The sequence below is a fragment of the Streptomyces sp. RB17 genome (genome assembly GCF_009604455.1).
Lineage (GTDB): Bacteria > Actinomycetota > Actinomycetes > Streptomycetales > Streptomycetaceae > Streptomyces.
This window is the reverse complement of the sequence record NZ_WEGL01000001.1, coordinates 115,344-339,678: the sequence shown is the minus strand read 5'-3', so window position 1 is coordinate 339,678 and position 224,335 is coordinate 115,344. Positions and strand designations below refer to the sequence as shown.

Annotated in this window: 212 protein-coding genes, 5 tRNA genes and 8 pseudogenes (2 of these 225 only partly in view); 119 read left to right on the top strand and 106 right to left on the bottom strand. The window is 70.6% G+C overall.

Features of this window, described 5'->3' with window-relative positions; all coding sequences use genetic code 11:
• The 3 genes in view from iolB to iolC are tightly spaced (at most 7 nt apart) and all read right to left on the bottom strand, a layout consistent with a single transcriptional unit that may run on beyond the window.
• Positions 1-233 carry the beginning of a 5-deoxy-glucuronate isomerase gene (gene iolB / locus SRB17_RS01585; protein WP_153533933.1) on the bottom strand. 607 nt of this gene lie to the left of the window's left edge, so the window shows 233 of its 840 coding nt (coding positions 1-233); it begins with the start codon at positions 231-233; the stop codon falls past the left edge of the window.
• Between the two features lie 7 nt (positions 234-240).
• Positions 241-1,188, bottom strand: coding sequence for a deoxyribose-phosphate aldolase (locus SRB17_RS01580; protein WP_416237012.1), 948 nt, complete (start codon positions 1,186-1,188; stop codon positions 241-243).
• The gene (iolC, locus tag SRB17_RS01575) at positions 1,185-2,135 is read right to left on the bottom strand and encodes a 5-dehydro-2-deoxygluconokinase (protein WP_153533932.1); all 951 of its coding nucleotides are present in this window, start codon (positions 2,133-2,135) and stop codon (positions 1,185-1,187) included. The genes SRB17_RS01580 and iolC overlap by 4 nt, the downstream gene beginning before the upstream one ends.
• 191 nt (positions 2,136-2,326) lie before the next feature.
• Between iolC and SRB17_RS45260 the strand changes: the two genes are divergently transcribed.
• The 3 genes from SRB17_RS45260 (at position 2,327) to SRB17_RS01560 (ending at position 3,760) form a co-directional block, all read left to right on the top strand.
• Positions 2,327-2,545 carry a hypothetical protein gene (locus SRB17_RS45260; RefSeq protein ID WP_194293874.1) on the top strand — a complete coding sequence of 73 codons (219 nt, stop codon included), beginning with the start codon at positions 2,327-2,329 and terminating at the stop codon, positions 2,543-2,545.
• 387 nt (positions 2,546-2,932) lie between these two features.
• Entirely contained in the window at positions 2,933-3,127 is a 195-nt protein-coding gene (locus SRB17_RS01565) for a helix-turn-helix transcriptional regulator (protein WP_153533931.1), read from the top strand.
• 54 nt (positions 3,128-3,181) lie between these two features.
• Complete coding sequence (locus SRB17_RS01560; RefSeq protein WP_153533930.1) at positions 3,182-3,760, top strand: GNAT family N-acetyltransferase; 579 nt, start codon at positions 3,182-3,184, stop codon at positions 3,758-3,760.
• On the opposite strand, the gene SRB17_RS01555 is transcribed toward SRB17_RS01560, so the two are convergent.
• Together SRB17_RS01555 and SRB17_RS01550 are read right to left on the bottom strand one after the other, a co-directional pair.
• The gene (locus SRB17_RS01555) at positions 3,741-4,784 is read right to left on the bottom strand and encodes a zinc-dependent alcohol dehydrogenase family protein (RefSeq protein WP_153533929.1); all 1,044 of its coding nucleotides are present in this window, start codon (positions 4,782-4,784) and stop codon (positions 3,741-3,743) included. The two genes, SRB17_RS01560 and SRB17_RS01555, sit on opposite strands and share 20 nt — an antisense overlap.
• A 49-nt stretch (positions 4,785-4,833) precedes the next feature.
• Positions 4,834-5,166, bottom strand: a pseudogene (locus tag SRB17_RS01550) (MMPL family transporter); the annotation flags it as partial.
• A 75-nt stretch (positions 5,167-5,241) separates the two neighbouring features.
• Between SRB17_RS01550 and SRB17_RS01545 the strand changes: the two are divergent.
• The 4 genes from SRB17_RS01545 (at position 5,242) to SRB17_RS01530 (ending at position 9,294) form a co-directional block, all read left to right on the top strand.
• Complete coding sequence (locus SRB17_RS01545; RefSeq protein ID WP_323374833.1) at positions 5,242-5,595, top strand: hypothetical protein; 354 nt, start codon at positions 5,242-5,244, stop codon at positions 5,593-5,595.
• An 88-nt stretch (positions 5,596-5,683) separates the two neighbouring features.
• Positions 5,684-6,622 (top strand): PrsW family intramembrane metalloprotease, encoded by a 939-nt coding sequence (locus SRB17_RS01540; protein WP_323374832.1) that lies wholly within the window; start codon positions 5,684-5,686, stop codon positions 6,620-6,622.
• 85 nt (positions 6,623-6,707) lie between these two features.
• Positions 6,708-6,947 carry a heavy-metal-associated domain-containing protein gene (locus tag SRB17_RS01535; protein WP_153533928.1) on the top strand — a complete coding sequence of 80 codons (240 nt, stop codon included), beginning with the start codon at positions 6,708-6,710 and terminating at the stop codon, positions 6,945-6,947.
• Positions 6,948-7,038: 91 nt separating this feature from the next.
• The gene (locus SRB17_RS01530; RefSeq protein ID WP_153533927.1) at positions 7,039-9,294 is read left to right on the top strand and encodes a heavy metal translocating P-type ATPase; all 2,256 of its coding nucleotides are present in this window, start codon (positions 7,039-7,041) and stop codon (positions 9,292-9,294) included.
• Between the two features lie 597 nt (positions 9,295-9,891).
• On the opposite strand, the gene SRB17_RS01525 is transcribed toward SRB17_RS01530, so the two are convergent.
• Both SRB17_RS01525 and SRB17_RS01520 read right to left on the bottom strand, forming a co-directional pair.
• Positions 9,892-11,181 (bottom strand): citrate synthase, encoded by a 1,290-nt coding sequence (locus SRB17_RS01525; protein WP_323374831.1) that lies wholly within the window; start codon positions 11,179-11,181, stop codon positions 9,892-9,894.
• 239 nt (positions 11,182-11,420) lie between these two features.
• A complete protein-coding gene (locus SRB17_RS01520; RefSeq protein WP_153533926.1) occupies positions 11,421-13,679 on the bottom strand; it encodes an ATP-dependent RecD-like DNA helicase in 2,259 nt (752 codons plus the stop codon).
• A gap of 216 nt (positions 13,680-13,895) precedes the next feature.
• Between SRB17_RS01520 and SRB17_RS01515 the strand changes: the two genes are divergently transcribed.
• The 3 genes from SRB17_RS01515 to SRB17_RS01505 all read left to right on the top strand — a co-directional run bounded on the left by SRB17_RS01515 (position 13,896) and on the right by SRB17_RS01505 (position 16,209).
• Entirely contained in the window at positions 13,896-14,366 is a 471-nt protein-coding gene (locus SRB17_RS01515) for an N-acetyltransferase (protein WP_323374830.1), read from the top strand.
• Complete coding sequence (locus tag SRB17_RS01510; protein WP_323374829.1) at positions 14,351-15,061, top strand: SDR family oxidoreductase; 711 nt, start codon at positions 14,351-14,353, stop codon at positions 15,059-15,061. Before SRB17_RS01515 ends, SRB17_RS01510 begins: the two co-directional genes overlap by 16 nt.
• A gap of 245 nt (positions 15,062-15,306) precedes the next feature.
• Positions 15,307-16,209: a ribokinase gene (locus tag SRB17_RS01505; RefSeq protein WP_153533925.1), complete on the top strand. Its 903-nt coding sequence runs from the start codon at positions 15,307-15,309 to the stop codon at positions 16,207-16,209.
• A 652-nt stretch (positions 16,210-16,861) separates the two neighbouring features.
• Here SRB17_RS01505 and SRB17_RS01500 read toward each other — a convergent pair.
• The 3 genes from SRB17_RS01500 to SRB17_RS01490 are packed head-to-tail and all read right to left on the bottom strand — an operon-like array spanning position 16,862 to position 19,988.
• Positions 16,862-17,692, bottom strand: coding sequence for a sugar phosphate isomerase/epimerase family protein (locus SRB17_RS01500; protein WP_323374828.1), 831 nt, complete (start codon positions 17,690-17,692; stop codon positions 16,862-16,864).
• Entirely contained in the window at positions 17,689-18,840 is a 1,152-nt protein-coding gene (locus SRB17_RS01495) for a dihydrodipicolinate synthase family protein (RefSeq protein WP_323374827.1), read from the bottom strand. The genes SRB17_RS01500 and SRB17_RS01495 overlap by 4 nt, the downstream gene beginning before the upstream one ends.
• Complete coding sequence (locus SRB17_RS01490; RefSeq protein WP_323374826.1) at positions 18,837-19,988, bottom strand: Gfo/Idh/MocA family oxidoreductase; 1,152 nt, start codon at positions 19,986-19,988, stop codon at positions 18,837-18,839. The genes SRB17_RS01495 and SRB17_RS01490 overlap by 4 nt, the downstream gene beginning before the upstream one ends.
• A 223-nt stretch (positions 19,989-20,211) precedes the next feature.
• On the opposite strand from SRB17_RS01490, the gene SRB17_RS01485 reads away from it, so the two are divergent.
• Together SRB17_RS01485 and SRB17_RS01480 are read left to right on the top strand one after the other, a co-directional pair.
• Positions 20,212-21,267, top strand: a complete 1,056-nt coding sequence (locus SRB17_RS01485) for a LacI family DNA-binding transcriptional regulator (RefSeq protein ID WP_153533924.1) — start codon at positions 20,212-20,214, stop codon at positions 21,265-21,267.
• A 32-nt stretch (positions 21,268-21,299) separates the two neighbouring features.
• Positions 21,300-21,452 (top strand): annotated as a pseudogene (locus SRB17_RS01480) (LacI family transcriptional regulator); the annotation flags it as partial.
• A 212-nt stretch (positions 21,453-21,664) separates the two neighbouring features.
• Here SRB17_RS01480 and SRB17_RS01470 read toward each other — a convergent pair.
• Together SRB17_RS01470 and SRB17_RS01465 are read right to left on the bottom strand one after the other, a co-directional pair.
• Positions 21,665-22,894 carry an FAD-dependent monooxygenase gene (locus SRB17_RS01470; RefSeq protein ID WP_153533923.1) on the bottom strand — a complete coding sequence of 410 codons (1,230 nt, stop codon included), beginning with the start codon at positions 22,892-22,894 and terminating at the stop codon, positions 21,665-21,667.
• A 150-nt stretch (positions 22,895-23,044) separates the two neighbouring features.
• On the bottom strand, positions 23,045-23,347 hold the full coding sequence (locus SRB17_RS01465; RefSeq protein WP_153533922.1) for a hypothetical protein: 303 nt from the start codon (positions 23,345-23,347) through the stop codon (positions 23,045-23,047).
• Positions 23,348-23,733: 386 nt separating this feature from the next.
• Between SRB17_RS01465 and SRB17_RS01460 the strand changes: the two genes are divergently transcribed.
• The 3 genes from SRB17_RS01460 (at position 23,734) to SRB17_RS01450 (ending at position 26,954) form a co-directional block, all read left to right on the top strand.
• Positions 23,734-24,663 carry a bifunctional helix-turn-helix transcriptional regulator/GNAT family N-acetyltransferase gene (locus SRB17_RS01460; RefSeq protein ID WP_153533920.1) on the top strand — a complete coding sequence of 310 codons (930 nt, stop codon included), beginning with the start codon at positions 23,734-23,736 and terminating at the stop codon, positions 24,661-24,663.
• Between the two features lie 40 nt (positions 24,664-24,703).
• Entirely contained in the window at positions 24,704-25,504 is an 801-nt protein-coding gene (locus SRB17_RS01455; protein WP_153533918.1) for a sugar phosphate isomerase/epimerase family protein, read from the top strand.
• Positions 25,505-25,697: 193 nt separating this feature from the next.
• Positions 25,698-26,954, top strand: coding sequence for an MFS transporter (locus SRB17_RS01450; RefSeq protein ID WP_323374825.1), 1,257 nt, complete (start codon positions 25,698-25,700; stop codon positions 26,952-26,954).
• A 191-nt stretch (positions 26,955-27,145) separates the two neighbouring features.
• Here the strand turns inward: SRB17_RS01450 and SRB17_RS01445 are convergent, their stop codons facing one another.
• A complete protein-coding gene (locus SRB17_RS01445; RefSeq protein ID WP_153533916.1) occupies positions 27,146-27,742 on the bottom strand; it encodes an RBBP9/YdeN family alpha/beta hydrolase in 597 nt (198 codons plus the stop codon).
• 59 nt (positions 27,743-27,801) lie between these two features.
• Here SRB17_RS01445 and SRB17_RS01440 point away from each other — a divergent pair, with 59 nt between their 5' ends.
• Positions 27,802-28,758, top strand: a complete 957-nt coding sequence (locus SRB17_RS01440) for a LysR family transcriptional regulator (RefSeq protein ID WP_323374824.1) — start codon at positions 27,802-27,804, stop codon at positions 28,756-28,758.
• Positions 28,759-28,953: 195 nt separating this feature from the next.
• Here the strand turns inward: SRB17_RS01440 and SRB17_RS01435 are convergent, their stop codons facing one another.
• A complete protein-coding gene (locus SRB17_RS01435) occupies positions 28,954-29,553 on the bottom strand; it encodes a hypothetical protein (RefSeq protein ID WP_153533914.1) in 600 nt (199 codons plus the stop codon).
• Positions 29,554-29,684: 131 nt separating this feature from the next.
• On the bottom strand, positions 29,685-31,538 hold the full coding sequence (locus SRB17_RS01430; protein ID WP_323374823.1) for a glycoside hydrolase family 3 protein: 1,854 nt from the start codon (positions 31,536-31,538) through the stop codon (positions 29,685-29,687).
• 285 nt (positions 31,539-31,823) lie between these two features.
• On the opposite strand from SRB17_RS01430, the pseudogene SRB17_RS01425 reads away from it, so the two are divergent.
• Positions 31,824-32,402: pseudogene (locus SRB17_RS01425) on the top strand (3-phosphoshikimate 1-carboxyvinyltransferase); the annotation flags it as partial.
• 12 nt (positions 32,403-32,414) lie between these two features.
• On the opposite strand, the gene SRB17_RS01420 reads toward SRB17_RS01425, so the two are convergent.
• From SRB17_RS01420 to SRB17_RS01405, 3 genes are all read right to left on the bottom strand, one after another.
• Complete coding sequence (locus SRB17_RS01420; RefSeq protein ID WP_323374822.1) at positions 32,415-32,810, bottom strand: hypothetical protein; 396 nt, start codon at positions 32,808-32,810, stop codon at positions 32,415-32,417.
• A 125-nt stretch (positions 32,811-32,935) separates the two neighbouring features.
• Positions 32,936-36,655, bottom strand: coding sequence for an ABC transporter ATP-binding protein (locus SRB17_RS01415; RefSeq protein ID WP_323374821.1), 3,720 nt, complete (start codon positions 36,653-36,655; stop codon positions 32,936-32,938).
• 472 nt (positions 36,656-37,127) lie between these two features.
• Positions 37,128-38,051, bottom strand: coding sequence for a serine hydrolase (locus SRB17_RS01405; protein ID WP_153533908.1), 924 nt, complete (start codon positions 38,049-38,051; stop codon positions 37,128-37,130).
• 246 nt (positions 38,052-38,297) lie between these two features.
• On the opposite strand from SRB17_RS01405, the gene SRB17_RS01400 reads away from it, so the two are divergent.
• Positions 38,298-40,532 (top strand): ArnT family glycosyltransferase, encoded by a 2,235-nt coding sequence (locus SRB17_RS01400; protein ID WP_323374820.1) that lies wholly within the window; start codon positions 38,298-38,300, stop codon positions 40,530-40,532.
• A gap of 183 nt (positions 40,533-40,715) precedes the next feature.
• On the opposite strand, the gene SRB17_RS01395 is transcribed toward SRB17_RS01400, so the two are convergent.
• On the bottom strand, positions 40,716-41,138 hold the full coding sequence (locus tag SRB17_RS01395; protein WP_153533904.1) for an ATP-binding protein: 423 nt from the start codon (positions 41,136-41,138) through the stop codon (positions 40,716-40,718).
• Positions 41,139-41,343: 205 nt separating this feature from the next.
• Between SRB17_RS01395 and SRB17_RS01390 the strand changes: the two genes are divergently transcribed.
• The 3 genes from SRB17_RS01390 to SRB17_RS01380 all read left to right on the top strand — a co-directional run bounded on the left by SRB17_RS01390 (position 41,344) and on the right by SRB17_RS01380 (position 43,107).
• Complete coding sequence (locus tag SRB17_RS01390; protein WP_153533902.1) at positions 41,344-42,195, top strand: helix-turn-helix domain-containing protein; 852 nt, start codon at positions 41,344-41,346, stop codon at positions 42,193-42,195.
• Between the two features lie 8 nt (positions 42,196-42,203).
• Positions 42,204-42,440, top strand: coding sequence for a DUF397 domain-containing protein (locus SRB17_RS01385; RefSeq protein ID WP_153533900.1), 237 nt, complete (start codon positions 42,204-42,206; stop codon positions 42,438-42,440).
• A gap of 118 nt (positions 42,441-42,558) precedes the next feature.
• Positions 42,559-43,107 carry a DUF1062 domain-containing protein gene (locus tag SRB17_RS01380; protein WP_323374819.1) on the top strand — a complete coding sequence of 183 codons (549 nt, stop codon included), beginning with the start codon at positions 42,559-42,561 and terminating at the stop codon, positions 43,105-43,107.
• Here the strand turns inward: SRB17_RS01380 and SRB17_RS01375 are convergent.
• The 4 genes from SRB17_RS01375 to SRB17_RS01360 form a co-directional block, all read right to left on the bottom strand.
• Positions 43,097-43,357, bottom strand: a complete 261-nt coding sequence (locus tag SRB17_RS01375) for a hypothetical protein (protein WP_153533898.1) — start codon at positions 43,355-43,357, stop codon at positions 43,097-43,099. The two genes, SRB17_RS01380 and SRB17_RS01375, sit on opposite strands and share 11 nt — an antisense overlap.
• A gap of 23 nt (positions 43,358-43,380) precedes the next feature.
• Positions 43,381-45,066: a thiamine pyrophosphate-binding protein gene (locus SRB17_RS01370; RefSeq protein ID WP_323374818.1), complete on the bottom strand. Its 1,686-nt coding sequence runs from the start codon at positions 45,064-45,066 to the stop codon at positions 43,381-43,383.
• Positions 45,063-46,043 carry an agmatinase gene (speB, locus tag SRB17_RS01365; protein WP_153533896.1) on the bottom strand — a complete coding sequence of 327 codons (981 nt, stop codon included), beginning with the start codon at positions 46,041-46,043 and terminating at the stop codon, positions 45,063-45,065. Before speB ends, SRB17_RS01370 begins: the two co-directional genes overlap by 4 nt.
• Before the next feature lie 74 nt (positions 46,044-46,117).
• Positions 46,118-47,578, bottom strand: a complete 1,461-nt coding sequence (locus tag SRB17_RS01360; protein ID WP_153533894.1) for a sodium:solute symporter — start codon at positions 47,576-47,578, stop codon at positions 46,118-46,120.
• A 190-nt stretch (positions 47,579-47,768) separates the two neighbouring features.
• On the opposite strand from SRB17_RS01360, the gene SRB17_RS01355 reads away from it, so the two are divergent.
• The gene (locus tag SRB17_RS01355) at positions 47,769-49,256 is read left to right on the top strand and encodes a PucR family transcriptional regulator (RefSeq protein WP_153533892.1); all 1,488 of its coding nucleotides are present in this window, start codon (positions 47,769-47,771) and stop codon (positions 49,254-49,256) included.
• A gap of 74 nt (positions 49,257-49,330) precedes the next feature.
• The gene (locus tag SRB17_RS01350; RefSeq protein ID WP_153533890.1) at positions 49,331-50,119 is read left to right on the top strand and encodes a phosphatase; all 789 of its coding nucleotides are present in this window, start codon (positions 49,331-49,333) and stop codon (positions 50,117-50,119) included.
• Between the two features lie 79 nt (positions 50,120-50,198).
• Here SRB17_RS01350 and SRB17_RS01345 read toward each other — a convergent pair whose 3' ends face one another.
• From SRB17_RS01345 to SRB17_RS01325, 5 genes are all read right to left on the bottom strand, one after another.
• Complete coding sequence (locus SRB17_RS01345; protein ID WP_153533888.1) at positions 50,199-50,519, bottom strand: hypothetical protein; 321 nt, start codon at positions 50,517-50,519, stop codon at positions 50,199-50,201.
• A 255-nt stretch (positions 50,520-50,774) separates the two neighbouring features.
• Positions 50,775-51,644: an acyl-CoA thioesterase II gene (gene tesB / locus SRB17_RS01340; RefSeq protein WP_153533886.1), complete on the bottom strand. Its 870-nt coding sequence runs from the start codon at positions 51,642-51,644 to the stop codon at positions 50,775-50,777.
• 47 nt (positions 51,645-51,691) lie between these two features.
• Complete coding sequence (locus tag SRB17_RS01335; RefSeq protein WP_323374817.1) at positions 51,692-52,849, bottom strand: acyl-CoA dehydrogenase family protein; 1,158 nt, start codon at positions 52,847-52,849, stop codon at positions 51,692-51,694.
• Between the two features lie 110 nt (positions 52,850-52,959).
• Entirely contained in the window at positions 52,960-53,193 is a 234-nt protein-coding gene (locus SRB17_RS01330; protein ID WP_153533883.1) for a hypothetical protein, read from the bottom strand.
• Between the two features lie 66 nt (positions 53,194-53,259).
• Positions 53,260-53,859: a TetR/AcrR family transcriptional regulator gene (locus SRB17_RS01325; protein ID WP_153533881.1), complete on the bottom strand. Its 600-nt coding sequence runs from the start codon at positions 53,857-53,859 to the stop codon at positions 53,260-53,262.
• Positions 53,860-53,968: 109 nt separating this feature from the next.
• On the opposite strand from SRB17_RS01325, the gene SRB17_RS01320 reads away from it, so the two are divergent.
• The 4 genes from SRB17_RS01320 to SRB17_RS01305 are packed head-to-tail and all read left to right on the top strand — an operon-like array spanning position 53,969 to position 59,626.
• Positions 53,969-55,585, top strand: coding sequence for a carboxyl transferase domain-containing protein (locus tag SRB17_RS01320; protein WP_153533879.1), 1,617 nt, complete (start codon positions 53,969-53,971; stop codon positions 55,583-55,585).
• Positions 55,586-55,596: 11 nt separating this feature from the next.
• Positions 55,597-57,522 carry an acetyl/propionyl/methylcrotonyl-CoA carboxylase subunit alpha gene (locus SRB17_RS01315; protein ID WP_323374816.1) on the top strand — a complete coding sequence of 642 codons (1,926 nt, stop codon included), beginning with the start codon at positions 55,597-55,599 and terminating at the stop codon, positions 57,520-57,522.
• A complete protein-coding gene (locus tag SRB17_RS01310) occupies positions 57,519-58,460 on the top strand; it encodes a hydroxymethylglutaryl-CoA lyase (RefSeq protein WP_323374815.1) in 942 nt (313 codons plus the stop codon). The genes SRB17_RS01315 and SRB17_RS01310 overlap by 4 nt, the downstream gene beginning before the upstream one ends.
• Before the next feature lie 5 nt (positions 58,461-58,465).
• Complete coding sequence (locus SRB17_RS01305; RefSeq protein ID WP_153533877.1) at positions 58,466-59,626, top strand: acyl-CoA dehydrogenase family protein; 1,161 nt, start codon at positions 58,466-58,468, stop codon at positions 59,624-59,626.
• Here the strand turns inward: SRB17_RS01305 and SRB17_RS01300 are convergent.
• Together SRB17_RS01300 and SRB17_RS01295 are read right to left on the bottom strand one after the other, a co-directional pair.
• Positions 59,595-60,266 (bottom strand): biliverdin-producing heme oxygenase, encoded by a 672-nt coding sequence (locus tag SRB17_RS01300; protein WP_153533875.1) that lies wholly within the window; start codon positions 60,264-60,266, stop codon positions 59,595-59,597. The genes SRB17_RS01305 and SRB17_RS01300 overlap by 32 nt on opposite strands.
• Complete coding sequence (locus SRB17_RS01295) at positions 60,263-61,384, bottom strand: polyprenyl synthetase family protein (protein WP_153535513.1); 1,122 nt, start codon at positions 61,382-61,384, stop codon at positions 60,263-60,265. The genes SRB17_RS01300 and SRB17_RS01295 overlap by 4 nt, the downstream gene beginning before the upstream one ends.
• A gap of 257 nt (positions 61,385-61,641) precedes the next feature.
• Here SRB17_RS01295 and SRB17_RS01290 point away from each other — a divergent pair, with 257 nt between their 5' ends.
• The 7 genes from SRB17_RS01290 (at position 61,642) to SRB17_RS01260 (ending at position 69,747) form a co-directional block, all read left to right on the top strand.
• On the top strand, positions 61,642-62,688 hold the full coding sequence (locus SRB17_RS01290; RefSeq protein WP_153533873.1) for an ABC transporter substrate-binding protein: 1,047 nt from the start codon (positions 61,642-61,644) through the stop codon (positions 62,686-62,688).
• Positions 62,689-62,698: 10 nt separating this feature from the next.
• Positions 62,699-63,553 (top strand): siderophore-interacting protein, encoded by an 855-nt coding sequence (locus SRB17_RS01285; RefSeq protein ID WP_153533871.1) that lies wholly within the window; start codon positions 62,699-62,701, stop codon positions 63,551-63,553.
• A 135-nt stretch (positions 63,554-63,688) separates the two neighbouring features.
• Complete coding sequence (gene desA / locus SRB17_RS01280; RefSeq protein ID WP_153533868.1) at positions 63,689-65,131, top strand: lysine decarboxylase DesA; 1,443 nt, start codon at positions 63,689-63,691, stop codon at positions 65,129-65,131.
• The gene (locus SRB17_RS01275; RefSeq protein WP_153533866.1) at positions 65,115-66,389 is read left to right on the top strand and encodes a lysine N(6)-hydroxylase/L-ornithine N(5)-oxygenase family protein; all 1,275 of its coding nucleotides are present in this window, start codon (positions 65,115-65,117) and stop codon (positions 66,387-66,389) included. Before desA ends, SRB17_RS01275 begins: the two co-directional genes overlap by 17 nt.
• On the top strand, positions 66,386-66,916 hold the full coding sequence (locus SRB17_RS01270; protein WP_153533864.1) for a GNAT family N-acetyltransferase: 531 nt from the start codon (positions 66,386-66,388) through the stop codon (positions 66,914-66,916). The genes SRB17_RS01275 and SRB17_RS01270 overlap by 4 nt, the downstream gene beginning before the upstream one ends.
• Positions 66,913-68,685: an IucA/IucC family protein gene (locus SRB17_RS01265; RefSeq protein ID WP_153533862.1), complete on the top strand. Its 1,773-nt coding sequence runs from the start codon at positions 66,913-66,915 to the stop codon at positions 68,683-68,685. The genes SRB17_RS01270 and SRB17_RS01265 overlap by 4 nt, the downstream gene beginning before the upstream one ends.
• Before the next feature lie 321 nt (positions 68,686-69,006).
• Positions 69,007-69,747, top strand: coding sequence for a LysM peptidoglycan-binding domain-containing protein (locus SRB17_RS01260; RefSeq protein WP_153533860.1), 741 nt, complete (start codon positions 69,007-69,009; stop codon positions 69,745-69,747).
• A gap of 120 nt (positions 69,748-69,867) precedes the next feature.
• Here SRB17_RS01260 and SRB17_RS01255 read toward each other — a convergent pair whose 3' ends face one another.
• Positions 69,868-71,481 (bottom strand): beta-N-acetylhexosaminidase, encoded by a 1,614-nt coding sequence (locus SRB17_RS01255; RefSeq protein ID WP_323374814.1) that lies wholly within the window; start codon positions 71,479-71,481, stop codon positions 69,868-69,870.
• A 62-nt stretch (positions 71,482-71,543) separates the two neighbouring features.
• Here SRB17_RS01255 and SRB17_RS01250 point away from each other — a divergent pair, with 62 nt between their 5' ends.
• Positions 71,544-72,419 (top strand): DUF4429 domain-containing protein, encoded by an 876-nt coding sequence (locus SRB17_RS01250; protein ID WP_153533855.1) that lies wholly within the window; start codon positions 71,544-71,546, stop codon positions 72,417-72,419.
• Positions 72,420-72,462: 43 nt separating this feature from the next.
• Here the strand turns inward: SRB17_RS01250 and SRB17_RS01245 are convergent, their stop codons facing one another.
• On the bottom strand, positions 72,463-74,028 hold the full coding sequence (locus tag SRB17_RS01245) for a purple acid phosphatase family protein (RefSeq protein WP_153533853.1): 1,566 nt from the start codon (positions 74,026-74,028) through the stop codon (positions 72,463-72,465).
• 165 nt (positions 74,029-74,193) lie between these two features.
• On the opposite strand from SRB17_RS01245, the gene SRB17_RS01240 reads away from it, so the two are divergent.
• Positions 74,194-74,451, top strand: coding sequence for a hypothetical protein (locus tag SRB17_RS01240; RefSeq protein WP_323374813.1), 258 nt, complete (start codon positions 74,194-74,196; stop codon positions 74,449-74,451).
• A 12-nt stretch (positions 74,452-74,463) separates the two neighbouring features.
• Positions 74,464-76,281 carry a glutamine--fructose-6-phosphate transaminase (isomerizing) gene (gene glmS, locus SRB17_RS01235; protein WP_153533849.1) on the top strand — a complete coding sequence of 606 codons (1,818 nt, stop codon included), beginning with the start codon at positions 74,464-74,466 and terminating at the stop codon, positions 76,279-76,281.
• A gap of 144 nt (positions 76,282-76,425) precedes the next feature.
• Here the strand turns inward: glmS and SRB17_RS01230 are convergent, their stop codons facing one another.
• On the bottom strand, positions 76,426-76,986 hold the full coding sequence (locus tag SRB17_RS01230) for a GPR1/FUN34/YaaH family transporter (protein WP_323374812.1): 561 nt from the start codon (positions 76,984-76,986) through the stop codon (positions 76,426-76,428).
• Positions 76,987-77,108: 122 nt separating this feature from the next.
• Positions 77,109-77,636, bottom strand: coding sequence for a universal stress protein (locus SRB17_RS01225; RefSeq protein ID WP_153533846.1), 528 nt, complete (start codon positions 77,634-77,636; stop codon positions 77,109-77,111).
• Positions 77,637-77,964: 328 nt separating this feature from the next.
• On the opposite strand from SRB17_RS01225, the gene SRB17_RS01220 reads away from it, so the two are divergent.
• From SRB17_RS01220 to SRB17_RS01205, 4 genes are all read left to right on the top strand, one after another.
• On the top strand, positions 77,965-78,255 hold the full coding sequence (locus SRB17_RS01220; protein WP_153533844.1) for a hypothetical protein: 291 nt from the start codon (positions 77,965-77,967) through the stop codon (positions 78,253-78,255).
• A 377-nt stretch (positions 78,256-78,632) separates the two neighbouring features.
• Positions 78,633-79,850, top strand: a complete 1,218-nt coding sequence (locus SRB17_RS01215) for a helix-turn-helix domain-containing protein (RefSeq protein ID WP_153533842.1) — start codon at positions 78,633-78,635, stop codon at positions 79,848-79,850.
• Positions 79,851-80,031: 181 nt separating this feature from the next.
• A complete protein-coding gene (gene orn, locus SRB17_RS01210) occupies positions 80,032-80,634 on the top strand; it encodes an oligoribonuclease (RefSeq protein ID WP_153533839.1) in 603 nt (200 codons plus the stop codon).
• A 129-nt stretch (positions 80,635-80,763) separates the two neighbouring features.
• Positions 80,764-80,836: transfer RNA gene (locus SRB17_RS01205), tRNA-His, on the top strand.
• A gap of 164 nt (positions 80,837-81,000) precedes the next feature.
• Here SRB17_RS01205 and sigJ read toward each other — a convergent pair.
• Positions 81,001-81,882: an RNA polymerase sigma factor SigJ gene (gene sigJ / locus SRB17_RS01200; RefSeq protein ID WP_416237029.1), complete on the bottom strand. Its 882-nt coding sequence runs from the start codon at positions 81,880-81,882 to the stop codon at positions 81,001-81,003.
• A 395-nt stretch (positions 81,883-82,277) separates the two neighbouring features.
• Positions 82,278-83,333 carry a LacI family DNA-binding transcriptional regulator gene (locus SRB17_RS01195; protein WP_153533835.1) on the bottom strand — a complete coding sequence of 352 codons (1,056 nt, stop codon included), beginning with the start codon at positions 83,331-83,333 and terminating at the stop codon, positions 82,278-82,280.
• Between the two features lie 369 nt (positions 83,334-83,702).
• Between SRB17_RS01195 and SRB17_RS01190 the strand changes: the two genes are divergently transcribed.
• The 4 genes from SRB17_RS01190 to SRB17_RS01175 all read left to right on the top strand — a co-directional run bounded on the left by SRB17_RS01190 (position 83,703) and on the right by SRB17_RS01175 (position 88,466).
• Positions 83,703-85,034 (top strand): ABC transporter substrate-binding protein, encoded by a 1,332-nt coding sequence (locus tag SRB17_RS01190; protein ID WP_153535509.1) that lies wholly within the window; start codon positions 83,703-83,705, stop codon positions 85,032-85,034.
• The gene (locus tag SRB17_RS01185) at positions 85,031-86,056 is read left to right on the top strand and encodes a sugar ABC transporter permease (RefSeq protein WP_323374810.1); all 1,026 of its coding nucleotides are present in this window, start codon (positions 85,031-85,033) and stop codon (positions 86,054-86,056) included. Before SRB17_RS01190 ends, SRB17_RS01185 begins: the two co-directional genes overlap by 4 nt.
• Entirely contained in the window at positions 86,053-86,937 is an 885-nt protein-coding gene (locus tag SRB17_RS01180) for a carbohydrate ABC transporter permease (protein WP_153533833.1), read from the top strand. Before SRB17_RS01185 ends, SRB17_RS01180 begins: the two co-directional genes overlap by 4 nt.
• Positions 86,938-87,035: 98 nt before the next feature.
• A complete protein-coding gene (locus SRB17_RS01175) occupies positions 87,036-88,466 on the top strand; it encodes a GH1 family beta-glucosidase (RefSeq protein WP_153533831.1) in 1,431 nt (476 codons plus the stop codon).
• Between the two features lie 71 nt (positions 88,467-88,537).
• Here the strand turns inward: SRB17_RS01175 and SRB17_RS01170 are convergent, their stop codons facing one another.
• The 3 genes from SRB17_RS01170 to SRB17_RS01160 form a co-directional block, all read right to left on the bottom strand.
• Entirely contained in the window at positions 88,538-90,010 is a 1,473-nt protein-coding gene (locus SRB17_RS01170; RefSeq protein ID WP_153533829.1) for a cellulose binding domain-containing protein, read from the bottom strand.
• A gap of 132 nt (positions 90,011-90,142) precedes the next feature.
• The gene (locus SRB17_RS01165) at positions 90,143-91,522 is read right to left on the bottom strand and encodes a sensor histidine kinase (protein WP_153533827.1); all 1,380 of its coding nucleotides are present in this window, start codon (positions 91,520-91,522) and stop codon (positions 90,143-90,145) included.
• A complete protein-coding gene (locus tag SRB17_RS01160; RefSeq protein WP_153533825.1) occupies positions 91,519-92,238 on the bottom strand; it encodes a response regulator transcription factor in 720 nt (239 codons plus the stop codon). The genes SRB17_RS01165 and SRB17_RS01160 overlap by 4 nt, the downstream gene beginning before the upstream one ends.
• A gap of 99 nt (positions 92,239-92,337) precedes the next feature.
• Between SRB17_RS01160 and SRB17_RS01155 the strand changes: the two genes are divergently transcribed.
• Positions 92,338-92,844 carry a hypothetical protein gene (locus SRB17_RS01155; protein WP_153533823.1) on the top strand — a complete coding sequence of 169 codons (507 nt, stop codon included), beginning with the start codon at positions 92,338-92,340 and terminating at the stop codon, positions 92,842-92,844.
• Between the two features lie 28 nt (positions 92,845-92,872).
• Here the strand turns inward: SRB17_RS01155 and SRB17_RS01150 are convergent, their stop codons facing one another.
• Positions 92,873-93,742 carry a spermidine synthase gene (locus SRB17_RS01150; protein WP_153533821.1) on the bottom strand — a complete coding sequence of 290 codons (870 nt, stop codon included), beginning with the start codon at positions 93,740-93,742 and terminating at the stop codon, positions 92,873-92,875.
• Between the two features lie 75 nt (positions 93,743-93,817).
• Complete coding sequence (locus SRB17_RS01145) at positions 93,818-94,231, bottom strand: hypothetical protein (RefSeq protein ID WP_153533819.1); 414 nt, start codon at positions 94,229-94,231, stop codon at positions 93,818-93,820.
• 266 nt (positions 94,232-94,497) lie between these two features.
• On the opposite strand from SRB17_RS01145, the gene SRB17_RS01140 reads away from it, so the two are divergent.
• Positions 94,498-95,961: a hypothetical protein gene (locus tag SRB17_RS01140; RefSeq protein WP_153533817.1), complete on the top strand. Its 1,464-nt coding sequence runs from the start codon at positions 94,498-94,500 to the stop codon at positions 95,959-95,961.
• A gap of 19 nt (positions 95,962-95,980) precedes the next feature.
• Here SRB17_RS01140 and SRB17_RS01135 read toward each other — a convergent pair whose 3' ends face one another.
• Positions 95,981-96,577 (bottom strand): histidine phosphatase family protein, encoded by a 597-nt coding sequence (locus SRB17_RS01135; protein WP_153533815.1) that lies wholly within the window; start codon positions 96,575-96,577, stop codon positions 95,981-95,983.
• A 185-nt stretch (positions 96,578-96,762) separates the two neighbouring features.
• Here SRB17_RS01135 and SRB17_RS01130 point away from each other — a divergent pair, with 185 nt between their 5' ends.
• The 7 genes from SRB17_RS01130 to SRB17_RS01100 all read left to right on the top strand — a co-directional run bounded on the left by SRB17_RS01130 (position 96,763) and on the right by SRB17_RS01100 (position 102,979).
• On the top strand, positions 96,763-97,707 hold the full coding sequence (locus tag SRB17_RS01130; protein WP_153533813.1) for a phosphatase PAP2 family protein: 945 nt from the start codon (positions 96,763-96,765) through the stop codon (positions 97,705-97,707).
• A complete protein-coding gene (locus tag SRB17_RS01125) occupies positions 97,604-98,833 on the top strand; it encodes a hypothetical protein (protein WP_416237011.1) in 1,230 nt (409 codons plus the stop codon). The genes SRB17_RS01130 and SRB17_RS01125 overlap by 104 nt, the downstream gene beginning before the upstream one ends.
• A complete protein-coding gene (locus SRB17_RS01120) occupies positions 98,824-100,413 on the top strand; it encodes a hypothetical protein (RefSeq protein WP_323374809.1) in 1,590 nt (529 codons plus the stop codon). Before SRB17_RS01125 ends, SRB17_RS01120 begins: the two co-directional genes overlap by 10 nt.
• The gene (locus tag SRB17_RS01115) at positions 100,410-101,747 is read left to right on the top strand and encodes an AAA domain-containing protein (RefSeq protein WP_153533811.1); all 1,338 of its coding nucleotides are present in this window, start codon (positions 100,410-100,412) and stop codon (positions 101,745-101,747) included. Before SRB17_RS01120 ends, SRB17_RS01115 begins: the two co-directional genes overlap by 4 nt.
• An 85-nt stretch (positions 101,748-101,832) precedes the next feature.
• Complete coding sequence (locus tag SRB17_RS01110; RefSeq protein ID WP_153533809.1) at positions 101,833-102,201, top strand: hypothetical protein; 369 nt, start codon at positions 101,833-101,835, stop codon at positions 102,199-102,201.
• Between the two features lie 144 nt (positions 102,202-102,345).
• Complete coding sequence (locus SRB17_RS01105) at positions 102,346-102,915, top strand: bifunctional DNA primase/polymerase (protein ID WP_153533807.1); 570 nt, start codon at positions 102,346-102,348, stop codon at positions 102,913-102,915.
• Positions 102,906-102,979, top strand: a tRNA-Lys gene (locus tag SRB17_RS01100). The genes SRB17_RS01105 and SRB17_RS01100 overlap by 10 nt, the downstream gene beginning before the upstream one ends.
• A 375-nt stretch (positions 102,980-103,354) precedes the next feature.
• On the opposite strand, the gene SRB17_RS01095 is transcribed toward SRB17_RS01100, so the two are convergent.
• Positions 103,355-104,614 carry a M6 family metalloprotease domain-containing protein gene (locus tag SRB17_RS01095; RefSeq protein ID WP_153533805.1) on the bottom strand — a complete coding sequence of 420 codons (1,260 nt, stop codon included), beginning with the start codon at positions 104,612-104,614 and terminating at the stop codon, positions 103,355-103,357.
• A gap of 320 nt (positions 104,615-104,934) precedes the next feature.
• Here SRB17_RS01095 and SRB17_RS01090 point away from each other — a divergent pair, with 320 nt between their 5' ends.
• Positions 104,935-106,737, top strand: a complete 1,803-nt coding sequence (locus tag SRB17_RS01090; RefSeq protein WP_323374808.1) for a bifunctional diguanylate cyclase/phosphodiesterase — start codon at positions 104,935-104,937, stop codon at positions 106,735-106,737.
• Positions 106,738-107,487: 750 nt separating this feature from the next.
• Here SRB17_RS01090 and SRB17_RS01085 read toward each other — a convergent pair.
• The 3 genes from SRB17_RS01085 to SRB17_RS01075 form a co-directional block, all read right to left on the bottom strand.
• Positions 107,488-108,621: an LLM class flavin-dependent oxidoreductase gene (locus SRB17_RS01085; protein ID WP_323374807.1), complete on the bottom strand. Its 1,134-nt coding sequence runs from the start codon at positions 108,619-108,621 to the stop codon at positions 107,488-107,490.
• Between the two features lie 74 nt (positions 108,622-108,695).
• A complete protein-coding gene (locus tag SRB17_RS01080) occupies positions 108,696-109,433 on the bottom strand; it encodes a decarboxylase (protein WP_153533803.1) in 738 nt (245 codons plus the stop codon).
• The gene (locus SRB17_RS01075; RefSeq protein ID WP_153533801.1) at positions 109,430-110,230 is read right to left on the bottom strand and encodes a decarboxylase; all 801 of its coding nucleotides are present in this window, start codon (positions 110,228-110,230) and stop codon (positions 109,430-109,432) included. The genes SRB17_RS01080 and SRB17_RS01075 overlap by 4 nt, the downstream gene beginning before the upstream one ends.
• A 201-nt stretch (positions 110,231-110,431) precedes the next feature.
• Between SRB17_RS01075 and SRB17_RS01070 the strand changes: the two genes are divergently transcribed.
• From SRB17_RS01070 to SRB17_RS45255, 3 genes and pseudogenes are all read left to right on the top strand, one after another.
• Positions 110,432-111,382, top strand: a complete 951-nt coding sequence (locus tag SRB17_RS01070; protein WP_153533799.1) for a D-2-hydroxyacid dehydrogenase — start codon at positions 110,432-110,434, stop codon at positions 111,380-111,382.
• Between the two features lie 41 nt (positions 111,383-111,423).
• Positions 111,424-112,821, top strand: a complete 1,398-nt coding sequence (locus SRB17_RS01065; protein WP_153533797.1) for an amidase — start codon at positions 111,424-111,426, stop codon at positions 112,819-112,821.
• A 166-nt stretch (positions 112,822-112,987) separates the two neighbouring features.
• Positions 112,988-113,583, top strand: a pseudogene (locus SRB17_RS45255) (MFS transporter); the annotation flags it as partial.
• On the opposite strand, the gene SRB17_RS01055 reads toward SRB17_RS45255, so the two are convergent.
• Positions 113,564-114,058: a DUF3830 family protein gene (locus SRB17_RS01055; protein WP_153533793.1), complete on the bottom strand. Its 495-nt coding sequence runs from the start codon at positions 114,056-114,058 to the stop codon at positions 113,564-113,566. The pseudogene SRB17_RS45255 and the gene SRB17_RS01055 sit on opposite strands and share 20 nt — an antisense overlap.
• A 47-nt stretch (positions 114,059-114,105) precedes the next feature.
• Between SRB17_RS01055 and ehuB the strand changes: the two genes are divergently transcribed.
• The 6 genes from ehuB (at position 114,106) to SRB17_RS01025 (ending at position 118,297) form a co-directional block, all read left to right on the top strand.
• The gene (gene ehuB, locus SRB17_RS01050; RefSeq protein ID WP_153533791.1) at positions 114,106-115,032 is read left to right on the top strand and encodes an ectoine/hydroxyectoine ABC transporter substrate-binding protein EhuB; all 927 of its coding nucleotides are present in this window, start codon (positions 114,106-114,108) and stop codon (positions 115,030-115,032) included.
• The gene (gene ehuC, locus SRB17_RS01045) at positions 115,029-115,748 is read left to right on the top strand and encodes an ectoine/hydroxyectoine ABC transporter permease subunit EhuC (RefSeq protein WP_153533788.1); all 720 of its coding nucleotides are present in this window, start codon (positions 115,029-115,031) and stop codon (positions 115,746-115,748) included. The genes ehuB and ehuC overlap by 4 nt, the downstream gene beginning before the upstream one ends.
• Positions 115,745-116,395 (top strand): ectoine/hydroxyectoine ABC transporter permease subunit EhuD, encoded by a 651-nt coding sequence (gene ehuD, locus SRB17_RS01040; protein WP_153533786.1) that lies wholly within the window; start codon positions 115,745-115,747, stop codon positions 116,393-116,395. Before ehuC ends, ehuD begins: the two co-directional genes overlap by 4 nt.
• Entirely contained in the window at positions 116,385-117,167 is a 783-nt protein-coding gene (gene ehuA, locus SRB17_RS01035; protein ID WP_153533784.1) for an ectoine/hydroxyectoine ABC transporter ATP-binding protein EhuA, read from the top strand. Before ehuD ends, ehuA begins: the two co-directional genes overlap by 11 nt.
• 211 nt (positions 117,168-117,378) lie before the next feature.
• Complete coding sequence (locus tag SRB17_RS01030) at positions 117,379-118,137, top strand: IclR family transcriptional regulator (RefSeq protein WP_323374806.1); 759 nt, start codon at positions 117,379-117,381, stop codon at positions 118,135-118,137.
• 86 nt (positions 118,138-118,223) lie between these two features.
• Positions 118,224-118,297: transfer RNA gene (locus tag SRB17_RS01025), tRNA-Lys, on the top strand.
• A 56-nt stretch (positions 118,298-118,353) separates the two neighbouring features.
• On the opposite strand, the gene SRB17_RS01020 is transcribed toward SRB17_RS01025, so the two are convergent.
• The 5 genes and pseudogenes from SRB17_RS01020 to SRB17_RS01000 all read right to left on the bottom strand — a co-directional run bounded on the left by SRB17_RS01020 (position 118,354) and on the right by SRB17_RS01000 (position 123,621).
• Positions 118,354-120,018: an AMP-binding protein gene (locus SRB17_RS01020; protein ID WP_153533780.1), complete on the bottom strand. Its 1,665-nt coding sequence runs from the start codon at positions 120,016-120,018 to the stop codon at positions 118,354-118,356.
• A gap of 40 nt (positions 120,019-120,058) precedes the next feature.
• Complete coding sequence (locus tag SRB17_RS01015) at positions 120,059-120,526, bottom strand: DUF3592 domain-containing protein (RefSeq protein ID WP_153533777.1); 468 nt, start codon at positions 120,524-120,526, stop codon at positions 120,059-120,061.
• Between the two features lie 119 nt (positions 120,527-120,645).
• A complete protein-coding gene (locus tag SRB17_RS01010) occupies positions 120,646-121,251 on the bottom strand; it encodes a lytic polysaccharide monooxygenase auxiliary activity family 9 protein (protein WP_153533775.1) in 606 nt (201 codons plus the stop codon).
• 138 nt (positions 121,252-121,389) lie between these two features.
• Positions 121,390-122,345: pseudogene (locus SRB17_RS01005) on the bottom strand (SPFH domain-containing protein); the annotation flags it as partial.
• Between the two features lie 115 nt (positions 122,346-122,460).
• Entirely contained in the window at positions 122,461-123,621 is a 1,161-nt protein-coding gene (locus SRB17_RS01000; RefSeq protein WP_153533771.1) for a peptidoglycan-binding protein, read from the bottom strand.
• A gap of 186 nt (positions 123,622-123,807) precedes the next feature.
• On the opposite strand from SRB17_RS01000, the gene SRB17_RS00995 reads away from it, so the two are divergent.
• The 4 genes from SRB17_RS00995 (at position 123,808) to SRB17_RS00980 (ending at position 128,959) form a co-directional block, all read left to right on the top strand.
• Positions 123,808-123,881: transfer RNA gene (locus tag SRB17_RS00995), tRNA-Lys, on the top strand.
• Between the two features lie 106 nt (positions 123,882-123,987).
• Positions 123,988-124,737 (top strand): FadR/GntR family transcriptional regulator, encoded by a 750-nt coding sequence (locus tag SRB17_RS00990; RefSeq protein WP_228395808.1) that lies wholly within the window; start codon positions 123,988-123,990, stop codon positions 124,735-124,737.
• Between the two features lie 314 nt (positions 124,738-125,051).
• Entirely contained in the window at positions 125,052-127,028 is a 1,977-nt protein-coding gene (locus SRB17_RS00985; protein ID WP_153533770.1) for a glycosyltransferase family 2 protein, read from the top strand.
• The gene (locus SRB17_RS00980; protein ID WP_153533768.1) at positions 127,025-128,959 is read left to right on the top strand and encodes a kelch motif-containing protein; all 1,935 of its coding nucleotides are present in this window, start codon (positions 127,025-127,027) and stop codon (positions 128,957-128,959) included. The genes SRB17_RS00985 and SRB17_RS00980 overlap by 4 nt, the downstream gene beginning before the upstream one ends.
• A 3-nt stretch (positions 128,960-128,962) precedes the next feature.
• On the opposite strand, the gene SRB17_RS00975 is transcribed toward SRB17_RS00980, so the two are convergent.
• The 13 genes from SRB17_RS00975 to SRB17_RS00915 all read right to left on the bottom strand — a co-directional run bounded on the left by SRB17_RS00975 (position 128,963) and on the right by SRB17_RS00915 (position 141,019).
• Entirely contained in the window at positions 128,963-129,985 is a 1,023-nt protein-coding gene (locus SRB17_RS00975; RefSeq protein WP_153533766.1) for a glycoside hydrolase family 6 protein, read from the bottom strand.
• Positions 129,986-130,097: 112 nt separating this feature from the next.
• Positions 130,098-130,769, bottom strand: coding sequence for a class F sortase (locus tag SRB17_RS00970; RefSeq protein WP_153533765.1), 672 nt, complete (start codon positions 130,767-130,769; stop codon positions 130,098-130,100).
• A 9-nt stretch (positions 130,770-130,778) separates the two neighbouring features.
• On the bottom strand, positions 130,779-131,345 hold the full coding sequence (locus SRB17_RS00965) for a hypothetical protein (protein ID WP_153533762.1): 567 nt from the start codon (positions 131,343-131,345) through the stop codon (positions 130,779-130,781).
• 148 nt (positions 131,346-131,493) lie between these two features.
• Entirely contained in the window at positions 131,494-132,273 is a 780-nt protein-coding gene (locus SRB17_RS00960) for an HAD-IIA family hydrolase (RefSeq protein ID WP_153533759.1), read from the bottom strand.
• A 125-nt stretch (positions 132,274-132,398) separates the two neighbouring features.
• Entirely contained in the window at positions 132,399-133,454 is a 1,056-nt protein-coding gene (locus tag SRB17_RS00955; protein WP_153533757.1) for a 2-aminoethylphosphonate ABC transporter substrate-binding protein, read from the bottom strand.
• 47 nt (positions 133,455-133,501) lie between these two features.
• A complete protein-coding gene (locus SRB17_RS00950) occupies positions 133,502-134,299 on the bottom strand; it encodes an ABC transporter permease (RefSeq protein ID WP_323374805.1) in 798 nt (265 codons plus the stop codon).
• Positions 134,286-135,068 carry a 2-aminoethylphosphonate ABC transporter permease subunit gene (locus tag SRB17_RS00945; RefSeq protein ID WP_153533755.1) on the bottom strand — a complete coding sequence of 261 codons (783 nt, stop codon included), beginning with the start codon at positions 135,066-135,068 and terminating at the stop codon, positions 134,286-134,288. Before SRB17_RS00945 ends, SRB17_RS00950 begins: the two co-directional genes overlap by 14 nt.
• A complete protein-coding gene (locus tag SRB17_RS00940; RefSeq protein ID WP_153533753.1) occupies positions 135,061-136,107 on the bottom strand; it encodes an ABC transporter ATP-binding protein in 1,047 nt (348 codons plus the stop codon). The genes SRB17_RS00945 and SRB17_RS00940 overlap by 8 nt, the downstream gene beginning before the upstream one ends.
• A gap of 1 nt (position 136,108) precedes the next feature.
• Positions 136,109-136,816, bottom strand: coding sequence for a phosphonatase-like hydrolase (locus tag SRB17_RS00935; RefSeq protein ID WP_228395807.1), 708 nt, complete (start codon positions 136,814-136,816; stop codon positions 136,109-136,111).
• A 35-nt stretch (positions 136,817-136,851) separates the two neighbouring features.
• The gene (locus tag SRB17_RS00930; RefSeq protein WP_323374804.1) at positions 136,852-137,976 is read right to left on the bottom strand and encodes a TIGR03364 family FAD-dependent oxidoreductase; all 1,125 of its coding nucleotides are present in this window, start codon (positions 137,974-137,976) and stop codon (positions 136,852-136,854) included.
• A 152-nt stretch (positions 137,977-138,128) separates the two neighbouring features.
• Positions 138,129-138,884, bottom strand: a complete 756-nt coding sequence (locus tag SRB17_RS00925; protein ID WP_323374803.1) for a GntR family transcriptional regulator — start codon at positions 138,882-138,884, stop codon at positions 138,129-138,131.
• A gap of 744 nt (positions 138,885-139,628) precedes the next feature.
• Complete coding sequence (locus tag SRB17_RS00920) at positions 139,629-140,552, bottom strand: hypothetical protein (protein ID WP_153533747.1); 924 nt, start codon at positions 140,550-140,552, stop codon at positions 139,629-139,631.
• 92 nt (positions 140,553-140,644) lie between these two features.
• A complete protein-coding gene (locus SRB17_RS00915) occupies positions 140,645-141,019 on the bottom strand; it encodes a hypothetical protein (RefSeq protein WP_153533745.1) in 375 nt (124 codons plus the stop codon).
• Between the two features lie 136 nt (positions 141,020-141,155).
• Here SRB17_RS00915 and SRB17_RS00910 point away from each other — a divergent pair, with 136 nt between their 5' ends.
• On the top strand, positions 141,156-141,566 hold the full coding sequence (locus SRB17_RS00910; protein WP_153533743.1) for a VOC family protein: 411 nt from the start codon (positions 141,156-141,158) through the stop codon (positions 141,564-141,566).
• Between the two features lie 184 nt (positions 141,567-141,750).
• Here the strand turns inward: SRB17_RS00910 and SRB17_RS00905 are convergent, their stop codons facing one another.
• Positions 141,751-142,926, bottom strand: coding sequence for an ROK family transcriptional regulator (locus tag SRB17_RS00905; protein ID WP_153533741.1), 1,176 nt, complete (start codon positions 142,924-142,926; stop codon positions 141,751-141,753).
• A 237-nt stretch (positions 142,927-143,163) separates the two neighbouring features.
• On the opposite strand from SRB17_RS00905, the gene SRB17_RS00900 reads away from it, so the two are divergent.
• The 3 genes from SRB17_RS00900 (at position 143,164) to SRB17_RS00890 (ending at position 145,750) form a co-directional block, all read left to right on the top strand.
• Entirely contained in the window at positions 143,164-144,243 is a 1,080-nt protein-coding gene (locus tag SRB17_RS00900; RefSeq protein ID WP_153533739.1) for a Gfo/Idh/MocA family oxidoreductase, read from the top strand.
• Positions 144,243-144,776 (top strand): heme-degrading domain-containing protein, encoded by a 534-nt coding sequence (locus tag SRB17_RS00895; RefSeq protein WP_153533737.1) that lies wholly within the window; start codon positions 144,243-144,245, stop codon positions 144,774-144,776. Before SRB17_RS00900 ends, SRB17_RS00895 begins: the two co-directional genes overlap by 1 nt.
• A gap of 101 nt (positions 144,777-144,877) precedes the next feature.
• Complete coding sequence (locus SRB17_RS00890) at positions 144,878-145,750, top strand: LLM class F420-dependent oxidoreductase (protein WP_153533735.1); 873 nt, start codon at positions 144,878-144,880, stop codon at positions 145,748-145,750.
• Positions 145,751-145,833: 83 nt separating this feature from the next.
• Here the strand turns inward: SRB17_RS00890 and SRB17_RS00885 are convergent, their stop codons facing one another.
• The 3 genes and pseudogenes from SRB17_RS00885 to SRB17_RS00875 all read right to left on the bottom strand — a co-directional run bounded on the left by SRB17_RS00885 (position 145,834) and on the right by SRB17_RS00875 (position 147,999).
• Positions 145,834-146,691: a fumarylacetoacetate hydrolase family protein gene (locus SRB17_RS00885; RefSeq protein ID WP_153533733.1), complete on the bottom strand. Its 858-nt coding sequence runs from the start codon at positions 146,689-146,691 to the stop codon at positions 145,834-145,836.
• A gap of 129 nt (positions 146,692-146,820) precedes the next feature.
• A pseudogene (locus SRB17_RS00880) lies at positions 146,821-147,547 on the bottom strand (YidC/Oxa1 family membrane protein insertase).
• Positions 147,548-147,675: 128 nt separating this feature from the next.
• Positions 147,676-147,999 (bottom strand): DUF6412 domain-containing protein, encoded by a 324-nt coding sequence (locus tag SRB17_RS00875; protein WP_323374802.1) that lies wholly within the window; start codon positions 147,997-147,999, stop codon positions 147,676-147,678.
• A 153-nt stretch (positions 148,000-148,152) separates the two neighbouring features.
• Between SRB17_RS00875 and SRB17_RS00870 the strand changes: the two genes are divergently transcribed.
• Positions 148,153-148,917 carry a serine hydrolase domain-containing protein gene (locus SRB17_RS00870; RefSeq protein ID WP_323374801.1) on the top strand — a complete coding sequence of 255 codons (765 nt, stop codon included), beginning with the start codon at positions 148,153-148,155 and terminating at the stop codon, positions 148,915-148,917.
• A gap of 35 nt (positions 148,918-148,952) precedes the next feature.
• On the opposite strand, the gene SRB17_RS00865 is transcribed toward SRB17_RS00870, so the two are convergent.
• Complete coding sequence (locus SRB17_RS00865; RefSeq protein WP_153533729.1) at positions 148,953-149,480, bottom strand: winged helix-turn-helix transcriptional regulator; 528 nt, start codon at positions 149,478-149,480, stop codon at positions 148,953-148,955.
• A gap of 175 nt (positions 149,481-149,655) precedes the next feature.
• Between SRB17_RS00865 and SRB17_RS00860 the strand changes: the two genes are divergently transcribed.
• On the top strand, positions 149,656-151,056 hold the full coding sequence (locus SRB17_RS00860; protein ID WP_153533727.1) for an MFS transporter: 1,401 nt from the start codon (positions 149,656-149,658) through the stop codon (positions 151,054-151,056).
• On the opposite strand, the gene SRB17_RS00855 is transcribed toward SRB17_RS00860, so the two are convergent.
• Complete coding sequence (locus tag SRB17_RS00855; RefSeq protein WP_153533724.1) at positions 151,053-151,874, bottom strand: class E sortase; 822 nt, start codon at positions 151,872-151,874, stop codon at positions 151,053-151,055. The two genes, SRB17_RS00860 and SRB17_RS00855, sit on opposite strands and share 4 nt — an antisense overlap.
• Before the next feature lie 206 nt (positions 151,875-152,080).
• On the opposite strand from SRB17_RS00855, the gene SRB17_RS00850 reads away from it, so the two are divergent.
• From SRB17_RS00850 to SRB17_RS00810, 9 genes are all read left to right on the top strand, one after another.
• A complete protein-coding gene (locus SRB17_RS00850) occupies positions 152,081-153,556 on the top strand; it encodes a beta-1,6-galactanase (protein WP_153533722.1) in 1,476 nt (491 codons plus the stop codon).
• Positions 153,557-153,626: 70 nt separating this feature from the next.
• Positions 153,627-154,643 (top strand): hypothetical protein, encoded by a 1,017-nt coding sequence (locus SRB17_RS00845; RefSeq protein WP_153533720.1) that lies wholly within the window; start codon positions 153,627-153,629, stop codon positions 154,641-154,643.
• Positions 154,644-155,065: 422 nt separating this feature from the next.
• Positions 155,066-155,521 carry a very short patch repair endonuclease gene (locus SRB17_RS00840; protein ID WP_153535495.1) on the top strand — a complete coding sequence of 152 codons (456 nt, stop codon included), beginning with the start codon at positions 155,066-155,068 and terminating at the stop codon, positions 155,519-155,521.
• Between the two features lie 113 nt (positions 155,522-155,634).
• Positions 155,635-158,190, top strand: coding sequence for a Z1 domain-containing protein (locus SRB17_RS00835; protein WP_153533718.1), 2,556 nt, complete (start codon positions 155,635-155,637; stop codon positions 158,188-158,190).
• Complete coding sequence (locus SRB17_RS00830; RefSeq protein WP_323374799.1) at positions 158,187-159,212, top strand: PD-(D/E)XK motif protein; 1,026 nt, start codon at positions 158,187-158,189, stop codon at positions 159,210-159,212. Before SRB17_RS00835 ends, SRB17_RS00830 begins: the two co-directional genes overlap by 4 nt.
• The gene (locus SRB17_RS00825; RefSeq protein ID WP_153533716.1) at positions 159,209-161,182 is read left to right on the top strand and encodes a hypothetical protein; all 1,974 of its coding nucleotides are present in this window, start codon (positions 159,209-159,211) and stop codon (positions 161,180-161,182) included. Before SRB17_RS00830 ends, SRB17_RS00825 begins: the two co-directional genes overlap by 4 nt.
• Positions 161,183-161,220: 38 nt before the next feature.
• Positions 161,221-162,075 (top strand): hypothetical protein, encoded by an 855-nt coding sequence (locus tag SRB17_RS45870; RefSeq protein ID WP_228395806.1) that lies wholly within the window; start codon positions 161,221-161,223, stop codon positions 162,073-162,075.
• Positions 162,075-163,919, top strand: coding sequence for a DNA cytosine methyltransferase (locus SRB17_RS47930; protein WP_323374798.1), 1,845 nt, complete (start codon positions 162,075-162,077; stop codon positions 163,917-163,919). The genes SRB17_RS45870 and SRB17_RS47930 overlap by 1 nt, the downstream gene beginning before the upstream one ends.
• 9 nt (positions 163,920-163,928) lie before the next feature.
• Positions 163,929-165,281 (top strand): DNA cytosine methyltransferase, encoded by a 1,353-nt coding sequence (locus SRB17_RS00810; RefSeq protein WP_153533714.1) that lies wholly within the window; start codon positions 163,929-163,931, stop codon positions 165,279-165,281.
• Positions 165,282-165,385: 104 nt separating this feature from the next.
• On the opposite strand, the gene SRB17_RS00805 is transcribed toward SRB17_RS00810, so the two are convergent.
• A complete protein-coding gene (locus SRB17_RS00805; protein WP_323374797.1) occupies positions 165,386-166,198 on the bottom strand; it encodes an ATP-binding protein in 813 nt (270 codons plus the stop codon).
• Between the two features lie 112 nt (positions 166,199-166,310).
• Between SRB17_RS00805 and SRB17_RS00800 the strand changes: the two genes are divergently transcribed.
• The gene (locus SRB17_RS00800; RefSeq protein WP_153533712.1) at positions 166,311-167,171 is read left to right on the top strand and encodes a helix-turn-helix domain-containing protein; all 861 of its coding nucleotides are present in this window, start codon (positions 166,311-166,313) and stop codon (positions 167,169-167,171) included.
• The gene (locus SRB17_RS00795) at positions 167,171-167,365 is read left to right on the top strand and encodes a hypothetical protein (RefSeq protein ID WP_153533710.1); all 195 of its coding nucleotides are present in this window, start codon (positions 167,171-167,173) and stop codon (positions 167,363-167,365) included. Before SRB17_RS00800 ends, SRB17_RS00795 begins: the two co-directional genes overlap by 1 nt.
• A gap of 169 nt (positions 167,366-167,534) precedes the next feature.
• Here the strand turns inward: SRB17_RS00795 and SRB17_RS00790 are convergent, their stop codons facing one another.
• Positions 167,535-168,197 (bottom strand): HAD family hydrolase, encoded by a 663-nt coding sequence (locus tag SRB17_RS00790; protein WP_153533708.1) that lies wholly within the window; start codon positions 168,195-168,197, stop codon positions 167,535-167,537.
• A gap of 205 nt (positions 168,198-168,402) precedes the next feature.
• Here SRB17_RS00790 and SRB17_RS45855 point away from each other — a divergent pair, with 205 nt between their 5' ends.
• The 8 genes from SRB17_RS45855 to SRB17_RS00750 all read left to right on the top strand — a co-directional run bounded on the left by SRB17_RS45855 (position 168,403) and on the right by SRB17_RS00750 (position 173,197).
• Positions 168,403-168,609, top strand: a complete 207-nt coding sequence (locus SRB17_RS45855; RefSeq protein ID WP_153533706.1) for a hypothetical protein — start codon at positions 168,403-168,405, stop codon at positions 168,607-168,609.
• Positions 168,593-169,111 (top strand): DUF6879 family protein, encoded by a 519-nt coding sequence (locus tag SRB17_RS00780; protein ID WP_323374796.1) that lies wholly within the window; start codon positions 168,593-168,595, stop codon positions 169,109-169,111. The genes SRB17_RS45855 and SRB17_RS00780 overlap by 17 nt, the downstream gene beginning before the upstream one ends.
• A complete protein-coding gene (locus SRB17_RS00775) occupies positions 169,101-169,931 on the top strand; it encodes a helix-turn-helix domain-containing protein (protein ID WP_153533704.1) in 831 nt (276 codons plus the stop codon). Before SRB17_RS00780 ends, SRB17_RS00775 begins: the two co-directional genes overlap by 11 nt.
• Before the next feature lie 436 nt (positions 169,932-170,367).
• Entirely contained in the window at positions 170,368-170,592 is a 225-nt protein-coding gene (locus tag SRB17_RS00770) for a DUF397 domain-containing protein (protein WP_153533702.1), read from the top strand.
• A gap of 81 nt (positions 170,593-170,673) precedes the next feature.
• Positions 170,674-171,156 (top strand): hypothetical protein, encoded by a 483-nt coding sequence (locus SRB17_RS00765; protein WP_323374795.1) that lies wholly within the window; start codon positions 170,674-170,676, stop codon positions 171,154-171,156.
• The gene (locus SRB17_RS00760; protein ID WP_153533698.1) at positions 171,153-171,758 is read left to right on the top strand and encodes a DUF5753 domain-containing protein; all 606 of its coding nucleotides are present in this window, start codon (positions 171,153-171,155) and stop codon (positions 171,756-171,758) included. Before SRB17_RS00765 ends, SRB17_RS00760 begins: the two co-directional genes overlap by 4 nt.
• Before the next feature lie 342 nt (positions 171,759-172,100).
• The gene (locus SRB17_RS00755) at positions 172,101-172,385 is read left to right on the top strand and encodes a hypothetical protein (protein WP_153533696.1); all 285 of its coding nucleotides are present in this window, start codon (positions 172,101-172,103) and stop codon (positions 172,383-172,385) included.
• A gap of 509 nt (positions 172,386-172,894) precedes the next feature.
• Positions 172,895-173,197, top strand: a complete 303-nt coding sequence (locus SRB17_RS00750) for a hypothetical protein (RefSeq protein ID WP_323374794.1) — start codon at positions 172,895-172,897, stop codon at positions 173,195-173,197.
• 205 nt (positions 173,198-173,402) lie between these two features.
• Here SRB17_RS00750 and SRB17_RS00745 read toward each other — a convergent pair whose 3' ends face one another.
• Positions 173,403-174,602, bottom strand: a complete 1,200-nt coding sequence (locus SRB17_RS00745; RefSeq protein ID WP_153533692.1) for a helix-turn-helix domain-containing protein — start codon at positions 174,600-174,602, stop codon at positions 173,403-173,405.
• A 246-nt stretch (positions 174,603-174,848) separates the two neighbouring features.
• Here SRB17_RS00745 and SRB17_RS00740 point away from each other — a divergent pair, with 246 nt between their 5' ends.
• Entirely contained in the window at positions 174,849-176,078 is a 1,230-nt protein-coding gene (locus SRB17_RS00740) for a serine hydrolase domain-containing protein (RefSeq protein WP_153535483.1), read from the top strand.
• An 80-nt stretch (positions 176,079-176,158) separates the two neighbouring features.
• Entirely contained in the window at positions 176,159-176,566 is a 408-nt protein-coding gene (locus tag SRB17_RS00735; protein ID WP_153533691.1) for a hypothetical protein, read from the top strand.
• A 135-nt stretch (positions 176,567-176,701) separates the two neighbouring features.
• Here SRB17_RS00735 and SRB17_RS00730 read toward each other — a convergent pair whose 3' ends face one another.
• A complete protein-coding gene (locus SRB17_RS00730; protein WP_153533689.1) occupies positions 176,702-177,682 on the bottom strand; it encodes a GlxA family transcriptional regulator in 981 nt (326 codons plus the stop codon).
• Between the two features lie 182 nt (positions 177,683-177,864).
• Between SRB17_RS00730 and SRB17_RS00725 the strand changes: the two genes are divergently transcribed.
• Positions 177,865-178,314 (top strand): hypothetical protein, encoded by a 450-nt coding sequence (locus tag SRB17_RS00725; RefSeq protein ID WP_323374793.1) that lies wholly within the window; start codon positions 177,865-177,867, stop codon positions 178,312-178,314.
• Positions 178,315-178,319: 5 nt separating this feature from the next.
• On the opposite strand, the gene SRB17_RS00720 is transcribed toward SRB17_RS00725, so the two are convergent.
• Positions 178,320-179,876, bottom strand: coding sequence for an MFS transporter (locus SRB17_RS00720; protein ID WP_153533685.1), 1,557 nt, complete (start codon positions 179,874-179,876; stop codon positions 178,320-178,322).
• Positions 179,877-179,949: 73 nt separating this feature from the next.
• Entirely contained in the window at positions 179,950-181,212 is a 1,263-nt protein-coding gene (locus SRB17_RS00715; RefSeq protein WP_153533683.1) for a DUF445 domain-containing protein, read from the bottom strand.
• Positions 181,213-181,474: 262 nt separating this feature from the next.
• Between SRB17_RS00715 and SRB17_RS00710 the strand changes: the two genes are divergently transcribed.
• Together SRB17_RS00710 and rdgB are read left to right on the top strand one after the other, a co-directional pair.
• Positions 181,475-182,809, top strand: coding sequence for an SGNH/GDSL hydrolase family protein (locus tag SRB17_RS00710; protein ID WP_323374792.1), 1,335 nt, complete (start codon positions 181,475-181,477; stop codon positions 182,807-182,809).
• Positions 182,810-182,855: 46 nt separating this feature from the next.
• Complete coding sequence (rdgB, locus tag SRB17_RS00705) at positions 182,856-183,458, top strand: RdgB/HAM1 family non-canonical purine NTP pyrophosphatase (protein WP_153533679.1); 603 nt, start codon at positions 182,856-182,858, stop codon at positions 183,456-183,458.
• A gap of 55 nt (positions 183,459-183,513) precedes the next feature.
• On the opposite strand, the gene SRB17_RS00700 is transcribed toward rdgB, so the two are convergent.
• The 4 genes from SRB17_RS00700 to bcp all read right to left on the bottom strand — a co-directional run bounded on the left by SRB17_RS00700 (position 183,514) and on the right by bcp (position 185,525).
• Positions 183,514-183,586, bottom strand: a tRNA-Leu gene (locus tag SRB17_RS00700).
• Between the two features lie 25 nt (positions 183,587-183,611).
• Positions 183,612-184,265, bottom strand: coding sequence for an HNH endonuclease (locus tag SRB17_RS00695; protein WP_153533677.1), 654 nt, complete (start codon positions 184,263-184,265; stop codon positions 183,612-183,614).
• Entirely contained in the window at positions 184,262-184,915 is a 654-nt protein-coding gene (locus SRB17_RS00690; protein WP_153533675.1) for an HNH endonuclease, read from the bottom strand. The genes SRB17_RS00695 and SRB17_RS00690 overlap by 4 nt, the downstream gene beginning before the upstream one ends.
• Positions 184,916-185,057: 142 nt before the next feature.
• Entirely contained in the window at positions 185,058-185,525 is a 468-nt protein-coding gene (gene bcp, locus SRB17_RS00685) for a thioredoxin-dependent thiol peroxidase (RefSeq protein ID WP_153533673.1), read from the bottom strand.
• Between the two features lie 92 nt (positions 185,526-185,617).
• Between bcp and SRB17_RS00680 the strand changes: the two genes are divergently transcribed.
• The 3 genes and pseudogenes from SRB17_RS00680 to SRB17_RS00670 form a co-directional block, all read left to right on the top strand.
• On the top strand, positions 185,618-185,947 hold the full coding sequence (locus tag SRB17_RS00680) for a DUF3618 domain-containing protein (protein WP_323374791.1): 330 nt from the start codon (positions 185,618-185,620) through the stop codon (positions 185,945-185,947).
• A gap of 100 nt (positions 185,948-186,047) precedes the next feature.
• Entirely contained in the window at positions 186,048-186,350 is a 303-nt protein-coding gene (locus tag SRB17_RS00675) for a GroES family chaperonin (protein ID WP_143638545.1), read from the top strand.
• Positions 186,351-186,371: 21 nt separating this feature from the next.
• Positions 186,372-186,596, top strand: a pseudogene (locus tag SRB17_RS00670) (DMT family transporter); the annotation flags it as partial.
• Positions 186,597-186,606: 10 nt separating this feature from the next.
• Here SRB17_RS00670 and SRB17_RS00665 read toward each other — a convergent pair.
• The 3 genes from SRB17_RS00665 to SRB17_RS00655 all read right to left on the bottom strand — a co-directional run bounded on the left by SRB17_RS00665 (position 186,607) and on the right by SRB17_RS00655 (position 190,436).
• Entirely contained in the window at positions 186,607-186,972 is a 366-nt protein-coding gene (locus SRB17_RS00665; RefSeq protein ID WP_153533671.1) for a hypothetical protein, read from the bottom strand.
• Between the two features lie 102 nt (positions 186,973-187,074).
• Positions 187,075-187,458, bottom strand: coding sequence for a hypothetical protein (locus tag SRB17_RS00660; RefSeq protein WP_153533669.1), 384 nt, complete (start codon positions 187,456-187,458; stop codon positions 187,075-187,077).
• 119 nt (positions 187,459-187,577) lie between these two features.
• Positions 187,578-190,436 carry a transglycosylase domain-containing protein gene (locus SRB17_RS00655; RefSeq protein ID WP_323374789.1) on the bottom strand — a complete coding sequence of 953 codons (2,859 nt, stop codon included), beginning with the start codon at positions 190,434-190,436 and terminating at the stop codon, positions 187,578-187,580.
• A gap of 4 nt (positions 190,437-190,440) precedes the next feature.
• Between SRB17_RS00655 and SRB17_RS00650 the strand changes: the two genes are divergently transcribed.
• The 5 genes from SRB17_RS00650 to SRB17_RS00630 all read left to right on the top strand — a co-directional run bounded on the left by SRB17_RS00650 (position 190,441) and on the right by SRB17_RS00630 (position 195,219).
• Complete coding sequence (locus tag SRB17_RS00650; protein WP_153533667.1) at positions 190,441-191,109, top strand: hypothetical protein; 669 nt, start codon at positions 190,441-190,443, stop codon at positions 191,107-191,109.
• A gap of 760 nt (positions 191,110-191,869) precedes the next feature.
• A complete protein-coding gene (locus tag SRB17_RS00645; protein WP_323374788.1) occupies positions 191,870-192,670 on the top strand; it encodes an ABC transporter permease in 801 nt (266 codons plus the stop codon).
• Positions 192,671-192,713: 43 nt separating this feature from the next.
• On the top strand, positions 192,714-193,490 hold the full coding sequence (locus SRB17_RS00640) for an ABC transporter permease (RefSeq protein WP_194293913.1): 777 nt from the start codon (positions 192,714-192,716) through the stop codon (positions 193,488-193,490).
• Between the two features lie 4 nt (positions 193,491-193,494).
• Positions 193,495-194,463: an ABC transporter ATP-binding protein gene (locus SRB17_RS00635; RefSeq protein ID WP_323374787.1), complete on the top strand. Its 969-nt coding sequence runs from the start codon at positions 193,495-193,497 to the stop codon at positions 194,461-194,463.
• A gap of 9 nt (positions 194,464-194,472) precedes the next feature.
• Entirely contained in the window at positions 194,473-195,219 is a 747-nt protein-coding gene (locus tag SRB17_RS00630; RefSeq protein WP_153533663.1) for a DUF1707 SHOCT-like domain-containing protein, read from the top strand.
• A gap of 36 nt (positions 195,220-195,255) precedes the next feature.
• On the opposite strand, the gene SRB17_RS00625 is transcribed toward SRB17_RS00630, so the two are convergent.
• From SRB17_RS00625 to SRB17_RS00615, 3 genes are all read right to left on the bottom strand, one after another.
• Entirely contained in the window at positions 195,256-195,654 is a 399-nt protein-coding gene (locus tag SRB17_RS00625; protein WP_153533661.1) for a hypothetical protein, read from the bottom strand.
• Positions 195,655-195,773: 119 nt separating this feature from the next.
• Positions 195,774-196,511 carry a ribonuclease PH gene (gene rph, locus SRB17_RS00620; protein ID WP_153533659.1) on the bottom strand — a complete coding sequence of 246 codons (738 nt, stop codon included), beginning with the start codon at positions 196,509-196,511 and terminating at the stop codon, positions 195,774-195,776.
• Between the two features lie 78 nt (positions 196,512-196,589).
• Positions 196,590-196,823, bottom strand: a complete 234-nt coding sequence (locus tag SRB17_RS00615) for a glucose PTS transporter subunit EIIB (protein WP_030782705.1) — start codon at positions 196,821-196,823, stop codon at positions 196,590-196,592.
• Positions 196,824-197,007: 184 nt separating this feature from the next.
• Between SRB17_RS00615 and SRB17_RS00610 the strand changes: the two genes are divergently transcribed.
• Positions 197,008-198,324 carry a PTS transporter subunit EIIC gene (locus tag SRB17_RS00610; RefSeq protein ID WP_153533657.1) on the top strand — a complete coding sequence of 439 codons (1,317 nt, stop codon included), beginning with the start codon at positions 197,008-197,010 and terminating at the stop codon, positions 198,322-198,324.
• A gap of 132 nt (positions 198,325-198,456) precedes the next feature.
• The gene (locus SRB17_RS00605; RefSeq protein ID WP_153533655.1) at positions 198,457-199,704 is read left to right on the top strand and encodes a PTS transporter subunit EIIC; all 1,248 of its coding nucleotides are present in this window, start codon (positions 198,457-198,459) and stop codon (positions 199,702-199,704) included.
• Positions 199,705-199,776: 72 nt separating this feature from the next.
• On the opposite strand, the gene SRB17_RS00600 is transcribed toward SRB17_RS00605, so the two are convergent.
• Positions 199,777-200,529, bottom strand: coding sequence for an MBL fold metallo-hydrolase (locus SRB17_RS00600; protein WP_153533652.1), 753 nt, complete (start codon positions 200,527-200,529; stop codon positions 199,777-199,779).
• Between the two features lie 227 nt (positions 200,530-200,756).
• Here SRB17_RS00600 and SRB17_RS00595 point away from each other — a divergent pair, with 227 nt between their 5' ends.
• On the top strand, positions 200,757-201,215 hold the full coding sequence (locus tag SRB17_RS00595; RefSeq protein ID WP_153533651.1) for a type II toxin-antitoxin system PemK/MazF family toxin: 459 nt from the start codon (positions 200,757-200,759) through the stop codon (positions 201,213-201,215).
• Here SRB17_RS00595 and SRB17_RS00590 read toward each other — a convergent pair whose 3' ends face one another.
• The 9 genes from SRB17_RS00590 to clpS all read right to left on the bottom strand — a co-directional run bounded on the left by SRB17_RS00590 (position 201,216) and on the right by clpS (position 208,895).
• On the bottom strand, positions 201,216-201,665 hold the full coding sequence (locus tag SRB17_RS00590) for a hypothetical protein (protein WP_153533649.1): 450 nt from the start codon (positions 201,663-201,665) through the stop codon (positions 201,216-201,218).
• 135 nt (positions 201,666-201,800) lie between these two features.
• Positions 201,801-203,864 (bottom strand): putative Ig domain-containing protein, encoded by a 2,064-nt coding sequence (locus tag SRB17_RS00585; protein WP_153533646.1) that lies wholly within the window; start codon positions 203,862-203,864, stop codon positions 201,801-201,803.
• 263 nt (positions 203,865-204,127) lie between these two features.
• Complete coding sequence (locus tag SRB17_RS00580) at positions 204,128-205,078, bottom strand: PLP-dependent cysteine synthase family protein (protein WP_153533644.1); 951 nt, start codon at positions 205,076-205,078, stop codon at positions 204,128-204,130.
• A gap of 17 nt (positions 205,079-205,095) precedes the next feature.
• Positions 205,096-205,374 (bottom strand): MoaD/ThiS family protein, encoded by a 279-nt coding sequence (locus SRB17_RS00575; protein WP_153533642.1) that lies wholly within the window; start codon positions 205,372-205,374, stop codon positions 205,096-205,098.
• Between the two features lie 87 nt (positions 205,375-205,461).
• On the bottom strand, positions 205,462-205,557 hold the full coding sequence (locus tag SRB17_RS47925; protein ID WP_309550412.1) for a putative leader peptide: 96 nt from the start codon (positions 205,555-205,557) through the stop codon (positions 205,462-205,464).
• Between the two features lie 79 nt (positions 205,558-205,636).
• Positions 205,637-206,059: a Mov34/MPN/PAD-1 family protein gene (locus SRB17_RS00565; protein ID WP_153533638.1), complete on the bottom strand. Its 423-nt coding sequence runs from the start codon at positions 206,057-206,059 to the stop codon at positions 205,637-205,639.
• A 136-nt stretch (positions 206,060-206,195) separates the two neighbouring features.
• A complete protein-coding gene (locus SRB17_RS00560) occupies positions 206,196-207,629 on the bottom strand; it encodes an amino acid permease (protein WP_153533635.1) in 1,434 nt (477 codons plus the stop codon).
• Positions 207,630-207,958: 329 nt separating this feature from the next.
• On the bottom strand, positions 207,959-208,564 hold the full coding sequence (locus tag SRB17_RS00555) for a DUF2017 domain-containing protein (protein WP_153533632.1): 606 nt from the start codon (positions 208,562-208,564) through the stop codon (positions 207,959-207,961).
• A gap of 13 nt (positions 208,565-208,577) precedes the next feature.
• Entirely contained in the window at positions 208,578-208,895 is a 318-nt protein-coding gene (gene clpS, locus SRB17_RS00550) for an ATP-dependent Clp protease adapter ClpS (RefSeq protein WP_055623360.1), read from the bottom strand.
• 57 nt (positions 208,896-208,952) lie between these two features.
• Here clpS and SRB17_RS00545 point away from each other — a divergent pair, with 57 nt between their 5' ends.
• Both SRB17_RS00545 and SRB17_RS00540 read left to right on the top strand, forming a co-directional pair.
• Positions 208,953-210,299, top strand: a complete 1,347-nt coding sequence (locus SRB17_RS00545; protein WP_153533630.1) for a nicotinate phosphoribosyltransferase — start codon at positions 208,953-208,955, stop codon at positions 210,297-210,299.
• Between the two features lie 96 nt (positions 210,300-210,395).
• Positions 210,396-210,989, top strand: coding sequence for a nicotinamidase (locus SRB17_RS00540; RefSeq protein ID WP_153533627.1), 594 nt, complete (start codon positions 210,396-210,398; stop codon positions 210,987-210,989).
• 3 nt (positions 210,990-210,992) lie between these two features.
• Here the strand turns inward: SRB17_RS00540 and SRB17_RS00535 are convergent, their stop codons facing one another.
• Together SRB17_RS00535 and SRB17_RS00530 are read right to left on the bottom strand one after the other, a co-directional pair.
• Complete coding sequence (locus SRB17_RS00535) at positions 210,993-211,313, bottom strand: hypothetical protein (protein ID WP_153533625.1); 321 nt, start codon at positions 211,311-211,313, stop codon at positions 210,993-210,995.
• A gap of 130 nt (positions 211,314-211,443) precedes the next feature.
• Positions 211,444-211,661, bottom strand: a pseudogene (locus SRB17_RS00530) (hypothetical protein); the annotation flags it as partial.
• Positions 211,662-211,813: 152 nt separating this feature from the next.
• Between SRB17_RS00530 and SRB17_RS00525 the strand changes: the two are divergent.
• Positions 211,814-212,071, top strand: a complete 258-nt coding sequence (locus tag SRB17_RS00525) for a hypothetical protein (RefSeq protein WP_153533623.1) — start codon at positions 211,814-211,816, stop codon at positions 212,069-212,071.
• Between the two features lie 18 nt (positions 212,072-212,089).
• Here the strand turns inward: SRB17_RS00525 and SRB17_RS00520 are convergent, their stop codons facing one another.
• Together SRB17_RS00520 and SRB17_RS00515 are read right to left on the bottom strand one after the other, a co-directional pair.
• Positions 212,090-212,851: an RDD family protein gene (locus SRB17_RS00520; RefSeq protein ID WP_153533620.1), complete on the bottom strand. Its 762-nt coding sequence runs from the start codon at positions 212,849-212,851 to the stop codon at positions 212,090-212,092.
• 89 nt (positions 212,852-212,940) lie between these two features.
• The gene (locus SRB17_RS00515) at positions 212,941-214,812 is read right to left on the bottom strand and encodes an RDD family protein (RefSeq protein ID WP_153533618.1); all 1,872 of its coding nucleotides are present in this window, start codon (positions 214,810-214,812) and stop codon (positions 212,941-212,943) included.
• Between the two features lie 246 nt (positions 214,813-215,058).
• Between SRB17_RS00515 and SRB17_RS00510 the strand changes: the two genes are divergently transcribed.
• Positions 215,059-215,472: an SsgA family sporulation/cell division regulator gene (locus SRB17_RS00510; RefSeq protein ID WP_153533616.1), complete on the top strand. Its 414-nt coding sequence runs from the start codon at positions 215,059-215,061 to the stop codon at positions 215,470-215,472.
• Positions 215,473-215,489: 17 nt separating this feature from the next.
• On the opposite strand, the gene SRB17_RS00505 is transcribed toward SRB17_RS00510, so the two are convergent.
• The gene (locus SRB17_RS00505; protein ID WP_153533614.1) at positions 215,490-216,899 is read right to left on the bottom strand and encodes an FAD-binding oxidoreductase; all 1,410 of its coding nucleotides are present in this window, start codon (positions 216,897-216,899) and stop codon (positions 215,490-215,492) included.
• Positions 216,900-217,269: 370 nt separating this feature from the next.
• On the opposite strand from SRB17_RS00505, the gene SRB17_RS00500 reads away from it, so the two are divergent.
• The gene (locus SRB17_RS00500; protein ID WP_153533612.1) at positions 217,270-218,019 is read left to right on the top strand and encodes a hypothetical protein; all 750 of its coding nucleotides are present in this window, start codon (positions 217,270-217,272) and stop codon (positions 218,017-218,019) included.
• 24 nt (positions 218,020-218,043) lie between these two features.
• A complete protein-coding gene (locus SRB17_RS00495) occupies positions 218,044-218,487 on the top strand; it encodes a DUF5956 family protein (RefSeq protein ID WP_153533611.1) in 444 nt (147 codons plus the stop codon).
• Here SRB17_RS00495 and hppD read toward each other — a convergent pair.
• Positions 218,484-219,629 (bottom strand): 4-hydroxyphenylpyruvate dioxygenase, encoded by a 1,146-nt coding sequence (hppD, locus tag SRB17_RS00490; RefSeq protein ID WP_153533609.1) that lies wholly within the window; start codon positions 219,627-219,629, stop codon positions 218,484-218,486. The two genes, SRB17_RS00495 and hppD, sit on opposite strands and share 4 nt — an antisense overlap.
• A gap of 122 nt (positions 219,630-219,751) precedes the next feature.
• Here hppD and SRB17_RS00485 point away from each other — a divergent pair, with 122 nt between their 5' ends.
• From SRB17_RS00485 to SRB17_RS00475, 3 genes are read left to right on the top strand one after another with little or no spacing between them, the layout of a single operon-like run.
• Positions 219,752-220,240 (top strand): Lrp/AsnC family transcriptional regulator, encoded by a 489-nt coding sequence (locus tag SRB17_RS00485; RefSeq protein ID WP_323374786.1) that lies wholly within the window; start codon positions 219,752-219,754, stop codon positions 220,238-220,240.
• A gap of 24 nt (positions 220,241-220,264) precedes the next feature.
• Positions 220,265-220,507: a ribbon-helix-helix domain-containing protein gene (locus tag SRB17_RS00480; protein ID WP_153533607.1), complete on the top strand. Its 243-nt coding sequence runs from the start codon at positions 220,265-220,267 to the stop codon at positions 220,505-220,507.
• A gap of 11 nt (positions 220,508-220,518) precedes the next feature.
• Positions 220,519-220,938 (top strand): type II toxin-antitoxin system VapC family toxin, encoded by a 420-nt coding sequence (locus tag SRB17_RS00475; protein WP_323374785.1) that lies wholly within the window; start codon positions 220,519-220,521, stop codon positions 220,936-220,938.
• 22 nt (positions 220,939-220,960) lie between these two features.
• Here SRB17_RS00475 and SRB17_RS00470 read toward each other — a convergent pair whose 3' ends face one another.
• From SRB17_RS00470 to SRB17_RS00460, 3 genes are read right to left on the bottom strand one after another with little or no spacing between them, the layout of a single operon-like run.
• Positions 220,961-221,752, bottom strand: a complete 792-nt coding sequence (locus tag SRB17_RS00470; RefSeq protein ID WP_323374784.1) for a S16 family serine protease — start codon at positions 221,750-221,752, stop codon at positions 220,961-220,963.
• 32 nt (positions 221,753-221,784) lie between these two features.
• The gene (menC, locus tag SRB17_RS00465) at positions 221,785-222,894 is read right to left on the bottom strand and encodes an o-succinylbenzoate synthase (RefSeq protein ID WP_323374783.1); all 1,110 of its coding nucleotides are present in this window, start codon (positions 222,892-222,894) and stop codon (positions 221,785-221,787) included.
• Entirely contained in the window at positions 222,891-223,640 is a 750-nt protein-coding gene (locus SRB17_RS00460) for a chorismate synthase (protein ID WP_153533605.1), read from the bottom strand. The genes menC and SRB17_RS00460 overlap by 4 nt, the downstream gene beginning before the upstream one ends.
• A gap of 101 nt (positions 223,641-223,741) precedes the next feature.
• Here SRB17_RS00460 and SRB17_RS47455 point away from each other — a divergent pair, with 101 nt between their 5' ends.
• Positions 223,742-224,335 carry the start of a PucR family transcriptional regulator gene (locus tag SRB17_RS47455; protein ID WP_153533603.1) on the top strand. 960 nt of this gene lie beyond the right edge of the window, so the window shows 594 of its 1,554 coding nt (coding positions 1-594); its start codon is at positions 223,742-223,744; its stop codon lies beyond the right edge, outside the window.

Below are 224,335 nucleotides of genomic sequence, written 5' to 3'. Positions count from 1 at the left end.
TGGAACTCTTCCTGCTCGCTTGACGCAGTCTCAATTTGTACGGTACATCCGCCTTCCAGCGGAAGCACGATCCACTCGCTGCCCCCGGTGGTGAACGTATGGCTGCCGCCGGGCGCCGACTCGACCACGCGCAGGCTGCTGTGTGACCAGCCGGCCAACTTGGGGTCGATGTCGACGGCGTACCGGGCGTTCGCGGTGACGCCCCTGGGCAGATGCAGATCGGTGCTGGTCATGCGGCCCTCACAGCAGTCCTACGGCGGTGTCCACGGCGGCGGCCACATCGCCGTCCGCCGGGTACAGCAGCGAGCGGCCGACCACCAGGCCGCGCACGGTGGGGAGTTGGAGCGCGCCGCGCCACTTCTCGTAGGCGGCGACCTGGTCCTCGGGCGAGTCGCCGATGTCCCCGCCGAGCAGCACGGCGGGCAGGGTGGAGGTCTCCATGACCCGGGCCATGTCGTCGGGGTTCTCGGTGACGGGCACCTTCAGCCAGGTGTAGGCGGAGGAGCCGCCGAGGCCGGAGGCGATGGCGATGGACTTGGTGACCGCCTCGGCGGACAGGTCGTTGCGCAGCCTGCCCTCGGGGGTGCGGCGGCTGAGGAACGGCTCGACGAAGACCGGCAGCCGGCGCGCGGCCATGTCGTCGATGGCGCGGGCGGTGGACTCCAGGGTGGTCAGGGAGCCCGGGTCGTCGTAGTCGATGCGCAGCAGCAGCTTGCCCGCGTCGAAGCCGAGGCGCTGGAGGTCCTCGGGGCGGTGACCGGTGAACCGGTCGTCCAGTTCGAAGCTGGCCCCCTGCAGCCCGCCCCGGTTCATGGAGCCCATGACCACCTTGTGGTCGAGGGCGCCGAGCAGCAGCAGGTCGTCCAGGATGTCGGCGGTGGCGAGGACGCCGTCGACGCCGGGGCGGCTCAGTGCCAGGCACAGCCGTTCCAGCAGGTCGGCGCGGTTGGCCATGGCGAGCCTGCGGTCGCCGACGCCGAGTGCGCCCCGGGCGGGGTGGTCGGCGGCGACGATCATCAGCTTGCCGCTCTCGTTGAGGAGCGGCCTGCGGGCGCGGCGGGTGGCGGCCTCGGCGATCGCCTCGGGGTGGTGGGTGCGGATGCGGACGAGCTCGGCGACGTCGACACGGGGCCTCCGCCCGGCGTCCCCGCCCTCGGTGTGCGTGCCCGCGACCCGGCCCGCCCTCACAGCACCGCTCCGGCGTCGAGCGCGGCGGCCACCTCGTCCGGGGTGGGCATCGCGGAGGAGCACTCCAGGCGGGAGGCGACGATGGCGCCGGCCGCGTTGGCGTGGCGCATGACCCTCTCCAGGTTCCAGCCCGCGAGGAGACCGTGGCAGAGGGAGCCGCCGAAGGCGTCTCCGGCGCCGAGGCCGTTGAGGACGGTGACGGGCAGGGGCGGCACCTCGGCGGACTCGCCCGAAGAGCTGACCGCGAGGACGCCCTTGGGTCCCTGCTTGACGACGGCGATCTCGACCCCGGCGTCGAGCAGCGCACGGGCGGCCGCATGCGGTTCGCGTACGCCGGTGGCGACCTCGACCTCGTCGAGATTGCCGACGGCGACGGTCGTGTGCTTCAGGGCCTCGGCGTAGAAGGGGCGGGCCGCGCCGGGGTCCTTCCAGAACATGGGCCGCCAGTCGAGGTCGAAGACCGTGGTGCCCGCCTTCGCCCGGTGGGCAAGGGCCGCGAGGGTGGCCGTACGGCTGGGCTCCTCGCTCAGTCCGGTGCCGGTCATCCAGAAGATCCGGGCGGCGCGGATCGCGTCGAGATCGAGCTCATGGGCGTCGATCTCCAGGTCGGGCGCCTTGGGCTGCCGGTAGAAGTAGAGCGGGAAGTCGTCCGGCGGGAAGACCTCGCAGAAGGTGACCGGGGTCGGCAGGCCGGGGACCGGGGTGACCCAGCGGTCGTCGACGCCGAAGCCGCGCAGCGCCTCGTGCAGATAGACGCCGAACGGGTCGTCGCCCGTCCGGGTGATCACGGCGGTGTGCCGGCCGAGCCGGGCCGCGGCGACCGCGACGTTCGTCGCCGACCCGCCGAGGAACTTGCCGAAGGTCGACACCTGGGCGAGCGGGACGCCGGTCTGCAGCGGGTAGAGGTCCACTCCGATCCGCCCCATGGTGATCAGGTCGTAGGCCATCGGCTTCCCTTCGTCATGACTCTCCCCGGCTTTCTAGTCCCGCACGACGAACCCTGTCAATAGTTTGTCCAGACATTCGGACCAGCTCTTGGACATCGCTTTCCAGGCGCCCGCACGCTGACGCCCATGACGTCACTGTCACCCTCCTCCTCACTGTCCCGTATCCGGATCGGACCGGCGCCCGACTCCGCATGACGGGCTGCACCCCGGGCGAGTTCCTGGCGGCCCGGCGGCTGCCGGCGGCGGGTGCCGTGACCGACCGGCTGGCGGGCGAGGCCACGAGCCTGCTCCTCGCCTCCGGGCCGGGTGCGCTTTTTTCCAAGACCCGCGCGGGCAGGGCCGGGCACGCTGGTCGCCCGGCCATCAGGCTCCCGGGGGAAGCGGGGGCCTCCGGCGGCCAGGAGGACTGATCCGGGAGGGCATTCCTGGGAGGCGGCCGCCGGAGAGTGCGGGGGAAGCCGGCGGGCCGGGTCCGACGCAGCGGACCCGGCCCGCCCTCGCGCCCCGGTTCCACCGGCCCTGGCCCACCTGATTCGTCGCGCCGGATCGGGGCGAGGTCAACGCGCCCCGCCGACGCCCCGGCGCACGCTTTGCGCCGGCTGTGTCACAAACACCCGCTCCGTGTCACACATGTCGCGGGTACGCGGGCCCTGCGTCACACCGTGCCGACAGGCGCTGTCCTGCGGTCACTCTGCGTCGTTCACCGGACACAGGCTTGGTGATCGCCAGCGCAGCGCCCGGCTCCTCCGACGGCCGCCCCCGGTCGCCGCTGTGGCGCGCGCAGGGAGGTGCACTTCATGACCGACCGAAGGCTCTGGTCCTACAAGGAGATCGCGGCGCACATCCGGGTGCAGCCCGACACCGTACGGTCCTATCGCAAGCACGGGCTGCTGCCCCCGCCCGACCATGTGGAGGGCGGCAAGCCCTACTGGTACGCCGACACCGTCCGCGCCTGGGTCGCCTCCCGGCCGGGCAACCGCGGCCGTAAATGACCTCCACCGCACATCGGCTGTGCCTCACCGGCCACGTGAGGCACAGTCCCCTCCATGAACTTCTCCGTCAAACCCACCCTCACCGGCCGGAAGACGGTCCTGCGGCCCTTCACCGAGGCCGATGCCGACGTCATGTGGGAGATCATCGGCGATCCCGAGGTCGTCCGCTTCACCTACGAGCCGTCCACCGAACTCACCCTGGAGCGGGTGCGGTCCTGGTACGGCTCCCGGGCCGACGCGCCCGACCGTCTCGACCTGGCCGTCACGGACCCCGAGACCGGTGAACTCCTCGGCGAGGTCGTCCTGTACGAGTACGACCCGGCCGCCGCGAGCTGCACCTTCCGCACGCTCATCGGCCCCCGGGGCCGTGGCCGCGGGATCGGCACCGAGGCGACCCGCCTGATCGTCGGCCACGGCTTTCGGCAACTCGGTCTGCATCGCATCCAGTTGGAGGTGTACGCCCACAATGCGCGGGCCCGGCGAGCCTACGAGAAGGCCGGATTCGTGGTCGAGGGCGTGCGGCGGGAAGTGCAGCGGCGGGACGGCGAGTGGACCGACGAGGTGATCATGTCGATCCTGGACCGCGAGTGGGCCGCCCTCGGCTCCGACGCCCTCAGCCCCACGGCTCGATGACGGTCACTCCGGCCCCCGGTGCCGTGCCCATCGCCGCGAGGGCCGCGGGTGCGGCGTCGAGCGTGATGGTGGACGTCACCAGGAGGTCGGGGCGCAGGGCGCCGGCGCGGACCTGGCGGAGCATCTCGGGGTAGCTGTGGGCGGCCATGCCGTGGCTGCCGAGGAGTTCGAGCTCCAGGGCGATGGCGCGGGCCAGCGGGACGGGGGTGGTGCCGTCGGCCGAGGGCAGCAGGCCCACCTGGACGTGCCGGCCGCGGCGGCGCAGGCCGTTCACGGAAGCGGCACAGGTGGCGGGCGAGCCGAGGGCGTCCAGGGAGAGATGCGCGCCGCCTCCGGTCAGCTCGCGCACGGCGGCGGCCGTGTCCGGTGTGCCGGTCGCGTCGAGGCACTCCGCGGCGCCGAACCTCCGCGCCAGGTCGAGGGCCTGGGGCGACACGTCGACGGCGATCACGCGCGCCCCGGCCGCCGCCGCGATCATCACAGCCGACAGCCCGACCCCGCCGCAGCCGTGCACCGCGACCCACTCCCCCGCCGCCACCCGGCCCTGCTGCACCACCGCGCGGAAGGCGGTGGCGAAACGGCAGCCGAGGGCGGCGGCGGTGGAGTACGCCATGCCCTGCGGGATCGCGACCATGTTGACGTCGGCGTGGTCGAGGGCGACGTACTCGGCGAAGGAGCCCCAGTGGTGGAAGCCGGGCTGGGTCTGGCGTTCGCACACCTGCTGGTCGCCCGCCGCGCAGGCCGGACAGGTGCCGCAGGCGCAGACGAACGGCACGGTGACCCGGTCGCCGGGCCGCCACCCGGTCACCCGGGAGCCCACCGACTCGACGACCCCGGCGAGTTCGTGCCCGGGCACGTGCGGCAGCGTGATGTCGGGGTCGTGGCCCATCCAGCCGTGCCAGTCGCTGCGGCACAGGCCGGTCGCCGCGACCCGCACGACGACGCCGTGCTCGGCGGGTTCCGGGTCGGGTACGTCGCGTACTTCGGCCGGCTCGCCGAACCGTTCGAACACCACCGCGCGCATGTGTGCCTCACCTTCCGGCCGCGTCCGGGCCACCGTCTCTTGCGGAACGCTAGCGCTCGGCGGGAGTTGACGTTCGGCGGCCGACCCCCCGCCCCTTCGAGGGCGCCGGAAGCTCGCCCCGGCTCACACCGAACCGTTCGTGGAAGCGCCGCAACGGCGCCGGCGCCCACCATGCGGCCCTCCCCGTCAGTCGCCTGATCGCCGGTACCAGCAGGCGCCGGACCACCATCGCGTCCATCACCACCGCGAGGATGACCGCCGCCGCGGTGATCAGCCCGCCGGTGCGCTGGAGTCCGTGCCGCACCGCCGCTTCGTGGTCACCCGTGAGGTCGTACTCCTCCTTGAGGCAGGAGAGCAGGAACACGCCGTAGTCCATGGAGACCTACGGCGAGGCGCCGGCCCCCGTCGACCCCGCCACCCCGCTGGAGGAGGCCTCAGGTCGGCCATCGACCGGTTCATGGCCTTCAACACGGAGCACCCGGTCTTCTTCACGCTGATGCACGGCCCCGGCATCCCGGGTCGGATGGCCGAGACGCACGACCAGCCGCACGTCACGCCGACCGGCCGGATCGAGGACCTGCTCGCCTCCCTCATGCCCGGCGCCCCGGCCGACGTCACCCGCACGGCCCACGTCTGCCTCGGCATCCACAAGTCCGGCCTGGAACCGGTCCTCGCCCACGAGGGCCCCGAGCGCGCGGACGGCATCCAGGGGATCAATGACGTCCTGATCCGCTCCCTGCACCCACTGGTGGGCGACCGGCCCGGCCGCCAGCGATCCGGGAGGGCACCCGGACGCCGGCCGCCCCTGTGACCCCAGGAGATCACCCGAACTGCGCCCCCTCGGCGCATCTGCCTAAAGTGCGGATAAATCGCCCAGCCGTTGTCCGAGGGGACCCCCCGTGAGTCACTCGCCGCCTCCCGGCACGCCCAAGGCCCGCATTCCCGGCCCCCAGCAGCCGCCACCGCCGTACCCCCGGATCGCCGCGGGACTGTGGCGGCGCTGTCTGGGCGGGGGGCTCGCTCTGTGGGGGCTGGCCGCGTGGGTCACCTACGAGACGCGGATCAGCATGCTGCTGCCGACGCTGATCCTGCTCGGCAGCTTTCTCGTGCCGGTCGCCTTCGTACTGTGGGCGTACGAGCGGCACGGCCGTGACCTGGGCGTCAGCGCGATCCTCGGCTCCTTTCTGGCCGGCGGGACCCTCGGCGTGCTCGGCGCCTCGCTGACCCAGTCGTATCTGCTGCACCCCTCGGCGGCGCTGTTCGCGGGCGTCGGCCTGATCGAGGAGGCCGCCAAGCTCGCGGCGCTGGTGTTCGTGCTGCGCCGCCAGCCGGCCGTCCGCGGTCTGCGGGCCGGACTGGTGCTCGGCGCGGCCGTCGGCTTCGGTTTCGCCGCCCTGGAGAGCGCCGGATACGCCGTCAACGCGGCCGTCTCCACCGAGGGCCTCGACCTGCGCGCCCTGCTGGAGACGGAGATCCCGCGCGGGCTGCTCGCCCCCTTCGGGAACGGACTGTGGACCGCGATCGCCGGCGGTGTACTGCTGTCACGGCGCCGCCTGAACGGGCGCTTCCGCTGCTCCGCCCCGGTCGTCGGCACCTGCCTGGCGGTGTCCCTGCTGCACACGCTGTGGGACGCCACGCGCGGCATCGCAATCCGGGTGGTCGCCCGGCTGACCGGCACCGGACCGGAGGAGCGGCTGTTCATGCCGGGGTACCTCGTCCGGCCGAGCGCCGAGCAGGAACACCTGTTCACGCTGTTCTCGGTCGGCGGGCTGGCCCTGGTGGCACTGGCCGGGATCGGCTGGGTGCGGTCACTGGCGCGCCGGGATCCCTCTTGGTGAGTACCCCCTAGGGGTATAGTGTCGGTGAGCGTGGGCTCCCTTGCGGACCCCATCGGCCCCACATGCCTCGATGAGGAGTAACGACATGACCGTCCACACCGACACCCCGGGCTCCGTCACCGCCGTCTACAAGGTGACCGGCATGAGCTGTGGCCACTGCGAGGGCAGCGTCTCCGGCGAGATCTCCCAGATCCCGGGCGTCAGCTCGGTGAAGGCAGTCGCGTCCACCGGCGAGGTGACCGTGGTCTCCGAGGCCCCGCTGGACGACGAGGCCGTGCGTGCCGCCGTGGACGAGGCCGGGTTCGAGCTGGCCGGCCGGGCCTGAGCGTCCCACCGCTTTCCTTTTCCCCGACCGGGCCGTGCCGACCAGCTGATACTGCCTCCGCACGGTCCGGTCCGATGTCTGGAGTCCGGACATGACCAGCACCACCACCGCAGAGACAGCCATAACCACGGGTGAGACCTCCGAAGCGGAGCTGCTGATCGGCGGGATGACCTGCGCCTCCTGCGCCGCCCGGGTGGAGAAGAAGCTCAACCGGATGGAGGGCGTCAGTGCCACGGTCAACTTCGCCACGGAGAAGGCGAAGGTCACGTACGGCGCGGGCGTGCGGATCGCCGACCTGATCGCCACCGTGGAGAAGACCGGCTACACCGCCGAGGAGCCGGCACCGCCGCAACCCGAGCCCGAGGCGTCCGCACAGGCCCCCGGGCAGGACCCCGAACTCGGCGCCCTGCGGCACCGCCTGCTCGTCTCCGCCCTGCTCGCCGCGCCCGTGGTGCTGCTCGCGATGGTTCCGGCGCTGCAGTTCGACAACTGGCAGTGGCTCTCCCTGACGCTTGCCGCGCCGGTCGTCGTCTGGGGCGGATGGCCCTTCCACCGGGCCGCCTGGACCAACCTCCGGCACGGTGCCGCCACCATGGACACCCTGGTCTCGGTCGGCACGCTGGCCGCGTTCGGCTGGTCGTTGTGGGCGCTTTTCTTCGGTGACGCGGGCATGCCCGGTATGCACGACGAGTTCCGCTTCACCGTCTCCCGCATGGACGGCGCCTCCACCATCTACCTGGAGGTCGCCGCCGGAGTCGTCGCGCTGATCCTACTCGGACGCTATCTGGAGGCCCGCTCCAAGCGCCGCGCGGGCGCGGCCCTGCGGGCCCTGATGGAGCTGGGCGCCAAGGACGTCGCCGTGCTGCGCGACAGACGTGAGGTGCGCGTTCCGGTGGCGGACCTGGCCGTCGGCGACCGGTTCGTCGTACGGCCCGGCGAGAAGATCGCCACCGACGGCACGGTCGTCGAGGGCGTATCCGCCGTGGACGCGGCCATGCTGACCGGCGAGTCGGTGCCCGTGGACGTCGGCCCGGGCGACCGGGTCACCGGCGCCACGGTCAACGCGGGCGGCCGGCTGGTCGTGGCGGCCACCCGGGTCGGCGCCGACACCCAGCTCGCCCGGATGGCCAAGCTGGTCGAGGACGCGCAGAACGGCAAGGCCGAGGTGCAGCGGCTCGCCGACCGGATCTCCGCGGTGTTCGTGCCCGTGGTCATCCTCATCGCGGTCGGCACCTTCGGCGTCTGGCTGGGGGTCACCGGGGACACGGTCGCCGCGTTCACCGCCGCCGTCGCCGTACTGATCATCGCCTGCCCCTGCGCGCTGGGCCTCGCCACGCCGACCGCGCTGATGGTCGGCACGGGCCGCGGCGCCCAGCTCGGCATCCTCATCAAGGGGCCCGAGGTCCTGGAGTCCACCCGTCGCGTCGACACGGTCGTCCTCGACAAGACCGGCACCGTCACCACCGGCCGGATGATCCTCCAGGCGGTGTACGCCGCCGACGGCGAGGACGAGAAGGAGCTGCTGCGCCTGGCGGGCGCCCTGGAGCACGCCTCCGAGCACCCCGTCGCCCGCGCGATCGCCGCGGGCGCCGAGGAGCGAACCGGCACCCTGCCTCCGGTCGAGCACTTCGAGAACGTTCCCGGTCGGGGTGTACGCGGGCGCGTGGACGGCCGCGAGGTGGCCGTGGGGCGCCTCTACGACGATCTCCCCGAGGGCGTGGCCCGCGCCGCACGCGAGGCCGAGCGGGAGGGCCGTACGGCCCTCGTGGCCGGCTGGGACGGGCGGGCGCGCGGAGTCCTGGCCGTCGCCGACGCGGTCAAGGGGACCAGCGCCGAGGCGGTGCGCGAACTGCGCGGCCTCGGCCTCACCCCGGTGCTGCTCACCGGGGACAACCGGACCGTCGCCGAGGCGGTCGCGAAGAGCGTCGGCATCGGCTCCGGGGACGTGTTCGCCGAGGTGCTGCCCGAGGACAAGGTGGACGTCGTACGACGGCTGCAGCGCGAGGGGCGCGCCGTGGCGATGGTCGGCGACGGCGTGAACGACGCGGCCGCGCTCGCGACCGCAGACCTGGGCCTCGCCATGGGCACCGGCACGGACGCGGCGATCGAGGCCGGCGACCTGACGCTCGTGCGCGGGGACCTGCGGGTCGCGGCCGACGCCATCCGGCTGTCCCGGCGGACGCTGGCCATCATCAAGGGCAACCTGGTGTGGGCCTTCGGCTACAACGTGGCCGCGCTGCCGCTGGCCGCCGCCGGGCTGCTCAACCCGATGATCGCCGGTGCCGCGATGGCCTTCTCGTCGGTCTTCGTGGTGACCAACAGCCTGCGGCTGCGCCGCTTCCGCTGAAGTCCCAAGAGGTTACCGGCGGTTAGGGGCCATCGAAGTAAGAGACCCCCTAGAGTCAGACGCGAGCCTCACATAAGCTCTTCACAAGGCTCGCGCATCATCCTTACGCTTGGGCTCCGATCGTCGTATCGGGGCTCTTGCGCACCTAAAGGACATATGCAAGAGACGCAGATCACAGTGATGCGAACGTAACCATCGAAGGGGTTCGAAGGTCTAAGTTGGCGATGTCAGACCAGCGTCTTGGGGGGCGCTGACTGGCATCTGGGGATGTCTTGGGGGACTTCCTCAGAGATGCGTTGCCGGGGCACGCGCGCCGGGAAGCTTTGAGCGGCCCTCCCAGCGTGCGTTGTCCCGGCAGATCGCAGCGCGTCACTGAAGCAGGGCGAGTTTTGCTCGTTCTGCTCGAAGACAGCGATTCAGGCGCTGTCCTCTCCGAGCGCCCGGCCGGATCCCGTGGGGGGAATCCGCACCGGGACATGGGAAGGCGCCCTGGTCGTCGGCCCGTGGGGGGACCGGCGTCAGGGCGCCTTCCGCTTGTCTGTGCTTCGGTTGCCGGGCCAGGGGCACCACCGAAGCGGCGCCCCTCACCGGCAGGTGTCAGCGCTCCTCGACCGGCACGAAGTCGCGCAGCTCCACGCCCGTGTAGATCTGGCGCGGGCGGCCGATGCGGGAGCCCGGCTCCTTGATCATCTCGGTCCACTGGGCGATCCAGCCCGGCAGGCGGCCGAGGGCGAACAGGACCGTGAACATCTCGGTCGGGAAGCCCATGGCCCGGTAGATCAGACCGGTGTAGAAGTCCACGTTCGGGTACAGCTTGCGCTCGACGAAGTAGTCGTCGGACAGCGCGTGCTCCTCCAGCTTCAGGGCGATGTCGAGGAGCTCGTCCTCCTTGCCCAGCGCGGAGAGCACGTCGTGCGCGGCGGCCTTGATGATCTTGGCGCGCGGGTCGAAGTTCTTGTAGACCCGGTGGCCGAAGCCCATCAGACGGACGCCGTCCTCCTTGTTCTTCACCTTGCGGATGAAGGTGTCGACGTCGGAGCCGGAGTCGCGGATGCCCTCGAGCATCTCCAGCACGGACTGGTTGGCGCCGCCGTGCAGCGGGCCCCACAGCGCGCTGATGCCGGCCGAGATCGACGCGAACATGTTGGCCTGCGAGGAGCCGACCAGGCGGACCGTGGAGGTCGAGCAGTTCTGCTCGTGGTCGGCGTGCAGGATCAGCAGCTTGTCCAGCGCCGCGACGACGACCGGGTCCAGCTCGAACTCCTGCGCCGGGACCGAGAAGGTCATGCGCAGGAAGTTCTCGACGTAACCGAGGTCGTTGCGCGGGTAGACGAACGGGTGGCCGATCGACTTCTTGTACGCGTACGCCGCGATCGTCGGGAGCTTCGCGAGCAGCCGGATCGTGGAGAGGTCGCGCTGCTTCTCGTCGTGCGGGTTGTGGCTGTCCTGGTAGAAGGTGGACAGCGCCGACACGACCGAGGACAGCATGGCCATCGGGTGCGCGTCGCGCGGGAAGCCCTTGTAGAAGTTCTTGACGTCCTCGTGCAGCAGGGTGTGCCGCGTGATGTCGTTCTTGAACATGGAGAGCTCGTCGACGGTGGGCAGCTCGCCGTTGATCAGCAGGTACGCCACCTCGAGGAAGGTGGAGCGCTCGGCCAGCTGCTCGATGGGGTAGCCGCGGTAGCGGAGGATGCCCGCCTCGCCGTCGAGGTACGTGACAGCGGATTTATAGGCGGCCGTGTTGCCGTACCCGCTGTCCAGAGTCACCAGACCGGTCTGGGCGCGGAGCTTCCCGATGTCGAAGCCCTTGTCGCCGACGGTGCTGTCGACCACCGGGTAGGTGTACTCGCCGTCGCCGTACCGCAGTACTACAGAGTTGTCGCTCACGTCTTCCCTCACCGACGTAGTGCCTCATCTTCGAGGTGCCCTGACTGTCTCTACCATCCCCCATTTGGCTCAGGAGAGTGCACTCGGGGTCGACCGTTGGGCCCTTTGGCGGCACTCAGTGCCGCCAACTTATTCATCGTGCCCCCTCCGAACGGCATCTGGAAGGGCTCTGTGACCTTCACGACTCGTTTGATCGATCATTTTTTGTGATGCGGGCCGGCGCCCCTGGTCAGAGGTGGTCAGGAGCCCCGAAGTCTGAAGTCCAGCGCCGTACATCGCCGCCCCGCCGACACCGTGCGCACCGCCTGTCCGATCGCCTTGCGTGAACCGACGAGGACGACCAGCCGCTTCGCCCGTGTCACCGCCGTGTACAACAGGTTCCGCTGGAGCATCATCCATGCCCCCGTGGTGACGGGGATCACCACGGCGGGATATTCACTCCCCTGCGAACGATGGATGGTGACCGCGTACGCATGGGCCAGTTCGTCCAGTTCGTCGAATTCGTACGGAACCTCCTCGTCCTCGTCCGTCAGCACCGTGAGCCGCTGGTCGACCGGATCGAGCGAGGTGACGACACCCACGGTGCCGTTGAAGACACCGTTCTTCCCTTTCTCGTAATTGTTGCGAATCTGGGTGACCTTGTCGCCGACGCGGAAGACCCGACCGCCGAACCGCTTCTCGGGCAGATCGGGCCGGCCGGGGGTGACGGCCTGCTGGAGCAGGCCGTTCAGCGCGCCCGCACCGGCCGGCCCCCGGTGCATCGGCGCGAGTACCTGGACATCCCGGCGCGGATCGAGCCCGAATCTGGCCGGAATCCGACGGGCGGCCACATCCACGGTGAGCCGGCCGGCCTCCTCCGTGTCGTCCTCCACGAAGAGGAAGAAGTCCTTCATCCCGTCGGTGAGCGGATGCTGCCCCGCGTTGATCCGGTGCGCGTTGGTGACGACACCGGACTGCTGGGCCTGCCGGAAGACCCGGGTGAGCCGGACGGCGGGAAGGGGACTGCCCTCGGCGAGCAGGTCCCGCAGCACTTCCCCGGCCCCGACGCTGGGCAACTGGTCGACGTCCCCGACGAAGAGGAGATGCGCACCGGGCGGTACGGCCTTCACCAGCTTGTTGGCGAGGAGAAGGTCCAGCATGGAGGCCTCGTCGACCACGACCAGATCGGCATCGAGCGGCCGGTCCCGGTCGTACGCCGCGTCCCCGCCGGGCCTGAGCTCGAGCAACCGGTGGACGGTGGAGGCCTCGGCACCGGTCAGCTCCGCCAGACGCTTCGCGGCACGCCCGGTGGGGGCGGCGAGCAGCACCTTGGCCTGCTTGGCCCGGGCCAGCTCCACGATCGAGCGGACGGTGAAGGACTTGCCGCAGCCGGGCCCACCGGTGAGCACGGCGACCTTCTCGGTCAGCGCGAGCCTGACGGCGGCTTCCTGCTCCGGGGCGAGATCGGCGCCGGTACGGCCCTTCAGCCAGCCGAGGGCCTTGCCCCAGTCGACGCCCTGGAAGCCGGGCATGCGGTCCTCGTCCGTGCGCAGGAGGCGCAGGAGCTGGGAGGACAGGGAGAGTTCGGCGCGGTGGAAGGGGACGAGGTAGACGGCGGTGACGGGTTCGGCGTCGTCGCCGTCCGGTCCGGGCACCTTCTCCCGTACGACACCCGGGTCGCCTCCTTCCTCAGCGGGTTCGGCCAGCTCGGCGAGGCACTCGATGACAAGCCCGGTGTCGACGGCGAGCAGCTTCACCGCGTCGGAGATCAGCCGCTCCTCGGGCAGGAAGCAGTGCCCCTGGTCGGCGGACTGGGACAGGGCGTACTGCAGTCCGGCTTTCACCCTCTCCGGGCTGTCGTGCGGGATACCGACGGACTGGGCGATCTTGTCGGCGGTGAGGAAGCCGATGCCCCAGACGTCGGCGGCGAGGCGATAGGGGTGGTTCTTCACGACGGAGATCGACGCGTCCCCGTACTTCTTGTAGATACGGACCGCGATCGAGGTGGACACGTCGACGGTCTGGAGGAAGAGCATGACCTCCTTGATCGCCTTCTGCTCCTCCCAGGCGTCGGCGATCTTCCTGGTCCGCTTGGGGCCGAGACCGGGGACCTCGATGAGCCGCTTGGGCTCCTCCTCGATGATCCGGAGCGTGTCCAGGCCGAAGTGCTGGGTGATCCGGTCGGCGAAGACGGGCCCGATGCCTTTCACGAGGCCGGACCCGAGGTAACGCCGGATGCCCTGGACGGTGGCGGGCAGGACGGTCGTGTAGTTCTCGACATGGAACTGCTTGCCGTACTGGGGGTGCGAGCCCCAGCGGCCCTCCATGCGAAGGGACTCCCCCACCTGGGCACCGAGCAGCGCACCGACGACCGTGAGAAGGTCACCGCCGCCTCTGCCCGTGTCGACCCGGGCGACCGTGTAGCCGTTCTCCTCGTTGGCGTACGTGATGCGCTCCAGCACGCCTTCCAGCGTCGCGAGCCGCCGCTCACCGGTCTGGGTCCCCGCCTGTTGAGCCATGATCCGACGGTACCGGTGGGGTCTGACAGGGGGTGACGGTGTCCACGGATGTCCACGGATCGGGCGGGGTTGTTCGCCGGGGAGTGAGCGGGCGGCCTCACGGTCACTTGCTCCTGCTCACCCCGCGCACCTCGGACCAGACCCCGCCCGTAAGGCCGGACTCGGTCAACTCCGTTGCCCCACCCAGCAATTCGACCACCTAGTAATCTGACCCCCGTGAGCGACCCCGACCCCATCGAGCCGCCGGACGTGCTCACCGTCCGCCCCGCTCGCCCCGCCGACGCCGAGGACATCTACCGGCTCCTCAGCGGGTTCGTGACCAGTTACCGGCCCGAGCGTGGCCTCTTCGACCGCGTCGCCCTTCCCCGTGTCCTCGATGCCGCCGCGAACGGCAGTGCCGAGTTCCTCGTCGCCGAGGACGGCTCGGGCGTGGTCGTCGGGTACGTCCTCGGGCTGCGCATGCCCACCCTGTTCGCCGGTGGGACGGTGCTGGAGGTGCTGGAGCTCACCGTCGACGCGACCGTGCGTGGGCGCGGTACGGGTTCCGCGCTCATCAGGGCCGTACAGGCGAGGGCCGAGGACGCGCGCGATGTCGAAGTGACCGTGCCGACCCGCCGGGCCGCCGGTTTCTATCGCGGGCTGGGGTTCCAGGAGACCGCCTCCTACCTGAAGTGGGTGACGTCGTGACCCGGGCCGTGCGGATCGAGGGAGTCACCGCGCTGGTGACCGGCGCCAACCGTGGGCTGGGGCGGGTGATGGCCCGGATGCTCGTCGAGCGAGGGGCGCGGCGTGTCTACGGCGGGGCCCGTGAGCCGGGCTCGGTCGTGGAGCCCGGCGTCGTTCCGGTGCGGCTCGACGTCACCGATCCCGCCCAGGTGGCCGCGGCTGCCGAGACGTGTTCCGACCTGACCCTGCTCGTCAACAACGCCGGAGTTCTCACCGACAGCCCCCTGCTGGCCGCGCCCGACCTGGCCGCCGCCCGCACGGAGATGGAGGTCAACTACTTCGGCACGCTCGCCATGGGCCGCACCTTCGCGCCGCTGCTCGTCGGCAACGCGCCCGGCGCCGTCGTCAACGTGCTGTCCATCGCCAGCTGGTTCACCAACCCGGCGATGGGCTCGTACAGCGCCTCCAAGGCCGCCGCCTGGGCCATGACCAACGGGATCCGGGAGGAGCTCCGGGACAGCGGTGTGCTCGTCGTCGGTGTGCACTGCGGTTACATCGACACGGACATGGCCGCCCATGTCAGCGGGCCCAAGAACACGCCGGAGTCGATCGCCGCGCAGGCCCTCGACGCCGTCCGGGCCGGTCGTACGGAAGTCCTCGCCGACGAGCGCACCCGCCAGGCCAAGGCCGGCCTGGCACGCCCCGGCGACGCCTGATCCCACGTCATGCCTGCTCGTCTCGCCCACCGACGGCGGTGAAGAACGGCAGGCTGTACGGGTCGGTCGCCCAGCGGCCGACACAGTTGGGGAGGATCGCCGTGGACTACGCGCTCAAGGCGGTCCGGGCAAGAAGGTGGAGCCGACGGTGACGGTACCGGTGAAGGTGGTCACGAAGGACGACGTGGCCGGCTTCAGCGGCTGACAACGGGGTCATCTCTCAGCGGAAACAGGGGAGTCAACTGATGTACGACTACGACCTGTTGGTCGTCGGTTCGGCCAATGCCGACCTGGTGATCGGCGTCGAGCGGCGGCCGGCCGCCGGTGAGACGGTGCTCGGCGGCGACCTGGCCGTCCACCCGGGCGGCAAGGGCGCCAACCAGGCGGTCGCCGCCGCCCGGCTCGGCGCGACCACGGCCCTGCTGGCCCGGGTCGGCGACGACGGCCACGGCCGGCTGCTGCTGGACTCCCTGCACGCGGCCGGCGTCGACACGGTCGGCGTGCTGGTGGGCGGGGCGCCGACGGGGGTCGCGCTGATCACCGTGGACCCCTCGGGGGACAACAGCATCGTGGTGTCGCCGGGCGCCAACGCCCGGCTCGCCCCCGCGGACGTCCGGGCGGCGATCAGCCTGTTCCTGGCCTCGCGGGTGGTGTCGGCGCAGCTGGAGATCCCGCTGGAGACGGTCGTGGAGGTCGTACGGAACCTTTCCCCGGACGGCCGTTTCGTGCTGAACCCGTCCCCGCCGCGGCCCCTGCCGACCGAGGTGCTCGCGGCCTGTGACCCGCTGATCGTCAACGAGCACGAGGCCCGGGTGATCCTCGGGGACGCGTGTGTCAGCGAGGACCCCGCGGACTGGGCGCGGCTGCTGCTCGCCAAGGGGCCGCGCTCGGTCGTGGTGACGCTGGGCGCGGAGGGGGCGCTGGTGTGCGACTCCTCGGAGGTGACGCGGGTGGCGTCGGTGAAGGTGGCCGCGGTGGACACCACGGGCGCGGGCGACGCGTTCGCGGCCGCACTGGCCTGGAAGCTGGGTACGGGGACTTCCCTGGCCGAGGCGGCGGCCTACGCGGCCCGGGTCGGCGCGGCGGCCGTGACGAAGCGGGGTGCGCAGGAGTCGTATCCGACGGCGGAACAGGTCGAGACCCTGTGAACAAGGCGGGGATCCGGGTGATGCGCGCCCGTACGACTTCGAGGGGGCGGCCCCGGTCCGTCGACCGGGGCCGCCCCCTCGGCTTTCCCCTCCGTATCAGAACCCCGTGAATCCCCCCCGGGTCCCCTCCCGGGTTCTGATGACAGGTACGACACTCAGGGCCCGGGAAGGGTTGCACGCGTTCTCAAGATTCTTTGCCCGTCCGACACCCACAAGCGCTTCAGCCCCACCTCCAGGATCACCGGGCATCAGGGACGTCCGTCCGCACGCGGCCTCGCGCCCGGCGTGAGCGGGCCGCGATCGACGCGCCTCCCCCGGTACGCCGTGGCCTTCGGCCTCATTCGCCAGTGGGAGACCACCGTCCTCGCCGATGACCCCGCCATCCAGCGCACGCAGTACATGCCCGGAGTCGGACATCACATGTGGAACGGCCTGGACGGCAACGACGATCGCGCCGCCACTGTCATCAGCGCTTTCCTCCAGGGCAGCCCGGGCCCCTGCCGGACTACCCCACCCGCGAGGAGATCCCGGCCTTCCTGCGTAACCACAAGTGACGGCATGAACGAGCCGCGCGCCCCTGCTGTCGGCCACACGCTTCACGCCCCGCAGGGATTCACTCAGCCGCCGGGCGGCCCTCAGAATTGAGCCGCGGTTATGGGAATGCCCTGTGAAAGCGCTCCGCCGTCTCCGCCAGCACCTCCCGGCCGTCCCGGGTCCACAGGTCCTCGTTGAAGAGTTCGACCTCGATCGGGCCCGTGTAGCCGGCCGCCTCCACATAGCCCCGCCACTCGCGCATGTCGATCGCGCCGTCGCCGATCTGGCCGCGGCCGTTGAGGACGCCCTCGGGCAACGGGGTGATCCAGTCGGCGAGCTGGAAGGTGTGGATACGGCCGGCCTTCCCCGCGCGGGCGATCTGCGCGGGAGCCTGGTCGTCCCACCAGATGTGGTACGTGTCCACCGTGACGCCCACTTGATGAGCCGGGAAGCGTTCGGCGAGGTCCAGCGCCTGGGCCAGGGTCGAGACCACGCAGCGGTCGGCGGCGTACATGGGGTGCAGCGGCTCGATGGCCAGGCGCACGCCGTGGTCCTCGGCGTACGGCGCCAGTTCGGCCAGGGCGTCGGCGATGCGTTCGCGGGCCGCCCGCAGGTCCCTGCTGCCGGGCGGGAGGCCGCCGGAGACCAGGACCAGGGTGTCGGTGCCGAGCGTCGCCGCCTCCTCGATCGCGCGGCGGTTGTCCGCGAGCGCCGCCGCCCGTTCCCCCGGGTCGATCGCGGTGAGAAAGCCGCCCCGGCACAGGGTCGTCACCGTCAGGCCCGCGTCGCGGATCAGTTTCGCGGTCGCCTCCAGGCCGTACTCCTGGACCGGCTCGCGCCACAGGCCCACCTGCCCGACGCCCGACCGGCGGCAGGCGTCGGCGAGTTCGGGCAGGGACAGCTGCTTCACCGTCATCTGGTTGATGCTGAAGCGCGCGAGATCGCTCACTGGTTCACCCCGTACAGCGACAGCAGGGTCTTCATGCGTTCCTCGGCGAGTTCGGGGTCCGGGAACAGGCCGAGGCCGTCGGCGAGTTCGTAGGCGCGGGCCAGGTGCGGGAGGGAGCGGGCCGACTGCAGGCCGCCGACCATCGTGAAGTGCGACTGGTGGCCCGCGAGCCAGGCCAGGAGGACCACGCCCGTCTTGTAGAAGCGGGTCGGGGCCTGGAAGAGGTGGCGGGACAGTTCCACCGTGGGGTCGAGCAGCTCGCGGAAGCCGGCCGTGTCCGCGGTGTCCAGGAGCCGTACCGCCTCGGCCGCGAGCGGGCCCAGCGGGTCGAAGATGCCGAGCAGGGCGTGGCTGAAGCCCTGGCCGTCGCCCGCGATCAGCTCGGGGTAGTGGAAGTCGTCGCCGGTGTAGCAGCGGACGCCGTGCGGCAGCCGGCGGCGCAGGTCGATCTCGCGTCCGGCGTCCAGGAGCGACACCTTGATGCCGTCCACCTTGTCCGGGTGCGCGGCGATGACCTCCAGGAACGTCTCCGTCGCCGCGTCCAGGTCGGCCGAGCCCCAGTAGCCCTCCAGCGCCGGGTCGAACATGGGGCCCAGCCAGTGCAGGATCACCGGCTCGGCGGACTGGCGCAGGAGATGGCCGTAGATCTCCAGGTACTCCTCGGGGCCGGAAGCGGCGGCGGCCAGGGCCCGCGACGCCATCAGGATCGGCTGGGCGCCCGCCTCTTCCACCACCGCGAGCTGTTCCTCGTAGGCGGCGCGGATCTCCGAAAGGGAGCCGTCCGCGATCTGGTCGGTGCCGACGCCGCAGGCGATCCGGCCGCCCACACCACGCGCCTCCGCCGCCGACCGGCTGATCAGCTCGGCCGCGCCCGCCCAGTCCAGGCCCATGCCGCGCTGGGCGGTGTCCATCGCCTCGGCGACGCCGAGTCCGTGGGACCACAGGTGGCGGCGGAAGGCGAGGGTGGCGTCCCAGTCGACGGCGGCCGACGAGTCGGGCGAGACGTCCGCGTAGGGGTCGGCCACGACGTGCGCCGCCGAGAAGACCGTACGGCAGGTGAAGGGGGTGCCCGGCGACAGCACCAGCGGCTCGGTGCGGGGCTCATACGTCCGCAATCCGCTATGGGCGTCGGGGAGTTGGATGGTCACAGCCCGATCTCCGGTACGTCGATGCGGCGGCCCTCGGCGGAGGACTTCAGGCCCAGCTCGGCGAGTTGGACGCCACGGGCGCCGGCCAGCAGGTCCCAGTGGTACGGCGTGTCGGCGTAGACGTGCTTGAGGAAGAGCTCCCACTGGGCCTTGAAGCCGTTGTCGAAGTCGCCGTTGTCCGGCACCTCCTGCCACTGGTCGCGGAAGACCTCGGTGGCCGGGATGTCCGGGTTCCAGACCGGCTTGGGGGTCGCCGACCTGTGCTGAACCCGGCAGTTCCTGAGTCCCGCCACCGCCGAACCCTCGGTGCCGTCGACCTGGAACTCCACCAGTTCGTCGCGGTTGACCCGGACCGCCCAGGAGGAGTTGATCTGGGCGACGGCGCCGCCCTCCAGCTCGAAGATGCCGTAGGCCGCGTCGTCCGCCGTGGCGTCGTAGGGCTTGCCCTGTTCGTCCCAGCGCTGCGGGACGTGGGTGGTGGCGAGGGCCTGGACGGACTTCACGCGGCCGAACAGCTCGTGCAGGACGTATTCCCAGTGCGGGAACATGTCGACGACGATGCCGCCGCCGTCCTCGGCGCGGTAGTTCCAGGAGGGGCGCTGGGCGGGCTGCCAGTCGCCCTCGAACACCCAGTAGCCGAACTCGCCCCGGACGGAGAGGATCCGGCCGAAGAAGCCGCCGTCGATGAGCCGCTTCAGCTTCAGCAGGCCCGGCAGGAAGATCTTGTCCTGGACGACGCCGTGCTTGATGCCCTTCTCCTGGGCGAGGCGGGCGAGTTCGAGGGCGCCGGCCAGCCCCGTCGCCGTCGGCTTCTCGGTGTAGACGTGCTTTCCGGCGGCGATCGCCTTCTTGATGGCCTCCTCGCGGGCGGAGGTGACCTGGGCGTCGAAGTAGAGGTCGACGCCGTCGTCCGCGAGGACCGCGTCGACGTCCGTCGAGACGTGGTCGAGGCCGTGGCGGTCGGCGATCTCCCGCAGGGCGTGCTCACGGCGGCCGAGCAGGATCGGCTCGGGCCACAGCACGGTGCCGTCGCCGAGGTCGAGGCCGCCCTGGTCGCGCAGGGCGAGGATCGACCGGACGAGGTGCTGGCGGTAGCCCATGCGCCCGGTCACGCCGTTCATGGCGATTCGCACCGTCTTGCGTGTCACGTGAGTCCCCTCTGTCGAGCACGAATAGCAAGCGCTTTCTACAATGAGAAGCTAGCCTCCGCACAGCTGTCTGTACAAGACCGTGTCCCCTTCGAGTTGTTCGAGGGGGCGAACAACCGGGGGCCATGGCTTTAAGGTCTGCACGACAGATTCTCGGAACCAGCAGCACAACCTGGCTGTCTACGAGGGCGTACGACACGATGCGCGACCGGAGGACGACGAGATGACGGTGACCCTGGCGGATGTGGCGGCCCGCGCCCAGGTCTCACCCGCGACGGTGTCGCGCGTGCTGAACGGCAACTACCCGGTGGCCGCCTCCACGCGCGAGCGGGTGCTGCGGGCGGTGGACGAGCTGGACTACGTCCTCAACGGCCCGGCGAGCTCCCTCGCCGCGGCCACCTCCGACCTGGTCGGCATCCTGGTCAACGACATCGCCGACCCCTTCTTCGGGATCATGGCGAGCGCGATCCAGGCCGAGATCGGGGGCGTCGGGGGTGGCCGGGCGGGCGGTGAGCGGCTCGCGGTGGTCTGCAACACGGGCGGCTCACCCGAGCGTGAACTGACGTATCTGACGCTGCTGCAGCGGCAGCGGGCGGCGGCCGTGGTGCTGACCGGCGGGGCCGTGGAGGACGCGCCGCACGCGGCGGCGGTCGCGGCGAAGCTGCGCAAGCTCGCGGAGGCCGGCACGCGGGTGGTGCTGTGCGGGCGGCCGCCGGCGCCCGACACCGGGGCCGTCGCGCTCACCTTCGACAACCGGGGCGGCGCACGCCGGCTCACCGAGCATCTGCTCGGCCTCGGCCACCGCCGCCTCGGCTACATCGCGGGCCCCGAGGAGCGTACGACGACCCGGCACCGGCTCGAGGGCCACCGCGCGGCGCTGGCCGAGGCGGGGGCCGAGGAGGACCCCCGCTGGACGGTGCACGGCCGCTACGACCGGCAGTCCGGGTACGAGGCGACGCTGGAGCTGCTGCGCCGTGATCCGTCCCTGACCGCCGTGGTGGCCGCGAACGACTCCGTCGCGCTCGGGGCGTGTGCGGCGCTGCGGGACTCCGGGCTGACGATCCCGGACGACGTGTCGGTGGCCGGGTTCGACGATCTGCCGTTCAGCGTGGACACGGTGCCCGCGCTGACGACCGTGCGGTTGCCGCTCGCCGAGGCCGGGGCCAGGGCCGGGCGCATCGCCATGGGGCGGGAGGAAGCACCACCCGGACGGATCACGACCGTGCACGGCGAGTTGATGGTGCGGGGATCTTCGGGAGCGCCACGGTCAGCCGGGTGACCGCCCCAGCAGCGGACGCGGTGCCCGCGCCGACGACCGTGCGGTTGCCGCTCGCCGAGGCCGGGGCCAGGGCCGGGCGCATCGCCATGGGGCGGGAGGAAGCACCACCCGGAGGGATCACGACCGTGCGCGGCGAGTTGATGGTGCGGGGATCTTCGGGAGTCCCACGGCCGGCCGGGAAGTGACCGCCCCAGCAGCGGACACGGTGCCCGCGCCGACGACTGTGCGGTTGCCGCTCGCCGAGGCCGGGGCCAGGGCCGGGCGCATCGCCATGGGGCGGGAGGAAGCACCACCCGGACGGATCACGACCGTGCACGGCGAGTTGATGGTGCGGGGATCTTCGGGAGTCCCACGGCCGGCCGGGTGATGCGAGGGTCTTCGGGAGTCAGTCCCACGGTCAGCCAGGAAGTGACCGTCTCAGTAGCGGCATCGGCGCCTCGCCCCTCCTGCGGTCCCGGTACCAGCGTTTGCCGGTGTCGTAGGCCCGGCGGGCCCTGCGTACGGCGGAGATCTGGGTGGCGAGGTGGACCTGGTAGCGCCAGGGGCTCTGGTGGCCCTGGCGTACCGACATGGCGTAGGCGAAGGAGACCGGGTCGCGGTCCAGGTAGTCGTCCAGGTGCTCGAACCAGGCCATGCTGGAGCGCGCACCCGCCTGTACGGGGTGCAGTTCGGCGCGGCGGTGCTGGTCGTAGTCGCGCAGTGCCGCCCGTGGATCCGGGGTGCGCGAGAGGCTGTGGGCCAGCACGATCGCGTCGATCATCGCGAGCCGGGTCCCGGAGCCGAGTGTGAAGTGGGTGGTGTGCGCGGCGTCGCCGGCCAGGACGACGTTGCCGTCGACCCACGTCCGGTTGCTGATGTGCTGGAAGCGCTGCCATTTCGCCGGTGCGCCGCGTGAACTGCTGATCAAGGAGTGGCCGTCGAGCGCGCGGTGGAAGATCTTCTCCAGCACGGGCATGGCGTCCTCGGGGTCGAGCGTGTCGAGGCCGAGGCCCTGCCAGGTCTGCGGCGAGCACTCCACGATGCAGGTGCTGATCCCGTGGAACGACGGATAGGCGTGGAACCAGATCCAGCCGGCCGAGGTCTCCTCGAAGTCGAACACGAAGCTGTCGAACTGCCGGTCCGTGCCGAGCCAGATGTAGGGGTTGCGGCCGGTCTCGACCTTGGTGCCGAAGTGCTCGGCGCGGCTCTGCCGGATCCGGCTGCCCGCGCCGTCGGCGGCCACGATCAGGTCGGCCTCGGGCAGGTCGGCGGGGTCGGCGAGCCGCTCCCCGTGCCGGACGTCGACGCCGAGCGAGCGCGCGCGACGGGTGAGCACCTCCAGCAGGGCCGCCCTGCCCATGCTGTAGCCGTAGCCGCCGAAGTACGCCGTGCCGTCGTGCCGGCTGCCGTGCACACGGATCTCCTGGTCCTGCCAGAGCACGGAGCCGGCGCTCACCGCCCGCGCGCTCTCGGGGTCGTTGAGGTGCAGGATGTCCAGCAGATCGTTCCAGTACACGACGCCCCAGCCGTACGTCGCCTCCGGCGGGTCCCGCTCGATCACGATGATCTCGTGACCGGCGTCCCGCAGCTTCGCGGAGATCGAGAAGTACAACCCGGCCGGGCCTCCGCCCACGCAGACGATCCTCATCCGGTACCTCCGTTGTCACGGCCACACTGATACATCACTTCCGTCACGGGTTCCGCATATGGATCCGGGTGCCCGTGGGGTCGGGCACCCGGATCCACCCTTCGTTTGTCAGGGGGTTGCTTGCCAGGGCGTGCGGCTCACTTCTGACACTCAGTCCCAGCCGCCCCAGCCCCAGCCGCCGCCCCAGCCCCAGCCGCCGCCCCAGCCCCAGCCGCCGCCGTGGCCCCAGCCCCAGCCGCCGCCGTCGCCCCAGCCCCAGCCGCCCCAGCCCCAGCCGCCGCCGTCGTCTCCCCAGCCCCAGCCGCCGCCACCTTGGTGGTACGAGACGACCTGCTGAGGAGCGGACGAGGTGGTGGCTGCCTGGGCGGCTCCGGCTCCGGCGGCGATCGCCAGGATCGGTGCCGAGCAGACGGCGATAGCCACTCTCTTGATACGGGTGGTGTGCGCGCGCATGATGAGCCCCTCTCCGGAGGGTGTGATTGACTTTCCGGGGCCTCGACGGGCCGTCCATGTGCGCTCCAGAGCCTGCGCGTCGCTCAGAGCGCCGCCCACCGCCCACTGTTCCGCTCCGGCGGCGGACCGTCACGTCCGTGGATAAAACGGACATAAGTGACGTTCGTTATTAAAGCTACGACGAGGTTGCGGCGGAGTCAAAAGCAGGACTCTGCACCCGCCTAAAGAACAGGCAAAGGAAGCGGACCCGGGTCCGGTCAGTCAACACCCGTGCACGTCAAGCGCATTTGGTACGCCGATGAGCCGAACCGTGGACGCGGGCAGGTCGGCGGGCCTAGTCTCCGAGGGACGGCATCTCTGACTGAGTCAAACATCCGGGGGAGATCATGACCGTCCAGGACGTGCGGGCCTTCAACCGCTTCTACACGGGCCTCATCGGCGCCCTCGACTACGGCCGCCACCTCTACGCCCCGTACACCCTCACCGAATCCCGCGTGCTGTACGAACTCGCCCAGGTCCCGCACCTGGACGCGGTCGATCTGCGCACCCGGCTCGACCTGGACGCCGGGTATCTGAGCCGGATCCTGAACAAGTTCGAGGACGCCGGGCTGATCGAGCGCGGGCCCTCCGAGAGCGATCCGCGCCGACGGCGGGTGAGCCTCACCGCGCCTGGACGGGAGGCCGCCGCCCTGCTCGACGAGCGGGCCCGGGAGACGGTCGGGGCCATGCTCGACACCGTGCCCCCGGCCGACCGGCCACGGCTGGCGCAGGCCATGCGGACCATCCGGGAGGCCCTGGGCGGGGGCGGCGCCCGGTCCGACGAGGTCGTGCTGCGCGAGCCGCGCCCCGGCGACCTCGGCTGGATCGTGCAGCGCAACGCGGCGCTGTACGCGGCCGAGTACGGCTGGAACGCCGACTACGAGGGACTGGTCGCCCGGATCGTCGCCGACTTCGCGGAGGACCACGACCCGCATCTGGAGCGGGTGTGGATCGCCGAGCAGGCGGGGCGCCCGGTGGGCTGTGTGATGTGTGTACGGGACGACGCGCCCGGTACCGCGCGGCTGCGGCTGCTGCTCGTCGAGCCGGAGGCGCGCGGGCACGGCGTCGGCGACCGGCTGGTGCGGGCCGTGATCGACTTCGCGCGCGGGGTCGGCTACCGCGACCTGGTGCTGTGGACCAACGACGTGCTCAGCGGCGCCCGCCGGATCTACCAGCGGCACGGCTTCGTTCTCGTCGCGGAGAAACCGCACCGCTCCTTCGGCAAGGATCTCGTGGGCCAGGACTGGCGACTGGATCTGCACGAATCGGGTGAATGACGAGTCACGGATCGGGCGGATGACGAGTAGGGTCCGGCCCATGAAGCTGGCGTTCTCCACTCTCGGTGTCCCCGGCCTGCCCGTCCCCGATGTCCTGGCGCTCGCGACCGCCCACGGCTACCACGGCGTCGAGCTGCGCGCCCACCCGGAGGAGCCGGTCCATACCGGCCTCTCCCCCGCCGAACGCGCCGAGACCGCGGCCCGGTTCAAGGAGGCCGGGGTCGAGGTGCTGGGCCTCGCCGGGTACGCGCGGGTCGCCGCGCCGGGTGACGACGCACCCGTCCTGGCGGAGATCCGGGACCTCCTGCACCTCGCCCACGACCTGGGCGCGCCCTACGTCCGGGTGTTCCCCGGCGCCGACCCCGACCGCCCCCTGGAGGAGTCCGACGCACTGGCCGCCCGGCGGCTCGGCACCGCGGCCGAGGACGCCGCAGCGCTGGGGGTGCGGATCCTGCTGGAGACGCACGACTCGTATCGCACCGGTGCCGACGTGATCCGGGTGCTGGGTCCGGTCGGACACCGGCAGGTGGGTGCGCTGTGGGACGTCATGCACACCTGGCTGGGCGGGGAGCAGCCCGCCGACACGTACGCGGCGCTTGCTCCGCATCTGGGGTATGTGCAGGTCAAGGACATCGCTTCGGCGCAGGACACGGTGCCGCTGCCGCTGGGCTCGGGGGTGCTTCCGCTCACCGAGTGCGTGGATGTGCTGTGCCGGCGTGGGTGGGACGGGTGGTTGTGCTGGGAGTACGAGAAGCGGTGGTACGAGGCTGCCGCGCCGCTTGCGGGGTTGTTGGGGGCGGGGCGGGAGCACTTGCTGCGCTTGCTGGGTGAGGCGGCGTAGTTCGGGGTGATGTGCGGCTACTGGCTCGGGGCCGCATCGCCGTCGCCGGGTGCGGGTGCGGGTGCGTTGTGGTACCTCGCGCCCACGCGGCGGAGCCGCACATCGAATACGGCCCCGCGCCCCCACGGGGCGCTGCCCCGGCCCTCCGTTTAAATCGCTGGCCCGGTCATCGGCGCCCGGCTAGCCTCCCCCGGTGATTCAGCCGCTCATCGATGTACGGCCCCTGCGCGCCTCCCCCGTCTTCCGGCGGCTGCTGGTCGGCCGGACCGTGTCCGTGCTCGGTGGGTTCATGACCATGGTGACGGTCATGTACCAGGTGTGGGACATGACCCGCAGTACGGCGTGGACCGGTGCGGTCGGGCTCGCGCAGGCGCTGCCGCTGGTGGTGTTCGGGCTGTTCGCGGGCGCCTGGGTGGACCGGGCGGACCGGCGGCGGATCTATCTGACGGCGACCGTGGGACAGGCGGCCTGTTCCGTGCTGCTGGCCGTGCAGGGCTTCACCGGGCATGTCCCGGTGGGGGCCGTTCTCGGGCTGGTCGCCACGCAGGCGGCATTCGGCGCGCTCGGCGCCCCGGCGGCCGGGGTCTTCGTGCCGCGTCTGCTGCCGAAGGACCAGGTGGCGGCCGGTCTGGCGCTGAACCAGATCACCGGCCAGTCGATGATGCTGCTCGGCCCGGCCCTGGCCGGTGTGCTGCTGGGCCGGCTGGGCATCGGCGCCTGCTATCTGCTGGACGCCCTCAGCTTCGGCGTCGCCTTCTACGGCGCCTTCGGGCTGCCCGCGCTGCCACCGCGGGGCGAACTGTCGCGGGCGGGCCTGCACGGGGTGCTGGACGGCCTGCGGTTCCTGGCCGGGCACCGGGTGGTGCGGGGCGCGCTGATCACCGACCTCGCCGCGACCGTGCTGTCCTTCCCGGTGAGTCTGTTCCCGCTGGTCAACGCCGAGCGGTTCGGCGACGACCCACGCACCCTCGGCCTGTTCCTGTCGGCCCTGGCGGTGGGCGGCGTCACGGCCACCGCCCTGTCGGGCGCGGTGACCCGGCTCGGCCGCCCGGGTCCGGTGATGCTGGGCGCGGCGGCCGTCTGGGGTGCGGCGCTGGTCCTCTTCGGGCTGATGACCAACCCGTGGCTGGGGCTCGCCCTGCTCGCCGTCGCGGGCGCCGGGGACGCCACCTCGGTTGTCTCCCGGTCCACGATCGTGCAGACCCGCACCCCGGACGCGCTGCTCGGCCGGGTCACGGCGGCCGAGCAGATCGTCGGCCAGGCGGGTCCCAGTCTCGGCAACGTGCGCGGCGGCCTGGTCGCCGGCTGGACCAGCGGAGTGACCTCACTGGTCACCGGCGGCCTGCTGTGTCTGCTCGCGGTAGGGGCGGTCGCCGCGACGACACCGGAGCTGCGGGACCGGGCGCCGGCTCCGGCCGACGGAGCCGCCCAGGCCACGGGATCCGTCTGAGGAGCCTCTCAAACGGCGGCCGGGCCCGGGAGGCCGCCGGCCGGACCACCCGCGCAACCCCACTGATCACCCGCGGCCCGCTGTGTCTGCTCGCGGTAGGGGCGGTCGCCGCGACGACACCGGAGCTACGGGACCGGGCGCCCGCTCCGGCCGACGGAGCCGCCCAGGCCACGGGATCCGTCTGAAGGGCCTCAGGCGTTCTGGCCCGGGCGGGCCGTCAGCGGTGTCGTGCCGTTCAGGCACCAGTCCAGGACCGCCGGCCAGGGACCGTACCCGGCGTCGAGGTCGAGGTGGGCGGCGCCGGGGAGCATGTCGGCGGGGAGGCCGAGGGGCTCGGCGTAGAGGCGGTGGGCGCCCTCCGGGCAGTACGGGTCGTCGGTGCCCGCCACCAGCCGGGCCGGGCCGGGAAGCGGGGTGTCGAGGGCGGGCGGGGCGAAGGCGGAGACCTCCGGCTGCCCGGCGAGGAAGGACCCGGACGGCGGCGCGACGAGCAGTACCCGGTCTGCGTACCGCAGCTGCTTCAGGCCCCGGGCGGCGGCGTGCAGCCACAGCACGGCGGAGAGGCTGTGGGCGACGACGACCCGCTCGCCCGAGTCGTCCAACGCGTCCAGACGGCGGGCGAGCTCGGTGAGCCACACCTCAAGGCCGGGGTCGTCCGGGTCGGGCAGCTGCGGATAGGTGACCCGGTGGCCCAGCTCGGTGAGGCGGTCGGCGAGCCAGTGCTGCCAGTGGTCCTCGGGGCGGTGGTTCTGCCAGCCGTGCAGGATGAGGTACGAGCGCGTGGTCATGCCGCCGATGATTTCCGACCCGACTCTCGCCGTCCAGTTAATGTTTCCGGGTGGAACAGGTGAGCGGAACCTACACGATGGATCTGCGGCGGCTGACCGTGCTGCGCGAACTGGAGCGCCGGGGCAGCCTGGCCCGTACCGCCGCGGCCCTGCACCTGACCCCGTCGGCGGTGTCCCAGCAGATCGCGGCGCTGGCCCGGGAGTTCGGGGCGCCGCTGACCGAGCGGGACGGACGGGGCGTACGGCTGACCGGGCAGGCCCGGATCCTGCTGGGCCACGCCGCGACCATCGCCGCCCAACTGGAGCGGGCCCGGGCCGACTTGGCCGCGTACGCGTCCGGTGGGCGCGGACAGGTCACGGTCGGCTGCTTCGGCAGCGGCATCCTCGGGCTGCTGCCGCCGGCGCTGCGCGCGCTGGCCGAGCGGTTTCCCCGGGTCCGGGTGGACGTGGTGGAGGCCGAGCCGCCGGACGTGTTCACCGCACTCGACGCGGGCCGGCTGGACGTGGTGGTGGCCGTCGACTTCGGGGCGACTCCCCCGCACACCGACCGCCGCTACACCCGCACCGACCTGCTGACGGACATCCTCGACCTGGCGCTGCCCGAGGATCACCCGCTGGCCGCTCGCGACCGCGTCCCGCTGCGCGAACTGGCCGCCGAGCCCTGGATCGTGGGCGCGGCAGGGAGCTGCTGTGGCGCGGTGGCCCGCGCCGTGTGCGCGGCGGCGGGCTTCACCCCGGACATCCGCCACGCGGTGAACGACTGGAGCGCCCTGACCGCCCTGGTGGAGACGGGCATCGGGGTGGCCCTGGTGCCGCGCCTGGTCCGCCCGCTGTACACCCACCGCCGCCTGGCCGTACGTCCGGCGGCGGGACAACCACCGTCCCGGAACGTGTTCGCGGCGGTACGGGCGGGGGCCGAGGCGGATCCGGTACTGGGGGCGGTGTGCGAGCAACTCTGTTCTGCGGCACGCCAGTTGACGGAGTCCCCTGAGTGGGAGCCTGCGGTGCGGGCCTAGGCCCGGTCGTCAAACTCCAGCCGTCCGCCCGAAGGGCGGGCCCTGCGGCGTCAGGTGCGTGCTCTCGGCGTGCCGGACCCTGGCCCTCGTACTGGATGTACTTGGGCCTGGGTCCGGTGCGGCGAGAGTGCGTGCATGGCGTCGCGGGGCAGGAGGGAGTTTGACGACAGGGCCTAGGGAGCCGGTGTCGGCGGGTCAGAGCCTCCGCGCGCAGCCCACCGGGTTCCGGCCCCCCAGCTGGACGTACAAAGCCGTCGACCCCGGGCAGTCCTCCCGCGCCGGTGTCGCCTTGGTGATCCGGTACTGGGGGCGGTGGGCGCCGGTGCCGTTGCAGGGGGTCTCGCGGACCTGGCCCTTGCCGGAGGAGTAGACGCAGTCGCCGGGGATCGTGCGGGGTCCGCCCCCGCCGCCGGGGTCGCCGGGGTGCGGGGGCTCCAGGTTGCGCATGCAGGCGTAGCCCTGGGGTATCGCGCCGTCGCCGTCCTCGTCGGCGGCCGTGGACCGGTCGCTGATGTGCAGGACGAAGTCGGTCGTCGGCGGGCACAGGGGTCCGTCGGCGCTCGCGCCGTCGTAGCGGGCGACGACCCTGGCCGCCGCCCGCTCGCTCGCGCAGGGCACCTCGGTGAAGCTGGCCGTGCCGAAGGAACTGCACTCGCCGACCGCGAGGAACTCGGCGCCGTAGCCGCCGGTGGTGGCCGGGGTGGGGCGGGCGTCGCCGACGGGGGTGCCCGCCGTGCCCCGGCAGCCGGCCAGCAGGGCGGCCGGCAGCAGGCAGGCGAGACACGCGGCCCTCATCGCACCTTTCCCACGCATGGCCATCCCCCCTGACACCCCGGTCCAGCGTGGCCCTCGGCGGCACGGCCACGCCAGACATGTGGGAGGGTTTCCCCCCGTTGGGGGTATTGCGCCCGGTGTGTGGCGTACGGCTAGTACGTCAGCCCGTGCCCGATCGGGTACAGCACCTGCGTGGGGTCGTCGGCCCGCTGCACCGGCACCGGCAGCTTGCCGCGCGGGGGCACGCTGCCGGCGATCACCCGTGCGGCGGCGCGCACTTCGACGTCCGTCCAGCCGTAGGAGGCCAGGCAGGCCTTGACGGAGGGGAGCTGGGCCACGTCGTAGGGGTTGCGGACGGCGAGGGCCGCCAGGGGCTTGCCCGTGGCCAGGAGCTGTTCCACCAGCGTGCGTTGGGCGTTGCCCGCCGTCACGTTGTAGGTCGCGACGACCACCGCGTCCGCGTCCTGGGCGGCCTCGACGGCCTGGGCGACGGTCGCGGCGGAGGGAGCGGTGCCGGTGGACAGGGCCGTGGCGGTGAAGCCGAGTTCGGTGAGGGCGGCGGCCAGCACGCCGGTGGGCGGGCCGGTGGTGCCGGAGGGGGAGGCCGGGTCCGCGCCGACGACCAGGAGGCGGGGCTCGGTGCGGGGGGAGAAGGGGAGGGTGTCGTCCTCGTTGACCAGGAGGGTCGTGGTGCGTTCGGCGATCCGGTCGGCGGCGGCCAGGTGCGCCTCGGTGCCCACCGTGTGCTCGATGCTCGTCCGGCCGGCCCGCCGGTCGTCGAAGAGGCCGAGCCGGGCCTTCAGGCGCAGGATGCGCAGGATCGATTCGTCGAGGCGGGCCTCGGTCAGCTCGCCGTCCTGGACGGCCTTCAGCACGGCGTTCCAGGCCACGTCGAGGGACGGCGGATTGAGCAGCTGGTCCACCCCGGCCTTCAGCGCGAGCACCGGCACCCGGTCGTCGCCGTACTTGGTGCGGACGCCCTCCATGCCGAGGGAGTCGGTGATCACGACCCCGTCGTAGCCGAGTTCGCCGCGCAGGATGCCGGTGAGGATCGGGTGGGAGAGGGTGGCCGGGTCGCCGGAGTCGTCCAGGGCCGGGAACTGGATGTGCGCGGTCATGATCGAGTCGATGCCGGCGGCGATCGCGGCCCGGAAGGGCACTGCGTCCAGCTTCTCCCACAGGTCCCGGCTGTGGGTGATGACCGGGAAGCCGGTGTGGCTGTCGGTGGCGGTGTCGCCGTGACCGGGGAAGTGCTTGGCGGTCGCCGCGACCCGGGACGCCTGATAGCCCTTCACCTCGGCGGCCGCCAGCGCGGCGACCGCGTCCGGGTCGGCGCCGAAGGACCGTACGCCGATGACCGGGTTGGCCGGGTTGACGTTGACGTCGGCGTCCGGGGAGTAGTCCTGGTTGATGCCGATCGCGCGCAGCTCGGCGCCGGAGATCCGGCCGAGGGTGTGCGCGTCCGCGCGGGAGCCGGCGGCCCCGATCGCCATGGCGCCGGGGAAGAGGGTGGCGGGCTTGCCGACCCGGCAGACCGCGCCGTGCTCCTGGTCGGTGGCGATGAGCACCGGCAGGCCGCGCGGCTGGTCCAGGGAGGCTTTCTGGATGCCGTCGGAGAGGTCGGCGATCTGGTGCGGGTCGCGGGTGTTGTGGGCCCAGGTGAAGTAGATGATCCCGCCGACGCGGTACTTGGCGATCAGCTCGGCGGCCGTGCCGACGCCGATCTCGCTGCGGTTGGCGTCGATGTCGGCCTGGTCGGGGGCGGTGGCGGAGTGGCCGTAGACCCGCATCACGAAGAGCTGGCCGACCTTCTCCTCCAGCGTCATCCGGGAGATCAGGGCGCGCAGCCGGCGGTCGTCGCCGGGCGCGGCGGCGCGGGCGGTCGTCGGTACGGCCAGCGCGGCGGTGAGGCCGGCGGTCGCGGCGAGGACGGCGCGTCTGGAGGGGCGTGCGGTCTTTCCCGTGCTTCCCGTGCTGGTGTCGCTTCCCGTGCTGGCGTCGTGCACGTGCGCTCCTTCCGAAGGAGAACCGCTGAAGGAAACTTCCGAGGAGTCACCAATATCCGGGAAGTTTCTTTCCGTCAAGGGACTGCACAGTAACCGCGGAAGGGGCCGCCACCGGCGCACGGGAGGGGGGCGCGCCGGTGGCGGCGGGCCGCCGGCCGTGCCGCGGCGAAGAGGGTGGGTCGGCGTTCGCGGCCAGTCGCGAGGGGCCGACACCACGGCACGGAAGACTCGTCCGGCAACCTGCGCGTTGGACGGGCCGGGCACGCGCCGGGTTCCCCCGCCTGTGCCATCGAGCCGGACGCCTCCACCGCGAGCTACTTCTTCGCCGCGGCCGCCGTCACCCCGGGCCGCGAGGTGACCGTCCCGGGCCTCGGCACGGGCGCCCTCCAGGGCGACCTGCGCTTCGTCGAGGTACTGCGGCGGATGGGCGCCGAGGTGGAGGTCGCGGCGGACCGGACGACCGTACGCGGCACGGGAGTTCTGCGCGGCCTCACGGTGAACATGCGGGACATCTCCGACACCATGCCGACGCTCGCCGCGATCGCGCCGTTCGCCTCCGGCCCGGTCCGCATCGAGGACGTGGCCAACACCCGGGTGAAGGAGTGCGACCGGCTCGAGGCCTGCGCGGACAATCTACGCAGACTCGGCGTGCCGGTGGCGACCGGCCCCGACTGGATCGGGATCCGGCCGGGCACGCCCGCGCCCGGCACCGGCATCAGGACCTTCGGGGACCACCGCGTCGTGATGTCCTTCGCGGTGACCGGCCTGCGTACCCCCGGCCTGTCGTACGACGATCCCGGGTGCGTCCGCAAGACGTTCCCGGGGTTCCACGAGGCGTTCGCGAGGCTCCCGGAAGCACGGTGACCGGGCCGGCCGTCAGCAGAGGATCCACCCCGAGTCGACCGAGCCCCGGGGCCCCACCGCACCCTTGACCCACACACAGCGGTGGCCGGCGTGGACCGTCACCGGCCCGGCGAGCTGCCGGTAGCGGCCCTTGTCGACGACCGGGCGGTTGCCGCGGGCCTGGACGCTGACGGACATGGTCCGAACGGGGCCGGGATGCCGGGCGACGGTGACGGCGCAGACATACCCGTCGCCCTTGTAGACGTGGGTGACCCCGCTGCTGAACGGCAGGGTCCGCACCTCCTGCCCGGCGCAGCCGCCGGCCGTGCCCGCCTCGGCGGTGCCGGCCGTCACGAGGGCGAGCGCCCCGCTCGCGGCCAGCAAGGCCGCACCGAGCGCCAGGCGCCGGCGTATACCACCACTGTCCACTTCGTTCCTCCCCGTACCACGGTCGTACTCCCCCTGCGTCCGTACTGATGTACGGACGCACGACGTATGCCGGATGGTTGCACGACCGTCAGCGACACGCGTCGGAGGGGACCCGTCGGACGGCCTCAGCGGGACGCGGTGACCGGCTCCTCCGGTTCGGGGCGGCCGACGAAGGTGCGCCACAGTTCGGCGTACCGGCCGTCGCGGGCGAGGAGTTCGTCATGGGTGCCGTCCTCCGCGACCCGGCCGCGGTCCATCACCACCACCCGGTCCGCGCGGGCCGCCGTGGTGAGCCGGTGGGCGACCACCAGTGTCGTACGGCGGCCCGCCAGGCGGTCGGTGGCCTGGTTGACCTGGGCCTCCGTGGCCAGATCCAGCGCGGCCGTGGCCTCGTCGAGGAGCAGGATGTCGGGGTCGACCAGTTCGGCGCGGGCGAGCGCGATCAGCTGGCGCTGGCCGGCCGAGAGGTTGCGGCCGCGCTCGGCGACCTGGTGCAGATATCCGCCCTCCAGCGTGGCGATCATCTCGTGCGCGCCGACCGCCCGCGCCGCCGCCTCCACCTCCGCGTCGGTGGCGTCCGGGCGGCCGTAGGCGATGGCGTCCCGGATCGTGCCGGGGAACAGGTAGGCCTCCTGCGGTACGACGCCCAGCCGGTGCCGGTACGAGGTCAGGTCCAGGGCGCGCAGATCCGTGCCGTCGGCCGTGACCCGCCCCGCGGTGGGGTCGTAGAACCGGGCGACCAGCTTGACGAGGGTCGACTTGCCGGCGCCCGTCTCGCCGACGAAGGCCACCGTCTGCCCGGCGGGGATCGTCAGGTCGATGCCGGTCAGGGCCTCCTCGTCGGTGCCGTAAGCGAAGTGCACGCCCTCGAAGGCGATGTCGCCCCGCAGGGACCGGACCTCCCGGGGCTCGGCCGCCGACACGGTGGACGTCGGCTCGCGCAGCAGCTCCTGGATGCGGCCCAGGGAGACGGTGGCCTGCTGGTAGCCGTCGAAGACCTGGGACAGCTGCTGGACCGGGGCGAAGAACAGGTCGATGTAGAGCAGGTAGGCGACCAGGGCGCCGGTCGTCAGGGTGGCGGCCTCCACCCGGCCCGCGCCCGCGATCAGCACCGAGGCCGCCGCGACGGACGACAGGAGCTGCACGAACGGGAAGTAGACGGAGATCAGCCGCTGGCCGCGGATGCGGGCGCGCCGGTAGCTGTCGCTGCGCCCGGCGAACCGCCGCCCGCCGTCCCGCTCGCGCCTGAAGGCCTGCACGATCCGCAGCCCGGCGACCGACTCCTGAAGATCGGCGTTGACCACCGAGACGCGTTCACGGGCGAGTTCGTACGCCTTCACGCTCGCCCGGCGGAAGAAGAAGGTCGCGACGATCAGCGGGGGCAGGGTGGCGAAGACGACGAGGGCGAGCTGGAGGTCGATCACCAGCAGGACGACCATGATGCCGAAGAAGGTGACGACCGAGACGAAGGCCGTGACCAGACCCGTCTGGAGGAAGGTGGACAGGGCGTCGACGTCCGTCGTCATCCGGGTCATGATCCGGCCGGTCAGCTCGCGCTCGTAGTAGTCGAGCCCGAGCCGCTGGAGCTGGGCGAAGATCTTCAGCCGCAGCGTGTACAGCACCCGCTCGCCGGTCCGGCCGGTCATCCGGGTCTCGCCGATCTGCGCGGCCCACTGGACGAGGACGGTGAGCAGGCCGAGCAGGGAGGCCGCCCAGACGGCGCCGAGCGCCATCTTCGTGACGCCCGCGTCGATGCCGTGCCGGATCAGCACCGGCAGCAGCAGGCCCGCGCCCGCGTCCACGGCGACCAGCAGCAGGCTGAGGAGGAGGGGCGGGCCGAAGCCGTGCAGCAGGCGGCGCAGGCCGTAGGAGTCCTCCGGCAGGACCGCGCGGGCCTCGTCGATGCCGGGGGTGTCGGTGGCCGGGGGCAGCGCCTCCACCTGGGCGAGCAGCTCGGGGGTGGCGGGGGTGCCGCTGAGCGCCTGGTCCTTGGGTGTGCGGTCGCCGGTCCACAGCCTGGGGGTCACCCCCCGCTCGGCGTCGAACTCGGCGTCCAGCTCCTCACGGACGGAGGTGTCCTCCTGCGGTACGGCGGGCTCGGCGTGCCCCGGGGAGACCCCGCCCAGCTCGTCCGGGTCGGTGAGCAGCCGGCGGTACAGGGCGGACCGCTCCTGGAGTTCCTCGTGGGTGCCGAGGTCGGCGAGTCGGCCGCCGTCGAGGACGGCGATGCGGTCGGCGAGGTTGAGGGTGGAGCGGCGGTGCGCGATGAGCAGGGTCGTACGGCCCTCCATCACCTGCGTCAGCGCCTCGTGGATCTCGTGTTCCACGCGGGCGTCGACGGCGGAGGTGGCGTCGTCGAGGACGAGGAGCCGGGGGTCGGTGAGCAGGGCGCGGGCGAGCGCGACGCGCTGGCGCTGGCCGCCGGAGAGGGTCAGGCCCTGCTCGCCGACCTTGGTGTCGTAGCCCTCGGGGAGTTCCCTGATGAAACGGTCCGCCTGGGCGGCGCGGGCGGCGGCCTCGATCTCCTCCTGAGTGGCGTCCGGACGGCCGTACGCGATGTTGTTGCGCACGGTGTCGGAGAAGAGGAAGGAGTCCTCGGGGACGAGCCCGATCGCGGCCCGCAGGCTGTCCAGGGTGAGCTCGCGGACGTCGTGGCCGCCGATCAGGACCGCGCCGTGGGTGACGTCGTAGAAGCGCGGCAGCAGCAGGGAGAGGGTGGACTTGCCGGAGCCGGAGGAGCCGACGACGGCGAGGGTCTCGCCGGAGCGGATCTCGAAGGTCAGCCCGTCCAGGACCGTGGATCCGCCGTCGTACCCGAAGGACACGTCGTCGAACTCGACGGTCGCGGGCGCGTCGGCGGGCAGCTCCTTGCCGCCGTCCTTCATGGTCGGCTCGGTGTCGATCAGCTCCAGGACGCGCTCGGTGCCGGCGCGGGCCTGCTGGCCGACGGTGAGGACCATCGCGAGCATGCGGACCGGCCCGACCAGCTGGGCGAGGTAGCTGGAGAAGGCGACGAAGGTGCCGAGCGTGATGTGCCCGCGCACCGCCAGCCAGCCGCCGAGGGCCAGCATGGCGACCTGGCCGAGGGCGGGGACGGCCTGGAGGGCGGGGGTGTACTTGCTGTTCAGCCGGATGGTCCGCAGCCGCCCGGCGAAGAGCTTGCGGCCGACCTTCCTCAGTTTCCCGGTCTCCTGCTCCTCCTGCCCGAAGCCCTTCACCACGCGTACGCCGCTCACCGCGCCGTCGACCACGCCCGCGACGGCGGCGGCCTGGGCCTGGGCGTACCAGGTGGCGGGGTGCAGCTTGCTGCGGCTGCGCCTGGCGATCCAGCCGAGCGCGGGCGCGACGGCGAGGGCGACCAGGGTCAGCGGCAGCGACAGCCACGCCATGATCACCAGGGACATCAGGAAGAGCAGGACGTTCCCGATGGTCATCGGGAGCATGAAGAGCAGGCCCTGGATCAGCTGCAGGTCGCTGGTGGCGCGGCCGACGACCTGTCCCGTGGACAGCTCGTCCTGGCGGCGGCCGTCGAGGCGGGTGATCGTGCCGTACATCTCGGTCCGCAGGTCGTGCTGGACGTCGAGGGCGAGGCGGCCGCCGTAGTAGCGGCGGATGTAGGTGAAGCCGTAGACGAGGACGGCGGCGCCGATCAGGGCGCCGGCCCAGGGGGCCATGGAACGGGTGTGGTTCCCGATCACGTCGTCGATGATCACCTTGGTGATCAGCGGGACGACGGCCAAGACGGCCATGCCGCCCAGGGAGGAGCCGAGGGCGAGGACGACGTCCTTCGGATACCGCCAGGCGTATGCCGCCAGGCGCCGTGCCCATCCCCGTTGCGCTGCCACGCGGGTGCCTTCCTGTCGACCTGCTCTACCGGAAGGCACCAACGTCAGGCGATGCGGATTTCATCCCTCCGCAACAAATCGCTCCGCGGGTTCGGCCGTCTTCCACGTGCGGGTGCGCTGTCAGATCCGTACCCAGTGATCGTCATGGCCGGACCCTTGTGCCGCTGCCAGGTCTGGAAGCGGATGGCGCGGCCGGCACCAGACCCTCGGAGTCGAGATCGGCACCCCTTTCGTCGGCGAGGTGGACGGCGGACCTCGGCTGGAGGGTCTGTGGGTCCAGGTCGCACAGGGAGGAGCGGTCCTCCAGCGCGGCCGGCGAACCGTCCCGGTCCACGAACAGGCGTTTCCGCCGACGAAGTTGGTGGCGCTCGCGGGCCCGGCGGCGGTCAGGGAGGTGGCCGCCGCCAGGCCGGCGGTTCCGTGCGAGCGGATGTCCTACGGGAGACCGGCCCGTGAACCGGCCCGTGCGGCGTCAGCCCTGCGACGGCGCCGGGACGACGGCCTCGCTGGGCCGGCTGGTCGGGGTGTAGAGCGCGGTCGCGGAGGTGGTCGGCACGAGGTCCTTGTGGATGGCCTTGGCGACGTTCTGGATGGTGGTGACGCCGTAGCTCATGGTGCTGTTGTCCTGCGTCAGCACCGAGATCATGTAGTCGTGGCCGGCGCCGTTGAAGGTGCCGAGGCTGTGCACCCGCCAGCCGTGTGTCGCGCGCTGCAGCCAGCCGTTCTTGACGTGCACGGAGACCGTGGACGGCGCACCGGCCGGGGTGCCCCAGCGCTGCGAGGAGATGACCTCGCCCATCAGCTTCAGGATGTAGGCGCGGGAGTTGTCGCTCAGCACGCTGTTCTTGGCGGTGACGAGCTTGAGCAGCTTCTGCTCGTCGGTGACGTTCTCCTGGGTCAGGCCCCAGTAGCCGTTCGCGCCCGGCACGGTCCTGGTCATCCCGGCGGCGGCCAGGAAGCCCTTGATCTTCGTCAGGCCCAGCTGCTTCCACAGCGCGGTCGTGGCGTCGTTGTCCGACTTCGTGATCATGGCCTTGGTGAGCGACACCTCACGGTCGGTCAGATAACGGTTGTGCTTCTTGGCGTCCCAGAGCAGCGTGGCGAGCACGGTCACCTTGACGGTGCTGGCCGAGTCGTAGGAGCTGGACGCGCGCAGGGTGCAGGTGGTGCTGGTGCTGCGGTCGTACAGGCCGATCGCGACCGTGCCCTTGCGGGTGGCCAGGGCGGCCGTGATGTCCTTCTGCAGCTTGGCGGCGAGGCCGGCCTTGGCCGACGTACAGCTGACGGCGGGCGTGGCCGCGGCGGCCGGGGTGGCGGCGGCCACGGTGGGTATCAGCACGCCGGCGCCGAGGGCTGCCGCCAGCACTCTGGCGCGGCGGGTCATGCGGTGGGTCATGGGAAGGTCCCCCTGGGAACGTGGACTGGGCGCACACCTGCGCCTGTTGGGTTGACTCGTCGGAGTGGCCGGAAGTTGTACGCATGGTCCCAGGGAGTGCGTTCCGACCACCCCGGGGGGAAGGCAACTTGTACGACCTCTTGGTGAACCCGCGTCCACAACGGCGGCGAGTGACTCTCGCCACCCCACAGCTCCCTCCCAGGCGCACCACAGTCCGCACCCATCGCCGGACTGCATGGTGCGCTGGTGACATCTGCCACCGATCCCCTCTCCCACGCGACGACCGCGACCCCCGACAGCCGTCCCCCGGCCGGCCCGCCGGACCGGGCGCCCCGCTGGTCGCTGCCCGTACTGCTCGCGATCCTGCTGCTGGCCGCCGTGCTCTACACCTGGAACCTCTCCGGGTCGAGCCTCAACACCTTCTACAGCGGCGCCGTCTGGGCCGGCACGAAGAGCTGGAAGGCCTGGTTCTTCGGGTCACTGGACCCGGGCAACTTCCTCACCGTCGACAAACCGCCGTTCGCGCTCATGGTCATGGGCCTGTCGTGCCGCCTCTTCGGCTTCGGCACCTGGCAGATGATGGCGCCGATGATCGTGGTGGCGCTGGCCACGATCTGGATCCTGCACACGTCCGTGAAGCGCGTGTGGGGGCACGGCGCGGCGGCGGTGGCCGCACTGGTCCTGGCCGTGACGCCGATCACGGTCGCCATCAACCGCGACAACAACCCCGACACACTGCTGGTGTTCCTCATGGTGTCGGGTGCGGCGCTGGCGCTGCGCGCCACCCGTGACGACAGGCTGCTGCCCCTGCTCGGCTCGGCGGCCTGCTTCGGCCTCGCCTTCAACACCAAGCTGCTCGCCGGCTACATCGCACTGCCGGCCGTCTTCGCGGTCCACCTCTACGCGTCCCGGGCCCCCTGGCTGAAGCGGCTCGTGCACCTGCTGCTCTCGGCGGTCGTCCTGGCCGTCGCCAGCTTCTGGTGGGCGCTGGCCGTCTCCCTGGTCCCGGCCGCCGACCGGCCGTACATCGGCGGTTCGACGGACGGCACCGCCTGGGATCTGATCACGGGCTACGACGGTCTCGGCCGGGTCTTCGGCGGCGAGGGCAACGGCGGAGGTGGCGGGGGCGGCGCGAGCTTCTCCGGCACCTCGGGCCTCGGCCGGATGTTCAACGACGTCCTCGGCGGCCAGATCTCGTGGCTGCTGCCCTTCTCGGCGATCGCGCTGATCGGCGGCCTGGTGCTGTGCGGGCGCGCCCCGCGCACGGACCTGAAGCGGATGGCGCTGGTCCTGTGGGGCGGCTGGACCGTCCTCCACTACGTCATCTTCGCCACGGCCCAGGGCACCATGCACCCCTACTACACGACCGCGCTCGCCCCGGGCATCGCGGTGCTGTGCGGCGGCGGTGGCGTGATGCTGGTGCAGGCCTTCCGCACCGACAAGCGGTGGGTGTGGGTGCTCCCGCTCGCCTTCGGCGTCACCGGCATCTGGGCGATCGTGTTGTTGCGCCGGGCCTCCGGCTGGAACACCTGGCTGTGGCCGGCGATCGGGCTGCTGACGGTGGCCGGCATCGTGGGCATGCTGGTCTTCCGCTCCGGCGGCAGGGCACGGCTCTGGGCCGCGTCGGTCGCCGTCGCGGTGGTGGCGGCGGTGGCCGGTCCGGCAGCGTACGCCTGGTCGGTGCCGTCGGGTTCCGGCGGCGGCATGGGCGGTACGAATCCCACGGCGGGGCCTTCGACAGGCGGCGGTTTCGGTGGTGGGCCCGGCGGAGGCCGGGGTGGCTTCCCGGGCGGCGGCGAGATTCCGGGCGGCTCCCAGCAGAGTGGCGGGAACGCCGAGGCGGGCGCCATGCCGGAGAACGGCGAGCTGCCCGGGGGCGGTCGGACGGCCCCGGGCGGGGCGAACGGCGAGCTGCCGCGCGGGGCGAACGGTGAGCTGCCGAGCGGTGGCCCCGGCGGCCAGAACGGTGGGTTCCCCGGATCCGGGCAGGCACCCGGCGGCACAAGTGGCTCCGGCACGGACCGACGGCGTGGCTTCGGCGGCGGCCCCGGTGGCGGAATGGGCGGCGAGACGAGCGACGAGCTGATCGCCTACCTGAAGAAGCACCAGGACGGCGCCACCTGGCTGCTGGCCGTGTCCAACTCCCAGTCCGCCGCGCAGCTGGAGCTGACCACCAAGGAGCCCGTCATCTCGATGTGGGGCTTCACCGGCAGCGACAACGCCATGACCGTCGCCAGGCTGACGGAACTGGTGAAGAAGGGCGAGCTGCACTACATCCAGCTGGGCGGCGGCATGACGGGCGGCGGCCCCGGTGGCGGCAACACCGTCGGCTCGGCGGTCACGTCCTGGGTGCAGAAGCACGGGACGAAGGTGAAGGAGAGCGCGTACAGCAAGAGTTCGACCTCCTCGGCATCCAAGTCGTCCTCGTCGCAGACCAACCAGTCGACCGTCTACCGACTCGACCCGTCGGACGTGAGCTGAGACGGCCGTCCACACAGCGCGCCAAGGGCTTCGACAACCCTTGGCGCGCTGCGCCGTCGACACAACGCTGAAGCGAGCGGCCCCACGGCCACTTGTTCACTCCTCGGCGAACAGCTCCGCCACGTTCAGCGCCGCGATCTCCCGAGGCTCGGGAAACGGCACGTGCAGCACCTTCTGTCACCATTACGCCGCCGCAAGTTCGCACCACACGAACTTCCCCCGGTCGCCGAACCGCGCCGTCGGCTGCCACCCCCAGTACTGCGCGCACGCCTTCACCAACCCCAGCCCCCTCCCCTCCTCCTCCAACTCCGCCACCTGCTCCAGCGGACGCGGCGGATCCGGCGGCGCGGGATCGCTGTCCCACGCCCCGATCCACACGGTGCCCTCCGGGGTTCGGCGCACCCTCAGCGCCGCCGGCCCCTTCGTGTGCCGAACCGCGTTCGACACCAGCTCCGCCGCCAGCAGCTCCGCCGTGTCCACCAGACCGATCAGCCCGTGCAGGGTCAGGATCAGGCGCAGGGTGCGGCGGCACACCGTCACCGCTCTGAGGTCGTTCGGAATGTAGAGGGTGTAGTCCCAGGACTCGGTGGGCTCGTTTTCAGGCATGCGTCATCAACTCCGGTCAGTGAGTGGGGATTTCGCGCGGTGGCATTGCCGCAGCCGTCACGGCAGGACGACACGGTGCACTTCCGTCGCGTGTGCGCTACGTCACCGACAGTAGGGCCACAATTTGGGACCGTGCAAGTCGTTGCCATAATCTGCCCCTCGAACGAGGGTGTTCTTCAGGCAAGTTGGCGGCGGGAAGGAAGACATGGCACGCAGGAAAGAGGCCACCGCACGCCAGGCGCGTCTGGGTGCCGAACTGCGCAAACTGCGTGAAGCCGCAGGGCTCAAGGGCCGTGAGGCCGCCGCGCTGCTGGGGACGGACTCGGCTCAGGTGAGCCAGATCGCGTTCGGCACGGCGGGAGTGAGCGAGGAGCGGGTACGACGCCTTGCCGCGCATTACGCCTGCACCGGCACCGAGTTGATCGAAGCGCTGGCGGCCATGGCCACGGACCGGACGTGCGGCTGGTGGGAGGAGTACCGGGGGACGTTGCCCAACTCGTTCCTCGATCTCTCCGAGCTGGAGCATCACGCGAGCTACCGGTGGGACGTGGACTTCCTGCACGTTCCCGGCCTCCTCCAGACCGAGGAGTACGCGCGCGCACTCTTCTCGTACGTCAACCCGGACTTCCCTGAGGGCGAGCTGGAACGCTGGGTGGAGCACCGTATGAGGCGACGGGCCATCCTCGAACGCCCCGACCCGGTTCCGTACGAGGCCGTGATCCACGAGGCGGCACTGCGCATCAGAGTCGTTGACCGCGCCTCGACCCGGGCGCAGCTCGCGCGGGTCCTGGAGCTGTCCGACGCCACTCATGTCACCGTGCGCGTCGTTCCGTTCGAGCTGGACTCCTTCGCCGGCGCCGGTAGCGCCATGGTGTATGCGGGCGGTCCCGTGCCCCAGCTGGACACGGTGGTACGCGACGGCCCTCACGGCACGCTCTTCATCGACGCCGAAGCCCAACTGGGCCGCTTTCGAACGCTCTTCCGTAGGGTAGAAGCGGTGTCACTCGAACCCGAACGTTCGCGTGACTTCATCCACAAGCTGGCCAAGGAGCTGTGAGGCGCCCCATGAGCACCCGATCCCCGTGGCGGAAGTCGTCGTACTCCGGCGGCGGCGAGGGAAACGCCTGCGTCGAAGTCGCCGACCTGCACACCCACATAGCCATCCGCGACTCGAAGGCCCCGGCCGGCGCCGCCCTCACCTTCCCGGCCACAGCCTTCGCACCGTTCCTCGATGCCCTGAAGAAAACCGGTGGAGCGGCGCCGCTGTGCGCCATTACCGTGCTGCCGAGCCAAGTCGTCTAGTCAAGGACGTGCCGTTGTACACCGTGTGAGACCTCCCGAGCGCTGATCGGTCGCGCGTCGCACATGTGCGCCGCGCTGCTTTTTGCTGCGGACTTCTCACTGAAACCGGTGTACTTCTGTGCTCAATGACTGGGTGGTCGCGCCCACCTGCCTGCCGCTCGTTCGCCGCCGTTGCCACGCGTGCGCGTCCGAGTACTTCCGGGCGAGCGGAAAATTTCGCGTCAACGCAAACCACAAGCTCCTCGACGCCTGGCTCCTCGTGCTCTGTACCGCTTGCGGGGAAACCGCAAAGCTCTCGGTCCTGGAGCGGCTGAACGTGCGCTCCGTACGACCTGAGCTGCTGGACCGGCTGCACGACAACGACCTTGGCCTGACAGCTGAGCTGCTCCAGGATCCGGTCGTGCAGCGCCGTAATCGCATCGCCCTCGACTGGGCGGGCGCGTGGCGCCTCGACACCGGCGGATCGGATCACCTGGACCGCGAGGTGATCGACGTCTCGGTCCGCTTCGCGGCACGGATCCCTGTCCGGCCGGTGCGACTGATCGCTGAAGGGTGCGGTCTTTCACGGGCCGAGGTCGAGAGGCTGATCGCGGAGGGGAAGCTCGTCTCGGCAGTCCGGCTGAGCGGCAGGCTCTCCGGCGACTTCACCTTCACGCTCAAGCGCTGAGCCCTCCTCGGGGCCATGGCCCGTCCGGCTTCATCCGCCGGGCGGGCCATGGCCCGCACGCCTCCGGGCCGAAGCAGTGCCGCTTGCCGTCACGGGGCAGGCAGGCGCGCACCTGGTCCAGGCCGGACCGGGCGACGGCGACCATCGGGGTGGCCAGGGAGTCGATCCGCCTCACCGGCACGGGATCCGCTCCACAGCCGTACACCTCGGGATCCTCGCCCGCCGGCTCGAGCAGGTGCCGGTGAGGCACACCCCTCGGATCCGGCCGCGCCGCTAGCCGAGATGCGTCGGCGCGAACATCCGCAGTACCGCCGGGACTACGACCACCGACGGCCCCGGTGCCGCCAGCGCCTTCGCCAGGTCCTCCTCCAGGGTCTCCGGGGTCGTACGGACCCCCGGCACACCGAAGGACTCCGCGAGCGCCACGTAGTCCGGGCGCGTCAGCTCCGTCGCCGTCGGCCGGCCGAAGGCGTCCGTCATGTACTCGCGGAGGATGCCGTAGCCGCCGTCGTCGACGATCAGCCAGGTGACCGGCAGGTCGTACTGGCGGGCCGTGGCCAGTTCCGCGATCGAGTACAGCGCGCCGCCGTCGCCCGACACCGCCAGCACCGGGCGCGTGGGATCCGCCGCCGCCGCGCCGAGCGCCGCCGGGAAGCCGTAGCCGAGGCCGCCGGCTCCCTGGGCCGAGTGCATGGTGTTGGTACCCCGGGGGTCGAAGGCCGACCACGCCCAGTACGCCAGGATCGTCATGTCCCAGAAGGACGGCGAACCCGCGGGCAGCGCACGCCGGACGGCCCCCAACGCCTCCTGCTCCAGGGTGAGTTCCTGGCCCGCGATACGGGCCGCCACCTTCTCCAGCAGCTCCCGTACGCGCTCCGGCGCCGACTCGTCCGTGCGCTCCCGCACCGTCTCCAGCAGCGCCTGCAAAGCCAGGCGCGCGTCCGCGTGGATGCCGAGGGCAGGGTGGTTGGACTCCAGTTTGCCGAGGTCGGCCTCGATCTGGATCACCCGGCCGCGCGGCTTGAACGTGTGGTAGTTGGAGGAGAGTTCGCCCAGGCCCGAGCCGACCACCAGCAGAACGTCGGCGTCCTCCAGGAAGTCCGTCGTGTACCGGTCCTCCAGCCAGGACTGCATCGACAGCGGGTGCTCCCACGGGAACGCGCCCTTGCCGCCGAACGTCGTCACCACCGGCGCGTCCAGCTTCTCGGCCAGCGCCCTCAGCTTCCCGGCGGCGTCCGACCGTACGACCCCACCGCCCGCGATGATCGCCGGGCGGGCCGCCCGCGACAGCAGCTCGGCGGCCACCGCCGTCAGTTCGGGGCGCGGGAGAAGGTCCTCCGGCGTCGCGTCCGGTGCCGTCACCACCGGCAGGGCGGTCGCAGCGAGCAGTACGTCCTGCGGGATCTCCACCCACACCGGGCCGTGCGGTGCCGTCAGCGCCGACTTCCAGGCCGCCGCGATCGCGGACGGGATCTGGGACTGCGTACGGACCGTGTGAACCGACTTCACCACGCCCCGGAACGAGGCCGCCTGGTCGGGGAGTTCGTGCAGATAGCCGTGGCGGCCGCCGCCCAGGCCCGCCGTCGGGATCTGGCTGCTGATCGCCAGCACGGGGGCCGAGGCCGCCGCCGCCTCCTGCAGAGCGGCCAGCGACGTCAGCGCGCCCGGGCCCGTCGAGAGCAGCAGGGGCGCCGCCTCACCCGTGATCCGGCCGTACGCGTCCGCCGCGAAGCCCGCGTTGTTCTCCACCCGCAGGCCGACATAGTGGAGGGAGGACCTGCGCAGGGCGTCGAACATGCCGAGGGCGTGCTGGCCGGGCAGGCCGAAGACCGTGGTCGCGCCGAGCCCGGCCAGCGTCTCCACGACCAGGTCTCCGCCGTTGCGGCCGGGAGGGGGATTCAGCGCGGCCGCCGTCTGCTGATCGGTCGGGCGGAGCACCAGGTCGTGGTCGTGAGTCACTTCGCTTCCGAGTCCTTCCGGGCCGCCGCGATCTGGCGGCTCATGATGGTGGTCAGTTCGTAGGCCGTGTGGGAGGCGGCCACGGAGGTGATCTCGGCGTGGTCGTACGCCGGCGCCACCTCGACGACGTCCGCCGAGACCAGGTTGCAGGACGCCAGGCCGCGCAGGATCTCCAGCAGCTCGCGGGAGGTCATGCCGCCCGCCTCCGGGGTTCCCGTGCCGGGCGCGTGCGCCGGGTCGAGGCAGTCGATGTCGATGGAGATGTACAGCGGGCGGTCGCCGATGCGCTGGCGGAGCTGGTCGGCGACCTCGTCGGCGCCCCGGCGGTAGATGTCGGCGGAGGTGACGATGCCGAAGCCCATCTTCTCGTCGTCCGTCAGGTCCTGCTTGCCGTACAGCGGGCCGCGGGTGCCGACGTGGGAGAGGGCGGAGGTGTCGAGGATGCCCTCCTCCACCGCGCGGCGGAACGGGGTGCCGTGGGTGTACTCGGCACCGAAGTAGGTGTCCCAGGTGTCGAGGTGGGCGTCGAAGTGGAGCAGGGCGACCGGGCCGTGCTGCTTCGCCACCGAGCGCAGCAGCGGGAGGGCGATGGTGTGGTCGCCGCCCAGGGTCATCAGACGGGCGCCCGTGCCGAGCAGTTCGTCCGCCGCGGCCTCGACGGTCTCGACGGCCTCGTTGATGTTGAACGGGTTCACCGCGATGTCGCCGCCGTCGGCGACCTGCGCCAGGGCGAAGGGGGAGGCGTCCTGCGCGGGGTTGTACGGGCGCAGCAGCCGGGACGCCTCGCGGATGGCGTTGCCGCCGAAGCGGGCGCCCGGCCGGTACGAGACGCCGGAGTCGAACGGCACGCCCACCACGGCGACGTCGGCGGTGCCGACCTCGTCCAGGCGGGGCAGCCGGGCGAAGGTCGCGGGACCGGCGTACCGCGGGATGCGGGAGGAGTCGACGGGGCCGCGGGGCGTCTCGTTGCTGCTCATGGTCAAATGCCTTCTTTCTTGCGCTTCGTCGCGCATGTACTGTTTGTGCCGCATGTACTGCTTGTCATACGACTCTACTGGTGAGCCGGGACCGGCTCGGACGCGAGTTCGGGGTTCCGTCCGGCGAGGCGCTCGCGCCAGGTGGCGAGAACCGTCTCGTCGGTGGGCCTGGTCGCCAGGGAGACGGCGACGTAGGCGGCGAGGGAGGCGAGCAGGCCGTAGTAGACGGGCTCGTTGGCGAGGATGCCGTAGCCGGCCATCAGGCCGATCACCGCGAGGCCGCCGACGATCACGGAGGCCAGCGCGCCCTGCACCGTGCCGCGCTTCCACAGCAGGCCGCCGAGGATGGGCACGAGCAGGCCGCCGACGAGGAGGTTGTAGGCGACCGTCAGCGCCTCGACCACGTTGTTCAGCGCGATCGCCGTGCCGATCACCACCACGCCCATGATCAGGATGAAGGCGCGGTTGCCGCTGACCTCGTCGTGCCCCTCGCCGTCCCGTCGTACGGCACCCTTCAGGCGCGACCAGATGTCGTTGTTGGCGACCGTGGCGCAGGCGATCAGGGCGCCGGAGGAGGTGGACATCACGGCGGCGAGGGCGGCGGCCAGGACCAGGCCGCGCACGCCGACGGGGAGTTCGTCCTTGACGATGGTGGCGAAGGCGTCGTCGGGGCTGCCGAGCTTGGGGTAGAGCACCTTGGCGGCCGTGCCGATCACCGCGCCGGCGAGGGCGTAGGCCAGACAGTAGGTTCCGGCCACCGTGCCGCCCCACTTGGCGGTCCTGTCGCTGCGGGCGGTGAACACGCGCTGCCAGATGTCCTGGCCGATCAGCATGCCGAACGTGTAGATCAGGACATAGGTGAAGATCGTCTGACCGCCGATGCCCAGCGGGTCGAAGTACGAGGTCGGCAGCTTGGCCTTCATCTCGGAGAAGCCGCCCGCCTTGACGACCGCGATCGGCAGGAGCAGGAGCAGCACACCGATCGTCTTGACCACGAACTGCACCATGTCGGTGAGGGTGATCGACCACATGCCGCCGAGGGTGGAGTAGGCGACGACGATCGAGCCGCCGAGGATGATCGCGACGGTCCGGTTCATGTCGAAGAGGACGTCGAAGATCGTGGCGTAGGCGATGGTCGAGGTGACCGCCAGCATCAGGGTGTACGCCCACATGACCACGCCGGAGATCACCCCGGCCCGGCCGCCGTAGCGCAGGTCCAGCATCTCGGAGACGGTGTAGACCTTCAGCCGGGCGATGCGGGCGGAGAAGAAGACGGACAGGGCGAGCAGGCCGAGGCCGATGGTGAAGACCATCCAGGCGCCGGAGAGGCCGTACTGGTAGCCGAGGCCCACGCCGCCGATGGTGGAGGCGCCGCCGAGGACGATCGCCGCCATGGTGCCGGAGTACATGGCCGGGCCCAGGCGGCGGCCCGCCACGAGGAAATCGCTCTTGGACTTGGCGCGGCGCATGCCCCACCAGCCCATCGCCAGCATGCCGGCGAGATAGACGACGATCACTGTGTAGTCGACGGCCATGGGGCCCTCCTTCGCGCACATTCCGGTGGCGTGTCGTGCAGATGCGGTGGGGACGAGCCGGCGACAGATCGCGGGGACATCCGCCCGTACCCGCGGCCGCCGGTCTGACTTGACACTAGGTGGCCGGAAAGCGACTGCGAAGTGTACGTTTCATCCATATGAATAGGGCGGAGTGAAGGGTACGCACATCATGCCGGAAACAACCGCCCCGATGACCCCGGCGGTCCCACCGACCCCACCGGTCCCGCTCTCGGCCCTGCTGGCCCGGGAGGACCTCGGCCTGCGCCAGATCGCGGGCCCGTCCGAGCCCTCGACCGTGATCCACTGGGCGCACACCTCGGAGATGGCCGACCCGTACCCGTATCTGCTGGGCGGCGAGCTGCTGCTCACGGCGGGGGTGCACATCCCGGAGGCGGCCGGATCGGGCACGTACTTCGACGACTATGTCTCCCGGATCGTGGCGGCGGGCGGTGCCGCCCTCGGCTTCGGGCTCGCCCCCGTCCACGACACGGTGCCGCGCGCGCTCGTGGCGGCCTGCGAGCGCTACGGCCTCCCCCTCCTGGAGGTCCCGCCCCAGACCACGTTCTCCGGCGTGGCCCGCGCGGTGTGGCAGCTGATGGCCCAGGCCCGGCTGGCCGAACTCCGCCGCGTCACGGAGGCCCAGCAGAGCCTGGCGGCGGCGGCCTCCCGCCCGGATCCGGTGCCGTCGGTGCTGCGCCAGCTGGCCCAGCGCCTGGCCGGGCACGCGGTCCTGCACGGCCCCGACGGCACCGAGATCGCGGCGGCGGGCCGGGAGCCGGCGGAGGGGGTCAGGGAGGCGCTCGCGGAGCTCTCGGGCGTGGTGCGGCCCACGGGGCGCACGGCACCCAGGGCCACCTCCGCGACCGACACCGTCGGCGCCACCCACCTGGCCGTCTACGCCCTCGGCGCCGGCGAGGGGTTCGTGCTCGGCGTGGCCTCCCCCCGGCGCGACCCCGGTGATCACACCATCGCGTCCGTCGCCGCCGTCCTGCTGTCCTTGCTGACCGGTGAGCACCACAGCGGCACCGGTGCCGCCCGTTCCTCCGCTCTCGTACGGCTGTTGCTGGGCTCCCCGCCCGAGGAGGTGGCCCCGCTGCTCGGCACCGGACGGTGGCTGGTCGTGCACGCGCGGCCGGAGGCTCAGCTGCCCGATGCCGTCGCGGCGTCCGGGCTCGGTGCCGCGCTGGGCTCACCGCTGGTCGACCTCGGGCATGACGTCGTACGGGTGCTGGTGCCGGGCGGGCGGTTGCCGGAGCCGCAGGCCGGGTGGACGCTCGGGGTGAGCGCGGCCGTGGAGGCGTCCGAGTGGCGGGCCGCCGATGCGCAGGCGGCCCGTGCCCTCGCCCGGGCCCGGGCCACCCGCACCCCGCTGGTCCGGCACGGCGCCCGGCCGGGCCTGCAGGATCTGGTGCCGCGGGCGGACGCCGAGGCACACGCCCGCGCGCTGCTCGCCCCGCTCACCGGTCGGCCCGAGCTCGCCGAGACCCTGCGCAACTGGCTGGCGCTGCACGGCAGCTGGGACCGTACGGCGGTGGCCATGGACGTGCACCGCAACACCGTGCGGCAGCGCATCGCCCGCTGCGCCGCCCTGCTGGACACCGACCTGGACGACCCGGACGTCCGCATGGAACTGTGGTTCGCGCTGCGCCGGGGCTGACCGGGCGCGTGAGGCGCGTCCCAGCGGGCGACATGCCGAGGACGGGCCGTGGCGCGCTGCCTCACAATGGAGGCATGCCGATACCCGGGACACCCAGCCGCGCCCAGCTCGTCGACCATCTGGTGAGGACCCGTATCGCGGGGGACGTCGCCACGCCCCGCGAGAACAACCTCTCCCACTACCGTCAGCTCGCCAACGGTGTCCGCAACTTCTGGCTCGGCCTGGAGCTGGGCGACCGCTGGGCGGACGAGCAGGACGTGCTCGCGGTGATGGCCGAGAGAGCCGGCGTGAACGACGATCCCGAGTACCGGTACGGGCAGGACACGATCGACCCCGAGCTGACCGTGGACGCGCTGGAGCGGATGGCGGCGCGGCTGCGCAAGGCGGCCGAGGACCGGCAGCGGGTGCTGTTCGCCACCGGGCATCCGGGCGGCCTGCTGGACGTGCACCGGGCGACGGCCGCCGCGCTGCGGGCCGCCGGCTGCGAGATCGTGGTCATCCCGGACGGGCTGCAGACGGACGAGGGGTACGTCATGCAGTTCGCGGACGTCGCGGTGCTGGAGCACGGGGCGACGCTGTGGCACACCCACTCCGGGGAGCCGATGCGGGCCGTTCTGACGGGACTTGAGCGCGAGGGTCGCGCGCTGCCGGACCTGGTCGTCGCCGACCACGGGTGGGCGGGGTACGCGGGTCAGCACGGCATCGACTCCGTGGGATACGCCGACTGCAACGACCCGGCGCTGTTCCTCGCCGAGTCCGAGGGCACCCTCCAGGCCGTCGTGCCGCTCGACGACCATGTGGTGAGCCCGCGTCACTACGACCCGATGACGGCGTATCTGCTGGCGGCTGCCGGACTTTCCTGACGGTCCCGTGCTGTCGGCACGGCACTGTGCGGCCCCGTGAGCGGAGCCGCACAGTGTGGGCGCGATCGTGCCGGGTCGGTTACCGCCCGCCGCCGCCCCAGTTGCCACCCCAGTTGCCGCCACCCCAGTTGCCGCCACCCCTGTTGCCCCCGCCCCAGTTGCCCCAACCCCAGTTGCCCCAGCCCCGGTTGCCCCAGCCGCCGCCGCGGCAGTGGTGGCGACGGTGACCGTTGTGGTGACGGCCCCAGCCGTTGCCGCCCCAGCCGGAACTGTAGGCGTGGGCCGTGGGAGTTGCGGGGGCCGCCGAGGCCGTGCCGGCCGTGCCGATCGCGGCCCCGCCGGCAAGCAGGAGGCCTGTTGCGGACATCACGACATAACGCTTGAAGCGCTGAGCTCGCATGGGATTACCCTTCTGTCTCCATCAACTCCCGCGGCTCCGTGGGGAAGGCGCGGTGTGGATGGCCGGCGCCGTGCTCACTGAGAGGAAGGCACGGCGCGCTCTTCAGGTGTCGCCGCAGCGGGTGTGCTCCACGAACGTCGCCGCCGACGTCTGCCGTTCCGGGAAACCGGAACCGCCGGCCGGTTACGCCATGTACTGCGGCTGTCACTCATAGAGATTAGTGCCACACCCGTCACTCGGCACCTCGGAGCAACTTCAGTCACGCGGAACGCGGACCACGCCCTCCTGGATGACGGTGATCGCGAGCTGTCCGTCCTGTGTGTAGATCCGGGCCTGGCCGAGGCCGCGGCCGCCGTGCGCGGACGGCGACTCCTGGTCGTACAGCAGCCAGTCGTCGGCGCGGAAGGGACGGTGGAACCACATCGCGTGGTCCAGGGAGGCGCCCACGACGTCACCGACCGCCCAGCCGCCGCGGCCGTGCGCGAGCAGCACGGAGTCGAGGAGGGTCATGTCGGAGACGTAGGTGGCGAGGACGACGTGGAGCAACGGGTCGTCGTCCAGCTTGCCGTTGGTGCGGAACCAGACCTGTGAGTGCGGCTCACGCGGTTCGCCGAACTGCCCGTACGGCGGCTCCTCCACGTACCTGAGGTCGATCGCCTCGCGGGCCTCGATGAACTTCTCGACGACCTCGGGGGCGAGATGGCCGTAGCCGCGCAACCGCTCCTGCGAGGTGGGCAGGGTGGCCGGGTCGGCCGAGGCGGGCATGGGCGCCTGGTGCTCGAGGCCCTCCTCGAGCGTCTGGAAGGACGCCGAGAGATGGAAGATCGGCTTGCCGTGCTGGACGGCGACCACGCGGCGGGTGGTGAAGGACCGGCCGTCGCGGATGCGGTCGACGGTGTAGACGATCGGTGCGCCGGGGTCGCCGGGGCGCAGGAAGTAGGCGTGCAGCGAATGGGCGGGCCGGTCCGCGGGGACCGTACGCCCGGCGGCGACCAGCGCCTGCGCCGCGACCTGCCCGCCGAAGACGCGGGGTACGACGGCGGAGCGGGACTGGCCGCGGAAGATGTTCTCCTCGATCTGCTCGAGGTCGAGCAGATCGAGGAGATCCTGGAGTGCCTGGCTCATGGCATCTAGTTGTACAGGCCAGTGATTGCGGTGGTGACAGGTCCGTCTTACAGGCCCATGTCCTTCGCGATGATCGTCTTCATGATCTCGCTGGTGCCGCCGTAGATGCGGTTGACGCGGTTGTCCGCGTACAGGCGGGCGATCGGGTACTCGTTCATGTAGCCGTAGCCGCCGTGCAGCTGGAGGCAGCGGTCGATGACGCGGTGGGCGACCTCGGTGCAGAACAGCTTCGCGGAAGCGGCCTCGGCGGGGGTCAGTTCGCCCGCGTCCAGGGCCTCCGTCGCGCGGTCGGCGACGGCCTCGGCGGCGTCGACCTCGGCCTGGCAGGCGGCCAGTTCGAACTTGGTGTTCTGGAAGTGGGCGACCGGCTTGCCGAAGACGGTGCGCTCCTGCACGTACTGCTTGGCGAACCGGACGGCGGCCTTGGCCTGCGCGTAGGCGCCGAAGGCGATGCCCCAGCGCTCGGAGGCGAGGTTGTGGCCGAGGTAGGAGAAGCCCCTGTTCTCCTCGCCGAGCAGGTCCTCGACCGGGACCTTGACGTCGACGAAGGCCAGCTCGGCGGTGTCGGAGGTCTTCAGGCCCAGCTTGTCCAGCTTGCGGCCGACGGAGTAGCCCTCGGACTTGGTGTCCACGGCGAACAGGGAGATGCCGTGGCGGCGGTCCTCGGCGGTGGGCGCTGCCGTGCGGGCGCAGACGATCACCTTGTCGGCGTGCACGCCGCCGGTGATGAAGGTCTTGGCGCCGTTGAGGACGTAGTGCGTGCCGTCCTCGCTGAGCTTGGCGGTGGTCTTCATGCCGGCCAGGTCCGAGCCCGTCCCCGGCTCGGTCATGGCGATGGCCCACATCTCCTCGCCGGTGACGAACTTCGGCAGGTAGCGCTTCTTCTGCTCGTCCGTGGCCAGCATCTTGATGTAGGGCAGGGCGAGCAGGACGTGGACGCCGGAGCCGCCGAAGCTCACGCCCGCGCGGGCGGTCTCCTCGTAGAGGACGGCCTCGAACTTGTGGGTGTCCATGCCCGCGCCGCCGAACTCCTCGGGCACGCTGATGCCGAAGATGCCCAGCTCGCCGAGCTTGTAGTAGAAGTCGCGCGGCGCCTGGCCGGCGGCGAACCACTCGTCGTAGACCGGCACGACCTCGGCCTCGATGAAGGCGCGCAGGGTCTCCCGGAACGCCTCGTGATCCTCGTTGAACACCGTACGGCGCACGCCGCCCACCTCCACGTTCCTGTCTAAGCGCTTGCTCAGACTCGAAGATACCGGCGAGTACGGCGATGCGTCCAGAGATCCAGGTCACTCTCGAGCGGAGGCGACAGGACTCACAGTGCGCTGCGGAAGCGCGTACGGGCCGGGAAGCGTGCATGGGCGAGGAGGGCCGCACGCGCGCGGATCAGCACGCCGTCGAGCGTGATGCCGTGGCGGAGGTCGCGGCCCGGGTGCTGAGTCAGGTGCTCGCGCACCCACGCACGCGTGGCCCGCGCCCGCCGCTCCCCCTCATAGTCGCCGAACCGGCGGACGGTCCCGGTCAGGGACGGCCGGGCGGTGGGCGTCACGCGATCATCGCTCCCGCCGCCACCGCGCTCAGTCCTCCCCCAGCGCGCCCGGTCCCCCCAGCGCGCTCAGTCCTCCCCCGCCGCCTCGAACGCCCCCCGGGCCATCCGGTGCAGCAGGGCCGCCGTGGCGCCGCGGCCCGGGAGGGTGCCCGCGCGGCCCAGGTGGGGGGTGGAGTTCAGGAGGCCGAAGACCGAGTGGACGGCCGAGCGGGCCGAGGGTTCGGACAGGGCCGGGTAGACCTCGCGGACCACCTCCACCCACAGCTCGACGTACTGCCGCTGGAGCTGGCGCACCAGCTTGCGGTCGCTGTCGCGCAGGCGGTCCAGCTCGCGATCGTGCAGGGTGATGAGGGGACGGTCGTCCAGGGCGAAGTCGATGTGGCCCTCGATCAGGGAGTCCAGGACCGCCGAGGCGCCGCTCCGGCCGTCCGCCTCCGCCAGGCGGCGCTTCGCGCCCGTCAGCAGCTGGCCGCTGATGCCGACCAGCAGCTCGGCGAGCATCGCGTCCTTGCCCGCGAAGTGCCGGTACAGACCGGGGCCGCTGATGCCCACAGCGGCGCCTATCTCGTCGACGCCGACGCCGTGGAAACCGCGCTCGGCGAAGAGCCGGGCGGCCTCCTTGAGGATCTGCTCGCGGCGGGTCGGGGCGTCGGTTCTGGTGACCATGCAGGCAATTCTAGACAGCGAGGTTAGCGGTCGTTAACCTGGAGGAAATGGTTAACGCTCATTAACACGTTCGACCAACAGGTTCGATCACCGGTGAGGGGACCGCAGGATGCAGGAGGCACCGGAGCTTCGGAGCGCGGCAGATCCCGCGTCGGAGGCCTGGCGGGCCAATGAACAGGCGCATCTCGCGCTCGTCGAGGAGTTGCGCGGCAAGCTGGCCGCGGCGGCTCTCGGCGGCGGCGAGAAGGCGCGGGCCCGGCACACCGCGCGGGGCAAGCTGCTGCCGAGGGACAGGGTGGACACGCTGCTGGATGCGGGGTCGCCGTTCCTGGAGCTGGCGCCCCTCGCGGCCGACGGGATGTACGACGGGCAGGCCCCGGCCGCCGGGGTGATCGCCGGGATCGGGCGGGTCAGCGGGCGCGAGTGCGTGATCGTCGCCAATGACGCCACGGTGAAGGGTGGGACGTACTACCCGATGACCGTGAAGAAGCACCTGCGCGCCCAGGAGGTGGCCCTCGACAACCGGCTGCCGTGCGTTTACCTCGTGGACTCCGGCGGCGCCTTCCTGCCGATGCAGGACGAGGTGTTCCCGGACCGGGACCACTTCGGGCGGATCTTCTACAACCAGGCCCGGATGTCCGGCGCCGGCATCCCGCAGATCGCCGCCGTGCTCGGCTCCTGCACGGCCGGCGGGGCGTATGTGCCCGCCATGAGCGACGAGGCCGTGATCGTCCGCAATCAGGGGACGATCTTCCTCGGCGGGCCGCCCCTGGTGAAGGCCGCCACCGGCGAGGTCGTCACGGCGGAGGAGCTGGGCGGCGGCGAGGTCCACTCCCGGATCTCCGGCGTCACCGACCACCTCGCCGAGGACGACGCGCACGCCCTCAGGATCGTGCGGAACATCGTCGCCACGCTCCCGGCCCGGCAGTCGCTGCCCTGGGAGGCCCAGCCGGCCGTCGAGCCCAAGGTGGACCCCTACGGGCTGTACGGCGCGGTCCCGGTCGACTCCCGTACCCCCTACGACGTACGCGAGATCATCGCCCGTATCGCCGACGGCTCCCGTTTCGCCGAGTTCAAGAGCGAGTTCGGGCAGACGCTCGTCACCGGGTTCGCGCGGATCCACGGCCACCCGGTCGGGATCGTCGCCAACAACGGCATCCTCTTCTCCGAGTCCGCCCAGAAGGGCGCCCACTTCATCGAGCTGTGCGACCAGCGCGGGATCCCGCTGGTGTTCCTGCAGAACATCTCCGGGTTCATGGTCGGCAGGGACTACGAGGCGGGCGGTATCGCCAAGCACGGCGCCAAGATGGTGACGGCGGTGGCGTGCACGCGCGTGCCCAAGCTGACCGTGGTGGTCGGCGGGTCGTACGGCGCGGGCAACTACTCGATGTGCGGCCGGGCCTACTCCCCCCGCTTCCTGTGGATGTGGCCCAACGCCAAGATCTCCGTCATGGGCGGCGAGCAGGCCGCGTCCGTCCTCGCGACCGTCAAGCGGGACCAGCTGGAGGCCCGTGGAGAGGCCTGGCCCGCCGAGGACGAGGAGGCCTTCAAGGCGCCGATCCGCGCGCAGTACGAGCGCCAGGGCAACGCCTACTACGCCACCGCCCGCCTCTGGGACGACGGCGTGATCGACCCGCTGGAGACCCGTCAGGTGCTGGGTCTGGCCCTGACCGCTTGTGCCAATGCGCCGCTGGGCGAGCCCCAGTTCGGCGTCTTCCGGATGTGAGGAGGGGAACCGTGTTCGACACAGTGCTGGTCGCCAACCGGGGCGAGATCGCCGTACGCGTCATCCGTACGCTCCGCTCGCTGGGCGTGCGCTCGGTGGCGGTCTTCTCCGACGCCGACGCCGACGCGCGGCACGTCCGGGAGGCCGACACGGCCGTACGGATCGGCCCTGCGCCGGCCGCCGAGAGCTATCTGTCGGTGGAGCGGCTGCTGGAGGCCGCCGTCCGTACGGGTGCGCAGGCGGTCCATCCCGGGTACGGCTTCCTCGCCGAGAACGCGGGCTTCGCGCGCTCGTGCGAGGAGGCGGGGCTCGTCTTCATCGGGCCGCCGGCGGACGCGATCGCGCTCATGGGCGACAAGATCCGCGCCAAGGAGACGGTGCAGGCGGCCGGGGTGCCGGTGGTGCCGGGAGGCCGGGACCCCGAGCTGGCCGAGGCGGCCCGCGCGCTCGGCGCACCCGTACTGCTCAAGCCCTCCGCCGGTGGTGGCGGCAAGGGCATGCGGCTGGTGCGGGACATGACCGTGCTGGAGGAGGAGATCGCCGCCGCCCGCCGCGAGGCCCGCGCCTCCTTCGGCGACGACACCCTGCTGGTGGAGCGGTGGATCGACCGGCCCCGGCACATCGAGATCCAGGTGCTGGCCGACGGCCACGGAAACGTCGTGCACCTCGGCGAGCGCGAGTGCTCGCTCCAGCGGCGGCACCAGAAGATCATCGAGGAGGCGCCCAGCGTGCTCCTCGACGAGGCCACGCGCGCGGCGATGGGCGAGGCGGCCGTACAGGCGGCCCGCAGCTGCGGGTACCGGGGTGCGGGCACGGTGGAGTTCATCGTGCCGGGCAGCGACCCCTCGCAGTACTACTTCATGGAGATGAACACCCGCCTCCAGGTGGAGCACCCGGTCACCGAACTCGTCACCGGACTGGACCTGGTGGAGTGGCAGCTGCGGGTCGCGGCCGGCGAGGAGCTGGGCTTCACGCAGGACGACGTGACGCTCACCGGGCACGCGGTGGAGGCCCGCATCTGCGCCGAGGACCCCGCGCGGGGTTTCCTCCCCTCCGGCGGCACGGTCCTGCTCCTGAACGAACCGCGGGGCGACGGCGTCCGCACCGACTCGGGGCTCAGTGAGGGCACGGAGGTCGGGAGCCTGTACGACCCGATGCTGTCCAAGGTGATCGCCCACGGCCCCGACCGGGAGACCGCGCTCCGGAAGCTGCGGGCGGCCCTGGCGGAGACGGTCACGCTGGGCGTGCAGACCAACGCGGGGTTCCTGCGGCGGCTGCTGGCGCATCCGGCGGTCGTCCGGGGCGACCTGGACACCGGACTGGTCGAACGGGTCGTGGACGACCTGGTCACCACGGACGTGCCGGAGGAGGTGTACGAGGCGGCGGCCGCCGTACGCACGAAGGCACTGCAGCCCTACGCGGACGGCTGGATCGACCCCTTCTCGGTGCCGAGCGGCTGGCGGCTCGGCGGCACCCCGAAGCCGCCCGCCTTCCACCTCCGGGTCCAGGACCCGGTGACGTACACCCCGCGCGGCACGGCGACCGTCGCCGATGCCACGGTCCGCGTCACCCTCGACGGCGTACGGCACACCTTCCACCGCGCCGGTGACTGGATCGGCCGGTCCGGCGACGCCTGGCAGGTACGGGACCACGACCCGGTGGCCGCGTCCCTCAGCCGGTCCGCGCACGCGGGCGCCGACTCCCTCACCGCGCCGATGCCCGGCACGGTGACCGTGGTCAAGGTGGCCGTCGGCGACGAGGTGACCGCCGGGCAGAGCCTGCTGGTGGTGGAGGCGATGAAGATGGAGCACGTCATCTCCGCCCCGCACGCGGGCACGGTCGCCGAGCTGGACGTGACCCCGGGCACGACGGTCGCGATGGACCAGGTGCTCGCCGTGATCGCACCGCACGACGAAGAAGGGGTGGTGGCGCAGTGACCGTGAACGGTCTCCCCATGGTCGTACCGGCGTCCGGACTGCCCGCGCGGGTGCGGATCCACGAGGTCGGCGCGCGCGACGGGCTGCAGAACGAGAAGCGGACCGTACCGACCGAGATCAAGGCGGAGTTCATCCGCCGGCTCGCCGGCGCGGGTCTGACGACGATCGAGGCGACGAGCTTCGTGCACCCCAAGTGGGTGCCCCGACTCGCGGACGCGGAGCAGCTGTTTCCCCTGGTGAAGGACCTGGACGTCGCCTTGCCGGTCCTGGTGCCCAACCAGCGCGGCCTGGACCGCGCGCTGGCGCTCGGCGCCGGCCGGGTCGCCGTCTTCGCCAGCGCCACCGAGTCCTTCGCGAAGGCCAACCTCAACCGCACGCTGGACGAGTCGCTGGCCGTGTTCGAGCCGGTGGTGCGGCAGGCCAAGGACCGGGGCGTGCATGTGCGCGGCTATGTGTCCATGTGCTTCGGCGACCCGTGGGAGGGTGCCGTCCCGCTGCACCAGGTGGCCCGCGTCTGTACGGCCCTGAGGGACATGGGCTGCGACGAGCTGAGCCTCGGCGACACGATCGGCGTGGCCACTCCGGGCCACGTGCTCGAACTGCTCTCCCTCCTCAACGAGAAGGGCGTGCCGACGAACGTGGTCGGCGTGCACTTCCACGACACCTACGGCCAGGCGCTCGCGAACACCCTGGCCGCCCTCCAGCACGGCGTCACCACCGTGGACGCCTCGGCGGGCGGGCTCGGCGGCTGCCCGTACGCGAAGTCCGCCACCGGCAACCTCGCCACCGAGGACCTCGTCTGGATGCTGCACGGACTCGGCATCGAGACCGGGGTCGACCTCGGCCGTCTCACCGCCACCAGCGTGTGGATGGCCGCCCATCTGGACCGGCCCAGCCCGTCCCGTACCGTCCGCGCTCTCTCCCACAAGGACCAGTGATCAGCATGGACCACCGTCTCAGCCCCGAGCTGGAGGAACTCCGCCGTACGGTGGAGGAGTTCGCGCACGATGTCGTGGCGCCGAAGATCGGCGACTTCTACGAGCGGCACGAGTTCCCGTACGAGATCGTCCGCGAGATGGGCCGCATGGGTCTGTTCGGGCTGCCGTTCCCCGAGGAGTACGGCGGTATGGGCGGCGACTATCTGGCGCTGGGCATCGCCCTGGAGGAACTGGCCCGGGTCGACTCGTCGGTCGCCATCACCCTGGAGGCGGGCGTCTCGCTCGGCGCCATGCCCCTGCACTTGTTCGGCACGGAGGAGCAGAAGCGCGCGTGGCTGCCCCGCCTGTGCTCGGGCGAGATGCTGGGCGCCTTCGGCCTGACCGAGCCGGACGGCGGCAGCGACGCGGGCGCGACCCGTACGACGGCCCGCCTGGACCCGGACACCGACGAATGGGTGATCAACGGCACGAAGTGCTTCATCACCAACTCGGGCACGGACATCACCGGTTTGGTGACGGTCACCGCCGTGACCGGCCGCAAGCCGGACGGCAGGCCGCAGATCTCGGCGATCATCGTCCCGTCCGGCACCCCGGGCTTCACGGTGGCGGCGCCCTACTCGAAGGTCGGCTGGAACGCCTCCGACACCCGTGAGCTGTCGTTCGCCGATGTCCGGGTCCCGGCCGCCAACCTGCTCGGCGAGGAGGGCCGCGGCTACGCCCAGTTCCTGCGCATCCTGGACGAGGGCCGGATCGCGATCGCGGCCCTCGCGACGGGCCTGGCCCAGGGCTGTGTCGACGAGTCGGTGAAGTACGCCAAGGAGCGCCAGGCCTTCGGCCGGCCCATCGGCGCCAACCAGGCCATCCAGTTCAAGATCGCCGACATGGAGATGAAGGCCCACACGGCCCGCCTGGCCTGGCGCGACGCGGCCTCGCGGCTGGTCGCGGGCGAGCCCTTCAAGAAGGAGGCGGCCCTGGCCAAGCTGTACTCCTCCACGGTCGCCGTCGACAACGCCCGCGACGCCACCCAGATCCACGGCGGCTACGGCTTCATGAACGAGTACCCGGTGGCCCGCATGTGGCGCGACTCCAAGATCCTGGAGATCGGCGAGGGCACGAGCGAGGTCCAGCGGATGCTCATCGCGCGCGAACTGGGCCTGGTGAGCTAGGCGGCTGCGCGGGAGTCAGCCCGGCCGAGAGGGCCTCGGTGAGGCGGGCCGTGTGCCCGTAGGCCCGCAGGGCGGCGGCCAGGGCGCGGTCCTGGGCGGCCGGGTCGGCCAGGGCCTCGTCCAGCCGGGCGGTGAACCGGGTCCAGCGGGCCCGGTCACCGCTCGTGTAGTAGCCGATGCCGTCGGTGCCGTCCAGTCCGTAGGCGCGGCTGACGTACCGGCACAGGTGCAGGGCACCGAGGGTGGAACCCTCCAGGACGTACAGGAAACCGAGCAGCGAGAGCGGGTCCGCGGCGGCCGTCGTACGGATGTCCGCCGCGAAGGCCGCCGCGTGCGCCGCCGGCCACCGTCCGGGGGTGGTGCCACGGTCGGCGAAAAGGCGCAGATCCCGCTCGATCAGCGGCACCTTGCGCAGGTCCTCCGCCGCCCACAGATCGGCGACGGACGGGACGGCGGCTCGGGAGAGTTCCGTCTCCAGTTCGTCCAGCACCAGCCGCAGGGCGGCCAGTTGGGCGGTGTATCGGGTGAGCGGGAGCGTGCCGGCGAACAGTGCGGCGGCGAAGCCGGTGCGCTCCAGCTCGTCGTGCCGGTCCCGGGTGGCGGAGCGCAGCAGGGCCGAGGCGGAGGCGGTCGTCGTCATGTCGCGCTCCGCTGCCGGAGGGTGTCGTGGAGGCGGTCGACGAGGTGGCCCTTGCGCTCGACGGTGAGATCGAAGTAGGCGGCGCTGTCCGCGGAGCGGCACACGCTGCGCACGGCGTCCTTGGCGGCCTGTTTGCGCTCGACGGCTTCGGCGGACAGGGCGAGGAGCGTCCGGTGCAGGTCCGGATGGCCGAGGACGTACGACCGCAGCTGCTCGCCGCCCGGCTCGGACAGGCCGTCCGGGGGCGGGGAGCCGAGGAGTTCGAGGAAGACGCGGTTGCTGAGCCCGTCGAAGTCCTCATGGGTGCGGGCGCCCGCGAACTCCGGCACGAAGTCCGTCAGGTCGTTGAACAGCTGGCTCGCGAGGCCGAGTTGGCGCATGGCCTCGTTCAGGGTGTCGCGCTCCTCCGCGACGACGCGCAGGGCCGCCAGCGCCGCGTCGAGCGGCATCCGGAACAGGGTGCCGGTCTTCAGTGCGGCCGTCGACTCCCAGAACGCGACCCGCTCGTCGTGCGGCGCCCCGGCCAGCTCGGCGCGGGTGCGGGGCGAGCGGGTGGCGATGTCGACGGCCTGCCCCTGGAAGCCGTGGGCCACCGACCCGAGCAGGCTGCCGACGACGTCGGGATCGGCGGCGTGCGCCAGGGCGGCCGCGATCAGCCATGAGCCGGTGTTGACGGCGAGCGGCACGCCGTGGGTGCTGTGCAGGGCGGGTTCGCCGTAGCGTACGGCGCTGCCGTCCTGGACGTCGTCGAGCGCGACGGCGGCCTTCAGCAGGACGCGGACGGCGACGGCGGCCCGGCGGACCGCGGCGAGTCCCTCGTCCGCTGTGTCCGGCTCGCCGAATCCCCGGTAGTTGCGGTAGGCCCAGTAGACCATCGACGGCCGCAGCGGCCGTCCCCCGCCGGGCGCGCCGGGAGCGGGACGCAGGGCCTCCTGGCCCACCTTGGAGCCGACGGCGTCGGCGACCGGCGCGTACAGGGCGCGCGTGAGGGCGGCGGCGTAGACGGATTCCGCCGCGCCGGACGGCGCCGGGGCCAGCCCCGCGAGGAAACGGTCCAGGTCCGCCTCCAGGAGCGCGGCGTCCTCGCGGACCACCGCCTCCACATCCACACCCGACATCGTCGTCACGCCCACCTCCGGCCGCCTGGAACAGCTCCGCACGGGAGCCGACGTGCGGCTGAACGTAGCGAGACATGATCCAAACAGCCAGGGAAGCGAAGGAAGTCGGAGGGACGGACGACCGAGGTTGGCCGGATTCGTCTCCTTGCGCGGGCCGCGCGGACCACCCCGGACCCTGGACGCCAAGGAAGGTTAGGCTAACCTACCTTCGAACCTGTCCGGCGGGCGCTCCGCCCCGTTCGAAAGCAGTCACACCCATGTCCCATGCCCGTGCCACCCACCTCACCCGCCGCGGCCTCCTCGCCGCGGGCGGCGCCGTCGGACTCGGCGCCGCGCTCGCCGCCTGCGGGGACGACAAGGGCAAAGACAACGGCTCCGGCAGCGGGACGCAGGCCGCCGGGTCCGGCCCCTGGTCCTTCAAGGACGACCGCGGTACGACCGTGCGGCTCGACAAGGTCCCGGCGGACATCGTCGCCTTCACCGGCGTCGGCGCCGCGCTCCACGACTACGGCGTCCAGGTCAAGGGCGTCTTCGGGCCGACGACGACCAAGGACGGCAAGGCCGATGTCCAGGCCGGCGACATGGACGTCAGCAAGGTGACGGTCCTCGGCAACGCCTGGGGCCAGTTCAACATCGAGAAGTACGCCTCGCTCGCGCCGGACGTGCTGATCACGACGATGTTCGACGACGCGGGCACGCTCTGGTACGTCCCCGAGGAGTCGAAGAAGAAGATCGCCCAGCTGGCGCCCAGCATCGGCATCTCCGTCTACGACCGCCGGCTCACCGAGCCGCTGCAGCGCATGTGGGAGTTGGCCGAATCGCTCGGTGCCGACATGAAGGCCGCGAAGGTGACCGACGCCAAGAAGCGGTTCGAGGCCGCGGCCGCCCGGCTGCGCGCCGCGGCCAAGTCCAGGCCCGGCATCAAGGTGATGGCCGGCAGCGCGAGCGACCAGCTCTTCTACGTCTCCGGCACCAACCTCTCCATCGACCTGGAGTACTTCAAGTCCCTCGGCGTGGACTTCGTCGAGCCGCCGGAGAGCGCCAAGAAGCAGGGCGGCGGCTGGTACGAGTCGCTGAGCTGGGAGAACGTCGACAAGTACCGGGCCGACATCATCATGATGGACGACCGGTCGTCGACGATCCAGCCGGCCGACATCACCAAGCCGACCTGGAAGAAGCTGCCCGCGGTGAAGGCGGGCCAGGTCATCGCCCGCTCTCCCGAGCCGATCCTCTCGTACGACAAGTGCGTGCCGCTGCTGACGAATCTGGCCGAGGCCTTGGAGAAGGCCAAGAAGGTGAGCTGAGGAGCCTCTCATGACGACGGCCGTAGCCGCTCCGTTCCGTTTCTTCTCCCTGCAGGTCGTACGGACGAGGCGGCTGGGGCCGTCGCTCGTCCGTGTCACCTTCGGCGGAGCCGATCTGCACGCGCTCCACTCCGACGGGCGCGACCAGTCCCTCTCCCTGTTCCTTCCGCACCCGGGCCAGCCGGAGCCCGTCGTACCCCTGGACCTGGGGGACGGCTGGGGGCAGGCCTGGCGGGAACTGCCCCTCGACGTACGGGCCGTGATGCGCTCGTACACGCTCCGGTCCCTGCGCCGGGACGCCGAAGGCAGCACGGTCGAGATCGACATCGACTTCGCGCTGCACGGCATCGAGCCCGGCGCCGCCACCCCCGCCGGCCCCGCCTCCCGCTGGGCCTCCCGAGCCACCCCCGGCGACCGGGTGCTGCTGCTCGGCCCTGCGATCGCCGACAACCGTGCCATCCGCTTCCGTCCGCCCGAGGACACCGACCTGGTCGTGCTGTGGGGCGACGAGACCGCCGTACCCGCCGCGACCGCCATCCTGGAGTCCCTCCCCGCCGGCGCCCGCGTCCGGGCCTGGCTGGAGGTGCCGCACGCCGGTGACATCCAGGACGTGCGCACGGACGCGGACGCGGAGATCACGTGGCTCGTACGGCACGACGGGTCCCCCATGGCCGTCGACGCCGTACGAGCCGCTCGACTGCCCGCCGCCGAGCGGCCGTACGTGTGGCTCGCCGGTGAGTCCGGGCGGGTCAAGGCGCTGCGGCGGCACTTCGTCGGCGAGCGGGGCATCGACCGGCGGCGGGTGACCTTCGTCGGGTACTGGCGGCAGGGGATGACCGAGGAACAACTGCGGACCGCGGAGTAACTCCCTTGCGCGTGACACCGGTCACGGGTGAGGCATGCCTTGATCCAAAAAACTTAGGTTAGGCTAACCTAAGTCGAGAGCGGCTCCCGACCGCTCGGACCCCCCGCACGGAATGTCCCCTCGGAGGACCCCCACATGCGCTCGCACCTGCTCAATGGCCTCACCGCGGAGCACTACCGCAGCTCCGTGACCGAAGGAGTCGAGCGGGTGGCGGCCAAACTCGCCGCCACCGACCGTCCGTTCACCGGCGTCGCCGTCGACGCCCTCTCCCCCCGGATCGACGCCATCGACCTGGACCGCCCGCTCGGCGACACCGCGGCCGCCCTGGACGAGCTGGAGGACGTCTACCTCCGCGACGCGGTCTACTTCCACCACCCCCGCTACCTCGCCCACCTCAACTGCCCGGTCGTCATCCCGGCGGTGCTCGGCGAGGCCGTGCTCTGCGCGGTCAACTCGTCCCTCGACACCTGGGACCAGTCGGCCGGCGGCACCCTCATCGAGCGCAGACTCATCGACTGGACGGCCGCCCGGATCGGCCTCGGCCCCGCCGCCGACGGCGTGTTCACCTCCGGCGGCACCCAGTCCAACCTCCAGGCGCTGCTGCTGGCGAGGGAGGAGGCCAAGACCCACTCGCTCGCCCGGCTGCGGATCTTCGCCTCCGAGGTCAGCCACTTCAGCGTGCAGAAGTCCGCCCGGCTGCTCGGGCTGGGCCAGGAGGCGGTCGTCCCCGTCCCCGTCGACCACGACAAGCGGCTGCGGACCGTCGCCCTCGCCCGCGAGCTGGAGCGCTGCCGGCGCGACGGGCTGGTCCCGATGGCCGTCGTCGCCACCGCGGGCACCACCGACTTCGGCTCCATCGATCCGCTGCCGGAGATCGCCGGGCTGTGCGCCCAGTACGGCGTGTGGCTGCACGTCGACGCGGCCTACGGCTGCGGGCTGCTCGCCTCCCTCAAGCACCGGGACCGCCTCACCGGCATCGAACGCGCCGACTCCGTCACCGTCGACTACCACAAGTCCTTCTTCCAGCCGGTGAGTTCGTCCGCCGTGCTGGTCCGGGACGCCGCCACCCTGCGCCACGCCACCTACCACGCGGAGTACCTCAACCCGCGCCGCACGGTGACCGAACGCGTCCCCAACCAGGTCGACAAGTCCCTGCAGACCACCCGCCGCTTCGACGCCCTCAAGCTGTGGATGACCCTCAGGGTCATGGGCGCTGACGGCATCGGCGCGCTCTTCGACGAGGTCTGCGACCTGGCGGCGGAGGGCTGGCGGATGCTGGCCGCCGACCCGCGCTACGACGTCGTGGTGGAGCCGGCCCTCTCCACCCTGGTCTTCCGCTACATCCCGGCGGCCGTCACCGACCCGGGGGAGATCGACCGCGCCAACCTCCACGCCCGCAAGGCCCTGTTCGCCTCCGGTGACGCCGTGGTCGCGGGCACCAAGGTGGGCGGCCGCCACTACCTGAAGTTCACCCTCCTCAACCCCGAGACCCGGCCGGCCGACATCGCCGCCGTCCTCGACCTGATCGCCGGCCACGCCGAGCAGTACCTGGGAGAGTCCCTTGACCGCGCTTGCTGAGACGTACGACTTCGTGGGGATCGGGCTCGGCCCCTTCAACCTCGGCCTCGCCTGCCTCACCGAGCCCATCACCGGCCTGAACGGGGTCTTCCTGGAGACCAAGCCGGACTTCGAGTGGCACGCCGGGATGTTCCTGGACGGCGCCCACCTCCAGACCCCGTTCATCTCGGACCTGGTCACCCTCGCCGACCCGACCTCGCCGTACTCCTTCCTCAACTACCTGAAGGAGAAGGGCAGACTGTACTCGTTCTACATCCGCGAGAACTTCTATCCGCTGCGGGTCGAGTACGACGACTACTGCCGCTGGGCGGCGAGCAGACTCGGCAGCGTCCGCTTCGGCACGACGGTCACCGAGGTGACGTACGAGGACGAGCTGTACGTCGTCCGCACGGAGGCCGGTGCAGAGTTCCGCGCCCGGCACCTGGTCCTGGGCACGGGGACGACCCCCTATGTCCCGCAGGCCTGCCAGGGTCTGGCCGGCGACGTCGTGCACACCTCCCAGTACATGCACCGCAAGGCGGAGTTGCAGGCGAAGAGGTCCCTCACGATCGTCGGCAGCGGCCAGAGCGCGGCCGAGATCTACCACGAGCTGCTCGCCGAGATCGACGTCCACGGCTACCAGCTCAACTGGGTCACCCGCTCCCCGCGGTTCTTCCCGCTGGAGTACACCAAGCTGACCCTGGAGATGACCTCCCCGGACTACATCGACTACTTCCGGGCGCTGCCCGAGGAGACCCGCTACCGGCTGGAGAAGCAGCAGAAGGGCCTGTTCAAGGGCATCAACTCGGATCTGATCGACTCGATCTTCGATCTGCTCTACCAGAAGGACGTCGAGAGCGGCGACCGCCCGGTCCCCACCCGCCTCCTCACCAACTCCTCTCTCACACAGGCGAGTTATCAGGACGGCAGCTACACCCTCGGCTTCCACCAGGACGAGCAGGACAAGGACTTCGAGATCCGCACCGAGGGCCTGCTGCTGGCCACCGGCTACCACTACGAGCCCCCGGCCTTCCTCGCCCCGATCCGGGACCGCCTCCGTTTCGACGGGCACGGCCGCTTCGACGTCGCGCGCAACTACGCCATCGACGTCACCGGGCGCGGCGTCTTCCTGCAGAACGCCGGCGTCCACACCCACAGCATCACCAGCCCCGACCTGGGCATGGGCGCGTACCGCAACTCGTGCATCATCCGCGAGCTGCTCGGCACCGCGTACTACCCGGTCGAGAAGACCATCGCGTTCCAGGAGTTCGCAGCATGACGTTCACGTTCCGTACCGTCGACCCGCTGAAGGACGGCGAGCTCCTGCACTCCTGGGTCACCCATCCCAAGGCGGCCTTCTGGATGATGCAGGACGCGAGGCCGGAGGACGTCGAGCGGGCCTACATGGAGATCGCGGCGGACGAGCACCACCACGCGCTGTTCGGGCTGCGCGCCGGGGAGCCGGTGTTCCTGATGGAGACGTACGACCCGGCGCACCGGGAACTGGTGGGCCTGTACGAGGCGCGGCCCGGTGACATCGGCATGCACTTCCTCACCCCGGCGACCGACACGCCCGTCCACGGCTTCACCAGGTCCGTCATCACCGCCGTGCTGGCCCGCCTCTTCGAGGACCCGCGGACCCGGCGGGTCGTGGTCGAGCCGGACGTGCGCAACACGGCCGTGCACGCGCTCAACGAAGCCGTCGGGTTCGTGGCCGAGCGGGAGATCCGGAAACCGGAGAAGCAGGCCCTGCTGAGTTTCTGCACGCGGGAGCGGTTCGCCGCCGCGACGGGGGTGGCCGCATGAGCCCCGCCGACGCCGTGGCCCATCTGTCCGCCGAGCGCTGGGCGGCCGCCGGCCGGCTGCTGATACGCAAGGCGCTCGCGGAGTTCGCGCACGAGCGCCTGATCACGCCGGATTCCCTCGACGACGGGCGCTACGCCGTGCGCAGCGACGACGGGCGGACGGCCTACCGGTTCTCCGCCGTCCGCCGCGCGCTCGACCACTGGCAGATCGACGCCGACTCGATCACCCGCCACCGCGAGGACGCCGAGCTCCCCCTGTCCGCCCTGGACTTCTTCATCGAGCTGAGGACATCGCTGGGCCTGAGCGACGAGATCCTGCCGGTCTACCTGGAGGAGATCTCCTCCACCCTCTCCGGCACCTGCTACAAGCTCGCCAAGCCCCGCGTCACCTCGGCGGAGCTGGCGGGCAGCGGCTTCCAGGCCATCGAGACCGGGATGACCGAGGGCCACCCCTGCTTCGTCGCGAACAACGGGCGGCTCGGGTTCGGCATCCACGAATACCTGTCGTACGCCCCGGAGACCGCGAGTCCCGTCCGGCTGGTGTGGCTGGCCGCGCACCGCTCGCGGGCCGCGTTCACGGCGGGTGCCGGGATCGAGTACGAGTCGTTCCTGCGGGAGGAGCTGGGCGTAAGGACGCTGACCCGTTTCCGCGCCACCCTCACCGGCCAGGGCCTGGACCCCGCCGACTACCTGTTCATCCCCGTCCACCCCTGGCAGTGGTGGAACAAGCTCTCCGTCACCTTCGCCGCCGAGGTGGCCCGCCGGCACCTGGTCTGCCTCGGCGAGGGCGACGACGAGTACCTGGCCCAGCAGTCCATCCGGACGTTCTTCAACACCAGCGCCCCGCACAAGCACTATGTGAAGACGGCCCTCTCGGTCCTCAACATGGGCTTCATGCGCGGGCTCTCGGCCGCCTACATGGAGGCGACCCCGGCGATCAACGACTGGCTGGCCCGGCTGATCGAGAACGACCCCGTGCTGAGCGCGACCGGCCTCACGATCATCCGGGAGCGGGCGGCCGTCGGCTACCGGCATCTGGAGTACGAGCAGGCCACCGACCGCTACTCGCCGTACCGCAAGATGCTGGCCGCGCTGTGGCGGGAGAGCCCGGTCCCCTCGCTCCAGGACGGCGAGTCGCTCGCGACCATGGCCTGCCTGCTGCACGTGGACCACACCGGCGCCTCCTTCGCGGGCGCGCTGATCGAGCGCTCGGGGCTGACGCCCACGGAGTGGCTACGGCGCTTTCTACGGGCGTACTACGTCCCGCTCCTGCACAGCTTCTACGCCTATGACCTGGTGTTCATGCCGCACGGCGAGAACGTGATCCTGGTGCTGAAGGACGGGGCCGTACAGCGGGCGGTGTACAAGGACATCGCCGAGGAGATCGCGGTGATGGACCCGGACGCGGCCCTCCCGCCGGAGGTGCGCCGGATCCGTGTCGACGTCCCGGAGGACAAGAAGCTCCTGTCGATCTTCACGGACGTCTTCGACTGCTTCTTCCGCTTCCTCGCCGCGCATCTCGCCGCCGAGGGGATCACGGAGGAGGAGGCCTTCTGGCGCACGGTCGCGGAGGTCACCCGCGAGTACCAGGCCGCAAACCAGGACCTTATGGACAAATTCGAGCGGTACGACCTCTTCGCCCCGGAGTTCGCCCGCTCCTGCCTGAACCGCCTCCAGTTGCGCGACAACCAGCAGATGGTGGACCTCGCCGACCCCTCGGGCGCGCTCCAGCTGGCGGGCACCCTGAAGAACCCCATGACTGACCTGTAATGTCCGACTTACCCCGACATGCCGCAAATCTCGCTATTTCCCGGTTTAAGTCGTTGAGTCGATTTACCGAAATTGCGTGACCCAATTCACTTACGAAGCTTCCTAAGATCCCAAGCGGCCCTTTATTTCCGGATTTCCCAGCGGTCTGACCCTCGCCGGCACCGAAGGCAACTAGCCGGCTTAGTAAAGAGGGTAATTGCCGAGTTTTTTCCTGGCGGCTAAGAATGTTTCCGCCGCAGGCACCGCTAAACGAAATGCGATGCTGTTTGCCGAGGAAAAACGGCAACTGCGGGTGATCAATTCCCGGAAAAGGACCGCTCCATGCCTCGTCATGCCCGCAAGCCCTCGTCCCGGGCGCGCCGATTCCTCGCCGGCGGCGCCATCACCGCCGGCACGTTCGCCGTGGCCTGCACGGCCTCGCTGGGCACCGCCCAGGCCGCCACCGCCGCCACGTCCACCGGCGCGAGCAGCTACACCGTCAAGGCCGGCGACCACCTGGCGTCGATCGCCCGGACCCTCCACGTGCCGGGCGGCTGGCCGGCCATCGCGTCGGCCAACCACCTCGCCAGCCCCTACACCCTCCAGCCGGGGCAGGTCCTCAGCCTGCCCGCCGGGTCGGCCTCGACCAAGGCGGCCACCACCAAGGCGGCCACGACCAAGGCGGCCACGACCAAGGCGGCCACGACCAAGGCGGCCACGACCAGCACGCCCTCCGCCACGTCCGCCGCCGGTCAGACCTACACCGACAACCTGGACGGCTGGATCAAGCACTCCCTGGCGATCATGGCCCAGAAGGGCATTCCGGGCACCTACAACGGCATCTACCGCAACATCATCCGCGAGTCCTCCGGCAACCCGAAGGCCATCAACCTCTGGGACTCCAACGCGGCCAAGGGCACCCCGTCCAAGGGCCTGCTCCAGGTGATCCAGCCGACGTTCGACACCTACCACGTGCCGGGCACCTCGACGGACATCTACGACCCGGTCGCCAACATCACCGCCGCCTGCAACTACGCGTACCACCGCTACGGCTCGATCGACAACGTCAACAGCGCGTACTGATCGCGAATTCCCCCCAACCGACATGCCGTTCGCAGTGCAGTCACACACACCTCTGCATTGCACCGGCAAATGAACGGGCACCCCGGAGCACGGTCCTCCGGGGTGCCCGCCGGTCATTGATCAGTTCTTCGGCCAGGGGACCTGTGGTGAGCGGTAATAGGTGATGCCGAGGGCGTCCCAGCGGGGGGACTGGGCGGCCAGGCGGACCTTGTAGGTGTTCCAGTTGTGGGTGGCCGCCGGGGACCAGCCCAGTTCGGCCGCGCCGGGAAGGCGGGGGAACGCCATGTACTCGATGTTCGCCGATGTCTTCAGCGTCTCCGACCACAGGGGTGCCTCCACACCCCGGATGGCCGAGCTCGGGGCGCCGGGAAGGTAACTGCCCGGGTTCCAGTCGTACGACCGCTGCACCTCGACGTAACCGGCCCACTTCGTGCCCAGCCCGGTGGTGCTGGTGTACTTCATGTCGAGGTAGACCCGGTCCGCCGGGGACAGGATCAGCCCGGTGCCGTTCTGGGCGGCCTGGGCGACCTGGGCCTTCTCGGTCGCGCTGGTGCTGTCCAGGCCCCAGTACTGGGCGAGGGCGCCCTTGGCCGGGTGCGCGCCGGTGAGCTGGTGCCAGCCGATGACGGTCTTGCCGTACTTGGCCACGATCGGCTGCACGCGGTCCATGAACGTCACGTAGTCGGCGTGGCTGGTGGAGTGCGCCTCGTCGCCTCCGACGTGGAGGTAGCGGCCGGGGGTGAGCGCGGCCAGCTCCCTGATCACGTCGTCCGCGAAGGTGTACGTGACGTCCTTCGGCACGCACAGCGAGCTGAACCCGACCTGTGTGCCGGTGTACAGCGGGGGTGCCACGCCGTCGCAGTTGAGCTGGGCGTAGGAGGCGAGAGCCGCGTTGGTGTGGCCGGGCATGTCGATCTCGGGGACGACCTCCAGATAGCGGGAGGCGGCGTAGGAGACGATCTGCCGGTACTGGTCCTTGGTGTAGTAGCCGCCCTTGCCGCCGCCGACCTCGGTGGAGCCGCCGTAGGTCGCGAGGCGCGGCCAGGAGTCGATGGCGATGCGCCAGCCCTGATCGTCGCTGAGGTGCAGATGCAGCTCGTTGATCTTGTACATCGCCAGCTCGTCGATGTACCGCTCGACCTGCGCGACGGTGAAGAAGTGCCGGGAGACGTCCAGCATGGCGCCCCGGTAGGAGTAGCGGGGGCGGTCCTCGACGGTGCCGCCCGCGATCTGCCAGGGGCCGGGCTGGGTGGTCTTCTTCTCGACGGCGGGCGGGAGGAGCTGACGCAGGGTCTGGACACCGTGGAAGAGGCCGGCGGGGGCGCTCGCGGTGATGGTGACGCCGGCCGGGTCGCTGTGCAGCCGGTAGCCCTCGGCACCGAAGTCGCCCTGGGTGAGGTGGAGTTGGATGCCGCCCATGCCTCCGGCGCCCTGGCCGGTGGTGATCGGCAGCGGGTAGCCGGTGGAGGGCCGCAGGATGCCGGTGAGGTAGCTGCCGATGCGGCGGACCTCGGCGGAGTCGTCGACGTGGACGCCCGTCGCCCAGGTGATGCGGTACGGAAGCCCGCCCGGCGCGACCGAGGCGGGCGCCGGGACGACCCGGTCCAGCTCTGTCGGGGCGGCCGCCTGCGCCGTGGGGGCCGCGGTGAGGGTGAAGACCCCGGCCGCCGCCAGAAGCAGCAGTGATCCGAGGATGCGGGGCGTTCGGGGAGTCGTGCTGTGGTTCCGTCTCACATGCGCTCCCTTCAGAAGTGGTCGAGACCACTCTCCCGCAGATCCGGTGAAACAATCCCTCCATGGCGGAAATCATCCAGAAGGACGGCACCTGGGCCTTCGACGGCGATGCCCTGCGGCTCACCCCGGGGCGGGACAAGAACGTGAGCCCGCTCCGCCGTGAACTGGGCGAACTCGTCGTACCACTGGGGGCGTTGGCCGGTGTCTCCGTCGAGCAGGGGCGGCGGTCGGGGCGGCTCAGGCTGCGGCTGCGCGACGGCGCCGATCCGCTGACGCAGGCCACCGGCGGCCGGCTCGCCGAGTCGGACGACCCGTACCAGCTGACGGTGGAGTCCGACCGGTACGGCGTCGCCGAGTACCTCGCGGACGAGGTGCGCAACGCGCTGCTGCTGGACGGGGTTTCACCGGATCCGGTCGACGGGTACCTGCTGCCCGGGCCGCCGCTGCCGGTGTCCGCCTCCGCCGGGGACGGCACTGCGGGCTTCGACGGGGAGCGGGTGCGGCTGGAGTGGAACTGGAAGACGGAGGACGCCAAGTCCTCCGGCGGCCCCCGCACGATCCCCCTCGCGGACGTCACCGGCGTGGAGTGGCAGCCGGCGGCCGGGCTGGAGAACGGCCATCTGCGCTTCCTGGTGCGCGGCGCCCCCGTGACCGCCCCGCCCAAGTACGACCCGAACGCCGTCGAGCTGTGGGGGTTCAAGAAGGATCCGCTGATGGCCCTGGTGGCCGCCGCCGTACAGGCGCGCCTGCCGCATCCGGCGGCCGAGGCGGGCGTACGGAGGGAGCCGCCGCGGCTCGCCAAGGAGCCGGAACCCGCGGAGAACGAGCACGACGCCCTGCTGCGGCGCCTGCGCGAGCTGGGCGAACTGCGGCGCGACGGGGTGCTGACGGACGACGAGTTCGCCCTGGCCAAGCAGGCGGTCCTCAAGCGCATGTGAGAGCGCAGGTGAGCGCGCGGGTGAGGACCGCCCGCCGGGTGCCCTACTTCGCCGTGCGGGAGACGGTGAAGTGGTCGATGCGGTCGCCGGTCTCGGCGATGCCCGACACCTTCAGCGTGGTCTGGCGGCCCTTCGGCGCGGGGCAGACGTCCACGCGCAGGAAGGAGTAGTTCAGGTAGCGGACCCGGGACCAGGTGACGGTCTCGTTGACCTTGCCGTCCTTGGTGTTGATGAAGGACGCGACCGAGTCGACCTCGTTCTCGTGGCCCTCGTAGGAGTCAGGGGCGCTGAACGCGTACAGGCTGCGGCCCGCCGCGCCGGCGGTGACGTAGACCACGCCCTCGGTCTCGGAGTACGCCGTACCGCCGATCGGAAGCTTCTTGGTGACGGCGCCGGCCTTGATGACGTCGGTGCGCTCGTACTGGTGGTTGTGGCCGTTGATGACCAGGTCCACCTGGTACTTCTCGAACAGCGGCACCCACTCCTGGCGCACGCCCCCCTCCGAGGCGTGCGCCGTGGACGTGCAGTAGGCGCAGTGGTGGAAGAACACGATGATGAAGTCGATGTCCTTCGACGCCCGGTACGTCTTCAGCTGGGCCTCGAACCACGTGGTCTGGGTTCCGCCGGAGATGCCCAGGTTCGCCGGGATCTCGAAGGAGACGTCGTTCGGGTCCAGCGAGATGATCGCGGTGTTGCCGTGGACGAAGGAGTACACACCCGGCAGGTTCTTCGCGTCCGGGCCGTTGTCCGGGAGGCTCCAGCGGGCCTCCTCGCCGCCGTAGCCGTTGGGCGAGTACCAGGCCTCCATGTCGTGGTTGCCGTAACTGACCATCCACGGGATCTGCTTGGCGACCGACTCGGTCTGGGCGAGGAACTGGTCCCAGGTACGCGAGTCGAAGCCGGTGTCGGTCGCCTTGCCCTGGCCCGCCGGGTCGCCGTAGGCGATGTCGCCGGCGTGCAGGTGGAAGGCCGGGTTCTGGCCGAGGATCAGGCTGTCGTTGGCCAGGGCGTGGTAGCTGACACCCTGGTCACCGAAGGCGGTGAAGGTGAACGGCGCCTTGTGGGCGGGGGCGGTGGTGAAGGTGCCCAGCGTGCCCGCGAGGTGCGGCTCGGCCGGGTCGAAGCCGTCGTGGCCGACGCCGTAGTAGTAGGTCCTGCCGGGGCGCAGGTGGGTGAGCTTGGCGTGCAGGTAGTACTGCGTGTGGTCGCCGCTCGCGCCGACACCGGCCGGGGTGTAGAGGGTGCGGACCTCGGCCTCGATCTTGCGGGAGAGGTCCCAGGGGTGGGCGCCGATGCGGATGAACGGCCTCTTCACGGCGACCGGGACCTGCCACGAGACCGTCATCTCGGTGCGCGGGTCGTTGCCGTAGGCGAGGTGGCGGCCGAAGGGGGCGACGAGCGCGCCGTCGACGGTCTCGGTGGCGGGCGCGGTGCGCTGCGTGGGCACGGCCGCCTGGGCGGTGGCGCCCGGCACGAACGCGCCACCCGCGACGGCGCCCAGGGTGACGGCGCCGCCTCTGATCAGATTGCGCCGTGAGAATCTGGCGCGCAGGTACTCATGCTGCTCGGCCATGCTCATGCGCGCGGCCAGCTTGTCGGGTACTCCCATACGAGGAATGTCCATGGCGTCTGAAAATGGTCCACATCTTCAACGAGACTCAGGCCACAAGATGGACGCCCGGCGAACAAATGATCCATAGGTCGGGACCCTGTGACTGCCCGAAATCGGGCAGGATTCTTGCGAAACCGTCGCCGGTACCCCAGGATCTACCGGGTGCACGACGAACTCGTTGATCATCTGACGCGGTCCACTCCCCTCGCCAGGGGCGAGGCGCTGCGGGTGATCCAGGACGTGCTCGCCTACTTCGACGAGTCGACGGAGGACTACGTCCGTCGCCGCCACCGCGAGCTCCAGGCCCAGGGCCTGGTGAACGCGGAGATCTTCGAACGGATCGGGGCGGATCTGAAATACCGAGCGGTGGCACCGCCCGAGCTGACGCTCAGGCAGCTGCGCCGCATTGTCTACGGCTAGGAATACCTCTACATGTGCGGAATTGTCGGATACATCGGGAAGCGTGACGTCGCCCCTCTCCTCCTGGAGGGTCTGCAGCGGCTGGAGTACCGCGGCTACGACTCGGCGGGCATCGTCGTCACCGCCCCGAAGGCGCCCGGCCTGAAGATGGTCAAGGCCAAGGGCCGGGTGCGCGACCTGGAGGCGAAGGTCCCGGCGCGCTTCAAGGGCACCACCGGCATCGCCCACACCCGCTGGGCCACCCACGGCGCCCCCTCCGACGTCAACGCCCACCCGCACATGTCGGCCGACAACAAGGTCGCCGTCGTCCACAACGGCATCATCGACAACGCCGCCGACCTGCGCCGCAAGCTGGAGGCGGACGGCGTCGAGTTCCTCTCCGAGACCGACACCGAGGTCCTCACCCACCTCATCGCCCGCTCCACCGCCGAGAAGCTCGAGGACAAGGTCCGCCAGGCGGTGCGGGTGATCGAGGGCACGTACGGCATCGCGGTCCTGCACGCCGACTTCCCCGACCGGATCGTGGTGGCCCGCAACGGCTCCCCGGTCGTGCTCGGCATCGGCGAGAAGGAGATGTTCGTCGCCTCCGACATCGCCGCCCTGGTCATGCACACCCGTCAGATAGTGACCCTGGACGACGGCGAGATGGCCACCCTCAAGGCCGACGACTTCCGCACCTACACCACCGAGGGCACGCGCACCACCGCCGAGCCCACCACGGTGGAGTGGGAGGCCGAGTCGTACGACATGGGCGGCCACGACACCTACATGCACAAGGAGATCTTCGAGCAGGTCGAGGCGGTGGACCGGGTGCTGCGCGGCCGCATCGACGACCGCTTCTCCACCGTGCACCTCGGCGGCCTCAACCTGGACGCCCGCGAGGCCCGGCAGATCCGCCGCGTGAAGATCCTCGGCTGCGGCACCTCGTACCACGCGGGCATGATCGGCGCCCAGATGATCGAGGAGCTGGCCCGCATCCCCGCGGACGCCGAGCCGGCCTCCGAGTTCCGCTACCGCAACGCGGTCGTCGACCCCGACACCCTCTACGTCGCCGTGTCCCAGTCCGGTGAGACGTACGACGTCCTCGCCGCCGTCCAGGAGCTGAAGCGCAAGGGCGCCCGGGTCTTCGGCATCGTCAACGTGGTGGGCTCGGCGATCGCCCGCGAGGCGGACGCCGGCATCTACGTCCACGCGGGCCCCGAGGTCTGCGTGGTCTCCACCAAGTGCTTCACCAACACCACCGTCGCCTTCGCGCTGCTCGCCCTGCACCTGGGCCGCACCCGTGACCTCTCGGTCCGCGACGGCAAGCGGATCATCGAGGGCCTGCGCCGGCTGCCCGAGCAGATCACCGAGATCCTCGAGCAGGAGGAGAAGGTCAAGGAGCTGGCCGAGCTGTACGCCGACGCCCGCTCGATGCTGTTCATCGGCCGCGTGCGGGGCTACCCGGTGGCCCGCGAGGCCTCCCTGAAGCTCAAGGAGGTCTCCTACATCCACGCCGAGGCCTACCCCGCCTCCGAGCTGAAGCACGGCCCGCTGGCCCTGATCGAGCCTGCCCTGCCCACGGTCGCGATCGTCCCCGACGACGACCTGCTGGAGAAGAACCGCGCCGCCCTGGAGGAGATCAAGGCCCGCAGCGGCAAGATCCTCGCGGTGGCCCACCAGCACCAGGAGAAGGCCGACCAGACGATCGTCGTCCCGAAGAACGAGGACGAACTCGACCCCATCCTGATGGGCATCCCGCTCCAGCTGCTGGCCTACCACACGGCAAAGGCCCTGGGCCGCGACATCGACAAGCCGAGGAACCTGGCGAAGTCGGTGACGGTGGAGTAGGAGACCGCCCCACCACGGCAGCGATAATTGAGCAACCCCCGCGGCGAGCAACCATGTCCGCGAGAGCGGCGCCGGTTTAGGCGCAAAAAGGGGTCCCCCACGTGTGCCACCTGTCACGTGGGGGACCCTCCCGTGCTGCACGGATCAGCCGGCGGCCGTCACCCCCCGGCCCGCAGCACGACCCGGAAGGGCCGTCGGCCAGTGAGCCAGCGTGGCCGTCGCCGCGTACCACGCCACCGCACCGGACACCGCGGCGACCCAGCCACCCACCTTGGCCAGAGACGAACTGTCGGCGAAGGCCGCGACGGCCAGCACCAGCATCGCCAGGAACAGCAGCCCGTGCATGACCTGTCCGAGGCTGTCCCCGCCGGCGACGGTCAGGGTGAGCGCCACCAGGGCGAAGAGGAGCAGGAAGAGTCCGGCCGCGTCGGCCGAGCCGTGGTCCGCGACGGCCCAGGTGAACCACAGCGCACCGAGGGCCACAAAACCCGTACCGGAGGCGCTGTCACCGCCACGGAAGGCCAGCAGGCCGACGAGGAACAGGGCAACTCCGCCCACGTAGTGGGCGACTGAGACGGCGTCGGACGCGGCCACGCCGTGAATGACACCGGTCGTACCGATCCCGAACGCCAACAGGGTGATTCCCAGGGCGAGTCGGCCGACCACGGTGGTGTTTCCGCTTCCCGCAGAGACTTCGTTGTCCACGGCGGGCTCCCTTCATGCAGTGCTGTTGCGCGGTGACCGATATATGCCCTTCACAAGGGCACAAACCACCTCTACGCGCGAGTAGTTTCGCGCTGCACAAAGGGAGTTGGACGTGGGGCGACTCAGGGGATGACGATCACGGGCCGCTTCGCCCGCTTGGCGAGCCGTCCGGCGACAGAGCCGAAGATCCGGCCGACGATGCCGTGCGTGGAGCCGACGACGATCGCGTCCGCCTCGTACTCCCGCCCCACCTCTTCGAGTTCGTGGCAGATGTCGCCGCCCCGCTCGACGAGGATCCACGGCACCTCGGCCAGATAGTCCGCGCACGCCAGCTCGAGGCCGAGGACCTCGGTGCGGTGGTCCGGCACGTCGACGAAGACGGGTGGCTCGCAGCCGGCCCACACGGTGGTCGGCAGCCGATTGGCGACATGGACGATGATCAGCCCCGAGTGTGAGCGGTGCGCCATGCCGATGGCGTAGGCGAGGGCGCGCTCACTGGAGGTGGAGCCGTCGAAGCCGACGACGACTCCGTGCCGGAAGGCTGGGTCGCAGAGCGGGCGTGACTCTGGCGCCGCCAGGGGATCGGCCGCCGTAGGGTCGGCGACCGGCCGCTTGCGGTCCGCGGGTTCGAAGAATTCGTGACCGGCCATGGCTGTCTCGGCGTTGTGATCCTTTATGGGTGGGGACGACAGTGTGCGCGGAACTGCGTCTCGGAGCTGTGTCCGGGAAACATCTTCCCAACCCCATACCCCCAAGGGTACGGCGGCACGCCTCCCGAGCACAGATCCCGCGCACGCTCCGTAAGCGGTCCCCCGACGTCCGTAGGGGTTCACCGGAGCATGCACGAGCGACGCCCGTAACGCAATGGTTGCTGCCCCGTACAGGCGGTTTGCACAGGATCAACGGATGTACGGCCGGTGACCGATGGGTCGAACAGGCGTTGAACGGGTTGAGCCGCCGCCACAGGGAGTACGAGTCATGCCCGGTCGTCGATCCACCTCCGCGCCGCCGCCCGCGCCGGACACCGTGGGCGATGTGATCCGCTGGGCCGTCTTCAGCTGCGCACTCGTCCCCGTCGTCCTGATCTGGTACGGCACCTCGCCGGCCGGCGCGGCGGGCGCCGCCCTGGGCCTGGCCGGCGTCACGGCCGCGTGCCGGTACCTGCTGCGCCGGTCGGAGCGGTGTGCCCAGCGGTACGGGTGTGACGGCGAGGGTTCTGGCGTGCAAAGAGGCGGACGTCACACCCGCCGACAGACACCGGTCGACTGACCTGTTTCCGTACCCCTGAACGCTTCTTTTCAGCCAACTTCTGAACGGCGCCGTGCAGGGACCCCGACCACCCTCCAACCCCCGTTCGACCTGCACGGAAAGGGTCCACGGGCGACTGTGCACCCTACGCGGTTTGGCCACAGCGACAAGGCGCACTTCCCTGCACGGCCCGCGAGTGCAACGCTTCGTGATCGAATGCTTCACGCCAAGTTGTCATGTCGACAATTCGGGCGTGTGGAACTGGTCACCGTGAGACCGCGGGACCCAGTAGATTCGATCTTGACTGTCTTACGGCGGGGGACTCGTGCAGGACCGAGGGGAAACGTGCAGGAGCGACACAACCGAGGAGCCGCGACCACCGAGGGGGGCTTAGCAGTATGAGCCACGACTCCACTGCCGCGCCGGAAGCCGCGGCCCGGAAACTCTCCGGGCGACGGCGCAAGGAGATCGTCGCGGTGCTGCTGTTCAGCGGCGGCCCCATCTTCGAGAGTTCCATACCGCTGTCGGTGTTCGGGATCGACCGCCAGGACGCCGGCGTGCCGCGCTACCGACTGCTGGTGTGCGCCGGCGAGGAGGGCCCGCTGCGGACCACAGGGGGCCTGGAACTCAGCGCACCGCATGGGCTGGAGGCGATCTCCCGCGCCGGGACGGTCGTCGTACCGGCCTGGCGGTCGATCACCGCGCCACCACCGGAGGAGGCGCTCGACGCGCTGCGCCGGGCGCACGAGGAGGGTGCCCGCATAGTCGGGCTGTGCACCGGCGCCTTCGTCCTCGCGGCGGCGGGCCTGCTGGACGGCCGCCCGGCGACGACCCACTGGATGTACGCGCCGACGCTGGCCAAGCGCTATCCGTCGGTGCACGTCGATCCACGGGAGCTGTTCGTCGACGACGGGGACGTGCTGACATCGGCGGGTACGGCGGCCGGAATCGATCTCTGTCTCCACATCGTGCGGACGGACCACGGCAACGAGGCGGCCGGCGCGCTGGCCCGCCGTCTGGTGGTCCCACCGCGCCGGTCGGGCGGTCAGGAGCGCTACCTCGATCGGTCTTTACCGGAGGAGATCGGCGCCGACCCGCTCGCCGAGGTCGTCGCCTGGGCGCTGGAACACCTCCACGAGCAGTTCGACGTGGAGACGCTGGCGGCACGCGCCTACATGAGCCGCCGTACGTTCGACCGCCGGTTCCGCTCGCTGACGGGCAGTGCGCCGCTGCAGTGGCTGATCACGCAGCGTGTGCTGCAGGCCCAGCGCCTGCTGGAGACGTCGGACTACTCCGTGGACGAGGTGGCGGGCCGCTGCGGCTTCCGCTCCCCCGTCGCGCTGCGCGGCCACTTCCGCCGCCAGCTCGGCTCGTCCCCCGCCGCCTACCGGGCCGCCTACCGGGCCCGCAGGCCGCAGGGCGAGAAGCCGGCCGACGCGGAGCCGCCGCTGCACCCGTCCGGCCAGCCGGGCCCGCCGCCGGGCCTCGCGGGCCACGGCCCGGTGGGCCACGCGCCCGTGCTGCACCCGGACCGGGACAACGGGGTACCGATGCAGAGCCGCCGCACGGCGGCGGGCGCGGTGGGGCTGCTGCCGGGGCCGCGGAGCGGTAGCTGAGCGGGAGCGGTGACGGAGAGAGGGGGGACGAGCACATGCTCGCCCCCCTTTTTTCAGCTTGTGCAGCGCGGGCCTTTCAGCTTGTACAGCGCGGGCCTTCACCTTGTGCAGCGCGGGCCGGCAGCGGCCCGGCATCGGCACGGGGAGCCACAAAAGCTCAGGTCCGCTTTAGGGTGGACGCATGAACGATCGCATGGTGTGGATCGACTGCGAGATGACCGGCCTCTCGCTGTCCGACGACGCGCTCATCGAGGTGGCCGCCCTCGTCACCGACTCCGAGCTGAACGTACTCGGCGAGGGGGTGGACATCGTCATCCGCCCGCCGGACCGGGCGCTGGAGACGATGCCGGAGGTGGTGCGTCAGATGCACACCGCGTCCGGGCTGCTCGCGGAGCTCCCGAACGGCACGACCCTTCAGGACGCCGAGGAGCGGGTCCTCGCCTATGTGAAGGAGTACGTGAAGGAGCCCGGCAAGGCCCCGCTGTGCGGCAACTCCGTCGGCACCGACCGCGGCTTCCTGCTGCGGGACATGCCGACCCTGGAGGACTACCTCCACTACCGGATCGTCGACGTGTCCTCCATCAAGGAGCTCGCACGCCGCTGGTACCCGAGGGCGTACTTCAACAGCCCGGAGAAGAACGGCAACCACCGGGCCCTCGCCGACATCCGCGAGTCGATCGCCGAGCTGCGTTACTACCGCGAGGCCGTCTTCGTCCCGCAGCCCGGCCCGGACTCCGAGACCGCGAAGTCGATCGCCGCCAAGCACGTCCTGCCCGCGCGGTGACGGCACACCTGCACCCTTTCGGGGTCCGCTGGGCGGCCCGCGCGAAAACCTGTGCGCGAGCACCCCTTCGGACCCTGTAGACTTCTTCTCGGCCGGTCGGGGAAACGACGAGTTCAACCGCCGGTCGTGGTGGGTGTAGCTCAGCTGGTAGAGCACCTGGTTGTGGTCCAGGATGTCGCGGGTTCGAGTCCCGTCACTCACCCTTACCGATCAGCCGGTGACTCCGTCGCGAGACGGGTCACCGGCTGATCCATTTTCCCCGGCCGCCGACAGCAGGGTGCCGAGCACCGGGAACACCGTGTACCGGCCGGTGCGGGACATGACCCTCCCGGCAGTACAGGACCCCACGCCGGGGGACGCCGACCGTCACTGATCGGCGGGTCGCCTCTCCGGCAGCCGGCCGATGTCCGACACCGGGCCGAGGTGGTCGAGCTTGTCGGGGTTGGAGACGGCGCGGATCGCCCGGATCCTGCCGTCGGCGATGTCGAGCCCGATCACGCTGGCCACACGGCCTTCGGCATCGTGGATCACGCCACCCGGGCGGCCGTTGACCCGGACCACCTCGAGCAGGGCGCCCAGTCTCCCGACCCGGCGCAGGCCGCCGACCAGCAGCTGGGCGATGGAGCGCGGCTCGGTCACCGACTTCGCGAGCGCCCGCGCCTTGCCGCCGCCGTCCCCGTGGAACACCACGTCCGGGGCGAGCATGTCGAGCAGCGCGTCCATGTCGCCGCCCTCGGCGGCCTCGAAGAACCTACGGGCGAGCTCCTCGCCCTCCGCCCGCCGCACCGGGGGCGGCGGCGCGACGTCGGCCACCTGGCCGCCGGGGGCGATGCGCTTTCGGGCGCGGGCGAAGATCTGCCGGCAGTTCGCCTCGGACTTGCCGGTGAGCCCCGCCACCTCCGGGTAGCCGTACCCGAAGACCTCGCGCAGCACGAACACCGCCCGCTCGACCGGAGCGAGGGCCTCCAGCAGCACGAGGAACGCCATCGACAGCGAGTCGGACAGTTCGGCGTGTTCGGCCGGTCCGGGCCGGTCGGCGGACACCACGACCGGCTCGGGCAGCCAGTCGCCCACATAGGTCTCCCGCCTCACCCGCGCCGAGCTCAGGTAGTTGATGCCCAGTCGCGTCACCGAGGTGGTCAGGTACGCCTTCAGGTTCGCGACCGGGGCCCCGGCCCGGCGCGCCCTTGTCAGGCCGAGAAAGGCGTCCTGCACGATGTCCTCGGCGTCGCCCACCGATCCCGTCATCCCGTAGGCGATGGAGAACAGCAGCGACCGGTATCCGTCCGCGTCCCTCTCCGTCACTGATCCCGCCACGGAGTCCCCCCTCCGAAGATCGGCACGACGTTCGGCAGCGTATCCGAGAGGTACGGCACCAGTATGACCGGGACCGGAGCAGGGCCCGGCGGCAGTGACGCTGTCCGTCGGTGGTCCGGGCCCGTTCGCCGTGCGCCTCCGCAACTCCGGGTGCTGTCCGTCGTACACGATCACTTCCCCGCCGCCGTGAAGGAGCATCGGAGACAATCGCGCAAAATACAGGCCAAATTGGGGCGTTTCGGGCTCGGCCTGTCTCCCGAGAGTCCCCACACCCACCCCCAGCCGGGCCAGGGCGAGTCGTCGCGCGCTGCCCGGTGGGCGATGGCCTACGACGACGCCCGCGCCACCAGCTCCGTCGGCAGTACCGCATGCTGCCGTCCCAGATCCCGGGACACGGGTGAGCGGCGGTCGGCGATCTCCGTGAGGAGGAGGTCGATCATCGCGCGGCCCATCTCCTCGATGGGCTGGCGGACGCTGGTCAGCGGCGGGTCCATGTGGCGGGCGATGGCGGAGTCGTCGTAGCCGACGAGGGCCACGTCGTCCGGTATACGACGGCCCGCCTCGCGCAGCACCTGCCGGGCGCCGCCCGCCATCACGTCCGAGCCGGCGAAGACCGCGTCCAGGTCGGGGCGGCGCTCGAGCAGCACGGACATCGCCCGGCGGCCGCCCTCCTCCGTGAAGTCCCCCAGCTCGACGAGGAGTTCCTCGGCCTCGTGACCCGCATCACGCAGGGCGTCGCGGTAGCCGTCGACGCGGCGCTGGGCGCCGTAGACGTCGAGGCGGCCGGTGATGTGCGCGATGCGGGTGCGGCCCCGGGAGAGCAGGTGCTCCACGGCCGAGCGGGCACCGCCGTAGTTGTCCGAGTCCACCGAGGTGAGCGTCTCGCCGGCCGAGCGGGGGCCGCTGATCACGGCCGGGATCTCCAGCTGGGCCAGCAGGTCGGGGAGGGGGTCGTCGGCGTGGACCGAGACCAGCAGGACGCCGTCCACCCGGTGCGCCGCCAGGTACTGCGCGAGGCGCCGACGCTCGCGGTCGCTGCCCGCGAAGATCAGCAGCAGCTGCATCTCGGTGTCGGAGAGTTCGGAGCCGACACCGCGCAGCATGTCCGAGAAGTACGGCTCCGCGAAGAAGCGGGTCTCCGGCTCGGGGACCACCAGCGCTATGGCGTCGGTGCGGTTGGCGGCGAGGGCGCGGGCGGCGGTGTTGGGGACGTAGCCGAGTTCGGCGACCGCCGCCTCGACCACGGCGCGGGTGGCGTCGCTGACCCGGGGCGAGCCGTTGATCACCCGCGAGACCGTGCCCCGGCCGACCCCGGCCCGAGCGGCGACCTCCTCGAGCGTGGGCCGACCCCCGCTGCGGCCCCGCGCTGCGTGGCTTGCCATGGGCTCCGCCTCTCTCGACCGACTCCTGATGCTGGCCTGGAATCTAACAGCACCGTTCGCTGCAGTGACCGTCCCGGCCCCCGGACCCCCTGCCTCGCCCTCGAATGCCGCACCGGCTGAATATCGTCTACCAGTGCCGTCAGGGGCACGCAGTTAACGCTCCGATAACTGAACACAGTTGCGCTGTCCGCTCCCTTGACACCCCGCCCCGGACCGGCGACTCTTCAACAGATCACTCATGGGAGCGCTCCCACACTACCTGGCACCTACACATCCCGCACGTTCCCCGCCCGAGCCGCAGCGAGTACGAACGGGCCCAATCCATGCAGTTGGCCGGGGGGTCGGCACGTCAGGCAACAGGAGGACGCAATGCGCACGAGCATCCGCCGGTCCCAGCGGCTGATGGCCCTCGCGGCCGTTGCCGCGTTGGCCACGGGGCTGCTGGCCGGCTGCGCCAAGGACTCGAACGACGGCTCGTCGGACGGCTCCGGCGGCGGAAACGGCAGTGGCAAGGGCAAGACAACGCTGACCATCGGCACCTTCGGCGTCTTCGGCTACAAGCAGGCCGGCCTCTACGACGAGTACATGAAGCTGCATCCGAACATCAACATCAAGGAGAACGTCACCACCCGCACCGACGTGTACTGGCCGAAGGTGCTCACCCGCCTCCAGGCCGGCTCCGGCACCGACGACATCCAGGCCATCGAGGTCGGCAACATCACCGAGGCCGTGCAGACGCAGGCGAGCAAGTTCGTCGACCTCGGCAAGGAGGCCGACAAGTCCCAGTGGCTGGACTGGAAGAACGCCCAGGCCACCACCAAGGACGGCAAGCTCATCGGGCTCGGCACCGACATCGGGCCGATGGCCATCTGCTACCGGAAGGACCTGTTCCAGAAGGCGGGCCTGCCCACCGACCGGACCAAGCTCGCCGAGATGTGGAAGGGCGACTGGGCCAAGTACGCCGACGTCGGCAAGGAGTACATGAAGAAGGCGCCGAAGGGCACCAAGTTCGTGGACTCCGCGGCCTCCGTCTACAACGCGGCCCTCGGCGGCGGCGGTGAGCGGTACTACGACAAGGACGGCAACGTCGTCTGGGACAAGTCGACCGGCGTGAAGAAGGCCTGGGACGTCGCCATGGACGTCGCCACCAGCGACATGTCGGCGAAGCTGAAGCAGTTCGACCCGACCTGGGACCAGGGATACGCCAACGGCACCTTCGCCACCGTCGCCTGCCCGGCCTGGATGATCGGCTACATCGAGCAGAAGTCCGGTGACTCCGGCAAGGGCAAGTGGGACGTGGCGGCGGCGCCCACCGCGGCCAACTGGGGCGGCTCCTTCCTCGGTGTGCCGACGGCGGGCAAGCACCAGAAGGAGGCCATCGCGCTGGCCAAGTGGCTGACCGCACCCGAGCAGCAGGCCAAGGTCTTCGCCAAGCAGGCCAGTTTCCCGTCGACCCCGTCGGCGTACGCGGACCTGAAGCCGGCCGCGGACACCACGGCGTACTTCTCGAACGCGCCGATCACGCAGATCTTCGCCGACTCGGCGAAGACCATCCCGGTCCAGTACTTCGGCATCAAGGACCAGCCGATCAACTCCGCGATCACCGACGTCGGCATCCTCCAGGTCGAGCAGAAGGGCAAGTCGCCGTCCCAGGGCTGGGACGCGGCGTCCAAGGAGATCAAGGACGTGCTCGGCCAGTGACCAGCTCCAAGCAGGCTCTCGCGCATCCCGCGTCGAGCGCCGACGCCGCGCCCGGCACCCCGCCGGGCGCGGCCCGGGGCGCTCACGGTCGCGGTACACCGGCGGGCGCCGACTCCTGGCGCAGCCGGCTGTACCGCTGGGACATGAAGGCGTCGCCGTACGCGTTCGTGTCCCCGTTCTTCATCCTGTTCGGGGCGTTCACGCTGGTCCCGCTGCTCTACACGGCCTGGTACTCGCTGCACGACGTGCAGCTGTCCTCTCTGGACCACCAGACCTGGGCGGGCCTGGACAACTACAAGAACCTGTGGTCCTCGGACTTCTTCTGGAACGCCCTGAAGAACACGCTGACCATCGGTGTCATCTCGACCGTGCCGCAACTGCTGGCCGCGATCGGGCTGGCGCATCTGCTGAACTACCGGCTGCGCGGCTCGACCGTCTGGCGTGTGGTGATGCTGACCCCGTACGCCACCTCGGTGGCCGCCGCGACCCTGGTGTTCACGCTGCTGTACTCGTGGGACGGCGGCATGGTCAACTGGATCCTGCACTTCTTCGGTGTGAACCCGATCAACTGGCGTGAGTCCGACTGGGGTTCACAGTTCGCGGTGTCGTCGATCGTGATCTGGCGGTGGACGGGGTACAACGCGCTGATCTACCTCGCCGCCATGCAGGCGATCCCGACCGACCTGTACGAGTCGGCGGCGCTCGACGGCGCGAACCGCTGGCAGCAGTTCCGGCACGTCACGATCCCGCAGCTGCGGCCGACGATCCTGTTCACGGTCGTGGTCTCGACGATCGGCGCGACCCAGCTCTTCGGCGAGCCGCTGCTGTTCGGCGGGGTCAGCGGGTCCAAGGGCGGCTCCGAGCACCAGTACCAGACGCTCGGCCTGTACATGTACGACCAGGGCTGGATCATCGGCAACCTCGGCAAGGCGTCCGCGATCGCCTGGTCGATGTTCCTGATCCTGTTGATCATCGCCGCGGTCAACCTGCTGCTCACCCGACGGCTGAGGAAGTCCCAATGACGACCACTGAACTGACGCTGCCCCGGAAGGCGGTCCGGCCCCGGGGCCGGATAGGCGCGGGCAAGCAGCTGCACGCGGGCCCGGTGACGTACGTCGTGCTCACCGTCTTCGCGCTGGTCTCCCTCGCCCCGCTGATATGGACGGCGATCGCCGCCTCCCGGACCGACCGGCGCCTCGCCCAGACGCCGCCGCCGCTGTGGTTCGGCGGCAACCTGTTCACCAACCTGCAGACGGCCTGGGACCAGGCGGGGCTGGGCACCGCGATGTTCAACTCGGTGATCGTGGCGGGCACGATCACCGTGAGCACGGTGCTGTTCGCCACCCTGGCCGGCTTCGCCTTCGCCAAGCTGCGGTTCCGGTTCTCCAGCCTGCTGCTCCTGCTGACCATCGGCACGATGATGATCCCGCCGCAGCTGGCCGTCGTACCGCTGTATCTGTGGATGTCCGACTTCGGCTGGTCCAACCAGCTGCAGACGGTGATCCTGCCGAGTCTGGTCACCGCCTTCGGCACGTTCTTCATGCGGCAGTACCTGGTGCAGGCGCTGCCGACGGAGCTGATCGAGGCGGCCCGGGTGGACGGGGCGAGCAGCATCAGGGTCGTCTGGCACGTGGTCTTCCCGGCGGCGCGTCCGGCCATGGCGGTGCTCGGCCTGCTGACGTTCGTGTTCGCCTGGAACGACTTCCTGTGGCCGATCATCGCCCTGAACCAGCAGAACCCGACCGTGCAGGTGGCCCTGAACTCGCTCGGCACCGGGTACGTCCCCGACCAGGCCGTGATCATGGCGGGCGCGCTCCTGGGCACGCTGCCGCTGCTGATCGCGTTCATCCTGTTCGGCAAGCAGATCGTGGGCGGGATCATGCAGGGCGCGATCAAGGGCTGACGGTCTCCTTTCCGGGGGCCGGGCCACCGCCGTCCCGGCCCCCTTCTCCCCCCGCCAACTACGCCAGGTCTCCTACGACCCCCAATGGGAGCGCTTCCATGCCTGAACCCGTTACCCCCGTGACCTTTCCTCCCGCCTTCCTCTGGGGTGCCGCGACCTCGGCGTACCAGATCGAGGGGGCGGTACGGGAGGACGGCCGCACCCCCTCGATCTGGGACACCTTCAGCCATACGCCGGGCCGGACGGCCGGCGGTGAGACCGGTGACATCGCCGTCGACCACTACCACCGCTTCCGCGACGACGTGGCGCTGATGGCGGAGCTCGGCCTGACCGCGTACCGCTTCTCGGTCTCCTGGTCCCGGGTGCAGCCCACCGGCCGGGGCCCCGCGGTCCAGCGCGGCCTGGACTTCTACCGCCGCCTGGTGGACGAACTCCTCGCCCACGGCATCAAGCCGGCGCTCACCCTCTACCACTGGGACCTGCCGCAGGAGCTGGAGGACGCGGGCGGCTGGCCGCAGCGGGACACCGCGCTCCGGTTCGCCGAGTACGCGCAGCTGGTCGGCGAGGCGCTGGGCGACCGGGTGGAGCAGTGGATCACCCTCAACGAGCCCTGGTGCAGCGCCTTCCTGGGCTACGGCTCGGGTGTGCACGCCCCCGGCCGTACCGACCCGGCGGCCTCGCTGCGCGCCGCCCACCACCTCAACCTGGCCCACGGCCTCGCGGCCTCGGCCCTCCGTTCGGTGATGCCGGCCCGCAACGAGATCGCGATCAGCCTCAACTCCTCGGTGGTACGGCCGCTTTCCCAGGACCCGGCCGACCTCGCTGCGGCCCGCCGGATCGACGACCTGGCCAACGGCGTCTTCCACGGCCCGATGCTGCACGGCGCGTACCCCGCGTCGTTGCTGGAGGCCACGGCCTCGATCACCGACTGGTCGTACGTCCTGGACGGTGACACCCGCACGATCAACGTCCCGCTGGACGCGCTGGGCCTGAACTACTACACCCCGGCCCTGGTCTCGGCCGCCTCGGGCGAGGCCAAGGGCCCCCGGGCGGACGGCCACGGCGTCAGCGAGCACTCCCCCTGGCCGGGCGCCGACGACGTGGTCTTCCACCAGACGCCGGGCGAACGCACGGAGATGGGCTGGACGATCGATCCGACGGGCCTGTACGACCTGCTTCTGCGGTACTCCCGCGAGGCGCCCGGTCTGCCGCTGTACGTCACGGAGAACGGCGCCGCCTACGACGACAAGCCCGACCCGGACGGCCGCGTCCACGATCCCGAGCGGATCGCCTACCTGCGCGGCCATCTGTCGGAGGTCCGCCGGGCCATCGCGGACGGTGCGGACGTACGCGGCTACTACCTGTGGTCCCTGATGGACAACTTCGAGTGGGCGTACGGCTACGGCAAGCGGTTCGGCGCGGTGTACGTGGACTACGCGACACTGGAGCGGACACCGAAGTCGAGTGCCCGGTGGTACGGGGAGGTCGCCCGGACGGGGACGTTGCCCGGGGTGGAGTCGGCGGCCTGACACACCTGAAGAGGGGCGCGGCAGTCCCCCCGGATTGCCGCGCCCCTCTTCAGGAGCTCTGGGGATGAGGGTCAGTTGAGGGCGCCGAACGCCTTCGAGAAGGCGAACGCGTCCTGGACGATCGAGCTGCAGGTGGGGTCGGCGGAGTTCTTGGCGCCGCCGGGGCACTGCTTGTCGCGGGCGGCGGACCACATCGACAGGCCGCCGAGGCCCTTGGACTTGGCGAAGTTCACCAGCTGGGTGGCGTCGTCCACCTTGAAGATCTCGGAGGAGACGTCGTTGACGCCGATCATCGGGGTGACCGCGACCGTCTTCCAGGCGGCGGAGTCGGACAGGCCGAGGACGCTCTTGACCTGGGCCTGGGTGGCCGTGGCGGCCTGCTGGGCATAGTCGCCCATGTCGCCGTTGTACGAGGCGCCGTAGTCCATGGCCATGATGTTGACGGTGGAGATCCTCACGCCGTTGGACTTGGCGTTCGTCAGCAGGTTCACGCCGTCCTGGGTGAGGCCCTCGGGCATCACCGGGAGGGTGAAGGAGACGTCCAGGTCCGGGTGCTGGGCCTGGAGCTTGGCGATGGCCTGGGCGCGGCGGGTGTTGGCCGTGGTGTTGGGCAGTGCGCCGCCCTCGACGTCGAAGTCCACCTTGGTCAGCTTGAACGCGTCGACCGCCTTGCCGTACGCCGCCGCCAGCGCGTCCGCCGAGGAGCAGGTGGTGGCCAGTTCGGAGCCGGAGGCGCCACCGAAGGACACCCGGACGTCGCCGCCCTTGGCGCGCAGGGAGCCGATCTGTGCGGCGACGGCGTCGCTGGTCAGGTCGGTGACACCGCCCCACTTGGGGGTGCAGCCGCCGCCGTCGGTGACGAAGGCGAGGTTGTAGTTCTTCACCCCGGTCGCGTCGGCCGCGCCGACCAGGTCGAAAGCCGGGTAGAGGGAGGTGTCGACGTACGGGGCGAAGCCGGCGGAGGCGGTGGTGCCGCTGCCGGTGGTCCGGCTCGCGGTCGGGGTGGGGGTGGCGCTCCTGGTCGGGGTCGGGGTCGCGGTGGCGCTCTTGCTCGGGGTGGCGGTGGGTGCCGGGGACGGGGACTGGGTGGGTCGGCCGCTCGGCTCGGGCGTGGCGCCGTCGTCGGCGGAGCACTGCGCGCTGTCGATACGACAGCCGGCCGGGTCGCCCTTGCCGTCGACCACGAAGCCGACGGTCACCGACTTGCCGGGGGCGAGGCCCTCGGTGTCCCACTTCGCGGGCTTCACGGTGACGTGCGATCCGCTGACGCTCGACTCGCCGTTCCACAGCGAGCTGAGCTTCGCGCCCGCCGGGAGGTCGAACTCCAGCGTCCAGGTCTTCTCGGTCTGGCCGCTGTTGTTGGTGACGACGTACTGCGCGGTGTAGCCGGTCGACCAGTCGCTGGTCTTGGTGTAGGCCGCGTTCACACCGGCCGCGTTGGCGGTGCCGCTGAGCAGGACCGCACCACCGCCGACCACGGCCGCGGCGACCAGACCGCCTATCGCCTTGTTCCTGCCACTGATCCTGCGCCGGTGCGTGCTCATGCGCGTGCCTGCCTTCGCTGTTCACGGGGGTGAGGTGCGGCAGCACGCTAGCGATCCGGAATCGGACAAACGGCCTGATCGGGACGGCCGTTGCAGACCTTAGGGTTCGCTTAAGGAAGGGATCGGGGACGATTAATGGTCGAGACCAGTGAGGACCGGTTTGCCCGTTCGGCGCCTTCGCACCCGCCCGCGCACCGGCCGCCGCCCGTCCAGCTGGAACCAGATCCGCACCTCGGTGCCGCCCAGCACGGAGGAGCCGATCCGGACGTCCCCACCGGTGGACTCGGCGAGCCGGCGCACGATGTCGAGCCCGAGGCCGGTCGAACCGGCGTTACCGGAACCGCGGCCACGGGCCATCGCGGCGTCCGGGTCGGGTATGCCGGGGCCCGCGTCGGAGATCAGCACGATCACCGCGTCCTCGCCGTTGTGCACGTCGACCGCGAAGGCCGTGCCCTCGGCGGTGTGCCGGAACACATTGCCGAGCAGGGCGTCGAGGGCGGCGGCCAGATCGGCGCGCGCCACGGGCAGGCGCACCGGCCGCTCGACGCCGGCCACCCGCCACTTGCGGCCCTCGTCCTCGGCGAGCGCGGACCAGAACTCCATGCGCTCGCGCACCACTTCGGCCGCGTCGCACCCGGCTCCGGGGCCGAGGGCGGCCGTCTGCGGCTTGGCCTCCCGGGCCGTACGGATGATGGTGTCGACCTCGCGCTCCAGCTGGGCGACCGCGGCCCGGGTCTGCTCGGCGGCCGGTCCGCCGCCCAGGGAGGCCGCGTTGAGCCGCAGCACGGTCAGCGGCGTACGCAGGCGATGCGAGAGGTCCGCCGCCAGCTCCCGCTCGTTGGCGAGGAGTTGGACGACCTGGTCGGCCATGGAGTTGAACGCCACGGCCGCGAGCCGCAGTTCGGTCGGGCCGTCCTCCGGCACCCGGGCGCCCAGCTTGCCCTCGCCCAGATCGTGCGCCCCCTTCACCAGCCGACGAGCGGGCCGCACCATGCGCACCCCGAGCCGGTCGGCGACCGCGACCGAGCCGACGATCAGCGCGAGGCCGACGGCCGCGAGCACCGCCCAGGCCGTGCCGACGCCGTTGGTCACCTCGGACTCGGGGACGTACACCTCGACGACCGCGATGTCACCGGAGCCGAGCGCGACCGGCTGCAGCAGGGTCGATCCACCGGCGACGGACGTGGTGGAGGCCCGGCCCAGTCGCCGCACCGCCTGGATGTCGCGGTCGGCGGCGCGCTGCCGGCCGAGGTCCAGCGGGGGGCCGCCGTCGGTGGCGGGCAGATGCACGGCCATCCCGGAGTCGGCGCCGGCCGAGGCCACGACCCGCTCCAGCTTGTCCCGGTCGGTGGTGATGGACAGCGCGGGTGCGACCGCGGCGGCCTCCCGCTCCGCGTTGGAGAACGCCCGGTCGCGGGCCATCTCCTTGACGACCAGCCCGAGCGGGACCGCGAATGCGACCACGACCATCGTGGTGACCGCCAGGCAGACCTTGACCAGGGCCCATCTCATCGCACCGGCTCCCCGTCCACAGTGGGTTCCGCCGGGGGTTCGAGCTTCACACCGACGCCCCGGAGCGTGTGCAGATAGCGGGGCCGGGCGGCCGTCTCCCCCAGTTTCCGGCGCAACCAGGACAGATGCACGTCGATGGTCTGGTCGTCGCCGTAGGACTGCTGCCAGACCTCGGCGAGGAGTTCCCTGCGCGGGACGACCACCCCGGGGCGGCCGGCGAGGAAGGCGAGCAGGTCGAACTCGCGGCGGGTGAGGTCGAGGCTGACCCCGTCCAGCTCGGCCTGGCGGCGCAGCGGGTCGACGGTCAGGCCGCCGACGCGCAGGACGCTGGACGGCGGGGCCTCACCGCCTCCCGGCCGGGCCCGGCGCAGCACGGCCGCGATCCGCGCGGAGAGGTGCTCGACGGAGAACGGCTTGGTCAGGTAATCGTCCGCGCCGGCGTTGAGCAGCCGGACGACCTCCGTCTCGTCGTCCCGTGCGGTGGCGATGATCACGGGGACATCCGTGATGCCGCGCAGCATCTTCAGCGCCTCGGAGCCGTCCAGGTCCGGCAGTCCGAGGTCCAGGATGACCACGTCGAAACGGAGATGGGCGACCTCGCGCAGCGCCTCCAGTGCCGTACCGACGCTGCGCACGGTGTGTGCGGCGTCGGTCAGATGCCGGATGAGCGCCGAGCGTACGAACTGGTCGTCCTCGACCACGAGCACACTTGCCATGCGCCGCACCGTACGCCATGCGGCCCACACCGGGCGGGCGCCTGTGGACAACTCGGGGCATGTGCGCGCGGCGGTGCCCCTGGGGCAGTATGGCCTGCGATGCGCAGAGGACTCGTACACGTACTGGCGTGGCTGCTCGCGACGGGAGCGGCGGTCACGCTGTCGTGGTGGGGTGTGCACACGGTGATGGCCGGGACGGCGTACGAGCCGCCGCGCGCCCTGCCGGTCACGGCCGCCGACGCCACGGCCCAGGGCTCGACGACCCTGCCCTCGCCGACGCACCGGCCGTCCCCGTCCACCAGTGCGTCGCCCCGGCGGCCGGCCCCGACCCCCACACCCGTCCGGACACCGAGCACCTCCCCCACCGCTTCCGCGTCCGGGTCGGGCCAGGTCAAGTCGTACGACACCGACGGCGGCCGGGCCGTGTTCGACCTGGGCCCGTCCAGCGCCACCCTCGTCTCGGCGACGCCCGGGACCGGCTGGTCGATGCAGGTGTGGAAGACCGAGACGTGGATCCGGGTGGAGTTCACCAGGGGCACGGACCGGGTGTCGGTGATGTGCACCTGGCACGACGGGCCGCCGCACGTGGACGTCGGGAACTACTGAGCCCGAACCCGGGTGCGCGCCGATGGACTCACCGGAACACCGACGGTGGCGGGGCCGGCGAGGCCACGGCCGCCGCGTCCGTCACGGGGGCCGCGCCGCCCGTGAAGTCCGTGAGCGGCCTGCCGTGTTCGACCCGGCCCGGGTGCGGGTCGGAGGCTGCGCGGCGGGTGAGTTCGGCGACCGGGAGCGGGGCGTCGGAGGCGACCAGGACGGCGTTGCCGAACCGCTTGCCGCGCAGCACGGCCGGGTCGGCGATCAGCGCGAGTTCGGCGAACCGGGCGGCGGCGGTGGCGATCTGGCCGCGCAGATGCGCGAGCGGCGGGCCGTCGGCGAGGTTGGCGGCGTAGACCCCGGACGGCTTCAGGGCCCGGCGGACCTCGTCCAGGAACTCGGTGGAGGTGAGATGCGCCGGGGTGCGGGCGCCGCTGAAGACGTCCGCGATGACCAGGTCAGCCCAGCCGTCCGGCACCTTGGCGAGGCCCTCACGGGCGTCCGCCGACCTGACCCGGATCCGCGCGTTCGGATCCAACGGCAGCTCCCGGCGGACCAGTTGGACCAAGGTCGCGTCACGCTCGACGACCTGCTGGGTGGAGCGGGGGCGGGTGGCGGCGGCGTACCGGGCGAGGGTGAACGCGCCGCCGCCGAGGTGCACGACGTGCACGGGCTTGCCGGGCGGGGCGACGAGGTCGATGACATGGCCGAGACGGCGCTGGTACTCGAAGGAGAGATACGCGGGGTCGTCCAGGTCGACGTGCGACTGGGGCGCGCCGTCGATCAGCAGCGTCCAGGCGCGGCCTCGGTCCGGGTCGGGCACGAGCTGTGCGAGCCCGCCGTCGACCGCCTCCACGACGGCTTCGACGGCCGCCGACCTGCGCCGTGTGCTCCTGGACCTGCCCATCCGGCCATTTTCGCAGGCCCTCGGGCCGCTCGCCGCCCCGGCGGCCGCCGGCTCCGGTGGCGGGCCCGGGCCGCCTCACTGGCAGCCGTCGGCCGCCTCGATCATCCGGGCCGCCTCCCCGAGGGCCCGGCGCAGCACCACCGGGTCGGTGGCGAGGTCGGCCTCTCCGGGCGGCAGCAGCCAGTCGGAGCCCTTCACCGGCGGCTCGGGGTTCAGCCTGAGTCCGCGCCCGTCGGTCTCCGTACAGGTGCTGCCGGGCACGTCCCAGCCGGCCGCCGTGCCGGCCGGAACCAGGAAGCCGAGGGTGGCGCAGCCGCCGTCGTGCAGCACGGGCCCCATCGCCTCACCGGCGCCGCGCCGCAGGATGTCGACCGCCTCGAATCCCTGCCGGGCCGGCACCGTCACGAGGTCGCAGGCCGACGCGTCCCCCTCGGCCGACGACGGCGACGTACACGGTTCGTTGCTCTGGCTGGACTCCCTGGTCTCCATGCCGGCCTCCACCACACAGCCCTGTTGCGGTCCATCGACTCCAACGCGCGATCGCGTCAACGGCTACGGCACAAGTGCGCCGCAAAGGATGGCACTTCATGGCAGATCGTGGATGAGATATCCGGTTTGTAGCCAAACACAGCGTGGCGGGTCCTTCACAGCAGGTACGTTCATGCCCGCCGGAACCAGGGCGTCACTCGGACAACTCGTCCCGAATCCGCCCCGGATCCGGCATGGTTCGACGGTTCGCACGAGAGGACCCGGCCATGGCGTCGTCAACCGAGACCGCGTCACAGCCCGAACGGCCACCCCGGCCGAACCTCGCCTTCCGGCGACTGCGCGGCAGGCGCTCACCCGCCGAGTTCGCGGCGCTCGTACGACGCGCCGCGCGCGAGATCGGTGAGCGGGTGAGCTGTGACGCGCGGTACGTCGGCAGGGTCGAGGCGGGCGAGATCCGCTGCCCCAACTACGCCTACGAACGGGTGTTCCTGCACATGTTCCCCGGCCGCACCCTCACCGACCTCGGCTTCGCGCCCCGTTCGGCCGTACGCGGCCGCGCGGCGCGTCCGGCGGCTGAGGTGCCCGGGCAACCCGGTGCCGCGGAGCCGCCCGGTGAGTCGCGGGGGGCCTTCGAACCGTATGACACGCAAGACCCGTGCGGCGCACCAGAACCGTACGTGAAAGACCATCTGAACCACGAGGAGAGCGACGTGCTGCGTCGCGCATTCATGACCGGCGGCGGCGCCACCGTGGCCGCCGCCACGCTGAGCCCGCTGGGGCTCACCACGGACGCCACGGCCGCGGTCCGGACCGCTCGCCGGCCCGGAACCCCGGAGGCGCTGGCCCTGGAGGAGGCCGTCCGTCGGATCCGGCTGCTCGACGACCGGCACGGCGCGGACGGCCTCTACCGGCGCGCTGCGGCTCCGTTGCGCGCGGCCTACGCGCTGCTGGACGCCGGCGCGACCCGGCAGACCACCGCCGAACGGCTGCACTCGGGCGCCGGTGAACTCGCGATCTCCGTGGGCTGGCTGGCGCACGACTCCGGCCGCTTCGACGACGCACGCTCGCACTACGCGGAGGCGCTGGCCACGGCCCGGATGACCGGGGATCCGGGGCTGGAGGCGCACGCCTTCTGCAACACCGCGTTCCTGGCCCGGGACGCGGGCCGCCCCCGCGAGGCGGTCCGCGCCGCGCAGGCCGCCCAGCGCGCCGCCGCTCCACTGGGCTCGGCCCGCCTGATGTCCCTGCTCGCGCTGCGTGAGGCCGGCGGCTGGGCGGGGCTCGCCGACCGCACCGCCTGCGAACAGGCCCTCGTCCGGGCCCAGGCCCTCTTCACCCGGGGCCGCTCGGACGCCGACCCCGAATGGATGAGCTTCTACGGAGAGGCAGAGCTGGAGGGGCTGGAGGCGCAGTGCTGGTCCATGCTGGGCGACTGGCGGCGGGCGGCCCGGCACGCGCGCCGTGCGGCGCATCTGCAGGATCCGCACTTCACGCGCAACATCGCGCTCTACACCGCGGAACTGGCCGACGACCTGGCCCGTGAGGGGCGGCCGGACGAGGCGGCCGCCGCGGGCTTGCAGGTGCTGTCGCTGCTGGACCAGGTCCAGTCCTCACGGATCCAGAGCATGCTGGCGGGGACGGCGCGGGTGCTGTTGCCTCACCGGCGCGCCTCGGGGGTCTCCGAGTTCCTCGACCGGCATGCTTCGGTGCCGAGGACGGGGCGGGCGTAGGCGGTACGGGAGAGTGTTTCTATCCCGCCAGGTGCCCCAGGTCGTTCCAGCTCTCGATCGCCGGCTCCCCGTACGCCCAGCCCAGCACGGACAGCGAGGTCGGGTTCAGGCGTATCCGGGCCGCGAAGTCCAGCGGGAGGCCCAGCCAGCGCGCGCCGATGGAGCGGAGGATGTGGCCGTGGGCGAAGACCAGGACGTCGCGGTCGGCCGAGCGGGCCCAGGCCACCACCTCGTCCGCGCGTGCGGTCACCTCGGCGAGGCTCTCACCCTCCGGCACCCCGTCCCGCCAGATCAGCCACCCCGGCCGCACCGCCTGGATCTCGGCCGGCGTCATGCCCTCATACGCGCCGTAGTCCCACTCCATGAGCGTGTCCCACGGGGTGGCCCGGTCGCCGAAACCGGCGAGTTCGCACGTCTCACGCGCGCGCACCAGCGGGCTGGTGCGCACCTCGGCCCCCGGCAGCCCGTCCAGCGGGGCCCGGTGCAGTCGCTCGCCGAGCAGCTTGGCTCCCCGCCGGCCCTCCTCCAGCAGGGGCACGTCGGTCCTGCCGGTGTGCTTGCCGGACAGTGACCATTCCGTCTGTCCGTGCCGGGCCAGCAGGATGCGCGGTGCCATGAGAGACCTTTCCGGAAGCGAAGGGACCCTCCCATCATCGCTCACCCCCGGTCGGGGCAACCTGGGGGGCGATCTCGGCGTCTTTGTGGGCCGGAGCGCCCTCAGGGGCGGGATACGGACACCGTAAAGTGGCACGGTCGCCCTCCAGGGGGCGCGCCGTACTGCAGAAGGGGGAGGGCGATCAGATGCCGCAGACCGAGACACCGGGCACCGAAGGGGTCCCGCGTACCGGGCTGCGCTGGTGGACCGAGCTGCCTCTGATCCTCCTCGTCTACGGCTGCTACTCGGCCGGCCGCCTCCTGGCCCGCGGGGACGTCTCCTCCGCCGTCGACCACGGCCTGGCGATCCTGCGCATCGAGAAGGTCCTGGACCTCAACGCCGAGCACCCGCTCAACCGGCTGTTCACGCGCGAGCCCTGGCTCGGGGTGCCGGCCGACTTCTGGTACGCCTCGCTGCACTACCTGATCACGCCCGCCCTCCTCGTCTGGCTGTTCCGGACCCGCGCCGAGCACTACCGGCGGGCCCGCACCTGGCTGATGACGTCCACGTTCATCGGCCTGATCGGCTTCACCCTGCTGCCGACCTGCCCGCCCCGGCTGCTGTCCGACGGCCACGGCTTCGTGGACACCATGGCCCACTACAGCTCGTACGGCTGGTGGGGCGGCGAGGCGAGCGCGCCGCGCGGCATGGGCGGGATGACCAACCAGTACGCGGCCATGCCGAGCCTGCACGTCGGCTGGGCGCTGTGGTGCGGTGTGATGCTGTGGCGGCACGGCGGCACGCGCGTGGCGAAGATCCTCGGCGTGCTCTATCCGCTGGGCACCGCGCTCGTGGTGATGGGTACCGCCAACCACTACTTCCTGGACGCGGTCGCGGGCGTCGCCGTGATGGGCGTCGGCCTGCTGCTCGCGCCGCGCGTGACGCGGGTCGCGGACCTGGTCCGGGACCGCCTGTTCCCGCGCCGCACACCGGTCACGGACGGCACGGGTTCCCCGATTGTCAGTGGCGGATGCCAGACTTCCGCGGGTGAGCGAATTCCACGGCAGCGCGAGTCGCGGCTCGACGCCGGGGCCGAACCGGACGCCTCCCCCAGCGACGCGGGCGAAGGGGCTGCGGCACCGGCTCGCTGAGCTGCGCGGTCCCGACGTACCGGCCAAGGCCCTGGATGCGCGCGCCCTCGCGGCGCTCGCCGCGAACCCCGGGTGCGCGCGGCGGGCGATCCTGGACGGCGCCGGGGTGGACAAGGCACGGCTGGCGAGCGCGCTGGGCGCGCCGTCCGCGTTCGGCCAGTCGCAGTTCGCGCTGACCCGCGGGAACGCGTTCGAGGCGAAGGTGAAGGCCGACGGCGGCGCGGAGCTGCTGCGGCTGGCGCACGCCCGCCTCGACCCGGGCGCCGCACCGCCCGAGGGGGCCGCCGTACCCGACCTGAGCGCGCACGGCCCCGAGGGGCGTGCGGCCCGTACGGCGCTGGCGCTGCGCGAGGCCGCGCGGGCGGGCGGCTGGACGCTGCTGGACCACCCGATGCTCGCCCTGGACGTGGCCGGCTCGCTCGCCTTCCTGGAGCCGGACGCGGTGGTGGTGCACCCGGACGGCAGCTGGTCGGTGGTGGAGATCAAGTCCTTCCCGATGCTGGACGGTTCGGCGGACCCGTCGAAGGTCGGCGCGGCGGCCCGGCAGGCGGCGGTGTACGTGCTGGCCCTGGAGGAGGTCGCCGCGCGGCTCGATGCCGTTCCGGTCGTACGGCACCGGATCCTGCTGGTGTGCCCGAAGGACTTCTCCAACCTGCCCGCGGCGTCCGCCGTCGACATCCGCAAGCAGCGCGCGGTCACCGCCCGCCAGCTGACCCGGCTCACCCGGATCGAGGAGATCGCCCGGACCCTGCCCGAGGGCACCTGCTTCGCACCCGACCGCGGTGCCGAGGAGCTGACGGAGGCCGTGGCGGCGGTCCCGGCGACGTACGCACCCGAGTGCCTTTCCGCGTGCGAACTGGCCTTCCACTGCCGGGAACGCTCCCGCGAGGAGGGTGCCGTCACCCGTCTGGGCCGGCCGCTGCGCGCGGAGCTGGGCGGTCTGACCACGGTCGAGGACGTCCTCGCGGCGGCCCACGGCGAGCAGGGCGACCCGGACGACCCGGCGGTCGCGGCCCTGCGCCGCGCGGCGGCCCTGCGCGCGGAGGCGCTGGCGAGCGCGGAACCACCGGCGCGTGCGGAGGCGCTGACGGACGCGGCCCACCGGGAGGTCGCCCCGTGTCCCTGATCGCCACCCTCGCCCGGCTCGAGGCCGTCAGCAGCGGCCGCGCCCAGCCCGCCGCGACCGTCCGGCACCGGCATCTGTCGGCACGCCCGCTGGTGTTCGTGCCGCTCACCACCGCCGGTGAGGCGGGCGCCCCGCTCGGCGCGCTGGTCGGCACCGACCGGGACGCGCCCCGCCTGCTGGTCGTCCCGCAGCCCCGCGACCGCGACCTGCGTTTCTCCTTCCTCGCCGACCTCGCCGACGTCGTCCTGCCGTACATCGACTCCTGTGCCGGGTCCGTGGAGGCGGCCGAGCGCACCGAGACCGACCCGGAGACCGGCAAGCGGGTCAAGGTCGAGGTCGAGCTGTGCGCGGACGCCGCCCAGCTGATCGTGCCGAGCCGGGCCGGCCTGGACTTCGTGCGGCTGCTGGGCCGCTCGATGCGGTTCCGCCGTACCGCCGAGCAGGACCCGCAGACCCCCCATCCGGCGCCGCCCCGGGTGCCGCTGCTCGGCCGCTGGCTCACCCACTACGGCGAGCGGTCCCGGGTCCCCGGCTCCTCCCTCCTGCTCGCCCTGACCGATGTGCTGTCCCGGCACTGGGCGACCGGCCAGTCCGGCCTGGAGGACCAGCACCTGGGCGCGCTGCTCGCCTGGATCGACCCCCCGGAGGGCGAATCCGGCGCCGAGGCCGCGCGCCGGGCCGAGCTGGCGCGGAACCCCGCCGGCCAGTTGCTGTGCCCGCCGGCCGGTCCCGCCACCGACCCGGCGTTCGACAACGAGCTGCTGGCCCCGGCGATCGAACGCTACGACCGCGCGCGCACCGCGCTCGCCGCCGCCGAGGACGCCCTGGCCGCCGACGACCGGCTCGCCGCGCTCACCGCGGCCGAGCGGGAGGTCCGCGACCTGGTGGCGAGCCGCACCCGGCCCACCTGGGACGCCGTGTGGCGGGGCCTGGACCTGCTGCGGGCGCTGCCGGAGGGCGCGCATGTGGCCGAGCGCTGGACCCGGGACCGCTGGTCCTTCACCGGGCACCGCGACCGGGTGCTGGCGGGCGAGCCGCCGCAGCCGCGCCGGGACGACGCGGTGACGGCGGCGAACAAGCTGGCCACGCGCGAGCGCGAGCAGGCCCGGCTGGAGGCGCAGGAGGCGCTGGACGACCCGCTGGTGATGGCGGGGCGGCGGCTGGCCGGGGAGGCGTTCGCGGGCGAGGTGACCGACGTCGTGATGGCGTACAGCGAGGGCAAGCGGCCGAGCCCGCGCCCGCTGGTGACGGTCCGCACGGACGACCGGCCGCATCTCGCCGAGCGGGCGAAGGCGTACCGCTCGCTGGGCGGCAAACCGCAGTCGGCGGAGTTCGTCGGCTACGAGACCGAAGGCGTCCTGGTCCTGCGCGTCCTGGACAAGATGGGCCGCGGCAAGGAGCCCGAGCCCGGTTCGGTTCCGGAGAAGGGCGACCGGATCTGCTTCACCCTCTTCGAGCACGAGCAGCGCGGCGGCGCGAAGCTGCCCGACCCGGAGGAGACCCCGTGGACGCACGGCGGCCCGCCCGGTGAGGCCGTGTCGGAGGCCGCCGATCCCATCACCGAGGAGGACGTACTTTGACGACGGTCGACTTCGACCCCGGAGCCGCTGCCGCCCGCGCCACCGACGCGATCCTCCACGACACCCTGCACGGCTCCGAGCGCGGTGTGGTCGTGGACTCCCCGCCCGGCGCCGGCAAGTCGACGCTCGTGGTCCGCGCGGCCCTCGAACTGGCCGAGGCGGGCCGCCCGTTGATGGTGGTGGCACAGACGAACGCCCAGGTGGACGACCTTGTCCTCCGGCTCGCCGAGAAGAACCCGGAGCTGCCGGTCGGCCGCCTGCACAGCAGTGACACCGACCCCTACGACAAGGCGCTGGACGACCTGCCGCAGGTCCGCACGTCGGCGAAGGCGGCCGACCTGAACGGCCTGCAGGTGGTCCTGTCCACGGCCGCGAAGTGGGCGCACGTCACGGTGGACGAGCCGTGGCGGCACGCGATCGTGGACGAGGCGTACCAGATGCGCTCGGACTCCCTGCTGGCCGTGGCGGGCCTGTTCGAGCGGGCGCTGTTCGTCGGTGACCCCGGGCAGCTGGACCCGTTCGCGATCGTCGGCAGCGAGCAGTGGGCGGGCCTGTCGTACGACCCCTCGGCGTCCGCCGTGACCACTCTGCTGGCCCACAACCCCGGCCTTCCCCAGCACCGCCTCCCGGTCTCCTGGCGCCTGCCCGCGTCGGCGGCGCCCCTCGTCTCCGACGCGTTCTACCCGTACACGCCCTTCCGCAGCGGCACCGGCCACGGCGACCGCCAGCTGACCTTCGCGGTCCGCTCGGACGGCTCCGGCCCGGACCAGGTGATCGACGAGGCGGCGGAATCCGGCTGGGGCCTGCTGGAACTGCCCGCCCGGCACACCCCGCGCACGGACCCGGAGGCGGTGCGGGCGGTGGCGACGGTGGTACGCCGACTGCTGGACAGAGGCGGCGCGGCGCTCTCCGAGCGCTCGGACGACCCCACCCCGCTCACGGCCGACCGCATCGCCGTCGGCACGGCCCACCGCGACCAGGCGGCCGCGGTGCGCACGGCGCTCGCCGAGCTGGGCGTGACGGACGTAACGGTGGACACCGCGAACCGTCTCCAGGGCCGGGAGTACGACGTCACGGTCGTCCTGCACCCGCTCTCCGGTCGCCCCGACGCCACCGCCTTCCATCTGGAGACCGGCCGCCTGTGCGTCCTGGCCTCCCGGCACCGCCACGCCTGCATCGTGGTCTGCCGCGCGGGCGTCGGCGACCTCCTGGACGCCTACCCCTCCACGGAACCGGTCCAGCTGGGCACGCTGGTGAAGTTTCCCGACGGCTGGGAGGCGAACCACGCGGTGCTCGCGCATCTGGCGGAGCACAGGGTGAGCCGGTGGACTTGAGGGCCTCTTGCGGGGGCGCGGGACAATGGACGGTGGCCCACCTGAAGGCGGTGCCCAGCGAAACCGTACGAGGAGGAGACAGGACATGGCGGAGCCCACGCCGCGTCGTAACGAACCGCGGCTACGCCCCGCGCCTCTGATCTTCGAGCCCGCGGAGGCGGCCGGCGATCCCGAGCACTTCTTCGACCTGGAGTCGATCGAGGATCCGCGGGCGCTGCTGTCCCGGGCCACGGAGCTGACCCAGGCGTTCCGCGCGGCCGCCGACCGGGCCGTGGAGTTCCAGGCCGTCGCGGCGGCCCAGCTCGCCGACCCGCGCCGGTTCGACCGGCTGACCGCGGCGGACATCGCCGAGCGCGCGGAGTGGACCGAGGACTACGCGAAGAGGATGGTCGAGTTCGGCCGGGATCTGATGCGCGGGAACGCCGAGGGACGGACGTCCCCCGATCCCGTGTGACCCCGCGGCCGCGTCAACCCGAATCCCTTGAGTAACCCGTCTGGCATATGCCAGGCGGGCAAGATACTCCTCCCCCACCGTCTCTGTCCCGATTTTCGGCAACTCAGAAGAACCGCCCGCTCACGCCCGGTACATCTGGGTGGCATGAGCAGCGCACCGAACGTCACCCGCGTCACCTCCGACGGCGTCACCTGGCTCGCCTCGGCGGCCACGTACCCGCGCAGCACGCTGACCCTGTGGGAGGAGCGCCCGGACGCCCCGGTGGTCCTGCCCTGCGGCACCGTCTTCGACGTGGTGAGCGCGCCGGCGATCTTCGGCCGCCGGATGCTGGACCGGCTGTGGGACGACGGCCCGGGCTCGGGCCCGGTCGCGGTGTTCCGGGGCCGCGTACTGCTGTTCGCCGCGCCGGGCACAGCCCAGCGGCTGCCCTCGCTGCTGGCGTGGGAGGAATGGGGCTCCAACCGTACGGAGGCGGTGCCGCCGCTGCTGTGCCACGGCACGGGCGACGCGGTGACCGTCCCGGCGCCGGCCGCCTGCGACACCCCCGGCGAGTCCCGCTGGCTGGTCGCCCCGGACACGCGTCATCCCTGGCTGCCGGGCCCGGAGGTGGTCCTCTGGGCGGCCGTACGGGCGGCCCGCGCGGCGGTGCGGATATCGATTTTTCCTCCCGCCGACCAGGATGCTAAGGTCTACGACGTCAGCAGGCGCCGCTAGCTCAGTTGGTTAGAGCAGCTGACTCTTAATCAGCGGGTCCGGGGTTCGAGTCCCTGGCGGCGCACGATGGCGATGGCGAGGCATGTCCGCGGAAGGCGCGGACGGTCCTCGCCATCTCTGTTTTTGCGCGGCTTCGCCGCGCGTTGTGGGGGCTTCGCCACCCACACCCCCCATCAGGTGGGTCCGGTGGCCGTAGGCCGGGAGGGCGCCGGGCCGGTGGCCGGGGCGCTGGATACGCGCCGGTCCAGTGGTCGCAGATCGAAAGCGCGCCGGGCCAGTGATCGCCGGCCGGAAGCACACCGGGCCGGCGTCCGTCGGCCGGGAGCACACCGGGCCGGCGACCGGAAGCGCCCCGGCTCGGTGACCGTCGACCGAAGACACGTCGGCCCGGCGACCGCACACAGGAAACGCACCGGGCCGGCAGCCGTAGGCGCGGACGTCAGCCGGTGATCTCCGGAGTGATCCTGACCGTCCACGCCCCCGAGGCCGTTCTCCCCTCCACCTCCACCTGGACGTCCTCGCCGGGCACGGTGAAGCTCTCGCCGAGGGCGACCGGGGCGTCGGCGAGGGGTGGGTAGACCGACTTCTCCCAGCAGGCCTCGGTGTGCGGGTGGGCGTCGACGACCTCCACCGGGCCGCCGCCGGACTCCGCGCCGCTTCTGATCCGGTAGACCAGGACACCCTCCCGGCAGGTTGCCCGGTCGTTGCCGGCCGCACCGCGCGCCTCGAAGCCCAGGGCGCTGTCGGGACCCGTGCGCACGATCGCCAGTTTCACCCCGTGCCCGAGGCCGAAGGCCGGGGCGCCCGCCGTACCCTGCACCGGGACACCGGGGCCGGCCTCCAGCGGTTCCAGGGTCAGCCGGGTCGGCCGCGCGCCGCGCACGCACACCACCTGGCGCGGATCCAGCCAGCCCAGCTTCCACTTGTGCCAGGCCAACAGGTCCGGCGACAGCCCGAACTGGCTGCCCATCAGGTCCCAGTCGCCGACATGGGTGTCCCAGTCACCCTTGCCGTCGACCGGGCGGTGGTAGAGGTCGGGCAGGTCGAACACATGGCCGGTCTCATGGGCGAGGACGAGGCGGTCCGGCGGGTGCTTCTCGAACACCGTGACGACCCGGCGGACGTCGACGCCGTCCACATGGACGGGTGTGTCGAGGTTCACGACCTTCGTGGCGTCCGAGTCGACGCCGGGCGCGTCCGGATCGGCGACGAAGTACACGACCTGGTAGCGGGAGAAGTCGACCGCCTTGTCGGCCACCGCGAACGCGTCCTGCAGATAGGCGGCCCGGTCGGCCATGTCCCAGTCCCGCTTCATGGCGTACGCCGTGGACGGCCGGGGCATGCGCAGCCAGCGCTTCAACGGGTGCGGGCGAAGGGTGAGCCTGCCGTAGGAGGCCTGCTGGTAGTAGCGGCTGGTGGCCGGGAAGTGGTCCGCGGCCAGCTCGGCGGGGGTGGTGCGAGGTCTGGCGTCCGGGAAGGACAGGAACACCATCACGGCGTCGACCTTGCCGGCCGGGCGGGTGTAGTCCGCGTTCCAGGTGTCCACGCCCTCGGAGTGGTGGGCGTCGGTCCGGTGCAGGACGCAGGGCGTCGTGGAGAAGGGCTCGGCGGCCGACGGGTTGGTGAGGATCGAGGTCGCGGCGAGCGCCGACAGCGTGGTGCACACGGCGGCGGTGCTGCGCAGCTTGGGCACGGACATGACCTCCGGACGCGGTTCGCGGGACGCGCATCCAGATTGCTGCTATTTATTGCTTTATGCCCTGTTCGTCTGCACCACAAGGGTGAGCGCGCCCTCCGGCGCGCCGGCGCGCTCCGGCGCCCGACACCCCGAAACACTCACTGAACGTCACAACTGGTCGGGGGCCTCAACAGCCCGTCCAGGTGCGGGCAGAAACGATCTGTCAGAAACTGTGCTCCGTCCGGGACACTGGAGAGTGGCTGGAAGGGCCCGGGGCCAGCCTCTATGATCGGCACACTTTCCGGCACGGACATCGATCGAGTGCACTGCGGGAGCGAGCGGTGAGCGGAACGTCCGAAGGGCCGACGCCCGCGGCAGACCTCGACCGGTCAGCCGTCACAGACAGTGACCACACCACCTACCATCGTGTCTTCACGGCCGCGCCGGTCGCCATGGCCGTCGTGGACCGCGCCGGACTCGTCGCCGACGCCAACGCGGCCTTCGGCGAGCTGCTCGGCACCGGTCCGGACACACTGAGCGGGCGGGTGGCCGCCGACCTCGTCGACCTGGCCTCGGACGCTCGCAGCTGGCACGCCTACCGCGAGGTCCTGCGCGGCCGGCAGGCCCGGCTGCGCTGCACCCGCCGGCTGAAGCACCCCGAGGGGCACTCGGTGTGGGTGCAGGTCACGGTGTGCCCGCTCGGCGACGGAGAGCCCGGGGTGCTGCTGTCCGTCGCCGACATCAGCGCCCGCCGCGAACTCCAGGCCCGGCTGCGGCACTTGCAGATGCACGACCCGGTGACCCGGCTGCCCAACCGCACGCTGTTCTTCGAGCGGCTGTCGGCGGCGCTGGAGGCGGAGTCGTACGAGCAGAGCGGCACCGGCCGGATCGGTCTGTGCTACCTGGACCTCGACGGCTTCAAGGCGGTCAACGACACCCTCGGCCACCGTGTCGGCGACCGGCTGCTCGCGTCCGTCGCAGAGCGCCTGACCAGGGTGGCCGACGAGGCCGGCTACGCCCGCACGGTGACCCCGCTGGTGGCCCGGCTCGGCGGCGACGAGTTCGCGCTGCTCGTGGAGGACTCCACCGGCACCGAACAGCTCGCCGATCTCGCCGATTCGGCGCTCAAGGCCCTGGAGGAGCCCTTCGACCTGGCCGGACAGCGGCTGTCGCTGACGGCGTCCATCGGGGTCGTGGAACGCCACGCGGCCGGTGCGACCGCCACCGGCCTGATGCAGGCGGCCGACACGACCCTGTACTGGGCGAAGGCCGACGGCAAGGCCCGCTGGACCCTGTTCGACCCCGAGCGCAACGCGCACCGGATGACCCGTCAGGCCCTGTCGTCCACTTTGCGCCCCGCCATCGACCGCGGCGAATTCGCGCTCGAATACCAGCCGTTGGTCGGCATGGAGGACGGACGCCTGTCCGGGGTCGAGGCGTTGATCCGCTGGAATCATCCTCAGTTCGGCACACTGACGCCGAATCGGTTCATCGGACTGGCCGAGGAGGACGGTTCGATCGTGCAGCTCGGCCGCTGGGCGCTCAACACCGCCTGCCGCCAGGCCCGCCGCTGGCAGCTGGACCACCCCGAGGAGCCGCCCATCTTCGTCAGCGTCAACGTGGCCGTCCGGCAGGTGTGGGACTCCGACCTGGTCTCCGACGTGGCGGAGATCCTGGCCGACACGGGACTCGCCCCGCACCTCCTCCAGCTGGAGCTGACCGAGTCGGCGGTAATGGGCTCGGCCGGCCGCCCGCTGCAGGCCCTGCAGGCGCTCAGCGACATGGGCGTCCGCATCGCCATCGACGACTTCGGCACCGGCTACTCCAACCTCGCCTACCTCAGCCGTCTGCCGGTCTCCACGCTGAAGCTGGACGGATCCTTCGTCCGCGGCTTCCAGTACGAGGCCGACAAGAACCCCGCGATCGCCCCCAACCCGGCCGACGAGGTCATCGTCGAGGCGATGATCCAGCTCGCCCACCGGCTCGGCATCACCGTCACCGCCGAGTGCGTGGAGACCTCGGCCCAGGCCACCCGCCTGCGCCGCATCGGCTGCGACACCGGCCAGGGCTGGCTGTACTCCCGCCCGGTGCCGCCGGACCGTATCTCCGAACTACTCGACGTCAACGCCTGCCCCCAGCCCTGACGCCCCGCGGGCCACCGGCCCCGCCACCAACCGATCGGCCGTAGCCTCCGGCCGGCCCCCGGCCAGCTCCGTCCCACCCGCAGCCGGCTCCGACCGGCCCGCGGCCGGCTTCGACCGGCCCGCCCACCACCAGCTCCGGCCGATCCGCAATCGGCCCGGCCGACCCGCCGACGTCGGCTCCGGCCCGCCCTCGGCCAGCCCGGCCTGCCCGCCGCCAGCTCCGGCCGATCCGCAATCGGCCCGACCGACCCGCCCACCACCAGCTCCGGCCGATCCGCCATCGCCCCGACCGGCCCGCCAACGTCAGCTCCAGCCCGCCCACCGGCAGCCCCGACCAGCCGCCATCGGCACGGACCGACCCGCCGACGTCAGCCCCAACCCACCCACCGCCAGCACCGGCCGATCCGCCGTAGCCTCCGGCCTGCCCGCAGCCGGCTCCGACCGGCCGGCGGACAGCTCCGGCCCACCCGCAACCGGCCCCGACCGACCCGCCGACGCCAGCTCCGACTGGCCCACCGTCAGCACCGGTCGGCCCGCGCGTCCGTACAGGTCCCACGCTCGGCACTCGCCGACCTCGCCGCGACCGCCTCCGCAGGCGGCGGCTCCCCGACGGCCGGCCTGCGCCACGCTCTGCTGACGGTCAGGCGGCGAGGGTGCCGGTGACGGGGCCGTTCCTGCGGTAGCGGTGGGACGCGATGCGCGGGCGGTGCCGGGGGCTCCGGTCCCCCGGGACCGCCCGGTTTCGCGGCTTCAGGCCGTCGGCAAGCCGTACGCGTCCGCGATCAACTCGTAGGAGCGCAGGCGCAGTTCGCCGCGGTGGGCATGGGAGACGAGCATCAGCTCGTCGGTGCCGGTGCGCTTGTGGAGGTCGTCCAGGCCGGCGCGGACCTCGTCGGCTGTGCCGTGCACGATGTTGGACGTCCAGGAGGTGATGAACTCCTCCTCCATCGGACTGAACTCGTGCTTCTCGGCCTCGTCCGGGTCGGGGAAGAGACCGGGCCGGCCGGTGCGCAGCCGGAGCATGTTGAGCGCCATCGCCCGGGTCTGGCGGCGGGCCTCGCTCGCGTCGTCGGTGGCGAGGGCGGAGACGCCGATCAGGGCGTAGGGCTCGTCCAGGACCTCCGAGGGGCGGAAGGTCTGCCGGTACAGGTCCAGGGCCGGGATGGTGTTCTGCGCGGAGAAGTGGTGCGCGAAGGCGAACGGCAGGCCCAGCAGACCGGCGAGGCGCGCGCTGAAGCCGGAGGAGCCGAGCAGCCAGACCGGCGGGCGGTGCGGGGACTGGACGCCACCCGGGGTGCTGCCCTGCACCGGGCCCGGGATCGCGTGGATCCGCCGGAAGGGGTGCCCGTCGGGGAAGTCGTCGTCCAGGAAGCGGGTGAGTTCGGCGAGCTGCTGCGGGAAGTCGTCGGCGCCCTCGTTCAGGGTGTCGGTACGGCGCAGGGCCGCGGCCGTGGCCCCGTCGGTGCCCGGCGCGCGGCCGAGGCCGAGGTCCACCCGGCCCGGCGCCAGCGCCTCCAGCGTGCCGAACTGCTCGGCGATCACCAGGGGCGCGTGGTTGGGCAGCATGACGCCGCCCGAGCCGAGCCGGATGCGCTCGGTGTGGGCGGCGAGGTGGGCGAGGATCACGGCCGGCGAGGAGGAGGCGACACCGGGCATGGAGTGGTGCTCGGCGACCCAGTACCGGTGGAAGCCGCGTGCCTCCGTCAGCCGGGACAGCGCCACGCTTGTGCGCAGGGCGTCGGAGGCGGTGCTGCCCGCGCCGACGGTCACCAGGTCCAGTACGGAGAGGGGTACGGGGGCGGTCCCGTGCGTGATGCCCCGGATCTCGTCTGTGCCCCGGACGTCGTCTTCGCCCCGGATCTCGTCTGCCTCGTCTGCCGACACGGTGCGGGCCTCCTGATTTGTGGCGTGAGCTGTCCAGAGCCCACTAACAGGAGGCAGTCTCCGCTTATTCCCGCTTATTCCCGCACCTGGACCAGGGGCTCCCGTGTGAACAGCGTCCCCAGCCTCGGCGCGTTCACCCGGCGGTCGGCCAGCCGCAGCCCCTCCCACACCGTCACCTGGTTCGCCGTGAGCACCGGCTTGGACAGCGCCTTCTCCAGCAGCGACAGATGCGCGGCCGTGTGCAGGGCGGTGTCCGGCAGCAGGACCGCCTCCGCGTCCGGCACGTCCGCCGCACGGGCCAGCGTCAGCACGTCCTCCTCGCCCCACGTGCCGACCTCCGCCGCCGTGATGATCCCGGAGGACCGCATCCCGGTCACCTCGATCCCGCCGGCCCGCAGGAAGTCCGCGAACAGCGCGGCGATGTCCTCCGGGTAGGTCGCGCCGACCGCGACCCGCCGTACCCCGATCTCCCGGGCCGCGTGCACGAAGGCGAAGGACGTCGAGGAGGCCGGCATCCCGGCCAGTCGGGCGAGTGTGCGCACCTGGTCCTGGGCGCCCTCCCAGCCGTGCACGAAGCCGCCGCTGGTACACGCCCACACCACCGTCTCGGCCCCGGTCAGCCGCAGGCGCTCCATGCCCACCCCGAGCCGTTCGGCGGAGCCCATCTCGCGCAGCGCCGCCACCCGGTGCGCGTCCTCGCCGATGTCGGTGTGGACCAGGTCCACCCGGATGTCGCTGCCCAGGAGCTGCTCGATGCGTGGATAGTCGTCCTCGGCGGAGTGGCCCGGGTAGAGGAATCCGAGTGCGGTCATGTCCAGCCTTCCTGCGTCTCTTCCGGCGTCTCTTCCGGCAGTGCGGGGGGCCAGGCGCGCGCCGACTCGTCCAGCAGCGCCTGATAGGGCCCCACGGCTCGGGTACCCAGCCGGCGCAGCGCAGCCCACATCGTGACCTGGTTGGCGGACAGCACGGGGATGCGCAGCTCGGCCTCCAGCTGGGGGATCACGTCGTACGTCGGCAAGTTGGTGCAGGAGATGAAGAGCGCGTCGGCGGTGCCGGGCCGTACCGCCTGCCGGGCCATCGCCACGACGTCCCGGTACGGCACCTTCCAGATGTGCCGGGTCAGGCCCATGAAGGCGCACCCGGTGACCACGACGCCGGCCTCGGCGACGAAGTCCTGCAGCGCCCGGGTCACCGACACGGTGTACGGCGTGACCAGCGCGACGCGGCGTATCCGCAGTTCGTCCAGCGCCTCCAGCAGCGCCCCGGAGGTGGTCACCGAGGGCGGCGCGCCCGCCAGGCTCATCGCCGCGCACATCGCCCGCTCCCCGGCGACCCCGCCGACGAAGCTGCCGGAGGCGCAGGCGTAGGCGACGACCTCGGGCGCGACGGCGGTCAGCGCGTGCACGGCGTCCCCGAGGGTCTCGTGCTCGCTCACCAGCCGGGCCAGGTCCAGGCTCACCTCGACCGGCACGAACGGCGTCCGGGTCAGATGCAGCGACACCTCGTCGGGCACCCAGCGCCACAGCTCGCGGTCCAGGGCGAAGTCGAAGGGGGCCACGACTCCCACACCGCGCTGGGGGCGGGGGCCGCCGAGAAAAGAGACGTCCATGGCTGCCACCCTCGGGCTGGGAGACGAGCAGGCAACGGATCGCGAATGCGCCCGTGTTGACGAAGGTAGGTTCGGGTGCGAGCGTGGTCAATCCGCACATAATCCGCGCACGTCAGCGCACCTGGTCCGCGCACGTCAGCGCACTTGGTCCGCGCGCAGCACACATGATCCGCGCACGTCAGACGCCCGGAGCCGCCCCGTATGACGACCCTGCCGACCGTCCTGGTCCTGGACGCCGACCCGCCACCGCGGCTCGGCCGGCTGACCGGCCGCGCCCGGATCGTGCACACGGACGCCGCGCATCTGGCCGAGCGGCTGCCGACGGCGGACGTGCTCCTGGTCTGGGACTTCACCTCGCACGCGGTCCGCGAGGCCTGGCCCGGCCAGGGGCCCCGCCCCCGCTGGATACACACGGCGAGCGCGGGCGTGGACCATCTGATAGGCCCGGAGCTGGCCGCGTCCGACACGGTGGTCACGAACGCGCGCGGGATCTTCGACCAGCCGATCGCCGAGTACGTGGCGGCCCTGGTGCTGGCGGCCGCCAAGGACCTGCCGCGCACCCTGGAGCTGCAGCGGGAGCGGGCCTGGCGGCACCGGGAGGGCCGGCGGGTGTCGGGCACGCGCGCGTGCGTGGTCGGCTCGGGTCCGATCGGCCGGGCGATCGTACGCACCCTGAAGGCGCTCGGTGTGACGACGGCCCTGGTCGGCCGCGTCCCACGCACCGGGATCCACGGCCCGGGCGACCTGGACCGGCTGATCTCCCGCGCGGACTGGGTGATCGCGGCGGCGCCGCTCACCGAGCAGACGTACCGCATGTTCGACACCCACCGCTTCGGCGTGATGCAGCCCTCGACGTTCTTCGTCAACGTCGGCCGGGGTCAGCTCGTCGACGAGGACGCCCTCGCCCACGCCCTGAACCGGCGCTGGATCGCGGGCGCCGCCCTGGACGTGTTCACCTCCGAGCCCCTCCCCCCGGACAGCCCCCTGTGGGACCTGCCCGGTCTGCTGGTCTCCCCGCACATGAGCGGGGACACGGTCGGCTGGCGGGACGAACTGGGCGCGCAGTTCGTGGAGTTGTACGACCGGTGGGCGGCGGGCAGATCACTGGTGAACGTGGTCGACAAGAAACGGGGTTACGTCCCCGGTCACTGACCTGTTGGACCTCGTGGACCTCTTGGCCTCTTGGAGGGTGCATGCAGCTCACCGACCTCACCGCCGTAGCGCTCCTCGACGGTTACCGCAAGGGCGAGTTCAGCCCCGTGGAGGCCACCGAACAGGCGCTGCAGCGGGCGCGCCGGATCCAGCCGGAGGTGAACGCGTTCGTACGTCTCACCGAGCAGGACGCGCTCGCCCGGGCCCGGGAGTCGGAGGAGCGCTGGCGGCGCGGTGAGCCGGCCGGGCTGCTCGACGGGGTGCCGGTGACGGTGAAGGACATCCTCCTCCTGCGCGGCCACCCGACCCTGCGCGGCTCCAGGACGATCTCCGAGCAGGGGAGTTGGGCCGAGGACGCCCCTTCGGTGGCCCGGCTCCGGGAGCACGGCGCGGTGTTCCTCGGCAAGACGACGACCCCCGAGTTCGGCTGGAAGGGCGTGACGGACTCCCCGCTGTCCGGGATCACCCGCAACCCGCACGACCACTCCCGCACCGCCGGCGGCTCCAGCGGGGGCAGCGCGGCGGCCGTGGCGCTGGGCGCGGGCCCGATGTCGCTCGGCACGGACGGTGGGGGCAGCATCCGCATCCCGGCCGCGTTCTGCGGCATCTTCGGCCTGAAGCCGACGTACGGCCGCGTGCCCCTCTACCCGGCCAGCGCCTTCGGCACCCTCTCCCACGCCGGACCGATGACCCGGGACGCGGCCGACGCGGCCCTGTTGCTGGACGTCATCGGCGCCCCGGACCCCCGCGACTGGTCGGGCCTGCCGCCCGCGCCGGGCTCCTTCACGGAAGGGCTGCGCGGCGGCGTGCACGGCCTCCGGGTGGCGTACTCCCCGACGCTGGGCGGCCAGGTCGCGGTGCAGCCTGCGGTCGCGGCGGCGGTACGGCGGACGGTGGCCCGGCTGGCCGACCTCGGCGCGTATGTCGAGGAGGCCGACCCCGACTTCAGCGAGCCGGTGGAGGCGTTCCACACCCTGTGGTTCAGCGGCGCGGCCCGGCTCACCGAGCGGTTCTCCCCACGCAAACGGCAGCTGCTGGACCCGGGCCTGCGGGAGATCTGCGTGCGGGGCGCCCGCTACAGCGCGCTGGACTATCTGGCCGCGGTCGACGTCCGCATGGACCTCGGCCGGCGCATGGGCCACTTCCACGAGCGCTACGACCTCCTGGTCACCCCGACCCTGCCGCTGACGGCGTTCGAGGCGGGCGTGGAGGCCCCCAGGGGCTCGGCCCACCACCGCTGGACGGGCTGGACCCCGTTCACCTACCCCTTCAACCTCACCCAGCAGCCGGCCGCCACCGTCCCGGTGGGCACGGACGGAGACGGCCTGCCCGTGGGGCTGCAACTGGTCGCCGCCCGCCACCGCGACGACCTTGTCCTACGGGCGGCGCACGCGCTGTACGAGGCCGGGGTGGTGTCGCCGCCCTGTCCGCTTCCTTGAGACAGGCGACGGAGCGCGGCGTGGCCGCAGCCTGATCATCAGAGGCCAGGGCCGTATCCGCGGGACAGGACTGCACCGGCCGCCGTCCGTGCCCGACGATAGTTGCCATGACCCTTCAACCAACCGTCGGCAAAAGCCACTTGCCCGCCGGGCTCGTCGCGCTCGCGGTCGGTGGGTGGGCGAGCGGTGGGGGTGGCGGGCCACGTTCTGGGCGATCACCGGCATCGGTGTCGTCGCGGCGGTCGCCATCGCCGTACTGGTGCCGGGGTGGGCCGATGCCGTGGACCGGCGTACGGAAGCGGGTGGCCTGCGCACGCAGCTCCGCGCCTTCCGCTCCGGGCAGGTCTGGCTGACCCTCGCCGCCACCGGGCTCGGCTACGGCGGAATGTTCGGGGCGTTCAGCTATCTCGCGTACACCTTCACCCGGGTCGCCGGCTTCGCCGGGGTGTTCGGGCTGCGGGCAACCAGCCGGGTCGCGGCCTGGTCCTGGCCTTCCTCACCGGGCTGTTCGGGTTCGCCGGTGTCCCCGGCTTCCTCACCCGGGTCACCGACCACGCCCACGGAGTGCCGCTCGCCGCCGGCGCCAACGTGTCGGCCTCCAACGTCGGCAACGCCCTCGGCGCCTGGCTGGGCGGCCTCGCGATCAGCACCGGCCTCGGCTACACGGCCCCGCTGCACGTCGGCTCGGCCATCGTGCCGGCCGGGCTCGCCGTGATGGCGGTCGCCGCCCGCCGGCCGGTCCTCACGCCCGCCGGAAACTGAGCGTCTCCCCCGCGGCTCCCGTGCGCCACAGGTCGTTGCACGCCTCCGCCATCGCCTCCAGCCCCTCCACCACCTGGCCCCACACGATGCCCGGCACCCAGCCCACGTCACCGTTGAGGAGCAGGTTGTTGCGCTCGTAGAACAGGGCCAGGTCGACCACCGTGGTGCCGGGGCGGACCGCGCGGTCGTAGCCGTAGGCCTTGGTGCCCAGCTCGGTGCTGGCGAAGGAGAAGTAACAGAGGTCGCCAGGAATCGGGGTGACCGTCGGGTTCTCCAGTGGGGGTTCCGTGGAGGCGAACGGCGGGAAGAGGGCGTAGATCTCGTTGCGCGCGTATTTGGCGTGATAGACGTCACCCGCAAGCGGGAGCGCGTCCCATACCGTCGCGCAGGTCAGGGGTGCGCGGTCGGTCAGCAGTCGTGCCGTGCAGTGCAGGTCCCGCTTGTCGAGCGAGACGGTGACAAATCGATCGGCCATGAAAACAAGGGTGCATAGCCGGGATCCGCTTGGGTAGCCGCGCCGCCATGGCTCCACCACTTGGGAACGACGTACACACATTCCGATCGGAATTCAGACACACCGGACACACCCGGCGCTCGGTGCTCGGTGGCCTCGCCGCCCTCGGTGTGCTGGGCGCGGCGGGCTGCTCTCGGGTGGCCGAGGCGTCGGGCAAGGAGGGCGGCGACCTGCTCGACCGCCTTCGCGCGCAGGGCGTCGTACGGCTCGGGATCGCGGGTGAGATTCCCTTCGGGTACATCGACAAGGACGGCCATCTCACCGGTGAGGCCCCCGAGCTGGCCAAGGTGATCTTCAAGCGGCTGGGCGTCGACAAGGTCCAGCCGGTGCCGACCGAGTTCGGCTCGCTGATCCCGGGGCTCAACTCGCAGCAGTTCGACGTCGTGGCGGCCGGGATGTACGTCAATCCGGAGCGCTGCCAGCAGGTCATCTTCGCGGATCCGGACTACCAGATGCTGGACTCGTTCATCGTGCGCAAGGGCAATCCGCTGGGGTTGCACTCCTACAAGGACGTCGTCGCGAAGAAGGCGAAGTTCGCCACCGGCACCGGATACGCCGAGATCCAGTACGCGGTCGAGGCCGGGTACAAGCAGGGCGACATCCTCATCGTCCCGGACCAGGTCGCCGGGCTGAACGCCGTCGAGGCGGGCCGTGTCGACGTCTTCGCCGGTACGGCGCTCACCACCCGCGAGGTCGTGAAGAAGTCGAGCAAGGCGGAGGCCACCGCGCCGTTCGCGCCGCTGGTCAAGGGCAAACCGCACGTCGACGGGGGCGCGTTCGCGTTCCGGCCGACCGAGACGGGCCTCCGGGACGCCTTCAACGTCGAGCTGCGGGCACTCAAGAAGAGCGGGGAGCTGTTCCGGATACTCCGGCCCTTCGGGTTCACCAGGGCCGAGATGACCGACCTCACCGCGAAGGAGCTGTGCGGCGGATGACCTCGGGACTGTGGGAACTCGTACTGAAGGGTGTCTGGACCACCGTCCAGCTGCTGGTGTTCAGCGCGCTGCTGGCCGCCGCCGTGTCCTTCGTCGTCGGTACCGCGCGGACGCACCGGCTCTGGATCGTGCGCTTCCTCGCCGGCCTCTACACCGAGGTGTTCCGTGGCACCTCGGCGCTGGTGATGATCTTCTGGGTGTTCTTCGTGCTGCCCGTCGCCTTCGGCTGGCAGCTGGTGCCGATGTGGGCGGGCACACTGGCGCTCGGGATGACCTACGGCGCGTACGGCTCGGAGATCGTGCGCGGCGCGCTGAACGCGGTGGACCCGGCGCAGCGGGAGGGTGGCGTCGCGCTCAGCTTCACGCCCTGGCAGCGGCTGCGGCTGATCGTGCTGCCGCAGGCCGTGCCGGAGATGATCCCGTCCTTCTGCAACCTGCTGATCGAGTTGCTCAAGGGCACCGCGCTGGTGTCGCTCATGGGCATGGGCGATCTGACGTTCAGCGCGAACCTCGTGCGGCTGGCGTTGCAGCAGAGCGCGGAGATCTACACGTACGTGCTGCTGATCTACTTCGTGATCGCCTTCGTCCTGACGCGGCTGATGCGCTCCCTGGAGAAGCGGCTGAAGGCCGGGATCGGCAAGGACGCCGGGACCTTCTCGGCGGCGCGTGAGCTCAAGCGCGCGCAGACGACCGGAGTGGGGGGTCGGGTCGCATGAAGTGGGACTGGAACGCCGTGAGCGACTTCATGCCGGACTTCTGGCAGGGGTTGCTGGTCACCCTGGAGGCCGTGGCCCTGGGGTCGCTGCTCTCCTTCACCCTCGGTCTGGTGTGGACGCTGCTGATGCGGACGCCGAGCCGGTGGGTGCGCTGGCCGGTCGGGGTGGTCACGGAGTTCGTGCGCAACACCCCACTGCTGGTGCAGCTGTTCTTCCTGTTCTACGTGCTGCCCGAGTGGAACGTGACCTTCTCCGCGCTGACCACCGGTGTCTTCGCGATCGGCCTGCACTACTCGACGTACACGATGCAGGTCTACCGGGCCGGCATCGAAGCGGTACCGGCCGGCCAGTGGGAGGCGGCGACCGCGCTGAACCTGCCCCGGCGGCGGACCTGGACCGTGGTGATCCTGCCGCAGGCGATCCGCCGGGTGGTCCCCGCGCTCGGCAACTACGTGATCTCCATGCTCAAGGACACACCGATGCTGATGACGATCACCGTGCTGGACATGCTCGGGCGTGCCCGGCTCTTCTCCCAGCAGCACTTCCAGTTCACCGAGCCTCTGACCGTGATCGGGGTGGCCTTCATCCTCATCTCCTATCTGGCCTCCCTTCTGATGCGAGCCCTGGAGCGACGCCTTGTCCGTTGAGACCCGTCCGCAGCCCTCCCTCACCGACGCCCAGCCCACCGAGCTGATCCGCCTGGAGAACGTGACCAAGCGGTTCGGCACCAACACCGTCCTCGACCGGCTGAACTTCTCCGTCGACGCCGGCCGGCACGTGACCCTGATCGGCCCGTCCGGATCCGGCAAGACCACGATCCTCAGACTCCTGATGACCCTCACCAAGCCGGACGAGGGCACCATCACCGTCGACGGGGAACAGCTGTTCCCGGCGCCGGAGAAGCAGGTCCGGGAGGTCCGCAAGAAGATCGGGATGGTGTTCCAGCAGTTCAACCTGTTCCCGAACATGAGCGTGCTGCGGAACATCACCGAGGCACCCGTGCAGGTCCTCGGCATGTCCAAGGACGAGGCCGAGGAGCGCGCCCGGGAACTGCTGGAGCTGGTGGGGCTGACCGACAAGTGCGACGCGAAGCCGACCCGGCTCTCCGGCGGACAGCAGCAGCGCGTGGCGATCGCCCGGGCACTGGCGATGCGGCCACAGGTGCTGTTGCTGGACGAGGTGACCTCCGCGCTCGACCCGGAGCTGGTCGCGGGCGTGCTGGACCTGCTCAGGGACATCGCCCGCAGCACGGACATCACCATGCTCTGCGTGACCCACGAGATGGGTTTCGCCCGCGACATCTCCGACCAGGTGCTGATGTTCGACGGCGGCCGGGTGATCGAATCGGGCTCTCCGGAGAAGATCTTCAACGAACCGGAGCAGGACCGCACCCGGGAATTCCTCAGCGCGGTCCTGTGACGAGGATGCGTGGATCCGGCAGATCCCGAGGTCCGGCCGCTGGGTCATGACGTTGGCATATGCCAGAGGGTCTGCTTCGCAGTTGGGAGGGGTCTGGCGGGCGGAACAATCTCGCCAACCCCCTCTCCCCGCAGCGGGTTTGCCCGTTATCGTGGTAACGATCCGCCGACCGGATCTCGCGGCCCACACAGGCGAGCGCAGGGGGACCACCGTGGCGCTGAGGAACGAGCCGACCGCCCCGTACCACTCCGCCCAGGACGCCCTGCGCGTGCTGGAGACCGTCGCCCGCCACTCCGCCGGCGTCACCGACACCGAGCTCGCCCGCCGCACCGGCCTCGGCCCCGAGCGGCTCACCGCCCTGCTGCGCATGCTGCGCCGGGAGGGCTATGTCGAGCAGATCACCGACGGGGCGTACGTCACCGGCGACACCCTGCGCCGCCTCACCTCCGCGCACGACCGGGAGCGGGCGGTACGCGAGAAGCTCCAGCACACCCTGGACCGGCTGCGCGACTCGGTCGGCGCGGCGATCTACATCAGCCGGTACGTCGACGGCGAGGTCAAGGTCACCCAGTACGCCGCCGGGCCCACCACCCCGGCGGTCAACGAGTGGGTCGACTTCCGCACGGCCGCCCACGCCACGGCGGTCGGCAAGAGCCTGCTGACCCAGCTGGACCACAACGGCCGCCGCGACCATCTCTCCCGGCACAAGATGGCCCGCCTCACCTCGCGCACCATCACCAGCGACAAGCTGCTGCTGTCCCGCCTGGAGTCCCAGCCGCCGACGGTTCCGGTCCTGGACCTGCAGGAGTACGCGATCGGCACGGTCTGCGCGGCGGTCCCGATCACGGCCGGCTCCTCGGTGGGCTGCCTGGCGCTGTCGCTTCCCGTGGAGCATGCCCACCGGCTGAAGCAGGCGGCGGACACGCTGAACCGCAATGCCGCGCCGGTCCTCCTCTCGCTCACCCTCTAGGTGGTCACGAGCACCCCTCAGGACCAGGTATTATTTTCTTCGTCGCCGGCCGCGGGAGTGAAAAGTCCGCAGCAGGCGGGAGTCATGCGCCGCTAGCTCAGTTGGTTAGAGCAGCTGACTCTTAATCAGCGGGTCCGGGGTTCGAGTCCCTGGCGGCGCACGATGACGATGGCGAGCCACGTCCGCAAAAAACGCGGACCTGGCTCGCCATCTCTGTTATTGCGCGGCTGCACCGCGCGTGGTGGGGGCTTCGTCACTCACACCCCCTAAGGCGGGCCCTTCGCGGAGGGGCCCTTCGACGTCCCCCTCCACAAGCCTTCGGTACGACTCCTCTCCCGGCGGCCGCCACCACACCGGATCGGCGCAGGCGCACCCCTCCCGCCGCAGCAGCGCCCGGTGGATCTTGTTCGTGGCCGTCACCGGCATCCGCTCCACCACCCGCACGAACCGGGGCGCCATCTTCGTGCCCAGGTCAGGCTGTGCGGCCAGGAACTCCGAGAACCCCGTCGGATCGAAGGACCCGGCGATGGCGGCCATCACCTGGTCCCCGGTCACCGGATCCGGCACGCCGTAGACGGCGACGGCCACCGCGCCCTCGTACCGGGCGACGATGTTCTCGATCATCGCGGCGGCCAGGTTCTCCCCGTCGACGCGGATCCTGTCGTCGGTACGGCCCGCGAAGTACAGATAGCCGTCGGCGTCCCGGTAGAAGAGGTCACCGGTCCAGTACGCGCCGTCCCTGCGCCGCTCGGCCTCGGCGGCCGGATTCCTCCAGTAGCCCTCGAAGGGGTTGGGGCCCCGGTTCACCAGCTCCCCGATCGCCTCCTCCCCGTTGAGCAGCCGCCCGGCGGAGTCGAACACGGCCGGCGGGCATACATCCCCGGTGGCGTGGTCGAGCACCACCAGCCCGGGGCCGGCCGGCCCCACGGCCCCCTTCGGCGTGCCCGGCGCCCACTGGATCGCCGCGCCGCCCTCGGACGAGCCGTACCCCTCCACCAGCCGTACCCCGAACCGCCGCTCGAAGGCCGCGGCGTCCACCGCACCCGCCTCCGTGCCGAACCCGAGCCGCAGGGGGTTGTCGCGGTCGTCCGCACCCTCCTCGGTGGCGAGGACGTACTGGATGGCCCGCCCGACATACGTGAAGTACGTCGCCCCGTACCGGCGCACGTCGGACAGGAAGGCGGACGCCGAGAAGTGCCGCCGCAGCGCGACCCCCGCGCCGGCGGCCAGCGCGGGCGCCCAGTCGGCGATCACCGCGTTGCCGTGGAACATCGGCATGCAGATGTAGTGCACGTCGTCCGTCCGCACCCCGAACTGCCGCACCAGCGCCTGCCCGGCCGCCGCGAGCCGGCCCTGGGAGCAGAGCGCGGCCTTGGGGGCGCCGGTCGAGCCGGAGGTGAAGTACAGCAGCAGCCGGTCGGCGGGTGCGGCGCGGGACGGGTCGGGCACGGCGTCGGCGTAGGGGGCGAGAAGGGCGGCGTACTCCGGGGTGTCCGTGACGAGGAGCCGTACCCGGGGCAGGTCGAGCCCGGCCAGCAACGGCAGCTGCGTCCGCTCGGTGACCAGGAGCGGGCACTCGGTGTGCAGGATGTCCCGGGCCAGTTCGGGGCCCCGGCGCGTGGGATTGATCCCGGCGACGGCGGCTCCGGCGAGCGCGGCGGCGCCGAGCCACAGCGGGAACTCCTCGGTGTTGTCGAGGAGCACGCCGACATGCGGTACGGCGCCCGGGGGCAGGAGGTCGGCCAGCAGGGCGGCCCGGGCTGCGGCGCCCGCGGCGAACTGGTGCTGCGTCAGTGTCCGTTCCTCGCACCTGAGCCCCGGGCGGTGGTCCCCCCACCGCGCGGCGACCAGCTCGGCGACCGTGCGCGCCCTGGCGTCCATGGCGGTGCACGATAACTGACGTGTCGTCAGATGAGGAGAGTCACGGCATCAGGCCGCCGGACTCCGAGAACATCATGTGGGCGGTGGTGATGAAGAAGACGCAGAAGGCGATGGCCGCCCCGAGGAAGGCCACGCCGAAGCCGGTGCCGACGGCCAGCCTGGCCGGCGCGGGCGGGCGGGCGGTGGCCCGCTGGGGCTGCCCGGGCAGATACCGCACGGTGACGAAGTCGCCCTCGACGACGGTCGCCGGGCCGTTCTCCTCCTCGAAGCGGACCGTGCGGCCCTCGCGGGTGGTGAACTCGTAGACGTGGTGCAGGCTCGTCCGCACGGACGTGTCCCCGCCGCCCCCGCTGGTCGTCGTGTACATCCGCAGACAGCGCGCCTCGGCGGTCAGACCGTGCGCCCAGGTCCTGCTGATCCGCCGGGCGCGGCGCAGCAGCCGGAAGGCGGCGTACCCGAAGCCGGCGATCATGACGGTGGGTATGGCGTAGAAGAAGAGCTCGAACATGAGGTTCCCCCGAGGTCCGGTACGCCGCTCCACTCGGTCGGCGTGCGAGGAACGTACCCGGCGGTAGGGGCGGCCCGCCTCAAGGGAACCTCAGTTTCCGTGCTGTGGCGGAACGGTCCTCAGAAGGTGACGTCCGAACAGGCGTAGAACGCGTTGCCCGTGTCGGCGATGGTCCACACCGCGAGGATGACGTGGTGCCCGCTCAGCCCGGTCGGCAGGGTGCCGCTGTGGCTGAGGGTGGCCGGCGGGCGCTGGCCGTTGTACGGGACCGTCAGGAACGGGGTGAGGTTGAGGTCAGAGCGGGACAGGGCGTGGTTCTGGTTCCAGCCCTGCTTGGTGACGTAGTACTCGAAGTCCGTCGTGGCGTGCTGGGCGGTGAACTGCCAGCGGAAGGTGTACGTCTGCCCGCCCGTCACCCTGGTGGTGGGCCAGGCGCCGCCGGACGGGGTGACGGGCGAGCTGAGCTGGGCGAACCGGCTCAGGCCGCCGTTGCAGATCTGGCCGTCGGCGGGTCCGGCGGCCGGGAAGCCCTTGGGGCCCTCGACGCTCTGCGGCTCGTACTGGATGTCGCCGCAGCCCGTCACCGTGCCGTTGGCGCAGAGCTTCTGCCTGCTGACGGGGAGGTCGGTGTAGCCGTGCCCGCTGGCGCCGCCGGTGGAGAGCGCGAACGCTCCGGCGGTCACCACGCCCAGCACGACCGCGGACAGCTTGGTCCTGGTGTGCATACTGCCGCTCCTGGAGAACGTGGGGAGTTCGGTGAGCTGTGCAGGTAGGTCTAGACCAAGTGTCAGATTATTGCCGTCAGTTGAACATGTCCATACCAATCGCGGGCCCGGCTGCCACGCCTCCCTCGCGGCCGGCCGGGCGATCCGGCGCCGATGCGTCAGAGGGCGACCTCCGGGGCGTACTCCACCTGGAGCGGCTGCACCGAGAACACCTCCAGACCGACCGGCGCGGTCTCCTCCGCCACCAGCCGGGTCAGCGCGTCCCCGGACGCCGCAGGCCCACCCTGCGTACCGCCCGCCGGCTCCACCGGCACCCGGGCCAGCGCCGCCTCCACGCACTCGCGCAGATACGTCTCGTGGTCGTCGATGCCGAGCATCGCCCGCGCGGTGTCCCGCATCCGCCACACCACCAGCACGGCCACCCTGAGCGAGGCTCCGTCGGGATCCGCCGCCGGCATCGCCTCGCTGCGCCAGTGCCGCAGCCGCACATCGACCCGGTGGCGCTGCAGCAGCGGGTTCACCCAGAGCAGCCCGGTGCGCCGTACCGTCCCGCGATAGCGGCCGAACAGTCCGAGCACCCAGGCCTGCCCGGTCCGCCCCCGGGTCAGCCCGCCGAAGCCCAGCAGCGCGAGCAGCCAGGCCCCGGCGTACGCCGCCCACTGCGCCGGACCGAGCCCCGCGTGCAGGGACGCGGGCAGCCGCAGCGCGTGCACCGCGGCCGACGGGAGCTGCCCCGTCCACCAGGCGGTGGCCAGTCCGCCGGCGATCCCGCACGCCCCGGCCAGCACCCCGGCCGCCCCCGACACCGCCGGCGCCGGGCGCTCCACCAGCTCCGGGTCGATCTCCGGCAGCGGCCGGCGGCCCGGGTCCGCCAGGCGCGGCTGCTCGCCGGTGCCCTGCCGACGGACCACCACCGCGGACCTGAGCGACACCGTCATCGGGTTCAGCGCGTCGGGGTCGTCACGGCGGAACAGGCGTACGGGGACCTCGGCGTCCCCACTCTGGATCACCGGGTCCGGATACCCGCTCACCTCCAGGGCACCCGCGGGCTGCCCCTCGGATTCGGGCGGGGTGTATGACGTCGTCGTACTCATGGTGTGCCTCCAGCTTCCGCGCCAGATATGTCATGAACAGGGGGTCGAACGGACGGGTCCCCGGGGTCGGGACCGGCCGCCCTCGGGACCGGAGAGCGGCCGCGCGTGCGGGTGGTCAGAGAGCCGTCACGCCGTCGGGGGCCGCGTCGGCATCCGCGAACAGGCGGCGCCAGGTCTCCGGCCCCGGGTAGCCGTCCGCCGCTCCGCCGAGCCAGCCCTGGGTGCGCTGGAAGGCCTCCACCGCACGCCGGTCCGCCTCGCCCCAGCGGGGACCGGGCCCGGCGGTGTAGAACCTCCCGAACCCCTTCTCCACCAGCCGGCGGCCCAACTGCGTGACGAAGGCGTTCTCCTCGCCCGGCCGGAAGTGGCTCCGGCCCGGATAACCGGGCACCCGGTGCGAAGCCGGCGTCCGGTGTGCGGCGGGCCGCACGAATCCCCGCGGGGCGATGCTCCTGCCCTTGCCGGTGATCAGCAGGTTCCAGGCGCGCCGGCCGGGGAGCCCCTTCAGCGCGGCCGGCCGCGCGCCCGCCGTGACGGTGGTCAGCCCCTTGTAGCGGTAGGGGACGTACTTGTCGGCGTTGCTCCAGTAGGGATACGGGGTGGCCTGGCTGCGGGTGTGCGGGGGCGTCTGCTCGTAGACCGTGTAGGAGGTGTGCGTGTAGTCCGTCCAGCCGCCGAAGATCACCACGTGGGAGCCTTTCTCGGGGTTGTCGGGGTTGTGGTAGAGCAGGATGTCGCCGGGTTCGAGCTCCTCCTTGGCGATCTTCACGCCGAACTGGTCGAGGCTGCCCGTCCATTCGTTGCCCGGCAGCCCCCAGGCCATGGAGACATAGCCCGAGCAGTCCTGCCGATAGCCGTCGGTCCAGTAGTCGGTCATGCTGTACGGCACCTGTGCGGCCACCCAGATCTTGGCCCGGCTGATGATCTTGGTCCGGGTGGTGGCGGGGGTCGGGACGGTCCCCGGCCCCGCCGGCTTGCCCTTGGGGCCGTACAGCGGGCTCACGGGGCCCTGAGGGGTGTCGGGCTCCCCGTCGCCGGGGACGTGGGGGCGTGCCACGGCGGGGCGGCCGGGGGTGACGGCGGCGGCCGCCGGGGTGACCGCGCCGAGGACGGCGGATGCGGCGGCCATCGCCACGAATCCGCAGACCGCGGCGTGGCCGCCGGGGCGACCGGACGACGGGCGGGGACTCACCCGCCTCACCCGCCTGCCGTCGGCACAGCCCGGGCAGTCGCAGTCGGCGGCGGGGGCGAACTCCTCGAACACCGGAGCCGTCATGCGATCTACCTCACATTCCCAGGAGTTTTGTCCGTGTCTGTACACGTTGATCATTTTTCCAACTGGCGGCGGGACCGCCACTTTGACGGTCCGAATGATGTACGCGAGGCGGTGGGCGGCCGCCCGCTCACACCTGGGTGGTCAGGAGCACCCCTGAAGGTCATGTAGAGTTTTCTCCGTCAGCAGGCGCCGCTAGCTCAGTTGGTTAGAGCAGCTGACTCTTAATCAGCGGGTCCGGGGTTCGAGTCCCTGGCGGCGCACACGACCGAATGGCCCCTCGCGAAAGCGGGGGGTCTTTCGCATGTCCGGAAATCACCCCTGTCCGGAACAGGACCCTCCCCCCGACTGGCCGGATACCCTCTCGCCATGGCAGCCCGGGACCTCCAGGAGCGGATCAAGAAGCTGATCGTCGACCGACGGCTGCCCTCGGGTGCCCCGCTGCCGACCGAGCCCGAGCTGATGGAGTACCTCGGTGCGAGCCGGAACTCCGTGCGCGAGGCCCTGAAGGCACTGCAGGCGATGGGCATCGTGGAGATCCGGCACGGGTTCGGGACGTACGTCGGCTCGATGTCGTTCGCACCCATGATCGAGGGGCTGGCCTTCCGCACCGTCGCCGGGCACTACCGCGGCGAGGACTCCCTGCTGCAGCTGCTGGAGCTGCGCGAGGCCGTGGAGACCGGGCTGGTCTCGCGCCTCGCCGGGCGGCTGCCCGAGGCGGACCTCGTTGAACTGAACGCCCTCGTGAACCGTATGGAACAGGAGGCCGCCGAGGGGGCGGGCCTCGCCGAGACCGACCGGGCCTTTCACGCCACCCTCTACCGAGGGCTGGACAACGTGCTGCTGAGCGAGGTGCTGGAGGCGTTCTGGGACGCCTTCCACCGGGTGCAGCGGGATCTGGTGGACGTGCCGCAGGACCCCCGGGTCACCTGCCGCCAGCACCGGGAGATCCTGGACGCGGTCCGGTCCGGCGACTCGTTGCGGGCGGAGGAGGCCATAAGAGATCACTTCGGCAACATCCGCGTCCGCCTCTCCACCACCGGCACACCCCGGCCGTCCGGGACCACCGGCGCGCCCCCGCCTCCCGAGCCCCACCAGCGCCACAATGAACGGGTTTGATCGGTAAACACCGCGTTTCGCGTCTTGCGATCATGCAGAGCGCCGTAGAACCCTGGATGTCCAAGCTGCCGCCGTTTGGCGGGAGTTGGGGGGAAGCAAACGGTTGCCGGACGGCGGGGAGGGGGCCCCGCCCATGAATCGATGCCGAGGGGGGCATCAATGCAACCGGAAGGTCGCCGTCCCGTGTCTACATGGTGGGGAAGACGTGGGGACTGCGCACCACCACTGATCCGTGCGTACGGGCTTAAGGGGAGCCGGCCGCGCGGTACGGACCGACGAAACACGCGGTGACCTGCGTGTGGGGGGAATGACTCATGACGTCGACGCCGTCGGGCGCCGGACAGAGCCACGTTCACGACGACCCGTCACAGACCACACAGCTCAGGGTGATCGGCCACCGGACGGGCCAGTTCCGCCGGATCAGGAAGAGCCTGCCGAGATACGACTACGAGCACTACAGCCGGCTCGCGGGCCCCCTCACCCAGCCCGACCCGGCCACTCCGTACACGGTGCAGTACCGGTCGCTGCTCTCGCAGGAGCCGCACCGCATCCGCGCCGCCCTCATGCTGGGCGCCGCCCCGATCCTCTCCCTGGTGCTGCTGTTCTGGCTGCTGCAGCCCGAGCACTGGACCGAGCGGGACTACCCCGCCCACGACTTCCTGCCGGCGCTCGACGTCGTCATGCTCGTCTCGATCGGCCTGATCGAGTTCTTCCGCTGCATGAACGTGCTGTCCAACGCGCACGCCACCCTCGTCGCCCGCGACCCGGTCCCGGTGGTCCCCGAGACCGGCACCAGAGTCGCCTTCATCACCACCTATGTGCCCGGCAAGGAGCCGCTGGAGATGGTGACGAAGACCCTGGAGGCGGCGGTGAAGCTCCGTCACCGGGGCCCGCTGCACGTGTGGCTGCTGGACGAGGGCGACGACCCGGCCGTCAAGGAGGTCTGCGCCCGGCTCGGCGTGCACCACTTCACCCGCAAGGGCGTCGAGAAGTGGAACCGGCCCAAGGGCCCGCACCGCGCGAAGACCAAGCACGGCAACTACAACGCCTGGCTGGAGGCGCACGGCGACACCTACGACTTCTTCGCCTCCGTCGACACCGACCATGTGCCGCTGCCCAACTACCTGGAGCGGATGCTGGGTTACTTCCGCGACCCGGACGTCGGCTTCGTCATCGGCCCGCAGGTGTACGGGAACTACGACACCTTCGTCACCAAGGCCGCCGAGTCCCAGCAGTTCCTCTTCCACGCCCTGATCCAGCGCGCCGGCAACCGCTACGGCGCCCCCATGTTCGTCGGCACCTCCAACGCCGTGCGCATCAGCGCCATCAAGCAGATCGGCGGCCTGTACGACTCCATCACCGAGGACATGGCGACGGGCTTCGAGATGCACCGCGCCAAGAACCCGGCGACGGGCCGGAAGTGGAAGTCGGTCTACACCCCGGACGTACTCGCGGTCGGCGAGGGCCCGAGCGCCTGGACGGACTTCTTCACCCAGCAGCTGCGCTGGTCCCGGGGCACCTACGAGACGATCCTCAAGCAGTACTGGAAGGGCCTGTTCACGCTGTCGCCGGGCAAGCTCTTCAACTACACGATGATGATCATCTTCTACCCGATGTCCGCCCTCAACTGGATCCTCGCCGCGCTGAGTTGCGCCCTCTTCCTGGGCCTCGGCGCCTCCGGCGTGAACATCGACCCGACCGTCTGGCTGATGCTCTACGGCAACGCCTCCGCGCTCCAGATCGGCCTGTACATCTGGAACCGGCGGCACAACGTCTCCCCGCACGAGCCGGAGGGCTCCGGCGGTGTCGCGGGCATGGTGATGTCCGCCCTGTCCGCGCCGATCTACGCGCGCTCGCTCATGGACGCCGTACTGCGCCGCAAGAGCAGGTTCGTGGTGACGCCCAAGGGCGGATCGGCAAGCCCGGACACGCTGTTCGGGACGTTCCGGGTCCACTGGTTCTTCATCCTGGTCTTCGCCGGCTCACTCGCCGCCGGCTTCGTGTTCGGGCACTCCCACCCCGCGATGATCACCTGGGCGTCCTTCGCCCTGCTGATCACCGCCTCGCCGATCGTCGCCTGGCGCTACACGCTGCGGCAGGAGAGGAAGAGGCCGAAGCCGGTGGCGGCCGCGACGGTCGCCGAGCCGCAGGACGCGGTGCCCGCGGGGTACGCGGCCCACGCTCCGCAGCAGCGGCCCACCTGGGTGGCGGCCTCGCACGGCGGCGCGACCGGGGACGACGAACAGACCATGCAGATCGCCCTTGGCGGACTTGGGGGACGTACGGAATGAAGGACCAGGCAGGCCGCCGGCGCGCCCGCAGGCTCGCGATCGGTACGGCGGTGGTACTCGCGCTGGCCGGGATGAACGGGCCGTGGGTCTACCGCTTCGGCACCGCGCAGTACCACCAGTACAAGATCAACAGACCCGAGTACAAGGCCGCGAACGGCCACTGGGACATCATCGAGTTCCCCCCGGAGTACCGCCAGGACACCATCCACGCGGCGCTCCTGCACACCGGCAAGGTGCTGCTGGTCGCGGGCTCGGGCAACAACCAGGACAACTTCGACAAGAAGAAGTTCGACACCCGGATCTGGGACCCGCTCAAGGGCACGATCAAGAAGATCCCCACGCCCAACGACCTGTTCTGCACCGGGCACACCCAGCTCGCCGACGGAAACCTGCTGATCGCCGGCGGCACCAAGCGGTACGAGAAGCTCAAGGGCGACGTCAAGAAGGCCGGTGGCGTCATGATTCTCTACAACGAGAACCCGGACAAGCCGATCACGCTGCCCGCGGGCACCAGGTTCACCGGCAAGCAGAACGGCAAGACGTTCGTCTCCCAGGACCCGGTGCTGGTCCCGCGCGCCACGAAGGTCTTCGACAAGACCGGCAAGTGGCGGCGGAACAACCCCGGTTACGGCCGTGTCTACGTCGAGGCGCAGCGCGAGGGCACCCAGTACGAGACCGGCACCCAGGACAACTACCGGATCCAGGGCCTGAGCGGCGCCGACGCGCGCAACACCTACGGCATCGCGCAGAAGCTCGCCCTCGACAAGAAGGACTTCGAGGGGATCAAGGACGCCTACGAGTTCGATCCGGTCGCCGAGCGGTACATCAAGGTCGACCCGATGAACGAGGCCCGCTGGTACCCGACGCTCACCACGCTGTCGGACGGCAAGATCCTCTCCGTCTCCGGCCTCGACGACATCGGTCAGCTGGTGCCGGGCAAGAACGAGATCTTCGACCCGAAGACCAAGAAGTGGACGTACACGAAGTCGGTCCGGCAGTTCCCGACGTATCCGGCGCTGTTCCTGATGCAGAACGGGAAGATCTTCTATTCGGGTTCTAACGCGGGGTACGGACCGGACAACGTCGGCCGCGTCCCCGGGATCTGGGACGTCGGCACCAACACGTTCAGCAGACTGCCCGGGCTCAGCGACCCGAACATGATGGAGACGTCCGGGACGGTGTTGCTGCCTCCGGCGCAGAACGAGACGTTCATGGTGATCGGGGGCGGCGGAGTCGGTGAGTCGAAGCTGTCCAGCAAGAAGACGCGGCTGATCGACCTGAAGGCGAAGAACCCGCAGTTCGTGGACGGGCCCGAGCTGGAGAAGGGCACGCGCTACCCGCAGTCCTCGGTCCTGCCCGACGACACGGTTCTGGTGTCGGGCGGTTCGGAGGACTACCGGGGGCGCGGCGACTCCAACATCCTGCAGGCGCGGCTGTACCACCCCGACAGCAACAGCTTCACCCGGGTCGCCGATCCGCTGGTGGGCCGGAACTACCACTCCGGGTCGATCCTGTTGCCGGACGGGCGGGTGATGTTCTTCGGGTCCGACTCGCTGTACGGCGACAAGGCGAACACCAAGCCGGGGAAGTTCGAGCAGCGGATCGAGATCTACACGCCGCCGTATCTCTACCGAGGGTCTCGGCCGACGCTCGGTGGAGGTCCGCAGACGATCGCCCGCGGCGCTTCGGGGACGTTCACGTCGGACCACGCGGCCAGTATCAAGAAGGTGCGGTTGATCCGGCCGAGTGCGTCGACGCACGTGACGGACGTGGATCAGCGGTCGATCGCGTTGGACTTCAGGACGTCCGGGAACAAGATCACGGTGACGGTGCCGAAGAACCGGAATCTGGTGACATCCGGGTGGTACATGCTGTTTGTGGACGATGACCAGGGGACCCCCAGTAAGGCGCAGTGGGTGAAGGTTCCGTAGGGCTCACTTACTGTTCTTGGCAAGGGCGAGTGCATAACTCGCCCACCAGTCCCCGGCCTTCGGGCCTCCCTTGCACGTGCCGTCCGACTCCCCCGGGCGTTTGACCCACAGGTAGGCGTCCACCAGGGGGTCGGCCGTCTTCGTCGTCGGGGTCTCGCCCAGGGCCCGGCCCGGGGGGTTGCACCAGCGCTGGGACGGGTCGCCGGCTGTGGCGGGGCCGTTGCCGTTCCTGCTGGTGTCGATGACGAAGTGCTTGCCGCCCACCTTCGCCGAGAGCTGCTTGCCGTAGGCGATGGAGTCCTGGGTGGAGTAGAAGTTGGAGACGTTGACGGAGAAGCCGTCGGCCTGGTCGACGCCGGCCTGCTGCAGGGGCTGGAAGATCTGGTCGGGGTGGCCCCAGCCGGCGTTGCCCGCGTCCAGGTAGACCTTGGTGTTCCTCAGGGACTTGAGCTTGGCGATCGCGCCCTTGAGGAGGTCGTAGCGCTCCTCGTGGAACTGGGCCGGGGTGCAGCCGTCCACGAGGTGGAGCACGGCGTCCGGTTCCAGGATCACGGTGGCGGAGCGGTCGTCGATGCCCCGGGCCACGCCGTCGATCCAGGCGCGGTAGGCGTTGCCGTCGGCGGCGCCGCCCTGGGAGTACTGGCCGCAGTCGCGGTGCGGGATGTTGTAGAGCACGAGCAGGGCCGTACGGTCGGACTTCTCGGCGGCCTGCGTGAAGCCGCGCGCCTCCTTCTCGGGGTTCTCCGGGCCGATCCACTCCCCCACCGGCTGCTCGGCGATCTTGCGGATCTGCGCGGCCTCGGCCTTCTTGCCGGACTTCTCGTAGGCGGCGAGCTGGCGGGCCGCGGTGCCGTCCGGGTTCACCCAGAACGGGTCGGCGGGCTTGGGCTGTTGGGTGACCCGGGCTCCCGGGTCGCCGTTCTTGTCCCCGCCGTCGGAGGAGCATCCGGCGAGCAGCAGTGCCGCCCCCAGCGCCACCGCCGCCGAAGCCCACGCGGAAGAACGGGCCCCCCTGCTGTCGTACATGCGATTCCCCCCTGGGCGCACCGGTCCGGGTGTCAATCCTGGCATATCCGGCCGCTCCGTCACGAGGTCGCGAGGTCGCGTGGCGGGGCGTACGGGGCGGGGTGTGCGAGGGTCAGCGGGCGGTTCCGGTGAAGTACGCGTTGACCACGACGTTGGCCGTGTAGCTGTGGGTGACGCGGTCGAAGGCGCCGCCGCAGGTGATCAGGCGGAGTTCCGCGCGGCCGGGGGTGTGCGGGCCGTAGGCCTGGCGGGCGTCGAAGCCGGTGCGGGGCAGGACGCGGACGTCGTCGATGGTGAACCGGGCGACCTTGCCGTCCGAACGGACCACCCGGACCGTCTCGCCGGGCTTGAGGGTGCTGAGCTTGTAGAAGACCGCGGGCCGGGTCTCGGTGTCGACGTGCCCGACCAGGAGCGCCGCGCCCTTGGCGCCGGGTGTGGGGCCGGCGCCGTACCAGCCGACCACGCCCGGCTGGTCCAGCGGGGGCGGGTCGACGGCGCCGCGGGTGTCCAGGCCTCGGCTCACCACCGGTGCCTGGACGCCCAGTTGGGGGATGTCGACGCGCTGGGGCACGGCGTGCTGCCCGAGCGGCTCGGCCGGTCTGGGCAGCCGGGCGGCCTCGGCGGGTGTGAGCGCGAAGAGGTTCCCGGTGGCGGGTCCGTCCGTGGTGTGCGGTACGCCGGTCAGCCCGCGCCCCCACAGCCACAGCCCGAACAGCAGCACCGCCCAGGTCAGGCAGGTGATGAGCCGCTCGGTGCCGGTGCCGCGCTCCCGGTCCGCGGACATGGCCCGCGCTCAGCGGGTGCCGCGGTTGCGGCGGGCACGGAGCGCGACGGCGACCGCCGCGATCCCGGCGAGGGCCAGGCCGGTCACCGTCTGGGCGGTGTCGGGGCCGGACTCGGTGGTGGCCACCGTGGCGAAGTGGGCGGTGCCGCCGCCGCCCGCGGGGACGGGGGCGACGGGCGAGGTGGCCCCGGCGGGCCCGCGGCCGGGATCCGCGTACTGTCCGGCCGTCTGGCCGGGCGCCGTGCCCCCGCCGACCACCGTGATCTTCCCGGTGATCACGTAGTCGGCGCAGGTGACCCTGACGTCGTAGGCGCCCACCTTGAGGGAGGAGCGGACGCGGGTCTCGCCGGACAGGGTGCCCTCGCTGCCGGTCAGCCGGGCGTCGGTGACGAACGCGGTCGAGACGGCGGTGCCCTGCGGCCCGGAGCAGCCGTGGACGCGCACGGACACGTCGGTCCCGGGCGCGGGGGCCGCGGGCGTCACGGAGACCGAGCCTCCGTCGGCCGCGTGGGCCGCCGGGGCGAACGCGGCGACGGCCAGGAATCCCGTACAGAGAGTGAGGCGTAGTGAGCCCATCGTGAACCTCCAGTTATCAGGAGGCTCCCCCGCACCGGGCGCCTCCGCATCCTCGGGAGGCGCCCGATTGCTCCAATCGGGTGGAGAGTAGTTTGAAAGCCCCAGGTCAGCCGGGTAGGGCTCGGTCTGACCCGGCCCGGGCCGGGGTTCAGACGAGGTCGACCAGGTCCGCGATGGAGTCGACGACCTGCGAGGGGCGGAAGGGGTAGCGGTCGACGTCGTCGGGCTGGGTGACGCCGGACAGCACCAGGAAGGTGCGCATGCCGGCCTCCAGGCCCGCGAGGACGTCGGTGTCCATGCGGTCGCCGATCATCGCGGAGGCCTCGGAGTGGGCCCCGATGGCGTTGAGCCCGGCCCGCATCATCAGCGGGTTGGGCTTGCCGACGAAGTACGGCTTCTTTCCGGTCGCGGCGGTGATCAGGGCGGCGACCGAGCCGGTGGCGGGCAGGTCGCCCTCGGTGGAGGGGCCGACGTTGTCCGGGTTGGTGGCGATGAACCGGGCGCCGTCGTTGATCAGCCGTACGGCCTTGGTCAGCGCCTCGAAGGAGTAGGTGCGGGTCTCGCCGAGGATGACGAAGTCGGGGTCGTGGTCGGTGAGGATGTAGCCGATGTCGTGCAGCGCCGTGGTCAGGCCGGCCTCGCCGATGACGTAGGCGCTGCCGCCGGGCCGCTGGTCGTTCAGGAACTGGGCGGTGGCGAGCGCCGAGGTCCAGATGTTCTCCACCGGCACCTCGAGGCCCATGCGGTTCAGCCGGGCGTGCAGGTCGCGGGCCGTGTAGATGGAGTTGTTGGTGAGCACCAGGAAGGGCCGCCCGGACTCGCGCAGCTTCTTCAGGAAGGCCTCGGCGCCGGGGATCGGGACGCCCTCGTGGATCAGGACACCGTCCATGTCGGTGAGCCACGACTCGATCGGCTTGCGGTCTGCCATGTTGTGCGTCTCCTGGCGTGCGTACGGTCAAGAAAAGCTGGGGGCGCCGGAACCACGGCGTACCGACGCCCCCAGCCTAATCAGCGTGGCCTGATCTTGACCCCGTCATACGGTGGCCGACCGGCTCAGCTTCCGGTTGCGGACTGCCAGTCCTCGACGTAGGAGGTGAGGTTCTTGTCGATGTCGTTCCAGTCCGGCTCGAAGGACTCCACGCCGTCCATCAGCCTGGTGAGGGCGATGGCGTTGGCGTCGGTGGCCTTGACGTCCTGGCGGGCGGCGAAGCCGCCGCCGATCTCGCTGACCTCCTGCTGCTGCTTCTGGGCGAGCATGAAGTCCAGCAGCTTCTTGCCGTTCTCGCTGTGCGGGGCCTTGGTGACCAGGCCGGCCGCGTACGGCAGGGCGAAGGTGGTGGGCTTGCCGTCCTTCCCGGCCGGGAACCAGATGCCGAGGGCGGGCATGCTCTTGGACTGGGCGTAGTTCATCTGCACATCGCCGTTGGCGACGAGCAGTTCCCCCTTGTCCACCTTGGGCGCGAGCTTGCCCGTGGAGGCGGACGGGCCGACGTTGTTGGCCTGGAGCTTCTTCAGGTAGGCGAGGGCCTGCTCCTTGCCGCCGAAGTCGTGGATGGCCTTGATGAGCACGGCGGTGCCGTCACCGGCGACGCCCGGGGTGGAGTACTGGAGCTTGTTCTTGTACCTGGCGTCGAGCAGCTCGTCCCAGGTCTTGGGGGCCTGCTTCAGCTCCTTTTTGTTGTAGACGAACCCGAAGTAGTTGTTCACGACGGAGGTCCAGGTGCCGTCGGCGGCCTTGTCGGCGCCGCCGACCTGGTCCGCGTCCTTCGGGCTGTACTTCTGCAGCAGGCCCTTGCCGTCCGCCTGCTGGATGAACGGCGGCAGGGTGACCAGCACGTCGGCCTGCGGGTTGCTCTTCTCGCGGACGGCGCGCTGCACCATCTCGCCCGAGCCGCCCTCGACGTACTTGACCTTGATGCCGGTCTGCTTGGTGAAGTCGGCGAAGACCTTGTCGTACCAGCCGTCGCCGTTCTCGCCCTTGAGGCCGTCGGCGCTGTAGACGGTGACGGCCTTGGCGTCGGAGGCGGCGGAGGAGCCGCCGCAGGCGGACAGCAGGGGGGTCGTGAGCAGGGCGAGGGCTACGGCGAGCGTGAGGCGGTTTCTGGGCATGGCGAGGCCAACTCCTGGCGTGGTGGTGACGGGAATTACCGGGGGATTCAGCGGTACGACGCCCGGGTGCGGATCCGGGAGACGGCGAACAGGACGAGCAGGGTCGCGGCCATCAGCACCACGGCGACGGCGGAGCCGGTGAACAGGGCACCGCGGTCGGTGGCCGCGTAGATCAGGACGGGCAGCGGGGTCCAGTCGGGCGGATAGAGCATCATCGTGGCGCTCAGCTCGCCCATGGACAGGGCGAAGCAGAGGCCGGCGGCGGCGGTGAGGGCGGGCAGGAGGAGGGGGAGGCGGACCCGCCACAGGACGTGGGCGGGCCGGGCGCCGAGGGAGGCGGCGGCCTGTTCGTAGGACGGGTCGAGGCGGGTGATCGCCGCCGACACGGACTGGTGGGCGAAGGCGGTGACCAGCACGGTGTGGGCGAGGATCACGATCCACCGGGTGCCGTTGAGCAGCATCGGCGGCTGGGAGAAGGCGACCAGGACGGACAGTCCGACCACGACCGACGGCACGGCGACCGGCAGCACGAACAGGGCGTCCATGAGACGTCGGTACCGCTTCTTCAGCGCGGCGGCGGCCAGCGCGGCCCAGGTCCCGGCGGTCAGCGCGAGCAGGCTGGCGGCGGTGGCCGTGAGGAGGCTGGTGGTGAGGGCCTGCAGGGCCTCTCCCCGGGTCGCCGCCCGGTAGTCGGCGGTGGTCAGCCCCGAGGGCAGTACGCCGGACCAGTGGGTGGCGAAGGAGGCCCCGAGGACGACGAGCAGGGGAAGCGCGAACACCGGCACGAACAGGACGAGGAACACCGCCCACACGGCCCACCTGGCCCCGCGGCTATGCACCAGCACGACGGCTCACCACCCGGTACAGGCCGTAGAGACCCACGGAGATCAGGACGTTGACGACGGCGACCACGCAGGCGCCCGGGTAGTCGGACTCGAGGATCGCCTTGCTGTAGACGAGCATCGGCAGGGTGGTGACCCCCTTCGCGCCGGTGAACAGCACGATCCCGAACTCGTTGAGGCACAGCACCAGGACGAGACTCCCGCCGGCCGCGAGCGCGGGCAGCGCCTCCGGCAGGATCACCCGCCGTACGATCCGGGGCGCCCGCGCCCCCAGTGAACTGGCCGCCTCCAGCTGCGCGGTGTCGAGCTGCGAGAAGGCGGCGAGCAGCGGCCGCATCACGAACGGCGTGAAGTAGGTGACCTCCGCCAGCAGCACGCCCCAGGGCGTGGTGAGGAACTGGAAGGAACCGATGATGCCCGTGGTGCCGTAGATGAACAGCAGCGCCAGCGTGATGAGGAAGGACGGGAAGGACAGGTACACGTCGATGAACCGCGCCACCGCCTTGGCCCCCGGGAACGGCACGAACGCGATGACCAGCGCGAGCAGGAACCCGAGCACCAGACATCCGGCGGTGGAGGCCGGCGCCAGCCACACGGTGGTCCACAGCGCGTGCCGGAAGGCTTCGGAGGCGAAGACATCGGCGTACGGCTGGAGGGAGGTGCCTCCGCTGTCGGGCTGGAAGGACTGCTGGACGACGAGGGCGAGGGGGTAGACGAAGAAGAGGGCCAGGAGGGCCACGGGAGGAAGGGCCCACAGCAGCCGCCTACTCATGGCCGACCCCCGCGGGCAGCAACACCGCGTCCTCCGCCGAAAAGTGCAGGCTCACCGATTCCCCGTGCCGCGGCGGGTCCTTCAGCTCACGCACGTCCGCCATGACGGAATGCCCGTCGACCTCGACGTACAGCCGATGCGTGGCCCCCCGCCACTGGATCTCCCGTACGACCCCCACGAGTTGGTTGGGGCCCTGCCCCAGCCCGATGACATGCGGCCGTACACACAGCGTGGCCCGCGCCCCCGCGACCACCGCCCCCGTGTCGGCCTTCAGCTCGGTCCCCGCGAAGTCGACCCCTCCGGAGCCCACGGTCACCGGCAACAGATTCGCGCCGCCCACGAAGGAAGCCGTGAACTCGCTCTTCGGCGCCCGGTACAACTCGCGAGGTGTCCCGCACTGCTGCAGCCGCGCCGCGTCCATCACCGCGATCCGGTCCGCCAGCGTCAGCGCCTCGACCTGGTCGTGGGTGACGTACAGCATCGACAGGTCCGGCAACTCCCGGTGCAGCCGGGCGAGTTCGGCCAGCATCCCGGACCGCAGCCGGGCGTCCAGCGCGGACAGCGGCTCGTCCAGGAGGAGCACGTCCGGCCGGATGGCCAGCGCGCGGGCGATGGCGACCCGCTGCTGCTGCCCGCCGGACAGCTCGCGCGGATGCCGGCGGGCGTACGCGGCCATGCCGGTCATCTCCAGCGCCTCGGCGACCCGCTGCCGGATCTCGCCCTTGCCCACCCTCCGGGCCCTGAGCCCGAAGGCCACGTTCTCGTCCACCCGCATGTGCGGGAACAGCGCGTAACTCTGGACGACCATCCCGATGCCGCGCTGGTACGGCGGCAGGTCCGTCACGTCCCGGCCGCCGAGGAGCACCCGCCCGGACACGGGCCGTACGAACCCGGCGACCGTCCGCAGCGCGGTGGTCTTGCCGGAGCCGGACGGCCCGAGCAGCGCCATGACCTCGCCGGGCTCGACGGTCAGGTCGAGCGCGTCGAGAACGACGTTGCCGTCGTAGGCGACGGTGACGGAGTCGAAGCGGATGCCCATCTCACCGGTCTCCCAGCAACAGCGCGGGCAGGTCGGCGACGGAGTCGAGGACGTGCGTGGCCCCGGCCGCGCGGAACTCCGCGTCGCCGTGGGCGCCGGTGCGCACCCCGGCGACCAGCCCGGCCCCGGCGCGCACCCCGCTGAGCACGTCGTACGAGGTGTCCCCGACGACGGCGACCTGCCTCACGTCCTCGGCGGCCTTGGTGCGCACGAAGGCCTCCAGGACCATGTCCGGGTACGGCCGCCCGCGCCCGCCGGCGTCGGCCGGGCACAGGGTGAGCGAGACGGGGAACGAGGAGCCCTGCCAGCCGAGCGCGTCGAGGATCGCGTCCTGGGTGACACGGGCGAAGCCGGTGGTCAGGACGACGGTACGGCCGCCCTCCGCCAGCTTCCGGATGGCCTCCTCGGCCCCCGGCACCGGGGCGATCAGGCCGCCGTCGACCAGGTCGCCGTACGCCTTCTCGAAGGCGGTGTTGGCGCGCCGGGCCCGGTCCTCGGCGCCGAACAGGTGCCGGAAGACGGAGATCTTGGACTCGCCCATGGTGGCGCGGACGTAGGCGAGGTGCTCGGCGTGCTCGGCCGAGCCGGGTTCGACGCCGAGTTCGGCGGCGGCCGCCTCGAAGGCGCGCTCGACCAGGCCGCCGTCGGCGACGGTCGTGCCGGCCATGTCGAGGACGACGAGGCGGATGTCGGTGGTCACGGGGGGCATGGGGGGCATGGGGGTCAAGGGGGTCATGGGGGTGCTCACCAGCCCAGTTCGTTCGCGGTGGTCTCGGCTATCGCGGGGGCGCAGGTCATGCCGCGCCCGCCGGGCCCGGTGACCAGCCACACCCCCTCGTGCACCTGCCGGCGGTGCACCACCCGGCCGGGCTCGGTGCACTGCGCGTACACACCGGCCCAGCGGCGACGGATGCGCGGCAGCGGCCGGCCGAGGAGGGATTCGACGACGCCGGCGAGGTGCTCGTAGGGCTCCTCGACGGTGTCGAAGGCGAAGGGGTGCTCGTACTCGTGGGTGTCGCCGATGGTCAGGCCGCCGTCGGCGCGCTGCACCATGAGCAGCTGCATCCTGTGCGTGGCGGCGGTCTCCGGCTGCGGCTGCAGGGTGGTGAGTTCGTCGAGCGCCGGGGAGGCGTAGGCCGGGTAGTAGCGGAAGCTGTCGGCGTCGGCGACGGAGGTCGGCAGCGGCTCGCCCAGCGGGTCGGTCTGCATCATCTGGAGGCGGACCCGGCGCACGGGAAGGTCCGGTCCCGCGAGTTCGCGGACCAGTCCGCCGAGCCAGGCGCCGGTGCACAGGACGACCGTGTCGGCCCGGTGCACGTCCCCGTGGTCGTCCCGGACGGTCCCGGCGCCGACGACCTCGCGCACCTCCCGGCCCGGCAGAAAGGTGTAGTCCGGGGACTTCGACAGCTCGGCGCGCAGGGCGAGTTGGGCGGTGCGCGGCTCCACGGCCGCGTCCCGCTCGCAGTACAGGGCGGCGGTGAAGTCGCCCCGCAGGGCCGGGTTGAGGGCGCGGGCCTCGCTCGGGACGAGGAGCTTGTAACCGCGGGCGGCGGCGTCCGCGCGGGCCACGGCGGCCTCGGCGACGGCGAGCTCCAGGGGGCCGCGGACGGGGGTCAGGGACCCGTTCGCCCGGAAGCCCAGCGCCGGCACCCGTGCGCCGATGCCCTCCCACAGCTCCCGCGCCCGCAGCGCGGTCTCCAGTTCTTCTCCACCGGCGCGGCCACTGACCCAGATCTGCCCGAAGTTGCGCAGCGAGGCGCCGCGCGCCTCGGCCTCGCGCTCGATCTGGACGACCTGGTGGCCACGCTGCAGGGCATGCCAGGCGTGCATGGTGCCCACCACGCCTGCTCCGACGACTGTCACTTTCACGACGGCAACGCTCCTCGCGATCGGGGAACCGGAGACATCCGGCTGACAACGAGAGCGTGAACGACCCATCACGTTTGGGCTAGACCCGTTATCTTTCCGTGATATTGCGCGGCGGTCGATATAGGGCGCTTTTCACTGGTTGACGAGTGTTTTCATCCCGTGAGGTGGGTGGTGAAGGAGAACCGGTCCCCCCGGTACAGCGAGCGCACGCGCTCCAGGGGCCGGCCCTCCGTGTCCCGGGAGACGCGGTGGATCAGCAGCATCGGCAGGGCGGGCGGGGTGCCGATGAGCAGCGCTTCGCGGGGCGTGGCCAGCACGGTCTCGACACGCTCGTCGGCGTCGCCGAAGGAGATGCCCTGGCTGGTGAGATAGCCGTAGAAGGAGGAGTCGGGGTCGAAGTCGGCGTCCAGCCGGGGCACCCGCTCCACGGCGACGTACGTGCTCTCCAGACCGACCCGCTCCTCGTCGGCGAGCAGCACGCGCTCCAGGTGCCATACGGGCTCGCCCCGGGTGAGCCCGGTCTCGGCGGCGAGGGCGTCCGGGCAGGGGAAACGGTCCAGGGTGACGAGCGTACGACCCGGCGTACGGCCCTGCCTGCGCACGCCCTCGGTGTAGCTCGCGAGGGACAGCGGCTGGGCGAGCTTGGGCCCGGCGACGACGGTCCCCCGCCCCTTCCGCCGCAACCGCCCTTCCAGTACCAGCTCCCGCACGGCCTGCCGTACGGTCTCCCGGGCGACGTCGTACCGCTCCGCGAGGTCCCGCTCGGTGGGGATGACGCTGTCCTCCCCCAGCTCCTCCAGCAGCGCGGCGATGCGCGCCTTCACCGCGTAGTACTTGGGGATGCGCCCGTGCTCGGGAATGCCGGAGCGGACGGGGGCGCCGGGGGCCTGGTCGTTGGGGTAGTCCACGCAGGGATCGTCGCAGACGGGAGGGATGGCCGGGGGCGGGAGGGGTGCGCGTCGTCGGCCCTCTGACTGAGGGGCGGCGGCAGACGGGGCCCGTCGCCGCCCGGACCCGGTCCCGGGTCGGGGGCAGTCGGAGGCGGGAGGGGCGCGCGTCGTACGGCCCCTGGCTCAGCGGTGGTCGTACGCGGGGGCCCGTCGCCGCCCGGACCCGGTCCCAGGTCGGGGGCAAGTCGGAGGCGGGGAGTGCGCCTCGTACGGCCCTGGCTCAGCGGCGGGCGCAGGCGGGGGCCCGTCGTCGTCCGGGCCCGGTCCCGGGTCCGGGGCAAGTCGGAGGCGGGAGGAGTGATCCGTCACACAGCCCCGGGTCGGCGGCAAGTCGGAGGCGGGGAGTGCGCGTCGTACGGCCCTGGCTCAGCGGTGGTCGCAGGCGGGGGCCCGTCGTCGTCCGGGCCCGGCCCCGGGTCGGCGGCAAGTCGGAGACGGGGGGTGCGCGTCGTACGGCCCCTGGCTCAGCGGTGGGCGCAGGCGGGGGCCCGCCGTCGTCCGGGCCCGGGTCGGGGGCAAGTCGGAGGCGGGAGGAGTGGTCCGTCATACAGCCCCGGGTCGGCGGCAAGTCGGAGGCGGGGAGTGCGCGTCGTACGGCCCCTGGCTCAGTGGCGGGCGCAGGCGGGAGGAGCGGGCCGTCGTGCGACGGCCCCGGCTCAGCGGTGACCGCAGCCACAGGGGTGGCCGTCGTAGCAGGACGGCTCAGCGGCGTCTTCGGGCCAGGAGCAGCGCGCCGCCGGCGACCCCGGCGAGCGCGGTGGCGGCCGCGAGCAGGCCGTGGGCGAGGCCGGGGCCCGTGCTCGCCAGTTCACTGGCCCGCTCTCCGGCCTCCTCCGCCCCGGCGGGGAACGGCAGATCCGGGTCGGCGTCGGGACCGGGGGTGGCGGTACCGGGGCCGGGGGTAGGGGTACCGGCGCCCGTGCCGGCCGTGGCGGTACTGGTGCCTGCGCCTGCGCCTGTGCCGGGTGTGGGCTGGGGGCTGCCGGCCGCGCTGGGGGCCACGCCGCCGTCCTGCGTGGGGTCCGGGGCCGGCGAGGCGTACTCCCCGATCCCGAACCGGTAGGCGTTGGACTCCCCGACCCAGTCCCCGTCGTCGCCCCGCCGCTGCACAACGGCGGCGTTGACGGTGACCTGGTCGGATGCGGTGTCTGAGGGGAACACGAGCCTGACCTTGACGCTGACGGTCCGGCCGGCCGGTACGGCGAACCCGTCGAACCCGGCGCCGTCGAGCACGCCGACCAGCTCCTGCTCGTCGGTCGTCTCGAACGTCACCGGCCGGGCCGTGGGGCCGTCGTAGAACTCCAGCTGGGGCTGGTCCGGCTCCAGCGCGTGCTTGTCGTCGACGAGGACGACCACCGGGTGAATGCCGGTGCAGGTCCGGCGAGTGGTGTTGGTGAGGTCGATGTACCAGGTGCCGTATCCGCCACCCGCCTCGTAGGAGGGCGGCCCGCCGCGGATCCGGGCGGACAGCGGGAAGGCCCGCGGGTCGCCGCCGGTGCAGGCCGGGGGCGGGTCGACGACGGCGGCGGCCGGCGCCGCGGGGCCGATCACCCAGGCGGAGGCGGACACGGCGGCTGCGGCGAGGCAGAGGGGCAGGGACAGGGACAGGGGTGTAGACAGTCGCATAAACACATGACCATGCCGGTCGGTCGACGTGTCTGGGCCCGCCACTCCGCTACGGAGCGGGAAGTCCGCTCGATCAGCGGGTCGGAGCGGGGTCAGCCCGTGACGGTGACGTCCACCGTGACCACGGTGTCCGGATCGGAGGCACAGGCCATGTAGATCTGCGCCACGCCCGCTTGCGTGTTCCGCTCGATCGCGGCGATCCCGACCAGCGTGCCGTTCGCCGCCGGCTTGAGCTCGACGGTGCGGATGGGGGTGCGTTCCGAGGTGTGCCGGCCGACCTGCTCTCCTTCGGCGCGGCCGCCCTTGCTGGGATCACTGCATCCCCTGAGCGTGAGCGAAACCGTCTGCCCGGGCTTGGCCTTCGCGGGGCTGACGGTGCCGACCGGTGAGGCGGCGGCGGTCCCGCCGAGGGCAGCCACGAGACTGGCGCCGACGAGGACGGCGGTGGTGATGCGAGAGCAGCGCATGATCACTCCTCACTGCACCGACGGTGCGTTCAGTGAGACGACGGTGTCCGTTTGATTCGGTTGATGCGCTTGGGTTCATTGTGAACACTTGGACAGGCCTGCGCACCCTGCCCGACAGCGCCGAGGAGCATGCAGCATGAAGATCGCGACGTCACAGAAGATCACCACGTTCCTGATGTTCGAGGGCAACGCCGAGGACGCGATGGCCTTCTACACCTCGCTCTTCGACGACGCCGAGGTCGTCAACGTCTCTCGCTACGGGGCCGACGGCGCCGGCAAGGAGGGCAGCGTGCAGCACGCCACGTTCTCGCTCGCCGGTCAGCAGTTCATGTGCATCGACAGCCCCGCGCATCACGACTTCACCTTCACGCCCGCGATCTCGCTCTTCGTGCAGTGCGAGAACGAGGCCGAGATCGACCGCCTCCACGCGGCCCTCACCGAGCAGGGCACGGAACTCATGCCCCTGGGCAACTACGGCTTCAGCCCCAAGTTCGCCTGGGTCAACGACCGCTTCGGCGTCTCCTGGCAGCTGAACCTGCCGGAGTGAGCGCGACCCTGCCGAAGTGAGCGCGACCCTGCCGGAGTGAGCCACACCACCACTGGACCGCGCCCACCTGCCGAGCCACCTGAACGACGCCCACCCGCCGGGTCACATGAGGCCGTACGCGACTGCGGGTCCGCCCTGGCCGCTCGCGCAGTTCTCCGCGCCCCTTCGGTGCGCTGAGCGCCCGTCACACGTCCCCCCGCCCGAACACCGGCGCCAACAGCAACTGCGCCGCCCCCTCGGCCACCACCCGTTCCCCCCGCGGAGCGACCCGCACCGGCACCGCTCCCCCACGCACCCCCTCCCGTCGGGCCCGGGCATCGAGCACCTCCCCGACTCCCCGCACAAAACACTCCGGCGCCCCCGCGATCGTCCGCCCCCCGAGCAGCACCGCATCGATGTCCAGCAGCCCGACCAGATTCGCCGTCGCCACCCCCAGCACACGCGCCGCCTCCCCGGCCTCCCCCCGCCCGACCGCCGCCAGGCACAGCGCCTCCACGCACCCGCGGTTCCCGCATTCGCACGGCGGCCCGTCCAGCTGGATCACCTGGTGCCCGAACTCCCCCGCCCCGGTCCGCGCCCCCCGATGCACGCGCCCACCGATCACCAGACCGGCCCCGAGCCCCGTGCCGAGATGCAGATACGCGAAGGATCCCGTTCCGCCCTGACCCGCCACCGACAGCCCGAGCGCCGCCGCGTTGGTATCCTTGTCCACCACCACCGGCACCCCCAACCGCTCCCCGAGCGCGTCGCGCAGCGGAAAGCCCTCCCACTCGGGAAACCCCGTCACCCGATGCAGCACCCCGCTCGCGTGATCGAGCGGCCCCGGAAGCGCCACCCCCACCCCGACCAGCGACCCGGCCCCGGCCGGCGCCTCCTCACCAGGCCCCTGCGCGCCCGTAAACACGCCCGGAATCGCGCCCGGAACGCCGCCCAAGCCGTCCCGTACCACCCCCTGCACCGCATGCCCGACCACCGTCAGCACGGCCTCCGACCCGGCCCCCAGATCCAGTTCGGCCCGCCGCTCCCCCACCACGGCCCCGTCCAGATCGACCAGCACCACCCGTAGCTCGTCCCGGTCCAGATGCACCCCCACCGCGTGCCCCGCCTCCGGCACCAGCCGCAGCACGGTCCGCGGCTTGCCCCCGGTCGACGCCCGCCGCCCGGCCTCCGCCGCGAGCCCCTGCTCCCGCAGCCGCGCGGTGATCTTGCTGACGGCCTGCGGGGTCAGCCCGGTCCGCTCGGCCAGTTCGAGCCGGCTGATCCCGTCCGTCCCGGCGTCCCGCAGCAGCCCGAGCACCAGCGCGGTGTTGTGCGACCGCACCGCGCCGAGATTCGCCCCCGCCGACGCACCCCCAGCCATCCGCGCCCCGGACCCCGTCCGCGCCCCAGCCGCTGCCCTCGCCGCGGACCCCTGCTCGGCCCCGGGCTCCGTCCCCATCCCCGGCCCCGAACCCGACTCAGGCCCCGGCCCCGAACCCGATTCCGGCCCGGACCCCGCCTGCGCCCCGCTCCCCGTGCTCGTCCTGTTCACGCCACCCATTGTCCCCAGCACTTGCACTTTGGCAACAGCGTTGCGAAAGTGAGGTGCATGGGATCCATGACAGGACGCACGACCACTACCCCCCTCCGCGTCGGCCTGATCGGCTACGGCCTCGCCGGCTCCGTCTTCCACGCCCCGCTGATCGCCGCCACCGAGGGCCTCGCTCTCGACACCGTGGTCACCTCCAACCCGGAGCGGCAGCAGCAGGCCCGCGCCGAGTTCCCGGACGTGACCACCGCCGCGGCCGCCGAGGAGCTGTTCGACCGCGCGGACGAGCTGGACCTGGTCGTCATCGCCTCCCCGAACAGGACGCACGTCCCGCTCGCGTCCGCCGCCCTGAAGGCGGGCCTGCCGGTCGTCGTCGACAAGCCGGTGGCCGGCACCGCGGCCGAGGCCCGCGACCTCGCCGCCCTCGCCGAGGAACGCGGCCTGCTCCTGTCCGTCTTCCAGAACCGCCGCTGGGACAACGACTTCCTGACCCTCCGCAAGCTGATCTCGCAGGGTGACCTGGGCGACGTATGGCGCTTCGAGTCCCGCTTCGAGCGCTGGCGCCCCCAGCCCAAGGGCGGCTGGCGCGAGTCCGGCGACCCGGCAGAGATCGGAGGTCTGCTCTACGACCTCGGCAGCCATGTCGTCGACCAGGCCCTGGTCCTCTTCGGCCCGGTCACCGAGGTGTACGCCGAGACGGCCATCCGCCGCCCCGGCGCCGAGACCGACGACGACACCTTCATCGCGCTCACGCACGCGAACGGCGTCCGCTCCCACCTCTACGTCTCCGCGACGGCCGCCCAGCTCGGCCCCCGCTTCCGCGTGCTCGGCTCCCGCGCGGGCTATGTGAAGTACGGCCTCGACCCGCAGGAGGCGGCCCTGCGCGAAGGCCTGCGCCCGGGCCCCCGGTGGGGCGCGGAGCCGGAGTCCCTGTACGGCCGTATCGGCGCCGGAGAGTCCCCGCTGACCGGCGGCGGCACTCCCGTACCGACCCTGCCCGGCGACTACCCCGCCTACTACGCGGCCGTCGCCCGCGCCCTGACCGGCGCCGGCCCCAACCCGGTGACCGCCCTGGAGGCGGCCGCCGCCCTCGACGTACTGGAAGCGGCCCGCACATCGGCCACGGACAAGGTGACGGTGACCCTCTGATGCCCCACCAGCAGCACCAGCACAGCCAGCAGCACCATCATCCGCAGCTCACCCCCAGGACCACCCCCGAACTCACCCCCTCCGTCGAGGAGCTGGAGGCACAGGAACGCCGCCTGGTCTTCCGGCAGTTCACATACGACGACGCCTGGGCCCTCGGCTCGCTGCTGGTCGAACTGGCCAGGGAGCGCCAGGCCCCGGTCGCCATCGACATCCACCGCGCCGGCCAGCAGCTCTTCCACGCGGCCCTGCCGGGCTCCACCCCGGACAACGACGCCTGGATCGCCCGCAAGCGCCGGGTCGTCGAGCGCTACGGCGCCTCCTCCTACCTGGTCGGCGCCCGCTTCCGCGCCAAGGGCACGACGTTCGAGGACTCCTCCCGCCTCGACCCCGACACCTACGCGGCCCACGGCGGCTCGTTCCCGGTCAACGTCGAGAACGTGGGCGTCATCGGCGCGGTGACGGTCTCCGGCCTGCCTCAGCTCCAGGACCACAGGTTCGTGGTGGAGGCGCTGGAGCGGTTCCTGAAGGTGTGACGCCCGCGCGGATTACGTCTTCGGGGATTACGTGACGGATCCCTCCGGTTGGGAATGGCTGCAGACGTGATGATCGCGGCCCCACCCGGAGGGACAACCCCATGAGCACCGTGAGCCCCTTGAAGGAGCGGATCGGCCGGTACGGCATCTGGAGCATCGGCCTGCGCGCGGAGGACCCCTCCCGGCGGGGCGAACTGGCCGAGGCAGCAGTCGAGTTGGAGGAGCTCGGCTTCGGCGCCGTATGGCTGGGCGGCAGCAGCGCCGCCCCGCACGCCGTACCGCTTCTGGAGGCGACCGACCGCCTCACCGTCGGCACCAGCATCCAGAGCATCTGGCAGTACGACGCCGAGACCAGCGCGGCGTCCTTCGCCGAGGTGGACGCGGCCCACCCGGGCCGTTTCGTGCTCGGCCTCGGCGTGAGCCACGCCAAACTCGCCGACCAGTACCGCCGCCCGTACTCGGCCCTGGTCACCTATCTCGACGCCCTGGACTCGGCCGGGGTCCCCGCCGACCGCCGGGTACTGGCCGCCCTCGGCCCGAAGACCCTGGAGTTGGCCCGCGACCGGGCGGCGGGCGCGGTGCCGTACCTGGTCACACCCGAGCACACCGCCCGCGCCCGCGGGATCCTCGGCGCCGGACCGCTGCTCGCCCCGGAGCTGAAGGTGGTCCTGGAGACCGACCCGTCCCGCGCCCGCTCCCTCGCCCGCGACACCCTCGCGATGTACCTCGCCCTGCCGAACTACACCAACAACTTCCTCCGGCACGGCTTCACCGAGGACGACCTGGCCGACGGCGGCAGCGACCGCCTGGTCGACGCGGTCTTCGCCTGGGGCGACGACAGCCGCGTCCGGGACCGCATCAACACCTTCCACGAGGCAGGCGCGGACCACGTGGCCCTCCAGATCGTCACCGACGCCCAGGGGGACACCCTGCCGAGGGAGGAATGGCGCAGGCTGGCCTCTCTACTGGGGTGAGTGGTCCGGCCCGAGGGGCGCGGGGAACTGCGCGAGAAACCACGACGGGCCCGCACCCGCCGTACTCGCGCGGCCCCACCCCATTACGCGTCTTTCAACTCCTGCCGCTGCCGACCGAGCCCGGGAATCTCCAGCTCGACCACATCCCCGGCCCTCAAGTACGGCTTCGGCTCGGGCCGCCCCATCGCCACACCCGCCGGCGTCCCCGTATTGATGACGTCCCCGGGATACAGCGTCATGAACTGGCTGACGTACCGCACGACTTCACCGACCGGAAAGATCTGCTCGGCCGTCGTGCCGTCCTGCTTCAGCTCCCCGTTGACCCACAGCTTCAGCGGCAGAGCCTGCGGGTCGGCGACCTCGTCGGCCGTCACCAGCCACGGCCCCAGCGGATTGAACGTCTCGCAGTTCTTGCCCTTGTCCCAGGTGCCGCCGCGCTCGATCTGGAACTCCCGCTCGGACACGTCATGGGCCACCGCGTACCCCGCGACATGCGCGAGCGCCTCCTCGGCCGACTCCACATAGCGGGCCGTACGCCCGATGACGACGGCCAGCTCCACCTCCCAGTCGGTCTTGCGCGACCCGCGAGGCACGAGCACCGTGTCGTTCGGCCCGACGACCGTGTCCGGCGCCTTGAAGAAGACGACCGGCTCGGCGGGCGGTTCGGCGCCGGTCTCGCGGGCGTGGTCGTGGTAGTTGAGCCCGATGCAGACGATCTTGCCGATGCGGGCGAGCGGCGGCCCGATCCGCAGTCCCGTCGCGTCCAGCGCGGGCAGCTCACCGGACGCGGCCGCCGCCCGTACCCGGTCGAGGGCGGCCTCGTCGGCGAGGAGCGCGCCGTCGATGTCGTCCACCAGGCCCGACAGGTCGCGGAGGGTCCCCTCGGCGTCGAGCAGCGCGGGCCGCTCGGCCCCGGCCGTACCGACTCGCAGCAGCTTCATGGTCACAATCTCCCTCGATCGCGGACGCCCGGACCGATGGGTGCAGCCATCGGAGGACTGGTCGATCCTCCGATCGCACCATCCACTCCGCAAGACCCTGTTCACGTACTGGACCGTAACCGCGCCCTGCTACCGGTACAGCGCCGCCCGTTCCACCGCGGTCCAGGCCGTGCTGGTGACGACGTACAGCGCGGCGGCCAGCGGTACGACCGCCACCGTGACGAGCGTGAAGAAGGACATGTACGGCATGACCTTGTTGACCGCGCCGAGCCCCGGCACCGGCTCGCCGTCCCCGGCGCCCACCGTGACCGGGCCCGCGGCCATCGTCCTCGTGGTGCGCCGGTAGTTGAAGGCGGCGACGGCCGCGACGATCACGAAGAGTCCGAGGTAGACCAGCCCCGCCGGACCGAACGCCCCACCGCCGGCGAGCGCGTCGGCCCACCGCCCGCCGAGCGGCGCCGCGAACAGCTGGTGGCCGAGCAGCCGGTTGCTCGCACCGCCGATCGTGGCGCTGGAGAAGAGGTGGTAGAGGACGAAGAAGGCGGGCAGCTGGAGCAGGCTGGGCAGACAGCCGGACAGCGGTGACACCTTTTCCTCGGCGTGCAGTTCGAGCACCGCCCGCTGCAGCCGTTTCGGGTCCTTGGCGTACTTCGAGCGCAGCTCGGCGATGCGGGGCTGCAGTTCGGCGCGGGCGCGTTGACCGCGGGCGGCGGCGCGGGACAGCGGGTGGACGAGGAGTCGTACGAGCGCGGTGAACAGGACGATCGCGGCGGCGGCCGCGGAGGCGTGGAAGAGCGGCTGCAGCAGGTCGGGCGAGCTGCTCGACCAGGCGCGCGAAGAGGGAGAAGACGGACATGGGTGAGCCCTCCGGGGGTCTCGTCGTGCCGGAAAGGAGTGAAACGACGGCATGACGACCCGCGTGGGGCCACGCGTACACAAGGTCACCGAACAAACGGTCACCCGTACGAAGGGAGAGAACGTGCCCTACGCGGCGGTCGCCGGAAGGGCGTGCCCGGGTGCCCTGGGCCGGCGTCGGCCGGGCGCGTCCGGATCACGTTGCGGCAGGAATGCCGTACGGCGGGCCCGGTCGCGGATCGCCGTGCGCACCCGGGTGGGCGGGACGACGGGCGCGGTGCGGGCGGCGATCAGCGTGCAGACGGTGAGCGCGACCCCGGCCGCCGTGGTCGCGGCGAGTGCCACGGTCGCGGAGAGATTGCCGGTGTCGAGCAGCACGACCGGCAGCAGGAGAAGCAGCAGGAGAAGCAGCAGCGGGGCGAACGCACGCGACCGCGCGAGAGTGCGGACCACTTCACTTCCCTCCCCACGGCCTCAACCATCCATGTCTGCTTGCCCTTTATACAGGTAGACCTGACCAGACACCTGAAGGGCCCCGCCATGCCCCGTACTCCCACCTGCGTCCTGAGTGACGCGTCTCCCGCACGCGTCGGGGACGGTCACGCGGTGGACCGGTTCGTCGAGATCGGCTCCTTCACCAAGGTGCTCACCGGTACGGCGCTCATGCGCATGGCCGCCGCGGGCCTGCTGGACGTCGACGACCCGGTCGAGCGCCTGCTCCCCACCGCCCCGCGCACCGGCATCACGCTGCGGCACCTGGCCGAGCACACGTCCGGGCTGCCGCGCCTCCCGCCCGGCACCGGGGGCCGCGATCCGTACGCCGCGTTCGACGGCGAAGCCCTGCACCGGCTGCTCGGGCGGCTGGACGGGGTCGTGGTCCGGCCGCCGGGGAAGCGGGAGGAGTACTCCAACCTCGGGTACGCCGTCCTCGGCGCGGCACTGGTCGCCTCGGCCGGTGCGTCGTACGAGGAACTGCTCGCCGAGCACGTTCTGCGGCCGCTGGACGTCCACGAGGTGAGCGCACGGCCCGACGCCGAGCGGCGTCTACTGGCACCCGGGTTCCTCGGCAGGGGCCGCAGGCCCTGGACGATGGACGGGGCGATCCTTCCGGCGGGCGGCCTGTGGGCGACCCCGTGTGCGGTCGCCGAGCTGCTCGTCCGGCTGGTGATCGAACGCCGGCTGGGAGATCCCGCTCCCTCCTGGCAGACGGCCGGCGCGCTGTTCTGGCACAACGGCGCGACCCGCCACGCCTCCGTCTTCGCGGGCGCCATGGCGGACGGCCGCTGGGTGGTCGTGCACCGGCTGGGCGGCCGACCGGAGGCGACCGACCGGGCCGGCGTCGACGTCCTCAGGGGCGAAGGCACCGCCTGACCGGCGAGGGCACCCGGGCCCGCCCGCGCTGCCGCTCAGGCGGGTTCCGTCTCCAGCGGCTCCAGCAGCCGCTTCGGCTTCAGCAGCGCCCGGCTGACCGGGTCCGCCGGGTCGGGGTCGAGGCCCGGGCCGGGCTCCATGACCACGTCCGCGACCGGTACGACGACCCCGCAGGCGCGGCACTCGCCGTACGGCCCGAGTTCCGTGCCGCAGTCCGCGTGCCGGAAGTACCGCAGCTGTGTCTCGGTGAAGTGCTCGCGGCCCCACCGACCGAGGGCGCGCAGGGTGGGCCACAGGTCGATGCCGCGCTCGGTGAGGACGTACTCGTCGCGCGGCGGCGACTGCTGGTAGCGGCGCTTTTCGAGAATGCCCTCGGCGGTCAGGGCCTGCAGCCGGGCGGCCAGGACGGCGCGCGGGATGCCGAGGTGGACCAGGAAGTCGTTGTAGCGCCGCACGCCGTAGAGCGCGTCCCGGACGACGAGCAGCGTCCAGCGCTCGCCGACGATCTCGAGCGCGCGGGCGATCGAGCACTCCTGTGTCGCGTAGTCCTTGCCCAGTGCCATGCCGTCCACTGTAGCCACTTTCCGACGACTTGGTTCGATGACCGAACCGATGGTGTTACGGTGGTGGAGTCACGTCAGTTCAATGACTGAACCAGAGGTCGGTTCGCCGAGTGATCCACCGGTTCGCCGAGTGATCGACACGTCACCGCAGGCCCCGTAAGAACAGGACCACGCCATGACCGGGCTCGACTCCACCACCACCCCCGCCGCCACGGCCTCCGTACGCGGCGCGACCGCCCGGGACGTCCCCGCACGCCCCCGGGCCACCCTCGCCCTGACCAGCGCGGCCACCGCCGTGGCGCTGATGACGTACACGGCCCCGATGGTCACGCTCCCGGAGACGGCGACCGCGCTGCACACCCCGCTCTCCGCCCAGGCCTGGCTGCTGAACGGCACCCCGCTGGGCCTCGCCGCCCTCCTGCTGGTGGCCGGCAGCCTCGCCGACGACTACGGCCGCCGCCGCATCTTCCTCGGCGGCACCCTGGCCCTCGGCATCACCACCGCGCTCGGCGCCTTCACCACCTCGACCTGGCAGTTCACCCTCGCCCGTATCGCCCAGGGCGCCGCGAGCGCGGCGATCCTGGCGAGCAGCCTCGGCCTGCTGGTGGCCGCCTTCCCCTCACCACGCGGCCGGCTGCACGCGACCGGCGTGTGGGGCGCCTTCGTCAGCGGCGGCATCGCGGTGGGCCCGCTGATCGCGGGCGCACTGCCGAGCTGGCGGGTGGCGTACGGCGTCCTGGGCGCCGCCGCCGTCGTCGTGGCCGCGCTGGGCACCCGCACGCTGGCCGAGTCCCGCGCCGCGCGCGGCGGCCGCCCGGACATCCTCGGTGCCCTGACCTTCGGCCTGGCCCTGGTCTCCCTGGTGGCGGCCCTGACCCTGGGCCGCGACGGCTGGCTCCGCGCACCCGTGGGACTGCTGCTGGCCGCCGCCGTACTCCTGATCGCGCTCTTCGCCGCGGTGGAACACCGGACCCGCGCCCCCATGATCGACCTCGCCCTGCTGCACCACACCCGCTTCCTGGCCTCGGCCGCGGGCGGCCTGTTCACCGGCCTCGCGGTGATCGGCATGTTCAGCTTCCTGCCGGCCCTCCTCCAGCAGACGCTCCGGCTGTCCCCGATCCAGACGGCCTGGCTGCTCCTGCTCTGGTCCGGCCTGAGCTTCACGGTGGCCCTCCAGGTCAAGCACCTGGCCGGCCGTATCGCCCCGCGCGCCCAGCTGGCCGTCGGCTTCGCCCTGCACACGATCGCCGTCCTGACCATGCTCGGTGCCGTGGCCTCCGGCTCCTGGACCCGGCTGCTGCCCGGCCTGATCATCAGCGGTGTCGGCAGCGGCCTGCTCAACGGCGCGCTGCCCCTGCTGGCCGTCGAGTCGGTCCCGCGCGAACGCGCCGCGATGGGCTCCGGCGCCCAGCAGACCCTCCGCTACATCGGCTCCTGCGCCGGCGTGGCCCTGACCATCGCCCTCGCCACGTCCACTGGAAGCCTGGCGCACGGCGCGAACATCGCCCTGCTGGTGTCGGCGGGGCTGGCGGCGGTGGGGGCGGTGAGCGTGCTGGTGCTGCGGGAGCGGGCCTAGCGGGGCCGCATCGACACCAGCTTCCCCCACACCACCATCCGGTAGCGCGAGGTGAACTCGGGGGTGCAGGTGGTGAGGGTGATGTAGTAACCCGGCTCGGAGTACCCGTACGCGGGCCGCACGAGGGAGCGCGGGACGGGCCGGATGACCCCCGAGTCGGTCGCGGAGGTCTGCGGCAGGATCTGGTCGACGTCGTACGTGTACGTCGCCGTCCGCGTCTCCACCTCGATGTCGTCCCCGCGCCGCAGCCGGGGCAGGTAGCGGAAGGGCTCGCCGTGCGTGTTCCGGTGCCCGGCGAGCGCGAAGTTGCCCGCCTGCCCGGGCTGCCCGGTCCCCCGGTAATGGCCGACGTACCCCTTGTTCAGGACGTCGGCCTTGCTCACACCCTCGGCGACGGGAACGCGCAGCCCCAGCCGGGGGATGGTGAGCACGGCGTACGCCTGGGAGCGCCGGGGGAGGCCGACGGGCGTGTACGACCGCTGCGGCGCACGGGACGGGGAGGCGTACGGGGTGGTCGGTGCGGGGTCCGTGGGCGAACCGGAGGCGGTGGGCGAACCGGAGACAGCAGGCGAAGGGTCCCCACCGCCGGCGCCGTCCCCCTCATGACCCCACTCCCGCTCCAGCGCCTCCACCTGCCGCTCCGCGCCGCGCCGCGCCTCCCGGTTGGTCCACCACAGCTGGTGCACCACCAGCAGCATGAGCAGCACGCCGACGGTCACGAGCACCTCGGCCCCGCCCCACAGCACACGCCGCCGCCGGGCACGCCGACGCCGATCGCTGTGCCGTACGACCCGCACGCCCGACCACCATGCCGGCATCCGCCCCCACCTCCATGGGCCTCCACGGGAGCCGCCCGCAGGGTAGGGGCAACGGGCACAACTGGCCATAGTCACAAGCGGATCCACCATCTCGGCCCGCTTCCTCAACGGGTTTTAGAAACCGCTGTCAGAACCCTCGACAACCCCGCCCGTCACCCCCGATGCTTCCTGCTGCCGGAGCCGCGACACAGAGGGCGGAGAGAGCGATGATCCGACGCAGAACCCTGTTGGCCGCAGCGGGCGGGGGCATCCTGGGCAGCGCCCTGGCCACGGGCACGGCGAGGGCGGACGCGACGATTTCGGTCAACCCATCGACCACGTACGGCACTTGGGAGGGCTGGGGCACGTCCCTGGCCTGGTGGGCGAACGTCTTCGGCGCGCGGGACGACTTCGCGGACATCTTCTTCACGACGAAGACGACGACGTACAACGGCACGGCGCTCCCCGGCCTGGGCCTGAACATCGCCCGCTACAACCTCGGCGCGTGCAGCTGGAACAGCGTGGGCGGCGAGTCGATGGTCGCGTCCCCCGACATCCCGTCGTTCAAGCAGATCGAGGGCTACTGGCAGGACTGGACGAACGAGGACCCGACCTCGTCGTCCTGGAAGTGGACCGCGGACGCGACGCAGCGCGCGATGCTGCAGAAGGCGGCCCAACGCGGCGCGATGTCAGAACTCTTCGCCAACTCCCCCATGTGGTGGATGTGCCTGAACCACAACCCCTCGGGCGCCTCGGACGGCGGCAACAACCTCCAGTCCTGGAACTACCGCCAGCACGCCTCCCACCTGGCGTCGGTGGCCCTGTACGCGAAGCAGAACTGGGGCGTGACCTTCACGACGGTGGAGGCCTTCAACGAACCGTCCTCCTCCTGGTGGACGGCGACGGGCACCCAGGAGGGCTGCCACATGGACGCGACGGTCCAGTCGGCCGTACTTCCCTACCTCCGCAGCGAGTTGAATAAACGGGGTCTGACGACGACGAAGATCTCGGCGTCGGACGAGACGAGCTACGACCTGGCCCGCACCACCTGGAACTCCTTCTCGTCGACGACCAAGGGCTATGTGGACCGGGTGAACGTCCACGGCTACCAGGGCTCGGGCGGCCGCCGCGACCTGCTCTACACCGACGTCGTCACAACGGCGGGCAAGGCCCTGTGGAACTCGGAGACGGGAGACGGCGACGCCACCGGCCTGACCCTGGCCGGCAACCTCCTCTACGACTTCCGCTGGCTGCACCCCACGGCATGGGTCTACTGGCAGGTGATGGACCCGAGCGCGGGCTGGGCGACGATCGCGTACGACGCGAGCACCTTGCAGCCGGGCGTCGTACAGACTAAGTACTACGTACTGGCACAATTCACCCGCCACATCCGCCCCGGGATGACGCTCCTGGACACGGGAGCGAGCTACGCGGCGGCGGCCCTGGACCGGCAGGCCAAACGCCTGGTGATAGTGGCGGCGAACACCTCGTCCTCGGCGACGACCCTGACCTTCGACCTGTCCCGCTTCTCCTCGGTGACCGGCGGCCCGGGCGGCCTGGTCCCCCGCTGGAACACGGTGACGACGGGCGGAGCGGACCTCTACACACCGCACTCGGACACGTATCTCTCCGGTAAGTCCCTGTCGGTCCCCTTCGCGGCGAAGTCGGTCCAGACGCTGCAGGTGGACGGAGTGACGGTGTGAGGAAACCGGAGGGAAGTCAATGATCCGGCCTTACTCCGCCCTGTCACCACTCGGCAGTACCGTGTCCTCCATGCGCCCCGACACGCCTGCCGAGAACGTCGACCACACCGCCGAAGCGGCTCGCCTGGAGCGAACCGTCGGACTGTACCCGGAGGACGCCGAGGCCCTGCTCCTGAGGGCGGCGGCCCACCTCGAACTGTCCGGCGACCGCCCCGCCGCCACCGCGCTCTACGACCGCCTGCTGTCCACGACGGACGCCCTGGACAACCCCGCCCTCGTACGAGCCCTGAAGGCGTCGAACCTCTGGGAGTACGGCCACGAGGCGGAGGCAAGGGCGATCATCGAGGGTGTCCGGGTGGCCGCCCCCCGCGACCCGGCCCCCTGGGTGATCATCGCCGAGTCCCTGGAGTCGCACGACGAACTGGAGGCGGCGGCGGAAACCTTCACGGAGGGCGCCCGCCTGCTCCTGCCGGACGTCGAGGACACGGACCCGGCTCCGGCCACCCACCCCCTCCTCCACGGCCGCCACCGAGTCCGCCGCATGCTGGGCCTGCCGCACGACACCTGGGACACCCTGGCGGACACGCTCCACACGTCCCCCGTGTCCCTGGACGAACTCCACGACCCCAAACGCGTGTGGTCCCTCGGCTCCGACAACCCCGCAGAACTGGCCGCGGAGATCTCCCGCCTCCGCGCCGAACTGGGCGCCTACCGAGAGGCCCTCTCCCGCCCCTTCCCGGTGGCCGTCCTCCACTGGCCGGCCCCGGAACTGACGGAACTCCTCTCGGCATACCCGACCCTGTCGTCGGAGTACCCGTCCCACGACACCCACCTGTCGACCATAGAGTCGTCCCTGCGCGAGCTGTCCGCTTCGGGCACGGGAAACCTCGGCATCGTCACGGGCACGGTCCCGTCGTACGAGGCCTTCGCGGCCTCGGAGGGCTCGTCCCCGGCGGATGCCGCGCTGCTCCCGCAGTACGCGACGACGCTGGCCGCCCGGGGACGAGCGGTGGCTTGGCCGCCGGTGAGGGGGGCGGGGTGTTGGTGTGGGTCGACTCAGAGGTATGAGGGGTGTCACGGCGCATAAAACCATGGCCCGACGGGGCGCCCCTCCCCCACCACCGCAAGCCGCCGGCCCGGCCGGGCGTCCCGCCACCCAGCCCACGCGCCCCTGACTCCGGCGCCCACCCAGCCCACCGAACGGCAGCCGGCCCTTGGCCCCGCTCTCCCCGGGCCGCCCGCTCGCTTCTCCCCCAGTGCTGAAGCGGCCCGGGTCAGGGGTGGCCCGGAGGGCCATCGGCGCCAGCCGACGCGGGAGCGCAGCGGACGCGCCCTTGAGGTGGGCCGCGGAAGCACGACAATGCCGAGAAGCGGGCGGCCCAGCCCGGCCCCTATAGCTCCGATCCCAAGCGGCCCCTTTCCCAGGTAGGACCGCACCGCTCTGGTTACGCCGGCAGAATTGCTGCCGTGTCACATGCAGCGCCTTCATCCGCCGCCGTTTCCGCTCGCATGAGCCGACAAGGATCGCGCGACACGGCGCCCGAAGTCGCGGTCCGTCGGCTCCTCCACGCGGCAGGACTGCGGTACCGAGTGAACCGGCCGGTACCGGGCATGCCTCGGCGGACGATCGACATCGTCTTCACCAAAGCCAAGGTTGCGATCTTCCTGGACGGCTGCTTCTGGCACGGCTGCCCCGAACACGCTACGCATCCGAAGGTCAACGCTGCGTGGTGGCGCGCCAAGCTGGACAAGAACATGGCGCGTGACCTGGAGACGACGGAGCACTTGCAAGCCGCAGGGTGGACGGTATTGCGCTTCTGGGAGCACGAATCCCCCGAGGGCGTGGCACGCAGAATCGCGGAGTCCGTGGCACCGGGGCGGTCACGCCTCGAAGCCCAGACCAAGCCCGCGCCAAGCATCAATCAGGACACGGTCCTTGGTAGGGACAACCATCCACCTGAATAATGTGTAGACCTTGTAAAGGTGACGCTGGGCACATCCCGAACGCCGGGGCTTCCTGGGCACGAGGGCCAGCCAATCCAGACACGTGACGAGTGGGAGCGGGGGCGGTCGAACCTATGACCGACGAGTTCGACGGCATGTATGACACGTTCAAGGCGCTCCTGGACGCCTTCCCACCCTCCGAAGCGGTCAAGCGGCTGGAGATGCTGGGAGTCAAGGCGGAGATCGTCCAGGAGATCCGCGAGCGCCACGAACAGCAGACGATACGCATCAAAGAACTCGAAGAGCCCCATGCCGTCGTCCTCGGGAACCGCGACACGTGGTACACGGGGCCGCAGGACAAGGACAAGTGTTGGCCGGCGATCGTTGAGCTGCTGCGCAAGGACGGCTGGCCCGTCGAGCCCGCCATCCGCAATCTCGACGACTCCTCGACACGCGTCGTTTCCCTCCTGAACCACCCGAAGGAGAAGTCGTTCTCCACGCGGGGCCTGGTCGTGGGCTACGTACAGTCCGGCAAGACAACCAACTTCACCTCAGTCATGGCCAAGGCGGCCGACCGCGGCTACAAGCTCTTCATCGTCCTGGCAGGCATCCACAACGGCCTCCGGCGCCAGACCCAAGCACGACTGGTCCAGCAGCTCGTAGAGCCGAACCCGTCTCTGTGGTCCCAACTTACCGGTCTGGACAAGGACTTCGTCCCCACGGAAAATCCGGCTGCTTACTTCGGTAAGAACAACAAGACACACGTACTGTGCGTGGTGAAGAAGAACGCGACGGTGCTTCGCAAGCTGGCGCGGTGGCTGGACAAGGCTTCGGACTACCTGAAGGACTGCCCGGCGCTGATCATTGATGATGAGGCCGACCAAGCCACGGTTGCGACAAAGTCCATCAACCCGCTCATTCTCAACATCATGAGCAGCCTGCCGCGGTCCGCCTACGTGGGCTACACGGCATCCCCTTTCGCCAACTTGCTCATTGATCCGAGCGCGCAGGACCTGTATCCACGCGACTTCGTTGTGAACCTCCCAAAGCCGGAGGGGCACTTCGGAACGGAGGTCCTGTTCGGCCGCTACGCGCTCGACGGCGAAGATCCCGAGCAGGTGGACGACGGATACGACATGATCCGTTCGGTCCCCGACGACGATGTCCCGTGTGTCCGCCCAGAGACTAGGGCCGACGTCGAAGGCTTCGAACCTGTCATCACCGACACGCTCCGCAGGGCCGTCGAGTACTTCTGGCTGACCACGGCAGCTCGTCGTGTACGCCGCAAGGGCAACCCACACAGCACGATGTTGGTTCACACCAGCGTCAACACGGCTGTGCACAACAGCTTCAAGCGCCCGTTGGAACACTTGTTGAAGTGCGCCGCCGAGTCACTCACCGACGCAACCTTCCTCTCACGGCTGCGTGACCTCTGGGAGGAGGAGACCGCGCGTGTCCCTGCGGAAGAGTTCGACGAGAAGAAGGTCGACTTCGACTCCTTGGCACCCGAGCTGCCCGGTGTACTTAGAGGCTGCCGCGTCATCATGGACAACTCCAGCAGCGAGGATCGCCTGGACTACGAGAACGGCCCAGTCGTGGCAATCGCAGTCGGCGGCAACACACTTTCGCGCGGACTGACTCTCGAAGGATTGTCGGTCAGCTACTTCGTCCGCGCCGTCTCTGCGTATGACACGCTGCTGCAGATGGGGCGTTGGTTCGGCTTCAGGAACGGCTACGCGGATCTACCTCGGATCTGGATGACCGACGAGCTGGCCGAATGGTTCCGTCACCTCGCCACCGTGGAGACGGAAATGCGCCGTGACATCGACATATACATGACCGAGGCCGAGACACCACTCACCTTCGCTGTACGCCTGCGCACACACCCTGCTCTACGCGTCACTGCGGCGGCCAAGATGCGCGACGCCGTCACCGCAGCTTCTTCGTACGGTGGCAAGCGAGTCCAGACCCACTACTTCCGCACGGACGCGGACTGGCTCCGAGGTAACATCACCGCAGCGCGCAATCTGGTCGCTGCATCACGCTCGAATGCGGTTCGTATTGAGACCCGGTCATCGGAGGGACGGTACGTCTTCCGTGACGTGCCCCACAACGTGGTGACTGATTTCCTGGCCGCCTACAAGTTCCATGATAAATCACCCGAGAACGACGCCGACTTGATCACGGGCTATATCCAGAAACGAGTCAAAGAAGCCAACTCGCTCCGTCGATGGAATGTGGCCATCGTCGGGAATCCCGCAGGTGAGCCGTTCGACCTTGCTCCGGGCATCAGTGTCGGTCTCAACAGCCGAGCACGTCTTGCCGTGAGCAATCCCGATCCGTACTTCGCCGACATCAAGACCCTCATGAGCCGTCGTGATGCCGCTGTGGATCTGGACGGCGACACGGCGAAACTGACCGAGAAAGGCATCATGGACAAGCGCGGTGAGCTTCTCCCGGACACTGGCCTGTTGGTTCTCTATCCGATCGACAAGGTTTCCGCGCCCAGTCCGACCAAGGAGCGTCGCGCCCCGCTCAACGCAGAAGAGCACGTCATAGGTGTGGGCCTGGTATTCCCCGGACCCCAGCATGGGGACAGCACCGTCGAGAAGTACATCTCTGCCAATCTTTCGACACTGCGCATCGAGGACGAGGACTACAGCCTGCTCGTCGAAGGCGAAGACGCGTGAACGACGAGGCCTTCCGAAAGCTGCTCGAAGAACATTGGGTTGCGCTTGAGGCCGAGCAGACCACAGGTGAGCGCCGCCTGCGTGTGTCGCAACTGCCCGTGATGACGGGCCAGGGGCCCCTGGCCGCCGGCATCGACCATGAGGGCTATCGCCACGTGCTGGTTCCTGTACACACGCACCGAAAGATCAGGACCAATCCAGACGGTCCTGTACTCCGACTGTGCAAGCGTCCGTTGGAAGACGATGAGACCTATCAGGCCTATGCCGACCTCGCCTGCCTGCGTAGAGATCTCAACGACCTGTTCACGGACCTGTGTGTCGATGTGCTGAGCGCAGTCGCCGCGCTTCCCGAGAACCCGGTCAAGGCTCTTTATGGAGTACTCGACCGATGGAAGGCTCTCTTCCAGGCACAAAGTGCTCCACTCGGGCCTGACCAGATCGCCGGCTTGTTCGGCGAACTGCTGGTACTGAGCCGACTCCTTGCACGTGACTCGAGCGCTCACAGGATCTGGCGAGGGCCTGAAGGGCACCCGCACGACTTCCTGGCGGGGAAAGCGGCCGTAGAAGTCAAGACAAGTGGTGGGACTGGACCTCGCAAGCCCCGCATACATGGACTCGACCAACTCGACGCACCCGCCGGTGGGACCCTCTACCTGGCTTGGTTCCGTTTGGAGGCGGCTGGCGCACAGGATTCCGGAGTCGGCTTCTTGGAGTTGCTGTCTCAGGCGCTTCACGCATGCGACGACGAGAGTGCCCTCCTCGAAATGCTGGCCGCGGCCGGCTATCGGCCCGTCGACGCCGAGAAGTACCGCAGCACTCGCTTCGTGGTCACGGAGGAGAGGTGGTACGTGGTGGGGTGCGACTTCCCACGGCTGACCACGCAAACACTTCGTGGTGCAGGCGTTCCGGTGTCGGTCTTGGACGTCGAATACACGATCGACCTGTCTCAGGACACGCCGGCCCCCATGAGCGCCGACGATGCCGTTCAAATAATCGATCAACTGATCCGGGAGTCCGTGTGACGGTTCCTCAGTGGTACTCCCAGCCCTATCCTCCGGAAGGTGCGAGCGCTGCCGAAGGCATCCGCAACCAGTTGGGACGCCCGGAACTCGACCTGCTCACCATCCTCGTGCGCGAGTCCGCCCAGAACAGCTGGGACGCCCGCCTTCCTCAGTCCGACGTTCCGGTCGACTATCGCATCGACATGTGGACCGTCGGTCCCGCCCACGCGGGTGCGTGGAGGGAACTACTGCTTGCAGACGCTCCTGGAAGCGACAAGTTTCCACTCCGAGAAACGCTCAAGCGCGGCTCCATCCGGGTGCTGGCGGTATCCGATCGGGGTACCCGCGGGCTCGGAGGACCGACCCGCGCAGACGATGCCGTGGGGCTTGAACGCGACTTCGTCTCCTTCATCCGCAACATCGGGGAGCCCCGCGACACGGCTCTGGGCGGAGGCACCTACGGGTTCGGCAAGGGCATCTTCTACCTGCTCTCCAAGGCAGGAACGGTGCTCGTCCATTCCCGCTGCCGCACGCCGCGGGGAGAGTACGAGACCCGCCTCATCGGCTGCACCTTGTGGAAGAGCTACGTAACGCCCTTGGACCAGGGCCAACGTCGCTACACGGGAAGGCACTGGTGGGGTGATACTTCGGGCAGCGTCGTCGAACCGCTTGTCGGTGAGGCGGCCGAAACCACAGCGCATCGCCTTGGCCTCAAGGCCTTCGGAGCCCGTGAGACCGGTACGACCGTCGTCGTCATCGATCCCAACCTCGACGAACTCGAAAGTCCGGAAGCAGCAGCCGACTACTTGAGTGACACCATCGCCTGGCACCTCTGGCCCAAGATGGTCAGCACCGCTGACACCCAGCCCGCCATGCGTTTCTCTGTCACACGTGACGGTGTTCCTCATCCGGTGCCCGATCCCAGGAGCACGCGCCCGCTGAACCTGTTCGTCGCAGCATACGAAGCGATGGTGGGCCCGAACGGCACCGATCTCGAATGCCTCAAGCCGAAACGACATCTGGGACGGCTTGGTCTCGTGAAACGCATCATGCCGCCGCTCGAAGCAACACGGGCATCACGCATGTTGGACATCGAAGACCTGATCCATCATGTCTGCCTGATGCGCCCCGCCGAACTCGTGGTCACCTACCACTCCGGACCCAAACCGCCCAGCGCGAACCAGGGGTACGCCGGTGTCTTCCGTGCCGACGAGTCGATGGATGACATCTACGCCAAGGCTGAGCCACCCACCCACGACGCATGGAACCCGCACTCCCTCGACAGGCCGGAAAGCACCTTTGTGCAGACGACTTTCCGGCGCATCAACGAGGCTCTGGGCCACCTCCTGTCCCTCAATGGCGTGACCCGTCCTGGAGCGAGCAACGTGGCACTCGGCGCCGCCAGTTCAATGTTCTCCGGCCTGGTGGGTGGCGCCTGGGGAATTGGTGGCGCCACGGCCTACTCCAAGCCCGGCAGCACCATGGCGCGCGGCACCGGCTCGGAATCCGACGAGCCGAAACGTGCGGCATCCGGTCGTCAGGTACGGGCACGCGCAGGCCTCGATTCCGAAATGCTCGACGGTCTCGGGTCCCACGGCACGAACGCGTCGCTTCCCGGGGGCCTGGAACCCGCCAACGGGGGTCCCGCAACCCCCCGGCCGCGGGTGCAGTACGTCGGCGAACCCTATTACGACGACCGCGGGGACAGCTCGGTGCTGATTCAGGAGTTCCGGCTTCCCGTGCCGGTGCCCCAGCGCGTACGCATCGATCTTGCCGTCACTCTCCCCGGGGCCGGCGGGCGCGAGATCGACCCGCCCATCGGTGCGAGCATGCCCGAGTTGGTCGGTTGGGAGGACGACACGGGCCGCCTGTACACCTCGGATCCTCACGTGCTTGATGGCGGCGATTCCATCTGGCGCGCAGTCGTTCGGCCGGCGCCGGACACCGTGACTGAGATCGGTATCAAGGTCGAGGCGGTGAAAAGCCCGTGACTCGACGTGTCCTTCCCTACCGCGTTCCGTCGGAGGACGTGGTCAATGCCGAGCCGTGGCGACTCGTCGTCGAGGACGGTGAGGTAGCCCTGCCTGAGGCATTGCCGGACTGGGACTATCACATGGATCTGCGCGTGCGGAGGCACGTCCGCATCGATGTGGACCAGGCGCGCAGGCAGTCCGGCCTGCCCCAAGATGCCGCTCTTCTGATCTCCGTCGTGTGGACGGCCACCGGTTCAAATCTGAGCGGCCCGGCTCAGCACATGCGGTTGACGGGAGCAGGCACCGTCAGCACTGAATTCGACGTGCTTCTACGTGGTTCTGATCTCGGTGGTCTGCTGCTCCTGGACACCGCTCTCGTGCTGGCCGACCGGAGGAGCGACGCCCGCCCCTCGTCGCCACGGCGAGCGGGATCCGTGCTCTGGAGCGACCGATCGGAACTGCGTCTTCAGGGCGACGCGCCCCAATTCCCCATGGCCATCATCGACTTCGCCCGGACGTCGTTCCCGGACGACGCAGCATGGCATCTGCAGATCAGTGACGGCATGGAGCACGCCACCATGGGGGCTTTGCTCTTGCTGGTCAATGAGCGAAACGCGGTCACGGCCACAGCGTTCCAAAATGCCCCCAGGCCTCGCCCCATTGATCGAATCGTGCTCTCCGCTGTTTACGCGGACGCGGCCAGAACCATGATCGAGCACGCCCTCGCCGATGAGGACTTTGGAGAGGATGCCGACTTCCCGGACGGCTCACTGGGTGCCACGCTGCTCAGCCTGTTCGACCAACTCTTCCCTGGGCAGTCGATCACTGACGTACGCCTGCGCCAACGGCAGTCGCCGGCCTTGTTCGCCTCAGACCTGCAAGCTGCCGTAAGAATCTTCGAGGTGTCGTGATGAGCTTCCTATACCCTCGGCTCCTCGCCGCGCAGGCGAGACCACTCTTCGACGAGTACAGGGAGCTCACTGTCGGGGAACTGTCCCGCCGCGTGGCGGTCGCACACGACTCAGCCGTCTATGTGGCAACGGGCGGTGACCGCGTCCCCCCTGCTCAACTCCGCGAGCTGCGGGAGGGTGTTCTCGACCTGGCGAAGCAGGCCGGCTTCCCGGACGACTCCGACCGAACCCATAATGCGGATTTCGATCTGCAGTTGGCTGCGCTGCTCCACGCCGAGATGGGAATGGTGCCCGCTGAAGCCGCTTCCCGGGACGTATGGGCCTTTCTCGCGCTGGTCCTCCTCCCGGACGTCGCATTCTGGCGCTATCCTCTGCCGCCCAAGGATCGTGTTCTCGGTACCGACCTCACACGACACGTATTCGGCCGGCTCTGGTGGCGCGCTCAGCTCGTGCGCTCCACCGACGATCCGGAACCGTACGCTGCGCTCAAGATCCTCGGTGAGGCCGCGTTCGACCAGATCTACGCCCGCCGTGCTGCGCTCGGCGGAAGCCCCTACCTCGTCCGCGCGATCCTCCGCGTTTGGCAGGACCTGGATCTCAGGGGCCTGAACGAACGCGACACACTCCGTGATTTCCTCAAGCGATTGCTTCGGCTCGCGCCATTCGTCTTGTTCGACGGCATCGAAGAGCATGCACTCGATGACGAGCTGCGCGCAGTCGCCCGAGAGTCTGTCGAAGCGCAACGTCCCGACTCCCCGACGGCCACGGACGTCCCTGGGGCGTGCGTGAAGAACCTCGTCCCAAGCGATGCCCGGGAAGCTTCCCCTTCTGTGGTCCCGGTTCAGGATGAACAACCGATCTTGGAGTCCGTCCCCGGGACTCAAGGCGGCACTGGGCGGTTCAGCTTCCTGGAGATCTGCGCTGGTGCAGGTGCACAAGCACTTGGGCTCGAACGTGCCGGCTTCGACCCGGTGATGCTCATAGAAACCAAGGCCGACGCCTGCTTCACCATTGGCCTGAATCGCCCTGAATGGGACATCGTCTGCATGGATGTCCTTCAATTCCATCCTGGTCTGCGTCCTGATGTCATGGAAGTCGATCTTGTGAGCGGCGGGTTGCCGCGCGTGAAGTCGCTGGCGACCGTCGGCCGGACAGCAGACACCGAGGAACGCCGGGTGCTGCGCGCAGCAATTTGCCTGGTATGTGAGATCAGGCCGAAGGCCGTACTCTTCGAGAACGTTCCCGATCTCGTCGAGGATGCTGAATTCGACGCCGATCTTGCTTGGATCGAGACGGAACTACTCAAGGCCGGCCTACGTTCGAGCTGGAAGGTGCTCAACGCCGCAGACTTCAGTGTCCCGCAGAACCGCAAGAGCGGCTTCTTGATAGCCCTTCGCGACCCTTACTTCGCTCGCTTCACCTGGCCGGAGCCGAATGGAGCGCCGGCGCCGACCGTGGGCCAGGTCCTCGGCCCATCCATGTCTGCCCGAGGCTGGCCGGGAGCAGGGCACTGGATCCGGAGGGCGAATCGCATCGCCCCCGCGCTGGTCGGAGGATCCGACCGACGAGGGGGCGCCGACCTCGGCCCAACCGGCAGTAAAAAGGCCTGGGCTGCGCTGGGCGTGAACGGCAACAGCCTCGGCGACGAACCGCCTGGACCGGACTTCCCGGTCGACGATGAGCCCAAGCTCACAGTCCAGCAAGCTGCGATGATTCAGTCGTTCCCTGCCGACTGGAAGCTCCATGGCGGCAAGACGTCGCGGTATCGCCAGGTGGGGCACGCGATGCCTCCACCTCTGGCCACCGCTGTCGGTCTCGCCATCGCGGCTGCACTCCGAGGCTAAAATCGCCCCATGGTCACGCCCCGTCCCGTAGCTCACGATCCCATCACAGTCGTCGACCTGTTCAGCGGCTGTGGTGGGTTTACTCAGGGATTTCACGAGTTTCGCCCTGCAGGAGGAGACGCGGACGGACCCGTCTTCCACAGCATCGCGGCCGTCGAACACAATGCCGCCGCGGCTGCCACGTACGCCGTGAACTTCGGAAGCCTCCGACCCGACGAGCGGATCCCCGCTGCTCGCGTCCACGTGGGCGACATCGAGGAGTGGCAGCCGACGCCGGAAGCTCTCCACGCGGATGTTGTAGTGGGAGGACCACCATGCCAAGGCTTTTCGGCGTTGAACCGCGACAAAAAGGGCAGTGAACGCAATCGCCTCTGGGAGGAGTACGTCAGGGTCGTTGCAGAGATCCGCCCCAAGGTATTCGTCATCGAGAACGTCGATCGCTTCCTGAAGTCGGACGAGTTTCGCAATTTGCTCAACGAGGTTGAGGCGGGTGGCAAACTTTCCGAATATCGGCTGGTGAATCCACCCGGCCACGCACCCTCCGACACCAGCGAAGAGAAGATCAAGCGATACCTGCTCAACTCGGCCGATTACGGTGCAGCACAGGCGCGTCGGCGCGCCATTGTCATCGGCGTTCGCCGGGATCTCAGCAACGGTCGGACTCTGACGTACCCCCTTAGAACGCACCACCGGCGGCCAAAACACCTGCACACCACCGCTGCCCAGCAGTTCGACGGGCTGGATGCAGGATTGTCGTACTGGCAGGCGGTGGACGATATTTTCACCGAGTCAGCGGCACGCCACCTGCGAGGAACCGAACTCCCGGACGGAAAAGAGTTCATTCCTGAGGTAAATTCCGTACAACCGGGGATCTTCACTACTCCTGATTTGCACTTCGGTCGGAACCCGGAGGCACTTTCCAGAGCCCGCTATCGCGCCATTCCGCCGGGCGGGAACCGGAAGGACCTGCGCGACAAGTGGTACACAGTGGATGAGTTCAACGAGATCCATGTCTTCGACACACCCAATCCCTCGGGCGTGAGAACACCTGTCGAATACCTTTCGACCAAAAGCTGGGACAACCACAACACTGGGACCGGCGACGTCATGGGCCGGCTCCGCTACGGCGAGCCGTCGGTAACCATTCGTACGGAGTTCTTCAAGCCGGAAAAGGGGCGCTATCTGCACCCCGAGTTGCCTCGTCCCATCACTCACTACGAAGCCGCCCGCATCCAGGGGTTCCCACTCGGCTTCCGCTGGTGCGGCTCGAAGACCGAAATCGCCACACAGATCGGAAATGCAGTCCCGATCCCTCTCGGCAAGGCGATCGCCGCGTCAATATACGCATATCTTCGCAGCTGAAAGTCGTGCCACCGTGTGTTCGGCAGCCCGGAATCCTGCTCGGAATTCAAGTCCGGGCTGCCGTCCGCACGGGCAGCGCTGAAGCTCAGCCGGCCCGTGCCTACCTACCAATTGGCAACTTGTTCCGCCTCGGCCTCGAACTGGCGTTGGGCCCTGTCCAGAGCCTGGTCGGCATCATGACCGTGTGCCTGAAGCCAATGAAGAAGATCGGCGATGGCCGCGACCACCACCGTCTCGGCCATGATCGTGGCCAGTCTGCTCGATGGGGCCGGGCTCGCAGGCTGCTGCACGTCGTACAAGCCGAGGACACTCGCAGCCCTTGAGACGCTTGGGTTCTGGCCGTGGCCGTTCGGCGCATTCATGCCGGTCGCGAACTCGACCCACGTGACCTTCCGGTCGAGCAGGAGCTGAACACCCCAGCGGTCGGAGCAGGCAGCGACAAGTGCCAAGCCGCGCCCCGACTCTGCATCGCCCTTCGCGTCGATCAGCGTCGGTAAGGCCCGGCTGTCGGGGTCATGGATCTCGATGCGCAGGTGGGTGCCGTACATGGAGACGGCAAGGGTTGAAGGGGTACCTGGACCAACGTGCGTGATCACGTTGGAAACCAGCTCGCTGAGGCAGAGCTGGACACTTTCGATCAGCTCCGGTAGGCCCCAGAGACGCAGATGGATCTTCAGCACACGTCTGAGCGCGGCCACTTCCTCCGGCACAGCAAGGAACGGCAACTCCCAGGGCGTTCTTGGCGTACATGCACTGCATTCCATGTCTCGACTCCTGCTCCAGTGTGTTGTCTTGCGCTGCTCGGCAAGCAGTGGCCTGTCGCCCTGGCGCACGCCCACCTCCCCCAGGGCAGGAGAGACCAGGCGGGCATGCGCGATGCACTTCGGTTCGCCGTGGACCAGCGGCTCGATGCTCAACCTAGAAGCTCCATTGGTAAATTTGCCACACGTTCCGGCAAATTAACTCGATCGTGGATGGGGGGGCGAGCACACGGCAGACTGCCGTCCGAGCAAACACGGAAGGATCGACATGCCCCCGAAGCAAGTTCCGACTCAGCGGCAGAAGCGCCTTGGCTACGAGTTGCGCAGAATGCGGATGGCGGCAGACATGTCCGCCGAGGAGGCAGCGAAGCTCCTCGGCGTCGACCGCGGGAAGATCTCCTACATGGAGTCCGGCGTACGGAACGTCAGTGAGGAACGTCTGCGCACCCTGGCCCATCAGTGCGGTTGCACCGACGAGAAGTACGTGAGCGCCTTGATCGACATGGCCTCGGCCGGCGCTCACGGGTGGTGGGAGCAGTACCGAGGCGCTCTCCCCCAAGGCCTGCTGGACATCGCCGAGTTGGAGTCCAGGGCCGCCCGCATGCGAGCAGCGTGCACTGTGCACATCCCGGGACTGCTCCAGACGACGGACTACGCGTTGGCCGTGTTCCGTGCTGTCCTACCGCAACTGCCCGAACATGAAGTGGCGATGAGGGCAGCCCATCGCAACCGGCGCCAGGAGATCCTCTCCGGCAGCGCCGCTCCTGCCTTCACCGGCATCGTTCACGAAGCGGCGCTGCGGATCCAGTTCGGAGGGCCCCGGGTAGCTCGTGAACAACTCGAATACCTGCTCGCGCAGGCCGAGAAGGACGGCGTGACGGTGTTGGTCGTCCCCTTCGCTCATGGTGGGTTTCCCGGTGCGGGTCAAACCGTCCTGTACGCAGAGGGACCGACGGAGCAACTGGACACCGTGCAGATCGACAACTCCCACGGTCCGGACTTCCTCTACGGCGAGGCGGAGTTGGCCAAGTACCGTGCTCACTTGGATCGGATGGAGGAACTGACGCTGTCCCCCGGCGACTCGAAGGACTTCATCCGCGCCATCGCACACGAACTCCAGGAGGCGTGATGACCGAGATCCAGTGGGAAGAGCCGTTCTGCGGGGAGGGTAACTCGTGCTTCCGAATCGGTGTCGATGAGGCGGGCAACGCCTACATAGCGGTGCTCGGCCAGGAGGACCGTTTCATCAAGGACACTCGGGACGCCTTGCGCACCATGATCCGGGACATCAAGGCGGGCAAGGCGGACCACTTCCTCCGGTGAGACCGACCCAACGCCTCCCGCTTCAAGGTCCGAGAGCTCGTCGACTTCGCCTGGATGAAGACCTGGAAGATCCTGACCGGGTGCCACCTCAAGGACGACGGCGTCCATGCCCCATGCTCGACATCGGTCCGCCTGTATGGGCCGCAACGCTTGGCACTGGCGGCGTGCGTCAGTCCGTTGAGTCGTTGAAGTTCTTGATCAGTCCGGACAATTCTCCGAGACTCTCGACCCTGATGGTCGGGAGTCTCTCGGCCTCCGCCGAGCGCCACTGGATCGTGGCCCATGGTCCTCGGTGGATCAAGGCGGTGTGCATGCCTGCGGCGGCGGCCGGCCTGATGTCGTTGTCGATGCGGTCGCCAACGTAGAGGATCTCGTCATTGCCGAAGGGGACCACCTCGGCAACACGGTGGAAGAAGGCCGGGTCTGGCTTGCTGGCGCCCCAGTCGTCCGAGGTCCCGATCAAGTCGACGTCATCCGCGAACAGCTCCCGGAGGATCTTGCCGGCCCGGATCGTCTGGTTGCCTGCGATGCCCAGCCAGAGGCCATCCGAGCGCAGTGTGGTCAGGCTCGGCCGGACGTCTTCGTACAGGTCCTCTTCACCGAACACCTCCGGCTGTCCGGACGCGGCTCGTCTCTCACGTTCCTCGTACGGATCGAAGCCGGGGCGGAACTCCTGGAAGACCTCGCGGTAGTCACGTCCCTGGGCGATGACGGCGCCGAACATCGCGTGGAAGGTGTGGCGGGCCACGCCGAGCCAGTCGGCCCAGGTGCCGTACTCCCTGGTTTCGTCCACCAGGCATTCGCCGACGTCGAACACAACGGCACGAATCATGGGCGCAGCGTAGTAAGCAGGCCTTCTCGGCCGACAGTGCATCCGTGGCCGAAGGAGGCACCAGCAGCCGTGCACAGACTTCTTTCCTAGATCAACTACCCCACTTCGGGAATATTCTCCTGTCGTCATGGACGGCCTGTGCCGTGCCGCCCTAGCGTCATCTCCGATGGCAGGGGCAGGCCCTGCCCGTCGTACAGGGGGCACAATGGCGCGTGCGGATCTGACACGGCTGACCGGCAATGGGAACGGGGAGTGCGGGGGCGATGACTGCCCCAACGTGTATCGGACCAGCTCGGGGTCGTTCGTGGTCCAGGGGAACCTGTCAGATGCCTTCGACCCTCCGGGGGGAGAGGCACTCGTGGAGATCCCGGAGGCGGTCCTGAGGGAGGCTGTCCGTGCTCTTGGCTGGTGAGGACTGGCGGAGGACGTTCGATGCCATGCAAGAAGAGGCGTGGCGTCTGGAGACTCTGCCCGCCTACCGTGTGCCGCAGGAGGAAGAGGCCGTCCGCCGGTTCCTGGCCGGGGAACCGGTGACGCGTGAAGCGACGCAGCCCTGGTTCGACCGGGTCAAGGCGTACGTGGCGAGCGGCCGCAGTGTCGGGCGAGTGCACATCGTCACTCAACCCCTCACCGACTACCTTCGTTTCGAGTTCGAGCACTACCGCCACAACATCGAGGCCGGCGAGGCGATCCGCATCCTCGACGTGACCGATCGACCCAATCCTCTCGACGGCGTTCAGGACTTCTGGATGTTCGACCGATCGCGGATCGTGCTGATGCAATATGAGCCGGACGGAACTCAGATCAGCCGGGAAGTGTACGAGGGCGACCCCGTACCGTATCGGGAGTACCAGCGCATCGCCCTCGCGGAATCGGTGCCCTTCGAGGAGTACGTGAAAGGCCTTGACGCTTGATCCTCAGCAGCTAGGGCAGTTGAAGGCCGACCTGGCCGAGACGCTGCGAACGCTGCGCAAGCGAGCCGGGCTCTCCCAAGTCCGGCTCGCCAAGCGCTGCAATGTGTCGCAGTCCAAGATCAGCAAGATCGAGACTGCCGAGATTACGCCGAGCCTGGTCGACGTCGAACTCATCCTTCGGGCGCTCGACGCACCAGAGCAGCTCGTCGCCGACATAACGTCGCTGGCGCGGCTGACGAACACCGAGTGGGAGCCCATCCGGTCGTCGTGGCGGCGCGGTCTGGAGAAACGCCAGGCGGAGTTGGCCGGCCTGGAGGCTGACACGCTGGAGCTTCGCTATTTCCTGCCTGCAATGATCACTGGCCTCTTGGCCACGCCTGAATACATCCGCGCCAGCCTTGCGTACTCGCCTGGAGATATCTCGAGGACAGTAGCGCGGAAACTGGAGCGGCAGGCATTGCTGTACGACACCACCAAGCACTTCACTTTTCTCCTCACAGAGCAGGCAGTCCGATGGGCCGTCGTCCCTCCGCCTGCTATGGCCGTGCAGATCGATCGGCTGAGTTCGCTGTCCCACCTGCCCAACATACGAATAGGTCTTATCCCTACTGGCATAGTCATAAGTCGTGGACCCATGAACACTTTCACGGTCTACGACGACAGGCTGGCCACTGTCGAGACGTTCACCGGGCGGACAGTCTTCCGCGATTCCCGTGATGTTGCCGAACATCTGGACGTGTTCAGCCAGTACGAGCAGAAGGCCCACTTTGGAGACGCAGCCAGAACCCTCCTTCAAGAATGGGCCGCACTCTACCGTTGATCTTTAGTAGACAACGGGAATAAGTCTCGCCCTTCCCCTCCCACAGCTGCACCATGGGTGCGTAACAAATCCAGGGAGAGGCAATGGCGGATATCCAGAAAAGCTCAGGTGAATTACGCGTGCTGACAGCGGGTCAAGGGGAACATCCCGTGGGCCACGGTAAGGCGACCGGGTTCATTTTCGACCGCCCGCTTATGACCGTCCGCATCTCGCATGACTCCGGCAGAACGTGGGGACCCCGGCGAACTGTCTTCGCCACGGATGATCTTCCACCCCTGACGACGGCGGAGTGGCCACCGTGTCAGTGCCGGCGGTGCGACGGGCGCGGCAAGGACTCCAGGCGCTGACGCATCTGCCTCCCCTCCCATTAACTCCCGCCCACCGGGGCGGCGGCGGTCTGCCATGGCCGCGATCAGTTGAGCAGGAAGGTGCAGTGATGCTGGACGGAAACAAGCTGTATGGGCTCGACATCAGCGGGGCCTCGTTCGTGAAGGCCTGCGGTGGACCCTGCACGGAGGGGTGCGTGACCCTCGCTCGGATCGGCGACGACGCATGGGCGCTGGGTGACAGCAAGCGTCCGGACGCGGAGCCGTTGCGGTTCTCGACGGAGGAACTGGCCGTGGCCGGCATCGATCCGGCGCGGTTCGGGCTGTCCGTCTGATTCTCCCTGGCCGGTCCCGGCTTCCGTGGGTGAAGCCGGGACCGGTCCCGCTGATCCTTCGATGCCCGACAGGAATGACTGGTGCACTACCACGGCTATCTATGGGTCGGGGCGAAAGAGCGCTTCGACCAGGAGGCCCTACGGCGGCCCCCGCATCCCGAGCCACCGCCGGCGGGAAGCAAGCCTGAGCTGATCGAGCGCTACCGGGAGGTGGCAGCGGCGTTTCCGGCCGTGGATCTGCCCCCCTTGGAGACGGCGTACTGGCTCGTCAAACCGCGCTCGTTGGTGCGTGGATCGTGGGATGAGCCGAAAGATGCGGCCGGGTGGGTCGGGGCGCGCGTGGCCGAGTACGCGCCCCGGTTTGCCTCCGAATGGGAGCGCCACTTCATCGATCTGGCATTACTGGGCAACTCCACTGCTGGGAGGCTGGGTTCGGGGAGTGATGTGTCACTCGGCTTCTACCTTGAGCGGCCTTCGTACCTGTCGCTCGCGGTGGTGGCGTGTTCTCCGAATCGTTCGAAGCCTGAACTGAACTGTCCCGTCGAGGAAGGAGAGACGGCTTGAGCAGCTTGATTCCCTGGCAGCAGCGCTTGTCCACCGGTACGGAAGGCATCCAGGACGAGGTCATTCGCTGGTACCAGCGGACGCGGCACGGCAAGGCGTACGTGCCGGAAATGATCTGGGGCACGCTGCAGACGGAGGCCTACGCGCGCGTGATCCTCCGAAAGGTCGTCGATTTTCTCGGCGTGCCTGACGACGTGGCAGCGGGTGCGGCCAAGCGCATGGAACGTCAGCAGGTCCTGTACGACGGCGAGCATCACTACGACGTGATCCTCGGGGAGCGAGCCCTGTACACGAATGTCGGGGGGCCGGAGGTCATGCATGGGCAGATGGAACGCCTGCTCCGCGACATCGGGCTGCCCTCGCTCACCCTTGGCATCCTCCCGTCCGCCGCGGAAGTGAGCGTCGTGCCCATGCCCGGCTTCAGCTTGTACGACGGCGGGCGTGCCCACTATGAGCTCGTGTCGACCGGCGTGGACATCACACACCCGGACGAACTCGCCCTTCATGAAAAGGCATTCGACGCCCTGAGCAGGTCTGCACACTATGGGGATGCCGCCCGCGGACTGATCAGCAAAGCCGCAGCCTTCTGGGACGAGGGCTGAGGATCGGCATGGCCGTCGTGGAGTGTCGTATGTCTGTCTCCGTCGACCGGCGCCTGCGGGTTGTGCCCGATTGATCGGTGCTTGACCGTGTGGAGCAGTCGCTTCACACCTGCCTGGACCGGCATGCGGGGTGCGGAAGCGCTGGACGCCCACCTCCACGCGGGAGGAGCCGCCTGCGGCGCTCGGGGGTTGTGGAGGTATCCGGAGATGCGGGATGGACTGAGCTGTGTCATCATCCACCGGCGCGTCGCCGTCCGGTATGGGGTGATTTGCACATAATCTCCGTCACTGAAAGAAGTCGATCTGCCACAGATCGCATCCACTTCTCGCCACGGAGATGACATGCACAAGCTTCACAAGGCCGCCGTCCTGGTCGCCGCCGTCGGGAGCGTCGGGCTTCTGGCCTCAGGCACCGCCTTCGCAGGCGGCGAAGGCGGCGGCGAGGGCGGGGGCGCCAGCGTCCTGCAGAGCTCCAACTGCAAGTCGCACGACCTCAACATCGACGTCCTCGGCGAGGTCAACCTCATCGGCGGCGCGCTGGGCAGCGCGCTCGGCGGCGAGGGCGACCCGGGCGCGCAGTCCACCCACCTCGGGTCGACGATGGGCTGCAACAACAGCGCCTTCTAAGAGCCGCCCGAGAGGCGGTTCGCTACCGCCCGGCGGCCGAAAAGCGGCGGCCGGCCAGGCTTCCGGTGGGCCGGCCGGCCGCTTCACCAAAGCACTGCCGAAGGCACTGCCGAAGGCAGCGCCAACAGCACTGCCAACGGCAACACCAACCGCTCGGCAGCGGCACCGGGATGCTGTCGCGACCTCACTGCGCACGGGTACACCTGACGGAACCCGTATGCGCGCGAAGTTGCCGCCCATCCGCATGACGGACCGAGCAACCCACCAAGCCCCCCGCGACGACGGCGAGTTCCGCGGGGGGCTTCTGTCTGCTGTCTGGTGTCTGGCCGTGAGGGGGCGGCGATCGTATGACCCGGGGATGGCCACCCAGTACACCCGGTCCACCCAGTCGGCGCAGTCCACCCCAGTCGGAAAGTTGACAAGCCTCGACTCAGGTTGGGCGAGTGGGCCGACCTGCGCGTTAGCCTCGGCCCAGAGACACCGCAAAAGTGATGAAAGAGGAGGCAGTCGTGGCCAGGGTTCCCAGTGCAGTCGTCGCCGCTACCGGGCTTGTCGGTGGGTACGGCGTGGCCCGTTGGACCAAGAAGCGGCAGCTGGGTGGGGCCGTGCTGGCCGTCGCCGGGGTCGCCGCCGCTCAGCAGTGGCGTGCGCAGGCCGGAGGGAAAGCCGCGGGTGCGCTCACGGCCGCTTACGTTGCCGCGTTCGCCGGGTCCCATCCGCTGGCCAAGAAGGTCGGCGCCTGGCCGTCCGTCCTCGGGGTCGCCGGCGCCGTCGCCCTCGCCTCCTGGGCCGTCGCCGACCGCAGGGGCTGATCCCCGGCCCCCGGCACCCCGGTTCCCCGGCACCTGCCGATCCCCGGCACCTGCCGAGCACGTCCGACCTCGGCGGCAGAACAGCGGTCAAGGCAGAGCAGTCGACAAGGCCTCGCACCCCCGCGGCCCCTCGGACCCCTAGTGCCCCTAGTGCCCCTAGTGCCCCTTGGGCCCGGATGCCCCTCCCGCCCCTCCCAGCCCCTCGCTACGTCACCGACTCGGCGATCAGCCGCCAGATCTCCGCGGCGAGGTCCATGTTGCCGTTCGACTGGGCCTGTTCGGCGAGGCCGCGCAGGCCGGTGATGGCTTCCTCGCGGTTGCCCTCCATGAGCAGCACCCGGTTGCGCAGCATGTCGAGCCTGACCTGTTCCTGATAGGACGTCACGTCGTCGAAGCCCTCGAGCTGGTCCAGCAGCGCGCGCGCTTCGGCGGGGCGGTCCTGGTGGACGGCCAGGCGGGCGCGCAGCGCCAGCAGTTGCTGTTCCATGGCCGGCGTTGCCGCGAACGGCATGTACGCCCGCACCTCCTCGACGCGCTGCTGAGCGGCCTGGATCTTCGGCGGTCTGTGCAGGAGATCGAGGAGCGCCGCATCGAGGCGCAGGCGCATCCACAGCGTGAGGTCGTCCCGGCCGTCGAACCCGCGGACGGCCTGGTCCATCAAGTCCGCGGCGGCATCCAGATCGCCCTGGCGACCCAGGACATTCACCTTGGTCCACACGGCCTCGGCCCAGCGCACTCCGGACTGCCCCTCGACCAGGGCGAGCAGTTCGTCGCCGTAGCGCGCGGCCTCGGCAAGCCGCCCGGCCTCACCGAGGGCCGACACCAGGGCCAGCAGCGTGGACGTCAGTACCCGGCCGGGAAGGCCTTCGCTCTTCGCCAGTTCGTAGGCGCGCGTCGAGGTGGTGACCGCGTCGTCGATCTGGCCGGTGCTGCGCATGCAGCGGGCCAGCTCGGCCAGCGCCCTGGCCTGCAGCTCGGGCAGTCCGATGCCGGCGCCGAGCGCGACCAGTTCGTCGAGGCTCACCCGCTGTTCCGCGAACTCCCGGCGCCGGCGGCGCCACTCGGCGACCTGCCACAGCGCCTGCCAGCGAAGGAGCGGATCCTCGCCGCCCGAGGCCTTCAGTGCCTCGGCGAGCGCCTCACCGGCTTCGTCCTGGCCGAGGCCGGTGGCCAGCGTCAGGCTCTGCACCAGCGACGTCGCCGTGGACTCCGCCAGTTCGGCCGGGGTGATGCCCAGCTGGGCGGCCAGATGGGCCACGGCGCGCTCGGTGGGCTGCCGGGCGCCGGATTCGAGCCGGGACAGGTAGCCGGTCGACATGCCCTCGCCCGCGAGGGCGGCGAGGGTCAGGCCCCGCTCGGTCCTCAGTTGCCTGAGTCGGCGGCCGAAAACCGGCTGCTCGAGCATGTCCGTACTCCCGCGGGTGACGACGCCGTTCGACGTCGGAGTGGTCCCTTTGCCCCCGACCCGATGCTAACCAGCTTGCCGACGCCATGGCAATTCTTTGCCTGCTCGCGAGTGTCCCGTTCAAGCAATTCGAGCCACTCCGGCAAACAGTCTTGGCAACTACTTGCCAACGCTCTGGCAAGCGTCCTAGCGTTCTCGTCGTCGCCGACGGGGACACAACCCACGGCATCGCAGAGGGAGTTCATGATGGGACAGAGCAACGGCGGCTTCTCCAAAACAGGGCTGCAAAGAGTGCGCGACGTACTGGCACGGCATGTCGATTCCGGGAAGATCCCCGGGGTCGTCGCGCTGTTCAGCACGGGCGACGAGACACACGTCGAAGCGCTCGGGACGATGCGCCACGACGGTGGCGAGCCGATGCGCCGGGACACGATCTTCCGGATGGCCTCGACGTCCAAACCGGTCTCGGTCGCGGCGGCGATGGTCCTGCTCGACGAGTGCCGGCTGCGCCTGGACGACCCGGTGCAGGAATGGCTGCCCGAACTCGCCGACCGGCGGGTGCTGAAGCGGATCGACGGCCCGCTGGACGACACCGTGCCGGCGCGGCGGCCGATCACCGCACGGGACGTCCTGACCTCCACCTTCGGACTCGGCATGGATATGACGTCGATCGGCACTCCGGTGATGAACGCGGTCTTCGAGCAGGGGCTCACCCCCAATCTGCCGACGCCGATGCCCGAGCCGGACGAGTGGATACGGCGCCTGGGTGAGCTGCCGTTGATGCACCAGCCGGGAGAGCGCTGGCAGTACCACATCGCCAGTGATCTGCTCGGCGTGCTCGTCGCCCGGGTCACCGGCCAGTCGTTCGAGGACTTCCTGCGCGAGCGGATCTTCGACCCGCTGGGGATGAAGGACACCGGCTTCCACGTGCCCGCCGACCGGATCCACCGGCTGCCGCCCCTGTACGCCCCCGACCCGCAGACCGGCGAGTTCCACGTGTGGGACGAGGCCGAAGGCGGGCGCCACAGCGCTCCTCCGGCCTTCCAGAGCGGTGGCGGCGGCCTGAACTCCACGGTCGACGACTACCACGCCTACTTCCGAATGCTGCTGAACGGCGGCGTGCACGGCGGCGAACGGATCCTGTCCCGGGCCGCCGTCGAGCTGATGACCACGAACCGCCTCACACCCGAACAGCAAGCCGCCCGACAGGAGTTGGCCACCAACAACGTGCACATCTCCTTCGGCCAAGGCCAGCACGGCGGCTGGGGCTTCGGGATGGCGGTGCGCACCTATCGCGGCGACTACGCGCCCGTCGGCCAGTTCGGCTGGGACGGCGGAAGCGGCGCCTCGACCTACGCCGACCCGGTCAACAACCTCACCGGAATCCTGCTCACCCAGGTCGGAGCGTCCGTCCCGAACCCGGTTCACCTCATGCACGACTTCTGGACCACGCTCTACCAGGCCATCGACGGCTGACACCCACCCGCTCGACGGCTGACACCGACCCGCCGTCCCCGCAGGCCCGCCCTCATCGTCGACCGAAGGAGCACACCAGCATGTCCCTCGCCCTGACCGACCAGGACAAGCTCACCCTGCGGACCGCCGCCTACGGCGCCGTCTCGCTGCTGGCCGCCGCCGACGCCGCCGGCTCGCCCCACAAGGTCGCCACCCACGGCTCCATCGCCCTGGCCTCCGCGACCGGCCCGGTCGGGCACGTGCTCGCCGAGCGGTCGAAGGCCGGCGACCTGAACGGCAAGACCGTGGCCGAACTGGCCGACCACGTGCTGCCGGCCCTGACGGCAGCCGTGATCCTGCTCAAGAAGCAGGATCCGGAAGAGGCCGACAACTTCCGCAGCATCATCGGCGTCGCCCTCGAAGCAGCCACCCGGGCCCGCACGGGCGAGCCCAGCCCCACCATGGCCGACATGACCCGCAAGATCACCAAAGCCCTCGACGCCGCTTGACCGGACATCGACCCGCACAGCCGCAGTTCCACGACCACTCGGGTACGGCTGACACAACGTCAGCCGTACCCGAGTGCCGTACCCGAAGTGCGGTACCCGAAAGGCCGTACCCGAAAAGCCATATCCGAAAAGCTGTCAGCGCACCGGCGCTCCCCGCTCCACCGAAGAGCCGTCACCCTGCCGAAACGCCCTCCGGTACGCCTGCGGGCTCGTCCCTACCACCCTCCGGAAGCGCTCCCGGAATGCCGTCGGTGAGCCGAAGCCCGTCTGGGTCGCGATCCGTTCCACCGGATACGGCGTCGTCTCCAGCAGGTGCTGGGCACGGCGCACCCGGGCCCGGTGCAGCCACTGCAGCGGCGTCGTGCCGGTCTGCTCGCGGAAGCGGCGGTTGAGGGTGCGAGTGCTCATGCCCGCCCGGTCCGCGATCTCGTCCACCGTCATGTCACGATCGCAGTGGTCCTCCAGCCAGTGCAGCAGAGGCTCCAAGGTGGCGCCCGACGGCGCCGGCGGCAGGTCGTGGACGATGAACTGGGCCTGGCCGCCCTCCCGTTCCAGCGGCATCACCGACATCCTCGCCGCGTGCGCGGCCACCGCCGAGCCGAAGTCCCTGCGGATCATGTGCAGGCACATGTCCAGGGCGGCCGCGGCACCCGCGGACGTCAGGAACTGGCCGTTGTCGACGTACAGGACGTTCGGGTCGACGGTCACCTTCGGGTGGCGCGCCGCCAGGTCACCCGCCGCGTACCAGTGGGTCGTCGCGCGCAGACCGTCCAGCAGGCCCGTCGCCGCGAACAGGAACGCGCCCACGCAGATCGAGGCGATCCGGGTGCCGTTCGCCGCCGCCGCGCGAAGGGCCTCCGTCACTCCCGGCGGGAGTTCCTCCGGGGGTTCCGCCACGCCCGGCAGGATGATCGTGTCCGCCTCCGCCAACGCCTCCACGCCGTACGGCGCGCGCACCGTGAAGGCCCCCGCGCTCACCTCCCGGCGCACCGAGCACACCCGCACCCGGTACGGCACCCGGCCGTCCGGCAGCCGCGCCCAGCCGAAGGTGTCGACGGGGGCGGAGAGGTCGAAGGGGATGACGCCGTCCAGCGCCAGTACGGCCACGGTGTGCATGGCGGGATCCTAGACGTACGGCGGATTACCGCCAACGGCGCCCAGCAGTACCGTAACCGCCGTGACCCGCCGCAACCCGCCGTAACCGCAGAACAGCCCGGCCCATCCGTCTGGCGGGAATCCGTTGAAGACTGGCACTCCCGCCACTTCTGCACCACCCGCCCGCCGCCTACCGTCACCGCGTGACCAAGTTCCTCCTCGCCGTCCACGTCCTCGCCGCCATCGTCGCCGTAGGCCCCGTGACCGTCGCCGCCAGCATGTTCCCGCCTGCCGCGCGCCGAGCGCTCTCAGCACCGGAGGACGAGAGCGCCACCGGGACCCTCGGCCTGCTGCACCGCATCTGCCGGATGTACGCCCTCGTCGGCGTCGTCGTCCCGGTCTTCGGGTTCGCCACCGCGAGCCAGATGGGCGTACTCGGGAGCGCCTGGCTGATCGCGTCCATCGTGCTGACCGCCCTCGCCGCCGTCGTCCTGGCCGCGCTGGTACTTCCCGCCCAGAGCGCGGTCGTGGAGGGCCGGGGCACGCAGGAGCACACCGCGCGGCTCGCCATGTTCACCGGGGTGTTCAACCTGCTGTGGGCCACCGTGACCGTCCTGATGATCGTGCGACCCGGCTCCACGACAGGAGCCTGACCCCCTTACGGCGCCCTCGGCGCCGGCGGTGCCGACGGCCCCGCACCCCTCCCGCCCTTCGCGCTCGGCGCACCCCCCGTCGCCGACTTCGCCCGGCTCGCCACGGCCGTCAGCGGACGGGCGATGTCCTCCAGGGAGCGGCGCTCCGCCCGTACCGCCAGCAAGGCGGCGACCAGACCCGCCGCACACATCAGGGCCGCCCCGATCGAGAAGGCCAGGGCCGTGTCGCCGACCCGGCCCGTGCCGGTGAGGTCGGCGAACAACAGGGGGCCGCTGATGCCGCCGGCCGCCGTGCCGAGGGCGTAGAAGAAGGCGATGGACATCGCCCGCGTCTCCATCGGGAACACCTCGGACACCGTCAGATACGCGCTGGACGCGCCCGCCGACGCGAAGAACAGCACCGCGCACCAGCAGGCCGTCAGCGTGCCCGCGCTCAGCGCACCCCGGTCGAACAGCCACGCCGTACCGAACAGGAGCAGGCCCGACAGCAGATACGTCGAGGAGATCATCACCCGGCGCCCCACCGTGTCGAACAGCCTGCCCAGCAGCAGCGGGCCGCAGAAGTTGCCGACCGCGATCACCGCGAAGTAGTAACCGGTGTGCCCGGAGGGCACATTGAAGAACCTGGTCAGGATCGCGCCGAAACCGAAGGTGATCGCGTTGTACAGGAACGCCTGGCCGATGAAGAGGGAGAAACCGAGGACGGCACGCCTGCGGTAGTGACCGAAGACCGTGCGGGCGATCTCCCGGAACGTCACACTCTCGCGCTGCTGGATCTCCAGCTCGCCCCGCGGCCCGGGCAGCGTCACACCCTTCTCCCGCTCCACCCGCCGCTCGATCCCGGAGACGATCTCCTCCGCCTCCCGGTCCCTGCCGTGGATCAGCAGCCACCGCGGACTCTCCGGGACGTGCCGGCGCACCAGGAGGATGACCAGGGCCAGTACGGCCCCGAGGGCGAACGTCAGCCGCCAGCCGACGTCCCTGGCCAGCAGGTCCGTGTTCAGGGCCACGATCGACAACAGCGAGCCGCCGACCGCACCCAGCCAGAAGCTGCCGTTGATGATCAGATCGACCCGGCCACGGTGGTCCGCGGGGATCAGCTCGTCGATCGCCGAGTTGATCGCCGCGTACTCACCGCCGATGCCGAAGCCCGTCAGAAAGCGGAACAGGAAGAACCACCAGGCCTCCCAGGAGACCGCGGTGAGCGCCGTCGCCGCCAGATACACCCCCAGGGTGATCATGAACAGCTTCCTGCGGCCGAAGCGGTCCGTCAGGCGGCCCCAGAACAAGGCACCCGAACAGGCACCGGCCACATACAGCGCGGCGGCCGTGCCCGTGATCTGGCCCGACGTGATCGACACCCCGCTGCCCGGCTCGGCCAGCCGGCTCGCGATGTTGCCGACGACCGTGACCTCCAGACCGTCCAGGATCCAGACCGTCCCCAGACCGATCACGATCGTCCAGTGCCAACGGGACCAGGGCAGCCGGTCCAGCCTGGCGGGAATGTCGGTGATCACGGTCCGGCCGGCCTGCGGCGACGCTGCGGCGGCGCTCGCGCCCATGGGCTCCCTCCTCGCCGAAGGACGTCCCCCCGACCAGCGGGGACAGCAGGACGGGTGCCCCGGCCCCGCGATTTCAGGCGCCGAGCGTCCGCGTCACCACATAGATCAACAGCCCCGCCAGCGACCCCACCACCGTGCCATTGATCCGGATGAACTGCAGGTCGCGGCCGATGTGCGCCTCGATCTTCCGGGTCGTGTGCTCGGCATCCCAGCCCGCCACCGTGTCCGTGATCAGCGAGGTGATCTCCCTGCGGTACGTCGTCACCACGTGCACCGCCGCGCCCTCGACCCAGCTGTCGACCTTCCCCTGCACCTTCGACTCCGTCGCCATCCGCGTCCCCAGCGACAACAACGCGGCCCGCACCCGCAACCGCAACTCACTCCGCTCGTCCTCGGCCGCCGCCACCACCATCGCCCGTACGGCAGTCCACGCGGACGCGATCAGATCCTGCACCTCGCCCCGGCCCAGCACCTCCCCCTTGAGCCGCTCCACCCGCGCCCGGGTGTCCGTGTCGGACTGCAGATCGGAGGCGAAGTCGGTGAGAAAACGGTCCAGCGCCCCACGCGCCGGATGCGACGGCATGTCCCGCATCTCGGTCACGAACCGCAGCAACTCCTTGTAGACCCGCTCGCCCACCTTCCGGTCCACGAACCGCGGAGTCCAGCCCGGCGCACCACCCTCCACCGCCACCATCACATCGTCCCGGTGCAGCACCAGCCAGTCATGCGCACGCGCCACCACCAGGTCCACCGCCCGCCGATGCCCGCCATCGGCGACGATCCCCTCCAACAACTTGCCGATACCCGGCGCGATCTCCTTGGTGTTGGCCCGCCGCGTGATCGCCTCACTCACCACCACCTTCACATCCCTGTCCCGCAACACGGTCAGCGCACCGCGCAGCGCCGTGGCCAGCTCCGCCGTCACCCGGTCCGCGTGCTCCGGCTCCGCCAGCCACGTCCCCAGCCGGCTGCCGATACCGACCGCGCGCAGCCGCTGCCGTACGACGTCCTCGGACAGGAAGTTCTCGCCCACGAACTCACCCAGCGAGACACCCAGCTGATCCTTCTTCGTGGGGATGATCGCGGTGTGCGGAATCGGCAGCCCCAGCGGATGCCGGAACAGCGCGGTCACCGCGAACCAGTCCGCGAGCGCGCCCACCATGCCGGCCTCCGCGGCCGCCGCGACATAGCCGGCCCACGGCCCGGCACCCCCGTGCGAGGCGAGCTTGGCCAGAACGTAGACCACCGCAACGAACAGCAGCATGCTCGTCGCCGTGAGCTTCATGCGCCGCACCCCGCGCCGGCGCTCCTCGTCGGCCGGGGTGAAGGCCGTCATGGTCCTGTACGACACACCTCGCGCCGGCGCCGCTTCCGTCTCGGTCGGTTCCATCAGCTCCACCCGTCCAGCTCCACCCGCTCGGTGATCCCGCACACAATTGTCCCTTCCTGACCGACTCCCGGAACGGAACAAGAGTTCCCGGCGTCTGTCAGAACGGGGGTTTGAGCAGGGCCCTGACAGCCTCCCCCACCCATGACGCATCATGGGCTCATCAAGATCGGAGCCTCGGGCTCCCATCCCCGAGGAGAACAACACAAGCGTGACCAGACGTCGTGGTTATGCCGTACTGAGCGCGCTCGTCGCACTCGTGCTCACCGTGTCCGCCGCCATCTACCTCACCGTGACGGCCGACAACGGCACCCCGCTCGGCGCCCTCACCGACGACCGCCCCCACCACGGCTCCTCCGCCGCCCCCGCCTCCACCGGCACCTGGGTCGGCGCCTGGTCCGCCTCCCCGGTGGGCGGCGAGCCCGGCACCGAGACCACCGGCCTCGCAGGCCACTCCGTACGCAACGTCGTCCACACCAGCACCGGCGGCACCAACGCCAGGATCACGCTCTCCAACCTCTACGGCCACGAACCGCTGACCATCACCCACGCCTCGATCGCACTCTCCGCCGGCGACGGCACCGCCGCGGCCGACCCCGACTCGATGCGCCGCCTCACCTTCAACGGCGCCACCAACGTGGTCATCCCCGCCGGCGAACAGATCGTCAGCGACGCCGTACACCTCGCCGTCCCACACGACAGCGACGTCCTGATCACCACCTACTCGCCCACCCCCTCCGGCCCCGTCACCTACCACCCGCACGCCCGGCAGAACTCCTACGTCGCCGCAGGCGACGCCACCGAGGACGCCACCGGCACCCCCTACACCCAACAGACTCCCCACTGGCGCTACGTGACCGGCCTGGACGTCCTCAGCAACGAGGCCGACGGCACCGTCGTCGTCTTCGGCGACTCCATCACCGACGGCATCACCTCCACCACCGGCGCCAACCACCGCTGGCCCGACATCCTCGCCGGCCGCCTGCGCACCGCCCTCGAAACCGGACGCCCCATGCCCCGCTACAGCGTCGTGAACGAGGGCATCAGCGGCAACCAGGTCCTCACCGACGGACTCGGCCGGCCCGCCGAGAACCAGAGCGGCCTCGACCGCTTCGGCCGCGACGCACTCGCCCACCCCGGCGTCAAAGTCGTCGTCATCGACCTCGGCGTCAACGACATCCTCCGCAACCCGCAACTCGCCGACCCCGACGAGATCATCGCCGGCCTGCGCACCCTGGTCCGCGAGGCCCACGCCCACGGCCTGAAGGTCATCGGCGCCACCCTGATGCCCTTTGAGGGCCACCGAGGCTGGACGGCGGCCCGGGAGACCGTCCGCCAGCAGGTCAACGCCGAGATCCGGTCCGGCCGGGTGTACGACGCCGTCGTCGACTTCGACAAGGCCCTCCGCGACCCGTACGCCCCCCACCGCCTCCGCCCCGACTACGACTCCGGCGACCACCTCCACCCCAGCGACCTCGGCTTCGCCAGGATGGCCACGGTCTTCGACCTGAACACCCTCAAGGGCGCGGGCCAGGCGGAACTGTAGACACGGGCGCGAGGAACACCGACGGGCTGACGAGATACTGACTGGCATGACCCGCTTGATCCTCGCCACCCGCAACGCCGGAAAGATCACCGAGCTGAGGGCGATCCTCGCCGAGGCCGGACTCCCCCACGAGCTGATCGGCGCCGACGCCTACCCCGACATCCCCGACGTCAAGGAAACCGGCGTCACCTTCGCCGAGAACGCCCTGCTCAAGGCCCACGCCCTGGCCCAGGCCACCGGGCTCCCCGCAGTCGCCGACGACTCCGGCCTCTGCGTCGACGTCCTGAACGGCGCCCCCGGCATCTTCTCCGCCCGCTGGTCCGGCCACCACGGCGACGACAAGGCCAACCTGGACCTCCTCCTGGCCCAGCTCGCCGACATCGCGGAAGAACACCGCGGCGCCCACTTCGCATGCGCGGCGGCGCTGGCCCTGCCGGACGGGCGCGAGCGGGTGGTCGAGGGCCGGCTGCGGGGCGTGCTGCGCCACGCCCCGGCCGGCACGAACGGCTTCGGCTACGACCCGATCCTCCAGCCGGAGGGCGAGACACGCACGTGCGCCGAGCTGAGCCCCGAGGAGAAGAACGCGATCAGCCACCGGGGGAAGGCGTTCCGGGCGTTGGTGCCGGTGGTTCGGCAGTTGTTGGGCTGAGATGACGAAGAGGCCCCGCACCTTGGAATCTAAGGTGCGGGGCCGCTTTTGCCTGTGCGCCCGGTCGGATTCGAACCGACAAACACGACCACCTAAAGATCGCCGCTCGGCCGTTGGCGTACGGGCGCGTAAGCCGGGCCCTACTTTACTGTGCTACGCCGTTCGGCGTCCGCCCCCTCTGCACCAGGTGCTCGTGGTCGCGTGGCAGTTGGGGCAGAGCAGCCGGAGGTTCGCGCGCCGGTCGTCGCTCCAGTCGCCGTTGATGTGGTCGACTTCCAGCGTCATCGGCTTCCCAAGCCACTCCGGACCAATTCCACACTCGGCACACTTCTCGGGTACACCCACCTCATGGAGCGCGCGGCGCAGCAGCCTGGTCTTTGTCCGGCACTTGCCATCGTGCTTCACCAGGATGTCCTCGGCGCGCTTGGTGAACTCCGGGCGTAACTTCCCCCTCTGATGCGCCTGTCCCAAGAAGTGTGTGGTGGTGAGCTTCTCCTCGGCGATCCACTGCCGCAACATCGCGCGTTGCCCACCGTGGTCGGGGCGTCCGAGTCTGCTCAGAACACTTGCGATGGAGGTCGATGCAGCAACCGCCGCACGCAGCTCGTAGGAGGTGGGACGAGGCCGCCTACGGCCGCAGCGCATGTGCGCGATGTCGATCCCGAAGTGAGCGAAACGCTTCACGAGATAGCGATCGAGCTTGTTGTACCGCTCGGTACCGAAGTAGGCGATGACCTCTTCAATGCTGAAGCACACCTTGGCCGCCTCTACCAACCGCTCACGGGTGTACTGCACGCCGCTGCTCATACCACGCCGCCCCGAGAACGGCCCTTGCCGCGCCCCCGGTAATTGTCCGTGGTCGAATGGCAGTTGGGGCAGAGGAAGCGAAGGTTCTCGATCCGGTTGTCCCACCAGTTGCCGTCGATGTGATCGACCTCCAGCGGGAGCGGGCGGCCGCGCCACACTGGCTCCGTGCCGCACCGGGCACAGCGCTCCGGCATGCCGACGGATGTCATCGCCCACTTGAGCCTGTCGCTCTGGATGCGCCGGGCCTGGGTGACCGGTTGCTCGACGAGCAGAGCCTCCGGTGTTCGGGCGCGCCAGGGTTTCCCTTGCTGTGTCGGCACTTGGAAGTGCGAGGTGTCGATCCCGTACGCCCTGATCCGGCGGCTGATGTGCGTGTGATGGCCGCCGACGACCTCCAGGCCGAGCCGGCGCAGCACCTCGCACATGTTCGTAGAGGCGGCGACGGCCCGCTCAAGGACCTCCCTCGTCCACTTCACCCCCTCCCGCTCGAAGTGAGAGACGTCCACCCCGAGTTTCTTCATCCGGTCCAGGACATACCGCCGCGTCGAACTCCTCGGATCCACCCCCAACCTCTCCAACGCCTCCGACAACGTCCGCGCCCCGCGAGCCGCCTCCTCCAGGCGCTCCTTCGTGTATGCGCTGGCCCCCATCGAGCCCCCTCCGTTCCGGGCGTGCGTTCGCAGCCCGTACGGAGTAACGAACCGGTTATCGGACAGTCACGCTCGGAAATGAGAAAAGCGGCCCGCACCGGGCATCAAACCGGTGCGGGCCGCCAGCGACAGGCTCAGGTCCTCAGATGCCCAGATCCTTGATGATCTTGGCCACGTGGCCCGTGGCCCGGACGTTGTACAGGGCTCGTTCCACCTTGCCGTCCTCGTCCACCACGATCGTGGAGCGGATGACGCCCATGTACGTCTTGCCGTAGTTCTTCTTCTCGCCGTAGGCGCCGTAGGCCTCGGTGACCTTCTTCTCCGGGTCGGCCAGCAGCGTGACCTTCAGGGATTCCTTCTCGCGGAACTTCGCCAGTTTCTCCGGGGCGTCGGGGCTGATGCCGAGCACGTCGTAGCCGGCGGAGGCCAGGAGGGAGAGGTTGTCGGTGAAGTCGCAGGCCTGTTTGGTGCAGCCGGGGGTCAGGGCGGCCGGGTAGAAGTAGACGATGACCTTGCGGCCCTTGTGGGCGGACAGGGAGACCTCGTTGCCGTCGGCGTCGGGGAGGGTGAAGGCGGGGGCCACGTCCCCCGGCTGGAGTCGCTCGCTCATCGGGCCAGCGTAACCGGGGGGCCTTGCGGTGCGCCGGGAGGAGAAGCTGACAGACTGTCCGGAACAGCATCAGAGACTTCGGAGGCCGTACGGTGGCGGACACGTCGGACACCAGAACCCCGGCGCAGATCGAGGCGGACATCAAGCGCCGCCGCGAAGTGCTGGCCGAGACGCTCGACGAGATCGGGGTGCGGGTGCATCCGCAGACGATCATCGGGGATGCCAAGGCCAAGGTCGTCGCCAATGTCGATCACACGGTCGGTCGGGCTTATGTGCAGGTCAACCGGGTGGTGAGTGAGGTGCGGGCGCAGTTCGTCGATGAGGAGGGCGGGCTGCGGGTGGAGCGGGTCGTGCCCGTGGCGCTGCTCGCGGTCGGTGTCGTGGGGCTGCTTGCCGTGGGCCGCAGGCGGCGCAAGCGCTGACCCGGGCGCGGACGAGCGTGGCGAAGGCAGGTAGGTTCGAGGCGTGAGCGCCAACAGAAACGAGCATCGCACCCCCCATCACGACAAGCTTCCCATCCGGATGCTGCACGACCGGGTTCTGGTCAAGCAGGAGACCGGTGAGGGTGAGCGGCGGTCGGGGGGCGGCATTCTGATTCCCGCCACCGCGGCGGTCGGGCGGCGGCTGGCCTGGGCCGAGGTCGTCGCGGTCGGGCAGAACGTACGGACGGTGGAGCCGGGTGACCGGGTGCTGTTCGATCCGGAGGACCGCGCAGAGGTCGAGGTTCGGGGTGTGGCGTACGTGCTCATGCGTGAGCGGGATCTGCATGCCGTGGCCGCGGACCGTTTCGAGGGGTCGGAGGACTCCACCGGTCTGTATCTCTGAGTCCGTTCCGGTAAGGGGCTGGTGACCGTCGTCACCGGGATCGTCGCCAGCATGGTGTTGCTGTCGTACGCCGCGAAGTCCCTGCCCATCGGTACGGCGTACGGCGTGTGGGTGGGCATCGGGGCGGCCGGTGCGGCGGTGCTGGGCATGGTGGTGCTGGGTGAGCCGGTGACCGCCGCGCGGATCTTCTTCGTGTGTCTGTTGCTGGTTGCCGTGGTGGGGCTGAAGGCGACCTCGGGTCACTGATCCCATGCGCTCAGCGAATCCTGGAGGCCGAACCTTTGCCGCCGATGCTGTGCGGGCACCGGGTGGAAGTCGGGACGACGTAGAACTTTACGGCCTGCATCTCGGGAACTGACTGCTGGAAACAGATCGTGTAGCGTTCCGCGGATTCCACGTCGATGGAACGGTGTTGGTCTGTCGCGTCGACCGGTGAGACTCCCAGGCCGGCGTCGACTGCTTCATCGATGCCTTGTTTCAGGGTTTTGCCGACGGCCGACTCTATTTTGGGGAGTCGCCTGTGGCTCTCCTTTTTTGCACCCGCCTCGTGTTGATTGCAGGCAGCCAGCAGGAGGGACGTCATGATCAGGCCCCCCAGCCGTGCGAGATGCCTTGCCTTCATTGCGCCTCTCCTCGGTGGTCGGATACAGAAAGGTGCAGGGGCCTGAGATCATTGCTCAGGCCCCTGCTGTCACACCGCGCTACCGCGGTGAGGTGGTGCGAGTTACGAGGTCGAGACGGTTGAGGTGCTGAGGCAGGGCCAGATCAGTCCGCCGGTCGGGGTGCCCTGCCAGTCGCCGAGCATGGCGCCGAGTGCGATCGCCCTGTTCTCGGGCAGATCGAGGTCCCAGGTCTTCACGGTGCCGTTGCCACTGTGGTTCCAGTAGTAGTACTGGGTGCCGTTCTCGATGATGCCCACGGCGGAGTGTCCGTCGGCCTCGATGTCGTAAACCTTCAGAACGTCGCCGTACGTCTTGAAGGTGGACTTGGCTCCACAGCCGGGCGCCGCGTATTCGGTGTACGTGGTGTCGGCATATGCGGCAGTGGAAGTGAGAGCGATGCCGATGGCTATGCCGCCCGCCAGGACGGCTTGCATCATCTTCCTCATGAATTCCCCCTTTTAGGCAAGGTGAACAATGGGAGTGCCGCCCGTTGTTCACGGGCGGCACTCACTGTGGTCTTGCCTTATTCATACCTGTCATGCCCATGACCGGGCAAGCCGGGGCGTCAGGCCGCGGGGTCGCCGCCTCCGGCGCCGGCGGTCGTGCCTGTCGTGCCGCCGCCATCGGTCCCGCCGCCGGTGGTCGTGCCTGTCGTGCCGCCGCCGGCGGTTCCTCCGTCGGTGGTTCCTCCGTCGGTCGTGCCGCCGTTGGTGGTGCCGCCGCCCGTGGTGTCCCCGCCGGTGGTGGTGCCGCCGTTCGTCGTGGTGCCTCCGGTGGTGCCGGTGCCGCCGGTGGTGGTCGTACCGCCGTTGGTCGGGGTGCCGGTGGTGCCGCCGGTGGTCGGGCTGGTGGTCGCACCGCCGGTGGTCGGGGTGCCGGTGGTGCCGCCGTTGTTCTGGCCACCGGTGGTGCCCGGCGGGGCCGAGCCGGTGGCGCTGGGCGGCTGCGGCTGGTCGGCGCCCTGCTGCAGCTGGAGATCGAAGTCGGAGGCCGGCTTGTTCTTCAGCGCGTCCCCCGTGTACTGGGCCCAGATCTGGGTCGGCGCGCCACCGCCGTTGACACGGGCCTGGCCGAGGGCGCCGTACAGCGGCATGTGCTTGGCCGTGACCGGGTCCTGGCCCATGACCGAGACCACCGTGGCCAGGTCGGGGGTGTAACCGGCGAACCAGGCGGCGGTGTCGTTCTCGGCGGTACCGGTCTTGCCGGCCGCCGGGCGGCCCGCGGCCTGCGCGGCGGTGGCGGTGCCGTTGTCAACCACGCTCTTGAGGATGGACGTGGTGGTGTCGGCGGCCTCCCGGGGGACGGCCTGCTTGACCGCCTGGTCGGGCAGCTTGACCTCGTCCGTGCCCTCCTTGGTGATCTTCTCGACCAGGGTGTACGTGCCGTGCCTGCCGTGGTTGGCGAGCGTCGCGTAGGACTCCGCCATGTCCAGCACGCTGGCGGTGGCGGTGCCGAGGGCGATCGACGGGTACGGCTGGAGGTCCGGGGTGTCGGAGGGGACGCCCAGGTCGATCGCGGTCTGCTTGACCTTGGACGGGCCGACGTCGACGGCCATCTGCGCGTAGACGGCGTTCACGGACAGGTCGGTCGCCTTGGTGACGTTGATCTGGCCGTACGACTTCTGGTCCTCGTTCTGCGGGGCGTAGGCGCCACCGCTCCAGCCCTGTACGGGGCGCTCGTTGGTGCCGTCGTACATGGTGTTCGGGGTGATGGTGCGGCCGTCCTGGGTGGTCGAGCCGTTCTGCACCGCCGAGGTGAAGACGAAGGGCTTGAAGGTGGAGCCGACCTGGAAGTCACCGCGGGTCGCGCCGTTGGTGTACTGCTTCACGTAGTCGATGCCGCCGTACATGGCGACGACCTGGCCGGTCTTGGGGTCGACGGAGGCGCCGCCGGCCCGGACGTACTTGTCGGCCGGGTTGTTCTTCTTGTCCAGCTTGGAGATCAGCTGGTCGTTCACCGCCTTGACGAAGGCGTTCTGCTTGTTCTTCTGGATGGTGGTGGTGATGCGGTAGCCGCCGGCTTCAAGCTGGTCGGAGTCGAGGATGTGGTTCGCGATCAGGTAGTGCTTGACGGCGTCTACGAGGTAGCCGCGCTGGCCGGACATCCCGGTGGAGAGCGTCTGCTCCTTCGGCATCGGGAACTTCATGCCGACGCGCTCGGACGCGCTGAGCCAGCCCTTCTTGACCATGCCGTCCAGGACGTAGTTCCAGCGGGCGACGGCCGCGGCCTTGTTCTCCGGGTGCGCGACGACGTCGTACTCGCTGGGGGCGTTGACGAGCGCGGCGAGGTAGGCGGCGCGGGCCGGGTCGAGGTCCTTGGCGTCCATGCCGTAGTAGGCCTGGGCGGCGGCCTGGATGCCGTAGGCGTTGCGGCCGAAGTAGCTGGTGTTCAGGTAGCCCTCGAAGATCTCGTCCTTGGACTTGGTGCGGTCCAGCTTGATCGCGATGAAGAACTCCTTGGCCTTGCGGGTGACCGTCTGTTCCTGGGCCAGGTAGTAGTTCTTCACGTACTGCTGGGTGATCGTGGAGCCGGACTGCTTGCCCTTGCCGGTGGCGGTGTTCCAGGCGGCGCGCAGCATCGCCTTGGGGTCGACGGCGGACTCGCTGTAGAAGTCGCGGTCCTCGGCGGCCAGTACGGCGTGCTGGGCGTCCTTGGAGACCTCGGCGAGGCTGACGTTCTCGCGGTTGACCTGGCTGTCGCGGGTGTCGCGGGCGATCTGGGAGCCGTCGGCGTAGAGGTAGACGTTGGCCTGTTTGGTGGCGAGCGCGTTGGCGGGCGGGATGTTCACGAGGGAGTAGCCGAGGAAGAACAGTCCGATCAGCAGGAGCACGCCGATCACGAAGGTGCCCAGCACCATGCGCCAGGTGGGGATGATCCGCCGCCATCCGGTCCGCTTGCGCCTGGCCTTCTTCCCCTTCGCCGTGCCGTTGTCTCCGGGGCCGCCGGGGTTTCCGGTGGGGCGGCCGTCGCCGGGGGTGGCGGCGAGGAGGGCGGTGGCTTCCTCGGGGCCGGTGGTGTTGGTGTTGGTTCCGGCTCGGGGGCGGCGGATGGCTGCTCCGGCCGATCCGGCCACGCCCGCGGCGCCCGCGGGGCCGGCCTGGGAAGCCTGGCCGGCGGCACCGGCGGCTGCGCCGACCGCTCCGGCGCCCGGACGTGCGGCGCTGGGGGCGATGTCGGGGCCGGTCGTACGGGGGGTGCGCCCGGCGGCGTCCGGTCCGGTCGCCCGGGGCGTACGGCCGGTGGTGTTCGGCCGGCCGGCCGGAGAGGCGGACGTCGTCTTCTCGGGGCCGCCCGGCTCGGCCGCTCGGGGTGCGTTGATCCGCCGGAGAACCTGGGTGGTCTCGGGCGCGGGCGCCTCACCGGGCGCCGCCTTCCCGGACCGGTCTCCCTGAGCTGTCCGGGGCGCCGTGACACGCCGGAGCACCTGCGTGCTCTCGGCCGACTGCGCCTGCTCGGAGTCGCCCCGGGCCGCCGGTACCTGCGGCTTCCCGGAGTCGGTACGGGGCCTCCCGGAGCCCTGTGCCGCGGCGCCGGCACCGGAGGTACCGGAGGCCTGGGACGCGGTGGACGCACCGGACGCCGAGACCGCACGAGCCGCAGAGCCATCGCCGGACACCGGCCCGCCCTGGTCCCCCGAACCCCCGCCGGACGCAGCGGAGGCCTGGGACGCGGTGGACGCACCGGACGCCGAGACCGCACGAGCCGCAGAGCCATCGCCGGACACCGGCCCGCCCTGGTCCCCCGAGCCCCCGCCGGAGGTACCGGAGGCCTGGGACGCGGTGGACGCATCGGACGCCGGGACCTCACGAGCCGCAGAGCCACCGCCGGACACCGGCCCACCCTGGTCCGCCGAGCCACCGCCGGACGCCGAACGCCCGCCGGACGCGGTCTCCCCGCTGGACGCGGTCTCTCCCTGCTGTTCCGACCTGCCACCTCGGGCCGCCTGGCGGGCCCGGGCCATGGAGGCCGTCCGGTCCAGGGCCGAGCGGTCCGCCGACGTCGACGGGCCGGCCGGAGCCGACGGAACGGCCGAAGAGGAGGGGTCCTGGGACGCCGCACGGTCACCCGTTCGCCCGAGCCCGGTCCCCCGGTCCTGACCACCCTGCTCGACCTGCCCAGAGCCCCCGCCCCGCCCAACCGGCTCGGGCTGCCCAGCCCGCTCAGCCGTACCGCCGTGCTCGGCCGCATCGCCCCGCTCGGCCGCACCGCCTCGCTCAGCCGTACCGCCCCGCTCAGCCGCACCGCCCCGCTCAGCCGCACCGCCCCGCTCGGCCCGCGCGGCCTCTGCCGTACCCGACGTCCCCGCCGCACCCGGCATCTCCGGGGACTCTGCCCGCCTGCCGGGCCGCTCGGACCCCGCGGGCCCCGCCACAGCGTCGGCCCCCTCGGACCCTGGCCTCGCGCTCGTTCCCTCGGCGGCTGCCGGACGGCCGGTCCCCGCGGGCCCCGCCACAGCGTCGGCCCCCTCGGACCCTGGCCTCGCGCTCGTTCCCTCGGCGGCTGCCTGCCCGCCGGCCCTCTTGGGCTCGGCCGGCCTGGACTGGGAGGGGGCCGGTTCGGGGTGGGTGCCGGGGTCGCCGGGCGCTTCAGCCGGCAGCGGCTCTCTCGGCGGCACGCCTTCGTTCGGCTGCTGCGGCTGCGGCTCGTCGCTCATCTCGTGCACGGACTCCTGTTTCGCGTCGTACGTTCCCGTACGCCTCGTACGCTCTTCTGCGCCCCCAGTTGGAAGACTCTCGCACCTGGCGTTCCGTTCCCGGATTCCAGCACGCTTCGGGCACGAAATTGCGTGGCCGTCCGCCGGGCCCGGGACTAGGCTCCTGCGCTTCGGTGTCGAGCGGTCCCGGGAGGTGGACTGGCGTGGGCGCGGGACGGTTGTACGTGGCCGTCGCGGCGGGGGGATTCAGACGGTACGCGACGTATCGGGCCGCCACTGTGGCAGGGGTGTTCACGAACACGGTCTTCGGACTGATCCTCGTGTACACCTATCGCGCGCTGTGGGACGAGCGGCCGCACCTGGGTGGGTGGGATCAGGCGCAGGTCGTGACGTATGTGTGGCTGGGGCAGGCGTTCCTTTCGACGCTCGCGATCGGCGGCGGGGGCGTCGAGAACGAGTTGATGGAACGCATCCGTACGGGGGACGTGGCGATCGACCTTTATCGCCCCGCCGATCTGCAGATGTGGTGGCTGGCCACGGATCTGGGCCGGGCGTTTTTTCAGTTGTTGGGACGGGGGATCGTGCCCTTCGTCTTCGGTGCGCTGTGTTTTCCGGTGTACCTGCCGAAGGACGTGGGCACCTGGGTCGCCTTCTTCGTGGCCGTGCTGCTGGCGATGGTCGTCGGGTTCGGCATCCGGTATCTGGTGGCGCTCAGCACGTTCTGGTTCCTGGACGGTACGGGTGTGACGCAGATGTCCTGGCTCGTCGGCTACTTCTGCTCGGGCATGCTGCTGCCACTGAACATCTTCCCGGGGGCGCTCGGCGAGGTCGTACGGGCGCTGCCGTGGTCCTCGCTGCTGCAGGCGCCGGCCCAGATCCTGCTGGGGCATGCGGATCCGCTGGGCACGTATGTGTTCCAGGGGGTGTGGGCGGTGGTGCTGCTGGGCGCCGGGCGGCTGGTGCAGTCGGCGGCGACGCGCAGGGTGGTGGTCCAGGGTGGGTGAGGGCGGTACCGGCCGGCTGCGGGACGGGGTGCGGGCCTATCTGATGATCGCCGGGATGTGGATCCGGTCGACCATGGCCTACCGGGCCTCGTTCGTGATGACCACGTTCGGCAACTTCGCGGCGACCTTCTTCGACTTCGTCGCGATCATGCTGATGTTCTCGCGGGTGGACGCCCTCGGCGGCTGGTCGCTGCCCGAGGTGGCGTTCCTGTACGGCCTGTCGGGGACGGCCTTCGGTCTGGCCGACCTGGTGATCGGGTCGATGGAGCGGCTGGGGCGGCGGGTGCGCGACGGCACGCTGGACACGCTGCTGGTGCGTCCGGCGCCGGTGCTGGCGCAGGTGGCGGCCGACCAGTTCGCCCTGCGCAGGCTGGGCCGGGTGGTGCAGGGCCTGCTGGTGCTGACCTGGGCGGTGGCCCGGCTCGACGTCGACTGGACGCCGCTGAAGCTGCTGCTGATGCCGGTGGCCCTGGTGAGCGGCTGCGGGATCTTCTGCGCCGTGTTCGTGGCGGGGGCGGCCTTCCAGTTCCTGGCGTCGGACGCCTCGGAGGTGCAGAACGCCTTCACCTACGGCGGCGGAACGCTGCTGCAGTATCCGCCGACGGTGTTCGCGAAGGAACTGGTGCGCGGGGTGACGTTCGTGCTGCCGCTGGCCTTCGTCAACTGGCTGCCCGCGACCTATGTGCTGGGGCGGTCGTATCCGCTGGGGCTGCCCGGGTGGCTGGCGTTCGCTCCGCCGCTGGTGGCGGTGGGGTGCTGCGCGGTGGCGGGGCTGGCCTGGCGGGCGGGACTTCGTTCGTATCGGAGTACAGGGAGCTAACGCGGTGGCGGACGGCGATTTCATCTCACTGGAGAAGGTCGAGAAGGTCTTCGAGGTGCGCAGGAAGACCGGGTTCCTGAAACGGGAGCGGCGTGAGGTGCGGGCGGTGGACTCGCTCTCGTTCACGGTGGCGCGTGGGGAGATGGTCGGGTACATCGGGCCGAACGGCGCCGGCAAGTCGACCACGATCAAGATGCTGACCGGGATCCTGACGCCGAGCGCGGGGCGGCTGCGGGTGGCGGGCATCGACCCGTCCCGGGAGCGGCGGCGGCTCGCGCACCGGATCGGGGTGGTGTTCGGGCAGCGTACGACCCTGTGGTGGGACCTGCCGCTGATCGACTCCTACCGGCTGGCGCACCGCATGTACCGGATCCCGGAGGCCCGGTACCGGGAGAACCTGGACCGGTGCGTCGAACTTCTGGAGCTGGGCGCTTTGTTGGACGTGCCGGTGCGGCAGCTCTCGCTGGGGCAGCGGATGCGCGGGGACATCGCGGCGGCCCTGCTGCACGATCCGGAGGTGCTGTACCTGGACGAGCCGACGATCGGACTGGATGTCGTGTCGAAGGCGAAAGTCCGGGGCTTTCTGCGGGAGTTGAACGCCGAGCAGGGCACGACCGTGCTGCTGACCACGCACGATCTGCAGGACATCGAGCAGTTGTGCTCGCGGGTGATGGTGATCGACCACGGCCGGCTGATGTACGACGGTCCGCTCGCGGGGCTGCACGAGGCCGGGGAGAGCGAGCGGACGCTGGTGGTGGACCTGGAGCGGGAGTTGCCGCCGGTTCAGGTGCCGTCGGCGCGGGTGGTGCGGGTGGAGGGGCCACGGCAGTGGCTGGCGTTCCCGGCGGGACAGTCGGCGGCGCCGCTCGTCGCCCATCTCGCGGCGGAGTATCCACTGGTGGACCTGTCGGTGCGGGAGCCGGACATCGAGGCGGTCATCGCCAAGATGTACGCGGAGAAGGCGGTCTCGTAGGCTTCTGCCATGACCGACGACGCAAGTCCGGATCTCCGGGCGTCCGACAGCGACCGGGAACGGGTCGCCGAGGTCCTGCGGGACGCCCTGGCCGAGGGCCGGCTCGACATGGAGGAGTTCGAGGAGCGCCTGGAGGCGGCGTACAAGGCGCGTACGTACGGCGAGCTGGCGCCGCTCACCCGCGATCTGCCGGCGGCCGGCGCGCCGGCGCCCGCTCCGGTCTCCTTCTCCAAGGAACCGGCGGACAGCGGGAGTTGGGCCGGCCGGATCGTCGGGGGCGAGGGTTCCTCGACGGGTGCGGTCGCCATCATGGCCGGCTTCCAGCGCAAGGGCCGCTGGACGGTGCCGAGGCGGTTCAACTGCTTCGCGTTCTGGGGCGGCGGCGAGATCGACCTGCGGGAGGCGGACTTCGCGGACCGCGAGGTCGAGATCAACTGCGTGGCGATCATGGGCGGAGTGCAGGTCATCGTGCCGCCGGGGGTCGAGGTCGTCGTCCGGGGTATCGGCGTCATGGGCGGCTTCGACCACCCCAGGGACGACGGCTCGCCCGAGCCGGGTGCTCCGCGCGTGATCATCGGGGGTCTCGCGTTCTGGGGCGGTGTGGACGTGGTCCGCAAGATCACCCGAGCGGAGCGGCTCCGCCTGAAGGAGCAGCGCCGTCAGGAGAGGCTGGAGCACAGGGAGTCCCGGCACGAGCTGCACCGGGCACGGCGTGAGGAGCGGCGCGAGGAGCGGGAGCGGCGTCGGGAGCACTGAGCGCCGTGTCGATACGGCCCGGGGCCCGCCCCTGGGTTACTTGGTGCAGACCTTGGTCAGTTCGCCGGCGGCGTCCGTCACCGGGCTCACATCCGGCGTCCGGTCCCCGTTCCTGATGGCGGTACGCACGTTGCCCACGGCCTTGTCCAAGTCGTCGACCGCCTTGTTGACGTCGGCGTTGTCGGTCTTGTCGCCGATCTGCCTCAGGTTCTTCTCGATGGCGTCGAGGGAAGCGTCCGCCTGGGTCGGATCATTCGCCGCGTTCTCCACCGCCTGCTGGAGATCGGTGACGCTGTCGGCGATGGAGTCGGCGGTCTGCACGCAGTCCAGGGCCTTGTTCACGGCGTCGCAGCCGGTGGTGAGGCCGACGGTGAGCGCGGCGAGCGCCACGGCGGCGACTGCGGTGAGACGGCGTCGGCGTGGGCTGACGGACATGGCGGTGTTCCCCTCCCCGGGTGGGCTGTCCGTACCTATGACGTCACGGAGGGCGCGCGGGTTGCCCGCGCGCCCTCCTTGCTTTTGGCCGCCCTTTACTTCGTGAGCGTGGCCTCCGGCTACTTCGTGAGCGTGGCCTCCAGCGCCGCGCGCTGGTGGGCGGTGAGCTCGGCGCAGCCGGTGACGGCGAGGTCGAGCAGGGCGTTCAGTTCGTCGCGGGCGAAGGGCTCGGCCTCGGCGGTGCCCTGGACCTCGACGAAGCGGCCGTCGCCGGTGCAGACGACGTTCATGTCGGTCTCGGCGCGCACGTCCTCCTCGTAGCAGAGGTCGAGCAGCGGGACGCCGCCGACGATGCCGACCGAGACGGCGGAGACGGTGCCGGTGAGCGGCTGGCGGCCGGCCTTGATCAGCTTCTTGCCCTGGGCCCAGGCGACGGCGTCGGCGAGCGCCACATAGGCGCCGGTGATGGCGGCCGTACGCGTCCCGCCGTCCGCCTGCAGAACGTCGCAGTCGAGGACGACGGTGTTCTCGCCGAGCGCCTTGTAGTCGATGACGGCGCGCAGCGAGCGGCCGATGAGCCGGGAGATCTCGTGGGTACGGCCGCCGATCTTGCCCTTGACGGACTCGCGGTCGCCGCGGGTGTTGGTGGCGCGGGGCAGCATGGCGTACTCCGCGGTGACCCAGCCCTCGCCGCTGCCCTTGCGCCAGCGCGGGACGCCCTCGGTCACGGAGGCGGTGCAGAACACCTTGGTGTCGCCGAAGGAGACGAGGACGGAGCCCTCGGCGTGCTTGCTCCAGCCGCGTTCGATGGTGACCGGGCGGAGCTGTTGCGGGGTACGGCCGTCGATGCGAGACATGGCAAGGAGCCTAGCCGCACATGGAGAGGGGGCTCCTCCCGCGTCGGGAAGAGTCCCCTCGGAGGTGAGCCGGTGGGCTCACATCATGTCTTCGATCTCCGCGGCGATCGGGTCGGCGTCGGTGCCGATGACGACCTGGATGGCGGTGCCCATCTTGACGACGCCGTGGGCGCCGGCGGCCTTCAGGGCGGCCTCGTCGACCAGGGAGGGGTCGGACACCTCGGTGCGCAGCCGGGTGATGCAGCCCTCGATCTCCTCGATGTTGTCGATACCGCCGAGGCCGGCGACGATCTTCTCAGCCTTGCTGGCCATGTTCCTTCTCCCTGATCCGAACCGCTTTGTCGCAGTAACCCACAGTTGGCCCATCTTCGCGAGCGGTCATGCCGTGCGTGCCGAAGGATGGCGATCACGACAGCGGAACCGTCCGCCGACTGGTCTACACCACAGGGGGTACGGTCGCCAAACCGCCTCCGAGTCGAGTGGCCGGGAGGACGCCATGAGTGCCGACAGCGCGCCCGCCGACAGCACGGCCGGCCCGGCGCGGGAACGCTGGAACCGGTTGTTCCAGGGCCTGCAGAAGATGGGCCGCAGCCTGCAGTTGCCGATCGCGGTGCTGCCCGCGGCGGGCATCATCAACCGGCTGGGCCAGCCGGACGTGTTCGGCAAGGACGGTCTGGGCTGGACGAACGTCTCCAAGGTCATGGCGGGCGCGGGCGGTGCCCTGCTCGACGGCTCGATCGGGCTTCCGCTGCTGTTCTGCGTGGGCGTGGCGATCGGCATGGCGAAGAAGGCGGACGGCTCGACGGCGCTGGCGGCGGTGACGGGCTTCCTCGTCTATTACGGGGTGCTGCACCAGTTCCCTCGGTCCTGCCCCGGCGGTTCCAGGGCGATCCCGCAGATCGGCTGTCAGGTGACGGTCGGCGCGGGCACGGGTTCGGTGACGCCGTTCACCTTCCAGAACCCGGGCGTCTTCGGCGGGATCGTGCTGGGCCTGCTGGCCGCCTTCTTCTGGGCCCGGTTCCACCGCACCAGGCTGGTGGACTGGCTGGGCTTCTTCAACGGCCGCCGGCTCGTGCCGATCATCATGGCGTTCGTCGCCATCGTCTTCGCGGCGCTGTGTCTGTGGATCTGGCCGCCGATCGGCGGCGGACTGGAGAGCTTCGGCAAGTGGCTGCGGGACGCCGGCTCCTGGGGCGCGGGCGTCTTCGGTGTCGCCAACCGGGCGCTGCTCGTCGTCGGTCTGCACCAGTTCCTGAACGTGCCCATCTGGTTCCAGTTCGGCAGCTACACCAAGCCCGACGGCACGGTGGTGCACGGCGACATCAACATGTTCCTGCAGGGCGACCCGCACGCCGGCCAGTTCACCTCGGGCTTCTTCCCGATCATGATGTTCGCGCTGCCGGCCGCCGCGCTGGCCATCACGCACTGCGCCCGGCCGGGCCGGCGCAAGGAGGTCGGCGGTCTGATGCTGTCGGTGGCGCTGACGTCGTTCGTGACCGGCATCACCGAACCGATCGAGTACTCGTTCATGTTCATCGCACCGCTGCTGTACGCCGTGCACGCGCTGCTGACCGGCGTCTCGATGGCGGTGACCTGGGCGCTCGGGGTGCACGACGGGTTCAGCTTCTCGGCCGGCCTGATCGACTACGTCATCAACTGGCGCCTGGCGACGAAACCCTGGCTGATCATCCCGATCGGCCTGTGCTTCGCGGCGGTCTATTACGTCGTCTTCCGTCTCGCGATCACGAAGTTCGACCTGAAGACACCGGGCCGTGAGCCGGAGGACCAGGTCGAGGACATCACCAAGGCGTGACCTCTTTAGCACATCGGCACGGCGCGTAGCGTAGTGGTAGCGGATTTCGTGGTTCCTTATCCCGCCTTCATCGTGTACAACAGGTCTACACCACTGAGTGGTGTAGACCACCACTGATGGAGGAACCATTCCATGAGCACCGCCACCGCCACGGCGGCTCCCGCGAAGAAGCGGGGATCAGGCCTCTTCCAGGGCCTGCAGAAGGTCGGCCGCAGCCTGCAGCTGCCCATCGCCGTACTGCCGGCGGCGGGCATCCTGCTGCGTCTGGGCCAGCAGGACATCCACGACAAGCTGAACCTGCCCGACAAGGTCACGGCGGTGTTCGCCACGGCCGGTGGCGCGATCTTCGACAATCTGCCGATGCTGTTCTGCATCGGTGTCGCGATCGGCTTCGCCAAGAAGTCGGACGGCTCGACGGCACTGGCCGCCCTGGTCGGCTTCCTGGTCTACAGCAACGTGCTGAAGGCGTTCCCGGTCACCGAGGCCAAGATCCAGAAGGGCGCGGACATAGCCGCGACCTACAACAACCCCGGTGTCCTCGGCGGCATCCTGATGGGTCTGCTGGCCGCCGTGCTGTGGCAGCGCTACCACCGCAAGAAGCTGGTGGACTGGCTCGGCTTCTTCAACGGCCGCCGGCTGGTGCCGATCATCATGGCCTTCGTCGGCACCGCCATGGGCGTCTTCTTCGGCCTGGTCTGGAAGCCCATCGGTGAGGGCATCTCCAACGCCGGCGAGTGGATCACCGGTCTCGGCGCGTTCGGCGCGGGTCTGTTCGGTCTGGTCAACCGCGCGCTGATCCCGGTCGGCATGCACCAGTTCGTGAACACCGTCTCCTGGTTCCAGATCGGCGACTACAAGAACGCGGCCGGCCAGGTCGTGCACGGTGACCTCAACCGCTTCTTCGCCGGTGACCCGCACGCCGGTATGTTCATGTCCGGCTTCTTCCCGATCATGATGTTCGGCCTGCCGGCCGCCGCGATCGCCATCGCGCACTCCGCCCGCCCCGAGCGCCGCAAGGCCGTCCTCGGCATGATGATCTCCCTCGCGCTGACCTCGTTCGTCACCGGCGTCACCGAGCCCATCGAGTTCTCGTTCATGTTCATCGCGCCGCTGCTGTACGCGATCCACGCGGTGCTGACGGCCCTGTCCATGGCGATCACCTGGGCGCTGGGCGTCCACGCGGGCTTCACCTTCTCCGCGGGCTTCATCGACTACGCGCTCAACTGGAACCTGGCGACCAAGCCGTGGCTCATCATCCCGATCGGCCTGGTCTTCGCGGCGATCTACTACACGGTCTTCCGCTTCGCGATCGTCCGGTTCAACCTCCCCACCCCGGGCCGCGAGCCCGAGGAAGAGGTCGAGGACCTCACCAAGGCCTGACGGCAGTCACATGAGGAAGGCCCCGGAACCGATCAGGTTCCGGGGCCTTCGTCGTACGCGGAAACGCGGACGTCAGATCTCGTACGTCACCCTGGGCTCGGCCAGCTCGACCGGGCCGTCGAACACCTCACGCGCGTCCCGGAGGTTCACCTGCGGGTCGGTCCACGGCGGGATATGCGTGAGCACCAGGCGCCGCGCGCCGGCCCGCGCGGCGGTCTCGCCCGCCTCGCGGCCGTTGAGATGCAGGTCCGGGATGCTCTCCTTGCCGTGCGTGAACGCGGCCTCGCACAGGAACAGGTCGGTGTCCCGGGCCAGCTCGTCCAGCGCCTCGGTGACCCCCGTGTCGCCGGAGTACGTCAGCGACCGCCCGCCGTGCTCGACGCGGACGCCGTACGCCTCCACGGGATGGCGGACCCGCTCGGTGTGCACCGTGAACGGGCCGATCTCGAACGTGGACGGCTTCAGGGTGTGGAAGTCGAAGACCTCGCTCATGGCGGAGGCGGAGGGGGTGTCGTCGTACGCGGTGGTCAGGCGGTGTTCGGTGCCCTCGGGGCCGTAGACCGGTATCGGCGCGCAGCGGCCGCCGTCGTGCCGGTAGTAGCGCGCGACGAAGTACGCGAGCATGTCGATGCAGTGATCGGGATGCAGATGGCTCAGGAAGATCGCGTCGAGGTCGTAGAGACCGCAGTGGCGCTGCAGCTCGCCCAGGGCGCCGTTGCCCATGTCGAGGAGCAACCGGAAGCCGTCGGCCTCGAGGAGGTAGCTCGAGCAGGCCGATTCCGCGGACGGGAACGACCCCGAGCAGCCGACGACGGTGAGCTTCATGAAGCAGAAACCTCCGTTGGCGGGAAGATCGAACGGCAAGATCAAAAGGGCAGGAAACGGGGGTCGTGCGGTTCGTCGAGCGTAAGGCGCAAAAGCGCGGGTCGCGCCTCCGCCAGGGGCCGTTGTGGGCGAACTCACCTGCGCTGTCACCGGTTCGGCTGGACCGGGGGCGCAGAAGGATCCGTAGAGGGCGCGCAATCCTTGGCGCGCGCCGGTAACGTCGTCGTATGGACACGTCCTGGTGGCTGGCGCTCGCGGCGGTGGTACTGCTCGCGCTGGTCGCCACGCTCATCGACGGCTGGGGACGCGGTCGCCGGTACGCCGGACGGCGCCTGAGGCCGCTCGGCCGCGCGGGAACGCGCCCGGCCAAGTCCGCCCGGCCGGCCCCCGGGGACATCTGGTGGGCGGACGTCCCCTACGAGGACCGTGCCGACGCCAAGGACCGGCCGTGTCTGGTGCTGGCCGTGCGCGGGAACCGGGCCACGGTCGCCAAGATCACCAGCAAGTACCACGACGAGCGCGCTGGCGTGATCCCCCTGCCGCCGGGCGCGGTCGGCGACGCCCGAGGCCGGCCGAGCTTCCTGGAGACCGACGAGCTGCGCGAGGTGCCTGTCGGCGACTTCCGGCGACGGGTGGGTGTGGTGGACCCGGTTCTGTGGGACCAGGTACGGCACCTGGCCGGCTGATCACTTCACGTTCACCGTCACCGTCCACTCCTGGATGCCCTTGCACGACATCTGACCGGGTGCCGTCGGCTGGGCGCACAGCGGGCGGGAGGACGTCAGTTTCTCGGTGCCGGTGTGCACCGCCTGGTACGCGGCCGTGGCCTGGCCCGGCTGGATGACGAAGCCGGCGTTGATGCCCTTCAGCGCGCTGCCGCCGGCCATGAGCGGCTTCCAGGGGCGGGACTTGGTGCCGTCGAGGGTGACCCGGACCTCGCCGCCCTTGGCCACGCACACGGTACGGCCACTGTCGGAGGCCCTGAGCTGGACGAGGGCGGCGCAGCCGGCGCCGCTCGGGGACGCGGACGGTGACACCTTGCCGTCACTGCCGCCGGTGTCCTTGCCGCTCTGGGAGCCGCAGCCGGCGAGGAGCAGCGCTGCCGCCGCGAGGGCGCAGAGGGTCGTACGGCGCATGGGGGTTCGCCTTTCTGCCGTGCGTGGCCGTGAGGGGGTCGGCCGCCTGGTGCAGATGTGACGTACCAGTACCGAAAAAGGATCCCGCACGCGGACTGTTTCCGCGTGCGGGACCCCTTGCTCACAGGATGCGGATCAGCTGGTCGTCAGGGCGGTGTCGTCCACGACGAAGCTGGTCTGGAGGGAGGAGTCCTCCACTCCGTTGAACTTCAGGGTGACCGTCTGGCCCGCCAGCGAGGACAGGTCGAAGGTCTTCTGCGCGTAACCCGAGTTCGCGTTGACGTTCGAGTACGTCGCGAGGGTGGTCGAACCGGCGGTCACCGTCAGCTTGTCGTACGCGGTGCTGCCGGTCTCGGCGGTGTCGATGTGCAGGTAGAAGGTGAGCGTGGCCTTGCAGCCGGCCGGGATCGTCACCGACTGGGACAGCGTGTCGGTGTGCGACGAGCCGTAGCCGTCCAGCCAGGCCTTGTAGGAGCCGCTGTGGGCGGCCTCACCGGTGTCGTTGGTGATGACACCGCTGGTCGCGCTCCAGCCGGTGTTGCCCGACTCGAAGCCCGGGTTGGCCAGCAGCTGGGAGGAGGTGCAGCCGCCCCCGCCGGAACCGACGGTCCACGTGAAGGAGGTCGAGCCGGAGGCGCCGGTGGAGTCCTTCGCGGTGACCGTGACCTGGTAGGTGCCCGCGGTGGACGCCGTACCCGAGATCAGGCCGGTGGAGCTGTTGATGGACAGCCCGGTCGGCAGGCCGGAGGCGCTGTAGGTCAGGGCCGCGCCCGCGCTGTCGCCGGCCTGTATCTGCAGGCTGACCGAGCTGCCGGTGGTCGTCGACTGGCTGCCGGGGTTGGTGACGGTCACCGTGTTGCCGCTGGAGCTGCCGGAGGTGAAGGCGGCGGTGCCGTTCGGGGTGCCCCAGCCGGTCGGGCCGTCGTAGCCGGTGCCCGCGGTGCAGAAGTACGAGGTGGAGCAGGAGCCGTTGTTGCCGCTGGTCACGTCGTACAGGTTGCTCGTGTGCGAGTACGGGTACTTCGCCGGGTAGTCGCTGGCGCCCGGGGTGCCCGCGAGGGCGTAGACGCTCGCGATGATCGGCGAGCTGGCGCTGGTGCCGCCGTAGACCGCCCAGCCGGAGCCGCCGTAGGTGTCGTAGACCGCCACACCGGTGGCCGGGTCGGCGACGGCGGAGACGTCGGCCTCCATGCGCTTGGAGCAGCCGGTGTCGGTCTGCCAGCTCGGCTTCGGGTCGTAGGCCGAGCAGCCGGAACCGGTGCCTTCCGTGGAGTTGGTGTGCCACACCGACTCGCTCCAGCCACGGGAGTTGGAGGCGGTGGTGAGAGCGGTGCCGCCGACAGCGGTCACGTACTGGGAGGTCGCCGGGTACTCGGCGCCGTAGGCGGAGTCACCCGCGGAGACGGTGATCGCGACGCCCGGGTGCTTGAAGTACGAGGTGTCCTCGCTGGTCTGGGAGGAGGACTCGGAGCCGCCCCAGCTGTTGGACACGAACTTGGCGCCCAGCGAGACGGCCTCGTTCTCGGCGATACCGAGGTCGGTGTCGTTCGCGGAGTTGGCCTCGACCAGGATGATGCTGCAGTTCGGGCAGACCGCGCTGACCATGTCGATGTCGAGCATCTCTTCACCGGCCCAGCCGGTGTCGTTGGTCGGCAGCGAGGTGGTGGAGCCGGTCTGGCTGACCTGCTTGAAGCAGCCGTTGGCCTTGGTGCAGGACGACAGGCCGTACGTGGAGCGGTAGGTGGCCAGGTCCGACTCGGCGTTGGGGTCGTTGTAGGCGTCCACGATGCCGACGGTCATGCCCGAACCGGCCGCGGTGGGCAGGTTGTAGGCGCTGTGCAGGTTGGCCGGGGAGAGGCCGGAGGGCGCGGCCGCGAGCGCGGCGGTCAGGCGCTGCTTGATGTCGGTGCGGCGCTGGGCGAAGCAGGACGCGTAGCCCGGCTTGGCCTGGGCGCACAGGTGCTGGGTCGGCACCTTCTGGCCGGCCTTGCCGGTGGCGTGGAAGGTCTGCCGCTCGGGCGCGGTCAGCGCCTTGGCGTTCTGCGCGACCTTCGAGGTGTGCGGGTGGGCCGCTGCGGTCTGCGCGCCGGCCGTCGGTGCGGCGGTGAATCCGGCGACGGTGAGGGCGAGGGCGGGGAAGGCGACGGCGACGAGTCTTCGCAGACTCCGTCTCCGCCGCGTCGGGCGTGACTCACGCATGGGTACTGCCTCCGGTAGACGTGGGGTATCGCACTGGATTGGCAGGCCCGTGACGCGCGTAGCGGCGGCAGAACCGCGCAGTCATGAGCATGACACTCGCAGGCACCTGACAGTCCCGCCGAGTGAGCGTGACATGTCAGGCTGCGGGAGGAACCGTAGTTCTGGCCCCGGGGCCACCGGCAGTACTCAAAGCAATTCTTTGCCCGGCCATAGGAATGGCTTAGCCCCCTCATGGAGGGGGCTGGGGCGGGCCTGCGGCGGGATCAGGCCCAGAGCTGACCCTGCAGCGTCTCGATGGCCTCCTCGGTGGTGGCCGCCGTGTAGACGCCGGTCGACAGGTACTTCCAGCCGCCGTCGGCCACGATGAAGACGATGTCGGCGGACTCCCCCGCCTTGACCGCCTTGCGGCCCACACCGATCGCCGCGTGCAGGGCGGCGCCGGTCGAGACGCCCGCGAAGATGCCCTCCTGCTGCAGGAGTTCGCGGGTGCGGGTGACCGCGTCGGCCGAGCCGACCGAGAAGCGGGTGGTGAGGACCGAGGCGTCGTACAGCTCGGGGACGAAGCCCTCGTCCAGGTTCCGCAGGCCGTACACCAGGTCGTCGTAGCGCGGTTCGGCGGCCACGATCTGGATGCCCGGCTTCTGCTCGCGCAGATAGCGGCCGACGCCCATCAGGGTGCCGGTGGTGCCGAGGCCCGCGACGAAGTGGGTGATCGAGGGGAGGTCGGCGAGGATCTCGGGGCCCGTGGTGGCGTAGTGGGCGCCCGCGTTGTCCGGGTTGCCGTACTGGTAGAGCATCACCCAGTCGGGGTGCTCGGCGGCCAGTTCCTTGGCCACGCGCACGGCGGTGTTGGAGCCGCCCGCGGCCGGGGACGAGATGATCTCCGCGCCCCACATGCCGAGCAGGTCCCGGCGCTCCTGCGAGGTGTTCTCCGGCATCACGCACACCATGCGGTAGCCCTTGAGCTTGGCCGCCATGGCCAGGGAGATGCCGGTGTTGCCGGAGGTGGGCTCGAGGATGGTGCAGCCCGGGGTGAGCCGGCCGTCCTTCTCCGCCTGCTCGATCATGTGCAGCGCGGGACGGTCCTTGACCGAGCCGGTGGGGTTGCGGTCCTCCAGCTTGGCCCAGATACGGACGTCGGCGGACGGCGAGAGCCGCGGCAGGCGCACCAGAGGGGTGTTGCCCACCGCGGCCAGCGGGGAGTCGTAGCGCATCGCTGCTCAGCGGCCGATCAGCGCATGCCGCCGGCCACGGCCGGCAGGATCGTCACGGTGTCGCCGTCGGACAGCTTGGTGTCGATGCCGTCGATGAAGCGGACGTCCTCGTCGTTCAGGTACACGTTGACGAAGCGGCGCAGCTTGCCCTCGTCCACGATGCGGGCCTGGATGCCCGCGTGCCGGGTCTCGAGGTCGGCGAACAGCTCGGTGAGGGTGTTCCCGCTGCCCTCCACCGCCTTCTGGCCGTCCGTGTAGGTGCGGAGGATGGTGGGGATGCGGACCTCGATGGCCATGGCTCAGGGCTCCTGTCGGGAGTATCGGAAAAGATGGGCACGCGGCGGCGCACGCCGCGGCTCACGGCCGTACGGCGGCGGGAAACGTCAACAGATGGCGCTGTTCAGCCTGCACAGGTCGACGTGCAGCCGCGCCACGAGCAGCGTGCCCGGCGCCTTCTCGCTCACGTCGTTCAGAACCATGCGCTCATCGTAACGATTCCCGGTCCGGACATCGGAGTGTGATCTCGCATGCTGGATGAAATCTGACCGCATCGCGGGATCAGTAGGAGTCCACCACCGCGACCTCCTCCTCCGTGACCTCGCCGTCCACGATCCGGAAGGAGCGGAACTGGAACTCGCCGAGGCCGTCGGTGTCGGCGGTGGAGACGAGGACGTAGTGGGCGCCGGGTTCGTTGGCGTAGGAGATGTCGGTGCGCGAGGGGTAGGCCTCGGTGGCGGTGTGGGAGTGGTAGATGACCACCGGGTCCTCGTCGCGGTCGTCCAGCTCGCGGTAGAGCTTGAGCAGGTCGCCCGAGTCGAACTCGTAGAAGGTGGGCGACATGGCCGCGTTCAGCATGGGGATGAAGCGCTCGGGGCGGTCCGCGCCCGCCGGGCCCGCGACGACGCCGCACGCCTCGTCGGGGTGGTCCTTGCGGGCGTGGGCGACGATCTGGTCGTAGAGGGCCTGGGTGATGGTCAGCATGTCGGTCAGGATAAGCAGAAGGGCCGTTCCGTACCGATGGCTGGTACGGAACGGCCCATATGCCGGACGTCCTGAGCGGCAGCCGCAGCGGGGCACCACGAGAGCCCCGTGCGGCTGGACGTCCCTTGGGGGATGGTCAGCGCTTGCGGAAGGCCGCGGCCTCCGGGTTGCGGCGCCTGAGCACCCAGTAGGAGACGCCGAGGATCGCGGCCCACAGCGGAGCACAGTAAAGCGACACCCGGGCGTCCTTGTCGATGCCCATGAGCACGATCACCATGAAGATGAACAGCAGGGCGAAGACGCTCGTGTACGGCGCCCCCGGCGCGCGGAACTCGCTCTGCGGCAGCAGCCCGCGGTTCGCCTTCGACCGGTAGCGGATCTGGCAGACCAGGATGACGATCCAGGCCCACATGCCGGAGATGGTCGCGAAGGAGACGACGTAGTCGAACGCTTTGCCCGGCCACTGGTAGTTGATCCAGACGCCGACCAGCATCAGCGCGGCGGAGAACGTCGTGCCGACCAGCGGGGTGCCGCTGCGTGTCAGCTTGGTGAAGAACTTCGGGCCCTGGCTGTTGAGCGCCAGGTCACGCAGCATGCGGCCGGTGGAGTACATGCCGGAGTTGCAGGAGGAGAGCGCGGCCGTGAGGACGACGAAGTTCACGATGCCGGCGCCGGCGGCCAGGCCCATCTTCTGGAAGGCGGCGACGAAGGGGCTCACACCCGGGTGGAAGTTGGTCCACGGCACGACCGACAGGATCATGATCAGTGCGCCGACGTAGAAGACGGCGATCCGCCACGGCACGGTGTTGATCGCCTTGGGCAGCACCTTCTTGGGGTCCTTGGACTCGCCCGCGGTGACTCCGACCAGCTCGACGGCGAGGAAGGCGAACATGACCATCTGCAGGGTCATCAGCGTGTTGCCGACGCCGTGCGGGAAGAAGCCGCCGTCGTTCCACAGGTGGGCGACGGAGGCGGTGTCACCGGCGTCGGAGAAGCCGATCGTCAGGATGCCGGCGCAGATCAGGATCATGCCGATGATCGCGGTGACCTTGACCATGGAGAACCAGAACTCCAGCTCGCCGAAGAGCTTCACGGAGATCAGGTTGGCGCCGTACAGCACGACCGTGAAGATCAGGGCCGAGACCCACTGCGGGATGTCGAACCAGTACGTCATGTAGGCAGCCGCGGCCGTGACCTCGGTGATGCCCGTGACCACCCAGAACAGCCAGTACGTCCAGCCGGTGACGAAGCCCGCGAAGGGGCCGATGAACTCGCGCGCGTACTCCGAGAACGAGCCCGACACCGGGCGGTACATCAGCAGCTCGCCGAGGGCCCGCATGATCAGGAAGATGACGAGGCCCGCGATGGCGTAGGCCAGGATCAGACTGGGGCCGGCCTTGGAAATGCCCTTGCCCGCGCCGAGGAACAGGCCGGTGCCGATGGCACCGCCGATGGCGATCATCTGGATCTGCCGGGACCCGAGCCCGCGCTGGTATCCCTCGCCGCCCTCGCTGTCGGCCCGCGCGGCGTCCTTGCCGTCGCGATGCTGGTCGACCTGCGCTGAGGTCATGTGTGGTGCGCCTTTCTCCATGCCGATCCGGACCTTTCGTCGGCCTCGGATCGGGTTTCGATCCCCCCGGATTGCTGGAGTTGTTGCCTGGCCGACGGTCGTCGGCTCGGTGGCGCACCCGGCCGGACATGGGTGGTGTCGGCCGGGCGGTCGTGAAGATCTATCACGGCCGCAATATTGATCACAGGGGCGCGATGTGGCGCATCACACAGGGAAAAGCGGACAAAGAGCGCTCGAATGCGGCAAAACAGGCCGCAACGGTAACGCGATCGTTATCCGGATTTGAGCGTCCGCTGAGCGAACACTCGTCCACCGCAAAACCCGACAGGTCAGGGCATCAGGGTGTTCACCAGGGTCTCCTGGAGTCCGCCCAGCCACAGGTAGGCCATCACCATCGGCTTGCGCGGGTCCTCGTCCGGGAGCCGGTAGAGCAGGTCGGTGTCGTCCTCGTCGGTGATCTCCAGCCGGATGCCGATCGCGAGCCGCAGGTCGTTGAGGGCACCGAGCCACAGCTTCGAGTCGTCCGGGTTCAGCTTCAGCACCGCCCCGCCCTCGTCCACCGGGGCGAGCGCGTCCAGGGCGCGGATGACCGCGAGCGCGTTCTCGCGTTTGCCCGCGCGCAGGTCGTTCTCGGTGTACCGGCGGAACTCGGCGGAGTGCGCCTGCCGCTCCTCCGCCTCGGCGGGCGAGTCCGGGGCCTGCTCGGGGTCGCTGTAGGCGTCCGGGAAGAGCCTTCTGAGCACCGGATCGGCGGGCGGCTCGCTCGGGCCCTCCGCGAACAGCTCGGCGAGCGGGTCCTTGGGGCTGTCGGCACCCGGCCCGGGGCCGATGAGCTCCAGGAGCTGGACGGCCAGCGACCGGATGATGGAGATCTCGACGTCGTCGAGCGCGACGGCCGCGCCGCCGCCGGGGAGCGGTTCGAAATGTCCGGGCATGTAAATGAGTTCGCTACTTCCGGTCCTGCTGCAGGGTGGCCCACAGACCGTAGCCGTGCATCGCCTGCACGTCGCGCTCCATCTCCTCGCGGCTCCCGCTGGAGACGACCGCCCGGCCCTTGTGGTGGACGTCGAGCATGAGCTTGGTGGCCTTGTCCTTGGAGTACCCGAAATACGTCTGGAAGACGTACGTCACATAGCTCATGAGGTTGACCGGGTCGTTGTGCACGATCGTGACCCAAGGGACGTCGGGCTCGGGTACGGCGAAGACCTCCTCCGCCGACTCGGTGCGTTCGATCTCTAGGGGCGCGGGTGACGTCACAGTGCCCATGCTGCCACGCGGCCCGGAAATCGTCACACCGACGAAAAGGGAGTACGATCTGTCGTCATGAACACAGCGGACCTTGGGCTGCCGGTGGATGTTCCGTCGACGGCGCTCTTCACGGACCAGTACGAGCTGACGATGCTGCAGGCCGCCCTGAAGGCCGGAACGGCCGAACGGCGGAGCGTGTTCGAGGTCTTCACCAGGCGGCTGCCGGACGGGCGTCGCTACGGCGTCGTGGCGGGCACCGGGCGCGTCCTGGACGCGGTGGAGAACTTCCGCTTCGACGCGGACGTCCTCGGCTTCCTGCGCGAGCGGCAGATCGTCGACGAGGAGACCCTGAAGTGGCTCGCCGACTACCGCTTCGGCGGGGACGTCTGGGGCTACCCCGAGGGCGAGGTCTACTTCCCCGGCTCGCCGATCGTGCGGGTCGAGGGCACCTTCGCCGAGTGCGTGCTGCTGGAGACGGTGATCCTCTCCATCCTCAACCACGACTCCGCGATCGCCGCCGCGGCCTCCCGGATGGCCTCCGCCGCCGGGGACCGCCCGCTGATCGAGATGGGCGCCCGCCGCACCCACGAGCTGGCGGCGGTCGCCGCCGCGCGCGCCGCGTACGTCGGCGGTTTCGCGACCACCTCCGACCTCGCGGCCGGCTTCCGCTACGGCATCCCGACGGTCGGCACCTCGGCCCACGCCTTCACCCTGCTCCACGACCGCGAACGGGACGCCTTCCAGGCCCAGGTCGACACCCTCGGCCGGGGCACCACCCTGCTCGTGGACACCTACGACGTCGCCGAGGCCGTCCGTACGGCGGTGGAGGTGGCCGGCCCCGAGCTGGGCGCGGTCCGCATCGACTCCGGCGACCTGCTGCTCGTGGCGCACCGGGTGCGGCAGCAGCTGGACGAGCTGGGCGCGACGAACACCAAGATCGTGGTCACCTCCGACCTGGACGAGTACGCGATCGCCTCCCTCGCCGCCGCACCCGTGGACGCGTACGGCGTCGGCACCCAGCTGGTGACCGGCTCCGGGCACCCGACCGCCTCCATGGTCTACAAGCTGGTCGCCCGCGCCGAGACCGCCGACCCGAAGGCGCCGCTGATGCCGGTCGCGAAGAAGTCCAGCGGCGGCAAGACCTCCCTCGGGGGCCGCAAGTGGGCGGCGCGCCGGCTGGACGAGGACGGGGTGGCGGAAGCCGAGGTCGTGGGCACCGGCGCGGTACCGGCGGAGCTCGCCGACCGGCAGCTCCTGGTGGAGCTGATCAAGGGCGGGGACGTCGTCGCCCGCGAACCCCTGGACGTACCGCGCGACCGCCACACCGCCGCGCGCGCGAACCTCCCCCTCTCGGCGATCCAGCTCTCCCGAGGGGAACCTGTCATTCCGACGGAGTACGTCCAGGGGCGCTCGGGTAGCTAAAGCGGGACCGCCGTCCGCTCCACCCGCGCCCCCTCCCCTACGGGGCCGTAAGTCTCTAGGCTCAGTTACTTAATCCTCAGTCGAAGGACACCCACCATGCGCCGCGCCTTGATCGTCGTAGACGTGCAGAACGACTTCTGCGAGGGGGGCAGCCTCGCGGTGGCGGGCGGCGCGGACGTGGCCGCCGCGATCACCGAGCTGATCGGCCAGGCGGCGGGCACCGGATACCGCCATGTGGTGGCCACCCGGGACCACCACATCGCCCCCGGCGGCCACTTCGCCGACAACCCCGACTTCGTCCACTCCTGGCCCGCGCACTGTGTCGCGGGCACGGAGGGGGTGGGCTTCCACCCCAACTTCGCCCCCGCCGTCGCCTCCGGCGCCGTCGACGCGGTGTTCTCCAAGGGGGAGTACTCGGCGGCCTACAGCGGCTTCGAGGGCCAGGAGGAGAACGGCACGTCCCTGGCCGACTGGCTCCGCGCCCGCCACATCGACGAGGTCGACGTGGTCGGCATAGCCACGGACCACTGCGTACGGGCCACCGCCCTGGACGCCTTGAGAGAGGGCTTCCGCACCCAGGTCCTGCTGGACCTCACGGCGGGGGTGGCACCGGAGACGACGGAGAGGGCGCTGGAGGAGCTGCGGGAGGCCGGGGTGGAGCTCACCGGTAAGCCCGTGGTCAGTGGCTAGGGGTCACTGAACCACCGCCGACCTGCGCAGCAGCGCCCGGATGGGATGCCACAGCTCGGTCACGATGACACCGTTGTCGGTCGGGGCCGTGCGCCATATCAGGCCGTCCGGGTGGTGCAGCACGGCCGTGATCTCGTCCGGCGTCGGAGGCGCGGCGTTCCCCCGCAGGTAGATCGCGCGGAACCCCAGGTTGCGCAGCCTGGTCAGGGCCCGGGCACGGTTGTGGGCGTGCACCAGTACCCGCACCCCGGCGGAGTCGTAGGGCAGGTTCAGTGCCACCACGACCGTCCCGTTCGGCAGCTTGCAGAAGCCTCCAGCGGCCATGCGGTCACATCCCCGTTTCGGTCGGTGTCAATAAGCGGTCCACAGGACGCACCTAAACACGACCGATGGCGACCCGCCAAGGGGTTGCCGTCGATACGTGTCTGACCTGCGAAAACGTGGACTGCTTCACCGCGGGGCCGATCTTGAGCAAGATCGTCGAGCCGTTCCCTGCCCCCCGGTGATCACGATCTTGGTGCCGGTGTCAGTGATCTTCACGCCCCCGGTGGGGTTCGCCGGGTCGCAGGAGGTGCTGGTGTGCGAGTCGATCGGCAGGGTCGCACCGGAACCCGGGTGGCCGTTGGCGGAGTTGGTGTCGTTGTCCGCCTGGGAGGTGACCCACTCCAGGATCTGCCGGGCCCATGACTCCGTGCGCCCCCCGTGCACCGGTACCGTGGGTTAGGTCACGCTTACCGGGTGTCCGGCTCGGGCATGCACGCGAAGAGAGTCGAATGGTGCCCCCATCCGAAGAATCCCCGAAGACTTCCGAGGACACGATTGCCATGCCTCGTCCGACTGCCGCACAGCTCGCTTACGGTTCGTGCACCGTGATCTTCTCGACGCTCGCCATGCTGCTGCTGTCCCAGACGAGTTCGGGCCTCGGGGTCACCGTCATCGCCCTCGCGGCGCTGGCCCTCGGGCTGCTCGTGGCCATGACGGTACCGCTGCCGAAGGTCCGCACGACCGAGCTGCCGGCCGGGGCACCGGACGGATCCCCCGAGTCCGCGCCTCAGGAGCAGCCGGTGTCCACCGCACTGTGAACCGTGTACCGCCGGCGCTCAACCGGTGCTGACCACCACCGTCTTGGCCGCCTTGTCGTGCAGCCCCTGCTTGTAGGGCTTGTCGAAGTAGCTCCAACCGCCGCAGATCGCAGTCCAGATGCAGGCGCAGCAGAAGGCGAACGGCACCCACAGCACCAGGGCGCGGATCAGGTTGGTCTGCACCGAGGGGGTGGCACCGTTGTCCAGGTTCGCCACCCGCATGTTGAACCACTTCTTGCCGAGGGTCTGGCCGTACTGGGTCATCATGAACGTGTCGTACGCGATGTACAGCACGGCCGCGACGAAGGACTGGGCCACGGACCGGCCGACCTCGACACGGTCGTTGTTCATGGTGTACTCGCGCACGCCGAACGCCCAGGTGAGCAGCCAGACGACGATGCCGACGAGGATCATGTCGATGATCCTCGCCAGCGTCCGCTTGCCGCTGCCGGCGAGCGGGGGCATGCCGGCGAGCGGGTCGGTGGGGTAACCGCCGGCGCCATAGGGGCCGGTGCCGTAGGGACCTGCGCCTCCGTACGGGCCGCCGCCGTAAGGAGGGGGCTGTTCTCCGCCGTACGGCGGAGGTGGCTGGTCGCCGTACGGCGGCGGTGGCTCGCCGCTGCCGTACGGGGGTGGCTGGTTGCCGCCCGGGGGCTGCTGGGCGCCGCCGGGCGGGGTGTCGTACGGCGAGCCCGCCCCCTGGTCCGACGGGGGCCGCTTCCTGAACGGGTCGTCCTCGGGGGGCTGCTCTCCGGAGCCGGGGGGCGGTTCGCTGCTCATGGCCCGAGTGGACCGCGAACGCCTCGGCTCCGCATCCGGCGGACCGCCTTACGGAGTACGGCCGTCCGGATGACGGCCGTGCCCCGCGTTCAGCCCGCGACGAAGGTGTGCGCCGCCTTGTCGTGCCAGCACTGGTGCCAGGGCCGGTCGAACAGGCACCACAGCACGCCCACGATCCCGATGCCGAGCAGGCCGGGCACGCTGTAGACCAGCCAGCGGCGCAGCGCCGGGCCGAAGGCCGGCGGCTCGTGCGCCTCGATGTCCCGGACCTCGATGCCGAGCAGCTTCTTGCCGAGGGTGCGGCCCCACTTGACGGTCGGCAGCACCTCGTACCCGACGCCGACGAGCAGCAGGACGGCGAGCACGACGCCGAGGCTGGTGGCGGTCGTGCCGTCGAGCAGCCAGACGGTGACCTCGTGGCCGGACAGCCTGGCCGCGTCGATCTTCTGCTGGACGTGGTCGACGGCCCTGCTGCCGAGCGGTACGGCGGCGACGCCCGTCACGGCGCACACGGCCAGGGTGTCGATCAGCCGGGCGGCGAACCGCTTGCCGAGTCCGGCCGGACGGGCGGCGGCCTGCCGGCGCGCGGCCGCCTGGAACACGTCCTCCACCGGCGGCTTCCACGGCGCCACGGGCTGTTCGTCCGCACCACCGGCCAGCTGGTGCACCTGCTGCGCCCAGGACGCCTGCCCGCCGCCGGGCCCGCTGGTCACCGGGGCGACCGGGACACCGGCCTGCGCCGGCACCGAGGGCGCCACGGCCGACTGGGCAGGCTGTGCGGGCTGGGCCTGCGGTGCCTGCGCGGCGGCGCGGGCGGAGGCGGCCTTGCCGGCACCGAAGCCGGGGCCTGCGGCCGGGAAACCGGCGGAGGGGTTCGAGGCAGCGGGGTTCCCGGCGGAGGGCGGCGTGGACGCGCCGACGGGACCCTGCGGGCCGAAGCCACCGGGCGCCGCGGACGAACCGGCCGCACCCGCACCCGAGCCCGACGCCCCCGCCCCGTCGGGCGCCGGCGAGCCGGAAGCACGCGGGTCGGCGCCGGCGCTCCGCGCCCCCTGTGCGTCGAAAGGGGACCCCGGTCCCCGGGCGCCGTATCCCGTGCCGCCGGCCGCGCCGTGCGACCCGGCACCGGAGTCCGCCCCGAATTCCGGGCCGGAGGTCTGCGGGCCTGAGGTCTGCGGGCCGGACGCGGGCTGTGCGCCCTGCCGGCTCTGGCCGGGCACCGGGCGGAACGTCATCGTGCCGTCGTCCCTGACAGCCGCGGGCCCCGGGATCGGGCGGCGGAAGATGAAGGTGCCGCCGGGGTCCTGGTCGTCGCCCTCCGCGGGCGTCGTCGGGCCGCCGGCGCCGCTCGCCTGGCCGGCCGGCCGGTCCGCGCCTTCCGCGGACACCCTCGGGTCGGCGCCCCAGGCGGTGCGCCCGTCACGGGCTCCGTGCTGCCCTGCACCATGACCACCGGCGCCGGGCTGCCCCACGCCGTGGCCGCCGGCGCCCTGCTGCCCGTGCGGGCCCTGGGCAGCCGATGGCCCGGCGCCCCAGTCACCCGGCCCCGCCCGACCGCCGGCGCCCGTCGATCCGGCGCCCCGGCCGGCGGCGCCGGCCTGCCCACCCGTGCCCTGGTCGCCGTACCCGGCGTGCCCCGCACCGATTGGGCCGTCGGTGCCCCAGGCGGCACCGGCCCCGCCCTGGCCGTCGGGCGCCCACGTACCCGGCCCGTCCTGGCCGGAGGGCATCGGCTGGGGATCCTCGTCGAAGAAGTGCGGGCCCGTCTCTTCGACGGCCGGGGCCGCGGGACGGACACCGGGCGGCGGGATGAGCGGTTCGCCGTCCTTCGGCGCCGGGCGGCTGGTGCCGGGCACCCAGGAGGCGCCGTTCCAGTACCGGACGTATCCGGGGATGGACGGGTCCGGGTAGTAGCCCTCGCGGGGCCTGTCGTCACCTGGGGCCGGGGTTGGGGCGCTCATGTCCGTCGTCCCGTATCTGCTCGGGGGTGGGATGGGGGCCTCCACATCTATCAGACCGCGGCAGCCCGCAGCGCCAGTCCCGCAGGACCCACCCCTTTCCGGGCAATCCCGTACCCGGCCCTCACACGTGAAGCGAAAAAAATTCTCCCGAACCCGCGTAATGGCCCGGCCCCTGCCCCCTCTCCCCCGGTGCGGGCCCGTTCCGAGCGGACCCGGCAGACCCCTGGCAGAAAGGACCCGCAGGTCATGCATCACACCGTGGTGGAACGGGAGCTGGAACTGAGGCTCATCCTGTCGCCGGAGCGCGGCATCCCGGTGCCGGCCCGGCTGAGCTACCGCTCCGACGATCCGTACGCCGTCCACATCACCTTCCACATCAACTCCGACTCCCCCGTCAACTGGACGTTCGCCCGCGATCTGCTGGTGGAGGGCGTGTTCCGGCCGTGCGGGCAGGGGGACGTGCGGGTGTGGCCGTCGAAGGCGGAGGGGCGCAGTGTCGTGCTGATGGCGCTGAGCTCGCCGGACGGGGACGCGCTGCTGGAGGCGCCGGTCCCGCAGGTGTCGGCCTGGCTGGAGCGGACGCTGCGGGCCGTGCCGCCGGGGGCCGAGGGCGGGCAGCTGGGCATCGACGACGCGCTCGACCAGCTGCTCGCCCGGTGAGGCGCGGTACCGGGGACTCAGAGCACCTTGCCCGGGTTGAGGATGCCCAAGGGGTCGAAGGCCTGCTTCACCGCGCGCTGCATCTCGACCCCGACCGGGCCGATCTCCCGGGCCAGCCACTCCTTCTTCAGCACGCCGACGCCGTGTTCGCCGGTGATGGTGCCGCCGAGCTGCAGGCCGAGGGCCATGATCTCGTCGAAGGACTCGCGGGCCCGCCGGGACTCGTCGGGGTCCGCCGCGTCGAAGCAGACGGTGGGGTGGGTGTTGCCGTCGCCGGCGTGCGCGCAGACGCCGATGGTCAGGTCGTACTTCTCGGCGATCCGCTCGACGCCCTCCAGCATCGCGGCGAGCTGCGAGCGGGGCACGCACACGTCGTCGATCATCGTCGTGCCCTTGACCGCCTCCAGCGCGGTCAGCGAGAGCCGCCGGGCCTTCAGCAGCATCTCGGACTCGGCGGCGTCCTCGGCCGGGACCACCTCGGTGGCGCCGGCGGCCTCGCACAGCGCGCCGACGGCGGCGAGGTCGGCGGCCGGGTCCGGGGTGTCGAAGGCGGCCAGCAGCAGCGCCTCGGTGGTCTCCGGGAGGTCCATGCGGGCGAGGTCGTTGACCGCCTTGACGGTCGTACGGTCCATCAGTTCGAGGAGGGACGGGACGTGACCGCCCTCCATGATCCGGCAGACGGCGTCGCAGGCGGCCGCCGCGGAGGGGAACTCGGCGGCCAGCACCAGCTGCTGCGGCGGCTTGGGCCTGAGCGCGAGCACGGCACGTACGACGATGCCGAGCGAGCCCTCGGAGCCGACGAACAGGCGGGTGAGGTCGTAGCCCGCGACCCCCTTCGCCGTACGGCGGCCGGTGGACAGCAGACGGCCGTCGGCCAGGACCACGTCGAGGCCGAGCACGTACTCGGCCGTGACCCCGTACTTGACGCAGCACAGGCCGCCGGACCCCGTGCCGATGTTGCCGCCGATGGTGCACATCTCCCAGCTGGAGGGGTCCGGCGGGTAGTACAGGCCGTGTTCCTCGACCGCGCGGGACAGGGTCGCGTTGATCACGCCGGGTTCGACCACGGCGATCCGGTCGACGGGGCTGATCTCCAGGATGCGGTCCATCTTGGTGAGCGACAGCACGATGCAGCCGTCGGTGGCGTTCGCCGCGCCGGACAGGCCGCTGCGGGCGCCCTGCGGGACCACCGGGACGCGCAGTTCGGTGGCGGTGCGCATGACGTGCTGGACCTGTTCGACGGTGCGCGGCAGGACGACGACGGCCGGGGAGCCGGCCGGGCAGAAGCTCGCCATGTCGTTGGCGTAGGAGGTGGTGACCTCGGGGTCGGTCAGGACGGCCTCGGCGGGCAGGCCGGACAGGAGCCGGTCGGTGAGGCTGCCGGTCGCCACAGCGTCTTCGGAACGGGGCGCTTCGATACGGCTCATGATCTCAGGTTCGCACTCACGGCCATCGGTGTGAACCCGTCCGTGCTCGGCGGGGTCCGGGCCGCCGGGGCAGGCTTTCGGCCACCGGTGCCGCGGATCGCACCGCGAGGCTGTGGTGGCCCTCGGGGGCCGGTGTGCCCGGTGCGTGCCGATGTCGTGCCCCGCCTGTCCCCCGTGTGACCGGCCGGGGCACGCCCCTCTCCCCCACCAGGGGCCCCGCCGCTGCCCGGCACCTCCCCGGCACAACCGGCGGTCCCGCTTCCGGGCAGTGGGCGAAGGCACCGAAAACCCTTCTGTCCGCGGCCGGTCGAGGCTCCATAGCATCCCCTTCGACCGAGTTCGCACGGTGATGTCCGTACGGGGAGGGAACATGCGCAGAATCATCGCGGCCACCGTCGCCGCCCTGGCCGCCGTCCTGCTGAGCGTGGGCACGGCGTCGGCCGCCGGCCACGGCGACCACCGCGACCTGACCGCCGACGTACCCGCGGGACCGACCAGGCACTGCGTCACCACGGCCGAGCAGCGCGACCTGGCCTCCTGGGCCTGTGCCGGCTCGACCCTGCTGGCGAACGGCAAGGTGGAACAGCTCGACGGCTCCGCCGCGAAACCGACCGTCACGACGCAGGCCTCGCCCGCCGACGACGAGGACTCCTGGTGCGAGCCGACCGGCCTGTGCACCCGGCTGATCAGCGACTACATCCGCGAGACCAAGGCGAACATCTGGTACGGCTACGGGGACCGGACCGTCGGCTCCTACGACGCGGTCCTGCGCAACAACCTCAACGGCCGCCAGCCCCGCCTGACCACCACCCTCATCCTCGACGAGGGGCCGCCCCTGTACTTCCCGACCGTCAGCACCCAGTGCTACGAGGAGATCTCCTTCTGGCCGGACAACCCCTGCGGCACCGACACCATGGGCGGCGCCTACCTCAACGGGCCGATGGCCCGCTGGGACAGCGGGCCGCGTTACGGGGACCGGCTGGAGAACTCCAACGAGTACTACCATGCGCTGGACGCCTCGTGGGTTCCCACCGGGTACGCGCCGTTGTCCGGCAGGCTCTTCGAGACGCCGTACTTCAACTGCTACGGCTCGGATCCCTGCTACTTCCCGCCGGAGTGACGCGGGAGTGAGGGGCACGAAGGGGTGACAGCAGTGCACCGGCCGCCGCACACCTGGTCGGACGTCCCGCTCGCGCGGCCCTCGTCGGCGCGCGGGCGGGAAGTCCCCGTCGAGATCGGCCAAGAGGGCCGGACCTACGCGCGTACGGGCGACTCCGGCTGGCACATGACCGTCTGCTGGTACGCCGGGCCCGGCCACTCCGTGCGCGTGCCCGGTGATCCGGTTCCCGAACGCGCCGCGGCCGACCGGGCGATCGTCGAGGAGGAGGCCAACTCCTACCTTGCGGACGCCGGAATCCCGCCGCGCCCGCCCGGCTTCACCTGGTACCTGGAGATCCCGCCGGGGCGCACCCTCGCCGGCCTCTGGCAGCTGATCGACCGGCACGAGCGGGAGCTGCCGGGCGCCGCTCCCCACCCGCGCGAGACGGCCACGGCCATCGCGAGGGCCGTGGCCGTCTTCTACGCCTAGAGGTTGCCGCGCTTGGCCTGCTCGCGCTCGATCGCCTCGAACAGGGCCTTGAAGTTGCCCTTGCCGAAGCCCATCGAGCCGTGCCGTTCGATGATCTCGAAGAAGACCGTCGGGCGGTCCTGGACCGGCTTGGTGAAGATCTGCAGCAGATAGCCGTCCTCGTCGCGGTCGGCGAGGATCTTCAGCTCGCGCAGGGTCTCGATCGGCACCCGGGTGTCGCCGACCCACTCACCGAGGGTGTCGTAGTAGGAGTCGGGGGTGTCCAGGAACTCGACGCCGGCCGCGCGCATGGTGCGGACGGTCTGCACGATGTCGCCCGTGTTCAGCGCGATGTGCTGGACGCCGGCGCCGCCGTAGAACTCGAGGTACTCGTCGATCTGGGACTTCTTCTTGGCGATCGCGGGCTCGTTGATCGGGAACTTGACCTTGAGGGTGCCGTCCGCGACGACCTTCGACATCAGCGCGCTGTACTCGGTGGCGATGTCGTCGCCCACGAACTCCTTCATGTTCGTGAAGCCCATGACCTTGTTGTAGAACCCGACCCACTCGTTCATCCGGCCGAGTTCGACGTTGCCGACGCAGTGGTCGATGGCCTGGAAGGTGCGCTGGGCGGGCGGTTCGACGATCGGCTTCGCGGCGACGTAACCGGGCAGGTAGGGGCCGTCGTAGCCGGAGCGGTCGACCAGGGTGTGGCGGGTCTCGCCGTAGGTGGCGATCGCGGCGAGGACGACGGTGCCGTGCTCGTCCTTCACCTCGTACGGCTCGACGACCGAGCGGGCGCCGTGCTCGACGGCGTAGGCGTGGGCGGCGCGGGCGTCCGGGACCTCGATGGCCAGGTCGATGACGCCGTCGCCGTGCTCGGCCACGTGCTGGGCGAGGAAGGTGCCCCAGGCGCCGGTCGGCTTGATCACCGAGGTGAACACGAAGCGGGCGGAGCCGTTCTCGAGCACGTAACTGGCGGTCTCGCGGCTGCCGTTCTCCGGTCCGGAGTAGGCGACCAGCTGCATGCCGAAGGCGGTGGAGTAGTAGTGCGCCGCCTGCTTGGCGTTGCCCACGGCGAAGACGACCGCGTCCATTCCCTTGACCGGGAAGGGGTCGGCCTGCCGGGCGGTGTCGGGAGTGTGGTGAGTGGTCTGCGTCATAGCGGAAGCGTGGACCCGCCCTGCAAGGTGCGCAATAGTTTCCGCATTCACTGGGCAACCTGTTCAGTGATACGGCCGTGTTGTCGGCCTTTCTGTACAGGATGCCCATCCCTGGGGGTGCCGTGACGATCGATCATCTGGACGGGCGGATCATCGTGCTCCTCGCCCGGGAGCCGCGCATCGGCGTGCTGGAGATGTCCCGGCGGCTCGGCGTCGCCCGGGGCACGGTGCAGGCACGCCTGGACCGGCTCCAGTCGAACGGGGTCATCCGGGGCTTCGGTCCGCAGGTGGACCCGGCGGCCCTCGGTTACCCGGTGACGGCCTTCGCCACGCTGCAGATCCGGCAGGGCCAGGGGTCCGATGTCCGGGCGCACCTGGCGACCGTGCCGGAGGTGCTGGAGCTGCTGACCACCACCGGCAGCGGCGACATGCTGTGCCGCCTGGTGGCCCGCTCCAACGCCGATCTCCAGCGGGTGATCGACCGGGTCGTCGGTTTCGACGGCATCGTCCGGGCCTCCACGGCGATCGTCATGGAGAACCCGGTTCCGCTGCGGATCATCCCGCTGGTGGAGCAGGCGGCTGCGGACACGAACAGCAGTGGCGCATCATGATGCACACTCTCTACACTCTGATGCATGAGGACCACAGTCGACCTCCCCCAGGACCTGATCCAGGAAGCCAAACTGCGGGCCGCGCGCAGGCGCGTCACGGTCAGTGCGGTGATAGAGGATGCGTTGCGGGCGTCGTTCGCGCGGGATGTGGTGGCGGCCAAGAACATCGTGAAGCTGACCACCGACCCGGGCGGCCGGGGACCGCGCCCGGGCGTCAACCTCGATGACAACGCCTCCGTGCGCGACCTCATGGACGGACTCGAGTGATTCTCTGCGACGTGAACGTCCTCGTGTACGCCTTCCGCGAGGACAGCAAGGACCACGACCGCTACCACGCATGGCTCATCGAGCGACTGCGGGGCGACGAGCCTGTCGGCTACAACGGGGTCATCGACAGCGGGTTCCTACGCATCGTCACCCACCAGCGGATCTACCAGCCGCCGAGCGAGCCGAAGACGGCCCTCACCTTCCTGCAGGACATGCGCGGCACGCCGGTCGCCACCCTGGTCCAGGAGGGCCCCCGGCACTGGGACATCTTCGAGCGCTTGATCCTGAAAGGCGGCGCTCGCGGCAATCTCATCCCCGACGCATATATCGCCGCCCTCGCCATCGAGCACGGCGCGACGCTCTACACCGCAGACCGCGACGTCGCCCGCTTCCCCGGTCTGCGCTGGCAGCATCCACTGGAAGCCGGCTGACCCTTGCCGAGCAGGGCAGGTGTCAGCAGCTCGGCACCGAGCCCCTGCCCTTCTCCAGCGCCTCCAGGGAGTTCACCGCCCCCTTGAGCGTGGTGACCGGGATCAGGCGCAGGCCCTTCGGGAGTTCCGCCCTGGCGTCGGTGCACTCGGCCTTCGGGACCAGGAAGACGGTGGCGCCGTCGCGTCGGGCGGCCTGGGTCTTCAGGGCCACCCCGCCGACCGCGCCGACCTTGCCGGAGGCGTCGATCGTGCCCGTGCCGGCGATGGTGCGGCCGCCGGTGAGGTCGCCGCCGCTGCCGTCGCCGTGCAGCTTGTCGATGATCCCCAGGGTGAACAGCAGGCCCGCGCTCGGCCCGCCCACGTCGGCGAGCTTCAGGGTGACCTTGACCTTGTCGGCGCTGAGCCCGAGGTACGTCAGCGCGGCCTGGGTCGCCGCGTCCTGGGACTGCCTCATCTGCGCCTCGTTGTGCTTCTCGATCTCCTTGACGGTGTTGCCGCTCGGGTAGACCGCGTCGCGCGGCATGACGGCCCGGTCGGTGCGGAACCAGTTGTCGGCCACGTCACCGAGGGTCACCCTGGCGTCCGGTCCGGTCGCCTCGATCGTGACCATGCGCAGCTGCCCGCTGGTCGTCCGGACCGGCGCGCCGGAGACGTTGATCACCTGTGTGCCCTTGTTCTCGCCGAGCACGTTCGCCGTCATCCCCGGCTGCGCCACCGAGAACGGCAACGGCGCGAACGCCGCCGTGGCCAGCAGGGCCACGACGGGCAGCGCGCAGACGGCTACGGCCTGGGGACGTGTGAGACGTGAGAGCACGGAATCAATCTAACGTGACCAGCGGCGGTGCCTCAGGCCGCGTACAGGTCCCGTCGCCCCAGGGTGAAGCGGCGCAGGGCCTCCGGAAGGGGCTCGATGCCGATGCCGGGGGCGGTCGGGACCGGCAGATGGCCGTCCCGGAGGACGAACGGCTCGGTGATGTCCTCGGCGAAGTAGCGGGCGGAGGCCGAGGTGTCCCCGGGGAGCGTGCAGCCGGGGAGGGCGGCCAGGGCGAGGTTGGGAGCGCGGCCGATGCCCGTCTCCAGCATGCCGCCGCACCACACCGGGACGCCGTGCGCGTGCGCCACGTCATGGACCCGGCGGGCCTCCAGATAGCCGCCGACCCGGGCGGGCTTGACGTTCACCACCCGGCAGGCGTCCATCGCGATGGCGGCGGCGGTGTCGGAGGCGTGGTGCAGGGACTCGTCCAGGCAGACCGGGGTGCGCAGGCGCTGTTGCAGCTGGGCGTGGGCGTGCAGGTTGTTCTCCTCCAGCGGCTCCTCGATCAGCAGCAGCCCGAAGTCGTCGAGGCGCCGCAGATGCCCGGCGTCCGCCAGGGTGTACGCGGTGTTGGCGTCCACCTGGAGGGGCAGGGCATCGCCGAAGCGGTCGCGGACCGCCCGTACCGGCTCCACGTCCCAGCCCGGCTCGATCTTCAGCTTGATACGGACGTACCCCTCGGCGAGATAGCGCTCGACGTCGTCCAGCAGCTCCGGCACCGAGTTCTTGATGCCGACCGACACCCCGGCGGGCACCCGGTCCCGTACCGCGCCCAGATAGACCGCCAGTGGCATGCCGTACGTGCGCAGCTCGGCGTCCAGCAGGGCCGTCTCCAGGGCCGCCTTCGCCAGTTCGTGGCCCTTGATCCTCGCCATGGCCGGGGCGAGGGCGGCGGCCGTGACCTCGCCCAGCGCCGCCACGCGCGGGATCAGGAAGTCGCGCAGCACGATCTCGGCACCGGCGACGAACTCCGAGCAGTACAGCGGCTCGGGGTCGGCGGCGAACTCCGACCAGCCCTCGGCGGAGTCGGTGACGACGTGCAGGAGGAAGGTGTCCTTCGTCGTCATCGTCCCGAAGGACGTTCGGAAGGGGGTGACCAGCGGGATCGCGACGTGCACGATCTCGACGCGCTCCAGCTTCACGAGGCCCCCTCCGTCCGGGTCAGCGTGTACCAGCCGTCGCGGGACATCCCGGTGGCCCGGAAGCCCTCCGCGAAGGCCGTCAGCAGCACCTCGCGCACCGCGTGCCGCCAGCGCAGCGCCAGCGCCGGGTGGCCGGCGCGCAGCTTGACGACGTCCTCCGGCACCCGGCACCAGATGTGCCGCTCGTCGCGGCGGGCGAGCGGGTCGCCGTCGGGGGCGGTGGCGACGACCGGTCCCTGGGGTGCGCCGTCGTACGACGCCGGTGGCGCGTCCAGGTCCCAGGTCACCGTCAGCCGGTCGCTCTCGTCACCGTCGTTCACGCCGTCGGTCATCGGGCCGTAGAAGTCGACCAGGTACTCCGTGCCGGTGGCGCCCAGCTTGACCAGGTTGAAGCGGGCGTTGCGGCCGACCAGCGGGTCGAAGGTCCAGCGCATGGTGCGGGCGCCCAGGCCGAGGGCCCAGTCGCGCTGGGCCAGCTTCACGGCGTACCCGAGCCCCTGGTCGGCGGCGGCCACCAGCGAGTATGTGCCGCGGTCGGCGCCGAGGACGGCGACGGACGCGCCGGCCAGCCGCTGCCCGTCGTACGCGGCGTGCACCGCGCCGCCGGCGTGCACCAGGCTGTGCAGGACCTCGGCCGGGTAGGGCGGTGCGGTGCGGGGCGTCTGCCAGACGTCGCTGAAGTAGTCGGCCACGGCCGCGAGGGAGGCGACGTCCTGGACGGTACGGATGGTGACTCCTGCTGTCATGGCACGAGTCTCGGAAAAGCCGGCCCGGCGCGTGTTGTGCGAGCGGCCAACGCACGCGTACGTTCGTTTCACCATCCGCCAACAGCCCGCTGGGGACCCTCATGGACGCCTGCACCCTCGGTGACCTCCTGGACGTCGTCGGCGGCCCCGCCCTGCGCCTGCACACGGCCCCCGCCGGGCAGGCCGTCCCGGTGACCGAGGCGGTGCTGCACGACGGCCGCACCCCGCTCCCCCGGCAGCCCGGCGCGCTGCTGCTCGCGGTGGGCGTGCCGGCGGCGGAGTCCGGGCCGCTGCTGCGGGCGGCGGCCCGGGCCGGGCTGACCGGGGTGGTGGTGCGCGGCGCGGACGGCCCGGTCGCGGAGGCAGAGGAGCACGGCGTGGCCCTGCTGTCGGTCGCCGAGGACGCGGCCTGGCACCACGTCCATCTGCTGCTGGCCTCGGCCATCGCCGCCCAGCCCGCCGCCGTGCCCTCCGACACCGGGCTCGGCGACCTGTTCGCGCTGGCCGACGCGATCGCGACGGCGACCGGCGGGGCGACGGCCATCGAGGACCCCCGGCAGCGGATCCTGGCCTACTCCACCGTCCCAGGCCAGCCGGTGGACGAGGACCGTCGGCAGGGCATCCTCGGCCGGCAGGTGCCGGCCAGCGCGGAGAACACCGAGCAGTACCGCCGGCTGTTCGCCGCCGACCGCCCG

What these genes read in the sequence shown, in the direction of transcription:
- iolC (WP_153533932.1), bottom strand. Translation starts at nt 2,135, where the DNA reads ATGGCCTACGACCTGATCACCATGGGGCGGATCGGAGTGGACCTCTAC.
- SRB17_RS45260 (WP_194293874.1), top strand. Translation starts at nt 2,327, where the DNA reads ATGACGGGCTGCACCCCGGGCGAGTTCCTGGCGGCCCGGCGGCTGCCG.
- SRB17_RS01565 (WP_153533931.1), top strand. Translation starts at nt 2,933, where the DNA reads ATGACCGACCGAAGGCTCTGGTCCTACAAGGAGATCGCGGCGCACATC.
- SRB17_RS01560 (WP_153533930.1), top strand. Translation starts at nt 3,182, where the DNA reads ATGAACTTCTCCGTCAAACCCACCCTCACCGGCCGGAAGACGGTCCTG.
- SRB17_RS01555 (WP_153533929.1), bottom strand. Translation starts at nt 4,784, where the DNA reads ATGCGCGCGGTGGTGTTCGAACGGTTCGGCGAGCCGGCCGAAGTACGC.
- SRB17_RS01545 (WP_323374833.1), top strand. Translation starts at nt 5,242, where the DNA reads ATGGCCTTCAACACGGAGCACCCGGTCTTCTTCACGCTGATGCACGGC.
- SRB17_RS01535 (WP_153533928.1), top strand. Translation starts at nt 6,708, where the DNA reads ATGACCGTCCACACCGACACCCCGGGCTCCGTCACCGCCGTCTACAAG.
- SRB17_RS01530 (WP_153533927.1), top strand. Translation starts at nt 7,039, where the DNA reads ATGACCAGCACCACCACCGCAGAGACAGCCATAACCACGGGTGAGACC.
- SRB17_RS01520 (WP_153533926.1), bottom strand. Translation starts at nt 13,679, where the DNA reads ATGGCTCAACAGGCGGGGACCCAGACCGGTGAGCGGCGGCTCGCGACG.
- SRB17_RS01505 (WP_153533925.1), top strand. Translation starts at nt 15,307, where the DNA reads ATGTACGACTACGACCTGTTGGTCGTCGGTTCGGCCAATGCCGACCTG.
- SRB17_RS01485 (WP_153533924.1), top strand. Translation starts at nt 20,212, where the DNA reads ATGACGGTGACCCTGGCGGATGTGGCGGCCCGCGCCCAGGTCTCACCC.
- SRB17_RS01470 (WP_153533923.1), bottom strand. Translation starts at nt 22,894, where the DNA reads ATGAGGATCGTCTGCGTGGGCGGAGGCCCGGCCGGGTTGTACTTCTCG.
- SRB17_RS01465 (WP_153533922.1), bottom strand. Translation starts at nt 23,347, where the DNA reads ATGCGCGCGCACACCACCCGTATCAAGAGAGTGGCTATCGCCGTCTGC.
- SRB17_RS01460 (WP_153533920.1), top strand. Translation starts at nt 23,734, where the DNA reads ATGACCGTCCAGGACGTGCGGGCCTTCAACCGCTTCTACACGGGCCTC.
- SRB17_RS01455 (WP_153533918.1), top strand. Translation starts at nt 24,704, where the DNA reads ATGAAGCTGGCGTTCTCCACTCTCGGTGTCCCCGGCCTGCCCGTCCCC.
- SRB17_RS01445 (WP_153533916.1), bottom strand. Translation starts at nt 27,742, where the DNA reads ATGACCACGCGCTCGTACCTCATCCTGCACGGCTGGCAGAACCACCGC.
- SRB17_RS01435 (WP_153533914.1), bottom strand. Translation starts at nt 29,553, where the DNA reads ATGAGGGCCGCGTGTCTCGCCTGCCTGCTGCCGGCCGCCCTGCTGGCC.
- SRB17_RS01405 (WP_153533908.1), bottom strand. Translation starts at nt 38,051, where the DNA reads ATGACCCACCGCATGACCCGCCGCGCCAGAGTGCTGGCGGCAGCCCTC.
- SRB17_RS01395 (WP_153533904.1), bottom strand. Translation starts at nt 41,138, where the DNA reads ATGCCTGAAAACGAGCCCACCGAGTCCTGGGACTACACCCTCTACATT.
- SRB17_RS01390 (WP_153533902.1), top strand. Translation starts at nt 41,344, where the DNA reads ATGGCACGCAGGAAAGAGGCCACCGCACGCCAGGCGCGTCTGGGTGCC.
- SRB17_RS01385 (WP_153533900.1), top strand. Translation starts at nt 42,204, where the DNA reads ATGAGCACCCGATCCCCGTGGCGGAAGTCGTCGTACTCCGGCGGCGGC.
- speB (WP_153533896.1), bottom strand. Translation starts at nt 46,043, where the DNA reads ATGAGCAGCAACGAGACGCCCCGCGGCCCCGTCGACTCCTCCCGCATC.
- SRB17_RS01360 (WP_153533894.1), bottom strand. Translation starts at nt 47,578, where the DNA reads ATGGCCGTCGACTACACAGTGATCGTCGTCTATCTCGCCGGCATGCTG.
- SRB17_RS01355 (WP_153533892.1), top strand. Translation starts at nt 47,769, where the DNA reads ATGCCGGAAACAACCGCCCCGATGACCCCGGCGGTCCCACCGACCCCA.
- SRB17_RS01350 (WP_153533890.1), top strand. Translation starts at nt 49,331, where the DNA reads ATGCCGATACCCGGGACACCCAGCCGCGCCCAGCTCGTCGACCATCTG.
- SRB17_RS01345 (WP_153533888.1), bottom strand. Translation starts at nt 50,519, where the DNA reads ATGCGAGCTCAGCGCTTCAAGCGTTATGTCGTGATGTCCGCAACAGGC.
- tesB (WP_153533886.1), bottom strand. Translation starts at nt 51,644, where the DNA reads ATGAGCCAGGCACTCCAGGATCTCCTCGATCTGCTCGACCTCGAGCAG.
- SRB17_RS01325 (WP_153533881.1), bottom strand. Translation starts at nt 53,859, where the DNA reads ATGGTCACCAGAACCGACGCCCCGACCCGCCGCGAGCAGATCCTCAAG.
- SRB17_RS01320 (WP_153533879.1), top strand. Translation starts at nt 53,969, where the DNA reads ATGCAGGAGGCACCGGAGCTTCGGAGCGCGGCAGATCCCGCGTCGGAG.
- SRB17_RS01305 (WP_153533877.1), top strand. Translation starts at nt 58,466, where the DNA reads ATGGACCACCGTCTCAGCCCCGAGCTGGAGGAACTCCGCCGTACGGTG.
- SRB17_RS01300 (WP_153533875.1), bottom strand. Translation starts at nt 60,266, where the DNA reads ATGACGACGACCGCCTCCGCCTCGGCCCTGCTGCGCTCCGCCACCCGG.
- SRB17_RS01295 (WP_153535513.1), bottom strand. Translation starts at nt 61,384, where the DNA reads ATGTCGGGTGTGGATGTGGAGGCGGTGGTCCGCGAGGACGCCGCGCTC.
- SRB17_RS01290 (WP_153533873.1), top strand. Translation starts at nt 61,642, where the DNA reads ATGTCCCATGCCCGTGCCACCCACCTCACCCGCCGCGGCCTCCTCGCC.
- SRB17_RS01285 (WP_153533871.1), top strand. Translation starts at nt 62,699, where the DNA reads ATGACGACGGCCGTAGCCGCTCCGTTCCGTTTCTTCTCCCTGCAGGTC.
- desA (WP_153533868.1), top strand. Translation starts at nt 63,689, where the DNA reads ATGCGCTCGCACCTGCTCAATGGCCTCACCGCGGAGCACTACCGCAGC.
- SRB17_RS01270 (WP_153533864.1), top strand. Translation starts at nt 66,386, where the DNA reads ATGACGTTCACGTTCCGTACCGTCGACCCGCTGAAGGACGGCGAGCTC.
- SRB17_RS01265 (WP_153533862.1), top strand. Translation starts at nt 66,913, where the DNA reads ATGAGCCCCGCCGACGCCGTGGCCCATCTGTCCGCCGAGCGCTGGGCG.
- SRB17_RS01260 (WP_153533860.1), top strand. Translation starts at nt 69,007, where the DNA reads ATGCCTCGTCATGCCCGCAAGCCCTCGTCCCGGGCGCGCCGATTCCTC.
- SRB17_RS01250 (WP_153533855.1), top strand. Translation starts at nt 71,544, where the DNA reads ATGGCGGAAATCATCCAGAAGGACGGCACCTGGGCCTTCGACGGCGAT.
- SRB17_RS01245 (WP_153533853.1), bottom strand. Translation starts at nt 74,028, where the DNA reads ATGGGAGTACCCGACAAGCTGGCCGCGCGCATGAGCATGGCCGAGCAG.
- glmS (WP_153533849.1), top strand. Translation starts at nt 74,464, where the DNA reads ATGTGCGGAATTGTCGGATACATCGGGAAGCGTGACGTCGCCCCTCTC.
- SRB17_RS01225 (WP_153533846.1), bottom strand. Translation starts at nt 77,636, where the DNA reads ATGGCCGGTCACGAATTCTTCGAACCCGCGGACCGCAAGCGGCCGGTC.
- SRB17_RS01220 (WP_153533844.1), top strand. Translation starts at nt 77,965, where the DNA reads ATGCCCGGTCGTCGATCCACCTCCGCGCCGCCGCCCGCGCCGGACACC.
- SRB17_RS01215 (WP_153533842.1), top strand. Translation starts at nt 78,633, where the DNA reads ATGAGCCACGACTCCACTGCCGCGCCGGAAGCCGCGGCCCGGAAACTC.
- orn (WP_153533839.1), top strand. Translation starts at nt 80,032, where the DNA reads ATGAACGATCGCATGGTGTGGATCGACTGCGAGATGACCGGCCTCTCG.
- sigJ (WP_416237029.1), bottom strand. Translation starts at nt 81,882, where the DNA reads ATGACGGGATCGGTGGGCGACGCCGAGGACATCGTGCAGGACGCCTTT.
- SRB17_RS01195 (WP_153533835.1), bottom strand. Translation starts at nt 83,333, where the DNA reads ATGGCAAGCCACGCAGCGCGGGGCCGCAGCGGGGGTCGGCCCACGCTC.
- SRB17_RS01190 (WP_153535509.1), top strand. Translation starts at nt 83,703, where the DNA reads ATGCGCACGAGCATCCGCCGGTCCCAGCGGCTGATGGCCCTCGCGGCC.
- SRB17_RS01180 (WP_153533833.1), top strand. Translation starts at nt 86,053, where the DNA reads ATGACGACCACTGAACTGACGCTGCCCCGGAAGGCGGTCCGGCCCCGG.
- SRB17_RS01175 (WP_153533831.1), top strand. Translation starts at nt 87,036, where the DNA reads ATGCCTGAACCCGTTACCCCCGTGACCTTTCCTCCCGCCTTCCTCTGG.
- SRB17_RS01170 (WP_153533829.1), bottom strand. Translation starts at nt 90,010, where the DNA reads ATGAGCACGCACCGGCGCAGGATCAGTGGCAGGAACAAGGCGATAGGC.
- SRB17_RS01165 (WP_153533827.1), bottom strand. Translation starts at nt 91,522, where the DNA reads ATGAGATGGGCCCTGGTCAAGGTCTGCCTGGCGGTCACCACGATGGTC.
- SRB17_RS01160 (WP_153533825.1), bottom strand. Translation starts at nt 92,238, where the DNA reads ATGGCAAGTGTGCTCGTGGTCGAGGACGACCAGTTCGTACGCTCGGCG.
- SRB17_RS01155 (WP_153533823.1), top strand. Translation starts at nt 92,338, where the DNA reads ATGCGCAGAGGACTCGTACACGTACTGGCGTGGCTGCTCGCGACGGGA.
- SRB17_RS01150 (WP_153533821.1), bottom strand. Translation starts at nt 93,742, where the DNA reads ATGGGCAGGTCCAGGAGCACACGGCGCAGGTCGGCGGCCGTCGAAGCC.
- SRB17_RS01145 (WP_153533819.1), bottom strand. Translation starts at nt 94,231, where the DNA reads ATGGAGACCAGGGAGTCCAGCCAGAGCAACGAACCGTGTACGTCGCCG.
- SRB17_RS01140 (WP_153533817.1), top strand. Translation starts at nt 94,498, where the DNA reads ATGGCGTCGTCAACCGAGACCGCGTCACAGCCCGAACGGCCACCCCGG.
- SRB17_RS01135 (WP_153533815.1), bottom strand. Translation starts at nt 96,577, where the DNA reads ATGGCACCGCGCATCCTGCTGGCCCGGCACGGACAGACGGAATGGTCA.
- SRB17_RS01130 (WP_153533813.1), top strand. Translation starts at nt 96,763, where the DNA reads ATGCCGCAGACCGAGACACCGGGCACCGAAGGGGTCCCGCGTACCGGG.
- SRB17_RS01110 (WP_153533809.1), top strand. Translation starts at nt 101,833, where the DNA reads ATGGCGGAGCCCACGCCGCGTCGTAACGAACCGCGGCTACGCCCCGCG.
- SRB17_RS01105 (WP_153533807.1), top strand. Translation starts at nt 102,346, where the DNA reads ATGAGCAGCGCACCGAACGTCACCCGCGTCACCTCCGACGGCGTCACC.
- SRB17_RS01095 (WP_153533805.1), bottom strand. Translation starts at nt 104,614, where the DNA reads ATGTCCGTGCCCAAGCTGCGCAGCACCGCCGCCGTGTGCACCACGCTG.
- SRB17_RS01080 (WP_153533803.1), bottom strand. Translation starts at nt 109,433, where the DNA reads ATGACCGCACTCGGATTCCTCTACCCGGGCCACTCCGCCGAGGACGAC.
- SRB17_RS01075 (WP_153533801.1), bottom strand. Translation starts at nt 110,230, where the DNA reads ATGGACGTCTCTTTTCTCGGCGGCCCCCGCCCCCAGCGCGGTGTGGGA.
- SRB17_RS01070 (WP_153533799.1), top strand. Translation starts at nt 110,432, where the DNA reads ATGACGACCCTGCCGACCGTCCTGGTCCTGGACGCCGACCCGCCACCG.
- SRB17_RS01065 (WP_153533797.1), top strand. Translation starts at nt 111,424, where the DNA reads ATGCAGCTCACCGACCTCACCGCCGTAGCGCTCCTCGACGGTTACCGC.
- SRB17_RS01055 (WP_153533793.1), bottom strand. Translation starts at nt 114,058, where the DNA reads ATGGCCGATCGATTTGTCACCGTCTCGCTCGACAAGCGGGACCTGCAC.
- ehuB (WP_153533791.1), top strand. Translation starts at nt 114,106, where the DNA reads ATGGCTCCACCACTTGGGAACGACGTACACACATTCCGATCGGAATTC.
- ehuC (WP_153533788.1), top strand. Translation starts at nt 115,029, where the DNA reads ATGACCTCGGGACTGTGGGAACTCGTACTGAAGGGTGTCTGGACCACC.
- ehuD (WP_153533786.1), top strand. Translation starts at nt 115,745, where the DNA reads ATGAAGTGGGACTGGAACGCCGTGAGCGACTTCATGCCGGACTTCTGG.
- SRB17_RS01020 (WP_153533780.1), bottom strand. Translation starts at nt 120,018, where the DNA reads ATGGACGCCAGGGCGCGCACGGTCGCCGAGCTGGTCGCCGCGCGGTGG.
- SRB17_RS01015 (WP_153533777.1), bottom strand. Translation starts at nt 120,526, where the DNA reads ATGTTCGAGCTCTTCTTCTACGCCATACCCACCGTCATGATCGCCGGC.
- SRB17_RS01010 (WP_153533775.1), bottom strand. Translation starts at nt 121,251, where the DNA reads ATGCACACCAGGACCAAGCTGTCCGCGGTCGTGCTGGGCGTGGTGACC.
- SRB17_RS01000 (WP_153533771.1), bottom strand. Translation starts at nt 123,621, where the DNA reads ATGACGGCTCCGGTGTTCGAGGAGTTCGCCCCCGCCGCCGACTGCGAC.
- SRB17_RS00990 (WP_228395808.1), top strand. Translation starts at nt 123,988, where the DNA reads ATGGCAGCCCGGGACCTCCAGGAGCGGATCAAGAAGCTGATCGTCGAC.
- SRB17_RS00985 (WP_153533770.1), top strand. Translation starts at nt 125,052, where the DNA reads ATGACGTCGACGCCGTCGGGCGCCGGACAGAGCCACGTTCACGACGAC.
- SRB17_RS00980 (WP_153533768.1), top strand. Translation starts at nt 127,025, where the DNA reads ATGAAGGACCAGGCAGGCCGCCGGCGCGCCCGCAGGCTCGCGATCGGT.
- SRB17_RS00975 (WP_153533766.1), bottom strand. Translation starts at nt 129,985, where the DNA reads ATGTACGACAGCAGGGGGGCCCGTTCTTCCGCGTGGGCTTCGGCGGCG.
- SRB17_RS00970 (WP_153533765.1), bottom strand. Translation starts at nt 130,769, where the DNA reads ATGTCCGCGGACCGGGAGCGCGGCACCGGCACCGAGCGGCTCATCACC.
- SRB17_RS00965 (WP_153533762.1), bottom strand. Translation starts at nt 131,345, where the DNA reads ATGGGCTCACTACGCCTCACTCTCTGTACGGGATTCCTGGCCGTCGCC.
- SRB17_RS00960 (WP_153533759.1), bottom strand. Translation starts at nt 132,273, where the DNA reads ATGGCAGACCGCAAGCCGATCGAGTCGTGGCTCACCGACATGGACGGT.
- SRB17_RS00955 (WP_153533757.1), bottom strand. Translation starts at nt 133,454, where the DNA reads ATGCCCAGAAACCGCCTCACGCTCGCCGTAGCCCTCGCCCTGCTCACG.
- SRB17_RS00945 (WP_153533755.1), bottom strand. Translation starts at nt 135,068, where the DNA reads ATGAGTAGGCGGCTGCTGTGGGCCCTTCCTCCCGTGGCCCTCCTGGCC.
- SRB17_RS00940 (WP_153533753.1), bottom strand. Translation starts at nt 136,107, where the DNA reads ATGGGCATCCGCTTCGACTCCGTCACCGTCGCCTACGACGGCAACGTC.
- SRB17_RS00935 (WP_228395807.1), bottom strand. Translation starts at nt 136,816, where the DNA reads ATGCCCCCCGTGACCACCGACATCCGCCTCGTCGTCCTCGACATGGCC.
- SRB17_RS00920 (WP_153533747.1), bottom strand. Translation starts at nt 140,552, where the DNA reads ATGCGACTGTCTACACCCCTGTCCCTGTCCCTGCCCCTCTGCCTCGCC.
- SRB17_RS00915 (WP_153533745.1), bottom strand. Translation starts at nt 141,019, where the DNA reads ATGCGCTGCTCTCGCATCACCACCGCCGTCCTCGTCGGCGCCAGTCTC.
- SRB17_RS00910 (WP_153533743.1), top strand. Translation starts at nt 141,156, where the DNA reads ATGAAGATCGCGACGTCACAGAAGATCACCACGTTCCTGATGTTCGAG.
- SRB17_RS00905 (WP_153533741.1), bottom strand. Translation starts at nt 142,926, where the DNA reads ATGGCTGGGGGTGCGTCGGCGGGGGCGAATCTCGGCGCGGTGCGGTCG.
- SRB17_RS00900 (WP_153533739.1), top strand. Translation starts at nt 143,164, where the DNA reads ATGACAGGACGCACGACCACTACCCCCCTCCGCGTCGGCCTGATCGGC.
- SRB17_RS00895 (WP_153533737.1), top strand. Translation starts at nt 144,243, where the DNA reads ATGCCCCACCAGCAGCACCAGCACAGCCAGCAGCACCATCATCCGCAG.
- SRB17_RS00890 (WP_153533735.1), top strand. Translation starts at nt 144,878, where the DNA reads ATGAGCACCGTGAGCCCCTTGAAGGAGCGGATCGGCCGGTACGGCATC.
- SRB17_RS00885 (WP_153533733.1), bottom strand. Translation starts at nt 146,691, where the DNA reads ATGAAGCTGCTGCGAGTCGGTACGGCCGGGGCCGAGCGGCCCGCGCTG.
- SRB17_RS00865 (WP_153533729.1), bottom strand. Translation starts at nt 149,480, where the DNA reads ATGGCACTGGGCAAGGACTACGCGACACAGGAGTGCTCGATCGCCCGC.
- SRB17_RS00860 (WP_153533727.1), top strand. Translation starts at nt 149,656, where the DNA reads ATGACCGGGCTCGACTCCACCACCACCCCCGCCGCCACGGCCTCCGTA.
- SRB17_RS00855 (WP_153533724.1), bottom strand. Translation starts at nt 151,874, where the DNA reads ATGCCGGCATGGTGGTCGGGCGTGCGGGTCGTACGGCACAGCGATCGG.
- SRB17_RS00850 (WP_153533722.1), top strand. Translation starts at nt 152,081, where the DNA reads ATGATCCGACGCAGAACCCTGTTGGCCGCAGCGGGCGGGGGCATCCTG.
- SRB17_RS00845 (WP_153533720.1), top strand. Translation starts at nt 153,627, where the DNA reads ATGCGCCCCGACACGCCTGCCGAGAACGTCGACCACACCGCCGAAGCG.
- SRB17_RS00840 (WP_153535495.1), top strand. Translation starts at nt 155,066, where the DNA reads ATGAGCCGACAAGGATCGCGCGACACGGCGCCCGAAGTCGCGGTCCGT.
- SRB17_RS00835 (WP_153533718.1), top strand. Translation starts at nt 155,635, where the DNA reads ATGACCGACGAGTTCGACGGCATGTATGACACGTTCAAGGCGCTCCTG.
- SRB17_RS47930 (WP_323374798.1), top strand. Translation starts at nt 162,075, where the DNA reads ATGAGCTTCCTATACCCTCGGCTCCTCGCCGCGCAGGCGAGACCACTC.
- SRB17_RS00810 (WP_153533714.1), top strand. Translation starts at nt 163,929, where the DNA reads ATGGTCACGCCCCGTCCCGTAGCTCACGATCCCATCACAGTCGTCGAC.
- SRB17_RS00800 (WP_153533712.1), top strand. Translation starts at nt 166,311, where the DNA reads ATGCCCCCGAAGCAAGTTCCGACTCAGCGGCAGAAGCGCCTTGGCTAC.
- SRB17_RS00795 (WP_153533710.1), top strand. Translation starts at nt 167,171, where the DNA reads ATGACCGAGATCCAGTGGGAAGAGCCGTTCTGCGGGGAGGGTAACTCG.
- SRB17_RS00790 (WP_153533708.1), bottom strand. Translation starts at nt 168,197, where the DNA reads ATGATTCGTGCCGTTGTGTTCGACGTCGGCGAATGCCTGGTGGACGAA.
- SRB17_RS45855 (WP_153533706.1), top strand. Translation starts at nt 168,403, where the DNA reads ATGGCGCGTGCGGATCTGACACGGCTGACCGGCAATGGGAACGGGGAG.
- SRB17_RS00770 (WP_153533702.1), top strand. Translation starts at nt 170,368, where the DNA reads ATGCTGGACGGAAACAAGCTGTATGGGCTCGACATCAGCGGGGCCTCG.
- SRB17_RS00755 (WP_153533696.1), top strand. Translation starts at nt 172,101, where the DNA reads ATGCACAAGCTTCACAAGGCCGCCGTCCTGGTCGCCGCCGTCGGGAGC.
- SRB17_RS00745 (WP_153533692.1), bottom strand. Translation starts at nt 174,602, where the DNA reads ATGCTCGAGCAGCCGGTTTTCGGCCGCCGACTCAGGCAACTGAGGACC.
- SRB17_RS00740 (WP_153535483.1), top strand. Translation starts at nt 174,849, where the DNA reads ATGGGACAGAGCAACGGCGGCTTCTCCAAAACAGGGCTGCAAAGAGTG.
- SRB17_RS00735 (WP_153533691.1), top strand. Translation starts at nt 176,159, where the DNA reads ATGTCCCTCGCCCTGACCGACCAGGACAAGCTCACCCTGCGGACCGCC.
- SRB17_RS00730 (WP_153533689.1), bottom strand. Translation starts at nt 177,682, where the DNA reads ATGCACACCGTGGCCGTACTGGCGCTGGACGGCGTCATCCCCTTCGAC.
- SRB17_RS00720 (WP_153533685.1), bottom strand. Translation starts at nt 179,876, where the DNA reads ATGGGCGCGAGCGCCGCCGCAGCGTCGCCGCAGGCCGGCCGGACCGTG.
- SRB17_RS00715 (WP_153533683.1), bottom strand. Translation starts at nt 181,212, where the DNA reads ATGACGGCCTTCACCCCGGCCGACGAGGAGCGCCGGCGCGGGGTGCGG.
- rdgB (WP_153533679.1), top strand. Translation starts at nt 182,856, where the DNA reads ATGACCCGCTTGATCCTCGCCACCCGCAACGCCGGAAAGATCACCGAG.
- SRB17_RS00695 (WP_153533677.1), bottom strand. Translation starts at nt 184,265, where the DNA reads ATGAGCAGCGGCGTGCAGTACACCCGTGAGCGGTTGGTAGAGGCGGCC.
- SRB17_RS00690 (WP_153533675.1), bottom strand. Translation starts at nt 184,915, where the DNA reads ATGGGGGCCAGCGCATACACGAAGGAGCGCCTGGAGGAGGCGGCTCGC.
- bcp (WP_153533673.1), bottom strand. Translation starts at nt 185,525, where the DNA reads ATGAGCGAGCGACTCCAGCCGGGGGACGTGGCCCCCGCCTTCACCCTC.
- SRB17_RS00675 (WP_143638545.1), top strand. Translation starts at nt 186,048, where the DNA reads ATGCTGCACGACCGGGTTCTGGTCAAGCAGGAGACCGGTGAGGGTGAG.
- SRB17_RS00665 (WP_153533671.1), bottom strand. Translation starts at nt 186,972, where the DNA reads ATGAAGGCAAGGCATCTCGCACGGCTGGGGGGCCTGATCATGACGTCC.
- SRB17_RS00660 (WP_153533669.1), bottom strand. Translation starts at nt 187,458, where the DNA reads ATGAGGAAGATGATGCAAGCCGTCCTGGCGGGCGGCATAGCCATCGGC.
- SRB17_RS00640 (WP_194293913.1), top strand. Translation starts at nt 192,714, where the DNA reads ATGATCGCCGGGATGTGGATCCGGTCGACCATGGCCTACCGGGCCTCG.
- SRB17_RS00630 (WP_153533663.1), top strand. Translation starts at nt 194,473, where the DNA reads ATGACCGACGACGCAAGTCCGGATCTCCGGGCGTCCGACAGCGACCGG.
- SRB17_RS00625 (WP_153533661.1), bottom strand. Translation starts at nt 195,654, where the DNA reads ATGTCCGTCAGCCCACGCCGACGCCGTCTCACCGCAGTCGCCGCCGTG.
- rph (WP_153533659.1), bottom strand. Translation starts at nt 196,511, where the DNA reads ATGTCTCGCATCGACGGCCGTACCCCGCAACAGCTCCGCCCGGTCACC.
- SRB17_RS00615 (WP_030782705.1), bottom strand. Translation starts at nt 196,823, where the DNA reads ATGGCCAGCAAGGCTGAGAAGATCGTCGCCGGCCTCGGCGGTATCGAC.
- SRB17_RS00610 (WP_153533657.1), top strand. Translation starts at nt 197,008, where the DNA reads ATGAGTGCCGACAGCGCGCCCGCCGACAGCACGGCCGGCCCGGCGCGG.
- SRB17_RS00605 (WP_153533655.1), top strand. Translation starts at nt 198,457, where the DNA reads ATGAGCACCGCCACCGCCACGGCGGCTCCCGCGAAGAAGCGGGGATCA.
- SRB17_RS00600 (WP_153533652.1), bottom strand. Translation starts at nt 200,529, where the DNA reads ATGAAGCTCACCGTCGTCGGCTGCTCGGGGTCGTTCCCGTCCGCGGAA.
- SRB17_RS00595 (WP_153533651.1), top strand. Translation starts at nt 200,757, where the DNA reads ATGGACACGTCCTGGTGGCTGGCGCTCGCGGCGGTGGTACTGCTCGCG.
- SRB17_RS00590 (WP_153533649.1), bottom strand. Translation starts at nt 201,665, where the DNA reads ATGCGCCGTACGACCCTCTGCGCCCTCGCGGCGGCAGCGCTGCTCCTC.
- SRB17_RS00585 (WP_153533646.1), bottom strand. Translation starts at nt 203,864, where the DNA reads ATGCGTGAGTCACGCCCGACGCGGCGGAGACGGAGTCTGCGAAGACTC.
- SRB17_RS00580 (WP_153533644.1), bottom strand. Translation starts at nt 205,078, where the DNA reads ATGCGCTACGACTCCCCGCTGGCCGCGGTGGGCAACACCCCTCTGGTG.
- SRB17_RS00575 (WP_153533642.1), bottom strand. Translation starts at nt 205,374, where the DNA reads ATGGCCATCGAGGTCCGCATCCCCACCATCCTCCGCACCTACACGGAC.
- SRB17_RS47925 (WP_309550412.1), bottom strand. Translation starts at nt 205,557, where the DNA reads ATGGTTCTGAACGACGTGAGCGAGAAGGCGCCGGGCACGCTGCTCGTG.
- SRB17_RS00565 (WP_153533638.1), bottom strand. Translation starts at nt 206,059, where the DNA reads ATGCTGACCATCACCCAGGCCCTCTACGACCAGATCGTCGCCCACGCC.
- SRB17_RS00560 (WP_153533635.1), bottom strand. Translation starts at nt 207,629, where the DNA reads ATGACCTCAGCGCAGGTCGACCAGCATCGCGACGGCAAGGACGCCGCG.
- SRB17_RS00555 (WP_153533632.1), bottom strand. Translation starts at nt 208,564, where the DNA reads ATGCCCGGACATTTCGAACCGCTCCCCGGCGGCGGCGCGGCCGTCGCG.
- clpS (WP_055623360.1), bottom strand. Translation starts at nt 208,895, where the DNA reads ATGGGCACTGTGACGTCACCCGCGCCCCTAGAGATCGAACGCACCGAG.
- SRB17_RS00545 (WP_153533630.1), top strand. Translation starts at nt 208,953, where the DNA reads ATGAACACAGCGGACCTTGGGCTGCCGGTGGATGTTCCGTCGACGGCG.
- SRB17_RS00540 (WP_153533627.1), top strand. Translation starts at nt 210,396, where the DNA reads ATGCGCCGCGCCTTGATCGTCGTAGACGTGCAGAACGACTTCTGCGAG.
- SRB17_RS00535 (WP_153533625.1), bottom strand. Translation starts at nt 211,313, where the DNA reads ATGGCCGCTGGAGGCTTCTGCAAGCTGCCGAACGGGACGGTCGTGGTG.
- SRB17_RS00525 (WP_153533623.1), top strand. Translation starts at nt 211,814, where the DNA reads ATGCCTCGTCCGACTGCCGCACAGCTCGCTTACGGTTCGTGCACCGTG.
- SRB17_RS00520 (WP_153533620.1), bottom strand. Translation starts at nt 212,851, where the DNA reads ATGAGCAGCGAACCGCCCCCCGGCTCCGGAGAGCAGCCCCCCGAGGAC.
- SRB17_RS00515 (WP_153533618.1), bottom strand. Translation starts at nt 214,812, where the DNA reads ATGAGCGCCCCAACCCCGGCCCCAGGTGACGACAGGCCCCGCGAGGGC.
- SRB17_RS00510 (WP_153533616.1), top strand. Translation starts at nt 215,059, where the DNA reads ATGCATCACACCGTGGTGGAACGGGAGCTGGAACTGAGGCTCATCCTG.
- SRB17_RS00505 (WP_153533614.1), bottom strand. Translation starts at nt 216,899, where the DNA reads ATGAGCCGTATCGAAGCGCCCCGTTCCGAAGACGCTGTGGCGACCGGC.
- SRB17_RS00500 (WP_153533612.1), top strand. Translation starts at nt 217,270, where the DNA reads ATGCGCAGAATCATCGCGGCCACCGTCGCCGCCCTGGCCGCCGTCCTG.
- hppD (WP_153533609.1), bottom strand. Translation starts at nt 219,629, where the DNA reads ATGACGCAGACCACTCACCACACTCCCGACACCGCCCGGCAGGCCGAC.
- SRB17_RS00480 (WP_153533607.1), top strand. Translation starts at nt 220,265, where the DNA reads ATGAGGACCACAGTCGACCTCCCCCAGGACCTGATCCAGGAAGCCAAA.
- SRB17_RS00460 (WP_153533605.1), bottom strand. Translation starts at nt 223,640, where the DNA reads ATGACAGCAGGAGTCACCATCCGTACCGTCCAGGACGTCGCCTCCCTC.